The 228,080-nt window shown below is 71.0% G+C and carries 194 protein-coding genes, 3 tRNA genes and 1 riboswitch (1 of these 198 running past the window's edge); of the genes, 95 read left to right on the plus strand and 102 right to left on the minus strand.

The window, feature by feature from the left end; all coding sequences use genetic code 11:
* Nucleotides 1–344: 344 nt before the first annotated feature.
* A complete protein-coding gene (locus tag ACZ60T_RS29335; protein ID WP_469668653.1) occupies nt 345–1,352 on the minus strand; it encodes a stage II sporulation protein M in 1,008 nt (335 codons plus the stop codon).
* Between the two features lie 122 nt (nt 1,353–1,474).
* On the opposite strand from ACZ60T_RS29335, the gene ACZ60T_RS29340 reads away from it, so the two are divergent.
* Complete coding sequence (locus tag ACZ60T_RS29340; protein WP_469668654.1) at nt 1,475–2,470, plus strand: RDD family protein; 996 nt, start codon at nt 1,475–1,477, stop codon at nt 2,468–2,470.
* A 15-nt stretch (nt 2,471–2,485) separates the two neighbouring features.
* On the opposite strand, the gene ACZ60T_RS29345 is transcribed toward ACZ60T_RS29340, so the two are convergent.
* The 8 genes from ACZ60T_RS29345 to ACZ60T_RS29380 form a co-directional block, all read right to left on the minus strand.
* The gene (locus ACZ60T_RS29345; RefSeq protein ID WP_469668655.1) at nt 2,486–3,100 is read right to left on the minus strand and encodes a hypothetical protein; all 615 of its coding nucleotides are present in this window, start codon (nt 3,098–3,100) and stop codon (nt 2,486–2,488) included.
* A gap of 203 nt (nt 3,101–3,303) precedes the next feature.
* Complete coding sequence (ahcY, locus tag ACZ60T_RS29350; protein WP_469668656.1) at nt 3,304–4,761, minus strand: adenosylhomocysteinase; 1,458 nt, start codon at nt 4,759–4,761, stop codon at nt 3,304–3,306.
* Between the two features lie 349 nt (nt 4,762–5,110).
* Nucleotides 5,111–6,085 (minus strand): cation diffusion facilitator family transporter, encoded by a 975-nt coding sequence (locus ACZ60T_RS29355; protein ID WP_469668657.1) that lies wholly within the window; start codon nt 6,083–6,085, stop codon nt 5,111–5,113.
* A gap of 155 nt (nt 6,086–6,240) precedes the next feature.
* Nucleotides 6,241–7,392, minus strand: a complete 1,152-nt coding sequence (gene manA / locus ACZ60T_RS29360) for a mannose-6-phosphate isomerase, class I (RefSeq protein WP_469668658.1) — start codon at nt 7,390–7,392, stop codon at nt 6,241–6,243.
* An 82-nt stretch (nt 7,393–7,474) separates the two neighbouring features.
* Nucleotides 7,475–8,602, minus strand: coding sequence for an SIS domain-containing protein (locus ACZ60T_RS29365; protein WP_365624063.1), 1,128 nt, complete (start codon nt 8,600–8,602; stop codon nt 7,475–7,477).
* Between the two features lie 28 nt (nt 8,603–8,630).
* Complete coding sequence (locus ACZ60T_RS29370; protein ID WP_252427750.1) at nt 8,631–8,801, minus strand: Trm112 family protein; 171 nt, start codon at nt 8,799–8,801, stop codon at nt 8,631–8,633.
* Nucleotides 8,802–8,924: 123 nt separating this feature from the next.
* Nucleotides 8,925–10,289, minus strand: coding sequence for a phosphomannomutase/phosphoglucomutase (locus tag ACZ60T_RS29375; RefSeq protein WP_365624066.1), 1,365 nt, complete (start codon nt 10,287–10,289; stop codon nt 8,925–8,927).
* A gap of 243 nt (nt 10,290–10,532) precedes the next feature.
* Nucleotides 10,533–10,907, minus strand: coding sequence for a DUF3499 domain-containing protein (locus tag ACZ60T_RS29380; protein WP_252427753.1), 375 nt, complete (start codon nt 10,905–10,907; stop codon nt 10,533–10,535).
* Between the two features lie 377 nt (nt 10,908–11,284).
* On the opposite strand from ACZ60T_RS29380, the gene ACZ60T_RS29385 reads away from it, so the two are divergent.
* Nucleotides 11,285–11,734 carry a metallopeptidase family protein gene (locus tag ACZ60T_RS29385; protein WP_469668810.1) on the plus strand — a complete coding sequence of 150 codons (450 nt, stop codon included), beginning with the start codon at nt 11,285–11,287 and terminating at the stop codon, nt 11,732–11,734.
* Between the two features lie 59 nt (nt 11,735–11,793).
* Here ACZ60T_RS29385 and ACZ60T_RS29390 read toward each other — a convergent pair whose 3' ends face one another.
* The 3 genes from ACZ60T_RS29390 to ACZ60T_RS29400 all read right to left on the minus strand — a co-directional run bounded on the left by ACZ60T_RS29390 (nt 11,794) and on the right by ACZ60T_RS29400 (nt 17,481).
* Entirely contained in the window at nt 11,794–13,308 is a 1,515-nt protein-coding gene (locus ACZ60T_RS29390; RefSeq protein WP_469668660.1) for a DUF5719 family protein, read from the minus strand.
* A complete protein-coding gene (locus tag ACZ60T_RS29395) occupies nt 13,305–16,961 on the minus strand; it encodes a glycosyltransferase family 2 protein (protein ID WP_469668661.1) in 3,657 nt (1,218 codons plus the stop codon). The genes ACZ60T_RS29390 and ACZ60T_RS29395 overlap by 4 nt, the downstream gene beginning before the upstream one ends.
* 256 nt (nt 16,962–17,217) lie before the next feature.
* Complete coding sequence (locus ACZ60T_RS29400; protein WP_010986447.1) at nt 17,218–17,481, minus strand: WhiB family transcriptional regulator; 264 nt, start codon at nt 17,479–17,481, stop codon at nt 17,218–17,220.
* Nucleotides 17,482–18,174: 693 nt separating this feature from the next.
* On the opposite strand from ACZ60T_RS29400, the gene ACZ60T_RS29405 reads away from it, so the two are divergent.
* The 4 genes from ACZ60T_RS29405 to ACZ60T_RS29420 all read left to right on the plus strand — a co-directional run bounded on the left by ACZ60T_RS29405 (nt 18,175) and on the right by ACZ60T_RS29420 (nt 22,178).
* Complete coding sequence (locus tag ACZ60T_RS29405) at nt 18,175–18,705, plus strand: cysteine dioxygenase (RefSeq protein ID WP_469668662.1); 531 nt, start codon at nt 18,175–18,177, stop codon at nt 18,703–18,705.
* Between the two features lie 58 nt (nt 18,706–18,763).
* A complete protein-coding gene (gene cofD / locus ACZ60T_RS29410; RefSeq protein WP_365624074.1) occupies nt 18,764–19,723 on the plus strand; it encodes a 2-phospho-L-lactate transferase in 960 nt (319 codons plus the stop codon).
* A 65-nt stretch (nt 19,724–19,788) separates the two neighbouring features.
* Nucleotides 19,789–21,090: a coenzyme F420-0:L-glutamate ligase gene (locus ACZ60T_RS29415; protein ID WP_469668812.1), complete on the plus strand. Its 1,302-nt coding sequence runs from the start codon at nt 19,789–19,791 to the stop codon at nt 21,088–21,090.
* An 86-nt stretch (nt 21,091–21,176) separates the two neighbouring features.
* Nucleotides 21,177–22,178: a DNA-3-methyladenine glycosylase family protein gene (locus ACZ60T_RS29420; RefSeq protein WP_469668663.1), complete on the plus strand. Its 1,002-nt coding sequence runs from the start codon at nt 21,177–21,179 to the stop codon at nt 22,176–22,178.
* Nucleotides 22,179–22,304: 126 nt separating this feature from the next.
* Here the strand turns inward: ACZ60T_RS29420 and manB are convergent, their stop codons facing one another.
* Together manB and ACZ60T_RS29430 are read right to left on the minus strand one after the other, a co-directional pair.
* Nucleotides 22,305–23,387 carry a mannose-1-phosphate guanylyltransferase gene (gene manB, locus ACZ60T_RS29425; RefSeq protein ID WP_469668664.1) on the minus strand — a complete coding sequence of 361 codons (1,083 nt, stop codon included), beginning with the start codon at nt 23,385–23,387 and terminating at the stop codon, nt 22,305–22,307.
* A gap of 250 nt (nt 23,388–23,637) precedes the next feature.
* Nucleotides 23,638–24,936 carry a peptidoglycan recognition protein family protein gene (locus tag ACZ60T_RS29430; protein ID WP_469668665.1) on the minus strand — a complete coding sequence of 433 codons (1,299 nt, stop codon included), beginning with the start codon at nt 24,934–24,936 and terminating at the stop codon, nt 23,638–23,640.
* A gap of 207 nt (nt 24,937–25,143) precedes the next feature.
* Between ACZ60T_RS29430 and ACZ60T_RS29435 the strand changes: the two genes are divergently transcribed.
* From ACZ60T_RS29435 to ACZ60T_RS29450, 4 genes are all read left to right on the plus strand, one after another.
* Entirely contained in the window at nt 25,144–25,899 is a 756-nt protein-coding gene (locus tag ACZ60T_RS29435; RefSeq protein ID WP_469668666.1) for a TIGR03089 family protein, read from the plus strand.
* Nucleotides 25,900–25,984: 85 nt separating this feature from the next.
* Complete coding sequence (locus ACZ60T_RS29440; protein ID WP_469668667.1) at nt 25,985–27,292, plus strand: LCP family protein; 1,308 nt, start codon at nt 25,985–25,987, stop codon at nt 27,290–27,292.
* 238 nt (nt 27,293–27,530) lie between these two features.
* Nucleotides 27,531–29,276, plus strand: a complete 1,746-nt coding sequence (locus ACZ60T_RS29445; RefSeq protein ID WP_469668668.1) for an LCP family protein — start codon at nt 27,531–27,533, stop codon at nt 29,274–29,276.
* Between the two features lie 202 nt (nt 29,277–29,478).
* On the plus strand, nt 29,479–31,173 hold the full coding sequence (locus tag ACZ60T_RS29450; protein ID WP_469668669.1) for an LCP family protein: 1,695 nt from the start codon (nt 29,479–29,481) through the stop codon (nt 31,171–31,173).
* Nucleotides 31,174–31,283: 110 nt separating this feature from the next.
* Here ACZ60T_RS29450 and ACZ60T_RS29455 read toward each other — a convergent pair whose 3' ends face one another.
* Entirely contained in the window at nt 31,284–32,306 is a 1,023-nt protein-coding gene (locus ACZ60T_RS29455; RefSeq protein WP_365624090.1) for a glycosyltransferase family 2 protein, read from the minus strand.
* Between the two features lie 125 nt (nt 32,307–32,431).
* Here ACZ60T_RS29455 and ACZ60T_RS29460 point away from each other — a divergent pair, with 125 nt between their 5' ends.
* Nucleotides 32,432–33,892: an LCP family protein gene (locus ACZ60T_RS29460; protein ID WP_469668670.1), complete on the plus strand. Its 1,461-nt coding sequence runs from the start codon at nt 32,432–32,434 to the stop codon at nt 33,890–33,892.
* Nucleotides 33,893–34,107: 215 nt separating this feature from the next.
* On the plus strand, nt 34,108–35,568 hold the full coding sequence (locus ACZ60T_RS29465) for a M1 family metallopeptidase (protein WP_469668671.1): 1,461 nt from the start codon (nt 34,108–34,110) through the stop codon (nt 35,566–35,568).
* A gap of 98 nt (nt 35,569–35,666) precedes the next feature.
* Here ACZ60T_RS29465 and ACZ60T_RS29470 read toward each other — a convergent pair whose 3' ends face one another.
* Nucleotides 35,667–36,239 (minus strand): acyl-CoA thioesterase, encoded by a 573-nt coding sequence (locus ACZ60T_RS29470; protein WP_469668672.1) that lies wholly within the window; start codon nt 36,237–36,239, stop codon nt 35,667–35,669.
* 119 nt (nt 36,240–36,358) lie between these two features.
* Here ACZ60T_RS29470 and ACZ60T_RS29475 point away from each other — a divergent pair, with 119 nt between their 5' ends.
* Nucleotides 36,359–37,618, plus strand: a complete 1,260-nt coding sequence (locus ACZ60T_RS29475; RefSeq protein WP_469668673.1) for an LCP family protein — start codon at nt 36,359–36,361, stop codon at nt 37,616–37,618.
* Between the two features lie 79 nt (nt 37,619–37,697).
* On the opposite strand, the gene ACZ60T_RS29480 is transcribed toward ACZ60T_RS29475, so the two are convergent.
* On the minus strand, nt 37,698–38,057 hold the full coding sequence (locus ACZ60T_RS29480; RefSeq protein ID WP_365624099.1) for a VOC family protein: 360 nt from the start codon (nt 38,055–38,057) through the stop codon (nt 37,698–37,700).
* Between the two features lie 181 nt (nt 38,058–38,238).
* On the opposite strand from ACZ60T_RS29480, the gene ACZ60T_RS29485 reads away from it, so the two are divergent.
* Nucleotides 38,239–38,739: a CGNR zinc finger domain-containing protein gene (locus tag ACZ60T_RS29485; protein WP_469668675.1), complete on the plus strand. Its 501-nt coding sequence runs from the start codon at nt 38,239–38,241 to the stop codon at nt 38,737–38,739.
* An 88-nt stretch (nt 38,740–38,827) separates the two neighbouring features.
* On the opposite strand, the gene ACZ60T_RS29490 is transcribed toward ACZ60T_RS29485, so the two are convergent.
* Nucleotides 38,828–40,171: a UDP-glucose dehydrogenase family protein gene (locus ACZ60T_RS29490; protein ID WP_469668676.1), complete on the minus strand. Its 1,344-nt coding sequence runs from the start codon at nt 40,169–40,171 to the stop codon at nt 38,828–38,830.
* A 188-nt stretch (nt 40,172–40,359) separates the two neighbouring features.
* Here ACZ60T_RS29490 and ACZ60T_RS29495 point away from each other — a divergent pair, with 188 nt between their 5' ends.
* Nucleotides 40,360–41,517: an acyl-CoA dehydrogenase gene (locus ACZ60T_RS29495; RefSeq protein WP_289737923.1), complete on the plus strand. Its 1,158-nt coding sequence runs from the start codon at nt 40,360–40,362 to the stop codon at nt 41,515–41,517.
* Nucleotides 41,518–41,716: 199 nt separating this feature from the next.
* On the opposite strand, the gene ACZ60T_RS29500 is transcribed toward ACZ60T_RS29495, so the two are convergent.
* Nucleotides 41,717–42,892 (minus strand): tyrosine-type recombinase/integrase, encoded by a 1,176-nt coding sequence (locus tag ACZ60T_RS29500; protein WP_469668677.1) that lies wholly within the window; start codon nt 42,890–42,892, stop codon nt 41,717–41,719.
* A 145-nt stretch (nt 42,893–43,037) separates the two neighbouring features.
* Here ACZ60T_RS29500 and ACZ60T_RS29505 point away from each other — a divergent pair, with 145 nt between their 5' ends.
* The 7 genes from ACZ60T_RS29505 (at nt 43,038) to ACZ60T_RS29535 (ending at nt 49,389) form a co-directional block, all read left to right on the plus strand.
* Nucleotides 43,038–43,589: a hypothetical protein gene (locus ACZ60T_RS29505; protein WP_469668678.1), complete on the plus strand. Its 552-nt coding sequence runs from the start codon at nt 43,038–43,040 to the stop codon at nt 43,587–43,589.
* Between the two features lie 84 nt (nt 43,590–43,673).
* Nucleotides 43,674–43,829 carry a helix-turn-helix domain-containing protein gene (locus tag ACZ60T_RS29510; RefSeq protein ID WP_469668814.1) on the plus strand — a complete coding sequence of 52 codons (156 nt, stop codon included), beginning with the start codon at nt 43,674–43,676 and terminating at the stop codon, nt 43,827–43,829.
* A gap of 1,043 nt (nt 43,830–44,872) precedes the next feature.
* Entirely contained in the window at nt 44,873–45,187 is a 315-nt protein-coding gene (locus ACZ60T_RS29515) for a hypothetical protein (protein WP_469668680.1), read from the plus strand.
* Nucleotides 45,188–45,201: 14 nt separating this feature from the next.
* Nucleotides 45,202–46,110 (plus strand): phage major capsid protein, encoded by a 909-nt coding sequence (locus ACZ60T_RS29520; RefSeq protein ID WP_469668681.1) that lies wholly within the window; start codon nt 45,202–45,204, stop codon nt 46,108–46,110.
* A 68-nt stretch (nt 46,111–46,178) separates the two neighbouring features.
* Nucleotides 46,179–46,520, plus strand: coding sequence for a phage terminase small subunit (locus ACZ60T_RS29525; protein ID WP_469668682.1), 342 nt, complete (start codon nt 46,179–46,181; stop codon nt 46,518–46,520).
* 441 nt (nt 46,521–46,961) lie between these two features.
* Nucleotides 46,962–47,648 (plus strand): Lsr2 family DNA-binding protein, encoded by a 687-nt coding sequence (locus ACZ60T_RS29530; protein ID WP_469668683.1) that lies wholly within the window; start codon nt 46,962–46,964, stop codon nt 47,646–47,648.
* Between the two features lie 397 nt (nt 47,649–48,045).
* Nucleotides 48,046–49,389, plus strand: a complete 1,344-nt coding sequence (locus ACZ60T_RS29535; RefSeq protein WP_469668685.1) for a DUF3987 domain-containing protein — start codon at nt 48,046–48,048, stop codon at nt 49,387–49,389.
* Nucleotides 49,390–49,462: 73 nt separating this feature from the next.
* Here ACZ60T_RS29535 and ACZ60T_RS29540 read toward each other — a convergent pair whose 3' ends face one another.
* Both ACZ60T_RS29540 and ACZ60T_RS29545 read right to left on the minus strand, forming a co-directional pair.
* Nucleotides 49,463–49,966 (minus strand): GNAT family N-acetyltransferase, encoded by a 504-nt coding sequence (locus ACZ60T_RS29540; protein ID WP_469668686.1) that lies wholly within the window; start codon nt 49,964–49,966, stop codon nt 49,463–49,465.
* Nucleotides 49,957–51,216 (minus strand): XRE family transcriptional regulator, encoded by a 1,260-nt coding sequence (locus ACZ60T_RS29545; protein WP_469668687.1) that lies wholly within the window; start codon nt 51,214–51,216, stop codon nt 49,957–49,959. Before ACZ60T_RS29545 ends, ACZ60T_RS29540 begins: the two co-directional genes overlap by 10 nt.
* A gap of 689 nt (nt 51,217–51,905) precedes the next feature.
* Here ACZ60T_RS29545 and ACZ60T_RS29550 point away from each other — a divergent pair.
* Nucleotides 51,906–52,145, plus strand: a complete 240-nt coding sequence (locus ACZ60T_RS29550) for a DUF7848 domain-containing protein (RefSeq protein WP_469668688.1) — start codon at nt 51,906–51,908, stop codon at nt 52,143–52,145.
* A gap of 240 nt (nt 52,146–52,385) precedes the next feature.
* Complete coding sequence (locus ACZ60T_RS29555) at nt 52,386–52,595, plus strand: DUF397 domain-containing protein (RefSeq protein WP_469668690.1); 210 nt, start codon at nt 52,386–52,388, stop codon at nt 52,593–52,595.
* A 516-nt stretch (nt 52,596–53,111) separates the two neighbouring features.
* On the opposite strand, the gene ACZ60T_RS29560 is transcribed toward ACZ60T_RS29555, so the two are convergent.
* From ACZ60T_RS29560 to ACZ60T_RS29570, 3 genes are read right to left on the minus strand one after another with little or no spacing between them, the layout of a single operon-like run.
* Nucleotides 53,112–54,290 carry a dipeptidase gene (locus ACZ60T_RS29560; RefSeq protein WP_365625113.1) on the minus strand — a complete coding sequence of 393 codons (1,179 nt, stop codon included), beginning with the start codon at nt 54,288–54,290 and terminating at the stop codon, nt 53,112–53,114.
* 5 nt (nt 54,291–54,295) lie between these two features.
* Nucleotides 54,296–54,823: a 5-(carboxyamino)imidazole ribonucleotide mutase gene (gene purE / locus ACZ60T_RS29565; RefSeq protein ID WP_365624107.1), complete on the minus strand. Its 528-nt coding sequence runs from the start codon at nt 54,821–54,823 to the stop codon at nt 54,296–54,298.
* Nucleotides 54,820–55,977, minus strand: coding sequence for a 5-(carboxyamino)imidazole ribonucleotide synthase (locus tag ACZ60T_RS29570; protein ID WP_469668691.1), 1,158 nt, complete (start codon nt 55,975–55,977; stop codon nt 54,820–54,822). Before ACZ60T_RS29570 ends, purE begins: the two co-directional genes overlap by 4 nt.
* Before the next feature lie 273 nt (nt 55,978–56,250).
* On the opposite strand from ACZ60T_RS29570, the gene ACZ60T_RS29575 reads away from it, so the two are divergent.
* Nucleotides 56,251–56,829, plus strand: coding sequence for a GtrA family protein (locus ACZ60T_RS29575; protein WP_469668692.1), 579 nt, complete (start codon nt 56,251–56,253; stop codon nt 56,827–56,829).
* Between the two features lie 14 nt (nt 56,830–56,843).
* Here the strand turns inward: ACZ60T_RS29575 and ACZ60T_RS29580 are convergent, their stop codons facing one another.
* Both ACZ60T_RS29580 and ACZ60T_RS29585 read right to left on the minus strand, forming a co-directional pair.
* On the minus strand, nt 56,844–58,121 hold the full coding sequence (locus ACZ60T_RS29580; protein WP_469668693.1) for an ATP-binding protein: 1,278 nt from the start codon (nt 58,119–58,121) through the stop codon (nt 56,844–56,846).
* Between the two features lie 96 nt (nt 58,122–58,217).
* Nucleotides 58,218–58,895: a response regulator transcription factor gene (locus ACZ60T_RS29585; protein ID WP_071368616.1), complete on the minus strand. Its 678-nt coding sequence runs from the start codon at nt 58,893–58,895 to the stop codon at nt 58,218–58,220.
* A 551-nt stretch (nt 58,896–59,446) separates the two neighbouring features.
* On the opposite strand from ACZ60T_RS29585, the gene ACZ60T_RS29590 reads away from it, so the two are divergent.
* The gene (locus ACZ60T_RS29590) at nt 59,447–60,952 is read left to right on the plus strand and encodes a peptide MFS transporter (protein WP_365624116.1); all 1,506 of its coding nucleotides are present in this window, start codon (nt 59,447–59,449) and stop codon (nt 60,950–60,952) included.
* An 81-nt stretch (nt 60,953–61,033) separates the two neighbouring features.
* Here ACZ60T_RS29590 and ACZ60T_RS29595 read toward each other — a convergent pair whose 3' ends face one another.
* Both ACZ60T_RS29595 and ACZ60T_RS29600 read right to left on the minus strand, forming a co-directional pair.
* Nucleotides 61,034–61,588 (minus strand): ATP-binding protein, encoded by a 555-nt coding sequence (locus tag ACZ60T_RS29595; protein ID WP_365624118.1) that lies wholly within the window; start codon nt 61,586–61,588, stop codon nt 61,034–61,036.
* A gap of 255 nt (nt 61,589–61,843) precedes the next feature.
* On the minus strand, nt 61,844–62,212 hold the full coding sequence (locus ACZ60T_RS29600) for an STAS domain-containing protein (protein WP_365625116.1): 369 nt from the start codon (nt 62,210–62,212) through the stop codon (nt 61,844–61,846).
* Between the two features lie 239 nt (nt 62,213–62,451).
* Here ACZ60T_RS29600 and ACZ60T_RS29605 point away from each other — a divergent pair, with 239 nt between their 5' ends.
* On the plus strand, nt 62,452–63,369 hold the full coding sequence (locus tag ACZ60T_RS29605; protein ID WP_365624120.1) for an RNA polymerase sigma factor SigF: 918 nt from the start codon (nt 62,452–62,454) through the stop codon (nt 63,367–63,369).
* 76 nt (nt 63,370–63,445) lie between these two features.
* Here the strand turns inward: ACZ60T_RS29605 and hutI are convergent, their stop codons facing one another.
* Genes hutI through hutU form a run of 4 tightly spaced genes read right to left on the minus strand, consistent with a single transcriptional unit; the run spans nt 63,446 to nt 68,884 of the window.
* Nucleotides 63,446–64,618 (minus strand): imidazolonepropionase, encoded by a 1,173-nt coding sequence (gene hutI, locus ACZ60T_RS29610; RefSeq protein ID WP_469668694.1) that lies wholly within the window; start codon nt 64,616–64,618, stop codon nt 63,446–63,448.
* 32 nt (nt 64,619–64,650) lie between these two features.
* Entirely contained in the window at nt 64,651–66,009 is a 1,359-nt protein-coding gene (locus ACZ60T_RS29615; protein ID WP_469668695.1) for a formimidoylglutamate deiminase, read from the minus strand.
* Nucleotides 66,006–67,223 (minus strand): allantoate amidohydrolase, encoded by a 1,218-nt coding sequence (locus ACZ60T_RS29620; RefSeq protein ID WP_469668696.1) that lies wholly within the window; start codon nt 67,221–67,223, stop codon nt 66,006–66,008. Before ACZ60T_RS29620 ends, ACZ60T_RS29615 begins: the two co-directional genes overlap by 4 nt.
* A complete protein-coding gene (gene hutU / locus ACZ60T_RS29625; RefSeq protein WP_469668697.1) occupies nt 67,220–68,884 on the minus strand; it encodes a urocanate hydratase in 1,665 nt (554 codons plus the stop codon). The genes ACZ60T_RS29620 and hutU overlap by 4 nt, the downstream gene beginning before the upstream one ends.
* A gap of 186 nt (nt 68,885–69,070) precedes the next feature.
* On the opposite strand from hutU, the gene ACZ60T_RS29630 reads away from it, so the two are divergent.
* The 5 genes from ACZ60T_RS29630 (at nt 69,071) to ACZ60T_RS29650 (ending at nt 72,887) form a co-directional block, all read left to right on the plus strand.
* A complete protein-coding gene (locus tag ACZ60T_RS29630; protein ID WP_469668698.1) occupies nt 69,071–70,453 on the plus strand; it encodes a type III PLP-dependent enzyme domain-containing protein in 1,383 nt (460 codons plus the stop codon).
* A gap of 213 nt (nt 70,454–70,666) precedes the next feature.
* Complete coding sequence (locus ACZ60T_RS29635) at nt 70,667–71,065, plus strand: hypothetical protein (protein WP_071368625.1); 399 nt, start codon at nt 70,667–70,669, stop codon at nt 71,063–71,065.
* Entirely contained in the window at nt 71,062–71,940 is an 879-nt protein-coding gene (locus tag ACZ60T_RS29640) for a transcriptional regulator (protein WP_469668699.1), read from the plus strand. Before ACZ60T_RS29635 ends, ACZ60T_RS29640 begins: the two co-directional genes overlap by 4 nt.
* Before the next feature lie 40 nt (nt 71,941–71,980).
* The gene (locus ACZ60T_RS29645) at nt 71,981–72,496 is read left to right on the plus strand and encodes a roadblock/LC7 domain-containing protein (RefSeq protein ID WP_469668700.1); all 516 of its coding nucleotides are present in this window, start codon (nt 71,981–71,983) and stop codon (nt 72,494–72,496) included.
* 16 nt (nt 72,497–72,512) lie between these two features.
* Complete coding sequence (locus ACZ60T_RS29650; protein ID WP_365624138.1) at nt 72,513–72,887, plus strand: roadblock/LC7 domain-containing protein; 375 nt, start codon at nt 72,513–72,515, stop codon at nt 72,885–72,887.
* 85 nt (nt 72,888–72,972) lie between these two features.
* Here the strand turns inward: ACZ60T_RS29650 and ACZ60T_RS29655 are convergent, their stop codons facing one another.
* On the minus strand, nt 72,973–73,815 hold the full coding sequence (locus ACZ60T_RS29655; protein ID WP_365624140.1) for a MurR/RpiR family transcriptional regulator: 843 nt from the start codon (nt 73,813–73,815) through the stop codon (nt 72,973–72,975).
* A 184-nt stretch (nt 73,816–73,999) separates the two neighbouring features.
* Here ACZ60T_RS29655 and ACZ60T_RS29660 point away from each other — a divergent pair, with 184 nt between their 5' ends.
* Nucleotides 74,000–74,425, plus strand: a complete 426-nt coding sequence (locus tag ACZ60T_RS29660; RefSeq protein ID WP_469668816.1) for a hypothetical protein — start codon at nt 74,000–74,002, stop codon at nt 74,423–74,425.
* A gap of 310 nt (nt 74,426–74,735) precedes the next feature.
* On the opposite strand, the gene ACZ60T_RS29665 is transcribed toward ACZ60T_RS29660, so the two are convergent.
* Entirely contained in the window at nt 74,736–76,130 is a 1,395-nt protein-coding gene (locus ACZ60T_RS29665; RefSeq protein WP_365624142.1) for a cystathionine beta-synthase, read from the minus strand.
* 181 nt (nt 76,131–76,311) lie between these two features.
* Between ACZ60T_RS29665 and ACZ60T_RS29670 the strand changes: the two genes are divergently transcribed.
* The 3 genes from ACZ60T_RS29670 to ACZ60T_RS29680 all read left to right on the plus strand — a co-directional run bounded on the left by ACZ60T_RS29670 (nt 76,312) and on the right by ACZ60T_RS29680 (nt 79,836).
* Nucleotides 76,312–77,367, plus strand: coding sequence for an SGNH/GDSL hydrolase family protein (locus ACZ60T_RS29670; RefSeq protein ID WP_365624144.1), 1,056 nt, complete (start codon nt 76,312–76,314; stop codon nt 77,365–77,367).
* 155 nt (nt 77,368–77,522) lie between these two features.
* Nucleotides 77,523–78,743: an acetyl-CoA C-acetyltransferase gene (locus tag ACZ60T_RS29675; RefSeq protein WP_469668701.1), complete on the plus strand. Its 1,221-nt coding sequence runs from the start codon at nt 77,523–77,525 to the stop codon at nt 78,741–78,743.
* A gap of 280 nt (nt 78,744–79,023) precedes the next feature.
* A complete protein-coding gene (locus ACZ60T_RS29680; RefSeq protein ID WP_365625122.1) occupies nt 79,024–79,836 on the plus strand; it encodes a hypothetical protein in 813 nt (270 codons plus the stop codon).
* A 68-nt stretch (nt 79,837–79,904) separates the two neighbouring features.
* Here the strand turns inward: ACZ60T_RS29680 and ACZ60T_RS29685 are convergent, their stop codons facing one another.
* Entirely contained in the window at nt 79,905–80,216 is a 312-nt protein-coding gene (locus ACZ60T_RS29685; protein WP_469668703.1) for a hypothetical protein, read from the minus strand.
* A 112-nt stretch (nt 80,217–80,328) separates the two neighbouring features.
* Between ACZ60T_RS29685 and ACZ60T_RS29690 the strand changes: the two genes are divergently transcribed.
* On the plus strand, nt 80,329–80,556 hold the full coding sequence (locus ACZ60T_RS29690) for a DUF4287 domain-containing protein (RefSeq protein WP_365624149.1): 228 nt from the start codon (nt 80,329–80,331) through the stop codon (nt 80,554–80,556).
* Nucleotides 80,557–80,644: 88 nt separating this feature from the next.
* On the opposite strand, the gene ACZ60T_RS29695 is transcribed toward ACZ60T_RS29690, so the two are convergent.
* The gene (locus ACZ60T_RS29695; RefSeq protein ID WP_469668704.1) at nt 80,645–81,535 is read right to left on the minus strand and encodes a Bax inhibitor-1/YccA family protein; all 891 of its coding nucleotides are present in this window, start codon (nt 81,533–81,535) and stop codon (nt 80,645–80,647) included.
* A gap of 377 nt (nt 81,536–81,912) precedes the next feature.
* Between ACZ60T_RS29695 and ACZ60T_RS29700 the strand changes: the two genes are divergently transcribed.
* Nucleotides 81,913–84,381: a SpoIIE family protein phosphatase gene (locus tag ACZ60T_RS29700; RefSeq protein WP_365624153.1), complete on the plus strand. Its 2,469-nt coding sequence runs from the start codon at nt 81,913–81,915 to the stop codon at nt 84,379–84,381.
* 179 nt (nt 84,382–84,560) lie between these two features.
* On the opposite strand, the gene ACZ60T_RS29705 is transcribed toward ACZ60T_RS29700, so the two are convergent.
* Complete coding sequence (locus ACZ60T_RS29705; protein ID WP_469668707.1) at nt 84,561–84,908, minus strand: DUF6302 family protein; 348 nt, start codon at nt 84,906–84,908, stop codon at nt 84,561–84,563.
* Between the two features lie 308 nt (nt 84,909–85,216).
* Between ACZ60T_RS29705 and ACZ60T_RS29710 the strand changes: the two genes are divergently transcribed.
* Entirely contained in the window at nt 85,217–85,594 is a 378-nt protein-coding gene (locus ACZ60T_RS29710; RefSeq protein ID WP_469668708.1) for a hypothetical protein, read from the plus strand.
* Nucleotides 85,595–85,790: 196 nt separating this feature from the next.
* Here ACZ60T_RS29710 and ACZ60T_RS29715 read toward each other — a convergent pair whose 3' ends face one another.
* Nucleotides 85,791–87,230 carry a helix-turn-helix domain-containing protein gene (locus tag ACZ60T_RS29715; protein ID WP_469668818.1) on the minus strand — a complete coding sequence of 480 codons (1,440 nt, stop codon included), beginning with the start codon at nt 87,228–87,230 and terminating at the stop codon, nt 85,791–85,793.
* Nucleotides 87,231–87,354: 124 nt separating this feature from the next.
* On the opposite strand from ACZ60T_RS29715, the gene ACZ60T_RS29720 reads away from it, so the two are divergent.
* From ACZ60T_RS29720 to ACZ60T_RS29740, 5 genes are read left to right on the plus strand one after another with little or no spacing between them, the layout of a single operon-like run.
* Nucleotides 87,355–88,083, plus strand: coding sequence for an LbetaH domain-containing protein (locus tag ACZ60T_RS29720; RefSeq protein WP_469668710.1), 729 nt, complete (start codon nt 87,355–87,357; stop codon nt 88,081–88,083).
* Between the two features lie 5 nt (nt 88,084–88,088).
* Entirely contained in the window at nt 88,089–89,390 is a 1,302-nt protein-coding gene (locus ACZ60T_RS29725) for a UDP-N-acetylglucosamine 1-carboxyvinyltransferase (protein ID WP_469668711.1), read from the plus strand.
* Nucleotides 89,387–90,427 (plus strand): serine hydrolase domain-containing protein, encoded by a 1,041-nt coding sequence (locus ACZ60T_RS29730; protein WP_469668712.1) that lies wholly within the window; start codon nt 89,387–89,389, stop codon nt 90,425–90,427. Before ACZ60T_RS29725 ends, ACZ60T_RS29730 begins: the two co-directional genes overlap by 4 nt.
* A gap of 9 nt (nt 90,428–90,436) precedes the next feature.
* Entirely contained in the window at nt 90,437–91,498 is a 1,062-nt protein-coding gene (locus ACZ60T_RS29735; RefSeq protein ID WP_469668713.1) for a UDP-N-acetylmuramate dehydrogenase, read from the plus strand.
* A 53-nt stretch (nt 91,499–91,551) separates the two neighbouring features.
* The gene (locus ACZ60T_RS29740; RefSeq protein ID WP_469668714.1) at nt 91,552–91,740 is read left to right on the plus strand and encodes a hypothetical protein; all 189 of its coding nucleotides are present in this window, start codon (nt 91,552–91,554) and stop codon (nt 91,738–91,740) included.
* Nucleotides 91,741–92,184: 444 nt separating this feature from the next.
* On the opposite strand, the gene ACZ60T_RS29745 is transcribed toward ACZ60T_RS29740, so the two are convergent.
* Nucleotides 92,185–92,267: transfer RNA gene (locus ACZ60T_RS29745), tRNA-Leu, on the minus strand.
* Nucleotides 92,268–92,711: 444 nt separating this feature from the next.
* On the opposite strand from ACZ60T_RS29745, the gene ACZ60T_RS29750 reads away from it, so the two are divergent.
* Together ACZ60T_RS29750 and ACZ60T_RS29755 are read left to right on the plus strand one after the other, a co-directional pair.
* Complete coding sequence (locus tag ACZ60T_RS29750) at nt 92,712–93,482, plus strand: ABC transporter ATP-binding protein (RefSeq protein ID WP_365624169.1); 771 nt, start codon at nt 92,712–92,714, stop codon at nt 93,480–93,482.
* A 123-nt stretch (nt 93,483–93,605) separates the two neighbouring features.
* Nucleotides 93,606–96,131, plus strand: coding sequence for an ABC transporter permease (locus ACZ60T_RS29755; RefSeq protein ID WP_469668715.1), 2,526 nt, complete (start codon nt 93,606–93,608; stop codon nt 96,129–96,131).
* A gap of 66 nt (nt 96,132–96,197) precedes the next feature.
* Here ACZ60T_RS29755 and ACZ60T_RS29760 read toward each other — a convergent pair whose 3' ends face one another.
* The 14 genes from ACZ60T_RS29760 to ACZ60T_RS29825 form a co-directional block, all read right to left on the minus strand.
* A complete protein-coding gene (locus ACZ60T_RS29760) occupies nt 96,198–97,490 on the minus strand; it encodes a class I SAM-dependent methyltransferase (protein WP_469668716.1) in 1,293 nt (430 codons plus the stop codon).
* Between the two features lie 194 nt (nt 97,491–97,684).
* Nucleotides 97,685–99,067, minus strand: a complete 1,383-nt coding sequence (locus ACZ60T_RS29765) for an NAD(P)/FAD-dependent oxidoreductase (protein WP_469668717.1) — start codon at nt 99,065–99,067, stop codon at nt 97,685–97,687.
* 534 nt (nt 99,068–99,601) lie between these two features.
* Nucleotides 99,602–100,555 carry a Ppx/GppA phosphatase family protein gene (locus ACZ60T_RS29770; RefSeq protein ID WP_469668718.1) on the minus strand — a complete coding sequence of 318 codons (954 nt, stop codon included), beginning with the start codon at nt 100,553–100,555 and terminating at the stop codon, nt 99,602–99,604.
* Entirely contained in the window at nt 100,552–101,118 is a 567-nt protein-coding gene (locus ACZ60T_RS29775) for a DUF501 domain-containing protein (RefSeq protein WP_365624179.1), read from the minus strand. The genes ACZ60T_RS29770 and ACZ60T_RS29775 overlap by 4 nt, the downstream gene beginning before the upstream one ends.
* Nucleotides 101,119–101,191: 73 nt before the next feature.
* The gene (locus tag ACZ60T_RS29780) at nt 101,192–101,677 is read right to left on the minus strand and encodes an FtsB family cell division protein (protein WP_365624181.1); all 486 of its coding nucleotides are present in this window, start codon (nt 101,675–101,677) and stop codon (nt 101,192–101,194) included.
* 83 nt (nt 101,678–101,760) lie between these two features.
* On the minus strand, nt 101,761–103,041 hold the full coding sequence (gene eno, locus ACZ60T_RS29785; RefSeq protein WP_365624183.1) for a phosphopyruvate hydratase: 1,281 nt from the start codon (nt 103,039–103,041) through the stop codon (nt 101,761–101,763).
* Nucleotides 103,042–103,320: 279 nt separating this feature from the next.
* Nucleotides 103,321–104,061 carry a transglycosylase family protein gene (locus tag ACZ60T_RS29790; protein ID WP_469668719.1) on the minus strand — a complete coding sequence of 247 codons (741 nt, stop codon included), beginning with the start codon at nt 104,059–104,061 and terminating at the stop codon, nt 103,321–103,323.
* A gap of 5 nt (nt 104,062–104,066) precedes the next feature.
* Nucleotides 104,067–104,234: riboswitch (cyclic di-AMP (ydaO/yuaA leader) on the minus strand.
* A gap of 199 nt (nt 104,235–104,433) precedes the next feature.
* The gene (locus tag ACZ60T_RS29795; RefSeq protein ID WP_469668720.1) at nt 104,434–105,453 is read right to left on the minus strand and encodes a transglycosylase family protein; all 1,020 of its coding nucleotides are present in this window, start codon (nt 105,451–105,453) and stop codon (nt 104,434–104,436) included.
* A 190-nt stretch (nt 105,454–105,643) separates the two neighbouring features.
* Nucleotides 105,644–106,933: a cytochrome P450 family protein gene (locus tag ACZ60T_RS29800; RefSeq protein WP_469668721.1), complete on the minus strand. Its 1,290-nt coding sequence runs from the start codon at nt 106,931–106,933 to the stop codon at nt 105,644–105,646.
* A 48-nt stretch (nt 106,934–106,981) separates the two neighbouring features.
* Entirely contained in the window at nt 106,982–107,980 is a 999-nt protein-coding gene (locus tag ACZ60T_RS29805) for a nucleoside triphosphate pyrophosphohydrolase (RefSeq protein WP_469668722.1), read from the minus strand.
* A 217-nt stretch (nt 107,981–108,197) separates the two neighbouring features.
* Entirely contained in the window at nt 108,198–108,851 is a 654-nt protein-coding gene (locus ACZ60T_RS29810) for a SurA N-terminal domain-containing protein (protein WP_365624193.1), read from the minus strand.
* 170 nt (nt 108,852–109,021) lie between these two features.
* Nucleotides 109,022–110,545, minus strand: a complete 1,524-nt coding sequence (locus ACZ60T_RS29815; protein WP_469668723.1) for a protein kinase domain-containing protein — start codon at nt 110,543–110,545, stop codon at nt 109,022–109,024.
* A complete protein-coding gene (locus tag ACZ60T_RS29820; RefSeq protein ID WP_469668724.1) occupies nt 110,542–111,144 on the minus strand; it encodes a hypothetical protein in 603 nt (200 codons plus the stop codon). The genes ACZ60T_RS29815 and ACZ60T_RS29820 overlap by 4 nt, the downstream gene beginning before the upstream one ends.
* A gap of 129 nt (nt 111,145–111,273) precedes the next feature.
* On the minus strand, nt 111,274–113,313 hold the full coding sequence (locus ACZ60T_RS29825; protein WP_469668725.1) for an N-6 DNA methylase: 2,040 nt from the start codon (nt 113,311–113,313) through the stop codon (nt 111,274–111,276).
* Between the two features lie 188 nt (nt 113,314–113,501).
* Here ACZ60T_RS29825 and ACZ60T_RS29830 point away from each other — a divergent pair, with 188 nt between their 5' ends.
* Together ACZ60T_RS29830 and ACZ60T_RS29835 are read left to right on the plus strand one after the other, a co-directional pair.
* Nucleotides 113,502–114,194 carry a hypothetical protein gene (locus ACZ60T_RS29830; protein WP_469668726.1) on the plus strand — a complete coding sequence of 231 codons (693 nt, stop codon included), beginning with the start codon at nt 113,502–113,504 and terminating at the stop codon, nt 114,192–114,194.
* Between the two features lie 96 nt (nt 114,195–114,290).
* Nucleotides 114,291–115,040 (plus strand): hypothetical protein, encoded by a 750-nt coding sequence (locus ACZ60T_RS29835; protein WP_469668727.1) that lies wholly within the window; start codon nt 114,291–114,293, stop codon nt 115,038–115,040.
* 53 nt (nt 115,041–115,093) lie between these two features.
* Here the strand turns inward: ACZ60T_RS29835 and ACZ60T_RS29840 are convergent, their stop codons facing one another.
* From ACZ60T_RS29840 to ACZ60T_RS29870, 7 genes are all read right to left on the minus strand, one after another.
* Nucleotides 115,094–115,870 (minus strand): HNH endonuclease family protein, encoded by a 777-nt coding sequence (locus ACZ60T_RS29840; RefSeq protein ID WP_469668729.1) that lies wholly within the window; start codon nt 115,868–115,870, stop codon nt 115,094–115,096.
* A 181-nt stretch (nt 115,871–116,051) separates the two neighbouring features.
* Entirely contained in the window at nt 116,052–119,591 is a 3,540-nt protein-coding gene (mfd, locus tag ACZ60T_RS29845) for a transcription-repair coupling factor (RefSeq protein WP_469668731.1), read from the minus strand.
* 227 nt (nt 119,592–119,818) lie between these two features.
* Entirely contained in the window at nt 119,819–122,398 is a 2,580-nt protein-coding gene (locus ACZ60T_RS29850; RefSeq protein ID WP_469668732.1) for an ABC transporter permease, read from the minus strand.
* The gene (locus ACZ60T_RS29855) at nt 122,395–123,183 is read right to left on the minus strand and encodes an ABC transporter ATP-binding protein (protein WP_365624209.1); all 789 of its coding nucleotides are present in this window, start codon (nt 123,181–123,183) and stop codon (nt 122,395–122,397) included. Before ACZ60T_RS29855 ends, ACZ60T_RS29850 begins: the two co-directional genes overlap by 4 nt.
* Before the next feature lie 417 nt (nt 123,184–123,600).
* On the minus strand, nt 123,601–124,485 hold the full coding sequence (locus ACZ60T_RS29860) for a cellulose-binding protein (RefSeq protein ID WP_469668734.1): 885 nt from the start codon (nt 124,483–124,485) through the stop codon (nt 123,601–123,603).
* A gap of 233 nt (nt 124,486–124,718) precedes the next feature.
* Nucleotides 124,719–127,322: an SUKH-4 family immunity protein gene (locus ACZ60T_RS29865; RefSeq protein WP_469668736.1), complete on the minus strand. Its 2,604-nt coding sequence runs from the start codon at nt 127,320–127,322 to the stop codon at nt 124,719–124,721.
* An 8-nt stretch (nt 127,323–127,330) separates the two neighbouring features.
* Complete coding sequence (locus ACZ60T_RS29870) at nt 127,331–128,350, minus strand: SMI1/KNR4 family protein (protein ID WP_469668737.1); 1,020 nt, start codon at nt 128,348–128,350, stop codon at nt 127,331–127,333.
* A gap of 262 nt (nt 128,351–128,612) precedes the next feature.
* Between ACZ60T_RS29870 and ACZ60T_RS29875 the strand changes: the two genes are divergently transcribed.
* The gene (locus ACZ60T_RS29875) at nt 128,613–129,113 is read left to right on the plus strand and encodes a YwqJ-related putative deaminase (protein WP_365624217.1); all 501 of its coding nucleotides are present in this window, start codon (nt 128,613–128,615) and stop codon (nt 129,111–129,113) included.
* A 64-nt stretch (nt 129,114–129,177) separates the two neighbouring features.
* The gene (locus ACZ60T_RS29880; RefSeq protein ID WP_469668738.1) at nt 129,178–129,678 is read left to right on the plus strand and encodes an SUKH-3 domain-containing protein; all 501 of its coding nucleotides are present in this window, start codon (nt 129,178–129,180) and stop codon (nt 129,676–129,678) included.
* 15 nt (nt 129,679–129,693) lie between these two features.
* On the opposite strand, the gene ACZ60T_RS29885 is transcribed toward ACZ60T_RS29880, so the two are convergent.
* Nucleotides 129,694–131,010, minus strand: a complete 1,317-nt coding sequence (locus tag ACZ60T_RS29885; RefSeq protein ID WP_365624221.1) for a sensor histidine kinase — start codon at nt 131,008–131,010, stop codon at nt 129,694–129,696.
* Between the two features lie 220 nt (nt 131,011–131,230).
* On the opposite strand from ACZ60T_RS29885, the gene ACZ60T_RS29890 reads away from it, so the two are divergent.
* The 5 genes from ACZ60T_RS29890 to pth all read left to right on the plus strand — a co-directional run bounded on the left by ACZ60T_RS29890 (nt 131,231) and on the right by pth (nt 135,485).
* Nucleotides 131,231–131,304, plus strand: a tRNA-Gln gene (locus ACZ60T_RS29890).
* A gap of 122 nt (nt 131,305–131,426) precedes the next feature.
* Nucleotides 131,427–132,875, plus strand: coding sequence for a bifunctional UDP-N-acetylglucosamine diphosphorylase/glucosamine-1-phosphate N-acetyltransferase GlmU (glmU, locus tag ACZ60T_RS29895; RefSeq protein WP_469668820.1), 1,449 nt, complete (start codon nt 131,427–131,429; stop codon nt 132,873–132,875).
* A gap of 145 nt (nt 132,876–133,020) precedes the next feature.
* Nucleotides 133,021–133,995, plus strand: coding sequence for a ribose-phosphate diphosphokinase (locus tag ACZ60T_RS29900; RefSeq protein ID WP_252425223.1), 975 nt, complete (start codon nt 133,021–133,023; stop codon nt 133,993–133,995).
* 218 nt (nt 133,996–134,213) lie between these two features.
* Complete coding sequence (locus ACZ60T_RS29905; RefSeq protein ID WP_365624224.1) at nt 134,214–134,810, plus strand: 50S ribosomal protein L25/general stress protein Ctc; 597 nt, start codon at nt 134,214–134,216, stop codon at nt 134,808–134,810.
* Nucleotides 134,811–134,879: 69 nt separating this feature from the next.
* Nucleotides 134,880–135,485: an aminoacyl-tRNA hydrolase gene (pth, locus tag ACZ60T_RS29910; RefSeq protein ID WP_365624226.1), complete on the plus strand. Its 606-nt coding sequence runs from the start codon at nt 134,880–134,882 to the stop codon at nt 135,483–135,485.
* Between the two features lie 21 nt (nt 135,486–135,506).
* Here the strand turns inward: pth and ACZ60T_RS29915 are convergent, their stop codons facing one another.
* Nucleotides 135,507–139,988, minus strand: coding sequence for a caspase family protein (locus tag ACZ60T_RS29915; protein ID WP_469668740.1), 4,482 nt, complete (start codon nt 139,986–139,988; stop codon nt 135,507–135,509).
* Nucleotides 139,985–141,172, minus strand: coding sequence for a lipase family protein (locus tag ACZ60T_RS29920; RefSeq protein ID WP_469668741.1), 1,188 nt, complete (start codon nt 141,170–141,172; stop codon nt 139,985–139,987). The genes ACZ60T_RS29915 and ACZ60T_RS29920 overlap by 4 nt, the downstream gene beginning before the upstream one ends.
* A 133-nt stretch (nt 141,173–141,305) precedes the next feature.
* Here ACZ60T_RS29920 and ACZ60T_RS29925 point away from each other — a divergent pair, with 133 nt between their 5' ends.
* Nucleotides 141,306–141,797 (plus strand): hypothetical protein, encoded by a 492-nt coding sequence (locus ACZ60T_RS29925; RefSeq protein WP_469668742.1) that lies wholly within the window; start codon nt 141,306–141,308, stop codon nt 141,795–141,797.
* A 66-nt stretch (nt 141,798–141,863) separates the two neighbouring features.
* Here ACZ60T_RS29925 and ppc read toward each other — a convergent pair whose 3' ends face one another.
* Entirely contained in the window at nt 141,864–144,596 is a 2,733-nt protein-coding gene (ppc, locus tag ACZ60T_RS29930) for a phosphoenolpyruvate carboxylase (protein ID WP_469668743.1), read from the minus strand.
* A 312-nt stretch (nt 144,597–144,908) separates the two neighbouring features.
* Between ppc and ACZ60T_RS29935 the strand changes: the two genes are divergently transcribed.
* The 3 genes from ACZ60T_RS29935 (at nt 144,909) to ACZ60T_RS29945 (ending at nt 147,316) form a co-directional block, all read left to right on the plus strand.
* Entirely contained in the window at nt 144,909–145,919 is a 1,011-nt protein-coding gene (locus tag ACZ60T_RS29935) for an acyl-CoA desaturase (protein WP_469668744.1), read from the plus strand.
* Entirely contained in the window at nt 145,916–146,590 is a 675-nt protein-coding gene (locus ACZ60T_RS29940) for a TetR/AcrR family transcriptional regulator (RefSeq protein WP_252425230.1), read from the plus strand. Before ACZ60T_RS29935 ends, ACZ60T_RS29940 begins: the two co-directional genes overlap by 4 nt.
* 84 nt (nt 146,591–146,674) lie before the next feature.
* A complete protein-coding gene (locus ACZ60T_RS29945; protein WP_469668745.1) occupies nt 146,675–147,316 on the plus strand; it encodes a Uma2 family endonuclease in 642 nt (213 codons plus the stop codon).
* Nucleotides 147,317–147,362: 46 nt separating this feature from the next.
* Here ACZ60T_RS29945 and ACZ60T_RS29950 read toward each other — a convergent pair whose 3' ends face one another.
* A complete protein-coding gene (locus ACZ60T_RS29950) occupies nt 147,363–148,169 on the minus strand; it encodes a trans-aconitate 2-methyltransferase (RefSeq protein WP_365624242.1) in 807 nt (268 codons plus the stop codon).
* A 156-nt stretch (nt 148,170–148,325) separates the two neighbouring features.
* Here ACZ60T_RS29950 and ACZ60T_RS29955 point away from each other — a divergent pair, with 156 nt between their 5' ends.
* Nucleotides 148,326–148,823, plus strand: coding sequence for a MarR family winged helix-turn-helix transcriptional regulator (locus tag ACZ60T_RS29955; RefSeq protein WP_365624244.1), 498 nt, complete (start codon nt 148,326–148,328; stop codon nt 148,821–148,823).
* Nucleotides 148,824–148,858: 35 nt separating this feature from the next.
* Here the strand turns inward: ACZ60T_RS29955 and ACZ60T_RS29960 are convergent, their stop codons facing one another.
* A complete protein-coding gene (locus ACZ60T_RS29960; RefSeq protein ID WP_365624246.1) occupies nt 148,859–149,620 on the minus strand; it encodes a response regulator transcription factor in 762 nt (253 codons plus the stop codon).
* Between the two features lie 249 nt (nt 149,621–149,869).
* Here ACZ60T_RS29960 and ACZ60T_RS29965 point away from each other — a divergent pair, with 249 nt between their 5' ends.
* Genes ACZ60T_RS29965 through ACZ60T_RS29975 form a run of 3 tightly spaced genes read left to right on the plus strand, consistent with a single transcriptional unit; the run spans nt 149,870 to nt 150,968 of the window.
* Complete coding sequence (locus ACZ60T_RS29965) at nt 149,870–150,325, plus strand: GNAT family N-acetyltransferase (protein WP_365624248.1); 456 nt, start codon at nt 149,870–149,872, stop codon at nt 150,323–150,325.
* A 50-nt stretch (nt 150,326–150,375) separates the two neighbouring features.
* The gene (locus ACZ60T_RS29970; RefSeq protein WP_469668746.1) at nt 150,376–150,666 is read left to right on the plus strand and encodes a hypothetical protein; all 291 of its coding nucleotides are present in this window, start codon (nt 150,376–150,378) and stop codon (nt 150,664–150,666) included.
* Entirely contained in the window at nt 150,663–150,968 is a 306-nt protein-coding gene (locus ACZ60T_RS29975) for a hypothetical protein (RefSeq protein WP_469668747.1), read from the plus strand. The genes ACZ60T_RS29970 and ACZ60T_RS29975 overlap by 4 nt, the downstream gene beginning before the upstream one ends.
* Nucleotides 150,969–151,002: 34 nt before the next feature.
* On the opposite strand, the gene ACZ60T_RS29980 is transcribed toward ACZ60T_RS29975, so the two are convergent.
* From ACZ60T_RS29980 to galT, 3 genes are read right to left on the minus strand one after another with little or no spacing between them, the layout of a single operon-like run.
* A complete protein-coding gene (locus ACZ60T_RS29980) occupies nt 151,003–152,328 on the minus strand; it encodes a galactokinase (RefSeq protein ID WP_469668748.1) in 1,326 nt (441 codons plus the stop codon).
* Nucleotides 152,329–152,331: 3 nt separating this feature from the next.
* Nucleotides 152,332–153,300 (minus strand): UDP-glucose 4-epimerase GalE, encoded by a 969-nt coding sequence (galE, locus tag ACZ60T_RS29985; protein WP_365624256.1) that lies wholly within the window; start codon nt 153,298–153,300, stop codon nt 152,332–152,334.
* Entirely contained in the window at nt 153,297–154,358 is a 1,062-nt protein-coding gene (gene galT / locus ACZ60T_RS29990) for a galactose-1-phosphate uridylyltransferase (RefSeq protein ID WP_469668749.1), read from the minus strand. Before galT ends, galE begins: the two co-directional genes overlap by 4 nt.
* Nucleotides 154,359–154,551: 193 nt before the next feature.
* On the opposite strand from galT, the gene ACZ60T_RS29995 reads away from it, so the two are divergent.
* Together ACZ60T_RS29995 and ACZ60T_RS30000 are read left to right on the plus strand one after the other, a co-directional pair.
* Nucleotides 154,552–156,231 carry a sodium:solute symporter family protein gene (locus ACZ60T_RS29995; RefSeq protein ID WP_469668750.1) on the plus strand — a complete coding sequence of 560 codons (1,680 nt, stop codon included), beginning with the start codon at nt 154,552–154,554 and terminating at the stop codon, nt 156,229–156,231.
* A gap of 20 nt (nt 156,232–156,251) precedes the next feature.
* Nucleotides 156,252–156,578, plus strand: a complete 327-nt coding sequence (locus ACZ60T_RS30000) for a hypothetical protein (protein ID WP_469668752.1) — start codon at nt 156,252–156,254, stop codon at nt 156,576–156,578.
* A gap of 74 nt (nt 156,579–156,652) precedes the next feature.
* Here ACZ60T_RS30000 and ACZ60T_RS30005 read toward each other — a convergent pair whose 3' ends face one another.
* The 10 genes from ACZ60T_RS30005 to rsmI all read right to left on the minus strand — a co-directional run bounded on the left by ACZ60T_RS30005 (nt 156,653) and on the right by rsmI (nt 169,276).
* On the minus strand, nt 156,653–157,339 hold the full coding sequence (locus ACZ60T_RS30005; RefSeq protein WP_365624264.1) for a helix-turn-helix transcriptional regulator: 687 nt from the start codon (nt 157,337–157,339) through the stop codon (nt 156,653–156,655).
* Between the two features lie 245 nt (nt 157,340–157,584).
* Nucleotides 157,585–159,549 carry an outer membrane protein assembly factor BamB family protein gene (locus tag ACZ60T_RS30010; protein ID WP_469668753.1) on the minus strand — a complete coding sequence of 655 codons (1,965 nt, stop codon included), beginning with the start codon at nt 159,547–159,549 and terminating at the stop codon, nt 157,585–157,587.
* A 61-nt stretch (nt 159,550–159,610) separates the two neighbouring features.
* Complete coding sequence (locus ACZ60T_RS30015) at nt 159,611–161,323, minus strand: outer membrane protein assembly factor BamB family protein (RefSeq protein WP_469668754.1); 1,713 nt, start codon at nt 161,321–161,323, stop codon at nt 159,611–159,613.
* 253 nt (nt 161,324–161,576) lie between these two features.
* Nucleotides 161,577–163,388: an ABC-F family ATP-binding cassette domain-containing protein gene (locus ACZ60T_RS30020; protein ID WP_365624270.1), complete on the minus strand. Its 1,812-nt coding sequence runs from the start codon at nt 163,386–163,388 to the stop codon at nt 161,577–161,579.
* A 129-nt stretch (nt 163,389–163,517) separates the two neighbouring features.
* Nucleotides 163,518–164,411, minus strand: coding sequence for a 4-(cytidine 5'-diphospho)-2-C-methyl-D-erythritol kinase (locus ACZ60T_RS30025; RefSeq protein ID WP_469668756.1), 894 nt, complete (start codon nt 164,409–164,411; stop codon nt 163,518–163,520).
* Nucleotides 164,408–165,319 carry a 16S rRNA (adenine(1518)-N(6)/adenine(1519)-N(6))-dimethyltransferase RsmA gene (rsmA, locus tag ACZ60T_RS30030; RefSeq protein WP_365624274.1) on the minus strand — a complete coding sequence of 304 codons (912 nt, stop codon included), beginning with the start codon at nt 165,317–165,319 and terminating at the stop codon, nt 164,408–164,410. Before rsmA ends, ACZ60T_RS30025 begins: the two co-directional genes overlap by 4 nt.
* 73 nt (nt 165,320–165,392) lie before the next feature.
* The gene (locus ACZ60T_RS30035) at nt 165,393–166,712 is read right to left on the minus strand and encodes a ubiquitin-like domain-containing protein (protein ID WP_469668757.1); all 1,320 of its coding nucleotides are present in this window, start codon (nt 166,710–166,712) and stop codon (nt 165,393–165,395) included.
* 158 nt (nt 166,713–166,870) lie between these two features.
* Entirely contained in the window at nt 166,871–167,752 is an 882-nt protein-coding gene (locus tag ACZ60T_RS30040) for a TatD family hydrolase (RefSeq protein ID WP_365624278.1), read from the minus strand.
* A gap of 66 nt (nt 167,753–167,818) precedes the next feature.
* On the minus strand, nt 167,819–168,166 hold the full coding sequence (locus ACZ60T_RS30045) for an FmdB family zinc ribbon protein (protein WP_365624280.1): 348 nt from the start codon (nt 168,164–168,166) through the stop codon (nt 167,819–167,821).
* Between the two features lie 219 nt (nt 168,167–168,385).
* Entirely contained in the window at nt 168,386–169,276 is an 891-nt protein-coding gene (gene rsmI / locus ACZ60T_RS30050; RefSeq protein ID WP_469668758.1) for a 16S rRNA (cytidine(1402)-2'-O)-methyltransferase, read from the minus strand.
* 62 nt (nt 169,277–169,338) lie between these two features.
* On the opposite strand from rsmI, the gene ACZ60T_RS30055 reads away from it, so the two are divergent.
* The 7 genes from ACZ60T_RS30055 to ACZ60T_RS30085 all read left to right on the plus strand — a co-directional run bounded on the left by ACZ60T_RS30055 (nt 169,339) and on the right by ACZ60T_RS30085 (nt 177,463).
* Nucleotides 169,339–171,078 (plus strand): dolichyl-phosphate-mannose--protein mannosyltransferase, encoded by a 1,740-nt coding sequence (locus ACZ60T_RS30055; protein ID WP_469668760.1) that lies wholly within the window; start codon nt 169,339–169,341, stop codon nt 171,076–171,078.
* A 111-nt stretch (nt 171,079–171,189) separates the two neighbouring features.
* The gene (locus ACZ60T_RS30060; protein WP_469668762.1) at nt 171,190–172,818 is read left to right on the plus strand and encodes a penicillin-binding transpeptidase domain-containing protein; all 1,629 of its coding nucleotides are present in this window, start codon (nt 171,190–171,192) and stop codon (nt 172,816–172,818) included.
* Between the two features lie 90 nt (nt 172,819–172,908).
* Entirely contained in the window at nt 172,909–174,579 is a 1,671-nt protein-coding gene (locus tag ACZ60T_RS30065) for a penicillin-binding transpeptidase domain-containing protein (RefSeq protein ID WP_469668764.1), read from the plus strand.
* 181 nt (nt 174,580–174,760) lie between these two features.
* A complete protein-coding gene (locus ACZ60T_RS30070; RefSeq protein WP_469668765.1) occupies nt 174,761–175,267 on the plus strand; it encodes a YbaK/EbsC family protein in 507 nt (168 codons plus the stop codon).
* A complete protein-coding gene (locus tag ACZ60T_RS30075; protein WP_469668766.1) occupies nt 175,264–176,109 on the plus strand; it encodes an EamA family transporter in 846 nt (281 codons plus the stop codon). Before ACZ60T_RS30070 ends, ACZ60T_RS30075 begins: the two co-directional genes overlap by 4 nt.
* Before the next feature lie 90 nt (nt 176,110–176,199).
* Nucleotides 176,200–177,111, plus strand: coding sequence for an NAD(P)-dependent oxidoreductase (locus ACZ60T_RS30080; protein ID WP_469668767.1), 912 nt, complete (start codon nt 176,200–176,202; stop codon nt 177,109–177,111).
* 73 nt (nt 177,112–177,184) lie between these two features.
* A complete protein-coding gene (locus ACZ60T_RS30085) occupies nt 177,185–177,463 on the plus strand; it encodes a DUF1876 domain-containing protein (protein WP_365624295.1) in 279 nt (92 codons plus the stop codon).
* A 77-nt stretch (nt 177,464–177,540) separates the two neighbouring features.
* Here ACZ60T_RS30085 and ACZ60T_RS30090 read toward each other — a convergent pair whose 3' ends face one another.
* The 4 genes from ACZ60T_RS30090 to ACZ60T_RS30105 all read right to left on the minus strand — a co-directional run bounded on the left by ACZ60T_RS30090 (nt 177,541) and on the right by ACZ60T_RS30105 (nt 181,354).
* A complete protein-coding gene (locus tag ACZ60T_RS30090) occupies nt 177,541–178,698 on the minus strand; it encodes a serine hydrolase domain-containing protein (protein ID WP_469668768.1) in 1,158 nt (385 codons plus the stop codon).
* An 85-nt stretch (nt 178,699–178,783) separates the two neighbouring features.
* Nucleotides 178,784–179,569 carry an energy-coupling factor ABC transporter ATP-binding protein gene (locus ACZ60T_RS30095; RefSeq protein ID WP_365624299.1) on the minus strand — a complete coding sequence of 262 codons (786 nt, stop codon included), beginning with the start codon at nt 179,567–179,569 and terminating at the stop codon, nt 178,784–178,786.
* Entirely contained in the window at nt 179,557–180,318 is a 762-nt protein-coding gene (cbiQ, locus tag ACZ60T_RS30100) for a cobalt ECF transporter T component CbiQ (protein WP_365624301.1), read from the minus strand. The genes ACZ60T_RS30095 and cbiQ overlap by 13 nt, the downstream gene beginning before the upstream one ends.
* Nucleotide 180,319: 1 nt before the next feature.
* Nucleotides 180,320–181,354: an energy-coupling factor ABC transporter permease gene (locus ACZ60T_RS30105; protein WP_365624303.1), complete on the minus strand. Its 1,035-nt coding sequence runs from the start codon at nt 181,352–181,354 to the stop codon at nt 180,320–180,322.
* A 172-nt stretch (nt 181,355–181,526) separates the two neighbouring features.
* On the opposite strand from ACZ60T_RS30105, the gene ACZ60T_RS30110 reads away from it, so the two are divergent.
* The gene (locus tag ACZ60T_RS30110) at nt 181,527–181,868 is read left to right on the plus strand and encodes an SsgA family sporulation/cell division regulator (RefSeq protein WP_469668769.1); all 342 of its coding nucleotides are present in this window, start codon (nt 181,527–181,529) and stop codon (nt 181,866–181,868) included.
* Between the two features lie 85 nt (nt 181,869–181,953).
* Here the strand turns inward: ACZ60T_RS30110 and ACZ60T_RS30115 are convergent, their stop codons facing one another.
* Together ACZ60T_RS30115 and ACZ60T_RS30120 are read right to left on the minus strand one after the other, a co-directional pair.
* Complete coding sequence (locus ACZ60T_RS30115) at nt 181,954–184,173, minus strand: MMPL family transporter (protein WP_469668770.1); 2,220 nt, start codon at nt 184,171–184,173, stop codon at nt 181,954–181,956.
* 129 nt (nt 184,174–184,302) lie between these two features.
* The gene (locus ACZ60T_RS30120) at nt 184,303–184,935 is read right to left on the minus strand and encodes a TetR/AcrR family transcriptional regulator (RefSeq protein WP_469668771.1); all 633 of its coding nucleotides are present in this window, start codon (nt 184,933–184,935) and stop codon (nt 184,303–184,305) included.
* A 211-nt stretch (nt 184,936–185,146) separates the two neighbouring features.
* Between ACZ60T_RS30120 and ACZ60T_RS30125 the strand changes: the two genes are divergently transcribed.
* Nucleotides 185,147–188,476, plus strand: coding sequence for a S41 family peptidase (locus ACZ60T_RS30125; RefSeq protein ID WP_469668772.1), 3,330 nt, complete (start codon nt 185,147–185,149; stop codon nt 188,474–188,476).
* 66 nt (nt 188,477–188,542) lie between these two features.
* On the opposite strand, the gene ACZ60T_RS30130 is transcribed toward ACZ60T_RS30125, so the two are convergent.
* The 4 genes from ACZ60T_RS30130 to ACZ60T_RS30145 form a co-directional block, all read right to left on the minus strand.
* Entirely contained in the window at nt 188,543–188,755 is a 213-nt protein-coding gene (locus ACZ60T_RS30130) for a hypothetical protein (RefSeq protein ID WP_365624312.1), read from the minus strand.
* A gap of 103 nt (nt 188,756–188,858) precedes the next feature.
* Entirely contained in the window at nt 188,859–189,743 is an 885-nt protein-coding gene (locus ACZ60T_RS30135; RefSeq protein ID WP_365624314.1) for an SDR family oxidoreductase, read from the minus strand.
* Nucleotides 189,740–190,684 carry an alpha/beta fold hydrolase gene (locus ACZ60T_RS30140; protein WP_469668774.1) on the minus strand — a complete coding sequence of 315 codons (945 nt, stop codon included), beginning with the start codon at nt 190,682–190,684 and terminating at the stop codon, nt 189,740–189,742. Before ACZ60T_RS30140 ends, ACZ60T_RS30135 begins: the two co-directional genes overlap by 4 nt.
* Entirely contained in the window at nt 190,681–192,207 is a 1,527-nt protein-coding gene (locus ACZ60T_RS30145) for a flavin-containing monooxygenase (protein WP_469668775.1), read from the minus strand. Before ACZ60T_RS30145 ends, ACZ60T_RS30140 begins: the two co-directional genes overlap by 4 nt.
* A gap of 141 nt (nt 192,208–192,348) precedes the next feature.
* Between ACZ60T_RS30145 and ACZ60T_RS30150 the strand changes: the two genes are divergently transcribed.
* Nucleotides 192,349–193,005: a MerR family transcriptional regulator gene (locus ACZ60T_RS30150; RefSeq protein WP_469668776.1), complete on the plus strand. Its 657-nt coding sequence runs from the start codon at nt 192,349–192,351 to the stop codon at nt 193,003–193,005.
* A 27-nt stretch (nt 193,006–193,032) separates the two neighbouring features.
* Here the strand turns inward: ACZ60T_RS30150 and ACZ60T_RS30155 are convergent, their stop codons facing one another.
* Nucleotides 193,033–193,836, minus strand: a complete 804-nt coding sequence (locus ACZ60T_RS30155) for an exodeoxyribonuclease III (protein ID WP_469668777.1) — start codon at nt 193,834–193,836, stop codon at nt 193,033–193,035.
* A gap of 90 nt (nt 193,837–193,926) precedes the next feature.
* Here ACZ60T_RS30155 and ACZ60T_RS30160 point away from each other — a divergent pair, with 90 nt between their 5' ends.
* Both ACZ60T_RS30160 and ACZ60T_RS30165 read left to right on the plus strand, forming a co-directional pair.
* Complete coding sequence (locus tag ACZ60T_RS30160) at nt 193,927–194,409, plus strand: GNAT family N-acetyltransferase (RefSeq protein WP_469668778.1); 483 nt, start codon at nt 193,927–193,929, stop codon at nt 194,407–194,409.
* Nucleotides 194,410–194,538: 129 nt separating this feature from the next.
* Nucleotides 194,539–196,296, plus strand: coding sequence for a stealth family protein (locus ACZ60T_RS30165; protein ID WP_469668779.1), 1,758 nt, complete (start codon nt 194,539–194,541; stop codon nt 196,294–196,296).
* Nucleotides 196,297–196,460: 164 nt separating this feature from the next.
* Here the strand turns inward: ACZ60T_RS30165 and ACZ60T_RS30170 are convergent.
* From ACZ60T_RS30170 to galU, 7 genes are all read right to left on the minus strand, one after another.
* A tRNA-Ala gene (locus tag ACZ60T_RS30170) sits at nt 196,461–196,534 on the minus strand.
* Between the two features lie 99 nt (nt 196,535–196,633).
* Nucleotides 196,634–197,824: a divisome protein SepX/GlpR gene (sepX, locus tag ACZ60T_RS30175; RefSeq protein ID WP_469668780.1), complete on the minus strand. Its 1,191-nt coding sequence runs from the start codon at nt 197,822–197,824 to the stop codon at nt 196,634–196,636.
* A gap of 173 nt (nt 197,825–197,997) precedes the next feature.
* Nucleotides 197,998–198,648, minus strand: coding sequence for a GNAT family N-acetyltransferase (locus tag ACZ60T_RS30180; protein ID WP_252425319.1), 651 nt, complete (start codon nt 198,646–198,648; stop codon nt 197,998–198,000).
* Nucleotides 198,645–199,226, minus strand: coding sequence for a MogA/MoaB family molybdenum cofactor biosynthesis protein (locus ACZ60T_RS30185; RefSeq protein ID WP_365624337.1), 582 nt, complete (start codon nt 199,224–199,226; stop codon nt 198,645–198,647). Before ACZ60T_RS30185 ends, ACZ60T_RS30180 begins: the two co-directional genes overlap by 4 nt.
* Nucleotides 199,223–199,702 (minus strand): cyclic pyranopterin monophosphate synthase MoaC, encoded by a 480-nt coding sequence (moaC, locus tag ACZ60T_RS30190; protein ID WP_365624340.1) that lies wholly within the window; start codon nt 199,700–199,702, stop codon nt 199,223–199,225. Before moaC ends, ACZ60T_RS30185 begins: the two co-directional genes overlap by 4 nt.
* Nucleotides 199,703–199,812: 110 nt before the next feature.
* Nucleotides 199,813–201,177 (minus strand): molybdotransferase-like divisome protein Glp, encoded by a 1,365-nt coding sequence (gene glp / locus ACZ60T_RS30195; RefSeq protein ID WP_469668781.1) that lies wholly within the window; start codon nt 201,175–201,177, stop codon nt 199,813–199,815.
* 5 nt (nt 201,178–201,182) lie between these two features.
* Entirely contained in the window at nt 201,183–202,085 is a 903-nt protein-coding gene (gene galU / locus ACZ60T_RS30200) for a UTP--glucose-1-phosphate uridylyltransferase GalU (protein ID WP_365624346.1), read from the minus strand.
* A gap of 104 nt (nt 202,086–202,189) precedes the next feature.
* Here galU and ACZ60T_RS30205 point away from each other — a divergent pair, with 104 nt between their 5' ends.
* Nucleotides 202,190–202,795 (plus strand): 5-formyltetrahydrofolate cyclo-ligase, encoded by a 606-nt coding sequence (locus ACZ60T_RS30205; RefSeq protein ID WP_469668782.1) that lies wholly within the window; start codon nt 202,190–202,192, stop codon nt 202,793–202,795.
* Nucleotides 202,796–202,870: 75 nt separating this feature from the next.
* Here the strand turns inward: ACZ60T_RS30205 and ACZ60T_RS30210 are convergent, their stop codons facing one another.
* Nucleotides 202,871–205,684 carry a penicillin acylase family protein gene (locus ACZ60T_RS30210; RefSeq protein ID WP_469668783.1) on the minus strand — a complete coding sequence of 938 codons (2,814 nt, stop codon included), beginning with the start codon at nt 205,682–205,684 and terminating at the stop codon, nt 202,871–202,873.
* Between the two features lie 267 nt (nt 205,685–205,951).
* On the opposite strand from ACZ60T_RS30210, the gene ACZ60T_RS30215 reads away from it, so the two are divergent.
* The 5 genes from ACZ60T_RS30215 (at nt 205,952) to ACZ60T_RS30235 (ending at nt 211,098) form a co-directional block, all read left to right on the plus strand.
* The gene (locus ACZ60T_RS30215; RefSeq protein ID WP_365624352.1) at nt 205,952–207,499 is read left to right on the plus strand and encodes a potassium/proton antiporter; all 1,548 of its coding nucleotides are present in this window, start codon (nt 205,952–205,954) and stop codon (nt 207,497–207,499) included.
* Nucleotides 207,500–207,703: 204 nt separating this feature from the next.
* Nucleotides 207,704–208,975 (plus strand): MFS transporter, encoded by a 1,272-nt coding sequence (locus ACZ60T_RS30220; protein WP_469668784.1) that lies wholly within the window; start codon nt 207,704–207,706, stop codon nt 208,973–208,975.
* Nucleotides 208,976–209,043: 68 nt separating this feature from the next.
* The gene (locus ACZ60T_RS30225; protein WP_469668785.1) at nt 209,044–209,379 is read left to right on the plus strand and encodes an FmdB family zinc ribbon protein; all 336 of its coding nucleotides are present in this window, start codon (nt 209,044–209,046) and stop codon (nt 209,377–209,379) included.
* 88 nt (nt 209,380–209,467) lie between these two features.
* Nucleotides 209,468–210,301 (plus strand): S-methyl-5'-thioadenosine phosphorylase, encoded by an 834-nt coding sequence (locus tag ACZ60T_RS30230; protein ID WP_469668786.1) that lies wholly within the window; start codon nt 209,468–209,470, stop codon nt 210,299–210,301.
* A gap of 182 nt (nt 210,302–210,483) precedes the next feature.
* Nucleotides 210,484–211,098 (plus strand): hypothetical protein, encoded by a 615-nt coding sequence (locus ACZ60T_RS30235; protein ID WP_469668787.1) that lies wholly within the window; start codon nt 210,484–210,486, stop codon nt 211,096–211,098.
* A gap of 31 nt (nt 211,099–211,129) precedes the next feature.
* On the opposite strand, the gene ACZ60T_RS30240 is transcribed toward ACZ60T_RS30235, so the two are convergent.
* Nucleotides 211,130–211,303, minus strand: coding sequence for a hypothetical protein (locus ACZ60T_RS30240; RefSeq protein ID WP_365624367.1), 174 nt, complete (start codon nt 211,301–211,303; stop codon nt 211,130–211,132).
* Between ACZ60T_RS30240 and ACZ60T_RS30245 the strand changes: the two genes are divergently transcribed.
* From ACZ60T_RS30245 to ACZ60T_RS30260, 4 genes are all read left to right on the plus strand, one after another.
* Complete coding sequence (locus tag ACZ60T_RS30245) at nt 211,302–211,622, plus strand: hypothetical protein (RefSeq protein WP_469668789.1); 321 nt, start codon at nt 211,302–211,304, stop codon at nt 211,620–211,622. The two genes, ACZ60T_RS30240 and ACZ60T_RS30245, sit on opposite strands and share 2 nt — an antisense overlap.
* A gap of 147 nt (nt 211,623–211,769) precedes the next feature.
* On the plus strand, nt 211,770–212,798 hold the full coding sequence (locus ACZ60T_RS30250) for a P1 family peptidase (RefSeq protein ID WP_469668791.1): 1,029 nt from the start codon (nt 211,770–211,772) through the stop codon (nt 212,796–212,798).
* A 142-nt stretch (nt 212,799–212,940) separates the two neighbouring features.
* Nucleotides 212,941–214,155, plus strand: a complete 1,215-nt coding sequence (locus tag ACZ60T_RS30255; protein ID WP_365624375.1) for a L,D-transpeptidase — start codon at nt 212,941–212,943, stop codon at nt 214,153–214,155.
* A 157-nt stretch (nt 214,156–214,312) separates the two neighbouring features.
* Nucleotides 214,313–215,071: a DUF6227 family protein gene (locus ACZ60T_RS30260; RefSeq protein WP_365624378.1), complete on the plus strand. Its 759-nt coding sequence runs from the start codon at nt 214,313–214,315 to the stop codon at nt 215,069–215,071.
* A 142-nt stretch (nt 215,072–215,213) separates the two neighbouring features.
* On the opposite strand, the gene ACZ60T_RS30265 is transcribed toward ACZ60T_RS30260, so the two are convergent.
* Nucleotides 215,214–216,740, minus strand: coding sequence for an MFS transporter (locus ACZ60T_RS30265; protein WP_365624381.1), 1,527 nt, complete (start codon nt 216,738–216,740; stop codon nt 215,214–215,216).
* Nucleotides 216,741–216,802: 62 nt separating this feature from the next.
* Here ACZ60T_RS30265 and ACZ60T_RS30270 point away from each other — a divergent pair, with 62 nt between their 5' ends.
* Nucleotides 216,803–217,777, plus strand: coding sequence for a helix-turn-helix transcriptional regulator (locus ACZ60T_RS30270; protein WP_469668792.1), 975 nt, complete (start codon nt 216,803–216,805; stop codon nt 217,775–217,777).
* 387 nt (nt 217,778–218,164) lie between these two features.
* Here the strand turns inward: ACZ60T_RS30270 and ACZ60T_RS30275 are convergent, their stop codons facing one another.
* Together ACZ60T_RS30275 and ACZ60T_RS30280 are read right to left on the minus strand one after the other, a co-directional pair.
* Complete coding sequence (locus ACZ60T_RS30275; protein WP_252425310.1) at nt 218,165–219,163, minus strand: sigma-70 family RNA polymerase sigma factor; 999 nt, start codon at nt 219,161–219,163, stop codon at nt 218,165–218,167.
* A gap of 471 nt (nt 219,164–219,634) precedes the next feature.
* Nucleotides 219,635–220,402, minus strand: a complete 768-nt coding sequence (locus ACZ60T_RS30280; protein ID WP_469668822.1) for a dioxygenase family protein — start codon at nt 220,400–220,402, stop codon at nt 219,635–219,637.
* Nucleotides 220,403–220,527: 125 nt separating this feature from the next.
* Here ACZ60T_RS30280 and ACZ60T_RS30285 point away from each other — a divergent pair, with 125 nt between their 5' ends.
* The 7 genes from ACZ60T_RS30285 to ACZ60T_RS30315 form a co-directional block, all read left to right on the plus strand.
* Nucleotides 220,528–221,031: a MarR family winged helix-turn-helix transcriptional regulator gene (locus ACZ60T_RS30285; protein WP_469668794.1), complete on the plus strand. Its 504-nt coding sequence runs from the start codon at nt 220,528–220,530 to the stop codon at nt 221,029–221,031.
* A 277-nt stretch (nt 221,032–221,308) separates the two neighbouring features.
* Nucleotides 221,309–222,604, plus strand: coding sequence for a M6 family metalloprotease domain-containing protein (locus tag ACZ60T_RS30290; RefSeq protein WP_365624390.1), 1,296 nt, complete (start codon nt 221,309–221,311; stop codon nt 222,602–222,604).
* 185 nt (nt 222,605–222,789) lie between these two features.
* Nucleotides 222,790–223,155 carry a hypothetical protein gene (locus ACZ60T_RS30295; protein ID WP_469668796.1) on the plus strand — a complete coding sequence of 122 codons (366 nt, stop codon included), beginning with the start codon at nt 222,790–222,792 and terminating at the stop codon, nt 223,153–223,155.
* Between the two features lie 283 nt (nt 223,156–223,438).
* On the plus strand, nt 223,439–224,587 hold the full coding sequence (locus ACZ60T_RS30300; protein WP_469668798.1) for a radical SAM protein: 1,149 nt from the start codon (nt 223,439–223,441) through the stop codon (nt 224,585–224,587).
* A gap of 63 nt (nt 224,588–224,650) precedes the next feature.
* Nucleotides 224,651–226,207: a flavin-containing monooxygenase gene (locus ACZ60T_RS30305; protein ID WP_469668800.1), complete on the plus strand. Its 1,557-nt coding sequence runs from the start codon at nt 224,651–224,653 to the stop codon at nt 226,205–226,207.
* 8 nt (nt 226,208–226,215) lie between these two features.
* A complete protein-coding gene (locus ACZ60T_RS30310; protein WP_469668801.1) occupies nt 226,216–227,517 on the plus strand; it encodes a sugar efflux transporter in 1,302 nt (433 codons plus the stop codon).
* Nucleotides 227,514–228,080: the 5' portion of a glycosyltransferase gene (locus ACZ60T_RS30315; RefSeq protein ID WP_469668803.1), read on the plus strand. 390 nt of this gene lie beyond the right edge of the window; the window shows 567 of its 957 coding nt (coding positions 1–567); it begins with the start codon at nt 227,514–227,516; its stop codon lies off the right edge, out of view. Before ACZ60T_RS30310 ends, ACZ60T_RS30315 begins: the two co-directional genes overlap by 4 nt.

A 228,080-nucleotide genomic window follows, 5' to 3' on the forward strand; every position in this document is an offset into this window, starting at 1 on the left:
GCTTTCCCTTCGGTGTTTCCGACTCTATCAGATCTTTCCGATCCGATTTCCTCGGTGCTTTCCAGGTTCTCGCTCTCGCGTTTCCCTTTCCGGCGCGGTTCCGACTTTATCAGAGTTCTTGGGGCCGTTTGACCGGCGTCCATTTCTGAATCATCGGGGGGCTTCCTTGGAATCGATGTTCCGGAAGCGGTCAGATACTCACGGTTGCTGATCCGGGGGTCCACCCCCAGGCAACTGTTCGAATCTACCTCCCCACTCGAACCGTGTCAACGGCTCCCGTGGGGCGAAGAGGAGACTAGCAGGTCAACGCCCGGAAGCGCACATCTGACTGGGCCACTCGCGCGTCAGGCCGCCGTCGGGAGCGTGGCGCTGCGCTCGGCCGCCTCCACGTCGCCGGTGTCGCCGGCCCGTGCCGCGCGTCCGCCCAGGACATAGACGTAGACGAGGAAGGCCAGCTCGGCGAGGACGCCGATGCTGATCCGGGCCCAGGTCGGCAGGCCGGACGGGGTCACGAAGCCCTCGATGGCGCCCGAGACGAACAGGACCAGAGCGAGGCCGATCGCCATGCCCACCGCGGCCCGGCCCTCCTCGGCCAGGGCGGTGCGGCGGGGGCGAGGGCCCGGGTCGATCAGGGTCCAGCCGAGTCGTAGCCCTGTTCCGGCGGCCACGAAGACCGCCGTCAGTTCGAGCAGTCCGTGCGGGAGGACCAGGCCCAGGAACGTGTCGAGGCGGCCGGCCGAGGACATCAGGCCGATCCCCATCCCCAGATTGAGCATGTTGAGGAAGAGGACCAGGAGGACCGGCAGGCCGAGGAAGACGCCGAAGACCAGGCACAGCGCCGCGGCCTTGGCGTTGTTCGTCCACACCTGGGCGGCGAAGGCGGCAGCGGGGTGGCTGGAGTAGTAGGTCTCGTACTCGCCGCCGGGGCGGGTCAGGTCGCGCAGTTCCCCGGGCGCCGCGATCGAGGCCTGGACCTCCGGGTGCGTGCCGATCCACCAGCCGAGGAGCGCCGCCACCAGCGTGGAAAGCAGCGCGGTGGTTATCCACCAGCGGCGCGAGCGGTAGACCGCGGCCGGGAATCCGTACGTCAGGAACTGGGTGACGTCGCGCCACGACGCGCGGCGGGTGCCTGTCACGGCGCTGCGCGCGCGGGCCACCAGTTGGCTCAGGTGGGCCATGAGCTGGGGGTCCGGGGAGCTGGACCGGATCACCGAGAGGTGCGTGGCGGTGCGTTGGTAGAGGGTGACCAGCTCGTCCGCCTCGGCTCCGGTGATACGGCGTCGGCGGCGCAGCAGGGCTTCGAGGCGGTCCCACTCGGGGCGGTGGGTGGACACGAACACGTCGAGGTCCATGGGATGGGCGGCTCCTCGTCCTCTCACCCTGTGTGTCGGTCTGTCGTACTGCTGCGGCGCGCTGCGCCCACAGCTTGGCAGACTGACGGCCTGCGGGGTGGGCCAGGGGAAGGGCGGCGGACATGAGTGAGCTGGTGACGGGTGAGGCGGTGGCGCTGGAACTGCGCCCCGCGAAGCTGCCGAGCCGGGCGCTGGCCGTCATGCTCGATCTGCTGGTGACCCTCGCCGCCTACTTCATCGTGGCGGTGGCCCTGCTGGTGTCGGCGTCCGGGCTGGACGTCGCGGCTCAGACGGCGCTGTCGATCGCGGTGTCCGTCCTGGTGCTGGTGGGCGGGCCGATCGCGGTGGAGACGCTCAGCCACGGTCGTTCGCTGGGCAAGCTGGCCTGTGGGCTGCGGGTGGTGCGGGACGACGGCGGGCCCATCCGCTTCCGGCACGCGCTGGTCCGGGGCGCTGTCGGTCTGGTCGAGATCCTGATGACCTTCGGGGTGGTCGCGTGCACCGCCTCGCTGGTGTCGGCGCGGGGGCGGCGACTCGGTGACGTGTTCGCCGGAACGCTGGTCGTCCGGGAGCGGGTGCCCGCGGCGCGTACGGGCTTCGTGCCCCCGCCGCCGCCCTGGCTGTCCGGACGGTTCTCGGAACTGGACCTCTCCGCGGTTCCGGACGGGTTGTGGCTGGCGATCCGGCAGTACCTGACCCGGATGCGGCAACTGGACCCGCAGGTGGGCTGGGCCATGGCGGAGCGGCTCGCCGCCGATCTGGCGGCGTGTACGGGGGCGCCGGTGCCGTACGGCGTGCCACCGGCCGCGTATCTGGCGGCCGTGGTGCGGGAACGGCAGGTGCGGGAAGCGCGGAAGGTGTCCGGCGTGCGGAGGCAGGGCGAGGCCGTGCGGGACGGTGGTGTCGCGTACGGGGCTGCGCCGACGTTCCGGCCGAGCACGGTCGGATCGGCTGAGGCCGGTGCGTGGGCGGCTCCGGGTGCGGACGTCTCGGGCTCCGGCGTCCCGGGCCCGTCCGCGTCGCCGGTTCGGCCTCGGACGTACCCGCAGGCGCCCGTCGCGCCGCAGGCCGGGCCGTCCTCCGATGCGCCGATCACGGGGTTCGTGCCGCCTGCCTGATCCTCCAGGGCTGCCTCACGGGAACGTCGACGGCGGTGACTCGAGCTGCTCCAGCTCCACTCCGGGCGCGGCCAGGACCACGTCCCCGGCGATGTGGAGGGTGTACCGCTCCCCCGTGTCCAGGGCGGTGACCTGGTATTCGTCCACGATCAGGGGGGCGTTGTCAGTGGTGTGTGCTTCTCTTTGGATCAGGGCCCAGGACTGGTCCACGGTGCGGGGGGCGAGGACCGGTTCCGTGAAGGAGACGAGGCGTACGCGCGTCGGGGAGGACGAGGGGGTGAGGCGCAGCAGGCGGGCGGTGGCGACGAGGAACGCCGGGGAGGTGCCGGTGAAGGCGTGGGCGCGGACCGTGCCTTCGGTGGCCTGGGTGCCGGTGGGGTCGCTGCGGACCCAGGTGACGCCGTCGAGAGCGGCGCCCCTCACCTGCCAGCCCGCGGCGTGGAGTTCGAGGCGGAGGGGGCGGCCGAGTTCGTCGAGGGCGAGGTCGACGGAGCCCGCGTGATCGCCGGTGGGGGTGGTCAGTTGGGAGACATAGCGCCAGCCGGCGGGGCCGGGGGCGCACTGGAAGTGTTCGTCGGCGAGGAGGGTGTGGTCATGCGGATCGTGAAGCGAATAGCGGCCGCGGGGCATGGGGGTCCTGGGTCGTGACGGGCGGGCGGGTCCGGCCGGATCCGCCAAAGAGGCAGGCCCCCGCCACGGGGGTGCGGGGGCCTGCCTCGGGACCTGCTGCTGAGAGCGTCGGCCGCGGATACGGACGTAGCTCTCCGAGGGGTGGCCGGGGGCGCGGTGCCGACAAGGCTGTCGTGCTCGCGTGCCCCGGCGCCACGGGGTGATCAGTAGCGGTAGTGGTCCGACTTGTACGGGCCCTCGACGTCGACGCCGATGTACGCCGCCTGCTCGGGGCGGAGCGTGGTGAGCTTCACGCCGAGCGCGTCCAGGTGGAGGCGGGCGACCTTCTCGTCCAGGTGCTTGGGCAGCGTGTACACGCCGGTCGGGTACTCGGACTGCTTGGTGAACAACTCGATCTGGGCCAGCGTCTGGTCCGCGAAGGAGTTGGACATGACGAACGACGGGTGACCGGTGGCGTTGCCCAGGTTCAGCAGACGGCCCTCGGACAGCACGATGATCACCTTGCCGTCGGGGAAGGTCCAGGTGTGGACCTGCGGCTTGACCTCGTCCTTGACGACGCCGGGGATCTTCGCGAGGCCGGCCATGTCGATCTCGTTGTCGAAGTGGCCGATGTTGCCCACGATGGCCTGGTGCTTCATCTTGGCCATGTCGGCGGCCATGATGATGTCCTTGTTGCCGGTCGTGGTGACGAAGATGTCGGCCTTGTCGACGACCTCGTCGAGGGTCGTGACCTGGTAGCCGTCCATGGCCGCCTGCAGCGCGCAGATCGGGTCGATCTCCGTCACGATCACGCGGGCGCCCTGGCCGCGCAGCGACTCCGCGCAGCCCTTGCCCACGTCGCCGTAGCCGCAGACCACCGCGGTCTTGCCGCCGATGAGGACGTCGGTGGCGCGGTTGATGCCGTCGACCAGCGAGTGGCGGCAGCCGTACTTGTTGTCGAACTTCGACTTGGTGACGGCGTCGTTGACGTTGATCGCCGGGAACAGGAGGGTGCCCTCGCGCTGCATCTCGTACAGGCGGTGCACGCCGGTCGTGGTCTCCTCGGTCACGCCGCGGATCTCGGACGCGAGCTGGGTCCACTTCTGGGGGTTCTCGCCCAGGGTGCGGTGGAGAAGCTGGAGGATGACGCGGTGCTCGTCGGACTCGGCGGTCTCGACGGCGGGAACCTTGCCGTCCTTCTCGTACTGGACGCCGTTGTGGACGAGGAGGGTGGCGTCACCGCCGTCGTCCAGGATCATGTTCGGGCCGCCGGTGGGGGTGTTCGGCCAGGTCAGCGCCTGCTCCGTGCACCACCAGTACTCCTCGAGCGTCTCGCCCTTCCAGGCGAAGACGGGCACGCCCTGGGGGTCGTCGGGGGTGCCGTGCGGGCCGACGGCGATCGCGGCGGCGGCGTGGTCCTGGGTGGAGAAGATGTTGCAGGAGGCCCAGCGGACCTGCGCGCCCAGGGCCACCAGGGTCTCGATGAGTACCGCGGTCTGGACGGTCATGTGCAGGGAGCCGGTGACGCGGGCGCCGGCCAGGGGCTGCGCCTCCGCGTACTCCTTGCGGATCGCCATCAGGCCGGGCATCTCGTGCTCGGCGAGGGTGATCTCCTTGCGGCCGAACTCGGCCAGGGAGAGGTCGGCGACCTTGAAGTCCTGTCGGTTGTCGACAGTCGTCATGACGAGCTGCTCCTCGGGGGGTCGGATCGAGGTGGGTAGGGCTGGTCTGCGCGACGGCGGACACCCGGTGCCCGCAAGGGGACACCCGGGTAGGCGCACGGGCGCGCAGCGCAGTCCGTCGGAGGCCCTCTCTCCCTCGGACGGCCCGTGCAAGGGGCCGCCCGACCGCCATCAGCAGCGACGTCTGGCTCCGTCCAAGCTACACCGGGCGGCCGTGCGCCCCCCAGTCCGCGGCCCGGACGCCCGGTGCCTTGGGCCCTTTCCGGCCGGGTTCCGGGGCCGGTGGTCACCCGCGCTCGGCCTCGGGGCGGCGCGGGTGCCGGTGGGGCGGCGGACGGATGCGGCCTGGTCAGTGGGCGGCCGGTGCCGGTCCGCCGGGCGTCGCCTCACGGTCGGGGCCCTTGGCCGCCTCCGCCTCGCTGTAGATGTCCGGTTCCAGGTAGATCACGCGGGCTATCGGGACGGAGGCGCGGATACGGGCCTCGGCGGCGTCGATGGCCTGCGCGATCTCGGCGGCGGTGTCGTCGTGCCGGACGGCGATCTTGGCGGCGATCAGCAGCTCCTCGGGGCCGAGGTGCAGGGTGCGCATGTGGATGACGCGGGTCACCGCGTCGCCGTCGACCAGCGCGGCCTCGATCTTCTTGACCTCCTCGACGCCCGCGGACTCGCCGAGCAGCAGGGACTTGGTCTCGGCGGCGAGGACGAGGGCGATCAGGACGAGCAGCACGCCGATGCAGACGGTGCCGATGCCGTCCCAGATGCCGTCACCGGTGAGCAGCGCGAGGCCCACACCGCCGAGCGCGAGGACCAGACCGATGAGCGCGCCGAAGTCCTCCAGGAGCACGACCGGCAGCTCGGGTGCCTTGGCGTGGCGGATGTACTGCGCCCAGGAGAGCGTGCCGCGCAGTTCGTTGGACTCCTTGAGGGCGGTGCGGAACGAGAAGCCCTCGGCGAGCACCGCGAAGACGAGCACGCCCACCGGCCAGTACCAGTGCTCCACCGCGTGCGGGTGCTGGATCTTCTCGATGCCCTCGTAGATCGCGAACATGCCGCCGACCGAGAACAGGACGATCGAGACGAGGAAGGCGTAGATGTAGCGCTCGCGGCCGTAGCCGAAGGGGTGCTGCGGGGTCGCCTCGCGCTGGGCCCGCTTGCCGCCGATCAGCAGCAGGAACTGGTTGCCGGAGTCGGCCAGCGAGTGGACGCCCTCGGCGAGCATCGAGGAGGAGCCGCTGAAGGCGAACGCCACGAACTTCGATACCGCGATCGCGAGGTTGGCACCCAGTGCCGCCACGATTGCTTTGGTGCCGCCTGACGCGCTCATGTGGTCGCGTTGTCCCTTCGTTGCCGTCCCGCCCGGGAGTGCGGCGCGTACGCACGCCGTCCCGGGCTTTGCCTGCCCTTTGTCAGTGGGTCATTGTTGCAGCCGGGTCCGGCGGGGGTGCCCGGACCGGTGTGATGGCCGGTGGGGCCTCGGGGTCAGACGGCGACCGTGGCCCGGAAGAGGGTGCCCGCCCCGGACACCTCGGCCTTCTCCTCGGCCGGTACGAAGACGGACTCGCCGGGGGTGAGCTTGTGGTCCCCCGCGCGGACCGAACCGGCCGTGCACAGCAGGATCTGCGGGGTCGCGCAGGTGAGGTCGTGTGGGGCCGCGCCCTCCGCCAGGACGTAGCGGGACAGCCGGAACTCCTCGGCGGGGGTCTCGTAGACCTCCTCGCCCGCGGGCGATGCCTCCGGGCGCAGCACGCGGGGGGCGCCCGCGTCGAAGCGGACGACGCGCAGCAGTTCGGGGACGTCGACGTGCTTGGGGGTCAGACCGCAGCGCAGGACGTTGTCGGAGTTGGCCATGATCTCGACGCCGAGGCCGTTGAGATAGGCGTGGGGGATGCCCGCGCCGAGGAACAGGGCTTCGCCGGGGTGCAGTCGGACGTGGTTGAGCAGCAGGGCGGCGATCACTCCGGGGTCGCCGGGGTAGGCGCGGGCGATCTCGGCGTACGGGGTGTAGGCGCCGCCCAGGCGGGTGCAGGCGGTCGCGGTCTCGGTGACCGTGTCGGCCATGGCCTTGGGGTCGGCGCTCAGCACGGCGGTGAGGACCTCGCGCAGGGCGGCTTCCTCGGGCCGCGCGCGCAGCAGGTCGACGTAGGGCTCGAGGGCGTCGACGCCGAGGCCGGCGAGCAGGTCCGCGGCCTCGGCGGGCCTGCGGAAGCCGCACAGGCCGTCGAACTCGGTGAGGGCACAGATCAGTTCGGGCTTGTGGTGGGCGTCCTTGTAGTTGCGGTGGGGCGCGTCGAGGGGGACGCCGCGGGACTCCTCGTCCTCGTAGCCCTCCCGGGCCTGGTCGCGGTCGGGGTGCACCTGGAGGGAGAGCGGGGCCCCGGCCGCGAGGAGCTTGAGCAGGAACGGCAGCCGGGGGCCGAACCGGGCCACCGTACGGTTCCCCAGCTCGTGCTCCGGCGCCTCGGCGATCACCTCGTCGAGCGGGCCGCGCGCGGTGCGCGAGGGCGCTCCGGAGTGGGCGCCCATCCACATCTCCGCCTGGGGCTCACCGGTCGGCTCCACGCCGAGGAGCCGCGGGATGGCGGTGGTCGACCCCCAGGCATAGGGGCGGATCGTGTTGGCGAGGCGGTCCATCGGTCTCTCTTCTCGTCACGCGCTGCTCGAGCGGGCCCCCTGGTGACAGGAGGTGCGCCTGGCTCTCAGGCCCTCGAACAGATCATGCTCTCGAAGCGAGCGCCACGTAAACGGCGGCGAAATCCGTGATGGCGATCAGTTCCGCGAGGGTTTCCAGGTCGTCGCCCTCCTCCGGTTCGAGTTCGCTGATCGCCGTGTCGTGGCCGAGGGCGAGCTCGCGGGCGGCGGGGGCCGCGCTGAGGCCGGTGATCGGGCGGTCGCGCAGGAGGACCACGCGCGCGTGGAGGGCCTGTGCCTCCTCGACGCGGTCACGGAAGAAGTCGTCGGGGTCGGCGCCCGCGGCGAGGGCCCCGGAGAGCAGGACGCTGTGCGCGACCAGCGCCTCGGGCAGTTGCCCGGTGAGCGCGGGGCGGCCGGCCAACTCCGCGAGCGCGGCGGCGAAGCGGCGTCCGGCCGGCGCGGCGGAGACGCCCTCGGTCCAGATCACCGGAAGGGCCTCGGCCAGCTCGGCGGCGAGGTTCTTGGCGGGGTTCGCGTAGGTCGCGATGGCCGGGCCGCAGCGCTCGGCGACATGGTCGAGGCGGTCGGCGACCTTCGCCAGCGCGTCGGGCGGCGCGGAGAGCAGCCCGGTGCGGTCGAGAAGAGCGAGCAGCGGGGTGAGCAGGGCCCACAGGACGCCCGGCGCGGACGCGGCGAGGGGCTCTTCCTGCTCGGAGGGGGCGCTCGCCATCGGGACGAACAGGCCGTGGGAGCCGCCGACCGCGTCCGTGATCGGCGATCCGGCCGGGGCGACGGCGACGACGGTGCAGCCGCGCCGGTAGGCCTGCTCGACCAGGATCGACAAGCCGGGCTCGGTGCCGTCGGGGGTGGCGATCAGCAGGAGGTCGACGGGGCCGGCCCAGCCGGGCAGCTCCCAGCGCAGGGCGCCCGGCGCGGGCGCGACACCGGTCGGACGGATCCGGAGGACCGGACAGGCGGCGCCCGCGAGGGTGCCGAGCAGCTCGGCGACGCCCGCGGACGCCGTGCCGGGGCCCGCGATGAGGACGGCGCGGGGACGGCCGTCGGGCTTCAGGTCATTGACGCCCGCCTCCGCGGCATGCCGCACCGCCGTACGGACCCGGGCGCCCGCCTCGGCGGCGCCGCGCAGCAGTTGGCGGCGGTCGGCGCGCGCGAGGGCCTCGGGGTCGTCGAGCAGCGATTCGTCCAGCATGGGTGGCAGCCTCCGAACGCCGGGTCCGTTACGCGGGGCGGCGGGCCTCGTCGACCAGCAGGACCGGGATGCCGTCCCGTACGGGGTAGGCGAGGCCGCAGCTCTGGCCGGTGCAGACCAGCTCGTCGTTCTCCTCCTTGAGGGGGGAGTGGCACGCCGGGCAGGCGAGGATCTCCAGAAGGCCGGCTTCGAGCGGCATGAAAGGTCCTTTCGGGCTGGTCGCTTGGGCCAGGTCAGCGTACCGCTGTGGGGCGCCTGGCGCGGGGGTCGGGCGCGGTCCGGCTCTCCCTCCGTGGGGAGGGGAGCCGTTCCCGGTGACGGGTCAGCCCCGGATGATCTCCAGCGCCTCGTCCCTGACCTTCGCCATCGTGGCCTCGTCCCTGGCCTCCGCGTTCAGCCGGAGCAGCGGTTCGGTGTTGGAGGGGCGGACGTTGAACCACCAGTCGGCGGACGAGACGGTCAGGCCGTCCAGCTCGTCGATCTCGACTCCCGCCCGGCCCTCGAACGCCGCCTTGATCGCGGCGAGGCGGCCGCGCTGGTCGGCGACCGTGGAGTTGATCTCGCCGGAGCCCGTGTAGCGGTCGTACTCGGCCACCAGCCGCGACAGCGGGCCGTCCTGGCCGCCGAGGGCCGCGAGGACGTGGAGCGCGGCCAGCATGCCCGTGTCGGCGTTCCAGAAGTCCTTGAAGTAGTAGTGCGCGGAGTGCTCGCCGCCGAAGATCGCGCCCGTGCGCGCCATCTCGGCCTTGATGAAGGAGTGGCCCACGCGCGTACGGACCGGGGTGCCGCCGTGCTCCCGGACGACCTCGGGCACCGACCAGGACGTGATCAGGTTGTGGATGATCGCGCCCTCGCCGCCGTGCCGGGCCAGTTCGCGCGCGGCGACCAGGGCCGTGATCGCGGAGGGCGAGACCGGGTCGCCGTTCTCGTCGACCACGAAGCAGCGGTCGGCGTCGCCGTCGAAGGCGATGCCGAGGTCGGCGCCCTCCTTACGCACCCGCTCCTGGAGGTCGACGATGTTCTTCGGGTCGAGCGGGTTCGCCTCGTGGTTCGGGAACGTGCCGTCCAGTTCGAAGTACATCGGGACGAGGTCGACGGGCAGCCCGGCGAGGACGGTCGGCACGGTGTGCCCGCCCATGCCGTTGCCCGCGTCGACGACGACCTTCAGACGGCGCAGGCCGGTCAGGTCCACCAGGGAGCGCAGGTGTGCGGCGTAGTCCTGGAGCGTGTCGCGCCGGGTGATCGTCCCGGGGGCCTCGGCCGGTTCGGGCGCGCCGGACTCCAGCCAGCGCTCGGCCAGGGCGCGGATCTCGGCGAGCCCCGTGTCCTGGCCGACCGGGGCGGCGCCCGCGCGGCACATCTTGATGCCGTTGTACTGGGCCGGGTTGTGCGAGGCGGTGAACATCGCGCCCGGGAGGTCGAAGGCGCCCGACGCGTAGTAGAGCTGGTCGGTCGAGCACAGGCCGATCTCGGTGACGTCGACGCCGCGGGCCGCCGCGCCGCGGGCGAAGGCGCGCGACAGACCGGGGGACGAGGGCCGCATGTCGTGACCGATCACGATCGCCTGCGCGCCGGTCACCTCGGTGAAGGCCGCCCCGAAGAGTTCGGCGAGTGGCTCGTCCCACTGGTCCGGGACCACTCCGCGCACGTCGTACGCCTTCACGATCTGCGACAGATCAGCAGCCACGGACAACCCTCCTGAAGTCTCAACGATGGCCCCAAACTACCTTCTGGGAGCGGCGCCCGACGGCTGCTCCTCGGTGCGAGGGAAGCGGTTCTTACCGGAATCGGAATGTCGGGCCGGGTCGTGCGCTCGCCAAGGGTGCCTACGGGAGTGGTGAGTTGGCCGGAGGGTGCGCAACAGGGCGGCGTGTCCGGATCGTTGGGACCGGCTCGCTCCGGTGTCGGCTCAACCGCCGGGCGTCGGCGCTCAGTTGTCGGGTGAGCGCAGGACTCGCAGATGGCCGCGGCGGGCGACCTCCATCGGGTCCGCGGCGCGGGCGCTGCCGCCGCTCTCGGCGGCGCGCTGATGCGGACGGGCCGCCTCGCGCACGGCGTTGGCGAGTGCCTCCAGGTCGTCACCGCTGGGGCGGGCGGGGGCCGAACCGTCCAGCAGGCGGACGACTTCCCAGCCGCGCGGGGCGGTCAGCCGCTCGGAGTGCTCGGCGCACAGGTCGTAGCAGTGGGGTTCGGCGTAGGTGGCGAGCGGGCCGAGGACCGCGGTCGAGTCGGCGTAGACGTACGTCAGCGTCGCGACGGCGGGTCGGCCGCAGGCGGTGCGCGAACAGCGACGTACAGGGCTCACGACGTTGGACGGTACCGCACTCTTGAGCGGGCCGCGACGACTCTCCCCCTGGTCACTCCGCCGTGTCGTGCTGTGAGACGCCCCACATGCCCCTGTGGTTCCGCGTCGTTGACCTGCGCGGACACCCCTCGAAAGGGCCCTGAACAGAACTGGATCCGGTCACCACTCGGTGCAAATCGTGTCAATTCACCGGGGGTTGGCCCTCTCGGAGTGATATGGAATCGAGCCCAAGCATGGCTGGATCGGTCATCAGGTGACATGCCCCACGTTCCCGGCACCGGGCCGCGAAAGGCCGGGACACCGGGAGCGGTTCGGTGGGGAACGGCCCTGCGTGGAGCCGGGCGTGGGGGCCCGGCGAGGACTACGCTTCGTCAGTGATGGACACGCCCGTACCGCACCCCGCCGCCGCCCCCGGCCCCCGCCGCCGTGACCGTCACGGCCGGGGCATGCGCGGCCCTGTCGCCCCGCCCCAGGTACCGCTCGCCGCGAGCCGCGCCGAGGCGTTCGCGGATCTGGTGCAGGACTCCGTGGACCGCCTGGAGCGGCGCTGGCCACAGCTCGCCGAGATCGACTTCCTGGTCCTCGAGGTGCCGCGGCTCGGCGGCCCCGGCGAGCGCTGGGACGAGGACACGGTGCCTCTCGGCGGTGCGGTCCCGGCCCGCGAGGGACGGCGCGCGCGGGTGGTCGTCTACCGGCGCCCGGTCGAGCTGCGCACGAAGGGCCGCGACGAGCGTGCCGCGCTGATCCACGAGGTGGTCGTGGAGCAGGTGGCGGAGCTGCTGGGGCTCACTCCGGAGACGGTCGACCCGCGGTACGGCGAGGACTGAGGCCGCGGCCCCGCCCGGCGCGGCACGCCGGGCGGGTGACACAGGCGCTCGGCGCCGCCTCACTTCTTCAGCAGCACCGACAGGTCCTGCTCCGCGTGCGGCACCGCGACCGTGCCCCGGTCGTCCGGGAGGGTCTGCACCGTGAACGCCGGGACGCCCCCGTCGGTCGCCTCCAGCGTGCGGGCCGCGTAGACGGGTCCTCCGGAGACGGTCTCGACGGTGAGCGCGTAGGTGCCCTCGAGGCCGCTGGGCACCAGGTCGTCCACGTTCCGCGTCGTACCGGCCTTGATCGTGTACTGCTTGGTCGCCGCCGTGCCGCCCTTGCTGCCCGCGGACGCGGTGACCTTGACGGTGGCCGCGCTCTCCGGGGCGGTCAGCGCGAGCGTGGTGCCCTTGGCGGTGTTGCCGGTGACCGACGCGCGCGTGCCGACCGGCGCGGTGGCCGGGATGAACGCCGTCTCCTGGTGGTCGCCCTTGCCGCGCACCACCCGGAGCGCCGCGACCACCGGGGTCTGCGTGCCGCCGCTGGGCGTCAGGAGGAGGGAACCGGCCTCGCCACGTGTGACGTCGCCGAGGTCCATGGTGGCGGTCATCCGGGACTTCACATGCAGGCTCTCGTTCCCCGCCGGGGTGATCCGCCCGGAGGGCGAGGCGAGGCGCACCGTGAGGTCGGCGTCCGACTCGCCGGGCGCGAAGGCGACCAGACGGACGTCCGTGGCGTCCTTGGGGATACCGGGCAGCACCAGGGAGCCGGCGGGGTCGGTGGCGGCGGCCAGCCAGTCGCCCCCCGTCTTGTCGTCAAGTGCCTGTACGGCGGCGGCGATCCGGCCGCTGCGGACGCTCACATGGAGCGTGAGGTCGTCCTCGCGCGCCTCGGTGAGTGTGGAGAGCAGGACCGGCTCGCTGGAGTGCGCCTTGACCCTGATGCCCTCCCCCATCTCCGACTTGAGGCTCCCGTCCTTGCCGTACAGCTCGATGTCGACGACCGCGGCGGCGTCGTCGGGGTTGGTCAGATGCACATAGTCGGTACGGGAGCCGCCGATGGCGACGCCGGGGAACCAGAACTCGGTGTCCGCGGCGGTGCAGTTGAGGCCGAGCAGCCCCCGTCCGCTGCCCGCGGTGACCCGCGTGGTCTGCTGGACCGTCCAGCCGGGCGCGAACTCGCCGGTGGCGGTGCCGATCAGCGCGGGGGTGTCGGCGCCTGAGCTGTCCCCGGTGGCCGGTGTGCCGGGCTTCTTGGGGGTCACGGTCGGCGCGTTCGTCTGCTTCTTGTTCTTGTGCGTCTTGCCGCCCGTCGCCGCGTCGTCCGCCGACTGCTCGGTCGCCACGGTCAGTTCGGCCTTGCCGGACGCGCTGGCGCCCTGCGCCTCGGGGGTGAAGGATGTGTACGAGGTCTCCGCGAGGTCGGAGGAGCTCGGCTCGGGGCACAGCAGCCGGGTCCGCTCCACGGGCAGCCGGACGGCCGTCTTCGCGGTGCTGTCGCCGGACGCGTCCGGGGCGCTGAGCGCGGCGAATCCGGTGACGGCGGCGAGCGCGGCCGTGCCGGCGATCAGGGACAGGGTCGTGCGGTTCACTGCTGGCTCCCGTCGGGGCGCTCACGGTCGGTGCCGGGCGCCGGGTCGTACGGCGCGGCGTAGCCCTGGCTGTACGTCTGGTCGTAGGGCGCCGTGTTCCCGTACGCGTACGGGTCGTACTGGCCGCCCTGGTAGGGGTCGGCCTGGTACGGCTGCTGGTCGTACCCGCCCGCCGCGTACTGCTGCTGGTCGTCCGGGTACTGCTGCTGACCGCCGTAGGTGCCGTACTCGGTGTCCGTCGGGTAGCCCGTGGTGTCCCACTCGTCGTACGCGCGCTGCTGCGGGACGGCGGCGGCGGGGGCGGGGGCCTCTTCGGGGACCGGCGGCAGGCTGCCGGTGTCCTGGGCGGACTCGTCCGCGGCGGTCTCGGCCTGGGCGCGCAGACGGCGGGCACGGCGGCCCTCGCCGCTGGTCTCCTGCGCGGGTGCGGGCTGCTCCTCGGGGAGGTCGTCGTCGACGTCGCGGCGGCGGCCGGGCAGGGCGAGCACCACGAGGACGAGGGCGAGCGCGCCCTGCGTCCACAGCCAGACGGTGTGGCTGAACGACGCGTCGTAGGTGACGTCCAGCGTGCCGCCGGAGGCGGGGAGTCGGAAGCCCTGGGCCCAGCCGTCGACGGTGGTGCGGGTGAGCGGCTTGCCGTCCAGGGTGGCGGTCCAGCCCGCGTCGGCGGTGTCGGCGATCCGCAGGACGCGGCCCGCCGCGCCCGAGGGGATCTTGGTGTGGATCTCGACCGGGCCCGCCGCGACGGCCTCGGGCGCGGCGGAACCGGCGACGATCGCCGCGCGGGAGACCTCACGGTTCACGCGCCACAGCGCGTTGCCGTTCTGCTGGCTGAGCCGGGTGAGGCCGGGCGTGGTGTCCAGGACGCGGGCCACCTCGCGGGGCGTGCCCTTGCGGACGAGGACGTAGCGCACGGCGAAGCCGCCGAGTTGGTCGCTCTGGTCGGCGCCGGAGCCCGCCACGAGGTTGGCGACGACCTTGTCGAGCTGCTTGTTCTCGTCGCTCCGCGCGGCCAGTTCGCCGTCGCCGAGGCGCGCGCCGGAGCCGCGGACCAGGCTGTAGCCCACGCGCGCGGTGGTCTCGCCGTCCAGGACGAGGGTGCGGGCCTGGTCGCTGGTGCCGCTCTCCTCGGCGACGAACGCGGGGACCTGGACGGGGTCGCGGCGCTCCAGGGGACCGTCCGCGCCGCGGATCATCCAGCCCGCGGCGATGAGGAAGGGCCCGGCCGCGGAGGCGAACGCGATGAGCGCGGCGACCGGCTGGCGCCAGCCGAAGTTCTGCTCGGCCACCCGCGCGCGGGCGCCGTCCGCGCCCATCGTGGCGGCGGCGAGCAGCGCGAGGCCGTAGACGAGGGTCGCGGGGCCCGCCCAGACGGAACGGTTGGACAGGGCCGCGAGGGCGAAGCCCACCAGGGCGACCGTCCACGCCGTCCAGATGCCCGCCTGGCGCTGGGCGCGCAGGAGGGCGGCCAGCGCGGCGAGGACGATGCCGATGAGCATCAGTCCGTTGACGGTGCCGGGGCCTCCCGGGCTCGCGCCGAGCAGGTCGACGGCGGAGGCCGCGCTCGCGCCGTACGCGAGACCGGCCTCCTGGAAGAAGCCGAAGGGCAGCAGCGACAGCGACCAGGGGGCGAGGATCAGCAGGGGGGTGCCGACCTGGGCGAGGAAGCGCGGCCCGTAGGCGAGGAGGTCGTTGCGGCGGACCGCGAGCAGCGCGAGGCCGAGGACCAGGGCGATCGGCCACACGACGGGGGTGAACGCGGTGGCGATCGTCAGCAGGAGCGCGTACGCCCACGTCGCGCGCCAACTGCCGCGCGCGCCCGACGGCTGCGCGAGCCCGGCGGCGGCGATGCCCGCGCGTGCGATGAGCGGCAGCAGGATCGCGAGGACCGCCGTGCCGATGTGTCCGCCGGCGAGGGCGCCGGTGGCGGCGGGCAGGAAGGCGTAGGCGACCGACGCCCACGCGCGCAGCAGCCGTGAGGTGACCAGGGGGCGCGAGGCGAAGTACGCGGTGACACCGGCGAGCGGCACCGAGCAGACGAGCAGCACGGTGACCGCGAGCCCGGTGGAGCCGAACAGGAGGCTCGCGAACAGGGCGACGAGCGCGAGGTACGGCGGCGCGGAGTGGGCGCCGCCCGCACCCACCGGATGCCACGCGTCGAGATAGCGCGCCCACAGCTCGGAGGAGTGGACGGGCGCGGGCAGCAGCGCGCCGCCCGCGAGGGCGCCGCCGCCGAGCAGCGCGCGGCAGGCGACGAGCGAGACGAGCAGGAGGACGGCGAAGAGCACCGGTCCGGGCTTGCGGGCGATGCGCTTGAGCCGGGCGAACTGCTCGACCTCGAGGAAGTCGGCGTCGTCGCCGCCGGGTCCGGACTCGATGGCGCCGTGCCGCCCGGCCGCGGAGGCCTCGGCGTCCGAGTGGCCCGTGAGGTTGCTCGCGATCTGTTCGACGGTGGCCCGGACGGTCGCTCCGGGCGGCGGGAACAGCGGGCGCATCTCGCCCTTGTCGACCTGCGGCCGGCCGCGGTCGCGCCGCCCGGCGATGATCCGCTCGGGGCGCAGCAGCGTCCCCAGCAGACCGCGGATCTCGTCGACCGCCTGCCCCGGGACCTTGCCGACGAGGTAGGCGACGGTGCGCAGCAGGGTGCCGAGCACGAGGCGGAGCAGGATCCAGGGAAGCTGTGCCGTACGGGCGTTGACGAGGAGGGTGTAGACGGCACCCGCCTTGTCGACCTTGTGCGGGGAGGCGGCGGTGCGGCCCACGCAGTCGACGGTGCGGCGCTCGCGGGAGGACGCCTCGGCGTGCCGTACGACCGCGTCGGGGGCGACGAGGACGCGGTGCCCGGCGCTCTGGGCGCGCCAGCACAGGTCGACGTCGTCGCGCATCAGGGGCAGATGCCGGTCGAACCCGCCGAGCTGTTCGAAGACGTCACGCCGGATCAGCATGCCCGCGGTGGACACGGACAGCGCCTGGCGGACGTGGTCGTGCTGGCCCTGGTCCTGTTCGCGGCGGTCCAGACCGGTCCAGCGGCGGCCGGAGTTGGCGATGCTGACGCCGACCTCCAGCAGTTGCCTGCGGTCGTACCAGCCGCGGAGCTTGGGGCCGACGACCGCCACGTCGTCGCGTCCCAGCTCGAGTTCGCTCTCCACGACGCGCAGCAGGTGGGCCAGCGCGTCGGGTTCGGGGGCGCAGTCGTCGTGCAGCAGCCACAGCCAGTGCACCGGCTCGCCGTACGGCAGCTCGGGCATGTCGTAGGCCTCGTCCCGCCAGGTGCGGGTGACGGGGTCCCAGCCGCTGGGGCGCTTGAGGTAGGGCAGGTCGTCCGGGGTCAGCGGGGCCGCGATGCGGCTCGCCTCCTCGACGGCCTGGCCGAAACCGGTGCGCCGGGCGAGATGCAGGACCCGGTCGTCGCCGAGCGCTTCGGTGAGCAGCCGGGCGGAGTCGTCCGCGCTGCCGGTGTCGGCCGCCACGGCGTTCTGCACCGGGCGCTCCTGGTTGAGCACCCCGGCGAGCGCGTCGGGCAGCCAGCGGGCGCCGTCGTGGGAGACGAGCACGGCGGTGACCACATGACGCGGAAACTCTGGAGGGCGGGTCGGGTCGAACGGCGTCGTGGCGGCGTCGTGTTGGACCGCCGTATGACTGTGCACGGACATCGAGGTACGGGCCCCGGTTCGCTGGACTGCGGTGGACGCCTGTGCCCAAAGGGGGCAGCGGGGCGTCTCGGACGGAGGCCCACACTAACGGCTGGACAGGATCACGGCCCGCCGCCTGTGGACAACCCACCTGCGCCGGGCCGTTCGTTACGTAGGGGTGTACACCTTTTCATCGCTTCACCGAGCGGGCCGGTCACCACGTGGACGCGCGACCGCTTCACGGCGTTCCGAGCGTTGCTTTCCGGCCAACGGGGCGTCAGATGGCGGCCTTCTTCAGACGGCGGCGCTCACGCTCGGACAGACCGCCCCAGATGCCGAACCGCTCGTCGTTGGCGAGGGCGTACTCGAGGCACTCCGAGCGGACCTCACAGGCGAGACAGACCTTCTTGGCCTCACGGGTGGAGCCGCCCTTCTCGGGGAAGAAGGACTCGGGGTCGGTCTGGGCGCACAGCGCGCGCTCCTGCCAGCCGAGCTCCTCGTCCGCGTCGTCGACCAGCAGTTGCTGCACCAGCTCGGTCATGTGCGCCCCTCGTCTGTCTTTCACGTCCCCGTGATGTAGCCGTTACCGATTTCGGCTGAACGACACGAGTGAAATTACAAGTGTGCCGATCCGGGCCAGTCAAGCCGAGATCTGCTATTGGGCCCCTTATTCACCCTGCGGAACCAAGGCTATGCGGAAAGTGTTCAAATCGGCATAAACCCTGACACTCCATGGGGGCCGGGAGAGCCTGCGGCCCCTCACAGGGAAGGACGCCCGCACCTTCGGCCCCGTTCCGGCAGGCAACGCGAAGCGAATCGGATCACATTCGGATCACGAGATCGCAACGACGATCGGGCACCCGGTCCTGCGCCATGTGTCCCGGGAACCCCAGGGGCAAACCATCCATCCCCCAGATGAACCGGATGAGGTGAAACATCTCGCATATCCCGGACATCAAGTTGACAGCGAAGGAGTGAGCCGATGTCCTAAAGGGCATGCTCGCGAACTCGGCCATCACCTCGACCCGCTCCGCCGGGTCCACCGGTGCTGCCCGCGCGCGCTGTAGCTGTTCCGGCTGTTGAGCCTTCTCCCCCGCTCCGGCCGCTTCTGAGTCCACCCGACTCGGCTGCCTCGCCTTCCGCCCGCACCAGGGCGACCGCCACGCCCGTGATCCGGGCGGACGACCCGCGACATCCAGCCCCGCACTCTCCCGCCGAGGAACCACCGCACCCCATGAACAGCGACAGCGACCTCCAGATCGCCGGCGACATCCTCGAAGTACCGCACCTGCTCCAGCCGCCGCGCGAGCATCCGGCCACCGTGGCCGAGTTCGCCGGGCTCGCCCGCTCCCTCGCCGCCGACCGCTCCCAGTGGGAGCACCTGGTGCGCTATGACGCGGCCTCCCGCTGGTACCACCGGCTGCGCGCCTGCCCCGGATACGAGGTGTGGCTGCTGTCCTGGGTCCCCGGGCAGGGCAGCGGACCGCACGGCCACGGGCGCTCGTCCGGCGTACTGACCGTCCTGCACGGCGCACTCACGGAGCGCACGGAGCGCGGCACACGCGTGTGGCGCGCGGGGGCGCAGCGGGTGTTCGCACCGGGATACGTGCACGAAGTGGTGAACGACGCACTGGAGCCGGCCGTGAGCCTGCACATCTACTACCCGGGGCTGACCGAGATGCCGACGCTCCCCCTGCACACGGCCGGGCACACCCCCGTGGCCTGCGCGGCCGAGCGCACGACAGCAGGCTCCCGCACCGCCTGAGAGGCAGTTGTCCACAGCCTGCCCACCCGTTGTGGGCGCCGCCTGCAAGACTGCTCCCATGCGCATTGTGGTTCTGGCAGGCGGCATCGGCGGTGCCCGGTTTCTTCGCGGTCTCAAGCAGGCCGCGCCCGACGCGGACATCACCGTCATCGGCAACACCGGCGACGACATCCACCTCTTCGGGCTGAAGGTCTGCCCGGACCTCGACACGGTGATGTACACGCTCGGCGGCGGCATCAACGAGGAACAGGGCTGGGGCCGGGCGGACGAGACCTTCCACCTCAAGGAGGAGCTGGCGGCGTACGGCGTCGGACCGGAGTGGTTCGGCCTCGGCGACCGTGACTTCGCCACGCACATCGTGCGGACGCAGATGCTGGGCGCGGGCTATCCGCTCAGCGCGGTCACCGAGGCCCTGTGCGACCGCTGGAAGCCGGGCGTGCGGCTCATCCCCATGTCGGACGACCGCGTCGAGACCCATGTCGCCGTCGAGCTGGAGGGCGAGCGCAAGGCGATCCACTTCCAGGAGTACTGGGTACGGCTGCGGGCCTCGGTCCCGGCCGAGGCGATCGTGCCGGTGGGCGCCGAGCACGCGAAGCCGGCGCCGGGCGTCCTGGAGGCGATCGCCGAGGCGGACGTCGTGCTCTTCCCGCCGTCCAACCCGGTCGTGTCGGTCGGCACGATCCTCGCGGTGCCCGGCATCCGGGAGGCCATCGCGGAGGCCGGGGTGCCCGTCGTGGGCCTGTCCCCCATCGTCGGTGACGCGCCCGTGCGCGGGATGGCCGACAAGGTGCTCGCGGCGGTCGGCGTGGAGTCGACGGCCGCGGCGGTCGCCGAGCACTACGGCTCGGGGCTGCTGGACGGCTGGCTCGTGGATACGGTGGACGCGGCGGCCGTGGAGCGCGTCGAGGCCGCGGGCATCCGCTGCCGCGCGGTGCCGCTGATGATGACGGACCTGGACGCGACCGCGCGGATGGCCCGCGAGGCGCTGACCCTGGCGGAGGAGGTGCGCGGCGCGTGAGCGGCGGACTTCCCGGACAGCATCCCGAGCAGCGGCTCACCGACGACGGCGACGGCAACGGGCAGGTGCCCGCGCCCGGTTACCGGGTGTGGGCTCTCCCCGGGCTCCCCGAGATCCGCGAGGGCGACGATCTGGCCAAGGTCATCGCCGCCGCCGAACCGGGACTCGTCGACGGGGACGTGCTGCTCGTCACCTCCAAGATCGTGTCCAAGGCCGAGGGGCGTCTGGTGCGGGCGGACGACCGGGAGGCCGCCATCGACGCCGAGACGGTGCGCGTGGTGGCCCGGCGCGGTCCGCTCAGGATCGTGGAGAACCGGCAGGGCCTGGTGATGGCCGCCGCCGGTGTCGACGCCTCCAACACCCCAGCGGGGACCGTTCTGCTGCTTCCGGAGGACCCCGACGCGTCCGCGCGGGCGCTGCGGGCGGGGCTGCGGGACATCCTCGGCGTCGAGATCGGCGTGATCGTCACCGACACCTTCGGACGCCCCTGGCGCACCGGGCTCACCGATGTCGCCATCGGTGCCGCGGGCGTCCGCGTCCTCGACGACCTGCGCGGCGGCACGGACGCGCACGGCAATCCGCTGAGCGCGACCGTCGTGGCCACCGCCGACGAACTGGCCGCCGCCGGTGATCTGGTCAAGGGCAAAGCCGCCGGGCTGCCCGTGGCCGTCGTACGCGGGCTGCCGCAAACGGTGACCGGGGACGACGGCGAGGGCGCCGCGGCGATGGTGCGCGCGCCCCACGAGGACATGTTCCGGCTCGGCACCTCGGAGGCGGTACGGGAGGCGGTGACCCAGCGGCGCACGGTGCGCGCGTTCACGGGCGAGCCCGTCGACCCCGGTGCCGTACGGCGCGCGGTGGCCGCCGCCGTGACCGCGCCGGCACCGCATCACACGACGCCGTGGCGGTTCGTGCTCCTGGAGTCCGAGGAGTCACGGACGCGGCTGCTGGACGCGATGCGGGAGGCGTGGATCGCCGATCTGCGCCGGGACAGGAAGACCGAGGAGTCGATCGCCAAGCGCGTACGGCGCGGGGACGTGCTGCGCCATGCACCGTACCTCGTCGTGCCCTGCATGGTCATGGACGGGTCCCACACCTACGGCGACGCGCGGCGGGACGCGGCCGAGCGGGAGATGTTCGTGGTCGCCACCGGGGCGGGCGTGCAGAACCTGCTGGTCGCGCTCGCCGGGGAGCGGCTCGGTTCGGCGTGGGTGTCCTCGACGATGTTCTGCCGGGACGTCGTGCGCGAGGTGCTCGGGCTGCCGGAGAACTGGGAGCCGATGGGCGCGGTGGCGGTGGGGCACGCGGCGGAAGAGCCACGTCCGCGTCCCGCGCGGGCGGCGGACGCCTTCATCGAGGTGCGCTGACCTAGCGGGGCCCCAGGGGCCCTAGGCTCGTAAGCAGCCCCCGAATCCACCAGGACTCACCTGGGACCTCAGCTAGGACCTCATCCGTGGCCGGACGCTTCGCCCCCCGCACCACCCGCACGACCGTGCGGGGCGGAGCTGCCGCCGTGCCCGCGAGGGTGCCGCGCCCGGCCACGGCGCCGGGACTACGGCGGACCTGGGCCTCGCCCGGCCCCCTGGACCTCGGGCTGGTGCTCGGCCCGCTGCGGCGCGGTCCCGGGGATCCCACGTTCCGCGCGACCCCGGACGGGGCCGTGTGGCGGGCCAGCCGTACCCCGGCGGGACCGGGCACCCTGCGGGTCGCGCTGCGGGGCACGGACGCCGAGGCCGAGGCGTGGGGCCCCGGAGCGGAGTGGCTGCTGGATCAACTCCCGCGGATGCTGGGCGCATCGGACGACCCGGAGGCCTTCGAGCCACGGCATCGGCTGCTCGCGCTGACCCGGCACCGGCGGCCGGGGCTGCGGCTGGTGCGGACCGGACTGGTGCTGGAGTCCCTGATCCCGTGCGTCCTGGAGCAGAAGGTCACCGCGGACGAGGCCTACCGGGCCTGGCGGCTGCTCGTAGGGGCGTACGGGGAGCCCGCGCCGGGACCCGCGCCGGAGCGGATGCGGGTGATGCCGACGCCGCGCACCTGGGCGCTGATCCCGTCCTGGGAGTGGCACCGGGCAGGGGTCGACGACAAGCGCGCGTCGACGATCCTGCGGGCGGTACGGGTCGCCGCGCGACTGGAGCGGACGACGGAGCTGGAGCCCGCGCGGGCGCGGGCGCTCCTGGAGGCCGTGCCGGGCATCGGGCCGTGGACCTCCGCGGAGACCGTGCAGCGCAGCCACGGGGCGACGGACGCCGTGACCGTGGGGGATCTGCATCTGCCGGGGATCGTCGGCTACGCGCTGGCCGGGAACCGCGACGCGGACGACGCCGTGATGCTGTCGCTCCTTGAGCCGTACGCGGGGCAGCGGCACCGGGCGGCACGACTGATCCTGCTGAGCGGTCGCGTACCGCCGCGGCGCGCACCGCGGATGCAGCCGAGGGACATCGGACGGCTGTGAGCAAGCACAAGCCCCCGGAGACGCAAGCCCTTCGGAGACGCCCAAGTCCCCGAGGACACAAGCCCTCTCGGAGAAGCCCAGATCCCCGTAGACCCAAGTCCCCGTAGAACCAGGCCCCTTGACGGCCTACTGGTCCGAGGAGAAGCGCACCGCCCCCGCCGGGATCTTCGCGTCGCACCACACCCGGACCCCGTCGCGCAGTTCGTTGTCCGCGCCGACCACCGCGCCGTCGCCGATGACCGCGCCGCTGAGGACCGAGCGCTCACCGATCCGGGAGCGGGCTCCGATCAGGGAGTCCGTGATGACCGCGCCCGGCTCCACGACCGCGCCGCTCAGCAGGGTGCTGCCGAAGATCCGGGCGCCCTCCCCCACGAACGCGCCCTCGCCGACGACCGTGCCGCCGGTCAGCTTCGCGTCCGAGGCGACCGATGCCGTCGGCAGGATCAGGCGGTCGCCGCGGCGGCCGGGCACCGCGGGGGACGGGGCGCGGCCGAGGACCAGGTCCGCCGAGCCGCGGACGAAGGCCGCCGGGGTGCCGAGGTCCAGCCAGTACGTCGAGTCGACCATGCCCTGCAGATGGGCCCCGGCCGCCAGCAGGTCCGGGAAGGTCTCGCGTTCCACCGAGACCGGGCGGCCCGCCGGGATCGTGTCGATGACCGAGCGACGGAAGACGTACGCCCCGGCGTTGATCTGGTCGGTGACGATCTCCTCCGGGGTCTGCGGCTTCTCCAGGAACGCCGTCACCCGGCCCGTGGCGTCCGTGGGGACCAGCCCGTAGGCCCGGGGGTCCGTCACCTTGGTGAGATGGAGCGAGACGTCCGCGCCCGACGACTCATGGGTGCGGACCAGGGCGCGGATGTCCAGGCCCGTCAGGATGTCGCCGTTGAAGACGAGGACCGGGTCCTCGGGGCCCGAGTGGAGACGGCTCGCCACGTTGCGCAGGGCGCCGCCGGTGCCGAGGGGCTCCTCCTCGGTGACGTACTCCAGCCGCAGGCCGAGGGACGAGCCGTCGCCGAAGTGCGGTTCGAAGACCTCGGCCAGGTAGGACGTGGCGAGCACGATGTGCTCCACGCCCGCGGCCCTGGCCCGCGCCAACTGGTGGGTGAGGAAGGGGACCCCGGCCGCCGGGACCATCGGTTTCGGGGTGTGCACCGTGAGCGGGCGCAGCCGGGTACCCCTGCCGCCGACCAGGAGGATCGCTTCTGTCACCTGTCGTCTCTGCTTCCTGCCGGGACCGGCCGAACTGTCCATCGGCCGGCCAGTGTATGCAGACCGCGTCATGAGGACTGCTGAGGGCGTTGTGGGGCCCTGAGAAGGGCGTTCGTACCGGTCATGAGATGTGCCGGGTCATGCAATGTGCCGGGTCATGAGATGTGTGCGGGTCATGAGAGAGGACGTCGTACGCGCCCGTACGGTCACACCGCACGACGTCCGTACAGTCGTACGACCGACACCCCCCTCAGCGGCCCTGGTAGCGGGCCGCCGAGGAACGGATCGTGCCGAGCTTGTCGTACAGCAGCTTTCCCGGGCACTCCGTGCTGTACCCGTCGCGATGCCCCGAGACCACTTTCAACCGCGCGTTCTGCCCCGCCGGGAAGCGGTTGCCGCCCGCGGACTTGAGGTACGTCGTGCCGCGCGGATCCATGCCGTACAGGCCGAGCTTCCACGCGGCGAGCTTGGCGACGGCGTTCACCATGGCGGCCGGGGGCGCGCTGTTCTCGAAGCCACCGATGGCGGCGATCCCTGTGCTGTCGCTGTTGAACCCCATGGTGTGGGCGCCCAGGACGGCCTTGTCCACCCCGCCCGCGCGGCCTTCGTAGATGGTGCCGCACTTGTCGACGAGGAAGTTGTAGCCGATGTCCCGCCAGCCGCTGCTCACGACGTGGTAGCGGTAGATACCGCGGATGACCGAAGGCGCCTGGGAGCACTTGTAGCCGTTGCCCGTCGCCGTGTGGTGCACGAAGGCGACCTTCACCTTGCCGGTGTAGCCGAAGCCGGACTCCCGTAGGTTCTCGTCCGCGCCCCAGCCGCGCCGCGTGACGATCTTCGGGCGCGACGTGGTGTGGGGGCCCGCGCGTTGGCCGGGCGCCGCGTCCGCCGCTTCCGGTACGGCGGACGTGGCGGGGTTCGCTCGTGAGCCGGCTAAGCCCGAGCCTTCGGAGTCGCCTGCCTCGGCGGCGTCCCCCGCCTGCCGCGGGGTGTCCGCGGCCGGGTCCGCGCCGGGGTCGATCAGTTCGGCCTGCAGCCCGTCGGGGAGCGCGGGCGTACGGGTCTGGCCCTTGGCGGCCTTGTCCGCGCGCACCCGTACCTCGACGCCGTCCGAGTCGCCGACCCACAGCGGGGCCGTCGCTCCGCGCAGCCGGCTCGAACGGCCCTCCGCGCTCTGCGGGTCGGGGCCGTGGCCCTGGCCGTGCGCCTCCAGCTCCTGCCAGCCGGACCACCGGGAGGTGCCGCTCTCCCGCGTGCGGACCTGGGCGCGGCCGTGCAGTTCGGCGCTCGGGTCCTTCCAGACGATGCCGATCATCGAGAAGGGGTGCACGGCCTGGGGGGACAGCCCCCATTCGGGCAGCGTGCCGGGGGTGCGGGGGCGGTCGAGGGGGACGAGGCGGAGGGACTGGGTACTGCCGGCGGCCGACCGGTCGGCCGGGGTGGGCACCGCCACCGTGGCCGGTCGGGCCGCTGCGGCCGGGAGGGCGAGCGAGAGGGCCAGTACCGTCGTGCTCGCGACGCCGATCGAGGAAGCAAGGTATCTGCGCATGCCCCTCATCTTGGACATAGTCAGACATGTGTGTCCATTCAGGAATTGACGGTTCATCGGGTCCGCTACGCCGAACCGGTGGCCCTCCGCTCCTCACCGTTGCGCCGAACCGGTGGCCCACCGCTCCCCGCCACCGCGCCCGAACCGGTGGCGCCCGCTTCCCCGGCCGGTCCGCCCGGCGCAGGCGCCCCGCGTACGCTTGCGCGGGTGAACGCCACCGACCGCACCCCTGCCGACCTGCTGCGATCCGCGCTCGCCGCGGACCCCGCACGCCCCTTGGTGACCTTCTACGACGACGCCACGGGCGAACGCGTCGAACTCTCCGTCGCCACCTTCGCCAACTGGGTGGCCAAGACCGCCAACCTCCTTCAGGGTGATCTCGCCGCCGGGCCCGGCGACCGGGTCGCGCTGCTGCTGCCCGCGCACTGGCAGACGGCGGTATGGCTGCTCGCGTGCGCGTCCGTGGGCGTCGTCGCCGATGTCGGCGGTGACGCGGGCGCGGCCGACGTCGTCGTCAGCGGACCCGACGCGCTCGACGTGGCGCGCGCCTGTTCCGGGGAGCGCGTCGCCCTCGCGCTGCGCCCGCTCGGTGGCCGGTTCCCCAAGACCCCGGACGGGTTCATGGACTACGCGGTCGAGGTGCCGGGGCAGGGCGACCGCTTCCAGGCGTACGCGCCGGTCGACCCGGAGGAGCCCGCCCTGATCGTCGCCGGGGCCGCGTACACGGGCGCCGAGGTCGTGGAGCGGGCCCGCGCGGACGCCCCCGCGCTCGGTCTGACGGGCCCCGGCTCGCGTCTGCTGTCCGGGCTGTCGTACGACACCTGGGAGGGGCTGAGCGCCGGGCTGTACGCGCCGCTCGCGACCGGTGGGTCCGTGGTGCTCTGCCGTCATCTGGACCGGTCGGACGAGGCCGCGGTGGCCCAGCGGATCGAGAGCGAACGCGTGACCGCGACGGCTCGCTGAGCACCGCCGCCCGGTAGCCCCCTGACGGGCGCACTTCGCCTCCGTTCGGACCAGCACCGGCCGCCCGGACCCGCCGCCCCGGGCCATGGTCGTAGGAGCCCGACACGCTCGTACGCCGCAGGGGGTGGACCCGGCAGTGACCACCGAAGGCACCCCACGGCCGCCGGGCGCCGCGGCCACCGGTCACGGCCCGGCCCGTCGTCGTCGGCGGTGGCACTGGGGGCGCTGGGCCGCGCTGGGGCTCGTCCTGCTCCTGGCCGGGGGCGCCGGGGCCGGATGGGTCGCGTACCGGAAGCTGGACGCGAACATCACCGCGGACGACGGCGCCGCCGCCGAACTCGCCCGGCACGAGAGGGAACGGCCGCGGGCGCTCGTACCCGGCGCGCGGACCGTCCTGCTCATCGGGTCCGACTCGCGCGCGGGCGGCGGCGACCGGTACGGCAAGGACTCCGGGACCGAGCGGTCCGACACCACGATCCTGCTGCATCTGGCGGCCGACCGGCGCGGCGCCACCGCCGTCTCCCTGCCCCGCGACCTCATGGTCGACGTGCCGGACTGCCGGACGCGCGACGGCCGTCGCAGCCGTCCGGTGTTCGCGATGTTCAACAGCGCCTTCGCGACCGGGGGTTCGGCCTGCTCCGTGCGGACCGTCGAGAAGCTGACGGACCTCCGCGTCGACCACTTCGTGGTCGTCGACTTCAACGGCTTCAAGACGCTGGTCGACGCGCTCGACGGCGTCCCGGTGTGTCTGAAGGAGCCGCTCGACGACAAGGACGCCAAGGTCAAGCTGCCCGCGGGCAAGGTGACGCTCGACGGCGAACAGGCGCTGGGCTACGTCCGGGCCCGCAAGAGCCTCGGCGACGGCAGCGACACCGAACGGATGGAACGCCAACAGCGCTTCCTCGGCGCGCTCGTCAGCAAGATGCACAGCACCAACATCCTGCTGAACCCGCTCAAGCTGTATCCGGTCCTGGACGCGGCCACCTCGTCCCTCACCACGGACCCGGGGCTGGCGAACCTGCGCCGACTCTACGGACTGCTGAACGAACTGCGGAACCTGCCCACGCGGCGCGTGCGGTTCCTGACCGTGCCGCGCAGGCCGTACGCGTACAACGCCGATCGCGACGAGTTGGTGGAACCCGCGGCACGCGAACTCTTCGAACGGCTGCGCAGGGATCAGCCCGTGGAGGTCACGCGGGAAGCCCCGAGCGGTTCTCCGTCGAAAGCGGGCGCCTCTTCTTCGAAAGCGGGCGCGGCGTTCGGAGTTCGCAACAGTGAGCAGTCGTACGGCGACACAGAGTCCCTTGCCATGCGGCCCGGCGTGCGCGGATCGACGCCCCGGCCCCCGACCGCTTTCCCCGGGAAAACGGCCGCCCCGGACGCCTGTGGGTAAAGCGCGTACCAAGCCTGGGAACGTCTGAGCTAAGAACTCTTCGAGAATTAGGGGGGATTGCCCAGTTGTAGGGGAGTGGAGTTTGTCACCGCCGTCGCTTGACGCCGAACTGGGCGGATAGTGTGAGCGATCCGGTGCCACACCCTTGATGTCCGTTCTGGGGCGCGCACTGCATGAAAGAGACCCGGGCGCCTCGAGGGGAAGGCGCCGCGTGCCCCGACGGAGGACTCAGGCAACCGTGGACGCGCAAGGCCGTGGGCGGGCGGACAACATCGACCCCGCAGACCAGTGGGTACGCAACCCGGACACCGGTGAATACGAACTGCGACTGCCTCCTTCCGCACCGCAGTCGGGAGTGCCGAAGCCGCGCCGGGGGGCGCCCGGCGGGAACGCCGAGGAAGGCACCCGTACGCAGCCGGGACCGCGACGCAGGGCTCCGGAGCAGCCGGCCCCGGACACCGTTCCGGGACCGCGCCGCCGCCGTGGTGCGCCCGAACAGCCCGCGCCGGGGCGGCGTCGGGGGCGTACGAAGCAGAAGAAGGGCAAGGCCAAGAAGATACTGCTGTGGACCAGCGGCAGTCTGGCCTTCATCCTGGTCGCGATCGTCGGCGCCGGTTACTTCTACCTCAAGCACCTCGAGGGGAACGTCACGACGGAGGACGTCGGCGACGCCGCCAAGGACAGCTTCAGCAAGGACGAAGCGTTCAACATCCTGATCATCGGTACGGACAAACGCATCGGTAAGGGCAACGAGGGCTACGGCGACAAGGGCAGCGTCGGCCACGCCGACACCAACATCCTGCTGCACGTCGCCGAGGACCGTACGAACGCGACCGCGCTGAGCATCCCGCGCGACCTGATCGTCGACGTCCCGGACTGCCCGACGATCCAGGACGACGGCAGCACCAAGGTCGTCTCCGGCACCCCGAACGTCCGCTTCAACACGAGCCTCGGCCAGGACGGCCGCGACCCGGGCTGCACGATGCGCACGGTCAAGGAGATCACCGGTATCGCCCCCGACCACTTCATGATGGTCGACTTCAACGCCGTGAAGACGCTGACCACGGCGGTCGGCGGGGTCGAGGTCTGCGTGGGCAAGGACGTCGACGACAAGGACTCGCATCTGAAGCTGTCGAAGGGAACGCACAACGTCGAGGGTGAACAGGCTCTGGCCTTCGTCCGTACCCGGCACAGCTTCGGCAACCAGGGCGACCTGGACCGCATCAAGGCGCAGCAGCAGTTCCTCGGCTCGCTGGCCCGCAAGATGACCTCCAGCGACACGCTCACGAACCCCGTCAAGCTGATGGACCTGGCGGAGGCCGCCACCAAGGCGCTCACGGTCGACAAGGGCATCGGCAAGGGGACCACGCTCAAGGACGTGGCCCTGGAGCTGAAGAAGGTGCCGCCGAAGAACATCACCTTCGTGACGGTGCCGGTGCTCGACAACCCGGCGGACGGCCCCGTGCACAAGACCGTCATCGTCGACAAGGGCAAGGCCCCGGCGGTCTTCGCCGCGATCAACGGCGATGTCTCCTTCACCGAGGTGGCGAAGAAGAAGAAGGAGAAGAAGAGCGCCGAGGCCGCCCGGCTCAAGGGGTCCCGCTCGGCCGCTGCCGACATCCGTGTCGACATCTACAACGGCGGTGCCGTCGGCGGCAGCGCCCAGGAGACGCTGAGCTGGCTCCAGGTCAACGAGGGCGTCCTCAAGTCCAGCCAGCTCGGCAACGCGAAGGACAACGTCGACAAGACGACTCTGGAGTACGCCCCCGACCAGGCCGACCAGGCGCGCAAGCTGGCGGACATCATGGGGTTGCCCGCGTCGGCGCTGAAGCCGGGCCAGAGCGAGAAGAACGCCCAGGGGCTGCCCGCGATCATCCTGACGCTCGGCAAGGACTTCAAGGGCGCCGGGGTGCCGCTGACGGCGCCGACCAAGGCGCCGGAGGTCAACAAGGCCACCGCTGACAAGGTCGAGTGCGCCACGTGAGCTAGCGCCCCTCCTCGCGTCCGAGAGGACGCAAATTCAGAAGCGCCCGGTCCAAGTGCATCCTGCCGGGCGCTTCAAACGTCCAACAGGACACGGGAGTTGTCAGGCGAGGCGCCGGACGCGCCCTCCGAAGCGCCGGACGGACCCGTTCGTCAGGCACAGGACGAACCCGTTCGTCGGGCACAGGGTGGGAGGCAGGTAGATGACGCAGAGCGGTGTGCGCCGGACAGAGAGGCGACCAGCCGTCAGACGGCCGCAGGCCGACGACCCGGACGACAGCGGCGCGCACGAGGACGCCGAGGCGGCCGGGGGCGCGGGAGCGGGCCAGGGCGGGCGGCGGAGCGGCCCGGGTCGTCGGCGCGGGCGCCGCGTGCTGCGCTGGACCGCGATGACCCTGGCGGTGCTGACCCTCGGCACCGCCGGTGCCGGATATCTCTACTACCAGCACCTCAACAGCAACATCCGCAAGGGCGAACGCAACAGCGGGGACTCCAAGGCCCAGAAGGCGACGCCGAACGCGGACGGCCAGACGCCCGTGAACATCCTGCTGCTCGGCTCCGACAGCCGTAACTCCGACGCGAACGTACGGCTGGGCGGCAGCCGGGAGAACCGCGGCAGCCCGCCGCTGGCCGACGTCGAGATGCTCGTCCACATCTCCGCGGACCGCGAGAGCGCCGCGGTGGTGAGCATCCCCCGGGACACCCGGACCGACATACCCAAGTGCACCGACCCCGAGACGGGGAAGACGTACCCCTCGACCAACACCATCATCAACGAGTCACTGGCCCGGGGTGGCGCCGGCTGCACCCTCGCCACCTGGGAGAACCTCACCGGTGTCTATATCGACCACTGGATGACGATCGACTTCGCGGGCGTGGTGAAGATGGCGGACGCCATCGGCGGCGTCGACGTCTGCGTCAAGCAGAACGTCTGGGACCGTCCGCTGCCCCTCGTGTCCGGCGGCTCGGGCCTGAAGATGAAGGCGGGCACGCACAAGGTGAAGGGCGAGCAGGCCCTGCAGTGGCTGCGCACCCGGCACGCCTGGGGCAGCGACCTGATGCGGGCCAGGGCCCAGCACATGTACCTGAACTCGATGATCCGCACGCTCAAGGACCAGAACATCTTCACGGACAGCGGGCGGCTCATGGACCTCGCCGAGGCCGCCGTGAAGTCCCTGGAGGTCTCCCAGGAGATCGGCAGCGTCAAGAAGCTGTACGACCTGAGCATGCTGCTCAAGGAGGTGCCGACCGACCGCATCACCATGACGACGATGCCCAACATCCAGGATCCGCTGGACAAGAACCACGTGGTGCCGGACGGAGCCAACGCCGAGAAGATGTGGAAGATGCTCCGCGACGACGTCGCCTTCGACGACAAGGGCGGCAAGGGCACCAAGGGAGGCAAGGGCGACAGCAAGGACACCGCGTCGGCCACGGGCAAGGAGAAGAGCCGGGACAAGGAGTCCCAGGCCCCCTCGGTCTCGACCGGCCAGCTCGGCGTGTTGGTGCAGAACGGCACCCGGACGTCCACCCAGGCCGCGATCCGCAACCGGGCGAGCGAGATCAGCCAGGAGCTGGTGCGCAAGGGCTTCGGCAGGGCAGCCGCCGACACCACGGCAGCTCCGTCCGTGGAGCAGACGGTGGTGCGCTACCCGAGCGCGGATCTGGAGGGCGACGCCCAGAGTGTCGCCGACGCGCTGGGCATTCCCCTGAGTTCGGTGAAGAGGTCGACCGACGTGTCGAGCGTCACCGTCGTCGTGGGCTCCGACTGGCCCACGGGCGCGGCCTATCCGAAGCAGTCCGCGCCGAAGGCCGGAGATCTGCCCGACAACTCCGACGCCATCAACGGCTCGGACACCAGCCAGTGCATGGACGTGTACAAGCCCTACCAGTGGTAACCGGCCGCCGGACCGGCTGACGCGCTGTACGAAGAGGGCCTGCCACGCAGTGTGGCAGGCCCTCTTCAGGTACGCCGTGAAGCGCTATGTACGTCGTGAAGCGCTCGGCTCTAGCGGACCACCGCCGGCCGTCGCGACGCGATGACCTTCTTCGCCAGTGACTTCGGGCTGGTCAGGAAGCCCCAGCCCCAGGACATGTGCATGGTCGCGAGGGCGACCGGGATCTGCAGCCGGGCCTTCAGCGGCAGGCCCTTGCCCGCCGGGACGGAACCGAGGGCGATCGCCGCGAGATAGCCGCCGGGGACCACGAAGCCCCAGGGGGTCAGCACCGCGCCCACCACGACGCCCGCCGCGATCGCGCAGACCGCGGTCGGCGGGGCGAGATAGCGCAGGTTGATGGAGCCCTCGTGGAAGCGGGCGACGACATGCCGCCAACGGCCGTAGTCCTTGTACTGCTTGGCCAGGGCCTTGACCGAGGGCCGCGGCCGGTACGACACCATCAGCTCCGGCGAGAACCAGATGAGCCCGCCCGCCTCGCGGATGCGGAAGTTCAGCTCCCAGTCCTGGGCGCGGATGAACTCCTCGTTGTAGCCGCCCTGTTGCTCCAGCGCCTCGCGCCGGAAGACACCGAGGTAGACGGTCTCCGCCGCACCGGCCTCGCCGCCCGTGTGGAACGCGGCGTTGCCGACACCGATCTTCGAGGTCATCGCGGCGGCGACCGCGTGCTCCCAGTCGTTCTCGCCCTCGGCGTGCATGATGCCGCCGACGTTCTGCGCGCCGGTCTCCTCCAGCAGCCGTACGGCGGTCGCGATGTAGTTCGGCGAGAGCATGCCGTGGCCGTCGACGCGGACCACGATCGGGTGGCGGGAGGCCTTGATCGCGGCGTTGAGCGCGGCGGGCGTGCGGCCGGTCGGGTTCGGCACCGTGTGCACTCGCGGGTCCTCACGGACCAGCTCGGCGGCGATCTCGTCGGTACGGTCCGCGGAGGGGCCGAGGGCGATCACCACCTCCATCTCGCCGTCGTACTCCTGGGCGAGGATCGCGGTGACCGCTCCGCGCAGATGCCGCTCCTCGTCGAGGACGGGCATGATCACGGATACGGCAGGGAGCTGCGCATCGGACTTGGCGTTCATAGAGAACTCACGTTACCGCGAACGGGGGACACCGATGCGCGCCACCCGGGCGCCGCCGAGGGCCACCGATCGTATGGGCCTACGGTGCTCGCGGATCCACGCCCAGCCTCGCGGAGGTCTCCCCCGTGCCTACGCCGACCCGCCCGCCCGTGCGCACCGTGCCGCTCCGCCGCTCCCCCGCCCGCCGGACGCCCGTCCGGAAGAGGTCCCGCTGGGCCGCGCGGACGGTCACGTCGTTCTCCATGCTGGTCCTCGCCGCGGCCGGTATCGGGCACGCGGTGCTCACCGGCCTTGACCAGGACATCGCCCGGGTCGACCCCTTCAAGGACATGAAGAACCGTCCCGCCGCGGGCCACGGCATGAACGTACTGCTGGTCGGCACCGACGGCCGGGACGGGATCACGGAGGAGGAGCGGCGCGCGTACCGCCTCGGCGGCACGCCCTGCAACTGCACGGACACGATCATGATCGTGCACCTCTCGGCGGACCGGGACCGGGCCACCGTCGTGAGCCTGCCGCGCGACTCCTACACCCGGCTCCCGGAACACACCGACCGCACGACCGGGCAGCACCACGGCCCCCATCCGATCAGGCTGAACGCGGCGTACGCGGAGGGCGGCCCGAACCTGACCGTGCGCACGATCGAGGAGATGACCCACCTCAAGATCGACCACTATCTGGAGGTCGACTTCGTCAGCTTCATGAAGACCGTGGACGTCCTCGGCGGCGTACGGATCTGTACGCCGCAGTCAATGAAGGACGCCTACACCGGGCTCGACCTGCCCGCGGGCAGACATCTGCTCGGCGGTGGACAGGCGTTGCAGTACGTACGGTCCCGGCATATCGACGGGGCCTCGGACATGGGGCGGATGCGGCGGCAGCAGACGTTCGTGGCGGCGCTGCTGGACCGGGCGACCTCCTCGGGTGTGCTGCTGAACCCGATGAAGTTCCGGGACATGACGCAGGCCGTACTCGGGTCGGTCCGCGCCGACCTGGGCTTCGAGACGGACGACATGCTCGATCTGGGGCGGGCGATGCGGCACTTCACCCCGCGCTCGTCGGAGTTCGCGACCGTACCGATCCAGCAGGTGGACTACGAGGTCAAGGGCCTCGGCTCCACGGTGAAGTGGGACGAGGCGAAGGCGGGCGCGCTCTTCCGGGCGCTGCGCGACGACAAGCCGCTCGCCCCGCCCCGGCCGCGGGAACAGGGCCCGGCCGCGGTGCCCGTGGACGTCGACCCCCGGCAGATCCGGGTGCGGGTGGAGAACGGCACGGACGCGAAGGACGCGGGCGAGCGGTTGTCCGACGCGCTCGCGGCCACCGGGTTCCGGGTCGTGGGCCGGCCCGCCGACCTGCCGAACCACGCCGTCGGGCACACGGTGATCGTCTACGACCCCCGCTGGAACCGCTCGGCGACGGCCCTGGCGACGGCCCTGCCGGGCAGCGAACTCCGCCCGACGCCCGGCCAGGGCCCGGCACTGAAGGTGACCGTGGGCACGGACACCCCGACGGTACGCCCGGTCCACCCGGCCCAGCCGCAGGAGCAGCAACCGGTACTGACCGGGGACCAGGTGGCGTGCTCGTAGGGGGACGCCCGCAGCAGGCCGCTTACGGTCGTACTGCGGGCGCGTGACGCTTGGGGGCACGTGCCGTCCGGATCACCACGGGATGACACATCGCGCTCATGACGTCGCTGTGCCAGCCGCAAGGCGCGTACAGAACTTCTGCCCATCTTGAAGCAACCAATGGACGATGCCGGCTTTCTGACGTCTCGCGTCCTGCGATCGATGGGAGACACGAGATGAAACGGCATATGGCGAAGGGCAGTCGGCCTCGGTCGGCGGTCCCGGGCGGTCTGTCCGGCTGGGCGGCCACAGCACTTCTCCTGGCCGCGACGACGTCCTGCACCGGCTCCGCACCGGGAAACGGTGCCGTCGTCGGAAAGCCCGGCACGGCCGGAGTGGGGGATCGGCTGTTCCCAGCGCTCGGCAATGGCGGCTATGACGTGGTGCACTACGGGCTGACGCTGGATTACGTGCCCGAGACCAACCACCTGAGGGGTACGGCGGTCATCACAGCGCGCGCCACCCAGGACCTGAGCCGCTTCAACCTCGACCTATCAGGACTGCGGGTACGCACCACCACGGTGCAGGGAGCCAGGGCCCAAGCCGCTCGCTCGGGGGACGAGCTGCTCGTGACACCGGCGAAGACGGTGAGGAACCGCGAAGTCTTCAAGACAGTCGTCACCTACGACGGCATACCGCGCACGCTCAAGGACGACGGAGGCCTGGAGGGCTGGATAGAGACCGACGACGGCTCGACGGCCCTGGGCCAGCCGTCCGGCTCCATGACCTGGTTCCCGGGCAACCATCACCCGTCGGACAAGGCCACGTACGACATCACGGTCACCGTGCCCAAGGACGAGGACGGCGATCCCTACGACGTGATCAGCAACGGTGAACTGGTCACGGAGGAGGACAAGGGTGAAACGGTGACCCGGCACTGGCGCACCGAGGAGCCCATGGCCAGCTACCTCGCACACGTCTCCGTCGGCTACTTCGATATCCACAAGAGCCGGACAAGCGACGGCGTTCCCGTCTACGTCGCCATCGACCCCGACGAGGCCGAGGGCTCCGCCGATGTCGCGGACCTGGTGCCCGAGATCGTCGACTGGGCCGGCAGACGCTTCGGCCCCTACCCCTTCTCCTCGACCGGTGCCGTCGTCGACCACCTGCCCGGTCTCGACTACGCCCTGGAGACCCAGACCAAGGCGTTCTTCGGCCAGGCGCCCGAAGAGAAGCTGCTCGTGCACGAACTGGCACACCAGTGGTTCGGCAACTCCGTCACCCCGCGCAGGTGGAAGGACATATGGCTCAGCGAGGGTCTGGCCACCTACGCGGAGTGGCTCTGGGAGGAGGAGCGCGGCAACAGGAGCGCCACGGAGATATTCGGGGACTTCTACGACGGCACGGACGCCGAGAGCGAGGGCATCTGGGCGTTCCCGCCAGCGGATCCGCCCAGCGGAGGACGTGTCTTCGACCCGCCCGTCTACGGACGCGGTGCCATGGTCGTGCACAAGGTGCGCAGGGCCGTCGGCGACGAGACCTTCTTCGACATCCTTCGTACCTGGACCCGGCAGCACCGGCACGGCAATGCCGACACCCGGCAGTTCATCGCCCTGTGCGAGGACAAGTCCGGGAAGGACTTGACCGCGCTCTTCGACACCTGGCTCTTCGACAAGAAGAAGCCCTCCCGGATGTGAGGAGGGCGATCCGACGAGAGAAGGGCTCCCTTCTCTCGTCGGCATCCGGGAGTCGGCGGCCCCGGCCCCGTTGAAGACGAGGCCGAGACCGTCGTGCGTCAGTCGTCGAGGCCCTCGGCCGTGCTCTGCTCGCGGAGTTCCATGATGGCGCGCCGCCGGGCGAGGCGGTGCGTGCGGCGGATCTGCGCCTCCTGGTAGCGCCGCTTGTCCCGCTCGGTCTCCGGGACCACCTGCGGCACCGCCCGCGGCTTCCCGTCCGCGTCGACCGCGGCGAACACCAGGTACGCCGAGCCGACCTGCTGCGCGGGCGTCGACTCGTTCCAGCGCTCCGCCATCACGCGGACGCCGATCTCCATGGACGTCCGGCCCGTCCAGTTGCACTGGGCGTGCACGTGAACAAGATCACCCACGCGGACCGGGGAGAGGAACGCCATCTCGTCCATCGACGCCGTGACCGCGGGCCCGCCGGAATGACGACCCGCGACCGCCCCGGCCGCGTCGTCGACCAGCTTCATGATCACGCCACCGTGGACGGTCCCGAGCAGGTTCGTCTCGTTCGCGGTCATGATGTGGCTGAGCGTGGTCCGGGACGCGGAGGTGGGCTTCCCGGGGAGGTCATGCGCTATGCCGCCCGGAATATCTGGGTTTGGGACGGGGGGGTGGTCTGTCATGCCCTCCACCTTATGCCGGGGTCGGACCTGAGGCGTTTGTGCCGGCTTCGCAACAGCCCTGGACCGGTTTCCCCCGGCCCCTTGTAAGGTGCACCGTCGGACCCGGCACACTGTGGCGCATGAACGATTGGCCCGAGGGATCGTCCGACGACAGTCGCGGTAACCGATACGGACGCGGCAGCGGCAGCGCGCACCCCGAGGGTGCACGCGCGATGCGTCAGGTCCGGCGCACACCCGGCGGGCCGGGCGGCCCCCGTTCGGCGCCGCCGTACGGCGGGGTGCCGCAGCAGCAGCGGTATCCGAACGACGACCAGGGACGCGACTCCTACGACAGCGGCTACAACACCGGGCAGGTCTACGGCGGACCGCCGCCCGGCGGCTCCGGAGGGACGCGCCCGGCACCGAACTGGCGCCGCCGGATCAAGTGGACCGCGATCACGGTCGTCACCGTGTTCGTGGTGACGTCGGTGGCCACGTACTTCTGGGCCGACTCCAAGCTCCACCGGGACGTGGACCTCTCGAAGGTGATCGACCGGCCCGAGGGCGGCGAGGGCACCAACTACCTGATCGTCGGCTCCGACAGCCGTGACGGCATGTCGAGCGAGGACAAGAAGAAGCTGCACACCGGGTCCGCCGAGGGCAAGCGCACGGACACCATGATGATCCTGCACACCGGTGACAACGGCTCGACGCTGATATCCCTGCCGCGTGACTCGGACGTGGAGATACCGTCGTTCAAGGGCTCCTCGTCGGGCAAGCTCTACCAGGGCACCGGCCGCCATACGAAGCTGAACGCGGCGTACGCGACGGACGGCCCCGAACTCCTGGTCCGCACCGTCGAGTTCAACACCGGGCTGCGGATCGACCACTACGCGGAGATCGGCTTCGGCGGCTTCGCGAACATCGTTGACGCGGTCGGTGGCGTCGAGATGACCATCGACAAGGGCTTCAAGGACAAGTGGTCGGGCGCCGACTTCGAGGCGGGCAAGCAGACGCTGAACGGCGAGCAGGCCCTCGCCTTCGTCCGTACCCGGCACGCCTTCGCGGCGAGCGACCTGCAACGCACCAAGAACCAGCAGAAGTTCCTGTCGGCGCTGGCCCACGAGGTCGCCACCCCGTCGACCGTCCTCAACCCCTTCCGGCTCTACCCGACGATGGGCGCGGGCCTGGACTCGCTGATCGTCGACAAGGACATGAGCCTGTGGGACCTGGCCGACATGTTCTGGTCGATGAAGGGCGTCACCGGCGGTGACGGGACCTCGATGAACATGCCCATCTCGGGCTCGACCGGCGGCAATCTGGTGTGGGACAAGGCCAAGGTCAAGACGCTCGTGGACGAGTTGAAGAAGGACGAGAAGGTGACGGTGTCGGGGAACTGACCCCGGCGCCCGTACACCGCGCAGGGCCCCGCCGAGCGATCGCGTCCGGCGGGGCCCTGTCGCGTCGGTCCCTCGTGCCTCAGCAGGCGCAGAGGCAGAACGGATGGCCCGCCGGGTCCGCGTACACCCGCCAGGAGCGCGAGCGGTCCTCCGTGTCCAACGGGCGGGCGCCGAGCGCGAGGATGCCCCGCTCGGCCGCGTCCAGGTCGTCGACGGCCAGGTCCAGATGCAACTGCTGCGAGCCGTCGGAGGACGGCCAGGTCGGCGGTACGTGGCCGGGCGCGGCCTGGAACGCCAGCGTGCGGCGGCCGTCCACCGTCAGCTCGAGCCACTCACCCTCGCCCTCCACCGTGCCGCCGAGGATCTCGGCGTAGAACCCGGCGAGTGCGCGGGGATCGGGACAGTCCAGGGCGACGATGCCCAGTGCGGCGAGAGCCATGCCGTGTCTCCATCTGAGTCGAATCCGATACGGCGCCACCCGCGTTACCCATAGAACTGGGCAACTGGTAACGGTTACCCCATGCTGGCGCATGAGGGGTAACGTCGCAAGGGGGATTCCGGGAGGTCCGGGAAGTACGGGGAATTCCGAGAGGTAGCGTCACGCGCATGAGGTCGCAGAGATGAGTGACAGAGCCGCCGCGCCCGGTGGTCTCGCCCTGGTGGAGACCCTGGTCAACACCGTCGACCTGCTCTCGGGAGCGGACCGCCTGGACACCGCCGAGGGGCGCGCCGAGTTCGGCGTCACGGAAGAGGACCTGGCGGACGTACGGGCCCTGCGCGAGTCCCTGCGGGCCGCCTGCCTGGCCCACGCGGGCCATCCCCCGCATCACGAGGTGACGCCCCTCGGCGCCCTGCTGGCGCGGGCGCCGCTGTATGTGGCCGTCGACGAACGGGACGGCTCGGCGCGGCTCGCGCCCGTCGACGAGGGGCCCCTGCTCTCGCGTGTCGCCGCCGCCGTCGCCCAGGCGCTCACCGAGGGCACCTGGCAGCGTCTGAAGGCCTGTGAACTGCCTGAGTGCCACTGGGTGTACTACGACCGCAGCCCGGCCGGGAGGGGCCGCTGGTGCTCGATGTCGACGTGCGGGGCGCGGGCGAAGATGCGGCGCTACCGGGCCAAGTAGCCGTGGACGGCGGGGAGTCGGGCGCCGTTCAAGAGTGCGGGGGGCGCCGGTCCTCTCAGCCGGACCGGCGCCCTCTGCTCGCGTCCGCTTACGCGGTCGGGCGGCCCATCGCCCGGTACGTCCACCCCGCGCCGCGCCACAGCTCGGCGTCGAGCGCGTTGCGGCCGTCGAGGATCACGCGGGTGGCGGCCACCTCGCCCAGCTCCGCCGGGTCCAGCTCGCGGAACGCGCGCCACTCCGTGAGGTGCAGCACCACATCGGCGCCGCGCACGGCGTCCAGGGCCGTCGCGGCGTACCCGAGCGTCGGGAACACCTTGCGGGCGTTGTCCATGCCCTTGGGGTCGTAGACCGTGACCTGGCCGCCCTGGAGGTGGATCTGCCCGGCGACGTTCAGCGCGGGCGAGTCGCGTACGTCGTCCGAGTCGGGCTTGAACGTCGCGCCGAGGACCGCGACGCGCTTGCCGAGGAACGAGCCGCCGCCGAGCGCCTCGCGCGCCATCTCCACCATCTGGCCACGGCGGCGCATGTTGATGGAGTCGATCTCGCGCAGAAACGTCAGCGCCTGGTCGGCGCCCAGCTCGCCCGCGCGCGCCATGAAGGCGCGGATGTCCTTCGGCAGACAGCCGCCGCCGAAGCCGATCCCGGCGCGCAGGAACTTGCTGCCGATCCGGTCGTCGTGCCCTATCGCCTCCGCCAGCTTGGCCACGTCACCGCCGGCGGCCTCGCAGACCTCCGCCATCGCGTTGATGAAGGAGATCTTCGTGGCGAGGAAGGAGTTGGCGGAGGTCTTCACCAGCTCGGCGGTCGGGAAGTCGGTGATGACGAAGGGCGAGCCCTCGGCGAGCGGGGTGGCGTACACCTCGCGCAGCAGCTTCTCGGCGCGCTCGCTGCGCACCCCGACGACGACGCGGTCGGGGTGCAGCGTGTCCTGCACGGCGAAGCCCTCGCGCAGGAACTCGGGGTTCCAGGCCAGCTCGGCGTCGGCGCCCGCGGGCGCGTGCTCGGCGAGGTAGGCGGCGAGGCGGTCCGCGGAGCCCACGGGCACGGTCGACTTGCCGACGACGAGCGCCGAGGCCTTCAGATGCGGCGCGAGCGAGGCGATCGCGGCGTTGACGTACGACATGTCGCAGGCGTACTCGCCGTGCTTCTGCGGGGTGTTCACGCAGACGAAGTGGACATCGCCGAAGTCGGCCAGCTCGGCCCAGTCCAGGGTGAACCGCAGCCGCCCGGTGGCCCCTTCGAGGCCCGCGACATGCTTGCGCAGCAACTCCTCGAGGCCGGGCTCGTACATCGGGGCCTCGCCCCGCCGGAGCCGCTCGATCTTCTCCGGGACCACATCGAGCGCCAGCACCTCGAATCCCAGCTCGGCCATGGCCGCGGCGTGTGTGGCGCCGAGGTAACCAGTACCGATCACGGTGATCTTGAGGGCCATGCGTGCTCCAGAGAAGAGTCCGTCGTCAGTGCGGGCCCGAGCATAGTCGGGCCGCTGACGGGGCACGCTTCCCGCTGTCGCCAAGCTCACGTATCACTGACGTGGGCAGGCCCCTAAGATTTGGGTTACTTAACGGTAATTAGCGCCATCACTCAGTTCGTCAGAGCGTCCCTGGAGCGTGAGAGACCTTGGCCGGATCGGCTGACTTCGACCTGTACCGCCCGTCCGAGGAGCACGACATGCTCCGCGACGCCATCCGCTCGCTGGCCGAGGCGAAGATCGCGCCGCACGCCACCGCGGTGGACGAGGAGGCCCGCTTCCCGCAGGAGGCGCTGGACGCCCTCGTCGCGAACGACCTGCACGCGGTGCACGTGCCCGAGGAGTACGGCGGCGCGGGCGCCGACGCGCTCGCCACGGTCATCGTGATCGAGGAGGTGGCCCGCGCCTGCGTGTCCTCCTCCCTGATCCCGGCCGTGAACAAGCTGGGCTCCCTGCCGGTGATCCTCTCCGGCTCCGAGGAGCTGAAGAAGAAGTACCTGGGCCCGCTGGCCAAGGGCGACGCGATGTTCTCGTACTGCCTGTCCGAGCCGGACGCGGGTTCCGACGCGGCCGGTATGAAGACCAAGGCGGTCCGCGACGGCGACCACTGGATCCTCAACGGCGTCAAGCGCTGGATCACCAACGCGGGCGTCTCCGAGTACTACACGGTCATGGCGGTGACCGACCCCACCAAGCGCTCCAAGGGCATATCGGCCTTCGTCGTCGAGAAGTCGGACCCGGGCGTCTCCTTCGGCGCCCCGGAGAAGAAGCTCGGCATCAAGGGCTCGCCGACCCGTGAGGTCTACTTCGACAACGTGCGCATCCCGGCCGACCGCATGATCGGCGAGGAGGGCACGGGCTTCGCCACGGCGATGAAGACCCTGGACCACACCCGCATCACCATCGCGGCCCAGGCCCTCGGTGTCGCCCAGGGCGCCTTCGACTACGCCAAGGGCTACGTCAAGGAGCGCAAGCAGTTCGGCAAGCCGATCGCCGACTTCCAGGGCATCCAGTTCATGCTCGCCGACATGGCGATGAAGATCGAGGCCGCCCGCCAGCTCACGTACGCCGCGGCGGCCAAGTCGGAGCGCGGCGACGCCGACCTGACCTTCCAGGGCGCCGCCGCGAAGTGCTTCGCCTCGGACGTGGCGATGGAGGTCACCACGGACGCGGTCCAGCTCCTCGGCGGATACGGCTACACCCGTGACTACCCGGTGGAGCGCATGATGCGCGACGCGAAGATCACGCAGATTTATGAGGGTACGAATCAAGTCCAGCGGATCGTCATGGCCAGGAACCTCCCCTAGCTGGGTCTTTGCAGGTCAGCGGCAGTTTTGAGGGTCCAGAGGGACAGTCTTGGCTTTCTGCCCGTTGCGGCCCGATCAACCCCGTTCATGGGCGTCATGCTGGGGGAATCCTGGGCAGATCCCAGGCGGAGAACCTCCGTTGACCTGCAAAAACAGCACAGCCCCCGGCATTGTGCCGGGGGCTGTTGTCGTACGCGGATCAGGCGACCTCTGATGCCTCCGTCGGGTCGTCGGCGCCCGGCGTCAACATCGTTGCGATGGCGGCCCGGCCGCGCTGCTCGGCCCCTTCAAAGATGTAGTGGTAGTGCTCCCTCAGAACGTCCGTACTGCTGTGGCCCATCCAGTCGGCCACGTCGTTCTCAGGGACTCCCGCGTACAGCAGCCGCGACCCGTAGTAGTGCCGGAGTGAGTGCGCCTTGCAGTACTCGACCTGTCCCTTGCCCAGAGCCTCCATCCAGATCTTCGGGTAGAAGTACGACGCGTAGAGATAGCCAGTCCGCGTCACGTTGGGGAAGAGAAGCCGTTCGGGCCCCCATACGCCGTGGTTCTTGATGTGCCGCCGTAGCTCGAAGGCGACGTTCGGTGGGAGGGGGACAGAACGCCCTGGTTCACCTTCGTCACGAGCCTTGATGTGCCGACGCTGGATCGCGCTGTTCTTCCCTGACTCGGTGTCTCCGTCCTCCGCAATCTGGAAGTCGATGCGAAGCATCTCGGCCTTGAAGTCGATCTGATCGCGGGAGACCGCCATGGCCTCACCGAGCCTCAGGCCGCACCCGGCCATGAGCCACAGCATCGCGCGGTATCGCGGAGGAGCGGCATCCAGCATCGCCACAACTTCCCGCGTCGTGAGCCGCCTTGCGGTGCTCTTCTGCTCCCGGATCTCCTTGGCGCGGCTACCCGCGCCCTTGACCTTCTTGCACGGGTTCCGGCCGATGATCTCGTTGACGACAGCCCAGTCCATCATCCCGGAGAAGAACGAGAACCGCTGACGCCGTGTGCGGGCGGAGAGCTTCCGCTCCCGCTCCATCCACAAGAGCCACTGCTCAACGTCAGCGACCTTCAGAGACACGATGGAGCGGGCCTTGAAGAACGGCTCAATGGTCGTGTTGCGGATCGACCGGTACTGCTTCTTGGTGCTGTTCTCCAACTTCCTTTGATTCGTCCACTGCTCCCACACTGCCGTCACGGCCTGCTTGCCCAAGCGGTCGTCCAGGTAGGTCCCGGCGTCGAGTTCCTGCTCCTTGCGCTTGCGCTGGTCGTCAGCCCGCTTCTTGGTCTCGAACGTCTTCTGGCGTTGCTTGCCGTCCGGGTCGTACCAGAACGACGTCCACTTCTTCGGGTCGTCCTTCGACCGCGCGACCCATGCCCTTGCCACTGAAGCGGCCCCCTCCTGTTGCTGCCGACGTACGGGCCTGCCCCGCCGCCGCGCCGGTCACCCCCCGGCGCTTCAAGTTTGCCCACCATCCACCCCTGAATGTCAACACAGGGTGGAACCCCCTGGGTGTGCTAGCTTGAGGAATATGGAAGCGGATGACAGCGGGTTCGAGATCACCCAGCAGCAAGGCGCCTGGGTGGTTCGCATGTGGTGGCCCGTGGGGCCGATCAACGGCGGGCCGCAGCGGATCACCATCGAGGCCACCGAAGATGCCCCCGCCCGTGAGGTGGCACGGGGTATCTCGACCACTGTCCTCCGAAGGCTCGACACGGCCGCGGCGCTGGAACTGGCCAAACAGGCTCCCGAAGCTCAGCGGACGTTGGAGGAAGTGACAGGAAAGCTGAGTGAGATGGGAGAGGCGGCAGGGACCGTACTGGAGCACGAAGGTGTATCAGAGCGGTACTTGACCTTTCTTGTGGCCGCCTACACCGCCATGGCGGATTTCGGGGCACCTGCGCCTGTTCCATGGCTGTCCCGGCTCATCGGCCGCCGACCCGAGACGGTGAAGGATCACCTGAAGCGGGCCAGAAGAGACGGCTTCCTGACCACAGTTGCCGGTAAGGCGGGAGGAGAAATGACAGACAAGGCCAAAGCTGTACTTGAGGAAGTAGCTGAAGCAGGTAGCCACCCCGGCTGAACTCCTTAACGCCTCACACCTATTGAGCCCCCGAGGGACATCGGGGGCTTTCTTGTTTCTCGGAGGACTATGCAGCACAAGCTGATGACCGTTGACGATGTCGCCGACTACCTGCACAAGCCCCGTTCCTGGGTGTACGGGAACTGGAAGGCCGAGCAGATCCCGTTCCGTCGAGTTGGCCAAGCTCTTCGGTGCCGACCAGCCGACTTGGAAAAGTGGCTTGACCGCACGATTGATTGATTCGTTTGACGCACCTATCGAGCCCCCGAGGCAACTCGGGGGCTTTTATTTTAACCTCTAGGAGAGGCATGGCAGCGGTAGCGACGCCAGTAACGCTCGTTTGCGCGTGGTGCAAAGAGGAGTGGACTTATCACCGCCCGAAGGGGAAGCGTGGCCCCAACCCAGTGACCAACCCAGGTCACCCGCGCTGCGGGGCGAAGCGTCAGAATCAGAACCGCGCAATCCGTCGCCATCAAGAGCGACAGGGAATCCAATACGAGACGTGGAACATCCGCCCAGCCGATAGGGCGGAGAACCTGACAGTGGCGGAAGAAGCCACCCTCCGAGACTCCCTCGAACACCCTTGGTGGCGAAGCATTGGTAGCTCAGAGATGAAAGCGTCGGGCCAGGTTTACCTCTGGGATGAATGGCGAGCTGATGCCCTGGCCGAGGTGGACAGCATCGTCAGGTACTCGACCGATGAGGACCGAAAGACGGTTGAAAGCTGGTTCCAAGACAGCAGGGCGGCTAAGACGGGTGACTACCTCGGACACACAGCAAGGGAGAAGCTGGCCGTCATCGGCTCTGCGCGCCCGTGGAATGAGGTGCTGTGGCCGGGAGTGCCGTTGTGTACCAGGGGTCGGGTAGAGCATATGGAGTCTTTCGTTATGGGTGAGTGAGAGCAGCGGATAGGGCCAACATGGGGCCTGTCCGATTATTCATAGGAGTGAGAGGAGGTTTCCTCTTGAGTTGGCACTCACTGGGCGATGAGCTGCCGACGCGGACGAGAGTCCGGGCCTGTTCGAAGTCCTGAGCCGATGTGCTCGAATGCGGCTCTGCGGATACCTGCCTGTGAGACACAGCGGAACAACCGGAGAGTGGTTCTTTACCTCTGAATTTAATTGTTTGGGGGTAGGGGACCTGTCTTCTCATACGTTGTCCTGTTGTGAGTTATAGGGCCGCCTTGAACGGCCCTTCTCTTTGTTTACTTCCAGTTCCACTAGTTCTCATTCTTTCTAACTTAGGAGGTACGTCATGAGCGACAAGAACCGATTCCAGAGACCATGCTCACCGACTCTTTCGATTCCGTTCGAGCTGAGGTTGAGCGGGATTATGCGGGGAAGCTGGCCCAGGCCGAGCTTAAGGCTCACGCAGCCCAGGCCGGGATCAATCTCCCGGATGGATTCACCGATTACCTGGACGCTTCCAAGCTGCTTGGTGAAGACGGGAATCCGTCAGCCAAGGCCATGGACGAGGCCCTGGCGCCTTTCAAGCCCAACGAGCCGAAGTTCCCCCAAATTGTAGGCGCAGGACACAACCGCGGCGCCAGTTGGATTCCAGAGCGCCACCCAGTTTCTCTCGATGTTCGTAAGCGATAAATAGGAGTACATCTATGAGTCTTGCATATCAGCAGCCTGGCACTATCACCTTCATTCCGGAAATTTGGGACTCGGAGCTAATTGTTGCCTACGATCCGCTTCTTGTCTGGGCTTCCCCGCTCGTGAGCAACAACAAGTATGAGGGCACGATTCGACAGAAGGGCGACGTCGTCCACATCAACAGTCTTCTTCGGCCTACTGTGGGCGATTACACGATTGCTGACGGGATGACGGCGCAGCGGCCGGAAACCGTCGATCAGAAGCTGACTATTACCGAGGCGAAATATCTACAGGTGTTGGTAGAGGATGTGGAACGGGTTCAGCTTGCTGGGGGTCTTGACTCGCCGATCAATCAGCAGATGATCCGGGCCCTGGCTCGCGAGGCAGACACCTTCATGGGCAACATCATTGCCAGTGGGGCCACGGCCCTGCCGAACTTCGTGACGGAGGCTGGGAACATTGCTCAGAGCCTTTACGGCGCCATCCTTGACATGATGTTGGCCCTGGACTCCAGCGACATCCCAGCAGGCCGCTACGTGGTCGTCTCACCCAAGGTTAAGCGGTATCTCGTAGAGCACCCGGCGATCGCTAATGCTGCGGCTTACGGAGAGGGTGGCGTAACTGCTAACGGTGTCGTTGCTCGCCTTGCTGGATTCACAGTCTTGTCCACCACGGCCATGCCCAAGGGGGTGGACATCGTGGCAGGAAACGCGGAATTCAGTACGTATGCCAGCCAGTTCACGGGCTTTAGGTCTGGCCAGAGCCAGTCTCACCGTGCCGATTACATAGATACTCTTCATCTCTACGGCGGCAAGATCGTGCGATACCCGGAGATGGATACCAAGAAGTCCGACAGCACCTTTGATGAGTCCAAGCCGACCAAGGGAATCGTCAAGGCCGCTGTCACGTGGCCTACTGCCTAATCCTTGATTAGTTCGGGCTCCCGCCCGTAAGCGGGAGCCCGTTCTCCGTCATCAAATCCGGAGGACCCATGCCCAAAATGCGTAACCCGAACTCACCACACTCCCGACATAAGGGACTGGATGTACTGCCGAATGATCACGGCCTCCCTATTCCTGATCTTCCCTCAGTGCGGGAATGGTCGTATGCAGAACACGAGCAATGGCAGCAATGGTGGAACAGTCCTCAAGCTGCAAGGTGGGACGAGTCCTACGTCCCGACTGTGGCTGTGATGCTGACCTATTACGGCAAGATCCTTGGTGGCACAGCTACCCGTGACCATCTGACGGAATACAGGCAACTCGCTACCGCCCTCGGCCTGACCGCTGACGGAATGAAGCGGCTGGGGTGGGCATTTGAGGGGGACGAGTGAGTAGACGAGCGGCCAAGGCAGGTGCGGCAGGAGCCCACAACGGAATACACCGGGCTGGCTATGAGTGCCCCTGGTCTGAGCCGCAGTGCTCGGAATGCACGCAGGAGTTCGCCACCCATATTGGGTGGCAACTGACGGGACAAGTACAGCCCTGGGACGAAGAATTGAAGCATCAGCCGAAGAAGTGCTATGTGTGCCGTTCCGAGGCTTTGGGGATTTGATTGGCAAACGCGACCAGAGAAAGGCACCCCCGGTGGGTCCTTTCTTTTAGAAATAACATATTACCCCCATCATCTTGCCCATTTGAGTAATGCTTCATTAATTCGCTAGTTACCGTTCCGTGATAGGCGTGCGGAAGAATAGAAGTCAAGCGGGGAGTCCGTCATAGCAGCGCTTCGGATACTCGCCATAACTTCCGCTCTATCAAAGGAATGCAGCGTTATGCGTAAGACGGTGCTTGTCCCGGTTGAGTACACGTTTTGTGATGCCCATATTGCGCGTGACGGTTCTGAAGTGGAGGCCACTTCGGCGCTGACACTGGGAAAGGACACGTGGCACCTGTGCTCGGAGCATGACGTCTCGTTCAACCGCTACCTGTGCGACGCGTTGGGCGCTCCCTCCGAGAATGAGAACACGTCGACTGAGCCTCAGCCTGTGCCGGTCGCTGAGTCTGTCTCGGAGCCGGTCCCGTCCGTGATGCTGGCTGGAGAGATTCCCGGATACGACTGGGAAGACGCCAGAGAGGCTGTCAGGCGCATGGGCTATGAAGTGGTCGGCCGTGCCGACGACAGTACGGTCCTGCTGATCCTTGGTGAGGATGGCGACCGGAACGCCACCAAGCTGCGCGACGCTTCCGAGCGTGGCATCCCTGTGATGGACGTGAGGGAACCGGGACGTTTCAAGTCGGCCATTCAGGCAGGTGAGTTGGCCGGTGGTGACCCGCTTCCGGAGCCTGCCAAGGTCGACCGCGCCGAGATGAGCGAGCGAGAGCGTAACCGTGCCGTACGAGCGTGGGCACGAGAGAACGGCTACGCCCTACCTACCAAGGGCCGAATCCCGATGCACGTGCGCCACGCCTACGAACTGACGCACAGGGGAACCGCAGAGGGAAAAGCGGTCGCGGCCTGAGTGCCGCACCCACTGTGACGGCCGCTGACTGCGGCCGTCACCCCCGGCCCACCGACCTGAGCGCCTGGAAGAGTGCCACGGGATACGGGGCGGGGAGCAAGCCTTCCAAGGGCGAATGCACGCCCGGTTCCTGGGTCACCTGGACCACGCCCAAGGGCAAGTGCCGTACCGGCATCGTGAGCAATGACCCGCTGTCGGTGGCCGCTGTTCGCCGTCATGTCCCTATGGACAAGGTGTCCCGCTGTACCTCTGTGATCGTTCCGGCGGACGGGGGAAACACGCTTCCCCTGCTCCGGAGGTCAGCCAAGGAATCGAACTTTCAGACCAAGGACGGGGGCCGGTGGCGCCCCGTCGTCCCCCTCCGCAACCGAACCAACTCCCAAGAAATGAAGGCAGCATGAGCGCCCCCGTTCTGTACGGTCCCATCGGTCGCGCGGTCCGCAGGATCGCCCCGTTCCTGGAAGCGGATTCCTTGGGGGTGTATGTGGCCGCCCTCTCGATGTGGTCGGCCGCTATCGGCGGCTCCGTCAAGGTGTCTTCCCGTGGCAACGCCCGTCCGGTGCTTCTCTGGTCGGCACTGGTGGCCGGAACAGGCAGGGGCAAGGGAACCGCGCTCCGGGCCGCGCATCACGCCCTGGACAAGGCGCTGGGCCGTTTCGTAGCGACTCACACCACGTCCGGGATCACGTCCGGGGCGAGCATGGTCAACCATTTGTGGGATCAGCAGGAAGCGACTGCCGAGACCGAACACGGGCGAGACGTAAGGGCGTTCGTATGTGAGGAAGAGTGGTCGGAAGTGCTCCGCAGGGTGAAGCGTGATGCGTCGTTCACGACCAAACTGCGGACCGCATGGGACGGAGCAACACTGCGGAACACGACGAAAGATGAGGCGCAGGAAGTTCGCGACCCTGCCATGGTTCTGCACTGCCATGTCACCCCCTCTGACTGGGCGAAGTACGTAGGCGAGTCCGAAGCTGCGGGCGGCTCTTACAACCGCATCCTGCCCTTCCTGCTCGGGTCAGTGCCCATGCTGGACGACGACCGGGTGAGCCTGCCCGAGGTGGACGGGCAGGACCTGGCGGACGCTTACGGCTGGGCCACGGCCCGGCCGCGTGTGATCACGCTCGGGGAGGATGCCCGGCCGCTATGGCGGATCGTGCGCCGCTACGCCCGCATCCTGGGTGAGACCCTGCCTGAGGGCCAGGCCGTGTTCATCGAGCGAACGGCAGAACAGACACTCCGGGTTGCTGCCTGCCTGGCAGCGTCCGAGTGCTCGGAGACTGTCACCGAAGAGATGTTGTCCGCTGCCTTCACACTGGTTCGCCGCTCGGTCCAGGACGCTGTAAGGATCACCAAGGGGGCCACATCTCCGAAGGTGAAGCGGCAGCCGCTCAGCCTCGCCGACAAGGTCCGGGCCAGGATCGAGATGCACGGCGGCCGGGCTACGTCCTCTCAGGTGCTCCCGTATGTGGGGGCAACGGCTAGTGAGGTCCGAGCACTTCCCCAAGTTGTGGTGACTGTTGAACGTTCGGGCAAGACGGGCCGACCGGCCACCGTCTTCACAATCCGCGGTGACACTCCCATTCACCCAGAGCAGCCGAAGGGGGCTCCGAAGGTGCAGCCGGCCAGCGCAGAGCGTGAGGAGAACCGCGCGCCCGTTGTCCGCCTGGACGCCTACCGCCCGGAACGGAAGCGCCCGGAAGTGCTCGGAGACTCGAATCCATTCCTCGCACTGCTATAATCAATCAAAAAACTGCCCCGACCTGTGCGGTCGGGGCTTTCTCCATTTACGGCATCCCAGTGCCGGTATCCGTTTACAAATTCCTAACCATGACCGCGTACAGCGGGGAGTCGCCAGCGGGTTTTGCCTCGCCTATTTTGATGTAATTCCAACGCTCATACATAGCCTGGACTCTGGGGCGTTCAGTTTCTACCGTGAGTGAAACCATATCGGCCGTGGCTTCTTTGAGTAGCGCGTCGTGAATTTTCTGTGCACGCCCAGTACCACGCCATTTCGGAACGACCATAAGTTCCGACAGCGCGAAGACGGAGCCTCTAATATCCCAGGGGCGCGGGTGCCCTTTCCACCAGCCGCCCGGCTTGAACATAGAGCCGTACGCGTAGCCAACCGGGCCACCCTCCTCCCAGCCCGAAATACATAGCCAGTCTTCTCGTGAAGACCAACGGTCGACGTAGTAGGAGAAGCGCTCACGTGAGTGGAATTCGTCCGGGGTATCGGCATACGCCTCGTCATGGATGTCCAAAAGCAGAGAGCGTACGTCCCGTGCGTCTGCGTGCGTGTAGCGCTTCAGGTCCATTCGGCAGACTCCTCAATCCATTCGACAACTTCGGAAGCGTTCGAACCTGAGGCTACGAGCACCTTGCGTGTGGCAGCCAAAGTATTGGTCGTGCGCCCTGACCCGGACGCCGGAGGAAGCGTCACATACGCCTGTCGGCCGGTCGCGCTGGCTAGTTCCAAATCACCTTGCCTGGCCTGAGCGAGGGACAAGTGCGCGGTATATAAGGCCCGATTGCGGATCTTTTCCTCCGGAATAGACGTAAGAGTGCGGTGCAGGCAGTATTCAGCCCTCGCGTGCTCCCCGAGCGCTACCCATACGAACGCGGACAGGGCATCAAACTCACTGCTGTCGTAGAACTTGATCCACTCGGGGCGCTCTTGGTCGGAGGCCCGCGCAAAGGCGCGTTCGGCATCGTTGAGGGCTCGCAGAGCATCGGACCGCCGCGCTGGCAGGCGGGCTAGTCCGTTGGCGTTGCGTAGGTGCCCGAGAGAGGCGTACAGCGGATCTCGCCGTGCGATGGACGAGCGCTTCATCACCTCTGCACCGGCCACGGCTTCAGGGTGGTTCTCCCGCATGCTGGACGTCAGGAACATGTGGTTCCAGACATGAAACGTTGCCTCACTGTCCCGAGACAGGCCAGCGAAGGTCAGGGCCCTGTCGAGATGTACGCGTGCCCGATGCGGCGCCCTGGCGTCGAGCGAAGCAAATGCCGCAGAGCTGATGACCTCTGCGGCAAGCCGATGAAGCATGTCCTGTACACGAGCTGAGGCCGTGGACTGCGCCAGAGCGGATTGGATTCGAGAAGCCAATTCGACCGCGAGGTTCTCCACCCTCTTCGAGCCCCGTCCTGCGTCGTCATCCCGAAGAATTCCCACGTAGTCCTGATGGAAGCGCCGAACATCACTGATGCCGAGTCGCCCGAGGGTGCCGACATCCGAGATTCCCACGGCCAGGGCTGCCCCACCCACAGCGTTGAGGAGTGTGCGCCGACGCATGGGATCTTCCTTCGAGGGTGCAGTGCGCTTCTTGCGCGGCACGAACCCTAGATCTACGGCGCTGGCGGAGAGAACCCTCTCCAGAGAGATCCTGATGCGGTCCTGCGGCCATTTAGTCTCGCCGCGTAGCCATCGGCGCACATCTGAGTCGATGAGGTTGCCCGGCTTCCCGGTCAGAACGCCGATCTCAGCATTGACCAGACGTGCTAATTCTCCCTGCTTGAGCCGGAGTTCTTCCATCCGGGCTGCGAGCTTCCGGTTCGGCTGTGGCATGCCCTTACGGTAGCTCTGAGCGACGTCAAAGACACGAGCAAAGGTAAAAATCACCTGTGCCAGGCGAGGACGTTCCCCGCTCTTTCACCTGTTTCGGATGCCACAACGGCTGTTGACTGACCGTCGCAAGGACCCCCGCGACGCGCGAACGTCCGGGGGCGTGGCCACCAACCGACAGAGGGTTGACGACATGCCCAAAGCTACATCCCAACAGCCCGAGCGACACCAGCAGTCGGACACAGGTACCGACGCTCAGCAGGACGAGTACAAGACCTACGCGCCCAGGGGCGAGAAGTGCCGTAGGTGTCACCAGCCGTTCGGGAGCTTGGAAGTCGTTCAGCGGGTGAAGCCGCGCGGCGAGCCGTCCGGTCGCCCGTACGTGCATTACGGCAAGTGCCCGGAGTCGGAGGCCAGGGCGTGACGGCCCGAACGCTTCCCAAGGGGTGGAAGTGGTTCCAGTCGGCCGCTGACAGTACGTCTGAGAGCTACTGGTACGCGACGGCCCCGTACGACGTGGAAGCAGTCAGGGAGCTGTCCGGGTTCAACGACGGGGCGCCCTTGGCCGAACAGACCAGCCATCCCGCGTGGCACCTGGACCGAACAGTGTCCGCCCAGTCCTGGAACGCACTGCGTCTTGCGGTGAGCGAACAAATCAAGCTCCACCAGGAACTCACCCGCGGGAGGGATGCATGACTCGGGCAACGTACCGGTTCCGTGAGCACACGCTGATACCGGACGTGGCCGAGGGCGCGGATCCCACGTTCTATGCCATGGAGTGCAAACAGTGCGGGGATTTCAGTGAGGACAGTACGGATCAAGCTCCTGGCTCGGAGTGGGCTGCCGAACACCTCAAGGCCCACCCCGGCCATCTGACCTACTCGGGATTCATTACTCGTCCCTACCGGTTCGAGTCCGGAGCGTGGCTGTGACCTACCGACGCACGGCTATGCCCGAGGGGGACGACGACGTTCGAGCCCACGCGGAGCTCATTCCGCCCAGTGGCCACTCGTCGATGACTGACCAACTAACCAAGGAATAGGACCTGTCGCACCTGTTCGGTTCTCCCGAGTGACACCCCCTTGGACTCCCGCTCCCGGTTCACGCCGGGAGCGGGTCGCAAGACGGCGCGGGGACCGTATCCCCGCAACAGCACGACGAAGGGATAGGCAATGACAGCAGTCCCCGAGTTCGAGTTCCGCACGTCCACGGCGTGCACCTACAACAACAACGACCCCCGCTGTGTCGAGGTTGCGACGAACCTTCCCGGCAGGGTGGCGGTCCGCAACTCCGAGACCGGTGCAACGGTTGAGTTCACGCCCGTGGAGTGGACCGACTTCCTGACCGGTGCCAAGCTGGGCGAGTTCGACTTGTCGGCGTAGGGAGTCCTCATGGGGCAGTGTCCGCAGTGCGGCGGCAGTGCAGAACCCGATCCGGAGCACTCCGGGGTGCTGTGGTGTCTGTCGTGCTGGGGCGTCTGGACGCTGCCCCATGACCGGACGTGTCCCGGCCACCGGCCCACTCTGATCACTGCACTTCGCAGGCTGGACGAGGACCGGGATCTACGCCGCTGATCCGCCCCACACTCGCCCCCGTCGTGTGCCTCCCTCGTGGCGCATGGCGGGGGCTGATGGCATTGCGTGTCGACCTACTCCGGCGCTTCAGTGATCATGGGGGAATGCTGGGGAAGCCCCTTCCGGGAGGGGTGTTTGCACAGGTCAGAGCCGTACAGCCTGTAAAGCACGCAGATCTACGAGGGCACGAACCAGGTCCAGCGCGTCGTGATGGCGCGCAACCTGCCGTAACCCACGGCCTGTTGCCGCACGACACACAGGAGCGGGGCACCCCGTAAGGTGCCCCGCTCCTGTCATGTGCGTGCATCAGCCCATGTGCGTGCGTCAGCCGTCCAGGTCGTCCGGTGTCGCGTTCGACGGGCCCCGGCGGGTGCGCTCCTCGCGGGCCACGTCCTCGGCCGCGCCCAGGACGCGGACCGCGTTCTGCCAGGTCAGCTTGGCCAGGTCGGTGGTCGACCAGCCGCGGTCCAGCAGTTCCGCGATCAGGTTGGGGTAGCCGGAGACGTCGGCGAGGCCGTCGGGGGTGAAGGTCGTGCCGTCGTAGTCGCCGCCGATGCCGAGGTGGTCGACGCCCGCCACCTCGCGCATGTGGTCCAGGTGGTCGGCGACCGTCGAGGCCGTCGCGATCGGGCGCGGGTGGGTCTCCTCGAAGGCGTGGTGGACCTTCATCGCCTCCTCGGAGGAGTCGAGGTGGTAGAAGCCGTGGGCCCGCATGTTCTCGTCGGCCGCGGCCGTCCAGTCCACCGCCGCCTGGAGCACGAACTTCGGCACGAACGTCACCATGGCCACACCGCCGTTGGCGGGGAGGCGTTCGAGGACGTCGTCCGGGATGTTGCGCGGGTGGTCGCACACGGCCCGGGAGGAGGAGTGGGAGAAGATCACCGGCGCGGACGTGGTGTCCAGCGCGGCCCGCATCGTCGTCGCCGCCACATGCGAGAGGTCGACGAGCATGCCGAGGCGGTTCATCTCCCGGACCACCTCGCGGCCGAACTCGGACAGTCCGCCGACCTTCGGTTCGTCGGTCGCCGAGTCCGCCCACGACACGTTGTCGTTGTGGGTGAGGGTCATATAGCGCACACCCAGCTCGTACAGGCCCCGGAGCGTGCCGAGGGAGCCCGCGATCGAGTGGCCGCCCTCCGCGCCCATGAGGGACGCGATACGGCCCTCCGCGCGCGCCGCCTCCATGTCGGCGGCGGTCAGGGCGAGGCGCAGGTCGGCCGGGTAGCGGTCGATCAACTGCCGTACGCAGTCGATCTGTTCCAGCGTCGAGGGCACCGCGTCGGGCAGGTCGCTGCGGACGTACACCGACCAGAACTGCGCGCCGACGCCGCCTTCGCGCAGCCGGGGGATGTCCGTGTGCAGATGCGCGTGCTGCGGGCCTGCGATGTCGCGGGCGTCGAGGTCGTAGCGGACCTGCTCGCGCAGGGCCCAGGGCAGGTCGTTGTGGCCGTCGACGACGGGGAACTCGCGCAGCAGGGCGCGGGCCTGGTCCAGTGAGGTCATCGTGGTCACTTACCCGTTCCGAAGCCGAAGTTGCCGGCTCCCTCGACCTTGGTGCGCAGGCGCTTGCCCTTCTCGGTGGCCTGGTCGTTCAGGTCCCGCTGGAAGTCCCGCATCCTCTGCAGGAGTTCCTCGTCGTGCGCGGCGAGGATGCGGGCCGCCAGCAGGCCCGCGTTGCGGGCACCGCCCACCGAGACCGTCGCCACCGGGACACCGGCCGGCATCTGCACGATCGACAGCAGCGAGTCCATGCCGTCCAGGTGCTTGAGCGGGACCGGGACGCCGATGACCGGCAGCGGGGTGACGGAGGCGAGCATGCCGGGCAGATGGGCGGCGCCACCCGCGCCCGCGATGATGGCCTTCAGCCCGCGCTCGGCGGCGTTCTCGCCGTACGCGATCATCTCGTGCGGCATGCGGTGCGCGGAGACGACGTCGACCTCGTACGCGATCTCGAACTCGGCGAGGGCCTTGGCGGCGGCCTCCATGACGGGCCAGTCGGAGTCCGACCCCATGACGATGCCAACAACAGGGCTCATTCGGTGATGGTGCCTCTCAGGTAGCCGGCAGCGTGACGGGCGCGTTCCAGCACGTCGTCAAGGTCGTCGCCGTAGGTGTTGACGTGTCCGACCTTGCGACCGGGCTTCACGTCCTTGCCGTACATGTGGATCTTGAGCTGCGGATCGCGGGCCATGCAGTGCAGATACGCGGAGTACATGTCGGGGTAGTCGCCGCCGAGGACGTTGACCATGACCGTCCAGTCGGCGCGCGGGCGCGGGTCGCCGAGCGGGAGGTCGAGGACGGCGCGGACGTGGTTGGCGAACTGGGAGGTGATCGCGCCGTCCTGGGTCCAGTGGCCCGAGTTGTGCGGGCGCATCGCCAGTTCGTTGACGAGGATGCGTCCGTCGCGGGTCTGGAACAGCTCGACGGCGAGATGGCCGACGACGCCGAGTTCCTGGGCGATGCGCAGGGCCAACTCCTCGGCCTGGAGCGCCAGTTCGTCATCGAGGTCGGGGGCCGGTGCGATCACGGTGTCACAGACCCCGCCCACCTGCCGCGACTCCACGACGGGGTAGGCCACGGCCTGGCCGTGCGACGACCGTACGACGTTGGCCGCCAGCTCCCGTACGAAGTCGACCTTCTCCTCGGCGAGGACGGGGACACCGGCACGGAACGGCTCGGCGGCCTCCTCGACGGAGCGTACGACCCACACGCCCTTGCCGTCGTAGCCGCCGCGGACCGTCTTGAGGACGACCGGGAAGCCGTCCGCCGCGCCGTCGCCCGCGAGCTCCGCGGCGAAGGCGACGACGTCCTCCGGGTCGCTCACGATGCGGTGGCGCGGGCACGGCACACCGATCGCGTCGAGCCTGGCCCGCATCACGCCCTTGTCCTGGGCGTGCACGAGCGCGTCCGGGCCGGGGCGGACGGGGATGCCGTCCGCCTCCAGGGCCCGTAGATGCTCGGTGGGCACATGCTCGTGATCGAACGTGATCACGTCGCAGCCCTGGGCGAAGGCGCGCAGCGTCGCCAGGTCGCGGTAGTCGCCGATGACGACATCGCCTACGACCTGTGCCGCGGAGTCCTGTGGGGTGTCACTGAGAAGCTTGAACTTGATGCCGAGCGGGATGCCTGCCTCGTGGGTCATACGGGCGAGCTGGCCCCCACCGATCATGCCGACTACCGGGAACGTCACGCCCCCAGGGTATCCGTCACGCCGAACTGGCCGGATGTTGTCTCCTCGGGCACGATTCGATGCCACATGTGACCGGTTCCGTCCCCTTCTCACCCCCGTGACCGCATTCTTTCCGTCCTCATGCACACGGCCGCGGGCGGCGCCCACAGCCGCTGGTTAGCATGGCGGAGTTGACGTATTCCCTCGGCCCGGAAGCCGACGGCCGATACGACCGACGAAGCACGACCGACACGACCGAACGGCACGACCGATCCGACGGGGGCTGGCAACACGATGGGCAGTGGTTCCACGGGCCTGAACGGCGAGCCCCATGGCCGGGTGCGCGGGCGGCTCGACGTACTGATCCGCGAGATCGCCAAGTTCGGCGCGGTCGGCGGGGCGGGCCTGCTGGTCAACATGCTCGTGTTCAACCTGGTGCGGCACACCACCGGGCTCCAGGTGGTCCGGGCCAGCGTCGTCGCCACGGTCGTCGCGATCGTCTTCAACTACATCGGGTTCCGCTACTTCGCCTACCGGGACCGCGACAAGGGCGGCCGGACCCGCGAGATGACGCTGTTCCTGCTGTTCAGCGCGGCAGGCCTGGTGATCGAGAACGGCGTGCTGTACGTGGCGACGTACGGGTTCGGCTGGGACAGCCCGTTGCAGAGCAACGTCTTCAAGTTCGTCGGGATCGGCCTCGGAACGCTGTTCCGCTTCTGGTCGTACCGGACGTGGGTCTTCAGGGCCCTGCCGGTGCGCGAGACCGTGGAGGGCGCGGAGTCCCTGCTCGCGGCGCAGGCGCAGGTCCAGGTGCAGGCGCAGGCGCAGGCGCAGGTGAAGGTGCAGCAGGAAGTGCGGCGCGTCCACCGCTGAGCGCCTGCCGACGGCTACCTGACCGTCCGCTCCTGCTCCTCGCCCTCCAGCGGCGCCTTCAGCGGCGTACGGGACAGGAACAGGCCGAAGACCGGGGGCGCGGTCTGGAGCATCTCCAGACGGCCGCCGTCGGCCTCCGCGAGGTCGCGGGCGACCGCGAGGCCGATGCCGGTGGAGTTGCGGCCGCTGATGGCGCGCTCGAAGATGCGGGAACCGAGCTGGGGCGGCACGCCCGGACCCTCGTCGGTGACCTCCACGACCGCCTGGTTGCCGGTGACGCGGGTGCGCAGCGCGACCGTACCGCCGCCGTGCATGAGCGAGTTCTCGATCAGCGCCGCCAGGACCTGGGCGACCGCGCCGGGGGTGCCCACGGCCCGCAGATGCCGTTTGCCGGAGCTGACGATCGCCCGGCCCGCGCTGCGGTAGGCGGGGCGCCATTCGGCGATCTGCTGCTGGATGACCTCGTCGAGGTCGAAGGAGACGGCGGAGCCGGTACGGGGGTCGCGGGCGTTGGTGAGGAGCCGCTCCACCACGTCCGTGAGGCGCTCGACCTGCGTGAGCGCGATGGTCGCCTCCTCCTTCACCGTGTCCGGGTCGTCGGTGAGGGTGATCTCCTCCAGCCGCATGGAGAGCGCGGTCAGGGGCGTCCGCAGTTGGTGCGAGGCGTCCGCGGCCAGGCGCCGCTCGGCCGTCAGCATGCGCGCGATCCGCTCGGCGGAGGAGTCGAGGACATCGGCCACCCGGTCCAGCTCGGGGACGCCGTAGCGCTTGTGCCGCGGCCTCGGGTCGCCGGAGCCGAGCCGTTCCGCGGTCTCGGCGAGGTCGGTGAGCGGTGAGGTGAGGCGGTTGGCCTGGCGTACGGCGAGCAGCACCGCGGCGATGATCGCGAGCAGCGCGACCAGGGCGATGATCAGCAGGGTGCGGCCGACCTCGCGGGTGACGGCGGAGCGGGGCTGCTCGACCCGGACGGTCTCGCCCTCCTCGCCCTGGGCCGTGGCCCGGATCATATCGCCGACGGGCCTGGTGCCGACCTTGACGGTCGGCTTGCCGGGGATGTCGATCTCGGCGTACTTGTCGCCGGTGACCTGGTCCTTGAAGAGCGCGCTCTTGACGTCCTCGTTGGTGAGGAGACGGCTGTCCACGATGCTGGCGAGCCGCAGCGCCTCGGACTCGACGCGCTCCTGGGCGCTGCTGCTGATCGTACGGGTCTCGACGATCACGAGGGAGACGCCGAAGACGGCGATCACCACGAGGACGACGGCGAGGGTGGACTGGATGAGACGACGGCGCACGGGGGCCCTCCGGGCGATGGCATGACAGGGACCAGTGTGCCCCGAACGGGGAGGCGCCCTTCCGGGGCGCCCGTGCCGTGCTGCCGGTGCCCGGCGTCAGCTCTTCTCGAAGCGGAAGCCCACGCCGCGTACCGTCGCGATGTAGCGCGGGTTCGCCGCGTCGTCGCCGAGCTTCTTGCGGAGCCAGGAGATGTGCATGTCCAGGGTCTTGGTGGAGGACCACCAGGTCGTGTCCCAGACCTCGCGCATCAGCTGGTCGCGGGTGACGACCCGGCCCGCGTCCCGGACGAGGACCCGCAGCAGGTCGAACTCCTTGGCGGTGAGCTGGAGCTCCTCGTCGCCCATCCACGCGCGGTGCGACTCGACGTCGATGCGCACGCCGTGCGTGGCGGGCGGCTGCGCGGGCTCGGTGGCGCCGCGCCGCAGCAGCGCCCGGACCCGGGCGAGCAGCTCGGCGAGCCGGAAGGGCTTGGTGACGTAGTCGTCGGCGCCCGCATCGAGGCCCACGACGGTGTCCACCTCGTCGGCGCGCGCGGTCAGGATGAGGATCGGGACCGTATGGCCCTCGGCGCGCAGCCGGCGGGCCACCTCCAGGCCGTCCATGCCGGGCAGCCCCAGGTCCAGCACGACCAGGTCGACGCCGCCCTGCATACCGGCGTCGAGCGCGCTGGGTCCGTCCTCACGCACCTCGACCTCATATCCCTCGCGTCGAAGGGCACGGGCCAGTGGCTCAGAGATGGACGCGTCGTCCTCGGCGAGCAGTACACGGGTCATGGGGTGATGGTAGTCCGCCCGCGCGGGGCGCAAGGGGGTGATGGCGGGTGTGATCGGCGCACGCGGGTTCTTACTTGGGACTCTTCGGGCGCCCCCACCGCGGGGGGTATCGGACCCCGGCCTGGCAAGGTGGAGAGGCCGTGCCTGCGCCTGTGAGGTGTCATCCCGTCAGGGACCTTCGAATACATGTCCGTGGTTCCGGCATCACCTGTGATTCGTGTCTCAGGTTCTTCCATGTCCGCTACTGTCATGCCGTATGGTGACCAGAACGCCTGTAGCACCATTGGAGACCTTTGGCGAGCACATGACGCTGAAGGTCTCTTTTGCGTGCGGGCTGGTTCTCACCAGCCTCGACAAGGAATGACCTGTGGCCGGGCCCCGCACACAACGACGCGTGCGGAGCGTGGATCCCGGTGGTCGCCGTCCGTCGCTTCGTGATCCGGAGCGGAGACCCTGGGCGTGGGGTGGACGACCGATACCGCCGGTGCCGGCCTTCCCCCACCGGGCGCGCAACGCTCCAGCCGCGCGTCCCGACCAGCAAGGAACGACCCATGGCGTCCAGCCTGACGAAGGACTCGGTCCGACCGGGCACACCCGGTTCCGAGAAGACCTTCTTCGGCCACCCCCGCGGACTGGCCACTCTCTTCATGACCGAGATGTGGGAGCGGTTCTCCTACTACGGCATGAGGTCCCTGCTCCCGCTGTACCTGGTGGCGCCGGGCGGCCTGCACATGAACGCGGCGACGGCGTCCGCGATCTACGCGGTGTACCTGTCCCTCGTGTACCTGCTGGCGCTGCCGGGTGGCTGGTTCGCCGACCGCGTCCTCGGTCCGCGCAAGACGGTCGCGGTGGCGGGCGTCATCATCATGCTGGGTCACCTGACGCTGGCGCTGCCGTCCACGGGCGTCTTCTTCGCCGGTCTCGCCCTGGTCGCCATCGGCTCGGGTCTGCTGAAGGCCAACATCTCCACGATGGTCGGTCACCTCTACAAGGGTCCGGACGACCCGCGCCGTGACGGTGGCTTCACGATCTTCTACATCGGGATCAACCTGGGCGCCTTCGTCGCGCCGTTGATCATCGGCACCATCGGTGAGAGCGTCAACTGGCACCTGGGCTTCGCGCTCGCCGCGCTCGGCATGGCGATCGGCCTGGGCCAGTACCTGCTCGGCGGCCGTCACCTGGACGAGCGGAGCAGCGTCGTGCCGACGCCGATGTCGGCCGAGGAGAAGTCCGCCACGCTGCGCAAGGGCCTGATGTGGCTCGTCGTCGCCGCGGTCTTCTACGGCATCGTCGGCTTCACCGGCCACTTCACCCTGAACTGGGCGCTCATCCCGCTGACGGTCATCGGCCTGATCGTGCCGATCCTGGTCATCGCCCGGATCCTGCGCGACAAGGACCTCGACGGCGACGAGCGGTCGAAGGTGCGGGCGTACATCTGGTTCTTCGTCGCCGCCGCCGTCTTCTGGATGATCTACGACCAGGGTGGTTCGACCCTGGCGCTGTTCGCCGACTCGTCGGCCAAGAACACGATCTTCGGCTGGGAGTTCCCGGTCTCCTGGTACCAGTCGGTCAACCCGGTTCTGATCATGGCGCTGGCCCCGGTCTTCGCCTGGCTGTGGCTGGCGCTGAACCGGCGCGGCAAGGAGCCGAGCACGATCGTGAAGTTCACGTCGGGCCTGGTCCTGGTCGGCGCGTCGTTCTTCGTGTTCCTCGCTCCGCTGGCGATCGCCGACGGCGGTCACAAGGCCGCGGCGCTGTGGCTGGTCGGTATCTACTTCCTGCAGACCGTCGGTGAGCTGACGCTGTCTCCGGTGGGTCTGTCCGTGACGACGAAGATGGCGCCGAAGAAGTACGCCTCGCAGATGATGGGTGTCTGGTTCCTCGCGGTCACCGCGGGCGACTCGATCACCGCTCTGCTGTCGAACCCGGCCGTCGGCGGGGTCAACCTCGACAAGAGGGGCTTCGTCGCCCTGGAGGCCGTGCTCGCCGTGGTCGCCGGTGTCGCGGTGTGGATGTACCGCAACAAGGTCAAGAAGCTCATGGGCGACGTCCGCTGAGGCCTGGTCGGCCGGACCGAACCGACGGAGGGCCACCGCATCTTCTGATGCGGTGGCCCTCCGGGCGTTCTGCTGATGCGTTTACGCGGGCGCGCCGAGTTCCGCCCAGACCGTCTTGCCCGCGACCCCGGGGGTCCGGACGACTCCCCAGTCCAGGCACAGGCGTTGGACGATGAACATGCCGTGGCCGCCGGGGCGTCCGGCGCGGTGCGGGGTGCGCGGTGCGGGCAGGCCCGCGCCCTTGTCGGAGACCTCCAGGCGCAGCACCTTGCGGTCGCACGTGATCCACAGCTCGTCCGGGCCCTCGGCGTGCAGACAGGCGTTGGTGACGAGTTCGGAGACGACGAGCAGGACGTCCTCGGCGGCGGCCCTGCGGTCGGCGCCGACGGCGGGCAGCCAGCCCCACGCGTACAGCGCCTGACGGGTGAAGTCCCGGGCGAGCGGGACGACTCCGCTCCGGCCGTCGAAGCTCAGTCTGCGGGCCTGTCGGCCGGAGGGGGGCTCCCCCGCCGCCGTGGCCCCCGCTTGCGCGGGCATGCCGGAGCAGGCGCCCTCGTCGTCCCCCCGGGGCGTTCCGGAAGCGCCGCTGGGCTCAGGGCCGCGGTCGCCCGGCGAGTGGGGCCGGGTGGTGCTCATCAGCGCTTCACCTCACCGTGTCACCAGTTCACGATTCAAAACTCAGTACGGAGATCATCGACGTTTCCGTCGCTTGTTGCTCGTGCCGTTCGCTCGGGACCTGTTCATCGCGGCTTGCGCCCCCGGCTGCCGATCTGTTCAGCATGTCTCCTGCCCGAGCACACCGCCGGAACACCCATGGATTCGACCGGTGACTGTGACGCGCGTAACGCGTCGATCACTCGGGAACACCTGGGCAAGCCCCCCGGCCCCGCGCTACTCGGTCAGGGCCGCGTCCAGCGTCTCGTGGACGGTGAAGACGGCCTCCGCCCCGGTGATCTCGAACACCCGGGCCACCACCGGCAGCATGCCCGCCAGATGGACTCCGCCGCCCGCGGCCTCGGCCTTCAGCCGGGCACCGAGCAGGACGTTGAGTCCGGTGGAGTCACAGAACTCCAGTCGTGAACAGTTCACGACGAGCCGTGAGAACCCCTTGGCGAGGCAGTCTTCGAGCGGTTCGCGCAGCAGATCGGCGGTGTGGTGATCCAGCTCACCCGCCGGGGTCACAACAGCGCTCGTGCCCTCCTGCCGCACCTCGACCAGAAGCCGGCCCGACTGTGCGCTGCCGACCGTCCCGCGGTCCATGCCGTCTCTCTCCCGACCGTTGTCGCTGATGCTGGACGCCATCGAACACTACGCCTTCCTCACACCTCCCGGACACCCGAACAACCCCTCAAATTCGGACATTTCACCGCAGAGCTCACTTGCGACAGGCCTGCGAAACCGGGTAGGGCTAGTAGGGACACCTACTCAACACGGCCGGCTTCGGAGGCGCCGCACACCGCAGTGCACGTATTGGCATCGGCGGCCATACGCCGAGAACGATGGAGGACATCATGTCACCCCGGCTCGACGCATCGCAGCCCCAGAGGGCGACGTCGGCACCCCCACCGCAACGACCGGACCACGACCCCGTGGACGGCTCGACGGAAGGCGCACTCGCCGGACTCCCGGAGATCCCCCCGTACGACGAGGTGGGACCCGTGGACGCACGGGCCCTGTCCAAGACGCTCTTCGAACGGCTGGAGTCGCTCGAGGAGGGCACGCACGACTACGCGTACGTCCGCAACACACTCGTCGAACTGAACCTCGCCCTGGTGAAGTTCGCCGCCTCCCGCTTCCGCTCGCGCAGCGAACCGATGGAGGACATCATCCAGGTCGGCACGATCGGCCTGATCAAGGCGATCGACCGCTTCGAACTCAGCCGAGGCGTCGAGTTCCCCACCTTCGCGATGCCGACGATCATCGGCGAGATCAAGCGCTTCTTCCGCGACACGTCGTGGTCCGTACGCGTCCCGCGCAGGCTCCAGGAACTCCGCCTCGACCTGGCGAAGGCAGGCGACGAACTGGCGCAGCAGCTCGACCGGGCCCCCACCGTGGCCGAGTTGGCGCATCGCCTCGGCCTCTCCGACGACGAGGTCATCGAGGGCATGGCGGCGTCGAACGCCTACACGGCGAGTTCGCTCGACGCGCAGCCCGAGGAGGACGACTCCGAGGGCGCACTCGCGGACCGCATCGGCTACGAGGACCACGGACTCGAAGGCATCGAGTACGTCGAGTCGTTGAAGCCCCTGATCGCCGAACTCCCGCACCGCGACCGCAAGATCCTCTCCCTGCGGTTCGTGGCGAACATGACCCAGTCGGAGATCGGCGACGAACTGGGCATCTCACAGATGCATGTGTCCCGCCTGCTGTCCCGAACGCTGGTACGGCTGCGGAAGGGACTCACGGTCGAGGAGTGACGACTCCCCGACCGCGTACGGCCCCCGGCGTCATGCCGGGGGCTGTGACGTGTGCGCGCCGCTGGGGCGCGCGGGGTCAGACTTGGCGCACCCCTCGCCGCCACACCCTGCTGACCAGCGGGACGCCCGGCCGGTAGGCCAGGTGGACATGGCTCGGTGCGTCGAGGAGGGCCAGGTCCGCGTACGCGCCGGGGGTGAGGCGGCCGATGTCCGTGCGGCGCAGGGCCTCGGCTCCGCCCGCCGTGGCCGACCAGAGCGCCTCGTCCGGGGTCATCCGCATGTCCCGTACGGCGAGCGCGATGCAGAACGGCACCGAGGACGTGAAGGACGAGCCGGGGTTGCAGTCCGTCGACAGGGCCACCGTCACGCCCGCGTCCAGCAGGCGGCGGGCGTCGGGCCACTCGGCGCGGGTGGAGAACTCGGCGCCGGGCAGGAGCGTGGCGACCGTACGGCTGTGCGCGAGCGCGTCCACGTCCGCGTCCGTCAGGTGGGTGCAGTGGTCGGCGCTGGCCGCGTCGAGTTCGACGGCGAGCTGTACGCCGGGGCCGTACGACAGTTGGCCCGCGTGGATACGGGGCTGGAGGCCCTTCGCGCGGCCCGCGGTGAGGATCGCGCGCGCCTGGTCGCCGTCGAAGGCGCCCTTCTCGCAGAAGACGTCGATCCACCGGGCGTGCGGCGCGCAGGCGTCGAGCATCTCGCCGGTGACCAGCGCCACGTACGCGGCCGGGTCGTCGGCGTAGTCCGGGGAGACGATGTGCGCGCCGAGGTAGGTGACTTCGTCGGTGTGCGCGGCGGCGATGCGCAGGGCGCGGGCCTCGTCCTCGACCGTGAGGCCGTAGCCGGACTTCGTCTCGAGCGTGGTGGTGCCCTGGCGGAGAGCCTCGGCGAGGTAGCGGACGAGGCCCGCCTCCAACTCCGCGTCCGTCGCGGCCCGGGTCGCCGCCACGGTCGTACGGATGCCGCCCGCCGAGTAGCCGCGGCCCGACATCCGGGCGTTGAACTCCTCGGTGCGGTCGCCCGCGAAGACGAGGTGGGAGTGGGAGTCCACGAAGCCCGGGATGACCGCCCGGCCACCGGCGTCGACCCGATTGTCAGTGGCGGGTGCTTTGCTTGCTTCACCGGTCCACGCGACGCGGTCGCCGTCGATGACGACGGCCGCGTCCTGGATCAGCCCGAGCGGAGACGAGTCACCGAGGGAGGGATCGTTGGTGACCAGGCTGGCGATGTTGGTGATGACCGTGCTGCTCATGGGTTCCTCGTGGGTGGGACAGGGAGCGGGTGTCAGGTGCGCAGGGCTGCCACGGCGTCCGCAAGCGCCCGCGCCGCGTCCGGGACGAGGGCGTGCGCCCCGTCGCGGACGACCTGTCGGCCACCCACGACCGTATGCCGTACGTCCGCTGCCGTCGCGGCGAATACGGCCGTCTCGGCGCCGAGCCGCGCCGGTGGGCCCGCGGTTCTGACCGAGTCCAGCGCGATCGTCGTGAAGTCGGCGAGCGCTCCGGGCCTCAGGGTGCCCGCGTCCTGCCAGCCGAGCGCGGCGTGCCCGGTGGCCGTGGCGGCCCGCAGCAGGGCCGCGGCCGTCCAGTGGCCGCGGGTGCGGGTGCGCAGCCGCTCGTTCAGCTCCATCGCGCGGGCCTCTTCGAGGAGGTCGATGACGGCGTGGCTGTCGGAGCCGAGGCTGAGCGGGGAGCCCGCGGCCTGAAGGGCCCTGGCCGGGCCGATGCCGTCGGCGAGGTCCCGTTCGGTGGTCGGGCACATGCAGGTGCCGGTGGACGTGGTGCCGAGCAGCGCGATGTCCTCGTCCGTGAGGTGCGTGTTGTGGACCCCGGTGGTGCGTGGCCCGAGAACGCCGTGGTCGGCGAGCAGGCGGGTGGGGGTGCGGCCGTGGGCCTCCTGGCAGGCCTCGTTCTCCGCCGTCTGCTCGGAGAGGTGGACATGGAGCGGGGCCCGCCGCTCCTCGGCCCAGCGCGCCACGGTCGCCAACTGCCCCGCGGGCACGGCCCGTACGGAGTGGACGGCCGCTCCGATCCGTGCGTGATCCCGTTCCTTGAGAACTGAACAGCGTTCGGCCCAGGCCTCGGCCGTGCCGTCGGAGAAGCGGAGTTGGTGGGGGGTGGGGGGCTGTCCGAAGCCGGAGGAGAGGTAGGCGGTGTCGAGGAGGGTGATGCGGATACCGGCTTCGGCGGCGGCGGCGATGAGCGCCTCGCCCATGGCGTTGGGGTCGGCGTACGGGGTGCCGCCCGGCGCGTGGTGCACATAGTGGAACTCACCGACGGCGGTGACACCGGCCAGCGCCATCTCCGCGTACACGGCGCGGGCCAGTGCGTGGTACGTGTCCGGGGTCAGCCGCTCGGCGACCGCGTACATGACCTCGCGCCAGGTCCAGAAGGTGCCGGAGCCGACCTGGACGGTGCCGCGCAGGGCGCGGTGGAAGGCGTGCGAGTGGGCGTTGGCGAGGCCGGGGAGGGTGAGCCCGCGCAGGACCTCGGCGCCGGGGGGCGGGGCGGCGATCCCGGTGCGCACGGCGGTGATGCGGCCGTCGGCGCCCGCGGCGGAGCCGCTCGGTGCCACGGTCAGGGTGACGCCTGGCTCGACGGCGCCGTCGAGCCAGGCGTGTTCCAGCCAGTACGTCCGGGTCACCGGCCCACCAGCCCTTCCAGTACGTCGGCGAGGGCGCTCACCCCGGCCAGGCAGTCGTCCTCGGCGGCGTGTTCGGCCGGGGAGTGCGAGACGCCCGTGGGGTTGCGTACGAACAGCATGGCGGTCGGGATGCTCGCGGCGAGGATCCCGGCGTCGTGTCCCGCTCCGGTGCCGAGGACGGGCACGGTGAGATCGGTGTCCTTGCCGAGGATGCGGGCCAGTTCGTCGCGCAGCGCGTGGTCGAACTCCACGACGGGGGTGAACGACTCGCGGACGACGTCGAGTTCGACGCCCTGGCTGTCCGCGTGGGCGCGGGCCGCCTTCTCGATGCCGCCCACGACGGTGTCGAGGCGCTCCTGGTCGGCGGCGCGGGAGTCGAGCCAGCCGCGGACCCGGGAGGGGATGGCGTTGACGCCGCCCGGCTCGACGGCGATCTTGCCGAAGGTGGCGACGGCGCCCGCGCGTTCGGCCTCACGGCGGGCGGCCAGGACGGTCTCGGCGTAGGACAGCATGGGGTCGTGGCGGTCGCCGAGCCGGGTCGTCCCGGCGTGGTTGGCCTCGCCCCGGAAGTCGAACCGCCAGCGCCCGTGCGGCCAGATGGCACCGGCCACGCCCACGGGGTCGCCGCTCAGGTCGAGGGCCCGGCCCTGCTCGACATGCAGTTCGACGAACGCGCCGATCCGGCCGAGCCGTTCGGGGTCGGCTCCGATGGCGTCGGGGTCGTATCCGGCGGCCTCCATGGCCCGCGGCAGGGTGACGCCGTCGGCGTCGGTCAGCCGGTGCGCCTGCTCGCGGGTGAGCTGCCCGGAGGTGAGCCGGGACCCGACGCAGGCGAGCCCGAACCGGGCGCCCTCCTCGTCGCCGAAGTTGACGATGGCGAAGGGCTTGGCGAACTCGACGCCGCGCGCCCGCAGTTCGTCGAAGGCGGCGAAGGAGGAGACCACGCCGAGGGGCCCGTCGAAGGCGCCGCCGTCCGGGACGGAGTCCAGATGGGACCCGGTGACGACGGCGTCGCCCATGGCGGGGTCGCCGAGCCAGGCCCACTGGTTGCCATTGCGGTCGACCTCGTAGGCGAGCCCGCGGGTCTCGGCCTGTTCCTTGAACCAGGCCCGGCAGTCGACGTCGGCGTAGCTCCAGGCGAATCGGCGGTAGCCGCCGGAGTCACGGCTGCGGCCGATCGGCAGCAACTGCGCCCACATGCTGTGGAAGGTCACGCGTCGTCACCCTCGCGCATCGGGACGCGCACGTCCCGCTCCTCGGCCACCGACTCGGCGATGTCGTATCCGGCGTCGACGTGCCGGATGACGCCCATGCCCGGGTCGTTGGTGAGGACCCGGCGGATCTTCTCCCCGGCGAGCTTCGTGCCGTCGGCGACGGTCACCTGCCCGGCGTGCAGGGAGCGGCCCATGCCGACCCCGCCGCCGTGGTGGACGGACACCCACGAGGCGCCGGAGGCGACGTTCACCATCGCGTTCAGCAGCGGCCAGTCGGCGATGGCGTCCGAGCCGTCGAGCATGGCCTCCGTCTCGCGGTAGGGCGAGGCGACGGAGCCGCAGTCGAGGTGGTCGCGGCCGATGACGACCGGCGCGGACAGTTCACCGCTCGCCACCATGTCGTTGAACCGCTCACCGGCCCGGTCCCGTTCGCCGTAGCCGAGCCAGCAGATCCGGGCGGGCAGGCCCTGGAAGTGGACGCGCTCACCGGCGAGCTTGATCCAGCGCGCGAGGGACTCGTTCTCGGGGAAGAGGTCGAGGATCGCCCGGTCGGTCCTGGCGATGTCGGCCGGGTCGCCGGACAGCGCGGCCCACCGGAAGGGGCCCTTGCCCTCGCAGAACAGCGGCCGGATATAGGCGGGTACGAAGCCGGGGAAGGCGAACGCCCGGTCGTATCCGGCGAGTTGGGCCTCGCCGCGGATGGAGTTGCCATAGTCGAAGACCTCGGCGCCCGCGTCCTGGAAGCCGACCATCGCCTCCACGTGCCGGGCCATGGACTCCCGGGCGCGGGTGGTGAATCCGGCCGGGTCCTTGGCGGCGCTGTCGGCCATGTCCTCGAAGGCGACGCCGGTCGGCAGGTACGACAGCGGGTCGTGGGCCGAGGTCTGGTCGGTGACGATGTCGATGGGGGCGCTCATGGCGAGCAGTCGCGGGACGAGGTCGGCGGCGTTGCCGAGGACTCCGATGGACAGCGGGCGGCGGGCGGCGCGCGCCTCGACGGCCAACTGGAGGGCGTGCTCCAGGGAGTCGGCCTTCACATCGAGGTACCGATGCTCGATGCGGCGCTCGATGGCGCGCGGGTCGCAGTCGATGCAGAGCGCGACGCCGTCGTTCATGGTGACGGCGAGCGGCTGGGCGCCGCCCATTCCGCCGAGGCCCGCGGTCAGGGTGATCGTGCCGGCCAGCGAGCCGCCGAACTTCTTCGCGGCGACGGCGGCGAAGGTCTCGTAGGTGCCCTGGAGGATGCCCTGGGTGCCGATGTAGATCCAGGAACCGGCGGTCATCTGCCCGTACATGGTCAGGCCGAGGGCCTCCAGACGGCGGAACTCCTCCCAGGTGGCCCAGTCGCCGACCAGGTTGGAGTTGGCGATCAGGACCCGCGGCGCCCACTCGTGGGTCTGCATCACGCCGACGGGGCGGCCGGACTGGACGAGCATCGTCTCGTCCTGCTTGAGGGTGCGCAGGGTGCGGACCATCGCGTCGAAGGAGCGCCAGTCCCGCGCGGCCTTGCCGGTGCCGCCGTAGACGACGAGCTTGTCGGGGTGCTCGGCGACCTCCGGGTCGAGGTTGTTCTGGAGCATCCGCAGGGCGGCTTCCTGCTGCCATCCCAGGGTGCTCAGTTCCGTACCGCGCGGCGCTCGAACGGGCCGGGGTCCTGACATGGTCTGCCTCCCGATGGACGACCCCGCACACCCGACGGCGCGCAGGACAAGTGCAGTTGTTATTCACATCCTGGCCACCTGAATAGACCTAGTCAATACCTTCGGGTGCCGGCGGTGCGGCGACGGGGGATGTTTGGCTGGATGCATGACCGCAGAAGGCGACATGAGAGCGGGGGCGCGGTGACGATGAGGGACAACGGGACGGGCACGACGGCGGCCGAGACCGGGCACGCGGCGGACAGCGGACGGGCGGCGCGGCGGGACGAGGCCGTGCGCGGCGCGGTCGCCCAGGGCCTGGTGGGAGCGGAGGCACCCCTGGTCGGGCTGCTGGACATCACGGGGATACGGGAGTCGGCGGCGGAGCTGCGCGAGGCGTTCGACGCGGTGCTCCCCGCGGGCACGCCGGTGCTGCACGCCTTCGCGGTGAAGGCGTCACCGCTCGTACCGGTGCTGCGGCTGCTGAGCGAGGCCGGGCTCGGCGCGGAGGTGGCCAGCCCCGGCGAGCTGGCGCTGGCCCGCGCGGCCGGGGTGGCGCCGCAGCGGACCGTCCTCGACTCGCCCGCCAAGACGGCGGCGGAGCTGCGCGAGGCGCTGGCCCTGGGCATCGCCGTGAACGCGGACAGCCCGCAGGAGCTGGCGCGGCTGGACGCCCTGGTCTCCGCGACCCGTACGGACTCTCCCCTGGGGGTCCGGGTGAATCCGCAGATCGGGGCCGGGGCGATCGAGGCGCTGTCGACGGCGACGGCCACGTCCAAGTTCGGGGTGGCGCTGCGCGACGAGGGCGCGCGCGCCTGGGTGGTGCGGGCCTTCGCCGAGCGGCCCTGGCTGACGCGGCTGCACGCGCACTCCGGTTCGCAGGGCGTCCCGCTGACGCTGATGGCGCGGGGCATCGCGGAGACGTACGCGCTCGCCGAGGAGATCAACCGGCACGTGGGGCGGCGGCAGATCGACACGATCGACATCGGCGGCGGGCTGCACGTGAACTTCGCCTCCGAGGCCACGACACCCACCTACGCACAGTACGCGCGCCTGCTCACGGAGACGGTGCCGGGGCTGTTCGACGGGCGGTACGGGCTGGTCACCGAGTTCGGGCGGTCGCTGCTGGCCAAGCACGGGGCGCTGGTGGCGCGCGTGGAGTACGCCAAGAGCGCGGGCGGCCGGGCCGTGGCGGTCACGCACGCGGGCGTGCAGGTGGCGACCCGCACGGTGTACGCACCGGCGTCCTGGCCGCTGCGGATCGCGGCGTACGACGCGCAGGGGCGCCCGAAGGAGGGGCCCGAGGTGGTGCAGGACGTGGCGGGACCGGCGTGCTTCGCGGGCGACCTGCTGGCCGAGGGGTACCGGCTGCCGCTGCTGGAGCAGGGCGACCACGTGGCGGCGCTGGACACCGGGGCGTACTACTTCGCGCACCACTACGCGTACAACTCCCTGACGCGGCCGGGGGTGTACGGCTACACGCGGGACGCGAGCGGGGAGACGCGGTTCGCTCTCGTACGGGAGCCGCAGACGGTCCAGGAGATCGTGGCGGAGTCGGGCGGAGGGCACGCGGACGCGCTGACGGCCCTGTGACCTCACCCGCGAGCGTCCGCCCCGTATCCGTCGGCGTATCGGGCGGCGTATCCGGCGGGGCTCCCCAACTCCCTTGTGGCGGAGGCTAATCGACTCACTCTAGTTACCCGGCGCATGTTCCACTGGAAAATGCCAGAAGCCTCACTCCCTCGCACATACGTTGCGTAGCCTCTGCGTCACTCAGCCGTACCCGAGGTGGGGAGGGGAGCGACGGTGCCCGGAATCGACGAGTGCCTGCTGGAAGCCATGCGACTGCCCGGTGCCCGGGGCGCCGCGGTGGTCGACTGGACCAGCGGGCTCGCCCTGGGCACGGTCGGGGACTCGCCCGGCGGTGACCATGAGCGGACGGCGGCGGAGGCGGCGGAGCTGGCCCGACTGGCCGCCGAGCACCGCGCGTTCGCCCCGGAGGGCGATGCCGACTGGTCCGAGAACGCGTGCCCGGTCGAGGACCTGATCATCGCCAACCGGGACAGCTACCACCTGCTGCGGTTCGTCCCGACGACCTTCGACAGCAGCGTCTTCCTGCATCTGTGGCTGGCCCGCGAGGAGGGCAATCTGGCCCTCGCCCGGATACGGCTCGGCGAGATGGCCGGACGGCTGGTGCTGGGATGACGCCGGTCGGCGCGCCCCCGCCCCGCCTGCCCACCCGGGAACGGACCCGGATCCCGGGCGGCGGCCTGTCCCCCATGCTCAGCCGCCTCGCCGAGGAACACGCCACCGGGGTGCTGATGCGCGAGGGCGGCATGCTCTATCTGTCCGAGGGCCAGGTGGTGTACGCCGAGAGCCCCGCGACCCCGGGCCTCGACGCCCTGCTCATGGCCCGCGGCACGCTCGACGAGGACGGCTGGCGGGAGGCGTTCGCGCAGGCCGGGGAGCGGCGGCGGGTGGGGCGGTTCCTGATCGACAGCGGCCGTATCGGCGAGGGCGCGCTGGAACTGTGCCATCTGGGAGCCCTGTTCGACGCGGCGTACTTCGTCCTCGGCCCGAGCAGCGCCCCGGTCCGCTTCCACTACGGCGAGGCGCACTGGCTGGGCCCCGTGCGTCCGGTCCCGGTGGCCGCGCTGGAGCGCGAGACACTGCGCCGCCGCGAACTGCTCCACGCGATCTGGCCCGACCCGACGACGGACGACGCCCCGCTCGTGCGCGCCGCCCGCGGTTCGGGCCGGACGGTCACCCCCCGCCAGGGCGCGGTGCTCGACCGGATCGACGGAGTACGCACGGCGGCGGACATCTCGCGCTCCCTCGGCCGCCCCGCCTTCCACACGCTGGTGGACGTACGGCGCCTGGCCGCGGCGGGCGTCATCACGGCCGGGACGTACGGCGTCATGGCCATGCCGTACGGCGGGCAGCGGCAGCCGTCGGCCGGGATCCGCGCGGACCACGACCCGACGGTGCCCGCGCCCGGCGAGGCGCTGCCGCCTCCCTACGCCGACGACCCCCACATCACGTTGCTGAAGAGGCTCAGGGATGCGCTGGAGGCCCTTTGACCGGATCGAACGGCAACGCCTTGCCGAGAGGAGACCCCTGATGGACGCGGAGCCCGAGATCCTGGCCGAACTCCACCGCCTCCGAGCCCGTATCCCGCAGTTGACCGGCGCGCTCGCCGCCAGCGTCGACGGACTCGTCCTCGCCCACGACACCCCGGGCATCGAGGCGGAGGGCATCGCCGCGCTCACGGCCGCCGCTCTCGGTGTCGCCCTGCGGATGACCGACGCCACCGGCCGCGGCGACCTCCGTGAACTGCTCGTCCGCGGTACCGACGGCTATGTGGCCACCTACGCGGCGGGCCGCGGCGCCGTCCTGACGCTGCTGGCCCAGGACCGCGTCAACGTCGGCCGGCTGCATCTGGAGGGCCGCCGCGCGAGCACCCGCATCGGCGAACTGGTCGACGAAGCGGCCCGCAGCGAGCCCTCGCCGCAGTCCCGCGCCGCACGGACCCCCGCGAAGACGACCTCCGGGTCCTCCCCTTTGCCGACCCGCACCCCGCGCACCCCCGCGCGCCCCCGATCGGCCGCGAACGCGCGTACCACCACCGAAAGTTGAAAGGACGCACCCCGATATGTCCAACACCGAAACCGCGTTGAAAGAGGCGCTCTCCTCCATCGAGGGCGCGACCGGAGTCGCCCTGGTCGACTACACCAGCGGCATGGCCCTGGGCACGATGGGCGGCAGCAAGACCTTCGACCTGACGGTCGCGGCGGCCGGCAACACCGATGTCGTACGGGCCAAGTTGCGCACCATGGAGCACCTGGGACTCAAGGGGCAGATCGAGGACATCCTGATCACGCTGACCGACCAGTACCACCTGATCCGCCTGCTCACCGGCCGCGGCGGCAACGGCCTGTTCCTCTACCTGGTCCTGGACTCCAAGCGCGCCAACCTGGCGATGGCACGCCACCAGTTGAAGAACATCGAGCAGAGCCTGGAGGTCTGACCCGCCGCCCCGCGACGGCGGCGCGCTCCGACCGGGGCCGCGCCGCCGACCGGGCGGCGGGCACGGAGGCCGACGCCCGTCGGCGCTACTCCACGAACAGCCCTCTGGCCGCCGCCCGCGTGTCGAACTCCTCCAACCGGGCCTGCGCGTCCGGCAGGTCGTCGCACATCGCTTCCAGCAGGACCCGGCCGAGCAGCATCGGCGCGCAGACCGTGTCGAAGGCGAGGCCGGTGCCGACCGCGGCCGGCAGCAGCAGGTCCGAGGCCTTCGCCACGGGTGCGAACGCCGAGTCGGCGACCGTGACCACCGTCAGGCCCGCCTGCTGGGCGTACGCCAGCGCGTCCACGACCTCGCGCGGATGCCGGGGCAGCGCAAAGCACAGCAGGGCGCTCGCGCCCGCCCTGACCGCCGCGTCGATCCGGTCCTGGAGCATCGTGCCGCCCTCGTGGAGCAGCCGTACGTCCGGGTGGACCTTCGCGGCGAAGTAGGCGAAGCCGTACGCCTGGGAGGCCGCGGCGCGCAGACCGAGCACCGGCAGGGGGCGGGACGCGGCGAGGATCCGGCCCGCCCGCCGCACCGGCCGCGGATCGGCCAGTACCTGCGCCAGATGCCGGAGGTTCTCGATCTCGGCCTCGACGGCCTGCTGATAGGCGTTGCGGGCCCCCGGCTCCGCCGTCCGCTCGGCGGGCGCGACCTCGCGCAGATGTCTGCGCAGCGCCGGGTAGCCGTCGAAGCCGAGCGCGACCGCGAAGCGGGTCACGGAGGGCTGGCTGACCCCGGCGAGTTCGGCCAGTTCGACGCTGGACAGGAAGGGCACGTCGGCGGCCCGCCGCACCATGCTGTGCGCGATACGCCGCTGGGTCGGCGTCAACCGGTGCCCCTCGAAGAGCGCCTGCAGCCGTGCGGCAGGACTGTCGGTCACGCCCATGACGTGCTCCCCCTCTCGAACCGGACATCGCCTCGTGCTGCCCGACCACCGGGTAACTATTCAAACACCAGGAAGCCTGCATGGCGATATGCAATCCGGGCGTCCGGCGGCCCCCACCGCAAGAGGGGGGTTACCCCCAGTGCCGCGGCGCCACCCGCTCTCTACCGTGGTGAGCATGACGGGAATGGACGCGCGGGACGCCGACCTCAAGAAGGATCTGGACGCCGGCCTGCGAGCCCGCAAGGAGCTGGGCGAAGAGTACGAGTCCGCGCTGATCGAGTCCTTCCTGGAGAAGGTCGACCAGCGGATCGACAGCACGATCGACCGCCGGGTGCGGCGCCAACTCGCCGAACAGCAGATGGTGGTCGCGCGCGGCAGCCAGTCGCCGCGGGCCACGGACTCCTGGGCCGAACGCTTCGGCTTCGGCATCGTCTCGCTGGTCCTCGCCGTCCCGCTCTCGGCGATCGGTGGCGCCCTCGGTGGCCGGGCCGGTCTCCTGATCGCCTGGCTCGGCATCGTCGGCGTCAACGTGGCGCAGGCCGCGCGCACGAGTCCGGGCTTCTTCGGCCGCCGCAGCCGGGCCGCCGAGGACAGCGACTGGCGGGACTGAGCCCGCCCGCCGCCGACCTGACGACAGAACGCCGACCTGACGACAGAAGCAGCGGACGCGGCGGACGGCGGAAGCGAACGCGGGGACCGCCGCACCCCCGTTCCCGGGGGTCGGGACCGCGGCGGTCCCCGCGAGGGACGCGGGCCGGGTCAGGGCCGTACGTCCGTGGCGTCCATGGAGGCCCGGGAGCCGCTCCGGAAGTCCGTGGCGCCGTGTGGTCACCACCCTGCCGGACCCATGTGAAGCGGGTGCTACGCGCAGATGACGCGTGTGTTCCGCGCTCAGGAAGCCGGGTGTCGCGCCGCGTCGGCTACTGCTTGCCGCCGCCCTTGGCCAGGAACGCCAGCAGGTCCTGGCGGCTGATCACGCCGGTGGGCTTGCCCTCGACGAGCACGATCGCCGCGTCGGCAGCGCCGAGCACGGCCATCAGGTCCGCCACCGGCTCACCGGAGCCGACCTGCGGCAGCGGCTCCGACATGTGCTTCTCCAGCGGGTCCTCCAGCGAGGCGCGCTTGGTGAACAGGGCGTCCAGCAGCTCGCGTTCGACGACGGAGCCGACGACCTCGGCGGCCATCACGTCGGGGTGACCCGCGCCCGGCTTCACGATCGGCATCTGCGAGACGCCGTACTCGCGCAGCACCTCGATGGCCTGACCGACCGTTTCGTCGGGGTGCATGTGCACGAGGGAGGGGATGGAGCCGCCCTCCTTGTCGCTGAGCACGTCACCGACGCGGGCGCTCGGACCGGCGTCCTCCAGGAAGCCGTAGTCCGCCATCCACTCATCGTTGAAGATCTTGCTGAGGTAGCCGCGACCGCTGTCCGGCAGCAGGACGACGACGACATCGTCCGGGCCGAGCCGCTCGGCGACCCGCAGCGCCGCCACGACCGCCATCCCGCAGGAGCCGCCGACCAGCAGCCCCTCCTCCTTCGCCAGCCGCCGGGTCATCTGGAAGGAGTCCTTGTCGGACACGGCCACGATCTCGTCGGCGACCGTGCGGTCGTACGCGGTCGGCCAGAAGTCCTCACCGACACCCTCGACGAGGTACGGACGCCCGCTGCCGCCGGAGTAGACGGACCCCTCGGGGTCGGCGCCGACGACCTTGACGCGCCCCTCGCTCGCGTCCTTCAGATAGCGGCCGGTGCCGGAGATGGTCCCGCCGGTGCCCACGCCCGCGACGAAGTGCGTGATCTTCCCCTCCGTCTGCTCCCACAGCTCCGGACCGGTGGAGTGGTAGTGCGAGAGCGGGTTGTTGGGGTTGGAGTACTGGTCGGGCTTCCAGGCGTCCGGGGTCTCACGGACGAGGCGGTCGGAGACGTTGTAGTACGAGTCGGGGTGCTCCGGCGCGACGGCGGTCGGGCACACGACGACCTCGGCCCCGTAGGCACGCAGCACGTTGATCTTGTCCGTGGACACCTTGTCGGGGCACACGAAGATGCACTTGTACCCCTTCTGCTGGGCCACGATCGCCAGGCCCACGCCGGTGTTGCCGCTGGTCGGCTCGACGATCGTGCCCCCCGGCTTCAGCTCGCCGCTCTTCTCGGCCGCCTCGATCATGCGCAGGGCGATGCGGTCCTTCACGGAACCGCCGGGATTGAAGTACTCGACCTTGGCGAGCACGGTCGCCTGGATGCCGGCGGTCACGCTGTTGAGCTTCACCAGCGGGGTGTTGCCGACGAGGCTGATCATCGAGTCGTGGAAATGCACCGTTGTCTCCGGTCGCTGCAAAGGACGTGGTCGTTAGTGGTTCCGCCAGCGTAAGCGCTCGCCGGGCCCGGGTGGTCCGGAGCGGGCGGGCCGCCCCGGACGTTACGTCCTGTCGAGATTGGACGACGGGGCGTACGGGGCAAGCACTGGGTGTACGGCTACGAGGAGGTGGCGGCGACGCATGTCGAGCATGTCCAGAGCCAGAGTGGCACGGCGCATCGCGGCGGGCGCGGCGTACGGCGGTGGCGGGATCGGCCTGGTGGGAGCGGCTGCCATAGGGCTGGTGCTGGCGGAGGTGCAGATGGCCAAGCGCCATGTGGGCAACGGCCACGCTCCGCACCCGCCGAGCGCCGACGGCGTGTACGGCTGGGAGGGCCTCCGCTCGGACGCGGCCGGGAAGGACGACGCCCCGGTGCCCCTGCGGCTGACACTGCTCGGCGACTCCACGGCCTCCGGACAGGGCGTGCGCCGCTTCCGTCAGACGCCCGGGGCGCTGCTGGCCTCGGGGCTCGCGGCGGTCGCGGAGCGCCCGGTGGAGCTGCGCAACGTGGCGCTGGCCGGGGCCCAGTCCGACGACCTGGACCGCCAGGTGACCCTGGCGCTGCGGGACCATGACCGGCTGCCCGACATCTGCGTCATCATGATCGGCGCGAACGACGTCACCCACCGCATCCCGCCGACCCGCTCGGTGCGCCATCTGTCGGCGGCGGTCCGCCGGTTGCGTACGGCGGGCGCGGAGGTCGTCGTGGGCACCTGCCCCGACCTGGGCACGATCGAACCGGTGCAGCAGCCGCTGCGCTGGCTGGCCCGCCGGGCCTCACGGCAACTGGCCGCGGCCCAGACGATCGGCGCGGTCGAGCAGGGCGGCCGTACGGTGTCGCTGGGCGATCTGCTCGGCCCGGAGTTCGAGGCGAACCCGCGCGAGCTGTTCGGCCCCGACAACTACCACCCCTCCGCCGAGGGCTATGCCACGGCGGCGATGGCGGTCCTGCCGACGGTCTGCGCGGCTCTCGGCCTGTGGCCGGCCGAGGAGGAGCGCCCGGACGTCTCGCGCCGCGAGGGCTTCCTGCCGGTGGCCCGCGCCGCGGCCGAGGCCGCCTCGGAGGCGGGCACCGAGGTCGCCGCCGCCGTGCCGACGGGTCCGCGGGGCCCGTGGGCCCTGCTCAAGCGTCGCCGTCGGCGGCGGCTGCCGACTCCGGACGCCGCACCGGCTCCGGCTCCGGACGCCACGGTGTGACCCTGGACGGGGGCCGCGGTGGTCTTCGGAGGTCACTCGGAAGGGAAAGCAAGCGCTTAGGAATGCGGTCGGAGTCACACTGCCGGGCTGGTGACCCGCACCGTACGTGCGGGTAACTTCGCCCACAGCCCTGCCTTCCTCGCACTGGAGCCGTCATGCCCGAAGCCGTCATCGTCTCGACCGCCCGCTCCCCCATCGGCCGCGCCTTCAAGGGCTCCCTGAAGGACCTGCGCCCCGACGACCTCACCGCCACGATCATCCAGGCGGCCCTCGCCAAGGTCCCCGAGCTGGACCCGAAGGACATCGACGACCTGATGCTGGGCTGCGGCCTGCCCGGCGGCGAGCAGGGGCACAACCTCGGCCGGATCGTCGCCGTGCAGATGGGCATGGACCACCTCCCGGGGTGCACCATCACCCGCTACTGCTCCTCCTCGCTGCAGACCTCGCGGATGGCCCTGCACGCCATCAAGGCCGGTGAGGGCGACGTCTTCATCTCCGCCGGTGTCGAGATGGTCAGCCGCAGCGTCAAGGGCACCTCCGACGGCCTCCCGGACACCCACAACCCGCTCTTCGCCGACGCCGAGGCCCGCACCGCCGCGGTCGCCGCGTCCGAAGGCGCCGACTGGCACGACCCGCGCGAGGACGGCCTGGTCCCCGACGCGTACATCGCGATGGGCCAGACCGCCGAGAACCTCGCCCGGCTCAAGGGCATCACCCGCGAGGAGATGGACGCGTTCGGCGTCCGCTCGCAGAACCTCGCCGAGCAGGCCATCGCGAACGGGTTCTGGGAGCGCGAGATCACCCCGGTGACCCTCCCGGACGGCACGGTCGTCAGCACGGACGACGGCCCGCGCGCCGGGGTCACCCTGGAGGGCGTCTCCGGCCTCAAGCCCGTCTTCCGCCCCGACGGCCGCGTCACCGCCGGCAACTGCTGCCCCCTCAACGACGGCGCCGCCGCGCTGGTCATCATGAGCGACACCAAGGCCCGCGAGCTGGGGCTCACGCCGCTGGCGCGGATCGTCTCCACCGGTGTCTCCGCGCTCTCCCCCGAGATCATGGGCTACGGCCCCGTCGAGGCCAGCAACCAGGCCCTGAAGCGGGCCGGTCTCACCATCGGCGACATCGACCTCGTCGAGATCAACGAGGCCTTCGCCGCCCAGGTGATCCCCTCCTACCAGGACCTGGGCATCCCGCTGGAGAAGCTGAACGTGAACGGCGGCGCCATCGCCGTCGGCCACCCCTTCGGCATGACCGGCGCCCGCATCACCGGCACGCTGATCAACTCGCTCCAGTGGCACGACAAGCAGTTCGGCCTGGAGACCATGTGCGTCGGCGGCGGCCAGGGCATGGCCATGGTCATCGAGCGCCTGAGCTGACGGCACCCGCCCTTCCCCGTGAGCCCGCCCTTCCCGTGCGGCCCGGAGCCTCGCGTCCTTCGAGGCTCCGGGCCGTTCCGTGATCCAATCTCCCCCAGGATGTGATCTAACTCCCTCCACCGGGTATCGGCCCAGGTCAGAGCCCGTTGAGTGGGGTACCGCAGCGACCAGGACCTGTCCGTTTCGTGACCTTACGCACTGACAGGTGGCGAGTCCGCCCGCCAAGCTGAGGTAGGAAGTCGGGGTCGACTGTGAACCGGGAGTACGTTCAGTGAGCACCATGCCGATCGCTCTGCTGCTCACCACGGCCGCCACCGCGGGCGTGGGCGTGGCCGTCCTGTGCTCCGTGCGGGCACTGCGCCGCCAGGTCGCGGCCCTGCACAGCGAACTCACCGCGAGCCGCGCCGCGCAGACGCGCGGGCTGGTGCCCGCCGCCCGCTCCACCGCCGACACGGAGGAGATACGCACCGCCGTGTCCCAGGCGCTCGCCGAGGAACGGGAGCGCGAACTGGCCGAGGCACGCGCCTTCTGGGCCGCTCAGGAAGCCCGGGACCTCGCCGACCTCCCGCCCCTGCTCGGCCTGCCCGACACCGAACTCTTCCTGCCCCGCCAGTCGGACTTCGCGGGCCTGGAGCACGACAGCCTGGAGCCGGTGGCCGAGCCCGCCGCCGACGAGAGCGGGTTCGCCGGGAGCACCCCCGTGGACGCGGGCGGAGAGTCGCCCGAACTGGCCGCCGCCCGCCGCCGCCACCCCTCGCACCCGGACTTCGTCCCGGCGCCGTCGCCGATCATCAGCGACCACGAGCAGACGATCGCCTGCCTGGAGGACCTGGCCGCGGCCCGCACCGAACTCGCCGATGTCCGCCCGGGGCCGCTGGGCACCCTCGACATCTATGTCTTCGCGGACGGTACGACGCTGTGCATGACCCCCGGCCACCGCGAGACCGCGGAGCGCCTGATCGCGGCCCTGGACACCGGGCGCGCCCCGGTCCTCCTCGGCGGCTCGGGCGTCTCGGGCGCGTACGCGCTCACGTTCGCGTGCGGCGAGGAGAGCGTCTACGTCCTCGCGGACCGCGTGGTCGCGTCCCTGTAGCGACACCGTAGGAACCTCGTACGCGACTGCCGTAGGAACTGCCGCAGGCGACGGCCGCCCCGCGCCGCTCAGATCCCGGCGCGCTTCAACGCCTCGTCCACGAGGGTCACCGCCGTCTCGAGTTCCTCCGGGTCCCGCAGGACCAGCGCCAGGTCGTGCGCGGCGACCGTGATCTGGTCGGCGGCGGCGAACATGCCCGCGTCCGGCATCTCGCGGGGCTCGGCCGCGGGCTCCTCCAGAAGCTGGGCGCGCCGCGCCAGTTCCCTCGCCAGCCCGAGCGCCTCGGCCGCCGCACCCCGCTGCAACCTGCTCTGCGGAGCGGCCCGCAACCGGTCGGCGAAATGGTCAACGGCCCGGGTCAAAGGCGTCGTATCAAGCACCCCGCGAGACTACGCGCCCAGGTGGGACTGGTGCCAACGGACTGTTGCCAACGGACGAACGCTCAGGCACGGTGACGAGAAGGACCGGCCACGAGAGCGTCCGGAGGCGCCGATGTCCCACATCCTCTCCGAAGAGACCCATCGCAATCTGCTCGCCCGCATCCCCCAGTGCACCGGCCGTGAAATCTCCGACTGGCTGCGCACCGTCGACGAAGGCCCCGCTCTCTGCTTCGAGGAGAAGGTCCACTGGCTCCGGCACGAGCACGATCTCGCGTACGGCCACGCCAAGGCGATCATCCACGAGTACGGCCTGCGGCGGGCCGCGCGCAAGCTGCTCTGAGCACCGCCCTCGCGGACAGGCGAAGGGCCCGCGAACCGTGGGGTTCGCGGGCCCTTCGCCTGTGTTCCGTGGCGGTTCGTCCGGAGCGTCAGTCGCTGCTGCTGAAGATGGCGACCAGCCGCAGCATCTCGACGTAGATCCACACGAGGGTCATGGTCAGACCGAACGCGGCCAGCCAGGCCTCCTCGCGCGGCGCGCCGTAGGCGATGCCGTCCTCGATCTGCTTGAAGTCGAGGGTCAGGAAGAACGCGCCGATCAGGATCGCGATCACGCCGACGATCGCGCCCAGCGGGCCCATGCTGCGCAGCCCGCCGTCGGGGGCGACCCCGAAGACGACCAGCAGCAGGTTGACCGCCGTGGCCAGGACGAAGGCGATGGCGATGGCCATGCCGATCCGGGCGTACCGCGCGGTCACCCGGATCCAGCCCGCCTTGTAGACGAGCAGGGTGGCGCCGGAGACCGCCATGGTGCCGAGCACGGCCTGGAAGGGCGCGCCGGCCCACCGGGCGTTGTACATCTCGCTGATGACGCCCAGGAAGACGCCTTCGAAGGCGGCGTACCCGAGGATCAGCGCGGGCACGGGCTTGCGCTTGAAGGACTGGACCATCGCCAGGACGAACGCGACGAGGGCCGAGCCGATGGCGAGGCCGTAGCTGCTGGACGTGACCGGAAGGACCGCCCAGGCGAGGATCGCCGTGACGGCGACCGTGCCGAGCGTCATGGCCGAGCGCATGACGACGTCGTCCATCGTCATGCGGCCGGTGGTGGCCGGGGCCTGCGGCGGGGCGCCGTACGGCGCCTGCGGGGCGTAGGGGTTCTGGGCGTACGGGTTACCGGTCGCGTACGGGTTGCCCTGCGCGTACGGGTTGCCCTGCGTTCCGGCAGCGGCTCCCCCGGCCTGCGGCGCGGTGTTGAAGCCCGCGTAGCCGTTGTCGCGGCTGAACCCCCGTCGCGAGAAGACCGGGTTGCTGCTCCTCATTTCACTCCTCCATGGCCACCCTGCGCGGCCTTGGGCTCAAGAGTAATAGGTAGGCAAAGGATTGACTCTACTGCTTCGGGAGGATCTTTCCCTTGTCCTTGTCGGCAACACGGTACGCGTACGGGTGATTCCTGGCACAGAACCCCGCGCACCCTGACCAACTCGGTACCTGGCCGAGACCGGCCGCTGACCGAACCGGTGCCGCAATGTCACTCCGATGGCCGACCGCCGACGTCCCACCCGTCGGCGCCCTGGCGGGCCCGGCGTCCGCCATGGCGCTGAGGGCGGGTCAGGACGGGGGGCCGGGCGGCGGCCTCGCGGGGCCGTGCGCATCGGACGGGCAAGCAGGAACATTGACCGTGGAGAGGATGAGATGAATGTCTCCCGGGCGAAACGGCTCCGATGTGCCGCTGTCCGCAGGACCACGCGATCTCTTCGACGCGTCCAGTGACGCGACGGCTGTGGTCCGCGCGGACGGGCTCGTGCTGGGCTGGACCCGTCCCGCCGAGGCGCTCCTCGGCTATCGGGCCCGGGAGGTGGTCGGCGAGTCCGCCGCACGGCTGCTGGGCATGCGCGGAGACCCGGTCCGTGTCGCGAGCGTCGCGGAGCGTTGCCGCGCGGGGATGGGGTGGAGCGGCCTGGTCCTGCTGCGGCGCCGCAACGGCGAGCGCCTCGAGGCCGATCTGCGGGTGTCCGCGTCCTTTCAGCTCGGCGCGGACGAGTGCTTCCTGATCTCGGCGCGCGAGCGCAAGCAGCAGTGGACGGTGGGCCAGTCCGTGCTCGACGGCTTCCTCACCCGCTCACCGGTCGGCATGGCGGTGCTGGACGTCCAGCTCCGCTACGTCTGGCTGAACGACACCCTGGAACGCTTCGGCGGGGTGCCCCGGGAGCAGCGGCTGGGGCAGCGGATGACCGACATCCTGCCGGGCCTGGACACCTCCGCCCTCGAGGCCCTGATGCGCAAGGTGCTGCTGACCGGGATACCGGTTCTCGACCACGAGTACGTGGGGTGGAGCTGGGCCGATCCGTATCGCCAGCGCGCCTACTCCTGCTCACTCTTCCCGTTGGTGGACGCCGACCAGTCCGTCACCGGCGTCTGCTACATGGTCATGGACATCACCGAGCGATGGAAGGCACGTCAGCTTCTGATGCTGGTCAACGAGGCCGGGAGCAGCGTCGGCAGGACCCTGGACATGACGCGGACGGCCCAGGAACTCGCCGATTTCGCCGTCCCCCGCTTCGCGGACTTCGTCGTCGTCGATCTGCTGGAGTCCGTCCTCAGCGCCCGGGGGCAGGGGGTGTGGCTGCCCGATGCCGAACTGTCGATCGCCCGGCCGGTGATGCGCCGGACGGGCATGAGTTCGGTGCGGGAGGGCTGCCCGGAGGCGGTCGCGCGGATCGGGGACACGGTGGACTTCGACCCGGTGCCCCGCCAGGCGAACCTGCTCGTCCATGGCGAACCGATCTTCGTACCGGTCATCGATCCGGCCACCCCGCTGTGGGACGACGCGCAGTCCGACCGGAACGCGCGGGTCGACGAGTTCGGACTGCACTCCCTGATCTGCGTGCCGATGCGGGCGCGGAACACCGTCCTCGGCCTCGCCACGTTCATGCGGTCGCAGAACCCGGTGCCCTTCGACTCGGACGATGTCCTGCTGGCCCGGGAAGTGGTGGCGCGGGCGGCGCTCGGCATCGACAACGCCCGCCGCTTCAGCCGGGAGCACACGGCGGCGGTCACGCTGCAGCACAGCCTGCTGCCGCACGCCCTGACCGGCGGCACGGCGATGGAGGTGGCCTCGTTCTATCTGCCGGCCGACGCGGCCGGCGGGGTCGGCGGCGACTGGTTCGACGTGATCCCGCTGTCCGGCGCCCGGGTGGGTCTCGTCGTCGGCGACGTGGTCGGGCACGGCATCACCGCGGCGGCGACCATGGGCCGGCTGCGTACCGCGGTGCAGACCCTCGCCGACATGGATCTGCCGCCCGACGAACTCCTCGCCCATCTCGACGATCTCGTGCTCCGGCTGAGCGAGGAGGAGGACGACGGCGACGGTGACAGCACGGACCGGACCAGTACGACCGTGCTCGGGGCGACCTGTCTGTACGCCGTCTACGATCCGGTGGCGCGGCGCTGCGCGATGGCGCGGGCCGGGCATCCGCCCCCGGTCGTGGTCACCCCCGAGGGGGAGGTGTCCTATCCGGAGCTCCCCGCGGGACCGCCGCTCGGCCTCGGCGGGCTGGCGTTCGAGGCCGCCGAGATCGAGCTGGCCGAGAACAGCCTGCTCGGGCTCTACACCGACGGGCTCCTCCTGGGGGCCGACCGCGACATGGAGCTGGGCATGACGCGTCTGGGAGAGGCACTGTCCGAGCCCTCCGAGAGCCTCGAGACGCTGAGTTCGAGTGTGGTGCGGCGCCTGGTGCCGGTTCCTCAACCCGACGACGTGGCCCTGCTGTTGGCCCGTACCCACGCCCTGAGCCCCGATCAGGTCGCCGAGTGGGACGTGCCCCTCGATCCGGCCGCCGTCGGCGACGCCCGTGCCCGGGTCATCCGCACGCTGGAGGACTGGGGCCTCGCGGAGATGGCCGTCACGACGGAACTCATCGCCAGTGAGCTGGTCACCAACGCGATCCGCTACGCCTCGGGGCCGGTACGGCTACGGCTGCTCCGTAACGGCCGGCTGACCTGCGAGGTCGGCGACGCCAGCAGCACCTCACCACGGCTCCGGCACGCCCGGAGCACGGATGAGGGCGGCCGTGGCCTCTTCCTCGTGGCCCAGCTCTCCCATCGCTGGGGCACACGCCATACATCCGGCGGCAAGATCATCTGGACCGAGCAGGAGATCCCCTGAGGCGCCGTATGTCCTGCGCCTTCCTCAAATCCCAAACTCGGGCACCCCGAGTGAGCCCGCCTCAGCCCGGACCAGCCCTACTCAGCCCGAGTCAGCACGCGGTCCGTGCTCTCATGGGAGCACGGGTGAGAGCACAGGCCAGTTCTCGACAGGCTGTTCGGCCGCCAACCGAGCGCCTGTCACCAGAGCGCCATCTCGTCCTCCGCGAATCGCCTGATTGCCACAGTGGTGTAGCCGTAGAACTCGCCTCGTGCCGCATCATCGTCGGCCGGGGCGTCCTCACCCCACTGAATGACGTGGCACACGCTCCGGCACCTCGACCAGCACACCCGCACCCGAGGGAAGCCGGGGCGCCCTTCAAGCGCGTCGCGCAACCTGCGGACGGTCTCGCGGTCGTCGGCGCTGATGTACCCGCCGCGCCGCTGGCCGCCGACCGGCACCGCCAGGTGCCCGATGCCGCCTACGACGACCACGAGCGCCCTACCGAGGATCGTCGCGTCAAGCAGCCGCTCGCGGTACCACGACATCTCCCACTCGTCCTCTCGCCGTCCTTACGGAGATGTGAAGTCAGCGTTCGCGGCCACGTCGTGCCCGAGCACGACGCAGTGGTGCGGGAGCGCGGCCAGGCGCCGGACGACTTCCTGAACTGCGGAGACCGTCCTCGAGGCCCGCACAATCGGACTGCCCGTAGATATTGTCTGGCCGGACGGTGCCGCCCGGCAGGCCTAGATGTGCTGGTCCCGGTGAGGCGCGTCAGGTATGTCGGGCGCACCGTGCAATTGCACGGCTTCCGAAACCCGCCCCAACCCCCGCGGTCTGCCCCTACGTTGACCCCATGACCCACGATGGCGACATCCTCGCCCGGCACGCGCTCCCCGGCACTTTCCGCGCCCGCAAGATCACCTCGGCCGATCTCCCCGGCTGGCTCAAGGAGAAGATCGCGGCCACCGTGGAGGTCCGGCCCACGGACTTCTGCCTCCACCTGCACTCCGGCCCCCAAACCATCGTGCGGCTCGCTGAGAGCCCGCTGAAGGCGCTGTGTCTCCGCTGCCATGAGCGCAACCTCGCGAAACGGACCTGCGTGCGATGTGGAACGCCGATGATGGCCGACCTGTCTGAGTGGTACCTCAAGGACATCGGGCTCTCTCTCCCCAGCGGCGGCCCGCAGATGCGGGTCTCCGCTGCATGCTGCCCAGCCTGTGCGATGCCCTGAGCGACTGTGAAGGGGAGGCGTCAAGGGGCACTGCGGTACGGCGCCGACCGACGTCGTGCTCTACGACTTGGCCGTCGAACCCGGGGCGATTAGAACGGCACGGGGTGATTCGTACGCAACAACTGCCCTGGCCGTGCGAAGGACACGCACCACGAGGTTCCCGAGGGTCGGCACGCGGCGGCAGCATCACTCGGCGTCAGGCCAGGGCTCCGCATCGGGCCGCGAGCGCCCGCAGTTCGAGTGAGGATCGGCCTGACACCAAGAGCCCGCCCACCAGCGCACGCACCCTTGGCCGGGAGCGAGTCTCCTCCGGCGCCCAGCGCTCGGCTTCCAGGAGGGCGGCCAGGCATTCGTCCCTGTGACCCCACTGCCCGTGCGCCGTAGCCAGATCGGTGAAGTACAAGGCGCGGCGCTCGATCGTCGGCAGCATGGCGGGGTTCAGAGCGCGCGCCGCGGCGACAGCAGCTCCGAGGTCGCCGGCCTTGTGCTCGGCTGAGATCAGGTGGAGTTGGACGGTGGCGGGCGTGAACCCGCCTGCTGTGTCCTTCAGGTACGTGCTGTGCCCGAGGCCTTTGGCGATGGAGGCTGCCTCCTCGGTCAGTGTTCGCATCCCCTTCTTGTCGCCCTGGTGGGCGACGGTGTAGGCGGCGCACTGGATGAGAAGCCCGCGCTGTGCCTGACCGGCCGCCCCGAGGCCGCGAAGTGCGCTGTCGTCCGCCGCGGCCAGAGCGAGAGCGAGGGACTGGTCGTGCCACCCGGCTTGGCGGGCCAGCACGGCCTGCTGCCGGACGGCCTCGGCGATGGCCAGCGGGATACCGGCGGCGTGAGCGATCTGCCGAGCCCGGTCGGCCGCCATCCAGCCGAGTTGCGGCTCATGAAGTTTGATCAGGACGCGGGTGGCGAGCAGGTAGCCGTGTGCAAGAACCGGGTAGTGGCCCGTTCCGGAAGTCTGGTGAGCCGCGCGCAGAAGCTGCGGAAGCCGTTGGGCGAGGCGGCCGTACCTGGCGGTGGCAAGGTCGCTGCTGGCTCGGGCCAGTTCGGTGGGGAGTTGGTCCGGTGTCAAGTCGGAAGCTCCGAGGGCCAAGCCGAGCGTGGCGTCCCGCAGTCCTTCGACGAGGCGCTCCCCGACGGGACGGTCTTCCGCTGCGCCGGTACTGGAGAGGATCGGAGCGCCCACGGCCGCAGCCGCTGAGGCTGTCAGGCCTGTGAGCAGTGTCCGCCGGTCCACCGAGCCCTCCCCGCCGTCGCCTCCTGCCTCCACCCTAGGGGCGGGCAGACGCGGATAGGAGCCTTGCCTGGACGTCCGTCTGGGCGGCGCAGTGGGCACGAGCCCGAAGCCCTGGGCCGGGATGTCCAAGGCCCTGGCGAATCTGCGCAGTACCCCGACGTCGGTCAGCAGGGACTTGTTCCGCTCGTAGCGGGAGACCTGGGCAGCCGAGTACCCGGTGAGCGCTCCCAACTCAGCAAGCGTCATCCCCAGCATGAGGCGCGCCCGGCGGATGATCTGACCGGGTGTGAGCGCAGATACTGCCGTGACCTGTGGGTTTCCACGACCGTTCATGTCGCCGTCCCAGGGTGGGCAAGACCGATGCGCCCCAGAGTAGGGCCTGGACATGTCCTGTCGAGCCGTTTGCATGAGATGCAAACCGCTTGCGTGCCATTCAAATCAGGCTGCCGCCCATCCGGCCGACGCGGTGCCCTGGGATGCATGGCGGCCCCACCCGAGGCCGCCGCCCTTTCAGGCATCCGGGAGGTACCTGATGCGTGTCTCCGACCCCGTCACCCGGCCTGCGGCACCCGCCCCGGCCCCGGACATCCGCCTCACCCCGGGCTACTACATCACCGCGACCACCAGCAGCTTCATCGCCGGGCTGCTGGAGTCCTGCCGAACCGTGTTCGACATCAAAGCCGCGCTCACCCTGGCACTGAACGCGCCGCAAAGCCTGCTTCCGGCGCGGCGCGACTCCTTCGATGACGGCGCCGTCATCGAGGGCGACGTCATCGTCCAGGCCGGTGCCCGCATCGAGGCGGGCGCCCGAGTCGTCGGCCCCGTCCTGGTCTGCTCCGGCTCGGTCATCTCCAGTGGCGCCCTGGTTCGCGACCACACGGTCATCGGCCCGGACTGCCAGGTCGGCTTCGGAGCGGAGATCACGCGCAGTCTGCTGGCGGGCGGGTGCTTCATGAAGCACCCCAGCTTCGTCGGCGACTCCGTGCTCGGCCAGGGGGTCAACGTCGGCGCCTTCGTGTCCACCACCGGGCTGCGCGCCACCGGTCCCGTCACCGAGCCCGCCATGGACGAGATCACTGTCACCCTCGACGGGCAGCGCTTCGGCACCGGACAGACCAAGTTCGGCGCGGTCATCGGCGACCGGGTCGCCCTCCCCGCCGGGACCGTCCTGTCGCCGGGCACGCTCATCGGCCCCGGCACCGTCATCTACCCGCGCCAGCAGGTCGGCGGCATCCTGCCCGCCGGCTCCTGGGTGAGGTGACCGTCATGCCCCAGCCTCTCGCGGACAGCCTCGTCGTCCAGGTAACCGGCGGTCGGCCGCTCAGCGGCCAAATCCGGGTGCAGGGCAGCAAGAACATCGCACTGCACCTGTATGCGGCTGCCCTCCTCGCGGACGCTCCGCTGGTCCTGCACGGCGTCCCGTCGATCCTCGACACAGACGTGTGTGCCCGGATCCTCGCCCACACAGGAACTCATGTCACGGTCGTTGACGGGCACTTCACCGTCAGCCCGGCGGACGTTCCCCGGCCGGTGATCCATCTTCAGTTGGGGCGCCGAGTGCGCACCACGTGCGTCCTGGCCGCCGCGGTCCTGGCCAGGGCCGGGCAAGTCACCTTCCCTTCGCCGGGCGGGGATGCGTTCTGCGCGCGACTGATCGACCGCCACCTGGCAGCGATGGAAGCGGCAGGCGCGACCGTCACCGCCGATGGCGACCGGTTCACCGCCCGATGCGCACCCGGTGGGGTGCGTCCGTTCACTGTGGACGTGCGTACCCCTTACGGGCCGAGCCTCGGCGCCACGGTCACGGCGATGCTGCTCGCCTCTCGCGCCCCGGGAACCAGCCGCATCACCAGCCCCTCCATCGAACCGGAAGTCACCGAAACCGCCCGTTTCCTCATTGACCGAGGCGTCGGCGTGGAGTGGGGCAAAGACGGCCTCCGCGTCACCGGAGCCCACCACATCGGCGGCGGCTCGTTCACCGTGACCGGCGACCGCATCGAAGCCGCCACCATGATCATGGCCGCAGCGGTGACCGGAGGAAGCATCGCCCTCACCGGCATCACCACCGCCGACATCCCCCACGGCCTGGCCGCCGCCTTCGCCGACGCAGGCGTGCACCTGATCGACGGACCCGACACCACCGTGCACACGGTCCTGCACGGGCCGCTGCGCGCCGTGGAGACAGCGACCGGTCCGCATCCGGGGCTGCCGACGGACACCGCACCGCAACTGACCGCGATGCTCACGCAGGCCCAGGGAAGCTCCCTCATCGCCGAGCGGATCTACCCCCGGCGCGACACCCACGTGGCGGGCCTCGTTGTCTTCGGCGCCGAGATCTCCTCCCGAGGCTCGCTCATCTCCGTACACGGCAAGACCCGTCTGCGCGCGGCCGACGTCGCCGCAGAAGACATCCGCGCCGTCACAGCTCTGCTGCTGGCCGCCCTGGCGGCAGACGGCGCCTCTACGATCCGCGGCATGTACCACCTTCGGCGCGGCTACGGGCACCTGCTGTCCAATCTCGCCACGCTGGGGGCCGACATCACCACCCTCCCGGAGGCCCACCCATGACCGCCGACGTCACCCGTGACGACCTGGCCCGCCTGCAAGACTCCCTCACCAGCGCCGTGGCCGACGGCGCCGCTCCGGGAGGCATCCTCGTCTACGGCAGCACCACCGGGACGCCTGCCGTCCTCACCGCTGGCATCATCGCTGCCGAACTCGGCGAGACGGCCCCTGACGAGGACACGCTCTACGACATCGCGTCGCTGACGAAGGTCGTGGCCACGTGGCCTCTGGTCGGGCAGGCGATCGCGGCCGGGCTCCTCGAACTCGACCAGCCCGTACGGAACTTCCTTCCGCCCATGAGCGGTGAGACCCCGAGCGGCCAGGCCACCGTCCGCCAACTCCTGGCCCACACCTCCGGGTTGCGCGCCTCCACCCGGCTCGACCTGTACCGAGGCAGCACCGCCGAGCCCTTGCACGAACTCCTGTGCCGAGAACCCCTTGAGGACGTGCCAGGCAGTCACCGCTACATCAACCGGGGCTACATCCTGCTCGGCCTGGCTCTCGCCCACGTCCACGGCCGCCCCCTGGATGTCCTGGCCGACGAACTGTGGAACGGCCTCGGCATGCAGGAGTCGCAGTACGGGCCTGTCGGCCGCGGCCCGCAGGTGGCACCGACCGAACAGCGCATCCCCGGTGCGCCCCGTATCTGGGGCGCACCGCACGACGACAACGCCGCGCTGATGGGCGGTGTGGCCGGGCACGCCGGGGTCTTCGCCACCGCACGCGACCTCGCCGCCTACGCAACAGCGCTGCTCACCGCCTACCAGGACGGGGACGCCCTCGGCCTCGGGGCCTGGTTGCGGAACAGTCTCGCTCCGCAGGCGGTGATCGAGCCGGGCCTTGACCGCGGCCTGTCGTGGATCCTCGCCGCCGACGGCCACGTCATGTACCACCACGGCTTCACCGGGACCAGCCTGTACTTGGCCCCGAAGTCGGGCCGCTACCTGCTGATCCTCACGAACGCGGTCTACAACGGCCAGGCCCGCACGCGGATCGCCCCGCTACGGGCCCTCGCCCTCAAGACCCTCTCCGCCACCTAGGAGGACACCGTGGGCCAAGCCTTAGCAGACCACACCACGCTCCGCCTCGGCGGCGCAGCCGATCAATGGCTCACCCACACCGATCCGGCCACCTGGCACGACATCGTCCGAGCCGTACCAGAGCCGCCGCTCGTCCTGGGCGGGGGAAGCAACCTCCTTGCCGATGACGCCGGATACCCCGGTCCCGTCATCTGCATCGCCACCCGCGGCATCACCACCCACCGGTTCGGCGACGGCACCACGGAGATCACCGCACAGGCCGGGGAGCAACTGGCCGACGTCGTGGCCTACTCCGTCAGCGAGGGGCTGAGCGGTATCGAGTGCCTGGGCGGCATCCCTGGCACGATCGGTGCCGCCCCCGTACAGAACGCCGGCGCGTACGGGCAGCAGATCGCGGACCACCTTGTCGCCGTCACCGCATGGGACTGGCGCAGCGGACGCTCTGTGCGGCTCACTCCCGACGCCTGCGCGTTCCGGTACCGGACCTCCGTGTTCAAACAGCAGCCACGCCGATGGACACTCCTCAGCGTCACCCTGTGCCTGGAGCGCAGTGACCGGTCAGCGCCGGTGACGTACGGGCACCTCGCCCAGGCGCTCGATGTGGAGATCGACGCGCGGCCACCTCTCGCGGAAACCGCCGCCGGGGTCATCGCGGACCGCGCGGCACGCGGACTGCTCCTCCCTGACGGCGGGCCAGATGCCAGGCAGGTCGGCAGCGTCTTCATGAACCCGCCCGTCACCTGGGAGCAGGCCCGCAAGCTCCAGCAGGCCGGTGGTCGTGTCTTCCGCGACAGCGACGACGTGACGCGGGCCGGCGCGGGATGGCTGCTCGAACACTGCGGCTACAGGCCGGGGCAGCGGGTCGAGCAGGGCGTGTACTGCTCAACTCGGCGCACCCTGACCGTCACGGCGAGGAACGGAGCAACCTGCGCCTCGTACCGGCATGCGCTCTTCCAGATGGCTGAGCGGGTATGGGAGATGACCGGCATCCGGTTGGAGCCGGAGCCTGTACAGCCAACAGCCCCCAGCACCGGCCCGGCAGAGAGAGCGAACACGGCTCCTGCGCTCTGAACCGGGTGGACGGCTGCCTCTTGCGTGTCAGCCCTCGCCCGTACCGTGAGGCTATGCCCAACTCCCCCCCCCGACGTCCGGGTATTGCTTACTACCCCGCTCGGGACCGCCTCAACAACGCCAGCCGCGACCTGATGAAACAGCCCGCCAGCCGCGAACGCACCCACCAGTGGGCGCAGTTGCTGGAGCATGGGTGGACCGCCTGCCCCCAGGACGGCGACTGCTGGACCATCGCCGCCTGACCTCGCACAAGGGCGCGCCCCGCACCCGGTTTCCACGCCGGGGCGGGGCGCTTCATATACGTCCGAGTGGCACGTCAGCCTTGGACACCACCACCGCAGGTCCGGGGTCTGGGGCGCCGTTACGCTGGCGGCGCCTGCTCGCCCAAGTCCTGAACGTCCACCGTGAGCAGGTCCACCATGGTGGGCAGGCGGTAAGCAGCAGACCGCAGCAGATCCTCCTGGCTGCCCTCTTCGCGGCCTCCAGGCCTTCCTCCGTGAGCTCGAACCGCTCGATCTGCTGGGGCGCCGAGCGAGGGCCGCCGAGCCGCCACTTGACCTGGTAGCTCGTGATCTCCCCGTCGCACGGCACTGTACGCCCGCGTGCTCCCACCGTGCTCCCAATCCGAAATGGGAGAACAGCCTCCTGGTGGTGTCTGTGCTGGCCACGGCTGGTATGGCGGGAGGTGCCCGGAACCGGACTCGAACCGGCACGCCCGCGAGGGGCAGCGAGGTTTAAGCTCGCCGTGTCTGCATTCCACCATCCGGGCAGGCCATGGCCTCCGCATCCGGCGCCGAGCCTATCGGGGCGGATCCCTCGAACAGCGGGCGGGCGATGCGATGTTGTCTTATTTTATTGGCGCCTGAGGGTGCATCAGCACACGCGACGGGCCATCCACACGTGCCGATAGCGATTCTGGTCGCGACTGCGCGTGTACGGGGAATGACGGGATTTCACCGTCCGGAATGACGGCGACGCGGACAGCTCCGCACGACGTCACCCACCCCTCGTCCCACCAGGTACGGTCCTGGGCCGTGTCATCCCCAGGTATGACACGGCTGAGGGACGGTCCGACCCGAGGCTGTCCCCAGAACCGGAACAGCGGGTGACTTCATGACTCCGTTCGGCACGGATGATGGAAGACGTCCCCCTTTGACCGTCGTCCTTGACCTGACCGTCGTCCTTCGACCGTCGTCCCGACAGGAGCCGTCCCGTGACCAGCACTCCCCTCGCCGACCCCACCACCGCGGTGGCCGCCCGTGCCACGGACCTGTCGAAGGTCTACGGTCAGGGCGAGACTCAGGTGGTGGCCCTGGACCGCGTCACCGTCGACTTCGAGCAGGCCCGGTTCACGGCGATCATGGGGCCCTCGGGCTCCGGCAAGTCGACGCTCATGCACTGCGTCGCCGGGCTCGACTCCTTCTCCTCCGGCTCCGTCCGCGTCGGCGACGTCGAGCTGGGCGCGCTGAAGGACAAGCAACTGACCAAGCTGCGCCGGGACAAGATCGGCTTCATCTTCCAGGCGTTCAACCTGCTGCCGACGCTGACCGCGCTGGAGAACATCACGCTGCCGATGGACATCGCGGGCCGCAAGCCCGACAAGGAGTGGCTGAACACCGTGATCGAGATGATCGGCCTTTCGGGGCGGCTCGGTCACCGGCCCGCGCAGCTCTCGGGCGGTCAGCAGCAGCGCGTCGCGGTGGCGCGGGCGCTGGCGTCCAAGCCCGCGATCATCTTCGGTGACGAGCCCACCGGCAACCTGGACTCGCGCTCGGGCGCGGAGGTCCTGGGCTTCCTGCGCAACTCCGTACGGGAGTTGGGGCAGACGGTGGTGATGGTCACCCACGACCCGGTGGCGGCGGCCTACGCGGACCGGGTCATCTTCCTGGCGGACGGCCGGATCGTGGACGAGGTGCACGCGCCGACCGCCGAGGCGGTGCTGGACCGGATGAAGCAGTTCGACGCCAAGGGCCGCACGAGCTGACCCAGCGCCTGTACGGAGTTGCCCGCCCGCGCCGCGACGCCGTACAGACCCGAGGCGGCCCGCCCGCCGCGGCCCCACGCCCCTTCCCCCATCCGTCGCTCCACCCGGCCCCTGGACGAGAGAATGTTCCGAACTGCCCTGCGCACCGTGCTCGCGCACAAGGCCAGGCTGCTGATGACCGTGCTCGCCGTGATGCTCGGCGTGGCCTTCGTGTCGGGCACCCTGGTCTTCACCAACACCGTCTCGGAGGCCTTCCAGAAGAGCTCCGCCAAGGGCTACGACCAGGTCGACGTGGCCATCCAGCCGAAGACCCGCAAGAGCACCGGCGACACGCTCGGCAAGAAGCCCGAGCTGACGCAGCCGCTCCTCGACAAGGCCGCCAAGGTCCAGGGCGCCGACAGCGCCATCGGTGTGGTCGGCGGCTTCACCGCCATCGCCGACAAGGACGGCAAGCTCATCGGCGGTGGCTTCCGGACCCAGGGCGGCAACTACTGGGGCGCCAAGGACATCCGGTACCCGCTGGTCAGCGGGCACGCGCCCCAGGGCGCGGGGCAGGTCCTCATCGACTCCAAGACCGCCGAGCGCGCCGGGTACAAGGTCGGCGACACCGTACGGATCTCCATCGACGGGCCCGTCCTCAAGCCGGAGATCACCGGCATCTTCACCACCGACGACGGCAACGTCGCCGCGGGCGGCAGCCTCGCGCTGTTCGACACGGCCACCGCCCAGCGGCTGTTCGACAAGACCGGTGTCTACGACGAGATCGACGTGAAGGCCGCCCCCGGCACCAGCCAGGTCGCCCTGCGCCACGCGCTCGACGAGATCCTGCCGAAGGACATCGCCTCCACCATCACCGGCGAGCAGCTCGCCGACGACCAGGCGAAGCAGATCGCCGAGTCGACCAGCGGTCTGCGCACCGCCCTGCTGGTCTTCGCGGGCATCGCGCTGTTCGTCGGCACGTTCATCATCGCCAACACCTTCACCATGCTGGTCGCCCAGCGCACCAAGGAACTCGCCCTGCTGCGCGCGGTCGGCGCCTCCCGCCGTCAGGTCACCCGGTCCGTGCTCATCGAGGCGGCCGTGGTCGGCGCGGTCGCGGCCGTCGCCGGTCTGCTGGCCGGTATCGGCATCGGCGCCGGTATGCGGTCGCTGATGAGCTCCTTCGGCGGCGCGGCGCCGGACGGGCCGCTCGTCATCTCCCCGAGCACGGTCCTCATCGCCTTCGCCGTCGGCATCGTGATCACGATGCTGGCCGCCTATCTGCCGGCCCGCCGCGCCGCGAAGATCCCGCCGGTCGCCGCGATGAGCAGCGTCCACGCCAAGGCGACGACCAAGTCCCTCGTCGTACGGAACACCATCGGTTCCCTGTTCGCCGGGGTCGGTGTCGCCGTCGTCCTGTACGCCATCACGCTGAAGGGCTCGGACGGCCAGATGCCGATGGGTCTCGGCGCGGTCCTGCTGGTCATCGGTGTCTTCGTCCTCACCCCGCTGCTGTCCCGCCCGCTGATCGCCGCCGCCTCGCCCCTGCTGCGGGTGTTCGGGATCGCCGGGAAGCTCGCGCGGCAGAACTCGCTGCGCAACCCGCGCCGTACCGCGGCCACCGCCTCGGCCCTGATGATCGGTCTGACCCTCATCACCGGTCTGACCGTGATCACGAGCGGCCTCCAGCGCGGGATCGACCACATGGCGGCCTCCTCGATCAAGGCCGACTACGTGGTGGCGATGGCGAACAGCAACCCGCTCTCGCCCGACGTGGCCGAGAAGCTCCGCAAGACCGACGGTGTCACCAAGACCAGCCCGCTGCGCTTCGAGGCCTCCCGTATCAACGGCAAGACCGAGTACGTCATGGGCGTCGACGGCACCACGTTCGGCAGCCTGAGCGACCTCACGGCCGAGAGCGGCTCGCTCACGCTCCGCGGCCCGCATCTCGTCGTCGACGCGAAGACCGCCACGTCCCGTAAGTGGCACGCCGGTTCGCGGGTCACGGCCTCCTTCACGCCGGGCCACAAGCAGCAGTTGACGGTCGCCGGGATTTACCACAGCAGCGCGCTGAAGGGCATCATCCTGGACAACGCGACGCTCTCCGCGTACGAGAGCCACCCGGCCGACTACCAGGTCATGCTGAAGACGGACGGCGGCCCCAGCGCGGCGACCAAGGACGCGCTGGAGAAGGCGCTCGGCGACAACCCCGCCATCAAGGTCCAGGACAAGAAGGACATCTCCGACTACATCAGCCAGTCGCTCACGCTGGCGCTGAACATCCTCTACGGCCTGCTGGCCATGGCGGTGATCGTCGCGGTCCTCGGGGTCATCAACACCCTGGCGATGTCGGTCTTCGAGCGCTCGCAGGAGATCGGGATGCTGCGCGCGATCGGCCTGGACCGCGGGGGCATCAAGCGGATGGTCCGGCTGGAGTCGCTGGTGATCTCGCTCTTCGGCGGCGTGCTCGGCATCGGTCTGGGCGTGTTCTTCGGCTGGGCGGGCGGCCGGCTGATCGGCGCGCGCATGTCGACGTACGAACTGGTCCTGCCCTGGGGGCGGATGGCCGTCTTCCTGCTGCTCGCGGCGCTGGTCGGCGTGCTGGCCGCGCTGTGGCCGGCCCGGCGCGCGGCCCGACTGAACATGCTGACGGCGATCAACTCGCAGTAACCGCACACGCGTTGGGGCCCCGTCCGGTCGACTCCCGACCGGGCGGGGCCCCTTGGCGTCGGCGGGTCAGTTCCAGGTACGGGCCCGCAGGGGCATCCCGGAAGTGCCCGGTTCGGGGGTGCGGACCGCGACGACCTGGTTGACGCCGATGCGGTTGCGCTCGAAGGCGAGGGCCGAGGCGGCCATGTAGAGGCGCCAGACGCGGGCCCGGCCGGGGCTGGAGAGACCCTGCGCCCGCCCCCACTGCGCCTCCAGGTTGGCGACCCAGCGGCGCAGCGTGAGGGCGTAGTGCTCCCGCAGGGACTCGACGTCGCGCACCTCGAACCCGGCGCGCTCCAGTTGGGTCACCGTGGTGCCGACGGGCGCGAGTTCGCCGTCCGGGAAGACATAGGCGTCGATGAACGCGTCGACGGAGTACGTGGATTCGTCCCGCTGCGGCCTGCGCGCGATCTGGTGGTTGAGCAGCCGCCCGCCGGGCGTCAGCAGGGCGTGCAAGGTCCGGGCGTACTCCAAGTACCGTTCGGAGCCCACGTGTTCGGCCATGCCGATGGAGGAGATGGCGTCGTACGGCCCGTCGACCACATCGCGGTAGTCCTGCACCCGGATCTCGACGCGGTCGGTGAGCCCCTCGTCGGCGACCCGCTTACGGGCGTAGGCGGCCTGCTCCTCGGAGAGGGTGATGCCCACGACGCTGACGCCGTGCTCACGGGCCGCGTGGACGGCCAGGGAGCCCCAGCCGCAGCCGACGTCGAGCAGTCGCCGACCGGGCCGCAGATCCAGCTTGCGGCAGACGAGTTCGAGCTTGTCGCGCTGGGCGTCCTCCAACGTGCCCTCCGGGGAGTCCCAGTAGGCGCACGAGTACACCATGGACGGGCCCAGGACGATCTCGTAGAAGTCGTTCCCGACGTCGTAGTGATGGCTGACGGCGTGCTTGTCGCTGCGCCGGGTGTGCAGATGGCCGCGGGCTCTGCGGACCTCCTCGCGCGGGGGCGCGGGCGGCGGGAAGGGACCGGCCAGCGCGGCGAGGCCGCGGACCGCGGCGCGGACCTCCGGGTCGCGCAGCGCCTGGGCGAGGGTACGGGCGTCCTCACCGCGCTCCCAGATGAACCCGGCGAGCCGGTCGAGGGCCGTGTAGAGGTCTCCGTCGATACCCAGGTCCCCCGCGACCCAGGCGCGGGCGAGCCCCAACTCGCCCGGCTTCCACAGCAGTCGGCGCAGCGCCCGGCGGTTGCGTACGACCAGGACGGGAGCACCCGGCGGGCCGGCCTCCGAGCCGTCCCAGGCGCGAACACGCACCGGGAGCGGGGCTCCCAGCAACTGTTCGACGAGGCTGTTCAGCCGCTGCGCGGCGTCGACCATGGTGCACACCTCCGTGACAGGATCCCGGAATGTTCAACACCACGTAAACACCGGCGAGGCGGCGTTACAGTCCCCCGTCGGCGTCATGACTGGGCAAAATACGGGGGCGTCGGCGGAGGCGGGGCGGGGCAACGCCGAAGGGCCTCCCGCACCACGGATGACGGGAGGCCCTTCGGTCGGCAAGTGCCGTGAGGTCAGGAGGCCTTGGCCTTCTCCTCGGGCTTGCTCGCGGCCGGAGCCGGGGCCGGCTTCGCGGCCTCGTAGAACTCCTCGCGCGGGGACTCGATGGCGCCGAGCGAGACGACCTCGCGCTTGAGGAACATGCTCAGCGTCCAGTCCGCGAAGATGCGGATCTTGCGGTTCCAGGTCGGCATCGCCAGACCGTGGTAGCCACGGTGCATGTACCAGGCGAGACGGCCGCGCACCTTGATCTTCGACTTGCCGACGACGATCATCGCGACGCCCTTGTGGAGGCCGAGGCCCGCCACCGCGCCCTTGTTGGCGTGGCTGTACTCCTTCTGCGGGAAGCCCCGCATACCGGAGATCACGTTGTCGCCGAGGGCCTTGGCCTGACGCAGCGCGTGCTGCGCGTTCGGCGGGCACCAGGCGTTCTCGTTGCCCGCCCTGCGGCCGACCATGTCGGGCACCTGGGCGTTGTCGCCCGCGGCCCAGATGTAGTCCGTGCCCTTCACCTGGAGGGTGGGCTCGGTGTCCACGTGGCCGCGCGGGCCGAGCGGCAGACCGAAGCGGGACAGCGCCGGGTTCGGCTTGACGCCCGCCGTCCACACGATCGTGTTGGAGTCGACCTCGAGGCCGTTCTTGAGCACCACGTGGCCGTCGACACAGGAGTCCATGGAGGTGGACAGGTAGACCTCGACGCCGCGGCCCTCAAGGTGCGCCTTGCCGTACTGGCCGAGCTTGGGGCCGACTTCGGGGAGGATCTTGTCGGCGGCGTCGACCAGGACGAAGCGCATGTCCTCGCGGGACACGTTCTTGTAGTACTTGGCGGCGTCCCGGACCATGTCCTCGACCTCGCCGATGGTCTCCGCGCCCGCGAAGCCACCGCCGATGAAGACGAAGGTGAGCGCCTTGCGGCGGATCTCCTCGTCGGTCGTGGAGTCGGCCTTGTCGAGCTGCTCCAGGACGTGGTTGCGCAGGCCGATGGCCTCCTCGATGCCCTTCATACCGATGCCCTGCTCGGCGAGGCCGGGGATCGGGAAGGTACGGGAGACCGCGCCCATCGCGATGACCAGGTAGTCGAAGGGCAGCTCGTACGCCTCGCCGACCAGCGGGGCGATCGTGGCGACCTTGCGGTCCTGGTCGATGGTGGTGACCCGGCCGGTGAGGACCTCCGCCTTCGGGAGCACGCGTCGCAGCGGGACGACGACGTGCCGGGGGGAGATGCTGCCGGCGGCGGCTTCGGGCAGGAAGGGCTGGTAGGTCATGTACGAGCGCGGGTCGACGACCGTGACGGTCGCCTCGCCGTAGCGCATCTTCTTGAGAATGCGTCGGGCCGCGTACAGGCCTACGTACCCACCGCCTACTACGAGGATCCTGGGACGCTCCGTGGTGCTCATGGCATCGAGTATCCACCTGCCCCCAGGGGGTCGCTCGTGCGCCCCTTCACAAGCTTGCAAGGGGTGTCTGCTACACTGCGCGGCCCACGTGACGAAGGTCATGACGCCGGGTGGGAACCTCTGTACGAGCCTCTTCTCCCGCCAGGGCCGTGAGCTGCCCCTCCGGACCTTCGCTGTTTCGTGCCGGGCCCGGTTCCGTCACCGCCGGGCCCTCGGGGGACCGCTCACGCGAGCGCGGTCCACGGCACTTCGAGCCCTCTGTACGTCTCCATAGGCCCCAATCACCGCCCAGCGAGGGCGAATTCCTTGTGAAGAAGTTCACAAGTTTTCCGACAGCATGCCGTCAACAGGTTCCGACCAAGATCTTCCGGAACCCGTCCCTACGGTATCCGACCTGCTCACGGGCAGGTACCAGCGGGTAGCCGAAGCGTGACCGGGGCCCCGTCTGAGCCCCGGTCAGTTCGCGCACCACCCGCGGAGGGTGGCTCAGGGCCGCGGGCCCGCCACGGAGAACGCGATGCCGTCGAGGATCGCCTACGAAGGCGACTCGGCCGCATAGAACGCGATGCCGTCGAGGATGTCGTGCTCGCTCACCACGACCTCGGCCGCGCCGACGCGTTCCATGATGGTCAGCAGGACCAGGGCGCCCGCGCCGATGACGTCCACCCGGCCCGGGTGCATCGAGGGGATCGCCGCGCGCTCGGCGTGAGTGGACCTCAGCAGCCGGCCGGTGATCTCCCGGACGCGCTCGTAGGGGACACGGGAGTGGTGGATCGCCGTCGAGTCGTACTCCGGGAGGTCCTGGGCGATCGCGGAGATCGTGGTCACCGAACCCGCGAGCCCGACCAGCGTCCGCGCCTCGCGCAGCGGCACGTCCCGCTCCGCCAGATCCAGCGCGGCCTCGATGTCGGACCGTATGGCCGCGATCTGCTCCTCGGTGGGCGGGTCGGTGACGACTCCGTCGCGTACGAGATGACGCTCGGTCATCCGGACACAGCCGATGTCGACGGACCGCGCGCCGCGCACCCGGTCGTCGCCGACGACGAACTCCGTGGAGCCGCCGCCGATGTCCACGACCAGATAGGGCCGGGCCAGGTCGGTACGGCCCGCCAGTTCCCTGGTCGCGCCCGTGAAGGAGAACTCCGCCTCCTGGTCACCGGAGACGACCTCGGGCTCGACGCCGAGGATGTCCTTGACGCCCCGCACGAACTCGTCGCGGTTCTCGGCGTCCCGGGACGCGGAGGTGGCGACGAAGCGGACGCGCTCGGCGCCGTGCTCCTTGATGACGCCCGCGTACTCACGGCAGGCGGCGAACGTGCGCTCCAGCGCCTCGGGGGCGAGACGGCCGGTCCGGTCGACGCCCTGGCCGAGCCGGACGATGGTCATCCGCCGGTCCAGCTCGGTCAGTTCGCCCGTGGCCGGGTCGATGTCGGCGACCAGGAGCCGGATGGAGTTCGTACCGCAGTCGACGGCGGCGACGCGCGTCACGCGCCCGCCTCCCCCGCATCGGCGGAGCCGGAGTCGGTGGTGCCGCAGTCCGGCGTCGTCACGCACGAGCCCTTGCGCCACCACTCGGGCAGCATCGCGATCGCCTCGTCGCCGAGCGGGTTGACGCCCGGCCCGGCGGCCAGCGAGTGGGCCACGAGCACATGCAGGCACTTGACGCGGTCGGGCATGCCGCCGGCGCTCGGGAAGCCCGCCAGGACCTCGATGGCGTCCCGGCGGGCGATGTAGTCCTCGTGCGCGGCGCGGTAGGCGGCGGCCAGCTCGGGGTCGGTGGCGAGGCGCTGCGTCATCTCCTTCATGACGCCGTTCGCCTCCAGCGTGCCGATGGCCGAGGCGGCGCGCGGGCACGTCAGGTAGTACGTCGTCGGGAACGGCGTGCCGTCGGGGAGCCGTGGCGCCGTCTCCACGACGTCCGGCTGCCCGCACGGGCACCGGTGCGCGATCGCGCACAGCCCGCGCGGCGTGCGGCCGAGCTGCTGCTGGATGGCCGCGATGTCCGCGTCCGTGGGCTCGGTGCGAGGGGTGGGCGGCGGAGGGGTTTCCATGGCTGTCTTTCAGACTGTCTTTCGTGTCGGTTCGGCGGTTCGGCGGGCGGGTCGGTGCGACGGGCCCGCCGGTTCAGTGGCCGGATCCGCCGGGCTCGTCGGCCCGGTCGATTCCGTCCCAGAGGCTGGTGTACCAGGGGCGCGCGGCCATCGCCCGGCCCGACTGCGACGGCTTGGCCGTCTGCGGGTCGATCACGATGTAGCCGGTCTCCCCCGGCATCACATAGTGCAGCCGCTGCCGGATCTGCTGGCGCGCGTACGCGTCGTCCTGCCAGCGTGCCTTGAGGTCGCGCAGGTGCTCGACCCGCTCGTGGGCCCGCTGCCGCTCCCGCTGCTTGGCGGCGATCTCGGAGCGCTGGGAGAAGTACTGCCGGGTCGGGTAGGCGAGCGCCACGATCAGCGAGCACAGGACCAGCGCGAGGAGGGCGGCGCGGCCGGTGAGCCGGGAGCGGCGGGCCTGCCGTTTGGTCTGGGAGCGGTAGACCCGGGCGGCCGTCTGCTCGCCGAGCAGCCGCAGCCTGGTCGTGGTGGAGAACCGGTCGCGGTCCTTCACGGCCATCTCTCCCGCCTCCCCTTCATACGCGCGTACGTCCCCGCACACGGTACGGGACCGCGTACGGGGACGTACGACGACTGGCTAGCTCAGCCCTTGAAGCGCGGGAAGGCGCTGCGGCCGGCGTAGACCGCGGCGTCGTCGAGGATCTCCTCGATGCGCAGGAGCTGGTTGTACTTGGCGACGCGCTCGGAGCGGGCCGGGGCACCGGTCTTGATCTGGCCGCAGTTGGTGGCGACGGCCAGGTCGGCGATGGTGACGTCCTCGGTCTCGCCGGAGCGGTGGGACATCATGCACTTGAAGCCGTTGCGCTGGGCCAGCTCGACGGCGTCGAGGGTCTCGGTCAGCGAGCCGATCTGGTTGACCTTGACCAGCAGGGCGTTGGCGGCGCCCTCCTCGATACCGCGGGCCAGGCGCTCCGGGTTGGTGACGAACAGGTCGTCACCGACGAGCTGGACCTTGTCACCGAGCTTGGCGGTGATGGTCTTCCAGCCCTCCCAGTCGTCCTCGAACAGCGGGTCCTCGATGGAGACCAGCGGGTACGCCTCGACCAGCTCGGCGTAGTACTCGGTCATCTCGGTGGCCGAGCGCTGCTTGCCCTCGAAGACGTAGGAGCCGTCCTTGTAGAACTCGGACGCGGCGACGTCGAGCGCGAGGGCGATCTGCTCGCCGGGGGTGTAGCCGGCCTCCTTGATCGCCTCGAGGATGAGGTCGAGGGCCTCGCGGTTGGAGCCGAGGTTCGGGGCGAAGCCGCCCTCGTCGCCGAGGCCGGTGGACAGACCCTTGTTCTTCAGCACCTTCTTGAGGGTGTGGTAGACCTCGGCGCCCCAGCGCAGGGCCTCGGAGAAGGACTCCGCGCCGATCGGGGCGATCATGAACTCCTGGATGTCCACGTTGGAGTCGGCGTGCGACCCGCCGTTCAGGATGTTCATCATCGGCACCGGCAGCAGGTGCGCGTTCGGGCCGCCGAGGTAGCGGAAGAGCGGGAGGTCGCTGGCCTCGGAGGCGGCGTGGGCGACGGCGAGGGAGACGCCGAGGATGGCGTTGGCGCCGAGGGAGCCCTTGTTGTCGGTGGCGTCCAGGTCGAACATCGCCTGGTCGATCAGGCGCTGCTCGGTGGCGTCGTAGCCGACCAGCTCCGGGCCGATCTGCTCGATGACGGCGAGGACGGCCTTCTCGACACCCTTGCCCTGGTAGCGGCCCGGGTCACCGTCGCGGAGCTCGATGGCCTCGAAGGCGCCGGTGGAGGCGCCGGACGGAACGGCGGCACGACCGGTGCTGCCGTCGTCGAGGCCGACCTCGACCTCGACCGTGGGGTTGCCTCGGGAGTCCAGGATTTCCCGGGCTACGACGACGTCGATGGACGGCACGTGCATCTCCTTCTGGGATGTGACGCTTTGGAGTGCGGGGCACTTTGTGGCTAGAGCCTATCCGCCTGCCGGACCCGGCCGACTGACCGACCGTCCCGCGAACAGGTTGACGCTCCATATTGTTTCAGGTCGGAACAAATGGCGGGGCGGGAACGGCAGAAGAACCCCGCTCCGGCGCGTGCGGGGGAACACGCGCCGGAGCGGGGAGCGGGGGTCTCCGGACGGCCTACGTCGAGGTGGCCGCCGGGAGAAGGGAGTTGCGGCCCGGCTGTCCGGCCGTCACTTCAGGTGGAGCTGCTGGCCCGGGTAGATGAGGTCGGCGTCCTCGACGATGTCCTTGTTCAGCTCGAACAGCTTCTGCCAGCCGCCGCGGATGTGCCGCTCGGCGGCGATGGAGCTGAGGGTGTCGCCCCGGACGACCTTGTACTCGCCGTCACCCTTCTTGACCTTCTTGCCGGTCGGGGTGGTCACGGTCTTCCGCGCCGCCGGGCGCTCGGTGGAACGGGAGGCCTTCTGCGCCTCGGCCGAACGGGAGACGGTGCCGCTCTGCGCGCTCTTGGGCGCGGCGGGGGCCGTGCTCTTGGGCGCGACAGGGGCCGTGCTCTTCGGCGCGACAGGGGCGGCGGGGGCCGCGCCACCGTTGTTCGGGGTGCTGGACAGGCCCTTGCCGCAGACCGGCCAGGCGCCCTTGCCCTGGCCCGCGAGGACCTTCTCGGCGACGGCTATCTGCTGCGCCTTGCTCGCCAGGTCGGCGCGCGCGGCGTAGGCGGTGCCGCCGTACGCGGCCCAGGTGGACGTGGCGAACTGGAGGCCGCCGAAGTAGCCGTTGCCGGTGTTGATGGACCAGTTGCCGCCGGACTCGCACTGGGCGACGGCGTCCCACTCGGCCGTGGTGGCGGCGGAGGCGTTGCCGGCCGCCATCAGCGGGGCGGCGACGGCGGCGCCGGTGACACCGGCGAGCGTGATGGCGCGGACGGCCTTGGACGGACGACGGTGCTTGCCCTTGCCGGAAGACAGCATGGTTCGAATCCCCTCACCGACGCCTGCGAGGTGAGCTGTCGGGTTCGGGCCGGTTGAGCTGCCCGGCCGCACCCCCCGAAGGGCGTACGGCTTCACCCCTAGCCGTCCCGGTCAACTCCCGGGCGCGGCACTTACCTTGGGTCCCCCGCTCCTGCCTACGGCGCTTGACGCGACGACTGTTCCCGGGCGGCCGCCGGCAGGATTCGGCGTGGCGACCGTCGGGGCCCGCTGTGGCGAGCGGCCTTGACCGTAAGCAGCCGATCGCCGGAATTTCAAAGACGATCAGGGCTTATGAGACTCATATCTCACTCTCGCCAAAGCGGACATTTGACATCGAAGTAGGGCGTGAACTGGCGTCAGAAACCGGACAGTTCAGTGCTTCTTCGCTGTGCGGCCGTCTTCCAGCGCGAGGCTCTGACCGGGGAGGATGAGGTCGGGGTCGGAGCCGATCGCCTTCTTGTTCACGTCGTACAGCCCGCTCCATCCGCCGTGCAGCTCAAGCGAGTCGGCGATGGCGGACAGCGTGTCGCCGGGACGGACGGTGTACGAGCCGTCCGTGGCGCCGTGCGGGGCAGGGGAGTCGGGCGAGGCGTGCCGCCCGAACCCGTCGCCGCCACGCCCGTTCGCGCCGTGTTCGTCGGCACTGCCGCCGCGGTGGCGCCCGCCGCCGGAGGTGCGGTGCGCGTCCTTGCCCGAAGTGGCGGTCTCCCGCGCCGACTTGCCGGGCTCGGCCTGCTTCGTCGCCTTCTCGGACGGCTCGCCGGACTCCTGTGCGCCGCTCGTCTCGGTGCCCTGCTCGGACGGAACGGTGGTCGGGTCCGAGGACGGGGACGACTCGGGGGAGGACTCGGACGTGGAGGGCGAAGGGGAGGAAGTAGACGGCAACGGGGTCGACTTGGGTGATCCGGGCATGTCGGGCAGACCGGGATCGTTCGCCGCGCCGAAGTCGGAGCCGGAGGTGTGGGGGGAGGACGACGGGTCGTTCGCGACGCCCGTGTCGACCTGGGTCTCACCGGAGTGCTTGGTCAGACCGGCGAGGGGCGCGCAGGACTGCCAGGCGGAGGTCCCCCGGTGGGAGAGGATCCGCTCGGCGACGGCTATCTGCTGCGAGCGGCTGGCCTGGTCCGCGCGGGGCGCGTAGTCGAGGCCGCCGTACTTCTCCCAGGCGGACTGCGTCAACTGCAGGCCGCCGTAGCGGCCGTTGCCGGTGTCCGCGCTCCAGGAGCCGCCGCTCTCGCACTCCGCGACCTGGTCCCAGGTGGTGGCACCGGCCGCGCTCGCACCGGTGGCACCGAGAAGCGGAATCGCGATCGCCGATCCGGTCACACCTGCCGCGACGAGGATCGCGGGGGCCTGGCGGCGGCGACGGTGACGGCCGTTCCCGGGAAGCATACGGTTGCCTTTCGCGCGACAGCAGAGACCACGCGGCAGCCGTGGCGCACCGCCGCGTTACTGCGCGAACGTAGCCGCACTCGAACGCTTGTCACAAGTTCATGCAGCGCGGATCACGTAAATGTCACAGACTTGTCGAAGAGCCAACTCACGCTTCCCGCCCGGGTGTTCGCGGCATTGCGGAGGGTCGTCAGCGGCCCTGTGGCGGAACGGGTGTGAACTCCACGGGGAGCGTGCGCAGTCCGCGCATGATGAGCCCGCCGCGCCGGCGCAGCTCGGCGGGGTCCGCCGCGAGGCGCAGGTCGGGGAGGCGGGTGAGGAGCGTGGCGAGCGCGGCCTGTCCCTCCAGGCGGGCGAGCGGGGCGCCGAGGCAGTAGTGGACGCCGTGCCCGTACCCGAGGTGCTGGTTGTCGCGGCGCGAGAGGTCGAGGAGGTCGGGGTCGGCGAACCGCGCCGGGTCCCGGTCCGCGGCGGCGAGGACGACGAGCACCGGGTCGCCGGGCGCTATGTCCTGCCCGCCGAGGGTGAGCGGCCGGGTGGCGAACCGCCAGGTGGCCAGCTCGACCGGGCCGTCGTAGCGCAGGAGTTCCTCGATGCCGGTCTCCAGGAGGCCGTGTTCCCCGGCGAGGAGCGCCTGCTGGAGGCGGGTGCGCTGCTCGGGGTGGGTGAGGAGGGCGTACGTCCCGTTGCCGATGAGGTTGACGGTGGTCTCGAACCCGGCGAAGAGCAGGATGAAGGCCATCGCGGCGGCCTCGTTCTCGGTGAGGTGCTCGCCGTGGTCGGAGGCGCGGATGAGCCCGGAGATGAGGTCCTCGCCGGGGGCGGGGGTGTCGGACAGGGCGGCGCGCTTGCGGTGGATGAGGTCGGCGAGATAGCCGCGCATCTTCTTGACGGACCGCGCGACCCCGCCCCGCGGTCCCCCGCCGTGCCGGATCATCATCCCGGCCCACTCCCGGAAGTCGTCCTGGTCCTCGCGGGGAACGCCGAGCAGGTCGCAGATGGCGTAGATGGGCAGCGGGAAGGCGAACTCATGGATGAGGTCGGCCTCGCCCTTGCCCGCGAACCCGTCGATGAGGTGATCGGTGAGTTCCTGCACCCGCGGCGCGAACTCGGCGACGCGCCGCGGGGTGAACGCCTTGGAGACGAGGCGGCGCAGCCGGGTGTGGTCCGGCGGGTCGATGTTGAGCAGGTGGGTCATCAGCTCGGCCTTGCGCTCGCCGGGGATGCCGGTCTTGCCCTTGGCGTGCGCGGGCTCGTCGTGATGCGCCGGGTTCTTGCTGAGCCGCGGGTCGGCCAGCGCCTGGCGGGCGTCGGCGTAGCGGGTGACCAGCCAGGCCTCCACCCCGCTCGGGAGCGTCGTCCGGTGCACGGGCGCGTGCTCGCGCAGCCAGGCGTAGGCGGGGTACGGATCGGCGGCGAACTCCCAGGTGAAGAGTTCGGGGGCCGGGGTGGAGGGGAGGGGCTGGTGCTGCTCGGTCACTCCTCGACCGTATCCGGCGGGGCGGGATGCCTCGCGCCCGCCCGGACGTCAGCGCGCGCTCTCCACCGCCCGGATCGCGTCCCGGTACACCCGTGCCGCCGCGCGCAGGGCCGCCTCCGGGTCCACGCCCTCCGCCTCCGCGCGCGCGGCCGCTGCCAGCAGGTCGTAGCCGATGCCCTCGCCCTTCGGGAGCGGGACGTCGAGGCCCGCGGTGCGGACGCGGGAGGACAGCTTCGCCGCCAGGGCGAGGCCGGGCTGGCCGAGCGGGACACCTTCGGTCACCGAGGTGCGCTGCTTCTCGACCGCCTTCGTCCGCAGCCAGTGCGCCTTGACCTCTTCCGGAGTTGTCGCGGTCTCGTCCCCGAAGACATGCGGATGGCGGTGGATCAGCTTGGCGACGATGCCGCCCGCCACGTCGTCGATGGAGAAGGGGGCGTCGGCGTCCTCCTCGGCTATGCGGCCGTGGAAGACGACCTGGAGCAGGACGTCGCCCAGCTCCTCGCGCAGCTCGTCGCGGTCGCCCTCCTCGATCGCCTCGACCAGTTCGTACGCCTCTTCGATGCCGTACTTCGCCAGGCCCTTGTGGGTCTGCCGGGAGGACCAAGGACACTCGACGCGGATCCGGTCCATGACCTGGACGAGGTCGAGCAGCCGGGCGCCCGGGAGGTCGTAGGAGGCGGGCAGCAGCTCCAGCTCCGGCATGTTCACGCGGCCGGAGCCCGCGAGGCGGGCCAGTCCGTCGGTGAGACGCGGCTCGCCCTCGCCGGTCGCCACCACGACCACCGTGCGCCCGCCCGCGCAGGCGTCGACCAGCTCCTGGGCGCTCGGGGCGGCCTCCTCGACCGCCGTGCCCGCCTCGCGCAGATACGGCAACTGCGGATGCGCCCCGTCCGCGCACAGCACCCGGTCCGCCGTGCGCAGCGCCTGCCAGGCGGGCCAGGACAGAAGTCCGGGGGCGACCCGGTGGCTGGTGGTGAGCAGGACGATCCGGCCGGGGGCGGCGACCTCGTCCTGACCCTGGGCGCCTTCGAAGCTGGTTGCGTTCACCCCTCGAACGTAACGCACACCACCGGCCGCCCCTGTGGGCTTAGGGCCTGTTGCGAAAGTCGCGTCGTTCGCCCGGAGGGCGGGCCTGGCGGCGTCCGGTGCGGTGCATCGCAAGGCGGAGGGTCGCCCGCGTACTGGATGTACGCGGGCGATCCCGACAACGCGGCGAGGTGCCGTGCCGGGCGTCGCCAGGCAGGCGGGACTTTCGCAACAGGCCCTAGGCGGCCTGCGGCACCGCTGCCGGTGTCGTGACCTCCTTGAGCCAGGGGGTCTTCGCGTCGACGGGGCTGCTCTTGTTCACGTCCCAGGCGCCGTAGCGCGGGTTCAGGTCGACGCGCAGGTCCTTCGACGCCTGTCCCAGCGCCTTCCAGAAGGTGTCCTTGCCCTCGACCGTGCTCATGTCGGCGCCGAGCGCGGCGGCCAGCTTCTGCGCCTCGACCGTGGTGCGCAGGCTGTCGTCGACGCGCGCGGGGGCCACGCCGTACTGCTCCAGCCAGGCGGCGTGCAACGCCTTCGCGCTGCCCGCCTGCTGCTCCAGGCTGGTCCGCAGTTGCTGGACGTCCCGGCGGGTGACGCTCACGCCCGCGTCGTGGGCGGCGCGGTCCAGGACGCGGTCGAGGACCAGGCTGTGCAGGGTGTCACGGCTGAGGCTGCTGGTCCGGGACACGGCCTGCTGGTACTGGACGTCGTCCGTGGCGGCGGCCCGCTGGGCGGTACGGATCTCGTTCACCCGGCCCTCCAGTTGCGCGACCGTGATCCGGTCCTGACCGACGACGGCCGCGGCGCCGGGATGTGGCGTGCTGCCACAGGCGGTGAGGAGGGGGGCGGCGGCCAGAACGGCGCTGAGGGCGATCGCGGTGCGGCGGTGCAAGGTGGCCTCCCTAAAGAGCTTGTGCGGCGGTGCACAAAGTCTTGCGATGATCGATGGTAGGCAGTGGCCCAGCTCTGGCCAACCCATTCGACCAACGATTCAGCGGGAGTTCGGGCACCGCCGGACCGGGAGACAGCCGATTCCGCACCGCCCGGCCGTCGCCGGGTGTCTCAGACCCGCACCTGCCCCAGCCACTGCAGGGTCCGGCGGATGTCCGCGGCCAGCGGATGACCGGGCCCGCGCAGGCGCTCCACGTCGTGCAGGAGCCGCACCAGGGTGTCCTGCGCGCTCACCCGGTCGCCGAGGGCGAGCAGCAGATGGCCGATGCGGCGGCGGACGTCCAGCGCGAGTTCCGGGTCCCCGGCCACGTATCGGTTCTCGTAGTACGGCAGCAGGGCCCGGTACTCGGCGAGGGCCGCCACCGGCTCGCCGAGCTGTTCCAGGCACTGCGCGACGTCGTAGCGGAAGCGCAGGGACTGGGGGTCGGCCTGGCCCGACTCGGTGGCGCGTTCGTCGGCGAGGCGGCGCAGTTCGGGCAGCGCCCGGCGGTACTGCCCGTCGTCCATGAGCGTGGCCGCGTACTGCTTGCGCAGGGTGCGCACGACCGGTGAGTGCTCGCCGTGCTGGGCCGCGGCGACCGGGAGGATCGCGCCGAGGATGTCCACGGCCTGGGTGACCCGGCCCTCGCCGAGCAGCCGCTTGACCTCGTCGACGGCGCCCGCGACATCGGGCCGCTCGGGCGGCGGAGCCGACTGCGGCCGGGGCGTGGGGACTTGGGCCCGGTACGGCCACGGGGCATGCGGGAGGAGGAAGGGGCGCGTGGGGTCGAGGGGGGCGCCCGTGGGTGTGCCGCGCGCCGGTAGGAGCGGCAGCAGCTCCTCGTACGTCTCCTGGGCCGAGGCCGGGCGGTGCTGCGGGTCCTTGGCGAGCAGGCGCAGCACGAGCGCCTCCAGCGCCTCGGGCACCTCCGGGCGCGGACGGCGCACCGGGGTGGGCGGGTCGTAGAGATGGCTGTGCAGCACGCCGAGGGCGGTGGTCCCGGTGAACGGCACCTGTCCGGTGAGGAGTTCGTGCAGGAGCACACCGAGCGCGTACAGGTCGGTGTAGGGGCCGACCGCGCCGCCCATCGCCTGCTCGGGCGCCATGTAGGCGGGCGAGCCGATGGGCGAGCCGGTGTGGGTGAGGCGGGTGGTGTCCGTGTCCATCACCGAGGCCACACCGAGGTCCAGGACGGTGACCGTGCCGTCCGGCCGGACCATCACGTTCCGGGGCTTGAGGTCCCGGTGCACGATCGGTACGGCGTGCACGGCGGACAGCGCGGCGCAGAGCTGCGCGGCGACGGCCACCGCCCACGGCCAGGGGTAGGGGTCGTGCTCGGCGAGGTGGTCGGCGAGGTCGGCCCCGTCGACGTACTGCATCACGAGGTACAGCTCCTCGCCCGCGCTGCCCGCGTCGTGCACGGTGACCAGTCCGGGGTGGTCGACCTGCGCGGTCACCCGGCACTCCCGTACGAAGCGGCGGCGCAGTTCGTCGGCCTCCTGGCCCGCCACCTTGTCCGGGCGCAGCAGCTTGACGGCCACGCGCCGGTCCAGGCGCTGGTCGTATCCCGTCCAGACCTGGCCCATGCCCCCCTGGCCGATGAGCGTGGACAGTGCGTAGCGGTCGGCGATGAGGCGTCCGCTCGCCATGGTCACCGACCGTCCTCGTGCTTGCGGAGGTAGTCGCTCAGCTCGTCGAGTTCGGCCCGGACCTGGTCGATGCGCGCGGGTCCGGGCTGCTGCGGCTGCGGGGGCCGCGGGGGTTGCAGGGGCTGGGGGACCGGCGGGTACGGGGTCGGTGGGGACTGCGTGGCGGCGTACGGCTGCGGGGCCGGGGCCGGGTAGCCGTAGCCCTGCTGCGGTGGTCCGGGGTGCACGGGGGCCTGCGGCGCGGCGGCCGCGGTCTGCGGCGGCAGCGGCGCGAAGGGCGGGGCGGCGCGGTGGTGGCGCACGTCGAAGACCAGGAAGTAGGCGGTGCTGAACGCGGCGAGGAGCAGGAGCACGGCCATCGCGACGTCGCCCCGGTGGTCGTTGTCCGGGAGCATGCCGACGGTGGCGAACCCGGCGATGGTCACCGGCAGGCTGAGCCAGGCCAGCAGCCAGTCCCTCCGCCGTCCGCGCAGCATGGCCACCCGGAACAGCGGCAGACCGGCGAGCAGTCCGCACGTGAGGGGGCCGATGGCGGCGAACAGGACGCGCAGGAAGATGGCCGTGCCCGAAGTGCGGGCGGGCGGCTGCACACCGTGGCCGTACATGGCTGCTCCTGGGACCGTGGTGAGGACGGACGATGATCGGAGTCCGAGCGTATAGCCCTCCCCGGACGCGGCGTCATGGGTCGGGCACAACCCCCGCTGTTCCCGTGCCCGTCCCCGTCCTCGCACCCGTCAGTCCGGTGCGACCGTGCCGTCCGTCAGCCCGTCGTGCAGGCCCCGGACGAGCTGTTCCCCGAGGCGGCCGGCGAGGCGCAGCGTGTCCTCGAACGCGGCGAGCGCCCGGAAGTGTTCGCCGTAGCGGCGCTGCCGGTCCAGCGGGAGCCGGGGCAGTTGGAGGCGGCGCACGTCGAGCCGGGTCGCGGTGGAGGCATAGCTGCTGGCCTGGCGGGTGTTGGCGGTGCCGCGCAGGAAGCCGGCGAGGAACCAGGGGTCGAGCGCGGCCGGGTCGGGCCGCAGCAGCGTGAGGTTGCGCCCGAGGGCGGCTCCGGCGGTCGCCCGGTCGATCACCCGCGCGACGGCGCCGCCGCCGAGGACGGGCACGACGACGTCACCCTCCTCGACCAGGACCGGCTCCTCCCCGACCGCGGGCAGCGTGCCGGACGGCGCGGTGCCCGCGAGGACGTCGTGGTCGGTGAGCACGCGCGCCGAGGGGCCGTTCCCTCCACCGCGCAGCAACAGCGCGCCCCCACGGGCGAGTTCGCCGACGGTGGTGAGCGACCAGCGGACCTGTCCGCCGGGGCCGGACGGGGCGCCGTCGGGCGCGGGCAGCGGCACGGAGAGCGCGGCGGTGCGGCGCAGGGTCTCGCCGAGGCGGGCGCTCAGGGCCGTGAGTTCCTCGGCGCCGCCGCCCGCCGCGGGCGGCGGGAGATGGCGGGCGGGGGCCAGGTCGACGTCGTCGTCGAGGAGTTCGATGACGGGTACGGAGCGGCTCACGCCCGGCACCTCCGCCACGCTGCCGTCGCGCGCGAACGGGCGCCAGGCGTCGAGGACCGCGGTGCGCACGCTCTCCCAGTCCGGGCCGCCGCGCGCCTCGGCGGTGGCCGCGCCGCCGTCCGCGACCAGCAACTCCGGGTGCGCGGGCGCCCCTTCGGGACGGCGCAGCACCCACAGGTGCAGCGGGATGTTGTACGGGGGCGCCGCACCGGCCGGCAGGGCGATCACGGCGCGCAGGGCGCCGCGGCGCAGCAGATCGGCCCGGATACGGCGGCCCGAGCGGCGGGAGGCGGCGGCGGGCGGCATCAGCAGGACGGCGGTGCCGCCGTCCTTGAGGCGGGCCAACGCGTGCTGCACCCAGGCGAGTTCGGACTCCGTACGGGCCGGGAAGCCGTACTCCCAGCGGGGGTCGTAGGTGAGTTCGTCGTGGCCCCAGTTGCGTTCGTTGAACGGCGGGTGGCACAGCACCGCGTCGGCCCTGAGGGTGTCGAACGCGTCGGCCCGGAGGCTGTCCCCGGCGGCGGTGCGCACGGCGGCCTTCGTGTGCAGGGCGAGGCGCAGCGCGGTGAACGCGGCCAGCGCGGGGTCGCCGTCCTGGCCGTACAGCCGCTGTTCGGGCAGGGGGGCGACGGCGCGCAGCAGGGCGCCGGTGCCGCAGGCCGGGTCGAGGACGCTGCGGGCGGGGCCCGCGAGGTCGGCCATCAGCGCGGCGGGGCCGTCCGGAGTGAGCGTGTACTGGCGGGGGTTGGCGTCGAGATACCGGCCGAGCAGGAACTCGTACGCCCCGGGGACGCCCAGTTCGACGGCGAGTTCGGCGACGCCGCGCAGCAGCGGGGCCGAGGACCGGAGCCGTTCGGGGGCCGGGACGGGTACGGCGGAGCCGTGGAGCGTGCCGGAGGCCAGTACCTGTTCGAGGGCGGTGGGCAGGAGTTCGGCCAGGTGGGCGTCGGAGCCCGCGCTCGCCTCCTGCCAGGCGCCGGGCCGGTCATGGACGAGCACGAGGACGCATCCCGCGAGGACGAGCGCCGTCAGGGGCCCTTCCGGGTGGCCCGCCAGTTGCTGCCACACGCGCTCCCGCAGCGGCACCTCCGCGAGCTTGCCCTGGCGGCGCAGCCAGTCCTCCACCTCGCCGAGCGCGAAGGAGGGGCTGGTGTCGGTGCCGCCGACCGGCTTGGGGAAGTCGGGATGGCGGCGGCGCCAGTTGCTGACGGCGGCCCGGCCGACCCCCGCGAGCCGGGCGATACCGGCCGCGGTCACCTCTGTCCCGTTGTCCTCCACCCACCGGCTCCCCTCTGCTCTGTGTGGCGTCGAGCATACCGATGAGCGCAACACGTCCCCCTTCACGCCCGTGCACACCACCCAAGCCGTGAACCGTGTTGACTCGGTTCACACGCTCTGCTGTTATTGACCCATCGAACGAGCGATCCGCCGAACAACGGCGCATCGCCTGGGGGGAGGGCTTCGTCATGGGCAAGGGCAAGATCGCGCTGGGCGTGGTGGTCGGCGTCGTCGTCATCGGCGCGGTGTCCGCGAACGCGGGCAACGACGAGGACAAGGGCGGCAAGGACACGTCCGCGTCCTCGGGGCAGCACTCCGCGAGCGGGTCCGGCCAGGACTCCGGAGGCAAGGGCGGGTCCGGCGCGAAGGACAAGGGCAAGGCCCCCGCGTTCGGCGGCGACGGCAGCTACCAGGTCGGCAAGGACATCAAGCCCGGCACCTACCGGACGGCCGACAACTCCGACGGCTGCTACTGGGAGCGTGCCAAGGACGCCTCGGGCGAGTTCGAGGCGATCCTCGCCAACGACAACGTCACCGGCACGAGTTACGTGACCGTCAAGGCGAGCGACAAGCTGTTCAAGACGAACGGCTGCGAGGACTGGCAGACCGTCGAGGACAAGCCGTCCGGCACGCCCCGTACCCAGAAGATCGACGGCGACGCGGGGATGCTCCGGGTCGGCGTCGACATCGCCCCCGGCACCTACACCTCCGCGGGCAACAAGGACGCCGGATGCTACTGGGAGCGCGCCAAGAACGCCCTGCACTCCCTCGACTCCATCGCGGCGAACGACAACGCCGGCGGGACGGCCGTCGTCACGGTCGCCGCGAGCGACGCCTACTTCAAGACCACGGGCTGCGCGGACTGGACGAAGTCCTCCTGACCCACCGCGGATCCCCCGGCCGGGGCGGCCCGCCGCGCCGCCCCGCCCCGGCACGTCCCACCGCACCACATGTCACATCACCCTCAAGGAACTTCCATGCGCCGCACCGCACTTGCCGCCCTCTGCCTCGTCGCCGCAGCAACCGCCGGAGTCACCGGCTGCCTGCCCGGCGGGGACAAGGCCGACGGCAAGCCCGAGGAACCGTTCGCCGGACTCTCCGGAAGCGAGATCGCCGAACGCGCCATGAAGGCCACCACCGACGCCTCGTCGCTGCGCATGCGCGGGGACGTCTACGACGACGAGTCCGGCGGCACGATCCGGCTCGACATGGCCCTGGACAGGAAGGGCACCTGCGCCGGCACCGTGAGCATGGACAAGACGGGCAAGGCCGAACTGATCAAGACCGGCGACACCCTCTATCTGAAGCCCGACGAGGCGTTCATCCGCGCGGAGGGCAAGGGTGACCCCAAGGACGAGACCGACGCGGTGGTGTCCTTCATGGCCGGGAAGTGGACCAGGACGAAGGTCACGGGCAAGGACGCCGCGGACGTCTCCGCGTTCTGCGATCTGGACACGGTGCTGGCCGGGGCCGACGAGGGGAGCACGGACGCCGAGCGCGGCGCGACGACCGAGGTCGACGGCGTCCCGGCGCTCGTCCTGAGCGAGCGGGACGGCAAGGAGAAGTACACGGCGTATGTCGCCACCGAGGGCAAGCCCTACCTGCTGAAGATCACCAGCAACTCCAAGAAGGAACCGGTGACGGTCTCCTTCACGGACTACGGGAAGCCGGTACGGGCCGCCGCGCCCCAGGGCAAGGTCATCGACCTGGACGCACTGGGCGAGTGACGCGGGCGGGCGGCCCCACAAGGTCCGTTCGCGCGGGCTCAGTTCACGCAGGCTCAGTTCGCGTGGAACCGGTCCGGCGCGTTCGTCGGGTTGCCGCCGGAGGGGAGCCGCTGGCTCGGGCAGCTCGCGATGACGTTCTTCATCGCCGTCTTCTCCGCTGCCGTCACCCACAGCTCGTACTTCTTCTTCACGGCCACCTGGGCGGCGACGTACGAGCAGCGGTACGCCTTGTACGACGGGAGCCAGTTCGAGGCGTCGCCGTCGCCCTTGCTGCGGTTGGGCGTCGCGCCCACCGCGAGCAGGTTGAGCGGGTCGTTGGCGAGCGCTATGCGCTTGCTGGGGGCCCAGCCCTTGGCGCCGGTCTGCCAGGCGTTCGAGAGCGCGACGATGTGGTCGATGTCCACCTGGCTGCGACCGCGCGCGAACGTCACGTTCTCGCCGCCGTACGGGTCGGGCGCCAGCAGCCCCGAGACGACCTTGCAGTCCCCGTCGCTGAACTTCACGTTCTTCAGGTCCCGCTTGAGGATGTCGTCACGGGTGTCACAGCCGTTGGAGTCGGTGTCCGCCCAGGGGCTGCCGAACCGGTCCCGGCCGTAACCGTCCTTCGGCGCCCATGACTTGACGGTCAGTGAGTCGATCGCGGTGAGCACGGACCCGCCCGGCATCGCGGTCTCACCCGGCTGCCCCGGCGTCGCGGATATCTCCGACCTCGGCGGGGTCGGACTTCCCTCTGTCTTCTGCGATCCCGCGGACCCTGTCGTGTCCTTGCAGCCGCTCACGGCGACCAGGACCAGAGCTGCGGCCGCGACGGCACCCCTCAGACGCACCACGCGACGTCCTCCCCTTGCGTGTTCCAGTTCGTGCGGGCCGCCCTCGACGGGCGTGTTCTCCCTGGTCCCACCGTAACCGGAGCGGGGCTGTCCCCCTACCGGCGCCCAACCGGCCCGCGATGCACGCCGGTTGCGGGCGCCGGTGGTGAGACGGCTCGTTCAGGCCTCGCACACGCCAGGGCTAGGACCCCAGGACCGACGCCAGGAACTCCCCGGTCCAGCCCAGCAACTCCCGCCCCGTCAGCGGCTTTCCGCCCACCTTCGCGGTCCTCGGGCGGGGTACCAGGACCTGGTGCGTGGCCGGCTTGATGACGGTGCCCGGGTAGAGCCGCTTGAGCCGCAGCTCCTGGGACTCCCTCAACTCCACCGGCGCGAAGCGGATGTTGTTGCCCTGGAGGACGATCTCCCCGACACCGCAGGCACGGGCGAGCATCCGCAGCCCCGCCACCAGCAGGAGGTTCTCGACCGGCTCGGGCAACTTGCCGTAGCGGTCCACGAGTTCCTCGCGGACGGCCTTGACGTCCTCCTCCGTGGTCGCGGAGGCGATCGCCCGGTAGGCCTGGAGGCGCAGCCGCTCGCCCGGCGCGTAGTCGTGCGGGACATGCGCGTCGACCGGCAGCTCGATCTTGACCTCCAGCGGCGGCTCCTCCTCGACCCCGCCCTCCAGGGAGGCCCGGTAGTCCGCGACCGCCTCGCCGACCATCCGTACGTACAGGTCGAAGCCCACGCCCGCGATGTGCCCGGACTGTTCGCCGCCGAGCAGATTGCCCGCGCCGCGGATCTCCAGGTCCTTCATCGCCACGTACATGCCCGCGCCCATCTCCGTGTGCTGGGCGATGGTCGCCAGGCGCTCGTGGGCGGTCTCCGTCAGCGGCTTCTCCGGCGGGTACAGGAAGTAGGCGTAGCCGCGCTCGCGGCCCCGGCCGACCCGGCCGCGCAACTGGTGCAGTTGGGAGAGGCCGAAGTTGTCGCCGCGCTCCACGATCAGCGTGTTCGCGTTGGAGATGTCGATGCCCGACTCGACGATCGTCGTGGAGACCAGGACGTCGTACCTCTTCTCCCAGAAGTCGACGACCACCTGCTCCAGCGTCTGCTCCGACATCTGGCCGTGGGCCGTGGCGATCCGCGCCTCCGGGACGATCTCACGCAGGCGCGCCGCGGCGCGGTCGATCGACTCCACCCGGTTGTGGATGTAGAAGACCTGGCCCTCGCGCAGCAGTTCACGCCGGACGGCGGCGCCGATCTGCTTCTCCTCGTAGGGGCCGACGAAGGTCAGCACCGGGTGGCGCTCCTCGGGCGGGGTGGTGATCGTGGACATCTCGCGGATGCCCGTCACCGCCATCTCGAGCGTCCTCGGGATCGGGGTCGCGGACATCGTCAGCACGTCGACGTTGGCGCGCAGCTTCTTGAGCTGCTCCTTGTGCTCGACGCCGAAGCGCTGCTCCTCGTCGACGATGACGAGGCCGAGGTTCTTGAACTTCGTCTGGGACGAGAACAGCCGGTGGGTGCCGATGACGACGTCCACCGAGCCTTCCGTCAGGCCCTCCAGGACGGCCTTCGCCTCCGTGTCCGTCTGGAAGCGGGACAGCGCCCTTACGTTCACCGGGAACTGGGCGTAGCGCTCGGAGAACGTGCCGAAGTGCTGCTGGACCAGCAGGGTGGTGGGGACGAGCACCGCCACCTGCTTGCCGTCCTGCACGGCCTTGAAGGCGGCCCTGACCGCGATCTCCGTCTTGCCGTAGCCCACGTCGCCGCAGATCAGGCGGTCCATCGGGACCGACTTCTCCATGTCCTCCTTGACCTCGGCGATCGTGGTGAGCTGGTCGGGGGTCTCGGCGTAGGGGAAGGCGTCCTCCAGCTCGCGCTGCCAGGGCGTGTCCGTGCCGAAGGCGTGGCCGGGGGCCGCCATGCGCGCGCTGTACAGCTTGATCAGATCCGCGGCGATCTCCTTGACGGCCTTCTTCGCGCGCGCCTTCGTCTTCGTCCAGTCCGCGCCGCCCAGGCGGTGCAGGGTCGGGGCCTCGCCGCCGACGTACTTGGTGATCTGCTCCAACTGGTCGGTGGGGATGTAGAGGCGGTCGCCGGGCTGGCCGCGCTTGGCCGGGGCGTACTCCACCACCAGGTACTCGCGGGTGGCGCCCTGGACCGTGCGCTGCGCCATCTCGATGTAGCGGCCCACACCGTGCTGTTCGTGGACGATGTAGTCGCCGGACTCCAGGGTCAGCGGGTCGATGGTCTTGCGGCGGCGGACGGGCATCCGGGCGCCGTCGCGGCCGGCGGTCCGCTGACCGGAGAGGTCGGTCTCGGTGAGCACGGCGAGCCCGAGCGCCGGGTCGACGAAGCCGTGGTCGATCGAGCCGCACGCCACGTGCACGACCGCGGGGGACAGGGCGCCGAGGTCGGGGTCGAGGCGGGCCGCGATGCCCTCGCCGCCGAGCACCTCGACGGTGCGGGAGGCCGGGCCGTGGCCCTCGGTGACGAACACCGTGCACCAGCGGTCGGCGAGCCAGCCCTTGGTGTCGGCGAGCGCCTTCGCGGTGTCTCCGCGGTAGGTCTCCGGGGCGTGCATACCGAGCTTGAGCGTGTCCCCGTCGAGGGCGTCCAGCTCGTCGTCCGCCGCGAACGGCGACACGGACCACCACATCATGCCCAGTTCGCGGGCCCGCTCCCGGACGTCCGCGAGGGACCACAGGGAGGCCGCGCCGACGTCGATCGGCGCGTCCCCGCCGCCCGCCGTGGCCGCCCAGGAGGCATGGAGGAACTCCTGGCTGGTCGCCACCAGGTCCGCGGCCCGGGTCCGTACCCGCTCCGGGTCGCAGACGACGGCCATGGCGCCCGCGGGCAGCACGTCGAGCAGCAGCTCCATGTCGTCGACCAGGACGGGTGCGAGGGACTCCATGCCCTCGACGGCGATGCCCTCGGCGATCTTGCCGAGCAACTCGCCCAGTTCGGGGTGGCGCTCGGCGAGGGCGGCGGCCCGCTCCCGTACGTCGTCCGTCAGCAGCAGTTCCCGGCACGGGGGCGCCCACAGGCCGTGCTCGGCGACCTCCAGGGAGCGCTGGTCGGCGATCTTGAAGTAGCGGATCTCCTCGATGTCGTCGCCCCAGAACTCCACGCGCAGGGGGTGTTCCTCGGTGGGCGGGAAGACGTCGAGGATGCCGCCGCGTACGGCGAACTCGCCGCGCTTCTCGACCAGTTCGACCCGGGAGTACGCAGCGGCGGCCAGCGCCTGAACGACCTCGTTCAGATCGGCCTGCTCGCCGGTGCGCAGCGCGACGGGTTCCAGGTCGCCGAGGCCCTTGACCTGCGGCTGGAGTACGGAGCGCACGGGCGCGACGACGACGGAGACCCGGCCGGTGTCGGGGTCGTCGGGGCTGGGGTGGGCCAGGCGGCGCAGGACCGCGAGGCGGCGGCCGACGGTGTCGCTGCGGGGGCTGAGCCGCTCGTGCGGGAGCGTCTCCCAGGAGGGGTACTCCACGACGCTCTGCGCGGGCAGCAGCGAGCGCAGCGCGGCGGCGAGATCCTCGGCCTCGCGGCCGGTGGCCGTGACCGCGAGCACGGGGCGGGCGGCGTCACGGGCCAGCGCGGCGATGGCGAAGGGGCGCGCCGCGGGCGGGCCGACGAGGTCGACATGCATGCGGTTGCCGTCGCCGGCCGCGGCGACCGCTTCCGTGAGGGCGGCGTCCTTGACGACGGCGTCGAGCAGACCGTGCAGGCTCATGGAGGAGGGCTTTCCGTCCGAAGGTGGGCAACGCGGCAGGCCCGACACGCCTCGCGGGCCGGGGGTGATTCCAGACTACGTCGCCAAGGGTGAGGCCGGTGGGGCTGTGGACAGCAGGGGGGCGCCCCCGGCGCACGAAGCGGGGCCGGGAAGTCCACTGACTTCCCGGCCCCTGGCTTCTCATGACCTCCGCCCCAGGAGGTCGCGTCGCACGTTCGTACGACCTGTCAGTCCGTCGCGATCGCGTTCAGGACGTTCATCCGGCCCGCCCGGAACGCCGGGACCAGGGCGGCGAACAGGCCCACGAAGGCCGAGCCGATGAAGACGCCGGTGATCGTCGGCCAGGGGATCTCCAGGACCTTGAAGCCCTCCAGAGCGAGCAGCTTCTGGGCGGTCGCGCCCCAGCCGATGCCCAGACCCAGACCCAGCAGGGCGCCGAAGACGGCGATCACCACGGACTCCAGGCGGATCATGCGGCGCAACTGGCGGCGGGAGAGGCCGATGGCCCGCATCAGGCCGATCTCCCGGGTCCGCTCGACCACCGACAGGGCCAGCGTGTTCACCACACCGAGGATGGCCACGATGATCGCGAGGGCCAGCAGGCCGTAGATCATGTTCAGCATCTGGCCGATCTGGTCCTTCAGCTCCTTCTTGTAGTCGGTCTGGTCGCGCACGGGGTACTGCGGGTAGTCGTGCAGCGCGGCCTTGAGCGCCTTGTAGGCGGCGTCCTGCTGCCCCTCCTTGGCCATGGCGAAGAGCATCAGGTCCTGCGGCATCTTGTCGGCGGGGACGTACTTCGCCACCGTGGCGATGGAGGCGTACATCGCGCCCTTGTCCATGACGGCCTCGTCGCTGGTGATGGCGCGCACGGTCAGCTTCGCCGTCCGGCCGTCCTTGAAGTCCACCGTGACGGTGGAGCCGAGCTTGATGCCGTGGTCCTTGGCGAAGCCCTCGAAGACGGACATCGAGTCGGGCCGGTAGGCGTCGGCGACGTCGCCGACGGCCGTCTTGGTGCGCAGGTCCTGCGCGAAGGTCGGGTCGGCCGCGTTGATCGTCTCCTTCTTGACGACGGCGCCGTCCGGGGTGGTCAGGTCCGCGTCCAGCAGCCGGTACTCGGTGACCCGGGCCAGCTCCGGCACGGACTTCGCGGCCTGGACGGCCTGCGGCACGATGACGCCGGTGCTGCCGCTGTCGATGATGAAGTCCGTGCCGACGGATTTGTCCAGCTCGTCGGTGGCGGAGGCCACCATGGAGGAGCCGACCACCGACAGGCAGGCCACCAGGGCGAGACCGATCATCAGCGCGGCGCCGGTGGCACCGGTACGACGCGGGTTGCGCAGGGCGTTGCGCTCGGCCATCCGCCCGACCGGGCCGAAGATCCGCAGCATGACCGCGCCGAGGACGCGGACCAGCACGCTCGCGACCACCGGGCCGATGACGACGAAGCCGATCAGGGTCAGCAGGATGCCGAGGCCCAGCGAGGCCGAACCGCCCTTGGCCCCGTCCGCGGTGGCGGCCAGGTACAGGCTCGCGATACCGGCGCCGGTGAGGACCAGGCCGATCACGGCGCGGACGACACCGGCCTTGGTGTCGGCCGGCATGCCCGACTCGCGCAGGGCCGCCATCGGGGAGATCTTCCCGGCCCGCCGGGCGGGCAGGTAGGCGGCGAGGACGGTGACGACGACACCGAGGACCAGGCCGAGCGCCGGGGTGGTCCAGGCGACGGTCAGATCGTCGGTGGACAGGTTCATCCCCATCTGGCCCATGAGCTTCATCAGGCCGACCGCGACACCGATGCCCGCTCCCACACCGAGCACGGAACCGACCACGCCCAGCAGCACCGCCTCCACGAGCACGGACCGGTTGACCTGCTTGCGGGAGGAGCCGATGGCCCGCATGAGGCCGATCTCCCGGGTGCGCTGGGCGACCAGCATCGAGAAGGTGTTGACGATCAGGAAGATGCCGACGAGGAAGGCGATCCCGGCGAAGCCGAGCATCGCGTACTTCATCACGTTCAGGAAGCTCTCGAGGTCCTTCTGGTTGGCCTCGGCGACCTCCTTGGCCGTCTGCACCTTGTAGTCGTGACCGAGCACGGCGGTCACGTTCTTCTTGAGCTGCTCGTCGCTCACCCCCTGCGCGGCGGTGACGTTGACCTCCGTGTACACCCCGGTCCTGCCGACCAGGGTCTGCTGGGCGGTCTTCGTGTCCAGGTAGAAGAGCGCCGCGCCGGGGTTGGTGACGACGAAGTCGGCGATGCCGGAGACATGGGCGCGATGCGTGCCGACGACGGTGATCACGCCGATCTCGTCGCCCAGCTTCAGGTGGTGCTTGTCGGCGGTGTCCGCGTCGACCACGATCTGGTCGGGGCCCGTGGGCGCCGACCCGGAGGTGATCTTCATGGTGCGGGCGTCGTTGTGGTTCCAGCCGCCCACGATCGTCGGGGCCCCGCTGCTGGGCGAGAGCCTGTCCTTGTCGGCGTTCACGACGGTCGCGGAGGTCGAGAACACCGCCCCCTCCACCGACTTCACACCCTCGGCCTTGCGGACCTCGGTGACCACCGAGGCGGGCAGGACCGGCGGCTTGCCGGTGCGGGAGGTGGTCTCGCCGGTGTCGCTCGACTCCTTGGTGCCGACCGTCACGTCCGAGGCCGTCGCCTGGAAGAGCTTGTCGAACGTCGTGTTCATGGTGTCGGTGAACACGAGCGTGCCGCACACGAACGCCACCGACAGCAGGACCGCGACGGCGGACAGGGCCATTCGCCCCTTGTGCGCGAAGAAATTGCGCATCGAGGTCTTCAGCACGGTCATGACGTGCGCCCCCGGGCGTCGAAGTCCTTCATCCGGTCCAGGACCTGCTCGGCCGTCGGCTGGTACATCTCGTCGACGATCTTGCCGTCCGCGAGGTAGAGCACCCGGTCCGCGTAGGAGGCGGCCCCGGGGTCGTGCGTGACCATCACGATGGTCTGGCCCAGTTCGTCCACGGACCGGCGCAGGAAGCCGAGGACCTCGGCGCCCGCACGCGAGTCGAGGTTGCCGGTCGGCTCGTCACCGAAGATGATCTCGGGCCGGGCGGCCAGCGCCCGCGCCACGGCCACCCGCTGCTGCTGGCCGCCGGAGAGCTGGTTGGGCCGGTGCTTGAGCCGCCCGGCGAGCCCCACGGTCGTCACGACCCGGTCCAGCCAGGCCGCGTCCGGCTTCCGCCCGGCGATGTCCATGGGCAGCGTGATGTTCTCCAGGGCGTTCAGCGTCGGCAGCAGGTTGAACGCCTGGAAGATGAAGCCGATCCGGTCCCGGCGAAGCTGTGTGAGCTTCTTGTCCTTCAGCCCCGTGATCTCGGTCTCGTCCAGGTAGATCTGACCGCTCGTCACGGTGTCGAGCCCGGCGAGGCAGTGCATCAGCGTGGACTTGCCGGACCCCGAGGGGCCCATGATCGCGGTGAACTGGCCCCGGGCTATGTCCACGTCGACATGGTCGAGAGCGACGACGCGGGTCTCCCCCGCCCCGTACGCCTTCACGACCTGTCGCGCTCGTGCGGCAACGGCCGTACGCCCTCCAGTGCCCCCGTGCCTGGGAATGGTCACGGCCGATGTCATGTCATGTCTCCCATATCGATATGCAGGCGAACGTGCGGTGCCGCACTCTGTCCTGCGCAGTGGATACGCCCATCAGTCTGGCGGTGAAGAGGGTCCCGGCGCGCTGGTGCCCGGCCCCGTTCCGTACGGGGGAAATCCCCACCCCTTCTCGTACGGCTTCCCGTACGCCCCCCGTGCGTCGACCGCCCCCCGGCGATGTAAGACCAGGTTAAGGACGAGCCCGGCCCTTCCTCGTCCTCCGACGGGACGAACCCACCCCGGTCTCCGGTAGGGACATACCCCTAGGGGCCCTCCCCCCGCAGACGGAGGCCGTCTCAGGGTCGGCTCCGCCCTTCGTCGCAGTCAGCGTCCACCTTCACGTCGCGTGAGGGTCAAATCCCCCGCCCCGAACGGCTCGACGGACAGGACGCGCTACGGCTACTCCGCCGGGGCCCGGTCCGTGATCACGGAGAGGCTGTGGCGCACATGGGCCATCTCGGCCCGGACGACCTCCCGCCGCTCCCCGTGCGCCGCCACCACCCGCTCCGTCTCACAGGCGACGCGGTCCGCCCGTACCCGCGCCTCGGCGATCACCTCGCACGCGCGCGCCTCGGCGTCCCGCTCGATCCGCCGCGCCGCCTCCTCGGCCTCGGCGTACGCTCGCTTCGCCGCCGCCAGCGCGTCCTTCGCGCGGGCCGACCGCTCCGCCTCCGCCGCCTCCAGCGCCGCCGTCCGCTCGATCGCCGCGCGCTTCTCGCGGTCCTTGCGCTCGGCCTGTTCCGCCGTCTGCTCGGCCAGCAGCCCCTCGGTGCGCCGACGCACCTCACGCAGCGCGGCCAGCGCCTCCCCGCGCCCCTTCTTCACCTCGCGCCGCGCCATGACGCGTACGTCGTCGGCCTCCGCCCGCGCGGCCAGCATCCGGGTACGGACCCGCTCCTCGGCCTCGCCGCGCACCTCGTCGGCGTGCGCCCGCGCGGCCTCCCGCACGTGCCGCCCCGCCTCCTCCGCCTCGGCGGCCAGGGACTCGGCCTCCCGCCGCGCGTCCTCCCGTACGACCGCCGCCTCCTCCTGGGCCAGCGTGAAGAGGGTCCGCGCCTGCTCGCCGAGGCAGTCGTACGTCTGCTCGGGCAGCTGCGCCACCGTCTCGCGCAGCAGCTCCAGGTCGGCCTCCATCTCCCTGGCCAGCACCGTCAGTCGGGCGGCGCGCTCCCACGCGGCGTCGCGCTCCGCGGAGAGAGCCGCGGTGAAGGCGTCGATCCGGTCGGGGCGATAGCCGCGCCGCACTCGCGCGAAACCCTGCCCCGGCCTCGATGCGCTGCTCATCGTGGGACCCCTCTCCACCTGACCCGCACTCATCGATGATGTCGCGCACATCTTGATGGATCAGGCGGAAGTGCTCATAACACGACACTCCGCGCATCACCGACAGGATGCGGCCGGGCACAAACGGCACCGGGGGTGGCCCACGAGATGTCACATACGCGCAAGGGCCGGTCCCGCCGTACGAAGTCGTACGGCGGGACCGGCCCTTGACGTTCCGTCAACCGGTCAGCGGGTCACAGCAGTCCGTCCCACATCTGCTCCAGCACCACCGACCACCAGCTCTCCGGAGAACCGAGGGCCGCCGGGTCGATCGTGCACAACTGGGCCTGGAAGTCGACGGTCCAGCGGCCCGCCTGCTCCTGGTTGAGCCCGTACCGCAGCCGCCACATCCGGCCGAGCAGCGCCATGCAGCGCACGAACTCGGGCAGCCCCGAGTTCACGAACTGCGGCGGCACCGACGTCCCGCCCGGACCCGCCTCCACCGGCACCGCGACGATGGCCGCCGTGCCGTACTGCACGCAGATCGCCTTGCCGAAGTCGCTGCCCACGACGAGGTACGAACCCGCGTCCGGGGCGGGCTGCACGCCGCGCTCCTGCGCCAGCTCGGCCAGCGTCGGCACCGGGCGGCCCGGCTGGGCCTGCGCCCAGAAGAACGGGCCCATGTCCAGCGGCAGTCCGGCCACCACCAAGGTGTGCGCCACGATCGGCGGCACCCCCTGCCGGGAGACCGACACCTGGTCGAACCGGAAGACACCCGGCCCGAAGGCACCGGCCATCTCCTGCGCGATGCCCTCCGGCGGGATCGGCGGCGCGGGCTGCACCTGCGGCAGCGGGGCGCGCACCGGCCCCGGACGCGCCGGACCGTCCGCCACCTGATGCAACTCGCCCTGGTGCGCGAGGAGTTGCTGCATGCCCTGCTGACGCGAGGCGTGGTCGGTACCATACGGGGCGATGCTGGTGATCCGCGCCTGCGGCCAGTTCTCCCGGATCATCCGCGCGCAGTAGGCACCCGGCAGCTCGCACGACTCCAGCTCCGTGTGCAGCTCCAGCACCTGGTCCGGCGGAACGTTCATCGCGCGCAGCTCATGGAAGATCTGCCACTCGGGGTGCGGCGTGCCCGGCGCCGAACGCCGGATCAACTGCTGCTCCGAACCGTCCTGCGCGCGATAGCGCAGCACGGCCTGATAGCCGGGGCCGACCGTCGGCTGACCGGGCGGCGGGTAGCCGTACGAGGGCTGCTGCTGACCCGGTACGGGCGGCTGGCCCGGCAGGGGCTGCGGAGCGCCGACCGGCACCCCGGGGACACCCGGAGGCGGCGGGGGCGCGCCCGGACCACCGACCGGCGGACCGGCCAGCATGGTCGCGGCCTGATGAACGGCGTCGCGCGCGGCGGGCGCGGGACCGGGCTGGTTCGGACCCGGCTGACTCGGACCGGGCGGGTTCGGACCGGGCGGGTTCGGGCCCGGCTGACCGGGGCCCGGCTGGTTCGGGTCCGCGAACATCGTCGCCGCGTAGGGCGCACCGCCCGGAGGCGTGGCACCGGGCGGCTTCGGCGGGCCCGGAGGCGTGGGTACGCCCGGACCGGACTGGCCCGGGTCCGCGAACATCGTCGCCGCGTGGGGCGCCCCACCGGGCGGTGTGGCACCGGGCGGTGTCGGCGCGCCCGCGGGCGGCGTACCCGGTCCCGGCGCGCCCCCGGGGCCGTCCGGGCCGAGCTGCGAGACGAGTTGCGTGGGCACGTACCCGCCCGGCGGAGGCGTGGCACCCGGCGGAGGCGTTGCGCCCGGCACCCCCGGAGCACCCGGCGGGTGGGGCGCGCCACCGGCCTGCGCGCTCCGCGGCGGCGGCGCCTTGCTGGTCGCTGCGTCGGCGATGTCCTGGGCGGCCTGCGTCGGCCGCTCCCCCGGTACGGGCGGACCGGCCGGAGGCTGCGCCGCGTCGGGCACAGCGGGGGGCTGCGGTCCACCGGGCGGCGGCGTACCGGGACCGGTCGCGCCACCCGACGGCGGGGTTCCGAGCAGCTCCTTCTCGTCCAGCGCGGGAGCCACCGCCGTACGCGGCAACTGGCTGCCGCCGTCCAGCAGAGCCGTCTTCGCGTCCGGCGTGGACACGGGCGGCGGCGTGTCCCCGCCGGCGTCGCTCAGCGGCGGCGCGAACACCGTCGCCGGCAGCGGCACCGACCGGTCCTCGCCCGCCTCGGCGCTGATGTCGGTGCCCTCCCACGGAGTCGCCCCCGCGGCCACCTCCGGCGCCTCGCCACCGCCCCCGGCGGCGGGCCACGCCGTGCCCGACGCCGACCCCTCACCGGCCGGGGCCGGACCGGTCGCGGCAGCCGGTACGGGCGCGGCGGTCGGCGCGGGTGCCGCGGCGCCCGAGGTACCCGAGGTGCCGGACGACGCGCCGGACGACGTACCGCCCGACGTGTCGGACGACGAACCGCCCTCGCCCTGGCGGCGATCCGGGATGCCCATCTTGTCCGCCGCCTCCTGGAGCCACTCCGGCGGGCTCAACAGGAACGACGTCTGGTTCAGGTCCACCCGGGCCGCGGGCGCGGGAGCCGACGGCTCCGCCTCACCCTGCGCCCCGTACTCCTCCTCGTACCGGCGGATCACCTCGCCCACCGGCAGCCCCGGCCACAGCGTCGCCTCCCCGCTGTCCCGGGCGATGACCAGCCGCTGCGCGCCGCCGTCCGCCCGCGGCCCCTCGCTGCGGTCCTCGGCCCACACCACGAACCCGAGGCCGAACTCCCGTACCAGCACCTCACGATGCTGGTACGCCGGCACGTCGCCGTTGATCCACTCTTCCGCGCGCTCCTGCGCCTGCGCGAACGTCACCATCGCCGACCTCACTCCCCCACCGACGACACGGGCACCGCGTACGCGAAGCCGCCGTCCACCATCAGGCTCGCCACCGTCTCCAACTCCGGCGGATGACCCACCAGTCGGGACAGGAACGCGTCGAAGTCGTCACCGCACGGCAGCAACAGCCGCTGCACACGCTCGGCCGGCGGCCACGACGCGTCGACATCACGCGCGTCGTCGTACGCGCAGAACCAGACCGAACCGATCCGGTCGCCCTTCACCTTCACCGCCAGCAGACCGCCCTGGACGAAGCCGACGCCCAGATAGTCCTTGGTCAGATGGTCACGCAGGCACTTGTTCACATACACCAGGTCGTTGACCGCCGCCTCGTCGCGCACCGTGAAGAACGGCTGGTCGACCAGCAGCCCCAACTCCGCGTCGAGCGCCACACCCACCGGCGCGCACCCGCCCGCCGCCTTCAGGAACGACCGGTAGGCGCCCGGCAGCCGGTACCCGAGGTCCTCCTCGACCCCCTGCACCTGCTGCTCCGTCACCGCCACCGACGACTTCGGCAGGCCGAAGTGCGCGGGCCGCGTCTCCTGCAACGGCCGCGTCCCGCGCTTGTTCTGGTCGACGTTCGCCGTCGCGATCCCGCCGTGATGCCGCAGCAGCGCCTTCACCTCGACCGGGACCAGCTCCAACCGGCGCGCACCCGGCGCGTGATGCCAGGTCCAGCCGTGCGGGGTGGCCACCGCCGGGATCGTGTCCCACAGCTCGTGCCCCGACGCCGCGAGCGCCGCGTTCGCCGACACATAGTCCGTCAGCCGCAACTCGTCCACGCCGAAACCTTCCGGCGGATCCGCGATCTCCGCGGCGGCCCGTGCGTACGGCGAGAAGTCGGGGAACCCGTACTGGTCCACCCGTACCCCTCGCGGATGGCGCGCGGCCCGGACCGGATCGGGAAAGTGCACGACCTGCCCGGCGTAGGCCGCGTTCGGCGGCGCGGCTTGTCCCCCGGGCTGGCGGCCGGGAGGAGCCCCCAGCCCGAGCCGACCTGTCGTCATGGCAGTTGCCCCCTGCGGCGTTCTGTGTGGCCTGTACGGCGGTATGGATCGCGGATGTCGACAGCCTATGCGGTACGACGACACCGGTCACCGGGCCTCCGGTTCCACATCCCCGGCAACCCGTCGCCGCCGTGACCAGCCGTCACCCCACCGTGACGGAACACCGAACAACGGGCGTGTCCCCACGCCCCAGCTTCCGCAGCGCCCACGGCATTTGGCAGTCTGTGTCCCACCGGGGGGATGCACGGAGGGGAAAACGATCATGAATGCGACACAGACAGACACCCACGGAGACCCACGCATCGGCTGGAGCACCGCCGACGCCGCGCCCGTCCCCGCCCTCCGCCACCGCCGCGACGGCATACTCCCCACCATCGCCGCCGCGCTCTCCGTGCGCGGCACCACCCTCACCGGCACCGCCGCCCGCGGCGACCGGCCCCCCGCGCTGCATCCGCTCGTCCAGGACTTCCTCGACGCCCTCACCAGCACCAAGCGCGACCGCTGCACCGGCCGCTGCGCCGAGGCCATCCTCATCTCGCGCCACATCACCACCGCCGACAGCGCCCGCAGCAAACGTGCCTCCCGCAAACCGATGTCCAACAGCGAGGCACGCAAGGCGCTCAAGCAGGCCAAGCTCACCGCCCGGCACATCCGCGAGGACGGCGACCCCCTGCACGGCAGCTTCGCCGCACCCTGCCGTGCCTGTACCGCGCTCAGCCATCACTTCGGCGTCCGCATCGTCGACCCCACCGCGCAGGACTGAGCCCCACCCCGTACGACCGCACGACACCGTCCGCGCCGGTCCCGCACCCGACGAACGAAGGCCGATGCACACCGACCGCTTCCCTGCCCCGACCCCACGCTTCGCCGCCCCCGTGGACACCGCCCTGCGCGCCGCCGGCTGGCAGCCCGGCCGCCGCGACATACATCAGGCGGAACGCTGGGCCGACACCCTGCGCGATCACACGTCCCCCGCCGGACACCGGCACACCGTGTGCGCCGCGGCCGTCGAGGCCTGGGCCGAGTTCGGCGGTCTGCACATCACCGCCAAGGGACCCGGCCGCGGGCTCGCCCCCACCGCCGTACGCCTCGACCCGCTGCACGGCCTCCACATGGCCCGCACCCTGAACGACCTCGGCCGCGCCCTCGGCACCGAGGTCTGCCCTCTCGGTGCGGAATCCGACAGCCACGCGCTGCTCGCCATCGACACCGAGGGCCGTGTCTACGCGCTCGACCACACCGGCGACTGGTACCTGGGCCCCGACCTCGACCAGGCCCTCACCACCCTGCTCACGGGCACGGAACCCGTACGCCTCACGGCGGGGTGAGCGGCCAGGGGACCGTCAGCCGACCTCGGCCGGGATCACCGCCGAGACCCGGAAGCCGCCCGCGTCCGTCGGGCCCGACACGAAGACCCCGCCCAGCGCGCTGACCCGCTCCTTCATCCCCAGCAGGCCGTTGCCCCCGCTGGGCAGCCCGGCGGCCGGCGCCGCGCCCTGCTCCGGCGGCGGCTCGTTCTCCACCTGCATCGCGATCTCCGCGGAACGGTGGGCCAACCGCACATGCGTCTTCGCGCCGGCCGCGTGCTTGTGCACGTTGGTCAACGCCTCCTGCACCACGCGGTACGCCGTCTGCTCGACCGCGCGCGCGTACCCGCGCGCCTGCCCCTCCACCGACAGCCGTACGACCATCCCGGCCGCCGCCGACTGCTCGACCAGCTCCTCCAGTTCGGCGATGGACGGCCCCTCGGCGGGGTCACCGGCCGCCCGGGACGCCGCCGCGGCAGCCGCCGCCTTCACCGCGGCGAGCGGCACCGACCGGTCCGCCCGGCCCGCGAGCCCCTCCCCGCTGCGCAGCACCCCGAGCATCTCGCGCAGCTCGGTCAGGGCCTGCCGCCCCATGTCCCCGACGAGCGCCGCGTTCTTGACGGCCTTCTCCGGATCCTTGCGGGCGACGGCCTGCAACGCGGCGGCGTGCACCACCATCAGGCTCACCCGGTGGGCGACGACGTCGTGCATCTCCCGCGCGATGCGCGTCCGTTCCTCGTTGCGCGCCCACTCCGCGCGCTCCTCGGCCCGCTCGGCCAGCAGGATCAACTCCCGCTCCAGCGAGTCGGCCCGCTCCCGCAGGCTCTCCATCAGCCGCCGCCGGGCGCCGATGTACAGCCCGAGCAGCACCGGAGGAGCGGTCATCCCGAGCGCCGTGGTGACGGACAGGAACGGAATGAACCCGCCCGCGATCGACAGATCCCCGCTGCCCACGCCCTGTTGGGCCCGCACGTACGTGACGATGAACATGCCCACGATCGACATGCCCGCGAGCGCGCTGATGATCCGCCGGGGCAACTCCGAGGCGGCGAGCGTGTACAGCCCGACGATGCCCATCAGGAAGCCCATCTGGGCCGGGGTGATGGCGATGGAGACGAGCACCACCGCGATCGGCGAGCGCCGCCGCAGCACCAGCGTGGCCCCCGCGAACAGGCCGAACACCGTCCCGACGGGCACGGGCAGACCGGCGTCCCGCGAGAACTGGACCCCCTCGGCCGCGCACTCCAGGCCGGACACCGCGGCGAGCGAGATATCGAGCAGGGCACCGCGCCAACGGTCCCACCACCAGGGCCCGCCCCCGGCCTCCCTGCGGATTTCCCCCGTCGTGGTCATGCCCCCAGCCTACGGGCGCTCCCCGCGGGAATTCCGGCGAGTTCCGACGCCCACGTCACACCACACTCCGTGACCGAACCGGAGACGACCGCCGGGGGCCGCCGGTGATCGACGTCCCGAAAGGCGCTGACTCGTACCGTCGCATCGAAGGGTCCCCGTACGGCATAGTGGAGTCCGTACGCGAAGCCGATCAACGGGATCGGGCGGCGCGAACCATCCATCCCGGATCGTCTAAGGGCAGGACAAACGGTTTTGGTCCGTTGAATGAGGGTTCGAATCCTTCTCCGGGAGCCACGGTGCACATGTCCCAGGTCCGGGCCCTGACCCCCAGGTCAGGGCCCGCTCTCATGTCCCTTCGGTAACACCCCGGTATCCTGCGGATGTCCACCCCACCCATGAAGCCGAAGGGCATCCCCGTGAGCGCCAATCGCCCGGCAGCCGTCGTCGTTCTCGCAGCGGGTGAGGGCACCCGTATGAAGTCGGCCACACCCAAGGTCCTGCACGAGATCTGCGGTCGTTCCCTCGTCGGGCATGTGCTCGCCGCCGCCGGTGAGTTGGCGCCCGAGAACCTCGTCGTCGTCGTGGGTCACGCCCGGGAGAAGGTCACCGAACACCTCGCCCGCGTCGAGCCCGGCGTGCGCACCGCCGTCCAGGCCGAGCAGCGCGGGACCGGGCACGCCGTCCGGATGGGCCTTCAGGAGCTGGGCGAGACCGTCGAGGGCACCGTCGTCGTCGTGTGCGGCGACACCCCGCTGCTCACCGGCGAAACGCTTCGGCGCCTCGCCGCCACCCACGCCGCGGACGGCAACGCCGTCACCGTGCTCACCGCCGAGGTCCCCGACGCCACCGGCTACGGCCGGATCGTGCGCGACGAGGCCACCGGCGCCGTGACCGCGATCGTCGAGCACAAGGACGCCGACGAGGACCAGCGGGCCATCCGGGAGATCAACTCCGGGGTGTTCGCCTTCGACGGGGCCCTGCTCGCCGACGCGCTGAAGAAGGTCCGTACGGACAACAGCCAGGGCGAGGAGTACCTCACCGACGTCCTCGGCATCCTGCGCGGCGCCGGGCACCGGGTCGGCGCGTCCGTCGCCGGCGACCACCGGGAGATCGCCGGGATCAACAACCGCGTGCAGCTCGCCGAGGCGCGCCGCATCCTCAACGACCGGCTCCTGACGGACGCCATGCTCGCCGGGGTCACCATCGTCGATCCGGCCACCACGTGGGTCGATGTGACGGTCACCTTCGAGCGGGACGTGATCGTGCAGCCGGGGACGCAGTTGCTGGGCGCGACCCACCTCGAGGAGGGCGCCGAGGTCGGCCCGCACACCCGGCTGACGGACACCACGGTCGGCGCAGGGGCGCGGGTGGACAACACCGTCTCCGACGGCGCCGTGGTGGGTCCGCAGGCCACGGTCGGCCCGTTCGCGTATCTGCGTCCGGGGACCCGGCTCGGCGTGAAGTCGAAGATCGGGACGTACGTGGAGACGAAGAACGCGTCGATCGGTGAGGGCACGAAGGTGCCGCATCTGTCGTACGTGGGCGACGCGACGATCGGCTCGCACACGAACATCGGTGCCGCGAGCGTCTTCGTGAACTATGACGGACAGGACAAACATCACACCACGGTGGGATCTCACTGCCGTACCGGTTCGGACAACATGTTTGTGGCTCCCGTCACGATCGGGGACGGCGTGTACACCGCCGCCGGCTCCGTGATCACCAAGGATGTGCCGCCCGGTTCGCTGGCCGTGGCCCGTGGTCAGCAGCGGAATATCGAGGGCTGGGTGGCCCGTAAGCGTCCGGGGAGCGCCGCCGCCAAGGCGGCGGAGGCGGCTTCCCGGGAGCCGGACGGCGAAGGCTGACCGGAAACAGGTGCGTCTGACACGGCGTACCGTGATAAGTGCACACCCGCACCCCCATCAGCTCATACGGCCGCTCACACCCAGCCGAGTTCGGCTGTTGCGGCTTCTGGACACCTGGCTGAAACACCTCTGAGGAGACAGTGCTGTGACCGGGATCAAGACGACCGGCGAGAAGAAGATGATGTTCTTCTCCGGGCGCGCCCACCCCGAGCTTGCCGAGGAGGTCGCCCACCAGCTAGGTGTCGGGGTCGTCCCGACGAAGGCCTTCGACTTCGCCAACGGTGAGATCTACGTCCGCTACCAGGAGTCGGCGCGCGGTGCGGACTGCTTCCTGATCCAGAGCCACACGGCTCCGATCAACAAGTGGGTCATGGAGCAGCTCATCATGATCGACGCGCTGAAGCGCGCGTCGGCCCGCTCCATCACGGTGATCGTGCCGTTCTACGGTTACGCGCGCCAGGACAAGAAGCACCGCGGGCGTGAGCCGATCTCGGCGCGGCTGATCGCGGACCTGATGAAGACGGCCGGTGCGGACCGGATCCTCACGGTGGATCTGCACACGGACCAGATCCAGGGCTTCTTCGACGGCCCGGTGGACCACCTGTTCGCGCTGCCGCTGCTGGCGGACTACGTGGGCGCGAAGGTGGACCGGCAGAAGCTGACCATCGTGTCGCCGGACGCGGGCCGGGTGCGGGTCGCGGACCGCTGGTGCGACCGGCTGGGCGCGCCGCTGGCGATCGTGCACAAGCGTCGTGACAAGGACGTCGCCAACCAGGTCACCGTGCACGAGGTCGTCGGTGAGGTGAAGGGCCGGGTGTGTGTCCTGGTCGACGACATGGTGGACACGGGCGGCACGATCTGCGCGGCGGCCGACGCGCTGTTCGCGCACGGTGCGGAGGACGTCATCGTGACGGCGACGCACGGTGTGCTGTCGGGTCCGGCGGCGGACCGTCTGAAGAACTCGAAGGTGAGCGAGTTCGTGTTCACGAACACGCTGCCGACGCCGGGTGAGCTGGAGCTGGACAAGATCACGGTGCTGTCGATCGCGCCGACGATCGCGCGTGCGGTGCGAGAGGTGTTCGAGGACGGCTCGGTGACGAGCCTCTTCGACGAGCAGTGAGCGCGCGCCGGTAGCGCCGGCGGAGATCGTTTTGGGTACGGCCTCCCCCTCCGAGTAGACTGCTGCAGTTGCTCGGCGAGGGAGGCCGTACCTGTTGGGTACGGCGGTCCGTTATCGACGCGCTCTTCGTAGCAGGCCGTTCGTGGCCGGGTGACCCTCCCCCAAGCTCCAAGGAGCAGGGGGTACCCCCAATTCTCTGGTTTCTACGAGGAGTGACCATGTCCGAGGTGAAGATCTCCGCCGCGTCGCGCACCGAGTTCGGTAAGGGTGCCGCCCGTCGTATCCGTCGTGACAACAAGGTTCCGGGTGTGCTGTACGGCCACGGTTCGGACCCGCTGCACCTGACCCTTCCGGGCCACGAGCTGCTGATGGCGCTGCGTACGCCGAACGTTCTGATCTCGCTGGACATCGACGGCAAGACGAACGAGCTGGCCATCCCGAAGTCCGTGCAGCGCGACCCGCTGAAGGGCTTCCTGGAGCACGTCGACCTGCTGCTGGTCAAGCGCGGCGAGAAGGTCACCGTCGAGGTTCCGGTCCAGACCGAGGGCGAGCTGGCCGCGGGTGGCAACCTGCTGGAGCACGTGCTGGTGGCGCTGCCGGTCGAGGCCGAGGCCACGCACATCCCCCAGGCCCTGACCGTCTCCATCGAGGGTCTCGAGGCCGGCGCCTCGGTCCTCGCCAAGGACATCACGCTGCCGTCGGGCGTCTCCCTGGCGGTCGAGGAGGACGCGGTGGTCCTCCAGGTGCTGGCCGCGCAGGCGGAGGAGGCCCCCGAGGGTGCCGAGGCCGAGGGTGAAGAGGCCGCCGAGGCCTGATCCTCGCCGTCATCGTTTCGTCAGCCGCTGTTCCCTGGTGGGGCAGCGGCTGGCGCGTATCAAGGAGACATGAACGTGACTACGCCGGCAGACGACGCTCCCTGGTTGATCGTGGGCCTCGGCAATCCCGGTCCCGAGTACGCCATGAACCGGCACAACGTGGGGTTCATGGTGGCCGATCTGCTGGCCGCGCGGATCGGGGGGAAGTTCAAGCGCGCGAGCAAGGCGCAGGCCCAGGTGGTGGAGGGCAGGATCGGTCCGCCCGGTCCGGCGAACCGCCGGGTGATCCTGGCGAAGCCGATGTCGTACATGAACCTGTCGGGCGGCCCGGTGAACGCGTTGCGTGACTTCTACAAGGTGCCGGTGGCGCACATCGTGGCCGTGCACGACGAGTTGGACATCGACCCCGGCACGCTGCGGCTCAAGCTGGGCGGGGGCGACAACGGCCACAACGGGCTGAAGTCGATGACGAAGGCGATGAGTTCGGACTATCACCGGGTGCGGTTCGGGATCGGACGTCCGCCGGGTCGTATGCCGGTCGCCGACTTCGTGCTGCGGGACTTCTCGTCGACGGAGCGCAAGGAGCTGGACTACTTCGTGGACCGGGCCGCGGACGCGGTGGAGTGCCTGGTCATCGAGGGGCTGGAGCGGGCGCAGAGTACGTACAACTCGTAGCGCAGGAACCCCAGTTGAGGGTCACTGGGGCTGGAAGCAGAGTTCCAGTGCCTCGTCCTTGCCCGCGTCCGGGTGGGTGTGCATCCAGGTGGTGGCGTACCGCCGTACGGCGTCGTGGTGGGGTGTCGCGTCGGGATGGACGGCCAGGCGGGACAGCACCTTCCAGGCCGGTCGGCTGAGGCTGTGCAGGGCGAGCCAGTCGAGGGCGCGCCGGACGGCTTCGGGGGAGGGTGTTCCGGCCATCCGCGTGCCGTTGAGCATGGGCGATATGACGTAGACGGCGTCCTTGTCCCGGCCGTGTTCGTCCAGCCAGTCGGTGGCGCGGACGAGGGCCGCTTCCCGGACGGGGACGGGGAGTCGCTCGAGTTGCAGCAGGTGGCAGAGGACCCAGGTGGCCTTGCGGTGGCGGGGGTGGTGGTCGAGCCAGGCCAGGGTGGCCTCGGCGGCGGCCTCGGAGCCTGCGGCGTGGGTGGTGCGGCAGCGGCGCAGGACGGCGTTGAGGAGCCGGTACTCCCGGTAGTCGGTGAAGTCCGGGTCGAGCAGGGCGAGTGCGTGTCGCTGGATGCGTTCTTCGGTGCCGGGGGGCTGGGGGGACCAGCCGAGCAGGTGGATGACGGGGTGGTCGGCGGTCAGCGGCAGGCCGGGGTGGCGGTCGAGCCGGTCGAGGACGGCGGTGGCGGCGCGGCGCTGCTGCTCGCTGGTCATGTCGTCGCGGCTGGCCAGCAGGACGTTGACGAGTGCGGCGGTGGTGCCGGGCCGGGTGGGGTCGTCCGGGGCGTCGGGGTCCTCCTGGTGGGGGGCGGTGTGCTCCAGCCGGTCCAGGGCGTGGTCGATCGCGGTGGTGGTGTCGAGGTCGGCTTCGGCGAGGCTGCCGGTGGTCAGATAGTGCAGAAGGCTGGCGTTGACCGGGAAGTGGAGCAGCGGGACGAGGACGGCTCCGGCGTCGGTGGTGCTGCCGTGGAGTTCGAGCCAGTGGAGGGCCTGGGCTATGCCCTGGGCGGCGGCGTCGTGGTCCGCCGACTCCCGGGCCCGGTGGAGGTAGAGGCCGAGGACGACGTTGGCCTCCTGGAGGGAGCCGTGTTCGCGCAGCCAGGTCCCGGTGTGGTGCAGGGTCCGCCGGGCCAGCGGTGGGGGCAGGTGCTTGAGGTGGAGGAGCCCGGCGAGGTGGTCCCGGTCGCGGTCGCGGGTCGGGGGGTGGGCATCGAGGCGCTGGACGACGGCCTGTGCGGCGCGGTGGGCCTGTTCGTCGGTCAGGCGGGTGCCGGGGGCGAGCAGGTACTGGTGGACGTAGGTCTTCTCGGCGGTGGTGCCGTGCCGGTCCAGCCAGTTCAGTGAGGCGTCGATGATCCGCTCGGTGACGGTGGTGGTGTCGTCGTCGGGGGTGGGCAGGTCACGGCGTTTGATCAGGTGGCGCAGGACGTAGTCGGCGGTGAGGGTGGTGCCGTGCCGTTCGAGCCAGTTCAGGGCGTGGTCGATGTCCTCCTGGAGGAAGGGCAGGTTCTTCTTCCGCAGGAGCGCGAACAGCCGGTCCATGACGAAGGACGCCTCGGGGGTGGTGCCGTTCTGCGAGAGCCAGGCCCGTGCGTCCGAGAGGGCCTGGCGGATCATGCGGTCGTGGTGGTCGTGCCAGCGGAAGGAGCCGAGTACGGCGGTCAGGACGAAGCAGGCGGACTTCCCGCGGCGGCGGTCGGCGAGCCACTTCAGGGCGATCTTCCCGATGTGCTCGGCCAGTTGGGGCGCGACTTCGGGGCGGTTGAGGACGGCGGTGAGCACGAAGGAGGCGCAGTCCCGGCTGCCGTGGACGAGCAGCCAGTCGCGGGTGGCTCTCGACAGGCGCAGCCAGTCGTCCGCCGAGTCGAGGTCGCCGGTGCGCATCAGGGCGGTCAGGAGGCGTTCGGTGTCGAGGTCTTCGCGGAGCCGCTCGGCGAGGTCGACGGCGGCGGTGCTTGCGGCTCGGGCGACGGCGGGGCCGTGGGTGTCGTGGCCGAAGAGGTGCGGGAGCTTGTGCCGGGAGGTGCGGGCGGTGCCGTGGGCGTCGAGCCAGGCGAGGGTGGCGGTCTCCAGGTACTCCCGGTATTCGGTGGTCAGGCCGGGGACGCGGGCGAGGGTGTTGACGAGGAGGAGGCTCTCGGGGTCCGTGGCGGTGTGCTGGTCGAGGTAGGCGCGGGCGTGCGCGAGCAGGACCTCGGGGACGGGCTGGGCGCTGTTGCGGATGGCGTCGGTGAGGAAGAAGCGGACGTCGGCGGGGCCTGGGGCCCGCGCGGTCCAGGGGGCGGCCACGGTGTCCCAGGTGTCGATGACGGCCCGGCGCCAGGGCTCGGCGGAGACCATCGTGACGAGGGCGCGGCGGCCTTCGGCGGGTGAGCTGAGCAGCATGGCGAGGACATCGCCGGCGTGGGCGGCGAGCCAGGTGCCGCAGGCCTGGGCGAGGGCGGTGCGCAGCCGGTCGTTCTGGTCGGCGCTCCAGCGGCCGAGGTGTTCGACGGCGCGGCGGAAGGAGGGGGTGTCGCCGAGGAAGCTGTCGAGGAGGGTGCCGAGGGACGCGGTGTCGAGGCCGCCGACGCGGCTGAGGCAGCTCTGTGCGAGGAAGTCGTCGGTGACGAGGTCGTGGAAGGTGTCGAGGACGTCCGCGCCGTCGGGCAGCAGCCAGCCGAGGGTTTCGAGGTCGCCGATGATGCCCGCGCTGTCGTGCGTGCCGTGAGCGCCTGCGGTCAGGCAGCGGTCGACGGCGTGGGTGACGGCCTGGCGGGGCTGGGCGCAGGCGAGGGCGGCGACGGTGCTGGCGAGCAGGACGGTGCGGTGCGGTTCCGTGCCGTCGCCGTTGCCGACGACGGCGAGGTCGGCGCGGGTGCGGCGGCGGAGCCAGTCGGCGAGGGCGGGCAGGGAGGGGAGGGTGGGGCTCTGGCCGTCGAGGTGGTCGCGGTCCGCCCGGCCTTCGAGGGCGAGGCCGTACATCAGGGCGACGGCGGGGCGGGTGCCGCAGATGTCGGCGAGCTGGGCGGGGCCGAGGGCGGCGAGGGAGGCGGGGGCGACCTTCTCGAAGATCCGCTGGGCGACGGCTCGTTGGTGGGCTTCGTCCTGGGGGAGTTCGACCTCCTCGAAGAGGGTGCGGGAGCCGCGGTCCTGGACGGTGTGCAGGGCGCCGGGGCGTACGGAGGCGAGGCAGGCGATCCGGGCGTGCGCCTCGGTGCGGTCCCGGCCGTCGGCGCTGTCGTAGCGGTCGATGGCCTCGTACTGTTCGCCGTGCAGGAGGTCGGCGAGTTCGCGCAGGTCGACGCGCTGGTACTTGTCGAGGTAGTCGAGGACGACGAGGACGGGGACGTCCGGCTGCTGGGCGATCTCCTCGCGGAGTTCGTCGGTGAGGGTCTGGTGGGTGACCTCGTCGGCGGGGTCGAGGTGGAGGACCTTCCATCCGCTGCGGTGGGCGAGGGCGGCGATCTCCAGGCAGGTACGGGTCTTCCCGGCGCCCGCGACCCCGGTCAGCAGGGCGCCGCGCGGTGGCTTGCCGAGGGCGCCGCGGTCGGGGTCGGACAGCAGGGCGAGGACGTTCTCGGGCCGGGCCGGGTGCTCGGGGTCCGCGGGCGGCACATAGGGCAGGCCGTCGTCCTTGAGGTAGGTGCCGCGGGCGCCGAACCGGCGGAGCTTGTCGCCGTGGTCCAGGAGCCAGGCGGGCCGTCTGCGGCCGGGGACGGCGGCGTAGCGGTGCAGGTCGCCGGTCCAGGTGCGGGTGTCGATCCAGGGGACCTGCCGGTCGCCGTTCTCGGTCATCCGGCTGCGGACCTTGTCGATCAGGCCTGCGGGGTCGGGTGGCCAGGGCGGGGTGGCGGCGCGGAGTTCCTCGATGAACGCGCCGGTGAACGCGGCGCCTTCGCCGCTGAGGCCGTTGGAGGCGACATCGCCGTCCTGGGTGGCGTACACGCTCATCACGGAGGACCGCTCGAACTGTCCTTCGGAGAGGCGGTAGCCGGCGTAGCCGTCGATGCCCTCGACCTCGGCGAGGGGGACGCGGCAGGCGTCCACGAGGAGGATCTTGGCCGCGATGTGTTCGTAGCGGGGGCTGCACAGCAGGGCGCGCCGGAGGTTGTCGGCGTCGAGGGTCAGTTCGCGGCCCGGTGCGGCGTCGGCGTAGAAGAGGAGGTGGTGCTGGGCGCCGGGGGCGAGGACGCCGTGGCCGCTCCAGGCGAACCACAGCAAGTCGGCTTCGGTGTCCGGCAGTTCGTCGTCGAGGAGCTGCCGCAGGACGTCGTGGGTGGCGTCGAGCGGGTCGAGGCCGAGGGCGCGGGCGCGCTCCGCGACGGTCTGCGCGCGGTGGGGCGCGGGTGAGACACACAGGCGTATGTTCCGCGCGGGGACGCCCGCGTCGCGCAGCCAGGCCGCGTGGCGCAGGGCGTCGTCCGCGGGACCGTGCAGGGGGTCGAGAAGGTCGCCGTACGTCTCCACGCCGACCAGCAGCGCGTGCGTACGGGCCGGGTCGACGTCCCCGTGCCCGGGTGCTCTGCTCACACAGTCTCCTGGAGGAGGGCGGAGAGCGTCCGCTGGACCTCGGGGTTGGGGAAGTAGGCGCTGTGCGCGGCGGGGAAGGGCTGGCCGCTGTTCAGTTCCACATCGGTGACGCGCCCGGGGAAGAGGGGTGCGGCGGTGAAGCCGAGGAGGTCGCGGCGGTCGTAGATGTTGGTCCAGGCGGGGAAGTGCTCGGGCAGCGGCTTGCCGGGGGCGAGGCTGGGCAGGGCGCCGATCTCGTAGAGGTGGGCCGCCTGCGATCCGACGGTCACCAGGCGCTGGACGCCCGGGAGTCGCTCATGGACGAGGAGGTCGACGGCGGCGATGCCGCCGAGGCTGTGGGCGAGCAGGACGACGGGGCCGTGGCGGCGGCTGACCTCGGTGACGCGGTCCCTGATGAACGTGCGCAGTTCGTCGCCGCGGGCCACGTACTTGAGGACGTCGCCGAGCAGGGGGTGGACGTGGTCCGCCATCAGGGTGCCGCGGTTCTTGTCGGCGGCGCGCATCACGCCGAACCGCTGCGCGGCCCACCAGGAGGCGCGCAGTACGGTGCGGCCCACGCCCCTCGGCTGGCCGCCGAGATGGCCGGTGACGATCGCGACGGCCTGGTCGCGTTGCCCGGTCGTCCACAGGACGGGTGCGCCGCGGCGCAGGGCTTCGCCGAGGAACCGGGCGACGGCGGCGGTGGCGATCGCGCCGGGCAGTTCGCCGGGGCCGAGCCCGCGGGTCAGGGCCTCCTGGGCGGCGGCGCTGTCGAGGACGGCGGTCATGGCGGTACGGAACGCTTCCTCGGCGGGGCCGAGCAACTGCCGGAGTTCCTCCGGGGGGTCGGCGGCCAGGGCGCGGGCCCGGGACTCGACCTGGGGTCCGGAGCGGTCGCCGAGCCGGGTGCCCTTGCGGGGGCCGCCGCGGAGCAGGGCGAGGGGGTCCTCGTAGAGGGTGCCCCACAGGACGACGTCACGGTCGTCGTCGGAGAACGGCTCCTCGGAGGAGGGCGGCGCCGGTTCCTCGGTCGGCGTTCCCGTGCTGGGAAGCGCGGCCCGCCCGACGTCCTGCGGCACTCCGCACGCGTCCCCCCAGTAGCAGTCGTGGACCTGGGCCGGCAGGGAGGCGCGCAGCAGCGCGAGGGTGTCCCCGTAGGCGGGCTGTCTCACCCCGGTTCCGTGGACGAACAGAAGGTCGGCCATCACCACTCCCCCGGGGCCGCAGGCGCCCCATGCGTCAACGTGCGTTCATCTTAAGGAACTTGGCGGTGCGCCCAAGAGGTTCCCCGAGCCCTCGGATTGACTTCGCGCGACCGGATGGCGAAGGATCGCCGCCATGCCTTCTGCCCTCTCCTTCTCTCAGGGCACGGTCGCGGTCGTGCGGTTCGGGCGGCGTGCGGCGATGGGTACGGTCGCCGCGCTGATCCTGATCGCCGGTGTCTGGGCCTCCTGGGGCACCGCCCACCATGTGATGCTGACGAAGGGCCGCGAGCAGGGCACGATCACGGTCGCCCGGTGTTCGGACGGCACTTGCAGCGGCCCGTACCACCCGGTGTCCGCGGGCTCGACGGCCCGCGACCGGGTGCTGATCGACGACGCGGTGGGCGTACGCCGGGGCGCGGTCCTCACCGTGGTCGTCAAGCCGGGCTCCGACGAGGTGGTCCGCAGCGGCCCGTCAGGCGTGCTCTACGCCTGGCTTCCCCTCGCGGGCGCGCTCCTGCTGGCCTCGGTCGTGGTGGCGGGCGGCCTGCGCAGACCACGTGCGGGCTGGGCGATCGGAGCCGCGGGGTTCGCGTGGGTGACGGTGACGTTCTTGGCGGTGCGGTAGCCGGGTGAGCGAGCGGTGCCCCCGTACTCCTTCGAGTACGGGGGCACCGTCGCGCGGAGGCCTCGGTCAGCCGGTGTTGCGCAGGCCCGCGGCCACGCCGTTGACGGTCAGCAGCAGGGCTCGGGACAGCAGCGGGTCGGCTTCGGTGCCCGTGGCCGCCGCTTCGCGCTGGCGGCCCAGCAGGGCGACCTGGAGGTAGGAGATCGGGTCGAGGTAGGCGTCGCGGATGGCGAAGGTCTGCTTCAGGACGGGGTTGTGGTCGAGCAGTTCCTTCTCGCCGGTCACCCGCAGGATCTGACGGACGGTCAGGTCGTGTTCGGCCTCGATGGCGGTGAAGACGTGCCGGAGGTCGTCGGGGACGAGGGTGTCGACGTAGTGGCGGGCGATCCGCAGGTCCGTCTTGGCCAGGGTCATCTCGACGTTGGAGATGAAGTTGCGGAAGAAGTGCCACTGTTCGTGCATCTCGGCGAGGACGCTGTCGAGTCCGGCCTCGTGCAGCGCCTTGAGGCCGGAGCCGACGCCGTACCAGCCGGGCACGATCTGCCGGGACTGCGTCCAGCCGAAGACCCAGGGGATGGCGCGCAGGCCGTCGAGGCCCGCGCCGGAGTCGGGGCGCCGGGAGGGCCGGGAGCCGAGGTGGAGATCGGCGAGCTGGTCGACCGGGGTGGAGGCGAAGAAGTACGCGGGCAGGTCGGGGTCCTCGACCAGCTTGCGGTAGGCGTCGTGGGCGGCGTCGGAGACGAGGTCCATCGCGGCGTCCCAGCGGGCCAGCGCCTCGTCGGACTGGCGGGGGGCGGTGTGCAGCGCGGAGGCCTGGAGGGTGGCGGCGACGGTGAGTTCCAGGTTCTCCCGGGCCAGCGACGGGATGAGGTACTTGTCGGAGATGACCTCGCCCTGTTCGGTCACCTTGATCTCGCCCTCCAGGGTGCCCCAGGGCTGGGCGAGGATGGCGTCGTGGGTGGGGCCGCCGCCGCGGCCGACGGTGCCGCCGCGGCCGTGGAAGAGGCGCAGGCGTACGCCGTAGCGGTGGGCGACGTCGCGCAGGCGGCGCTGGGCGCGGTGGATCTCCCACTGCGAGGTGGTGATGCCGCCGAACTTGGAGGAGTCGCTGTAGCCGAGCATGACCTCCTGCACATCGCCGCGCAGCGCGACCAGACGGCGGTAGGAGGGGTCGGCGAGCATGTCCTCCAGGATCGTGTCGGCGGCCTTCAGCTCGTCGGTGGTCTCCAGGAGCGGCACGATGCCGATCTTCGCCCAGCCGGCGTGCAGGTCGACGAGACCGGCCTCGCGGGCGAGGACGGCGGCGGCGAACACGTCGTCCGCGCCCTGGCACATGGAGATGATGTACGACTCGATGACCTCGGGCCCGAAGGCCTCCATGGCCCGCTTGACCGTCTCGAACACGCCGAGGGTCCTGGCACCGGCCGTGTCCAGCGGGGCCGGGGTGGGGGCGAGCGGGCGCCGGGAGCGCAGCTCCTTGGCCAGCAGCTTGTGCCGGTACGCGCGCGGCATGTCGTCGTAGCGCCAGGACTCCTCGCCGAGCCGGTCGAAGAGCTGGCCGAGGGCGTGGTGGTGGGCGTCGGCGTGCTCGCGGACGTCCATGGTGGCGAGCTGGAGGCCGAAGGCGGCGAGCGTGCGGATGGTGCGGGCCAGGCGGCCGTCGGCGAACAGGCCGCCGCGGTGGGCGCGCAGCGAGGTCTGGATGATGCGCAGGTCGTGCAGCAGTTCGCGGGTGCCGAGGTAGTCCCGGCCCGGTTCGTGCTGGGTGCTTCTGGCCAGGCGCTCCTTGGTGTTGAGCAGCTTCTGGCGCACGCAGGTGGCCTTGAGCCGGTACGGCTCCTCGGCGTTGAGGCGCTTGTAGCGGGGGCTGATCTCGGGCAGCAGGTCGAGGTCGGCCTGGAGGGAGCGCAGGAGGTCCTCGGTGGCGCCGGTGTAGCGGATCGACGGGGAGAGCAGGCCGCGCAGTTCGTCGATCATCTCCAGCGCGTCGTTGATACCGTGCTCGTGCTGGAGGATCAGCACCTCCCAGGTGACCTCGGGGGTGACGTTGGGGTTGCCGTCGCGGTCGCCGCCGATCCAGGTGCCGAAGGTGAGCGGGCGGGTCTCGTCGGGCACCTTGACGCCGACGCGTTCCAGTTCCGCGGTGAGGTCCTCCAGGACGTCGCCGACGGCACCGGCGTGCAGTTCGTCCAGGTAGTAGACGGCGTTGCGGGCCTCGTCGGCGGGTTCGGGGCGGGTGACGCGCAGTTCGTCGGTCTGCCAGACGAGGTCGATGTTCTCCGCCAGGCGGATGTCGTGGCGGCGCCGGTCGCTCTGGAGGACGGGCATCTCCAGGAGTTCGGCGATGCGCCGGAGCTTGTTGAGGACGGAGCGGCGGGCGGCCTCGGTGGGGTGCGCCGTGAACACCGGGCGCACGTTGAGGTTCCGGACGCTCTCGTGCAGGTGTTCGGGGTCGGCGTCCTTGAGCCGGTCGGCCGTCCGGGCGATGAGACCGCCCTCGGCGGCGCGCTTGGCGCGCAGTTCGCGCCCGCGGTGCACCTGCTCGGTGACGTTCGCCAGATGGAAGTAGGTGGAGAAGGCACGGACCAGCTTGGCCGCGGTCTCCAGTTCGGTACCACGCAGCAGTTCGGCGGCGGCCTCCCCGTCCTCGCGGGTCAGCCGGCGGACCCGCTCGACCAGTTCCAGGAGTTCGGGTCCCTCCTGCCGGACGAGAGTCTCACCGAGCAGGTCACCCAATCGGCGGATGTCGGCGCGCAACGCACTGCTGGTCGTCGTGGTCTGGTCGTCGGCACTGCTCACAGGTACGGCTCCTTGCAGTGGGGAAGCTCTCCGGGAGGGGCCCGGACGGGTGCCGTGCACGGGGGGTGCCGCATACGGAACGGGCATCCGGGAAGTAAACAGAGCGGACCGCGCTGTCCGACCGCTTCCCAGGATAGGTCGCCGCCTGTTCGCGCAGGCTCACGGGCTCTTGCCGCCGGGCGGCGCGCTGCCATACTTACGACTCCGTAGGTTACGGACCCGTAGGGTCTCTCGTCCGATCGTTCGATCCCGGGAGTTCCCGGCCCGTGCCTGCGCCCCCGGCCACGACCCTCGACCCCACAGGGGACGCCCATGACCACGCGCTCCGATGTGTCCGAAGACGCCGACAAGGCGCCCAGGGGCACTTCCCTGCCCTCCGCCACGCTGGGCGGCGAGCAGAAGCGCTCGCTCGAGCAGATCACTCTCCTGCTGTTCATCACCGTCCCGTTCCTGGCGCTCGTCGCGGCGGTGCCGCTGGCGTGGGGCTGGGGGGTGAGCTGGCTCGATGTGGGCCTGCTGGTCTTCTTCTACTTCCTGGGCTGCCACGGCATCACGATCGGCTTCCACCGCCACTTCACGCACGGTTCCTTCAAGGCCAAGCGGCCCTTGAAGGTCGCGCTGGCGATCGCCGGGTCGATGGCCGTCGAAGGCCCCCTGGTGCGCTGGGTGGCCGACCACCGCAAGCACCACAAGTTCTCGGACGCGGAGGGCGATCCGCACTCCCCGTGGCGGTACGGCGAGACGGTTCCCGCGCTGCTGAAGGGCCTGTGGTGGGCCCATATCGGCTGGATGTTCGACGAGGAGCAGACACCGCAGGACAAGTACGCGCCGGACCTGATCAAGGACCGGGACCTGCGGATGATCTCCCGCCAGTTCGTCCTGTGGACCGTGGTCTCCCTGCTGCTGCCGCCGCTGATCGGCGGGCTGGTGACGATGTCCTGGTGGGGCGCGGTCACGGCGCTGTTCTGGGGGTCCCTCGTCCGGGTGGCGTTGCTGCACCACGTGACCTGGTCGATCAACTCGATCTGCCACGCGGTGGGCAAGCGGCCGTTCAAGTCGCGGGACCGCTCCGGGAACGTGTGGTGGCTGGCCGTGCTGTCGTGCGGCGAGTCGTGGCACAACCTGCACCACGCGGACCCGACGTCGGCGCGGCACGGCGTGGAGCGCGGCCAACTGGACTCCTCGGCGCGGTTCATCCGCGTCTTCGAGCGGTTCGGATGGGCGTACGACGTGCGCTGGCCGTCACGCTCGCGTATCGATTCCCGTCGCAGCGCGGACCCGAAGGGCTCCCGGCGCGGGAAGGTCGGCGCCGACGCGGCATGATGGACGGTGTGGCGACCGACTCGAGTACCCCCAGCAGCGAGAAGCCGCGGCGCACCCGCCGTACCCGGATGACCGGTGCGGAGCGCCGCCAGCAGTTGCTGGAGATCGGCCGGACACTGTTCGCCGCCAAGGGCTTCGAGGCCACGTCGGTGGAGGAGATCGCGGCGAAGGCCGGGGTGTCCAAGCCGGTGGTCTACGAGCACTTCGGCGGCAAGGAGGGGCTGTACGCCGTCGTGGTGGACCGCGAGATGCGGCGCCTGCTGGACATGGTGACCGGCTCGCTCACCGCCGGGCACCCGCGTGAGCTGTGCGAACAGGCGGCCTTCGCTCTCCTGGACTACATCGAGGAGTACACGGACGGCTTCCGCATCCTGGTCCGCGACTCCCCGATCCCGCAGTCGACGGGGTCCTTCGCGTCGCTGATCTCGGACATCGCCACCCAGGTGGAGGACATCCTGGGCCGCGAGTTCAAGAGCCGCGGCTTCGACCCGAAGCTCGCCCCGCTGTACGCCCAGGCGCTGGTCGGCATGGTCGCGCTGACGGGCCAGTGGTGGCTGGACGTACGCCGCCCGAAGAAGGCCGAGGTCGCCGCGCACCTGGTGAACCTCGCGTGGCACGGCCTGGACGGCCTGGAGCCGAAGCCGCGCCTGATAGGCCACCGCAAGAACTGAGGGCGCGCCCGCCCGGTCACCCGTTGTGATGACGCTCATGCGTTCCCGCGGCTACCGTGGGCATACAGGCCCAGAATCCCGTTCATGGGAGGGATCACCATGACAGCCGAGCCGATCGCCGAGCCGACCCCCGAGCCCGCCGACGAGCCCGGCACCCGTTGGCCTGTGCCGCCGCCCGGCGGATACACCGTGGACGACCTGTTCACCCTGCCGGACCTCCCGCCGCACACCGAGTTGATCGACGGGAGCCTGGTCTTCGTGAGTCCGCAGCGGCGTTTCCACAACAAGATGATGCAACTCCTGGTGAACGGCCTGCAGTCGACGGTTCCGGGGAGCTTCAGCGTCGAACGGGAGATGACCGTTGTCCTGGACCGCCGCAACGGCCCGGAACCGGACATCAGCATCGTCCGCGCGGAAGCCGTCACCGGCCTCGATCAGACGAGGTTCCAGGCCGAGGACGTGGTCCTCGTCATCGAGGTCGTCTCCCCCGACTCCGAAGCCCGCGATCACGACACCAAGCCGCGCAAGTACGCCGCGGCGGGTATCCCCTGCTTCTGGCTGGTCGAGATGGCTGAGGGCGACCAGCACCCGGTGGTCAGGACCTACGAGCTCGACCCGGTCGGCAAGACGTACGCGCTGACCGGTATCCACCACGACAAGCTCGACATCTCCGTGCCGTACGCCATCGACATCGACATCACGTTGGAGGCGCTCAAAGCGCTCTAGGACCGCCCAGGTGGAGCTGGACGTGGTCGACGGCGCTCAGCATCGCTCAGCGCCGCTTCGTCGCCACGGCGAAGATGCGGCGGAACGGGTACACCGTGCCGTGCGGGGTCGACGGGTACGCCTCGCGCAGGACCGCCCGGTACTCGGCGACGAACTCCTCCGCGTCGTCGCCCAGTTCGGTGAGGACCGGGCGCAGTCCGGTGCCCTTCACCCAGTCGAGGACCGGGTCCTCGCCCTGCAGCAGATGCAGATACGTCGTCTCCCAGACATCGGCCGTGCAGCCGAGCTCGACCAGGCGCGCCACATACGCCTCGGGGCTGAGGACCGCGTCGTCGTGGACCAGGGTGTGTCCGAGGCGGTCCTTCCAGCGGGCCGATTCCGCCAGGTCCCGCATCAGCAGATGGCTCGGGGAGTCGAAGTTCGCGGGGACCTGGAAGGCGAACGTGCCGCCGGGGGCGAGGCCCGCGATCCAGTCGGGGAAGCGGTCGGCGTGGCCGGGCGCCCAGTGCAGGGTGGCGTTGCTGAAGATCAGGTCGTGCGGCACGGACGGCGTCCAGGTACGGACGTCGGCGTCGGCGAAGTCGAGGCGGCCACCACCCGCGGTCCGGCCCTCGTGGTGGGTGTGGGCCGCGTCGAGCATCTCGGGAGAGTTGTCGTAACCGGTGATGTGCGCGGTGGGCCAGCGGTCGGCCAGCAGGGTGGTGACATTGCCGGGGCCGCAGCCGAGGTCGGCGATGCGGGGCCGGTCGCCGGGCAGCTCGGGGACGCGGGCGAGCAGGTCGAGGAAGGGGCGCGCGCGGTGGTCCGCGTGGCGCAGGTACTGACCGGGGTCCCAGGTCGGAGTGGCAGCCATGGGTGGGTCCTCCTCGTAATCACCGGATGTCGGGTCCGCGGCGCGGCCTCGGTGGGTCCAGCCTCACACCCCAAGTATCTCTACGTCAAGAGAGTTGATATCAAGAGACTGCACGTCAAGAGACTTCATGTCGACACAACCACTACACTGATCGCCATGGAGGACGAGGTCGATCGGCTGGTCGCAGCGTGGCGCCGGGAGCGCCCGGACCTCGACGTGGAACCACTCGAGGTGCTCAGCCGGGTCAGCAGGCTGGCCCGGCATCTGGATCGCGCGCGCCGACTGGCGTTCTCCGAGCACAGCCTGGAGCCCTGGGAGTTCGACGTCCTCACCGCGCTGCGGCGGGCCGGCAGCCCCTACCAGCTCTCCCCCGGCCAACTGCTGACACAGACGCTGGTCACCTCCGGCACGATGACGAACCGTATCGACCGCCTGGCGAAGAAGGGCCTGGTCGAACGGCTTCCGGACCCGAGCGACCGCCGGGGCGTCCTGGTGCGTCTCACCGAGGAAGGCCAGGACCGGGCGGACCAGGCGCTCTCCGGGCTGCTGACACAGGAACGCGCGATCCTCTCGGAGCTGAGCCCGGCCCAGCGTGGTGAACTGGCCGCGCTGCTACGGCAGTTGACGGCACCGTTCGACAACATCCCCAGCTAGCGCATCCGTCGGGGCGGGTCACGACGAAGCGCGCGTCACGACGAAGCGAGGGTCGCCTGTCCGGCTGCCAGGTCGGCCGGGCCGATCCCGGCGCGGCGGGCGAGGGCGACGGCGGCGAGCGTGGAGTGGACGCCCAGCTTGCCGAGCACGTTCTGCATATGCGTGCGGACGGTGTGCGGAGAGAGGAACAGCCGCTCGGCCACGGCCTTCCGGCCGAGCCCGGCGACCATGCAGCGCAGCACCTCCCGCTCCCGCGGCGTCAGGGACTCCACCAGCCGCTCGCTCTCGGTGCGGTGCTTACGGGCCGCGGTCAGTTCGCGCAGCACCCCGGTGAGCAGCGCGGGCGGAAGGTGGGTCTCCTCCCGCAGCACGCCCCGGATGACCGTGAGCAGCCGGGAGAGCGAGCAGTCCTTGGCGACCCAGCCCGAGGCGCCCGCCTGCAACGCGAGGGCCGCGCGGCGCGGATCGTCCTTCTCGGCGAGGACGACGGTACGCACGCCCGGCTGCCCGGTGCGCACCCCGGCGACGAGCGAGATGCCGTCGACCAGCCCGTCCTCGTTGCCCGCCTGGACGGGAACCGCCGGGCGCGGGCCGGGGACATGGCCCCCGAGGTCCGCGTCCACGAGCATCACGTCGAAGCCGCGGCCTTCCGACGCCGCCCGCTCCAGACAGCGCAGCGCGGCCGGGCCGCTCCCGGCCGCGGACACGTCCACATCGGGCTCGGCGGCCAGGGCGGCGGCGAGCGACTCGGCGAAGATGCGGTGGTCGTCGACGACCAGGACTCGGATACGCACCACTGAAACCCCCACTGCTCGGGGGACGGCCGGCGCGGGTACGGCGCCCGGTGCGCCCCCGGTTGGTCACCTGGGACGGGGCGACACAGCCGCACGGCCGCCGCCGCGCTGGAACTGGTACCCCCACCCCGGGCGTCGTACCCGACTGTCTCGCCCCCTGATCGGCACCGGCCCCCACCGGTGCTCCTCACAGCGTAGGGCCGCGAGCCGGGAGCGGAAGGAAATTTGCAGAACTGATGGACTGACCCGTTTATGGTGAGCCACATGTTTCGGATAGAGACAGAAGTCGACAAGGAACGGCGGGATCTGCTCCACTCCCGGCTGCTCGACACGAACACGGCGGCGTCACCGGAGCTGCGCGCGTTGCGCGGAACCCCTCGCGAACGCGAAGTTCCGCTCCATGTCTGGGCGTTGGACGCGGCGGGCGAACTGGCGGGCGGGGTGGTCTGTCACACCTGGGCGGAGTGGCTGCACGTCACGTATCTGTGGGTGGACGCACCCCATCGGGGAACGGGCCTCGGCACGCGCCTGCTCGCCGAGGCGGAGCGCGTCGCGCGCACGGAGCGCGACTGCCTGGCCGCACGCGTGGAGACCTGGGACTTCCAGGCCCCGGAGTTCTACAGGAAGCAGGGCTACGAGGCGGTGTCCGTGATCCCGGACTACCCGCCGGGGATCACGGAGTACATCCTGACGAAGCGCCTGCGGTGAGGTGATCCGGCGGTACCGTGAGACCTCACCGTGAAAGGAGCCAGGCCGCCATGACCGCACACCCGGCAGAGTCCGGCACCCCCGGCCTTCCCCCCATGCGCACCATCGGCGAGCTCCGTGCCGCACTCACCATGGGGTACGGCTTCCCCGGCGACGCCGACGATTTCGAGGCCGAGTTGGCCCGGGAGATCAACCACGCCGACCCCGCTGACCTCTCCGGTGTGGTCCGCCTGGTGGAGGAGTTCCGCGGCCGGATCATCACCCGCCGGGATCCCGAGTTCGACTCCGCTGTCGCCGCGGCCGTCGCGGAGATCCGCGCGGCCCGGGGGAACAACCGGTGACCGAGGAACAGCCGGCCATCGCCGAGATCACGCGTGAGGCGCGCAGCCGCTGTGCGGCCATCGGAGGAGGTTCCCTCGAAGCCGTCGAGGCGCTACGTGCCGAGCTGGAGAAGAACCCGACGCTGGGGCGGCGAGCCCGCAGCGCTGTCGGGGGCATGAAGCTCTACACGACCCGCCTCGAAGGGACGCACGCGCGACCGGCGCTCACCGTCACCTACGTCTACGACGCCCCGCCGCCCGAGCCCGGCCTGATCCGCATCGCGCTCGTCTCCCCCGTGCGCTTCGCGGGCGGCGACGTCTGACAGCGGCGCCGCCGCCGTTCGACGCCGCGCCGTCTCAGCTCAGCCGACGGGCCCCCGCCGAGGGGATCGCCGGGAACACCCGGGGTGTCGTGAAGCCCGCCGTGGTGAAGGCCTCCTCGATCGCCTTGGTGATCGTGTCCGTGGCGGAGGCCTCCGCCAGCACGACGGCCGAGCCGCCGAAGCCGCCGCCCGTCATGCGGGCGCCGAGCGCGCCGGACGCGTTCGCCGTGTCCACCACGAGGTCCAACTCGGGGCAGGAGATGCGCAGATCGTCCCGCAGGGAGGCATGCCCCTCGGTCAGCACCGGGCCGATCGCGCGGACCTCGCCCGCGTCCAGCAGCTCGATGACCCGCCGCACGCGATGGTCGTCGCGGACGACATGCCGTACGTAGCGGCGCACGCGCTCGTCGGACAGGCGGGCGAGCGCCGCGTCCAGGTCCTCGTACGGCACGTCCCGCAGATGGGAGACGCCGAGTTGCCGTGCGCCCTCCTCGCAGCCCGCGCGCCGCTCGGCGTACGCCCCGTCGCCCAGCGCGTGCTTCACGCGGGTGTCGACCACCAGGAGCGCGAGGCCCCGCGCGGCCAGGTCGAAGGGGACCTGGCGGATCGACAGGTCCCGGCAGTCGAGATGCAGCGCATGGCCGTCGACGCAGCACGCCGAGGCCGTCTGGTCCATGACGCCGCACGGCACGCCGACGAAGTCGTTCTCCGCGCGCTGGGCGAGCCGGGCCAGTTCGGGGCGGGTGAGACCGAGGTCGTACAGGTCGTTCAGGGCCAGCGCGGTGACCACTTCAAGGGCCGCCGACGACGACAGACCCGCGCCCGTCGGCACCGTCGAGGAGAGGTGGAGGTCCGCGCCGGTGATCGCGTGCCCGGCCTGGCACAACGCCCAGACGACACCCGCCGGGTACGCGGCCCAACTCGTGTCGGTCAGCGGGCCAGGGGCCTGCCTGGAGTTGCCCGCCTGCGTCGCACCGCCTGGCACGGCACCTCGCCGCGTTGTCGGGATCGCCCGCGTACGCCCAGTACGCGGACGACCCTCCGCCTTGCGAGGCACCGCACCAGACGCCGCGACGCCCGCCCTCCGGGCGAACGACGGGCAACTCCAGGCAGGCCCCAGCTCGTCCACGCGCAGTTCGACGACCGGGCCCTCGATGTCCGCCGAGTGCAGGCGCAGCACGCCGTCGCCGCGGCGCGAGACCGCCGCGACCGCGGTGTGCGGCAGGGCGAGCGGCATCACGAAGCCCTCGTTGAAGTCCGTGTACTCGCCGATGAGGTTGACCCGGCCCGGCGCCGCCCAGACGCCTTCGGGGGCCGTGCCGTACAGCCGCGTGAAGCCTTCGCGGACCCGCTCTGCCACCGTCTACCGCTCCTTCGCGAGATGCTGCGTGAACTCCCAGGCGTCCGCGACGATTTCGGCGAGGTCCGCCCGCGAGGGGCGCCAGCCGAGCCGCTCGTGGGCCGTGGCCGCGGAGGCGACCAGGACCGCCGGGTCACCGCCGCGGCGCGGGGCGACGACCTCCGGGATCGGATGCCCGGTGACCTTCCGCACGGTCTCGATGACCTCGCGCACGGAGAAGCCGTTGCCGTTGCCGAGGTTGCAGATCAGATGCTCGCCGGGCCGGGCGGCGGTCAGCGCCAGCAGGTGCGCCTCGGCCAGGTCCGCGACGTGGATGTAGTCGCGGACGCAGGTGCCGTCCGGCGTCGGGTAGTCGTCGCCGAAGACCGAGATCGCCTCGCGTCGGCCCTGCGCGACCTGGAGGACGAGCGGGATGAGATGGGACTCGGGGTCGTGCCGCTCGCCGCAACTGCCGTACGCGCCCGCCACGTTGAAGTAGCGCAGCGAGACCGCGGCCAGGCCGTGCGCCGTCGCCTCGCCGGTGATCATGTGGTCGACGGCGAGCTTGGAGGCGCCGTACGGGGAGGTCGGCGCGGTCGGGTCGGTCTCGGTGATCGGGGTGTGGACCGGCTCGCCGTAGGTCGCCGCGGTGGAGGAGAAGACGAGCCTGCGCACGCCCGCCTCGCGCATCGCGGCCAGCAGCGCCATCGTGCCGCCGACGTTGTTCTCCCAGTACTTCTCGGGCTTGACGACCGACTCGCCGACCTGCGAGAACGCGGCGAAGTGCAGCACGGCGTCGAACGAGGCGTCCAGCCACTTGGCGGCGTCGCGGATGTCGCCCTCGATGAAGGACGCGCCCTCGGGGACACCCGCGCGGAAGCCGGTGGAGAGGTTGTCGAGGACGACGACCTCGTGACCCGCCTCCAGCAGATGCCGCGCGACCACGCTGCCCACATAGCCCGCGCCGCCCGTGACCAGGTACTTCGCACTCATGAACTCGCTACCTCTCGCAGTCGCCGAGCCGCGGCTTCCGGCGGCACGTCGTTGATGAACACGTTCATGCCGGATTCGGAACCCGCGAGGAACTTCAGCTTGCCGGAAGTGCGGCGGATGGTGAAAAGCTCGAGGTGGAGCGCGAAGTCGTCGCGGGTGACGCCGTCGAACTCCGCGAGCTGCCCGAACGGGGCCTGGTGCCAGGCGGCGATGTACGGCGTGGGAGGTTCGCCCGCGCCGAAGATCCGGTCGAAGCGCCGCAGAAGCTCCAGGTAGACGGCGGGGAACTCGGCGCGGGCCGCGTCGTCGAGGGCGAGCAGGTCGGGGACGCGGCGGCGCGGGTAGAGGTGGACCTCGTACGGCCAGTGCGCCGCGTACGGCACGAACGCCACCCAGTGTTCACTCTCCAGGACGACCCGCTCGTCGGTGAGTTCGCGGCGCAGGACCGCGTCGAAGAGGTTCTCCCCGCCGGTCGTCTCCTTGTGGGCGGCGAGCGAGCGGAGCATCAGCGCGGTGCGCGGGGTGGTGAAGGGGTAGGCGTAGATCTGGCCGTGGGGGTGGCCGAGGGTCACGCCGATCTCCTGGCCGCGGTTCTCGAAGCAGAAGACCTGCTCGACGGCGGGGAGCGCGGACAGTTCCGCGGTGCGGTCGGTCCAGGCGGCCAGGACCAGCGCGGCCTGTTCCTCGGTCAGGTCGGCGAAGGACGCCTGGTGGTCGGAGGTGAAGCACACGACCTCGCAGCGACCGGCGTCGCCCGCCAGTGAGGGGAAGCGGTTCTCGAAGACCACCACGTCGTAGGCGGAGTCCGGGATCTCGCTCAGCCGCTCTCCCTGCGAGGGGCACAGGGGGCACTGGTCGGCCGGCGGGAGATACGTACGGCCCTGGCGGTGCGAGGCGATGGCGACCCGGTCGCCGAGCAGCGCGTCGTGGCGGATCTCGGAGGTCGTGAGGGTCCGCTCCAGCGGCCTGCGGTCGGCCGCGTCGCGTACGGCGTCGTCGCGCAGGTCGTAGTAGATGAGCTCACGACCGTCGGCCAGCTTGGTCGAGGTCTTCTTCACCACACCTCACCTTTCTCCTGCGGTCGGGCCCGCGAACCGCGTCACGCTTCAAACATAAGCCAACACACCCAAACACAACATATCTCGACCGTCAACATCACAATCGAACAAAGGTCACGACGGATCGTGTTTGAATATCGAACACGGGCGCGTAGATTCCGCTCCGACGGTTCACGCAACGAAGCGAGTACTCATGCAGACCCCCACCTCTCTGGCATCGGCGCTGCGGTTGCCGACGAACGGCCTCGATTACGCGATCCTCGGGATCTACTTCGCCGTCGTCCTCGGCATCGGCTTCGCCGCCCGCCGCTCCGTGAAGACCAGCCTGGACTTCTTCCTCTCCGGGCGCTCGCTCCCGGCGTGGATCACGGGCCTGGCGTTCATCTCGGCCAACCTGGCCGCCACCGAGATCCTCGGCATGGCCGCCAACAGCGCCCAGTACGGCGCCTACACCGTGCACTGGTACTGGATCGGCGCGATCCCGGCCATGGTCTTCCTCGGCCTCGTGATGATGCCGTTCTACTACGGCTCCAAGGTCCGCTCGGTCCCCGAGTTCCTGCTGCTGCGCTTCGACAAGTCAGCACACCTGCTGAGTTCGATCCTGTTCGCCTTCGCCGCGATCCTGGTCGCCGGCGTGAACCTCTACGCCCTCGCGCTCGTCGTCGAGGCGCTGCTGGGCTGGCCGCAGTGGGTGGCGATCATCGTCGCCGGGTTCTTCGTGCTCGCGTACATCACCTTCGGTGGTCTGTCGTCCGCGATCTACAACGAGGTGCTCCAGTTCTTCGTGATCCTGGCGGCCCTCATCCCGATCACGGTCCTCAGCCTGAAGAAGGTCGGCGGCTGGGACGGTCTGACCGACTCCCTCGCCAAGAGCCACGGGGACGACTTCGTCACCGCGTGGGGCGGCACCGGCATCGGCAGCGCCAATCCACTGGGCGCCAACTGGCTGACGATCGTCCTCGGCCTCGGCTTCGTGCTGTCCTTCGGCTACTGGACGACCAACTTCGCCGAGGTGCAGCGCGCCCTGTCCGCGAAGAACCTCTCCGCCGCCAAGCGGACCCCGCTGATCGCTGCCTTCCCGAAGATCTTCATCGTCTTCCTGGTGATGATCCCGGGCCTGGCCGCCGCCGTCCTGGTCCCGAAGATCGGCACGTCCGCCTCGGGCCTCCAGTACAACGACGCGATCCCGTATCTGATGCAGGAGCTGCTGCCCAACGGCGTGCTCGGCATCGCCGTGACCGGTCTGCTCGCCGCGTTCATGGCCGGTATGGCGGCCAACATCTCGTCCTTCAACACCGTGTTCACCACGGACATCTGGGCGAAGTACGTGGCCAAGGACCGCGAGGACTCGTACTACGTGCGCTTCGGCCGGCTCATCACCGCGGTCGGCGTGCTCGCGTCGATGGGCACCGCGTTCCTCGCGTCGTCGTTCTCGAACATCATGAGCTACCTCCAGACGCTCTTCTCGTTCTTCAACGTCCCGATGTTCGTGGTCTTCATCATCGGCATGTTCTGGAAGCGCGCGTCCATGAAGTCCGGCTTCTGGGGCCTGCTCGCCGGTACCACCGCGGCGATGGTGAACTACTTCGTGATCTACAAGCAGGGGATCATCGACATCCCCACCGACCAGGGCGCCAACTTCGTCTCGGCGATCGCCGGATTCGTCGCCGGTGCGGTGGTCATGGTCGCCGTCTCGCTGTTCACCGAGCCGAAGCCGACGGCGGAACTCCAGGGCCTGGTCTACGGCACGCGGTCGCCCGGCATGGCCGAACCGCCGTCCGCCGGTGACGACGCCTGGTACCGCAAGCCCGCCCTGCTCGGCTGGGGTGCGGTCGTCCTGGCCGCCGCCTGCTACATCCCGTTCTCGTTCTGACGCCGGAGGATCGATAGACCATGTCCGAGTACTCCGAGCACGAGGTCCAGCGCGAAGTCACCGAGCTGGAGACCAAGTCGGCGACCGCCGCCCGGCTCTTCGACATCCGCCGCGTCATCGGGGGCCTGTTCGTCCTCTACGGCGTCATCGTGACGATCGCGGGCCTCATGGCCTCCGACGCCGCGATCGACAAGGCGGTGGGCGTCAACATCAACCTGTGGACCGGCCTGGGCATGCTGCTGCTCGGCCTGTTCTTCCTCGTCTGGCTGAAGCTGCGCCCGACGACACCGCCGACCGCGGACGCCGACGCCGACGCCCCGGCGGACGGCGAGAAGCCGACGCCCTGACGGACCTGCCGCACAGGCCTTACGGGCCCGAGCCCCGTACCCCGCCGCACCGGGGGTACGGGGCTCAGCACTGCTCAGTACTGCTCGGCGTGGCGCGGTGGGCTCGCGCGGTCCAGCAGGCCCGTGCGGGCGGCCAGGGCCGCCGCCTCCAGCCTGGAGCCCACGCCCAGCTTCATCAGGACCCGCTGCACATGGGTACGGGCCGTCGACGGGGCGATGCCCATCCCGGCCGCGATCAGCCGGGTGTCCTCGCCGTCCGCGACCCGCACCAGGACCTCCACCTCGCGCGGGGTGAGCATCCGCAGCAGCCGCTGGCCCTCGTCGTCCGGCTGCGCCGCCGGGTTCAGCAGCTCGCTGAACGCGCCCTGCAGCAGTTGCGGCGCCACGGCCGTCTCCCCCGCCCGCGCCTTCATGATCGCCCGTTCGACGCCCTCGATGCGCTCGTCGTGGCGCACATAGCCCGAGGCGCCCGCCGCGAACGCCGCCGCGATCCCGCGGGGGTTCGGCACCGGCCCGAGGACCAGCACCGCCACCTGCGGGCGCTCCCGCTTGATGCGCACCACCGGGTCGAAGACCCCCGGCTCGGCGGGCGCCGCCGTACCCAGCAGGCACACCTCGGGCGCTCTGGTGATCACCACGTCCGCCGCGCCCGCGACGGGTGCCGCCGCGGCGAGCACCCGGTGCCCGCGTAGCTTCAACGCCGAGGCCAGCGCCTCGGCGAGCAGTCGGTGGTCGTCGACCACCATGAGCCGCACTCCCATCGAGCAACCCCCAGTCCCCCCATGGATGCCCTTATGGATGCCCACGGATCCGCACGGGCAGACGCTCCCGGCGCACCCCCGCCCTTCATGCCCCCGGAAGCTACACGCTCGTAGGACGTCGCGCTGCCCCTCCGCCGGAGAACCACCTCGGATTCCCGAAATTCCGCCCATCGTGCCTGATGAGAGGTACGCGAAAGGCCCCGCCCCCGAACGGGAGCGAGGCCTTTCACACCGCGCGCTACGCGCTACTTCGCGCCGAAGGCGAGCGCCGTGTACGACTTGTCGCGCGCCGACCACGGCTTGCTGACCAGGTCCTGGCCGAAGAACAGCCGCCCGTCGGTGTACAGCATCTCGGAGCTCTTCGGCACCATGGAGCTGATCGCGCTGTGCACCGCCTCGGAGGACGGGGTCTCCAGCAGCATCGTCTCCTTCAGCGACTTGCCGTCGATCGAGACGACCTGGGAGCCCTTGTCGTACGGACCGTCCTTGTACGCGATGAGGTTCCCGCCGTCCATACGGATCGGCCACATCTCGTAGTCGTCGCCCGCGTCGATCCGCTCACCGGTCGTCTTCCCGGTGGCCAGCGAGAACGAGATGATCTCGTTGGTCTGGCTGTAGTCGGCCTTGCCGTCGTGCTCCTTGGTCGGCACGTACAGCTTGTCGTTGCCGACCGCGATCGCGTGGCACTGGTGGACCTTGCTGACCTCGCAGTCGTGCTCGTACTTGCCGTCCTCCAGCACGATCTTGCTGCGCAGCTTGCCCTCGTCGTCCAGCGCGAAGACGTCGGTGACACCGGAGGTGGTGATGTCGCCCGCGTCGATGCCGAAGACGACGGGGTCGGTGGAGATCACCTTGGCGTTGTCGATGCCCTGGGGGAGCTTGTAGCTCCACTTGTCCTTGCCCGTCGTCGGGTCGAGGAGCTGGACCTCGTACGTCTCGTTGCCGTAGTCACCGCACTTGCGCACCGCGACGAGCTGGTCGCCGCCCGCGTAGCCGACGTCCGTGCACGCGCCGACCTTGGGCGCCCACAGGACCTTGCCGGTGGTGATGTCGAGGGCGGCGCCGCCGTACGAGAAGCCGCCGCCGAGGGCGAGCGTGTCGCCGCTGATCTCCAGCTCGCCGAAGGTGACCGGGGTGCCGTTGGACTCGACCGACTTGGTCCACAGCTTCTTGCCGGTGGCGACCTCGAAGGCCGTGATCTTGCTACAGGGCTGGTGCTCGCGGCTGCCCGGCCGCGGGCCCGCCTCGCTCACCACCGCGGCGATACCGGTGGACGTGATCTGGCCCGAGCCCGCGCAGGTCTGGCCGGGCAGCGGCAGCGTCCACTTGGTCGCGCCGGTGTCCGCGTCATAGCCGACGATCTTGCCGACGGCGGCCTTGGCGAAGACCGAGCCGCTGACCCAGGAGCCCTGGACGCTGTCGATCTGGTCCCGGTCCTTGATCTCGGGGCCGGGCACCTGGAAGAGGACCTTGGCGCTGGTGCTGGCCGGCACCTTCTCCTTGGCCTCGGTGCCGGTGCCGCCGGATCCGGCGTAGCCGATGGTCGCGCCGGCCTTGCCCGTCCCGCCGCCCTTCTCGCCCTTGCCGCCCTTGCCCTTCCCCTTGCTGTTGCTCGTCTGGGTCTCGTCCTTGTGGTCGTCGCCGCTGCCCTTCGCGTACAAGACCCCGCCGCCGACGATCAGCGCGATGGCCGTGACCGCCGCGACGATGATCCACGCCTGCGTGCTCGGGCCCTTGCGGCCACCGCCCTGGGGGCCCTGCGGCTGCATGGGCATGGTCGGCGGCTGCGGGAAGCCGTAACCCGGCTGCTGCTGCGGATAGCCGGGCGGCGTCTGCGGGTGTCCGTACGCCTGCTGCGGCGCGGTCGGCGGCTGCGGGTAGCCGTACCCCGGGCCCTGCGCGGGCGGGGGCGTCTGCGGGGGTGCCTGCGGCGGCGTCTGCGGCTGCGGGTAGCCGTAGCCCGGACCCTGCGCGGGCGGCGGGGGCGTCTGGGGGGCCGTCTGCGGCGGGGGCGGCGTCTGGGGCGCGCCGAAACCGCCCGGCGGCGGGCTCTGCGGGGCACCGAAGCCACCCGACGGGGGGCTCTGCGGCGCGCCGAAGCCGCCCGGGGGCGGGCTCTGCGGGGCGCCGAAGCCCTTCGGCGGCTGGTCCTGGGGGGCGCCGGAACCGCCCGACGGCGGCTGGTTCGGGGGTGGAGGCGGCTGACTCATGGCGTGGGTACCTCGAAGAACGGGAGAGTGGTGAATGGGGACAGCGGCGTCAGGAGCCGGCTCACTTGCCGTAGGCGAGCATCAGCTTCTCCTTGGACTCCTCGCCGCTGCCCGACAGATGCGTCGCGGAGATGTAGAAGCGCCCGTCCACGTAGTCGATCGCCTTGTCGTAGAAGCCCCGCTCGATCGCGGCGGCGCTCGACGGGTTGCGCAGCACCGTGGCCGGGCTGTGGTTGCTGCCGTTGGTCTCGATGGAGATGACCTGGCCGCCGGTGCCGGACGACGCCCCGACATAGGCGATGAGACGGGTGCCGTCCATCTTCAGCGGGAGCATCGCCGCGTCCCCGGGGGACTTCACCCGCCACCGCTCCTTGCCGCTCTCGAGGCTGACCGCGACGACCTCGTTGGGGCCCTTCTTCGCCTCGGTCGGCAGATAGACGGTGTTCACGTCCGCCACGACGCCCGTGCAGCCCTGGAGGTCGCTGTCGGAGAGGGCCCAGTCGCACTCGGGTGCGAAGGACTCCTTCACATCGAGCTGGGAGCGCACCGTCGGGCTGTTGTTCTTGAACGCGGAGATGTTCCACTTGTTCTCGTCCTCGTTGGTGAGGTGGAGGACGAGCGGGTTCAGGGAATAGGTGTGCGCGACCTTCCAGCCCTTGGGGATCTTCTTCGTCCACTTGGCCCGGCCGGTCGCGGGGTCGAGCTCCTGGAGCTCGTCGTGCTCCTTGGCGGTCGTCACCGCGCAGGAGGAGACGGATATCAGCCTGCTGCCGCCCGCGAACGACTTCGGGTAGCAGGAGGCGCCGTACGTGGACTTCTCCCACAGCTTCTTGCCGCTGTCGACGTCGAAGGCGATGCCGGACTGGGCGCGGGCGACCACCAGGGTCTTGCCGGTGAGGGTGAGGCCGAGGTTCAGTGTGTCGTCGAACAGGTCGCCGTCGTCGACCTTCATGCTCCAGCCCTTCTTCCCCGTGTCGAGGTCGATCTCCTGGAGCTGGTTGCACTTGGCCCGGTCGCTGATGCCGCTCATGTAGGCGACGACGACCTTGTCGTCGTCGGTCTTCTGCGCGGTGACGGCGCATATCTTCTGCGGGAGGGTGATCGGCTCCCAGGTCGGGGCGCCGCCGTCGACGTCGTAGGCGAAGACCTGCTTGTAGGCGGCCTTCACCGCCGTCTTGCCGGTGATCCACATACCGGGGGCGTCGGCGCCCGAACCGGGCGCGGCCGGTGCCTGCTTGAACCAGAGGACCTTGTCCTCGCCCGGCTTGCGGCCCTCGTTGAGGTCCCTGGTCTCCTTGCGGCCGTCGCCGCCGCCGTCACCCGGGTTGACGGGCACGGAGGACGTGGCGGTCGGCTGGGGGTCCTTGCTCTTCTCGGCGACGGGCGGCTTCTTGTCCTCGTCGTCGCCCGAACTGACGGCGTACACCGTCCCGCCTATGACGGCCAGCGCGGCTGCCGCGGCGGCCACGACCAGCACGGGCCTGCCCTTGAAGGGGTTCTTGGAGCCGCCGCCGGGGGGCGGGGTGGGCGCGCCGGGGAACTGGGGCGGCTGCGGCTGCTGTTGCTGCGGGTAGCCGTAGCCGGGCTGAGGGGCGGCCGTGGCGTAGGGGCCGGACTGCGGGGCGTACGGGCCTGGTTGGGGCGTGTGGTACGGGCCGGGCTGCTGACCGTAGGGGCCGGGCTGGGCGTACGGGCCGGACTGCGGCGGTTGCTGCGGTGGATTCTGTGGTGCTCCGAAGCCGCCCTGCGGTGGCTGGTTCGGCGGCTGGGTCATCAGCGCGTTCCCCCTCTGTGACTGATGTGTCGCCACGCCCGTGGTGCTCGGCTTCCGCCACACCGGCGGTACGTCAAGATTCTTCTCAGACGGCTCTTTCTATCACTGGGAACCCTTCGAACAGGGGGCCGGTCCTCCCCCTGTTCCCAAGGGAGGACCGGCCTGTGATGCCCTCGTTACGCGACTTCGCGCACCTTCACGCGACTTCACGAGCCGTTCACGCGGCCCGGAGCGGACGCGTCGCGCCGAACCCTCAGGCGGCGTCGGCGAGTTCGAGCCAGCGCAGTTCCAGTTCCTCGCGCTCGCCGACGAGTTCACGCAGCTCGGCGTCCATTTTGGCCACCTTCTCGAAGTCCGTGGCGTTCTCGGCGATCTGCTCGTGGAGCTTGGTCTCCCGCGCGGAGAGCTTGTCCAACTGGCGCTCGATCCGCTGGAGTTCCTTCTTGGCGGCGCGGGCGTCGGCGGCGGAGACACCGGGCTTGTCCGCCGCGGGCACGGCGGCGGCGGGGGTGGCCGCGGCGGCGGTCTCCTCCATCCGGTGACGCCGCTCCAGGTACTCGTCGATACCGCGGGGCAGCATCCGCAGGGTGCCGTCGCCGAGGAGGGCGAAGACCCGGTCCGTGGTGCGCTCGACGAAGAACCGGTCGTGGGAGATCACGATCATCGAGCCGGGCCAGCCGTCGAGGAGGTCCTCGAGCTGGGTGAGGGTCTCGATGTCGAGGTCGTTGGTGGGCTCGTCGAGGAAGAGGACGTTGGGCTCGTCCATGAGCAGGCGCAGCAGTTGCAGCCGACGGCGCTCACCGCCGGACAGGTCGCCCACCGGCGTCCATTGCTTCTCCTTGGTGAAGCCGAAGGTCTCGCAGAGCTGACCGGCGGTCATCTCGCGCCCCTTGCCGAGGTCGACGCGTTCGCGCACGTGCTGCACGGCCTCCAGGACCCGCCAGTCGGGGTCGAGTTCGGCGACCTCCTGCGAGAGATAGGCGAGCTTGACGGTCTTGCCGGTGACGATCCGGCCGCCGACGGGCTGCCGCTCCCCCTCGCTGCGCGCGGCCTCGGCCATGGCCCGCAGCAGGGAGGTCTTGCCCGCGCCGTTCACACCGACGAGGCCGATCCGGTCGCCGGGGCCCAGATGCCAGGTGACGTGCTCGAGGAGCACCTTGGGCCCGGCCTGGACGGTGACGTTCTCGAGGTCGAAGACGGTCCTGCCGAGCCGCGAGGAGGCGAACTTCATCAGCTCGCTGCTGTCCCGGGGCGGCGGCACGTCCTTGATGAGTTCGTTGGCGGCCTCGACGCGGAAGCGGGGCTTGGACGTACGCGCGGGGGCGCCGCGCCGCAGCCAGGCCAGTTCCTTGCGGACCAGGTTCTGCCGCTTGGCCTCTTCGGTGGCGGCGATGCGCTCGCGCTCGGCGCGGGCGAAGACGTAGTCGGAGTAGCCGCCCTCGTACTCGTGGACCACACCGCGCTGGACGTCCCACATCCGCGTGCAGACCTGGTCGAGGAACCACCGGTCGTGGGTGACGCACACGAGCGCGGAGCGCCGCTCGCGCAGGTGCTGCGCGAGCCAGGCGATGCCCTCGACGTCGAGGTGGTTGGTGGGCTCGTCGAGGACGATCAGGTCCGGGTCGGCGATGAGCAGCTTGGCGAGGGCGATACGGCGGCGCTCGCCACCCGAGAGGGGGCCGATGACGGTGTCGAGCCCCTTGGGGAAGCCGGGCATGTCGAGCCCGCCGAACAGCCCGGTGAGCACGTCCCGGATCTTGGCGTTGCCCGCCCACTCGTGGTCGGCCATGTCCCGGATGACCTCATGGCGGACGGTGGCGGCCGAGTCGAGGGAGTCGTGCTGGGTGAGGACGCCGAGGCGCAGCCCCCCGGAGTGGGTGACGCGGCCGGTGTCGGCCTCCTCCAGCTTGGCGAGCATACGGATCAGGGTGGTCTTGCCGTCGCCGTTGCGCCCGACGACCCCGATGCGGTCCCCTTCGGACACGCCGAGCGAGACACCGTCGAGCAGGGCACGCGTGCCGTACACCTTGCTCACGTTCTCGACATTGACCAGGTTGACGGCCATTTCACTCCTGCCCGGAAGGATCGATCAGCCTTCAAGCGTAGGCCCTCCGGGTAAGGGGACGGGGCGCGTGAGGTTCGTCACGGCATCGACATCGCCCTGACCGCCCTCGACCAGCTCCGAAGCCGCCGGTCAGAGCACCGTCGCGCCCGGTGCCGGGGACTGTGCCACCCGTGCCGAGCGGCAGGTACCGGATGCCAGCAGGGTCTGGGCGATCCGGTCCGCCGACTCGGCGTCCGGGGCCAGGAACGCCGTCGTCGGGCCCGAGCCCGAGACCAGGACCGCCAGGGCGCCCGCCGCGCGGCCCTCGGCCAGGGTCTGTGCCAGCTCCGGGAACAGGGAGAGCGCGGCCGGCTGGAGGTCGTTGGAGACCGTCGCCGCGAGCGCCGCGGCATCACCCTTGGCCAGGGCGTCGAGGACGTCCTGTGAGGCGACGGGCTCGGGGACCCGTACGCCGTCGGTGAGGCGGTCGAACTCCCGGAACACCGCGGGGGTGGACAGCCCCCGCCCGGCCGTCGCGAAGACCCAGTGGAAGGTCCCGCCGACCTCCAGCGCCATGAGCTTCTCGCCCCGCCCGGTGCCCAGCGCCGCCCCGCCCACCAGGCTGAACGGCACATCGCTGCCCAACTCGGCGCAGATGTCGAGGAGTTCCGCACGGGAGGCGCGCGTGCCCCACAGCGCGTCGCAGGCCAGCAGCGCGCCCGCGCCGTCGGCGCTGCCGCCCGCCATGCCCCCGGCGACCGGGATGTCCTTGGCGATGTGCACGTGCACGGCGGGGGTGCGGCCATGGCGTTCGGCGAGCGCGAGGGCCGCGCGGGCGGCCAGGTTCGTCCGGTCCAGCGGGACCTGGTCGGCGTACGGGCCCGAGCAGGTCACACGCAGCTCGTCGGCCTCGGTGACGGTGACCTCGTCGTACAGGCCCACGGCGAGGAAGACATTGGCGAGGTCGTGGAAGCCGTCGGGGCGGGCGGCGCCCACCGCGAGCTGGACGTTGACCTTGGCCGGGACGCGGACGGTGACGCTCACTGGTGGTCGGGCTCCTCTGTCGTGGCCGCGGCGGCCGTCTGCGACCGCGGCGCGGCTTCGGCGATACGCGCGAACTCTTCCACGGTCAGCGACTCACCGCGCGCCTTCGGCGAGACCCCGGCGGCGACGAGCGCCTCCTCGGCCGCGGCCGCCGAACCGGCCCAGCCCGCGAGCGCGGCCCGCAGGGTCTTGCGCCGCTGGGCGAAGGCGGCGTCGACGACGGCGAAGACCTCGCGCCTGGAGGCCGTGGTCGCGATCGGCTCGGTCCGCCGCACCAGCGACACCAGACCGCTGTCGACGTTCGGCGCGGGCCAGAAGACATTGCGGCCGATGGCTCCGGCCCGCTTGACGTGGGCGTACCAGTTCGCCTTGACGGACGGCACCCCGTAGACCTTGGACCCGGGGGTGGCCGCGAGCCGGTCGGCGACCTCCGCCTGCACCATGACGAGGGTGCGCTCGATGCTCGGGAAGGTGGCGAGCATATGGAGCAGCACGGGCACGGCGACGTTGTACGGCAGGTTCGCCACGAGCGCGGTGGGCGCGGGGCCCGGCAACTCCGTGACCTGCATGGCGTCGGAGTGCACCAGCGTGAACCGGTCGGCGCGCTCGGGCATCCGGGCCGCGATGGTCGTGGGCAGCGCCGCCGCGAGGACGTCGTCGATCTCGACGGCCGTGACCCGCTCGGCGACCTCGAGGAGCGCGAGCGTCAGGGACCCGAGCCCCGGGCCCACCTCCACCACGGTGTCGTCGGGCCGCACCTCGGCGGTGCGCACGATACGGCGCACGGTGTTGGCGTCGATGACGAAGTTCTGACCGCGCTGTTTGGTGGGGCGTACGCCGAGGGCTGCCGCCAGTTCACGGACGTCGGCGGGGCCCAGGAGGGCGTCGGGGGCGGGGCTGCTGCTCACGGACCAAGGGTACGGGGCGCGGGGAGGGCGGTCGGCCGCCCTCCCCGCTCCGATGACACGTACCCGCGCCTGCTCAGCCGTACAGCCGCCGTCCGCAGTACGGCCAGGGGGTGGGCCCGTGGCGTACGTACAGCTTCTTCGCCCGGTAGGTCTGCTCGTCGGTCGGGGCGTCCTGCGGGCGGCCCGTGCCGCCGATGCTGCGCCAGGTGCGGCGGTCGAACTGGTAGAGGCCGCCGTAGGTGCCGGAGCGGTCCACCGCGTCCGGCCGGCCGCCGGACTCACAGGCCGCGAGCTTGCGCCAGTTCAGGCCCTCGGCGCCGGACACCGCGCCCGGCCGCCGCTTGGTGCCGATGCGCACGAGCTGGGCCCGGGGCCTGCGCAGGATCTCGGTGTCGAGATGCCGCGGTCTCTCCCGGACGCCGTTGACGGAGCGCACGACGTACGTCACCCGGCGCGTCCCCGGCCGCCCCGCGCGCGCCACCACCTCCGTCCCCTTCAGCAGCGACGGGTCCTTCGTCCGCCGTACGTCGAACGGGATCGCTTCGTCGCGGACCTTCTTCGCGCGCGACACCCGCAGCACGGTCACCGTCTGCCCCTCGCGCGGGAAGCTCCCCGGCGCCACGGAGGTCGTGTCCTGTCCGCGCAGCCCGGCCCCGGCCTGGGTGGCGGCCTCGCCGACGGTCGCCGCGTTCGTACGGATCGTCCGCGCCCGCCCGTCCGCCAGGACCGTCACCGTGCGCTCGGTGCGCACGTCCAGGGCCAGCCCGTCGCGGCCGATCCGCCGCAGGCGCGAGGTCGAGACGTACGCGCCCTCACCGCGCACCCCCAGCTCCTGGAGCGCGCCGTCGACCGTGGTGGCCGTCGTCCACACCCGCCTCCGCTGCCCGTCGAGGGTGAGGTCCAGCGGGCGGCCGTAGCGCACGACGACCGCGTCCCCGCTCGTGAGCCGCGTGTGGCGGCCGGGTACGACGAGGTCGTGCCCGCCCACCGTCACGCCCTCCTCCAGCAGCAGCTCGCCCACGTCCTCGGCAAAGGTGTGCAGCGTGCGCGTGCTGTCGTCCACGGTCAGCTCGACGGCCTTGTCCTGGGCGACGAACGCGGTGGTACCTCCGGCGAGGAAGGCGACCACCAGGGCCTGCGGGAGCAGGCGGCGCACCGGGTCGGGGAGGGTGCCCCTGCGGGGCCGCGCGGCGTGCCGGGCCTGGCCGCGCCCCTCGGGGGGTGGGGCCGGTTCCGGCCCTCGGGGTTCCGCGGCACGCGCCACGCGCGCCCGCATCTCGTACGGGAGCCGGTACGGGGCCACGTACAGGTACGTGTGGCCGTACGACGCCCGGTCCTCGTAGGACGGAATCGGGCCGTACGCCCCGTACGGCGAGTGCTGCCGGTTGCTCATGCGACACGCTCCAGAGAGAGGGGTCCGAAAGGGAGACCAGAACGTAACGGCTGGTCGTCACTCTCCAAAGCAACGCGGTGAGTCGGTGTGGCGACACGGTCGGCGGCGCCGCGAACGAGACGCGGGACTCGTCCGATAGGGGCGATTATCAGCCAGTATCAGTAGTCGAAGGCGCGTGCCGTGTTCTCCGCGAGGGCCGTCGCCAGGGCGTCCTCCTCGATGCCCTTCACCGCGGCCATGGCGCGGACCGTGACCGGAACGAGGTACGGCGCGTTGGGCCGACCGCGGTAGGGCGCGGGGGTCAGGAACGGCGCGTCGGTCTCCACGAGGACCAGGTCGAGCGGGGCCACGGCGAGCGCGTCGCGCAGCGGCTGCGCGTTCTTGAAGGTCACGTTGCCGGCGAACGACATGAAGTACCCGGCGCGTGCGCACACCTCGGCCATCGCCGCGTCGCCCGAGTAGCAGTGGAAGACGGTCCGCTCCGGCGCGCCCTCCTCCTTGAGGATGCGCAGCACGTCGGCGTGGGCCTCGCGGTCGTGGATGACCAGGGTCTTGCCGTGCCGCTTGGCGATCTCGATATGGGCGCGGAAGGAGTGCTCCTGGGCGGCCTTGCCCTCGGGCCCGGTGCGGAAGAAGTCGAGGCCGGTCTCGCCGACGCCCTTGACGTGCGGCAGGGCGGCGAGGCGGTCGATCTCGGCGAGCGCCGTCTCCAGCGCCGCGTCACCGCCCGGCTCGCGCGCACCCTGGCGGGACCAGCCGTCAGGGTCGCCGTGGACGATGCGCGGGGCCTCGTTCGGATGCAGCGCCACCGCCGCGTGCACGGCCTCGTACGCGGCGGCCGTCTCGGCGGCCCAGCGCGAGCCCGCCACGTCGCAGCCGACCTGGACGACCGTCGTCACACCGACCGACGCGGCCTTGGCGAGGGTCTCCTCGACGGTGGCGGACTGCATGTCGAGGTGGGTGTGCGAGTCGGCGACGGGCACGCCGAGGGGGGCGGGGAGCGGCGGCGGCGCGTTCTTGTCGGACGCTTGGGAAGGCATGCTCCGATCCTACGAAAGGGCGCTTCCCGCCCGGTCCGCCGATTCCCCCCTGGCCGCCCTGCCGCCTCAGACCGCCTTGCGGTGGTGGAACGGGTTCAGCAGATCCGACAGGTGCCAGTGGTGCTCGTGGTGCTCGTGGTGCAGCCGGTTCTGGGCGGAGGACACCCGGCCGGAGCGCATGATGCGCACGACCTGGCTCTCGCAGTTCGGGCAGGCGGGGCGGGTCAGCGGCGACGGGACGATCTGTCCCCCGACCACGTACAGCACGAACTCGGTGCCGTCCGCGTCGAAGTGGTGCTCTATCTCGAAGGCCTGCTCCCAGCCGTGCCCGCAGCGCATGCAGGCGAAGGAATAGGCCTCGTTGACGACGGTGTCCGTCGCGCTGTGATCGGTCTGCCCTGCGATCTCGGCCATGCCGGCTCCTCGGTCCGCTGGACAGGAGCCCCGGCGGGGCGGGGTTCCCCGGGACGGATGCGTCCCTTCCTCCAGTGGACTCCTCTGCCGACGCGAATGCACGCATTCTGTGCACTGTTGGAGCCAATTTGGGCAGTCGTTGTCAGAACCCCCTCAGAACAGGTCCTGAGCTTTGCTTTCGTCGCCTGCCCTTTGCCTCTCCATACCTCTCCATGAGCCTCAGCGGGCCGCGTTCTTCGCCGCCACGACCGCGTCGAACACGTCGCGTTTGGGAACTCCGGCCTCCGCGGCGACCGCCGCGATCGCCTCCTTGCGGCGCTCCCCCGCCTCTTCCCGCACCCGCACCCGGCGCACCAGCTCGTCCGCGTCCAGCTCCTCCGCCTTCTCCGCGGCGCCCTCCACGACGACGGTGATCTCGCCGCGTACGCCCTCGGCGGCCCACAGCGTCAGCTCGCCCAGCGGGCCGCGCCTGACCTCCTCGTACGTCTTGGTCAGCTCGCGGCAGACGGCGGCCCGGCGGTCGGCGCCGAACGCCTCGGCCATGGCGGCGAGGGTGGCGTGGAGGCGGTGCGGGGCCTCGAAGTAGACGAGCGTGCGCCGCTCCTCGGCGACCTCGCGCAGCCGCGACAGCCGCTCGCCCGCCTTGCGCGGCAGGAACCCCTCGAAGCAGAACCGGTCGACGGGCAGCCCGGACAGGGCGACCGCGGTGAGCACGGCGGACGGGCCGGGCACGGCGGTGACCCGGACGTCCCGCTCCACGGCGGCGGCGACCAGCCGGTACCCGGGGTCGGACACGGAGGGCATCCCCGCGTCGGTCACGAGCAGCACGCGCGCCCCGTCCACCAGGGCCTCGACCAGCTCCGGCGTCCGCGCGGACTCGTTGCCCTCGAAGTACGACACCACCCGCCCCGCGGGCTGCACGCCCAGCGCCTGGGTGAGCCGGCGCAGCCTGCGGGTGTCCTCGGCGGCGATCACATCGGCGGTGGCCAGCTCCTGCGCGAGCCGCGGCGGCGCGTCCTCGATGTCCCCGATGGGGGTGCCGGCGAGCACCAGGATGCCGGGCTGGTCACCGGTCGGGGATACGGGCGTGGTGGCGGGCGTAACTGTCACGTTTCCATCCTCGCAGGCGCCGTCCGCGGGACTCACACAGACGTGTTCCCTACGATGGCGCGGTGACCAGTACCGCGTCCTCCACGGACACCCGGCAAGGCCAGGCCACCGAAGACCAGCAGCCGTCGTGGCAGCGGCGGCTGCGCGACTTCGGCTATACGGCGCGCCCGGCGAGTGACGTCCGGGACCGGCTGGTGCCGCCGTTCAGCGAGCCAGGTCCCCGGCTGTGGACGGCGATCGGACTGCGCCCGGTGGTCGCCGACCGGCTGGTGCGCTGGTCGGCGTGGGGCGGCCCGCTGCTCGTGACCCTGCTGGCCGGGCTGCTGCGGTTCTGGAACCTGGGCAGCCCCAAGGCGGTGATATTCGACGAGACGTACTACGCCAAGGACGCCTGGGCGATCGTCCACCACGGGTTCGAGGCGAACTGGGCGAAGGACGCCAACGACCTGATCATCCAGCACCACGGCCAGGTGACGATCCCCACGGACGCCGCGTACGTGGTGCATCCGCCGGTCGGCAAGTACGTCATCGGGCTCGGGGAGCTGATCTTCGGCTTCGATCCGTTCGGCTGGCGCTTCATGACGGCGCTGCTCGGCACGTTGTCGGTGCTGCTGCTGTGCCGGATCGGCCGTCGGCTGTTCCGCTCGACGTTCCTGGGCTGCCTGGCCGGCGCGCTGCTGGCGGTGGACGGGCTGCACTTCGTGATGAGCCGTACGTCGCTGCTGGACGGCGTGCTCCAGTTCTTCGTCCTGGCCGCCTTCGGCTGTCTGCTGCTCGACCGGGACCGCAGCCGCGCGAGGCTCGCGGCGGCGCTCCCCGAGGACGCGGACGGCCGGATCAGGCCCGACGCGTACACGGCGGATACGGCGCGCCTCGGATGGCGTCCCTGGCGCTGGGCGGCGGGCCTGATGCTGGGCCTCGCCATCGGCACCAAGTGGAACGGCCTCTACGTCCTCGCCGCCTTCTGTGTGATGACGGTCCTGTGGGACGTGGGCGCGCGCCGGGTCGCGGGCGCCCGCCTCCCGTATCTGACGGTCCTCAAGCGGGACCTGGGTCTCGCGTTCCTCGCGACGGTCCCGGTCGCGCTGGTGACCTACCTCGCCTCCTGGACCGGCTGGCTCCTCTCCCCCACCGACGGCACCGGCGGCTACTTCCGCGACTGGGCCGCCACCGACGGCAAGGGCGGCTTCTGGACCTTCCTGCCCGACTGGCTGCGCAGCCTGTGGCACTACGAGTACGAGGTCTTCGAGTTCCACGTGGGCCTGTCGTCGCCGCACACGTACCAGTCGAACCCGTGGAGCTGGCTCGTGACGAGCCGCCCGGTCTCGTACTTCTACGAGTCCCCCTCCCCCGGCCAGGACGGCTGCCCCGCGAACGCGGGCGGGAAGTGCGCCCGCGAGGTCCTGGCGCTCGGCACCCCGCTGCTGTGGTGGGCGGCCTGCCTCGCCCTCCTCTACGTCCTGTGGCGCTGGGCGTTCCGCCGCGACTGGCGGGCGGGCGCGATCGCGTGCGGCGTCGCGGCCGGCTATCTGCCCTGGTTCCTGTACCAGGAGCGGACGATCTTCTACTTCTACGCGGTCGTCTTCGTCCCGTTCCTGTGCCTGGCGGTCGCGATGCTGATCGGCGCCGTCCTCGGCCCACCGAACGCGGACGAACGCCGCCGGGTCGTGGGAGCGGCGGGCGCGGGCGTCCTGGTCCTGCTGATCGCCTGGAACTTCATCTACTTCTGGCCCCTGTACACGGGCCGGGCGATCCCGATCGACTCGTGGCGGGCCCGGATGTGGCTGGATACGTGGGTCTAGCCGGTCCACGCCCTTGGTCACGGCGGTCACTGTTCGGACAACAACTGATCACAAGCTCCACCGGATCCCCGCACTCCACCTACAGTGCGAGGCCTACCTGGAGGGGGCGACATGCGCGCGGGGGTCAGGATCGGGGTTGTCGGTGGAGTGTTCGCGGTGCTGGTGGGGGGTGCCGGGTACGGGGCGTACAACATCCTCAGTGCGCTGAACAGCGGTCCCGCGGCCAGCAGTGAGCCCACGGCGCACAGGACCGGGCCGCCGTCCGCGGACGAGGTCAAGGAGGTCGAGGAGAAGTTCTTCGCCGCCTGGACGAAGGGCGACGCGGCGACCGCGGCGTCCCTCACGAACAACTCCCAGGACGCGGAGCGGGTGTTGACCGCGTACGGCACCGACGCGCACATCAAGGACGTGCACATCACGCCGGGCGTGCGGAGCGGGGGCTCGGTGCCGTTCTCGGTGAAGGCGACGGTGTCGTACAAGGGCAAGTCCGAGCCGCTCGCGTACGACAGCACGCTGACCGTCGTCCGCGGGGTGACCACGGGGCGCGCGCTGGTCGACTGGCAGCCGTCCGTCGTCCACCCCGATCTGAACAAGGGCGACACGCTCGCCACCGGTGAGGCCAAGGCCCCGCCCATCGAGGCGGTGGACCGTGACGGCGCGGTGCTGACCGGTGCGAAGTACCCCTCCCTCGGCCCGATCCTCGACTCGCTGCGCGCGAAGTACGGTGACACGGCCGGTGGCAGTCCGGGCATCGAACTGTCCGTCGTGCACGCCGACGACACCCCCGGCAAGACGCTGGTGACCCTCGCCAAGGGCAAGCCCGGCAAGCTGCGGACGACGCTCAGCGCGGGCGCGCAGGCGGCGGCCGAGCGGGCCGTGGCGCAGTACGCGGAGTCGTCCGTGGTGGCCGTCAAGCCGAGCACGGGTGAGGTGCTCGCGGTCGCCAACCACCGCAAGGACGCGTTCAACGCGGCCTTCGAGGGACGGCTGGCCCCCGGCTCCACGATGAAGATCATCACGGCGGCGATGCTCATCGACAACGGCGTCAGCTCGATGAACGGCCCGGCACCCTGCCCGGACACGGCGGTGTGGCAGAGCCAGACCTTCCACAACCTCCCGGGCATGGCCCCCAATGAGAGCGCCTCCCTCGCCAACAGCTTCATGCGGTCGTGCAACACGGCGTTCGTGAAGCTGGTGGACGAGAAGCCGCTCACGGACGCGTCGTTGAAGGCCGAGGCCGAGGAGCGGTTCGGGCTCGGCCGGGACAACTGGAAGACGGGCATCGTCTCCTTCGACGGCAGCGTCCCCGCCTCCACCGGGCCGGACCGCGCGGCGAACGCCATCGGTCAGGGCCAGGTCCAGATGAGCCCGCTGAACATGGCGTCGGTGACGGCGACCGCGATCACCGGAACGTTCCGGCAGCCCTATCTGGTCCCGCCGCGGCTCGACCACCGTGAACTGGCCACCGCCCGGGGCCTGGCGCCGGGCACGGTCACGCAGTTGAGGGCGATGATGCGACTGACAGCGACCCAGGGAACGGGCGCGCCCGCGATGGCCGGGCTCGGCGGGGACATCGGCGCGAAGACCGGGTCCGCGGAGGTCGACGGGCAGATGAAGTCCAACAGTTGGTTCACCGGCTACCGGGGCGACATCGCGGCGGCGGCCATGACCCAGGAGGGCGGCCACGGCGGCGACGCGGCCGGGCCCATCGTCGCGGCCGTGCTGCGCGCCGGCGGCTGAAATCACCTGTGTCGCCCAGGCTTTAGGCTGGGCGCTCGCGTTGAGGAGCGTGGGGCACGGGGGGCCTGGGGACTTGGAGGTTCGAAAGCTGTGGGCAAGAGAAGGCGCGTCACCGAGCGTCGTAGGACGAACCGGCCGCTGGTGATCGGAGGGGTGATCGCCGCCATCGGTGTGGGGGGCGCGATCGTCGGCTACAGCGTGACGGGGGGCTCGGCGGCCGACGACCGTACGGCGGCCACGGCCGACCACAAGGACGTACCGACGGGCCCGCTGTCGAAGTCCGAGGTCCGCTCGGCGGCCACGGCGTTCCTGACGGCCTGGCAGCACGGCGACCTCGCGAAGGCGGCGGCCACCACGGACGACACGGCGGCGGCGGCCAAGGCCCTGACGGGGTACGGCAAGGACGCGCACATCAAGGGTGTCGCCCTGACGCGTGGCACGCCGTCCGGGGCGTCCGTCCCGTTCTCGGTCAAGGGCACGGTGTCGTACGGGGGCAAGAGCCAACCGCTGGCCTACGCGTCGAAGCTGACGGTGGTGCGCCGGGCCGAGGACGGGGTGCCGCTGGTGCGCTGGCAGTCCTCGGTGCTGCACCCCGATCTGGCCGACGGCGACCGGCTGGTGACGGGCGAGGCGGGCGCGCCCCCGATCAAGGCCCTGGACCGGGACGGCGGTGAACTCACCACGGCCGCGTACCCGTCGCTCGGCGCGGTCCTCGACGGCCTGCGCGAGAAGTACGGCAAGACGGGCGGCGGCACGGCGGGCGTGGAGCTGCGGATCGTCCGCAAGGCACCGGCCGAGGGCACGCAGAAGACGCCCGACAAGACGCTGGTCACGCTGAGCAAGGGCACGCCGGGCACGGTGAAGACGACGCTGAGCCCGAAGCTCCAGGCGAAGGCGGAGCAGCAGGTGGCCAAGACGGCCAAGGCGTCCGTGGTCATCATGCGTCCGTCGACGGGCGAGATCCTGGCGGTGGCGAACTCGGGCCATGGCTTCAACGTGGGCTTCCAGGGCTCTCTCGCCCCCGGCTCGACCATGAAGATCGTGACGTCGACGCTGCTGTTCGAGAAGCATCTGGCGTCGGCGGACAAGGTGCATCCGTGCCCCAAGTACTCGACGTACGGGGGCTGGAAGTTCCAGAACGTCGAGAAGTTCCAGATCAAGAAGGGCACGTTCAAGGCGAGCTTCGCGGCGTCCTGCAACACGGCGTTCATCAGCCAGGCGAAGAAGCTGGACAACGACGATCTCACCAAGGTCGCCCAGCAGATCTACGGCCTCGGCCTGAACAACTGGTCCATCGGCGTACCGAGCTTCGACGGCGCGGTGCCGGTGCAGAGCGCGGCCCCGATGGCGGCGTCCCTGATCGGGCAGGGCGGGGTCCGGATGAACCCGATGAACATGGCCTCGGTGGTCTCGACGGCGAAGACGGGCGTCTTCCACCAGCCGTACCTGGTCTCCCCGTCGGTGGACCACCGCACGCCGGCGAAGGCGAGCCGCACGATGTCGTCCTCGACCCACGCCCAGTTGAAGGAGGTCCTCCAGTACACGGCCGCGGCGGGCACGGCCGCCAAGGCGATGGCGGGCCTCGGCCCGGACTTCGGCGCGAAGACCGGCTCGGCGGAGGTCGACAACCAGGAGGACCCCAACGGCTGGTTCGCGGCCTGGAAGGGCGACCTGGCAGGCGCGGGCGTGGTCCAGGAGGGCGGCCACGGCGGCGACTCAGCGGGCCCGATCGTGGCAGCCCTGCTACGAGCCGGAAGCTGAGGCGGGGCGGGTAGGGGGCGGGGGCCGCAGATCTGGGGCAAGCGTGGCCCGGAGCCGACGGCCCGGCTCGCGGTGACGTGGGTCCGGGGGTGCGCGACCGGTATCTGGAATCGGTTCGCGTGGCTTGTGTGGGCCTCGCTAGCGTGGCGTTCTCGCAGTCTCCCCCCGTCAAGGAGTTCCGATGACGACGCCCCCCACCCAAGACTCCGCAGCTCACCCCCGCTTCGCCGAAGCCCTCGAGGAGTTGGGGCTCGGTGAACTGCGGGGGCGGATCCGTCGCTTCCCGGACGCGACGCGGACCGCCGCCGAGGCCGCCGCGGCGATCGGCTGTGAGCTGAGTCAGATCTGCAAGTCGCTGATCTTCGCCGCGGACGGTGTGCCGGTGCTTGTACTCATGGACGGGGCGTCCCGGGTGGATGTGGAGCGGGTCCGGGAGGTGCTCGGGGTCGATAAGGTGACCCGGGCGGCGGCCGAGGTCGTGCGGGAGACCACCGGGTACGCGATCGGCGGCGTGCCGCCCTTCGGGCACCGTACGAAGACGCGCGTGCTCGCCGACCGTTCGCTGCTCGGCCACGACACCGTGTGGGCCGCGGCGGGCACGCCGCACGCCGTGTTCCCGATGAACCCGAAGACCCTGATCGCCCACGCGGGCGGCACGCTGGTGGACGTCCGCGAGCAGTCCGCATGACCCCGGCGGTCACGGCCGCGGTCCTGCTCGCCGCCTTCACCCACGCCGGGTGGAACGCGATCGCCCACCGCATCACCGACAAGCTGGTCGGCTTCACGCTGATCGCGGGCGGCGGGATGCTCATCGGGCTGGTGGCGGCCCCGTTCGTCGCGTTCCCGGCGGCGCGGGCGTGGCCGTATCTCCTCGCCTCCGCCCTCATCCACATCGCGTACTACGTCCTGTTGATGCGCTCCTTCCGGCTCGGTGACTTCGGGCAGGCGTACCCGATCGCGCGCGGCACCGCGCCCCTGCTGGTCACCGTGCTGGCCGCGCTCTTCGCGCACGAGGTGCCGGACGGCTGGGCGGCGGCGGGCGTCGCCGTGTCGTGCGCGGGCCTGACCGGCGTGGCGCTGTGGGGGCTGCGCGGGCGCCGTCCCAACTGGGCGGCCATCGGCGCCGCGCTCGCGACGGGCGGGACGATAGCGGCGTACACGGTGGTGGACGGGCTCGGCGTCCGCGCCTCCGGGTCCTCGTTCGGGTACATCGCGTGGCTGATGGCGCTACAGGGAGTCGTGATCCCCGCGTACGCCGCCTACCGGTGGCGGGGCGAACTCGTCGGAATCCTGCGGCCGTTCGCCCTGCTCGGGCTGGTGGGCTCCGCGCTGTCGGTGCTCGCGTACGCCCTGGTCCTGTGGGCGCAGACCCGCGCGGAGCTGGCCCCCGTGGCCGCCCTGCGGGAGTCCTCGATCATCGTCGGCGCGGCCATCGGCGCGGTCTTCTTCAAGGAGCGGTTCGGTCTTCCGCGGATCGCGGCGGCCGGTCTGCTGGTCGTCGGCATCGGCCTGATGCTGCACACCGGTTAGCCGGTCGGTACACGGGCCGGTGGGTCTCGCGGACCTCGCCTCCGCGAGCGAGCATCCTGGGCGGGCGCGTCGCAGCGCGCCACGCCGACCATGGATCAAGAAGGTGACGAGATGACCGACCAGCTCACCGTGAGCGTCCTGGGCACCGGGATCATGGGGGCCGCGATGGCCCGCAGCCTCGCCCGTGCCGGACACACCGTCCGCGCCTGGAACCGCACCCGCGCCAAGGCCGAGCCCCTCGCCGCCAGCGGCGCGCGGATCGCGGACACCCCCGCCGAGGCCGTACAGGGCGCCGATGTCGTACTGACCATGCTCTACGACGGCCCGGCCACTCTGGAGGTCATGCGGGAGGCGGCCCCCGCCCTGCGGACCGGCGCCGCCTGGGTGCAGTCGACCACCGCCGGGATCGAGGGCGTCGGCGAACTCGCCGGGTTCGCCCGCGATCACGGTCTGGTCTTCTACGACGCCCCCGTGCTCGGCACCCGCCAGCCCGCGGAGGCCGGGCAGCTCACCGTCCTCGCCGCGGGCCCGTCGAGCGGCCGGGCGGTGGTGACGCCGGTCTTCGACGCCGTGGGCAGCCGGACCGTGTGGGCCGGTGAGGACGGCGCCGAGGCCGGTGCCACCCGGCTGAAGCTGGTGGCCAACAGTTGGGTGCTCGCGGTCACCGCCGCGACCGGCGAGGTGCTGGCCCTGGCGAAGGGCCTCGGTGTCGACCCGCAGAACTTCCTGGACATCATCGCCGGGGGCGGGCTCGACATGGGCTATCTGCGGGCCAAGGCCGACGCCATCCTCAACGACAAGCTCACCCCGCCCAGCTTCGCGGTGACCACCGCGGAGAAGGACGCCCGGCTGATCGCACGGGCCGGTGAGCAGCACGGCGTCCGGCTCGACGTGATCGCCGCGACCGCCGAGCGCTTCTCCCGCGCCGCGGCCCAGGGGCATGCCGCCGAGGACATGGCCGCCGCGTACTTCGCGAGCTTCGAGGAGAAGCCCGCCTCCTGAGCACGCCCCCGCGACCGTGCACGCGGCGGCCAGGAGGAGCACCCTGGAATCAGCGGATCCGGAGGTGAAGGTCATGGTTCTGCACACCGCGACGGGATGGCATGTCGAACTCGAATTCGAGGAGGACACGGACAAGACGCGAGCGGCGGCGCTCGTACGACTTCCCGACGGCGGCGAGGTCCGCTCGCGCGGATACGCCAGCCGCCACCACACCGACTCCAATCAGCCGCGCGTCGGCGAGGAGATCGCCGGGGCGCGCGCGCTCAACGAGTTGGCGATGCGGCTGCTCACGAAGGCACACGGTGAGATCGACGAGGCATCGGGAAGAACGTCGCGTCCGCTGACGCACTGAGGGTGGCCCCGACGGCGCCCCGCTGATGCCCGTACGCGAGGCGGCGTACGGGCATCACGCATGCACCGGTCGTACGGTCACGCCAGTGACGTCCGCACCGCCCGTACCAGCGCCTGTGCCCGCGGGTCCGCCGTCACGCTCGTACGGAAGCCGTTCGTGACGTAGCCGAACGCGATGCCCGACTCGGGGTCGGCGAAGCCCAGGGGGCCGCCGCGGCCGGGGTGGCCGAAGGACCCGGGGCCGAGGAGCGGGGACGCGCCGCTGTGGAGCATGTAGCCGAGGCCGAAGCGCATGGGGAGGATCAGGACGCGGTCGGGGCCCACCGAGGCTTCCGCGCGGGCCCGTTCCAGCGTCCGGGGCGTGAACAGCCGTACGCCGTCCACCTCTCCGGCCAGCGCCGCGTAGAAGCGCGCGAGGCCGTCGGCCGTCATGATGCCGTTCGCGGCGGGCAGGGCGGCGGCACGGTAGGCGGGGTCGTTCTCGTCGGGCAGCGGGGTGATCACGGCGTAGGCGCGGCGGGTCAGGCTCGTGGGGTCGGCGTACGCGTCGGCGACCGCCCGCTTGGGGCGCAGCCGCAGGGCGCTGTTCTCGGCCGGGGCCTTGAGGGGGCCGACCCGGCCCGCCCGCCAGGCCTCGGCCGCGGGCAGGCCGACCCACAGGTCCAGGCCCAGCGGCTCGGCTATCTCGGTGGCGATCCACGCGCCGATCGAGCGGCCCGTGACGCGGCGTACCAGCTCGCCGGTCAGCCAACTGTAGGTGTGCGCGTGGTAGCCGTGGTCCGTGCCGGGCTCCCAGGCGGGAGGCTGCGCGGCCACCGCGGCGGCGGCGAAGTCGGGGTCGATCGCCTCGGCGGGGGTGAGCGGACGGTCGAGGGCCGGTACGCCCGCGCGGTGCGCGAGCAGATGCCACACCAGCGCGCGTTCCTTGCCGTGCGCCTTGAACTCGGGCCAGTAGTGGCCGACCGGCGCGTCCAGGTCCAGTTCGCCGCGCTCGGCCAGCATCAGCAGGACGGCCGCGGCCACCCCCTTGGTCGCCGAGTGCACGATCTGCGCGGTGCCGCGCTCCCAGGGTGCCGTGCCGTCGATGTCCCGGGTCCCGCCCCACAGGTCCACGACCTTGCGCCCGTGGTGGTACACGGTGACCGCCGCCCCGCGCTCCCCCAGCGTCTCGGCGTTCCGCACGAACGCTTCCCTGACCGGCTCGAAGCCCTCGGCCACCAGGCCGTTCACGTCCACGCCCGTCCGCCCTTCACTTGTCGACAGTGAGTGCAACACGCGCCCGGCGCCGTCGATTCCGTAGGGGCCCGGTGGGTGTCGGGCGTCACCGGCCGCCCGTGCTCGTCGCGACGGTGCGGGGGTCGAAGCCGAAGGGCAGTTCCAGGCGGTGGGCGCGCATCAGCGTGTCGTCGGCGAGCAGGTCGGCGGTCTTGCCGTCGGCCGCGATCACGCCGTCGCTGAGGATCAGCGCGCGCGGGCACAGCTCCAGCGCATAGGGAAGGTCGTGCGTGACCATGAGGACGGTGACGTCCAACGACCGCAGGATGTCGGCGAGTTCGCGGCGCGAGGCGGGGTCGAGGTTGGACGACGGCTCGTCCAGGACGAGGATCTCGGGCTCCATGGCGAGGACGGTCGCGACGGCCACCCGGCGCCGCTGGCCGAAGGAGAGGTGATGCGGCGGGCGGTCCTTGAACTCCGTCATGCCGACGAGGCCGAGCGCCTTGTCGACGCGGGCCTCCAGCTCGGCGCCCTTGAGACCGGCCGCGGCGGGTCCGAAGGCCACGTCCTCGCGGACGGTCGGCATGAAGAGCTGGTCGTCCGGGTCCTGGAAGACGATGCCGACGCGACGGCGGATCTCGGCCATGTGCTGCTTGCCGACGGGGAGCCCGGCGACGGTCACCGTGCCGGTGCCGCCGCTCAGGATGCCGTTGAGATGCAGCACGAGCGTCGTCTTCCCGGCGCCGTTCGGGCCGAGCAGGGCGACCCGTTCGCCGCGCTCGATACGGAAGTCGACGCCGAAGAGGGCCTGGTGCCCGTCGGGGTAGGCGAAGGCCAGGTGGGTCACGTCGAGCGAGGGCGGCGCGGAGGTCACGGCGGTCACAGGGTCCATCCCAGCAGGCAGACGACGAGGGCGGCGAGGGGCAGGGTCAGGGCGTACGACCACTGGGCGCGGGAGGCGGTGACCTCGTCGATGACCGGCATCGCACCGGCATAGCCGCGGCTGACCATGGCCAGGTGGACGCGCTCGCCGCGCTCGTAGGAGCGGATGAAGAGCGCGCCCGCGGACTTCGCGAGCACGCCCCAGTGGCGGATGCCGCGGGCCTCGAAGCCGCGCGACTCCCGGGCGATCCGCATCCGCCGCATCTCGTCGGTGATGACGTCGCCGTAGCGGATCATGAACGAGGCGATCTGCACGAGGAGCGGCGGCAGCTTGAGCCGCTGCAACCCGAGGAGCAGCGCGCGCAGTTCGGTGGTCGAGGCGAGCAGGACGGAGGCGGCGACGCCGAGGGTGCCCTTGGCGAGGACGTTCCAGGCGCCCCACAGTCCGTTGACGCTCAGCGACAGGCCGAGGACGTCGACCCGTTCGCCCTCCGCGACGAACGGCATGAGGACCGCGAAGGCGACGAACGGGACCTCGATGAGCAGCCGTCGCAGCAGGAACCCCGCCGGGATCCGGGCCATGTACGCGACGACGCCGAGCAGGACGGCGTACAGCGCGAACGCCCACATCGCCTCGCGCGGCGTCGAGACCACCACGACGACGAAGGCGAACACGGCCGCGAGCTTGGTGTGCGGCGGCAGCCCGTGGACGGGCGAGTGCCCGTGCCGGTAGAGCTTGTGGGCATGCCCGGCTCCCATGTCAGCCGACCTGCGCGGGCTCGCCCGTACGGCGGCGGCGCACCACCCAGAACACCGTGCTGCCCGCGACGACGGTGACGCCGACGCCGATCGCGCCCGCGAGACCGCCGGAGAGACGGGCGTTGCGGACGTCCTTGACGCCGTAGTCGGCGAGCGGCGAGTCGGCGTTCGTGTGCTCCTCGGCCTTCTTGTCGATGCCCTGGTCGGCGGCGACCTTCTCCAGGCCGTCGGGGCTCGCGGAGGCGTAGAAGCTGACGAACCCGGCGAGGACGAGGGAGGTGACGAGACCGGTGACCCACAGCTTGCGGTGGGACCGGGCGGCGACGGGCGCGGGCTCGGCGGCGGGCGCGTCGACCAACTCGCCGTCGACGCGCAGCTTGAGGCGCTGCTGAAGGCCGCGCGCGCCGTAGACGAGGTCGGGCCGTACGGCGATGACGGCGCCCACCGTCAGGGCGGTGATGGCGGCTTCGCCGAGACCGATGAGGACGTGGACGCCGATCATCGCGGTGGCGACCTTGCCGATCGAGACGTCGGTGGTGCCGCCGATCGCGTAGATCAGCGTGAACGCGACGGCGGCGGCCGGGACGGAGAGCAGGGCGGCGACGAAGGAGGCGACGGTGACGGAACGGCGGGTGCGCGGGAGCACCTTGACCAGTCCGCGGAAGACGGCGTAGGCGACGACGGTCGTCACGATCGCCATGTCGGTGATGTTGACGCCGAGCGCGGTGAGGCCGCCGTCGGCGAAGAGGATGCCCTGCATGAGGAGGACGACGGAGACGCACAGGACCCCGGTGTAGGGCCCCACGAGGATGGCGGCGAGCGCCCCGCCGAGCAGATGTCCGCTGGTCCCGGCGGCGACGGGGAAGTTCAGCATCTGGACGGCGAAGATGAACGCGGCCACCAGGCCGGCGAGCGGCGCGGTGCGCTCGTCGAGTTCGCGCCGGGCACCCTTGAGGCTGACGGCCAGGGCACCCGCGGCGACTACTCCGGTCGCGGCGGATATGGGGGCGTTGATGAATCCGTCAGGCACATGCACCGTACGAGGATACCCGCTTATTGCGAACCGTTCGCAAGAGCGAGGAGCGCACCGACAACGGCGCTCGCGCGACAGGAGGCCGGGTTCATCCCGTTATGCGACATTGAAGAGGCGGCGGATTTCGACGACGCTGCTGCGACATGCCGCGTCGACTCGCGTGAGGAGCGGTCCCATGTCCGTTGTCGAACAGTACGCACGAGCCCACGTCGTCACGGACTCCCCGGACACTCCGGACGCGATCCCCGTCGTCCTGCGCTACGACCCGAGCGCCGATCCCCTCTCCGTCCGCATCGGCCTGCCCGGCCCCCAGGAGTGGGCGCTCTCCCGGGACCTCCTGGAGGAGGGCCTGCGCGCCCCGGCCAGCAGGGACGACATCAGCGTCTGGCCGTGCGGCAGGGTCCAGGCGGTGGTGGAGTTCCACTCGCCGGAGGGGGTGGAGGTGGTGCAGTTCGAGTCCCAGACCCTGCTGCGCTTCCTGCGCAGCACCTATCTGGCCACGACCACGGCTCACTGAACACGAGAGCGCCGATCGCGTGCGAAGGGCGCCTCACCCGCGTCGGTGAGGCGCCCTTCGTGCCGTTCGGCTCAGGCGGGACGTGTCACGCCCGCACCAACTCCCGGTCCGGGTCCGCGTCCGGGTCCGTAGTCGCGGACGCCAGGGCCTCGCCCTCCACGTCCACGTTCGGCAGGGCGCGGTCCAGCCACTTCGGCAGCCACCAGGCCTTCTCGCCCAGCAGGGCCAGGACCGCCGGGACGATCGCCATCCGAACTACGAACGCGTCGAAGAAGACGGCGATCGCGAGGCCGAAGCCGATCATCTTGACCATCGACTCGCTGGAGCCGATGAAGCCGGAGAACACCGCGATCATGATCACGGCCGCGGCCGTCACCACCCGCGCGCCGTGCCGGAAGCCGGTCACGACCGCCTGCCCGGGGTTCTCGCCATGGACATACGCCTCGCGCATCCGGGTCACGAGGAAGACCTCGTAGTCCATCGCCAGGCCGAAGACCACGCCCACCATGAAGATCGGCATCATCGACATGATCGGGCCCGTCTCCTCGACGCCCATCAGACCGGAGAGCCAGCCCCACTGGAACACCGCGACCACCGCGCCGAGCGCGGCGAGCACCGAGAGCAGGAAGCCGAGCGCCGCCTTCAGCGGGACCAGGATCGAGCGGAAGACCACGATCAGCAGCAGGAACGCGAGGCCCACGACGAGCGCCAGATACGGCAGCAGCGCGTCGTTCAGCTTCTGCGAGACGTCGATGTTCATCGCCGTCGACCCCGTGACCAGCAGCTTCGCGTCCGTGTCGGCCGTGATCCCGGCGCCCGCGGCACGGATGTCGTGCACCAGGTCCTCGGTGGTGGTCGAGGACGGCTTGGAGCCGGGGACGACCGTGACCACGGCCGTGTCACCGGTCCTGTTGTACGCCGCCGGGGTCACCGTCACGACGTTCTTCAGGCCCTTGATCTCATCCGTCACCGTGGTGACGGCGCCCTTCGGGTCGTCACTCGCCTTCGCGTCGACCACGACCATCAGCGGGCCGTTGACGCCGGGGCCGAAGTTGTCCGAGAGCAGGTCGTAGGCGCGGCGCTGCGTCGTGGACGTCGGCTGCGCGCCGTCGTCCGGCAGGCCCAGCGTCAGCGAGGCCACCGGGACGGCCGCCGCGCCGAGGCCGAGGACACCGAGCAGCAGGACGGCGATCGGGCGGCGCACGACGAAGCTCGCCCAGCGCGTGCCCATGTTCGGCTTGGCCGCCCGCTGCGCGGCCTTGGCCCGGCCACCGCCCAGCAACTTGCTCTTCTCACCGGCCGGCTTGACCTTGCGGCCCGCGTAGCCGAGCAGCGCCGGGATCATCGTCAGGGCGATCAGGACCGCGATGGCGACCGTGCCCGCCGCGGCGACACCCATCTTCGTGAGCATCGGGATGTTCACGACCGCGAGACCGACCAGCGCGATCACCACGGTCAGACCCGCGAAGACCACCGCGGAGCCCGCCGTGCCGACCGCCCGGCCCGCCGCCTCCTCGCGCTCACGGCCCTCGGCGAGTTCCGCGCGGTAGCGGGAGACGATGAACAGCGCGTAGTCGATGCCGACCGCGAGGCCGATCATCATCGCCAGGGTCGAGGTGGTCGAGCCCAGGTCCAGCGTCTTGGCCAGCGCGGTGATGGAGGAGACACCGATACCGACGCCGATCAGGGCGGTCAGCAGCGGCAGTCCGGCCGCCACCAGCGAGCCGAAGGTGATGACGAGGACGAGGGCCGCGATCGCGATACCGATGACCTCCGTCGCGCCCGTCTCGGGCACGGCCATCAGCGCGTCACCGCCGACCTCGACGGTCAGCCCGCCGTCCCGGGCGTCCTGCGCGGCGGACTTCAGGGCGTCGCGGGAGGAGTCCTTCAGCTCCATCCCGGAGACCTTGTACGTCACCTGCGCATAGGCGGTGGTGCCGTCCTTGCTGATGGCGTGCGCGGCGAACGGGTCGACGACGTTGACGACCTCGGAGCCGCCGCGCAGTTCCTTGACGGTCTTCTCGACGACCGCCTTGCTGTCCCCGGCGGTCACCTTCGCCCCGTCCGGCGCCTTGAAGACGACACGTGCGGTGGCCCCGTTGGGGGTCATCCCGGGGAAGCGTTCCTTCAGCAGATCGAAGGCCTGCTGGGCCTCGGTGCCGGGGATGGAGAACGAAGCGGAGCCCGCTGCGGGGGCGTTGGCGGCGCCGACGCCCGCGAGCGTCAGCAGCGCCACCCAGATCAGGGCGACGAAGTGCCGTCGCCTGAAGGCGAGTCGGCCCAGTCGATAGAGGAATGTGGCCACGAGGGCGTACTCCCGGTCAGGTCGTGTGGTGGCAGGGCAGGGGTGATCAGCCCGACGGACGACGTGAGCGGTGACGTCAGGTGCTGGGCTTGCGGGGGGACGTGTCGGTGGTGTGGGTCAGAGGGTGTGTCAGGTGGTGCGGACGCCGAGGGCGGGGAGGACCACGGCGTCGATGTACGAGGTGAGGAAGGCCTGGGTCGGCGGCTGGTCGTCGAGCAGCATGCGGGTGGCGAACCCGCCGACCATCATGTGCACGAAGAAGTCCAGCGCCGGGCAGTCCGCCCGGATCTCGCCGCGGTCGACGGCCCGTTGGAGAACGCTCCGGGCCTGCTCCGTCTCCGACCCCACGAGCTGTTCGCGGAAGGCCTGGCGCAGATCCGGGTTGTGGTGGACCGCCATCGCCATGCCCCGCATCAGCGCGGAGTTCTGTTCCATCGTGCAGTCGTCCTCGTGCGCGATCAGCGCGAGCAGATCGCCCCGGAGCGAGCCGGTGTCGACCTCGTCGAGGCGACCCCGCTTGCCGCGCCGGATGGCCATGACCACCAGCTCGGCCTTGCCGCCCCACTGGCGGTAGAGCGTCGCCTTGCTGGAGCGGGTACGGGCGGCCACGGCGTCCATCGTCAGGGCGTCGTAACCGACTTCCCGAAGCAGGTCGAGCACGGCCCCGTACAACTCGGCCTCGCGCTCGGGCGTGATGCGACTGCGGCGCCCGGTGAGCGCCGACTCGGCGGCCGGCGCCGTGCCCTTGGATGCCTCGGTCATGTCACTTCCGCCTCTCCCCGGCCGCGCCTGGGGCGACAAGACCCGGCACGGCTTCGCACGTCTGAGACGATACCCCTCTCACTAAGCGAAACGAAACCGTTTCGTACGTGTCCTGCGTCACGGGTCCGTGCCACAGGTCCCGCGTCACGGGTCCCGTGTCACACAGGGCGCGGCGGGCGCCGAGTTGCCGTGGCCCGTTCAGAGGAAAAGCATGGGATGGGTGAGCGACACGAGCGACGTGTACGAGAACGCCCCCGGCTATCTGCGGTGTCCGCATCTGCACGGCGACCGGCTCTGCTTCGTCGCCGAGGACGATCTGTGGGTGGCCCCGCTGGACGGACCGGGCCGCGCCTGGCGGCTCACCGTCGACCGTACGAAGATCGGGCACCCCCGCTTCTCGCCCGACGGCCGCCTCATCGCGTACACGAGCTGGCGCACCTTCGTACCCGAGATCCATCTGTCCCCGGTGGACGGCGGCCCCGGCCGACGGCTCACCTACTGGGGCAGCGCCGACACCCGGGTGTGCGGCTGGACGCCGCCCGAGCCGGACGGCACGGCATCCCTCCTGGCCGTCGCCTCGCACGGCGAGCCGTTCTCCTACTTCACCTGGGCCTACAAGGTCCCCACCGACGGCGACCCCGGCGGCAAGCTGCCCTGGGGCCCGGTCTCGGACATCGCGGTCGCCGATGTCGACGGCGAGCACCGCACGCTGCTGCTCACCGGCACCCCGCCGCACGAACCGGCCTCCTGGAAGCGCTACCGGGGCGGCGCCACGGGGCGGCTGTGGCTCCAGGGGCAGCAGTTGCTCCCCGATCTCGACGGCCATCTCGACTCGCCGATGTTCGTCGGCGGGCGGATCGCGTTCCTCTCCGACCACGAGGGCATCGGCAACCTGTACTCGTGCGCGTACGACGGCTCCGATCTGCGCCGCCACACCGACCACGACACCTTCTACGCCCGGCACGCCGCCAGCGACGGCAGCCGGGTGGTGTACCAGTGCGCGGGCGACCTGTGGATCGTCGAGGACCTCTCCGCCGACTCGGTGCCGCGCCGTCTCGACGTACGGCTGGGCGGGCCGCGCGCGGGGCGGCGCAAGTACGCGGTCCCGGCCTCGCAGCATCTGGACGGGATCTCGGTCGGCGAGACCGGGCGGGCCAGCGCGGTCGTCGTCCGCGGCAGCCTGTACTGGCTCACGCACCGCGACGGCCCCGCCCGTACGATCACCGACACCCCCGGCGTACGGGTCCGGCTGCCCGAGATGCTCGGCAGCGGGGGCGGGGTCGCCTACCTCACGGACGCGGAGGGCGAGGACGCGGTCGAGATCGCGTATCTGCCGCGGGCCACCGGGCACCCGGAGCCGCGCAGGCTGGCCTCCGGGCGACTGGGCCGGGTGCTGGAGATGGCCTCGGACCGGCAGGGCGAGCGGCTCGCGATCGCCTCGCACGACGGGCGACTGCTGCTGCTCACCGTGGCCGCGGACGCGACGGCCACCGGGGCCGAGGGATCGGGGACCGAGGGGTCGGACGGGGAGGTCACCGAGCTGATCCGGTCGGTGAACGGGCCGGTACGGGATCTGGCGTTCTCCCCGGACGGGGCCTGGCTGACCTGGTCGCATCCGGGGATCGGCCGGACGCTGCGGCAGATCAAGATGGCGCGGATCAAGGACCGGCTGATCGTCGACGTCACCAACGGGCGCTTCGAGGACGAGAACCCGGTGTTCACCCGGGACGGCCGCTATCTCGCGTTCCTGTCCTGGCGCGGCTTCGACCCCGTCTACGACGTGCACACCGGGGACCTGTCCTTCCCGCTGGGCTGCCGCCCCTATCTCGTCCCGCTGTCCTCGGCGACCCCGTCCCCCTTCGCGCTGAACCCGGACGGGCGGCCCGCCGCCGGGGGGCTCGATCCGCTGGAGGAGGAAGGGGGCGGGGACGGCACGGTCACCGTCGAACTGGAGGGGCTGGAGAGCCGGGTGACGCCGTTCCCGGTCGCCGCGTCCAAGTACTCGGCGCTGCGTCCGGTCGCCGGGGGCGGACTGGTGTGGCTGCGCTGGCCGATCTCGGGCGCGCTGGGCGAGACCTTCGCGAACCCGGACGACATCACCGGGCGCCCGACCCTCGAACACTTCACCATCACCAAGGCCAAGAAGACCGAACTGGTCGGCCATCTGGACTGGTTCGCGGTGAGCGGGGACGGCACCCGGCTGGTGGTCGTCGACGAGGGCGTCCTGCGGGCGGTCCCGGCCACCGAGATCGGCGACAGCGACACCACGGTATGGATGGACGTCCGCCGGATCATGCATGTGGTGAACCCGGCGGCGGAGTGGCGGCAGGCGTACGCGGAGGCGGGCCGGCTCATCCGGGCGTACTTCTGGGAGCCCGGCATGTGCGGCATCGACTGGGACGCGATCCTGGCGCAGTACCGCCCGCTGATCGAACGGGTCGCATCGCCCGACGACTTCGCCGATCTGCTGCGCGAAGTGCTCGGCGAACTGGGCACGTCGCATGCGTACGTGACACCGGCCCGGCGCAACGAGGGGCCGCCGCACTACCAGCGCTACCAGGGCCTGCTGGGCGCCAACCTGGTACGGCGCGACGGGCGTTGGACGATCAAGCGGATCCTGCCCGGCGAGTCGTCGGACTCCAAGGCCCGCTCACCGCTGGCGGGCACGGGCATCCGGGAGGGCGCCGTCCTCACGCATGTGGACGGTCGCCCGGTGGACCCGGTGGCGGGACCGTTCCCGCTGCTGGCGGGCGCGGGCGGGACGACCGTGGAGCTGACGTTCACCCCGGCCGACGGCGAGGGCCCGGCCCGGCGGGTGGCCGTGATCCCGCTGGTCGACGAACGCCCTCTGCGCTACCAGGACTGGGTCGCCAAGCGCCGCAGGGTCGTCCGGGAGACGAGCGGCGGACGCTGCGGGTATCTGCACATCCCGGACATGGGCGGCTCGGGCTGGGCGCAGTTCAACCGGGATCTGCGCAAGGAGGTCTCGCTCCCGGCGCTGATCGTGGACGTACGGGGCAACGCGGGCGGCCACATCAGCGAACTCGTCATCGAGAAGCTCACGCGCACCATCCTGGGCTGGGACCTGACGCGCAACGCCGAGCCGGTGTCGTACACCTCCAACGCCCCGCGCGGGCCGATCGTCGCGCTGGCCGACGAGGCGACCTCCTCGGACGGCGACATGATCATCGCCGCGATCAAGCTCCTTGAGCTGGGCCCGGTGGTGGGCCTGCGCACCTGGGGCGGGGTGGTCGGGATGACGGGCCGCCACCGCCTGGGCGACGGCACGGTGATCACGGTTCCGATGAACGCGGCATGGTTCGAGCCGTACGGCTGGGGCGTCGAGAACCACGGCGTGGAGCCGGATCTGGAGATCCAACGCACCCCGCTGGACTGGGCGGAGGGCCGCCACAAGCAACTGGACGACGCGGTCGTCCTGGCGCTGGACCTGCTGCGCACCCATCCGGCGGCGACTCCCCCGGACTACAGCGACGTTCCGGACCGCACCCGGCCGAAACTGCCGCCGCGGGCGACGGGTTGACCTGTCGGGACAGAGCAGTGGGGCGCCCTCGACGAGGGCGCCCCACCTCACATCCAGGGCAGCAACTCAGGCGTCATAGTCCTGGTTGAAGCGGTCTTCCGAGTCGTCCCGCATGCGCTGCGTGTCGTCCTGCGTCTGACGGCCGCGCTGGGGCTGCTGCTGGCCGCGCTGCTGCTGCGACTGCTGCCCGCGCTGGGACTGCTGCTGCTTCGACTGCTCGGCCTTCTGCTTGCCCTGCTGCTTCATCTGCTCGGACTTGTCCTGGTGCTGGTCCTTCATGCCCATGTGGGTTCACTCCCGAAGTGGGTGAGAGGTGGGGCGTCGACCGTGAGGGGGTCGGCCTCGACCAGACTGACACGCCCGGACAACCCACGCATTTCGATCAGTTACGCAGCGTGCGCGACTCCTGGGCGTCGGCCTGTCCACCGGCCCCGACCAGCCCGGTTCCGATCTCGCGCAGCCGCGGCGCGAACCTTCGCATCTCCCGCCGCCCCGCCGACGCGACGAGGCCCGGCAGATACCCTCGTACGCCCTGCATCCCGCGCAGCCACCACTGCGCGTACACATGGCTCGACCGCCGCTCGATCCCCGCCACGATCCGGTCCACCGCGGGCCCCAGCGGATAGGTCTTGTTGGCCGGCCACGGCAGCCGCTGTCTCAACTCCCGCATCACATCGTCCTGGTCGGCGCCCCGCACCATGTCCGTGTCGGTCCAGGACAGGTATCCGACACCGACCCGCACGCCCTCGTGCGCCACCTCGGCGCGCAGGCTGTGCGCGTACGCCTCCACGCCCGCCTTGGACGCGCAGTACGCCGTCATCATCGGCGCGGGGGTGATCGCGGCGAGCGAGGCGATCTGGAGCAGATAGCCGCGGCTCTCGACCAGCACCGGCAGGAAGGCGCGGGCCGTCACCGTCGAGCCGATCAGATTGACCTCGATCACGCGCCGCCACACCTCGGGGTCGGACCGCGTGAACGGCCCGCCGCCCGCCACCCCGGCGTTGGCGACCACGATGTCGACCTTCCCGAACCGTTCCTTCACCTCGCGGGCGACCCGTGTCATCGCCTCCGGGTCGGTGACGTCCGCGTACCAGTGGCCGCTGTCGCCGTACAGCCGCTCGGAGACCGCCTTGAGCGCGTCCTCCTCCAGACCGACGAGCGCGACCGTGGCGCCGCGCGCCGACAGCTTGCGGGCCAGCAGTTCGCCGACGCCCCGCGCGGCGCCCGTGACGACCGCGACCTGTCCCTTGAGGCTCACCGTGCTCATGCGCTCTCCTCCGCTTCGAGGGCCGTGTCCGTCCTGGTGTCCGTCGCGTACGCGGTGACGAGGTCCCGGATCTTCCCGGTGACCAGCTCCGGCGCCTCCACCGGGGTCATATGGCCGAGCCCGAACAGCTCGGTGCTGCCGGTGCACCGGGGCAGCGCGGCGGCCAGCGTGCGCGCGTGCACCGGGGGCGTCAGCCGGTCGGCCGTGCCGACGACGACCTCCGTCGGCACCGTCAACTCCCGTATGCAGTCGTCCAGATACAGCGTCTCCAGCACACGCGCCCAGGAGTGACGGACCTCGCGCGGACAGCCGTGCACCAGGCGTGCGCAGGCCTCGACCATCTCCGGAGCCGAACCGGCGCCCATCGTCGCGTACTTGAGGATCCGCTTGGCGACGGGCGTGACCGGCCCGAGCGGGAGCCGCGAGCCGAGCAGGCGCGCCGTGAACCAGGTCCGCGCCCGCCCGGCGCGCAGCGGCACCACCCGCGCCTCGGTGATCAGGCGCGCGGTTCCCGTGCTGCACAGCAGGGCAGCCGCCGTGTGCGCCCGGAAGCGGGGGCGCCGGGCCGCGGCCAGCATGGCCATCGCGCCCATGGAGTGCCCCGCGATCACGGCCCGTTCGCCCGGTGCGAGCGTGGCGGCGAGCACGGCTTCCAGGTCGTCGGCGAGCGCGTCGGTGGAGCACCGGGCACTGGCCGGGCTGCGCCCGTGCCCTCGCTGGTCGTAGGCGATCACCCGGTGGTCGACGGCGAGTTCGCGGATCTGCGCGGCCCAGAAGGCGGTCGAGCAGGTCCAGCCGTGCGTGAGGACGACGGCGGGCGCGTCCTTCGGCCCGTGCACCTCGGCATGCAGCGGGGACCCGTCGGCGGAGTGGACGGTCAGCTCCCGAGTGGGGACGGGGGGCGCGTACGGCCCGCTGCGGACATGCGTCGGCCCGCTCATGCGTGGGCCGCCTTCGCGGCCGGGGCCTGCCGGTCGTCCGCCGCTCCCGTCCGGGGCACCCTCAGCACCTCGTACTCGCCGAGGTTCACCCGCCGGGTCGCATTGCGGAACTCCGTCGTCGTACCGGGCCAGACGGTGGTGTTGCGACCGGCCGCGTCGAGATACCAGCTCGTACAGCCGCCCGTGTTCCACACCGTGCGCTTCATCCGCTCCTGCACCCGGTGGGTCCAGGCCTCGACGGCGCGCGGCCGGGGAACGAGCGCGGTCCCGTCGCCGAGCGTGTCCAACTGCCGCAAGTAGTCGGCCAGGTAGTTGAGCTGGGACTCGATCATCAGGATCATCGAGGAGTTCCCGAGGCCGGTGTTGGGCCCGATGATCGTCATCAGGTTGGGGAACCCGGCGGCGGTCGCGCCGCGCAGCGCCGCCATGCCCCCGCTCCAGGACTCCGCGAGCGTGCGCCCGTCGGCGCCGACGACCCGCTCGGCGATCGGCATGTCCGTGACGTGGAAGCCGGTACCGAAGACGATCGCGTCGACCTCGGCCTCGGTGCCGTCGGCGGCGACGACACTCGAACCGCGCACCTCGGCGAGCCCGCTCGCGACGACGTCCACATTGGGCCGCGCGAGGGCCGGGTAGTACGTGTTGGAGAGCAGGATCCGCTTGCAGCCGATGCGGTAGTCGGGGGTCAACTTGGCCCGCAGCGCCGGGTCCTTGACGGCGCGGGTCATGTTGTAGGCGGCCAGCTTCTCGACGAGGCCCAGCTCGTTCGGGCGCTTGGTGAACGCCTGGACCTGCAACTCCCGGATGCCCCACAGCAGTCCGCGGCGCAGTTGGGTGGTGAAGGGCAGCGCCCGGTGCAGCGCGCGTTCGGGGCCGCTGATGGCGCGGTCCACGCGGGGCATCACCCAGGCCGGGGTGCGCTGGAAGAGGACCAGCTTCTCGACGTCGGGCTGGATCGAGGGCACGATCTGGATCGCGGACGCGCCCGTGCCGACCATGGCGACGCGCTTGCCGCGCACGTCGAAGTCGTGGTCCCAGCGGGCGGAGTGGAAGACCTTGCCGGGGAACGAGTCGAGGCCGGGTATGTCCGGGATCTTCGGATCGGACAGCGGGCCGGTGGCGGAGACGACGACATCGGCGGACCAACTGCCGCCGCTGGTCTCGATGTCCCAGCGCATCTCGCGCGTGTTCCAGACCATCCGCTTCACCTCGCAGCCGAAGCGGAGGTGCGGCCGCAGCCGGTGGACCTGCGCCACATGCTCCAGATACGCGCGGATGTGCTCCTGCCCGGAGAAGGTGCGCGGCCAGTCGGGGTTGGGCGCGAACGAGAACGAGTAGAGATGGGAGGGCACATCGCAGGCGCAGCCCGGATAGGTGTTGTCGCGCCAGGTCCCCCCGACGCCGTCCGCCCGCTCCAGGACCACGAAGTCGGTGATCCCCTCCCGGCGCAGTCGCACGGCGGCGCCGAGCCCGCCGAACCCGGACCCGATCACCGCCACCCGTACATGCTCGTGCTCGGCCATCCCGCAGCCCTCCCGCTCCGCGAACCACGCCAGTGATTACTGGCGCAATGGGAGAGTAGGGCAGCTCCGTACCGATGGGTAGGGGGCGGGACAAGGAAGTTACCGACGGTACGGCCCGGCGCCACGGCATAGGGTGCGGGCGTGGCAGATGTCGGGGAGCGGCGCGAGTACCGCATGGAGGAGCTGGCCGAGGCGGCCGGCATCACGGTGCGCACCCTGCGCTTCTACCGCGAGCGCAAGCTGATCCGGCCACCGCGCCGCGAGGGCCGGATCGCCTGGTACGACGACGCGCATCTGGCCCGGCTGCGCACCATCTCCGCGCTCCTGGAACGCGGCCACACCCTCAGCGGCATCGCGGAGTTGGCCGAGGCCTTCGACCACGGGCGCGACGTCGGCGACCTGCTCGGCCTCGACGCCCCCACCGAGGAAACCCCCGTCCGGCTCACCCCCGAGGCCCTCGCCGACGTCTTCGGCACCGAGGCGACCCCGGAGAACCTGACCACGGCTCTCGACCTCGGCTACCTCGGCGTGGACGGCGACGACATCGTCCACATCAGCCGCCGCCTGCTGGAGGTCTCCGCGACCCTGGTACGCGAGGGCATCCCGCTCGCGGACGTCCTGACCGCCGCCCGCCGCGTCCGCGACCACACGGAGGCGCTCGCGGACGTCTTCACCGCCATGGTGGCCGCCCACTCCCGCTCCCCCGAGGACGCCGAACGCCTGCGCCCGCTGGCCAAGAGCGTGGTGGAGGCGGAGCTGTCCCTGGCGCTGGACCGGAGGTTGCGCAAGCAGGAGTGACGGTCCCCGGGCGAGGGCGACAGGGCCTCAGAGGTCGTACACGACCGTCATCGGGGCGTGATCGGACCACCGCTCGGCATGCGTGGCCGCGCGCTCCACGGACGCCTTGACGGCCTTGGCAGCGAGGCCGGGGGTGGCCCCGTGGTAGTCGATCCGCCAGCCCGTGTCGTTGTCGAAGGCCCGCCCGCGGTACGACCACCAGGTGTACGGCCCCTCGACGTCCGGATGCAGGGCGCGCACCACGTCCACGTATCCACCGTCCGCCGGATCGAAGACCCGGCTCAGCCACTCCCGCTCCTCGGGCAGGAAGCCGGAGCTCTTGGTGTTGCCGCGCCAGTTCTTCAGGTCGGCCCGCTGGTGGGCGATGTTCCAGTCGCCGCAGACGAGCACCTCGCGGCCGTCGGCGGCGGCCCGCTCGCGCAGCTCCTTGAGGTAGGCGAGGAACTCGCCCATGAAGCGGATCTTCTCGTCCTGCCGCTCGGTGCCGACCTCGCCGGAGGGGAGGTAGAGGGAGGCGACCGTCACACCCGGCAGGTCGACCTCGACATACCGCCCGCTCGTCTCGAACTCCGCCGACCCGAAGCCGACCCGGACCCGGTCCGGCTCACGACGGGAGTACAGGGAGACACCCGCGCGGCCCTTGGCGGCGGCGGGCGCGTGCACGACGTGCCAGCCCTCGGGCGTGCGTACCTGCTCGGGCAGTTGATGCGGCTCGGCGCGCACCTCTTGCAGACACAGCACATCCGCCCCGGTCACCGCGAGCCACTCCACGAAACCCTTCTTGGCGGCGGCCCGCAGTCCGTTCACATTGGCAGAGGTCACAGTCAGCATCCGGGCACCTTACCCGCACACTGGACGAGGCCCCGTAAGGGACCACATACTGCCCCTCCTGTTACTCAGAGCTGGATACACGGTTACGACATGCTCATCCGCCCTGTTCCCTTCGACCACCCGGACGCCGTCAAGCTCAACGACGAGGTCCAGGCCGAGTACGACGTGCGCTACGGCGACGGTGGCGACGCCACCCTCCTGGACCCCGCCGACTTCCGGCCACCGAACGGCCTGTACCTGATCGCGTACGACACGGACGGCACCCCCGTCGCCACCGGCGGCTGGCGCAGCCAGGACAAGAACGCCGAGGGGAACCTGGACGGCGACGCCGAACTGAAGCGCATGTTCGTCGTCGCGAGCATGCGCGGCCGGGGCCTGGCCCGGCGCATCCTCGCGGCCCTGGAAGAGGACGCCCACGCGGCGGGCCGGATCCGCATGGTCCTGGAGACCGGCACCAAGCAACCCGAGGCGGTCGCCCTGTACGCCTCCACCGGCTACGAGCCGTGCGAGAAGTTCGGCTACTACCGCTTCCACGACGAGAGCCTCTGCTACGCCAAGCACCTGCGGCCGTAGCGGATCCCGGCCCCACACCCACGCTGACCAGGCAAGGCGGGTTCCGGCACGGTGGATCACTGCCTCTACTCTTCTTCCGCGGCAGGTCCGCCGCACCCTGACCCACGAAGAAGACAGGCCCGACCTGGTATGGCATCACGTCTGAAGTCGATCGGTGAACGCTTCCTGCCCGCCGGCGTCCGGCAGGAGCGTGCCGAAGAACGGCTCGCCACCCAGCAGGAAGCCGCCGAGCGGTCGCGGCTGGAGAAGATCGCCGCTCGGCGGGCCGCGGTGCTCGCCGCCGACGGCGACCTGCGCGAGATCTCCGGGGCGGGGCAGGGCTATATCGGCCGACGCGTGCATGCCCTCGCCGAGACCGACGCCCGCGTCCGCAACCTGGCCCTGGTCGCCGATGCGTTGGACCACGCCGGCGTCGAGTACTTCCTGGTCCCCGGCCGTTCGCCGCTGCGCCACGTCGTCGGTGTCCGTCTCGCCGACCGCAAGACGTTCCTCACCGCCCTGCGCGAGCTCTACGGCGCCACGGCCCTGTACGCGCTCAAGCCCAGCCAGGCCCGCTGGCCCGCCGAGGCCACGCTGTACGCGGACGGCGCTCTGCCCACCGCCCTCAAGCGCCAGGACACCATCCGCTTCGGCGAGATCCTCCTCGGCCCGGACGACCAGGTGCTCGCCGACCTCACCCAGGGCTGCGACGTCGAGTTCTGGCAAGAGGGCCACAGCCTGCTCGCCAAGGCGACGGAGCCCCGCACCGCCGAGCGCCTGGCCGCCCTCCGCGTCCAGGCCCCGGAGAGCGTGCTGACCGACGCGCTCGTCGCCCCGCGGCCCAACGCGGTCGCCGACGTCCTGCCCGCCGAGGCCCGCATCCCGGTGACCTGCTCCATATCCGGCCGTACCCACCCCACCTGGGACGCCTTCCAGCAGCCGCGCGTCGACGCCGTCGACTTCCCCATCGACGTCGTCTACACCTGGGTCGACGGCGACGACCCGCGCCTCGCCGCCATCCGCGACGCCCACCGCCCGACAGCGGACGGCGCTCCGCGTATCCACGCCCGCGAGGCCGGTGCCTCCCGCTACACGAGCCGCGACGAACTCAAGTACTCCCTGCGCTCGCTGGAGATGTACGCCCCGTTCATCCGCACCGTCCACATCGTCACCGACGGCCAGACCCCCGCCTGGCTCGACACCACCGCGCCCGGCGTCAAGGTCGTCGACCACAAGGACATCTTCACCGACCCCACCGCGCTGCCGGTCTTCAACTCCCACGCCATCGGCACCCAGCTCCACCACATCGCCGGTCTCTCCGAGCACTACCTCTACCTCAACGACGACGTCTTCCTCGGCCGCCCCAGCACGGCCGACCGGTTCTTCCACGGCAACGGCATCGCCAAGGTCCCGTTCTCCCCGGCCCAGTTGGGCCTCGGCTCACCCCACCCCGACGAACCCGCCCCCAACTCGGCGGGGAAGAACGTACGCGCGCTCCTCCAGGACGCCCACGGACGCTTCACCGTCAACAAGTTCATGCACACCCCGCACCCGCAGATCCGCGCGGTGATGCGCGACATGGAGACCCGCTTCGCGGAAGACATGGACCGCACCAGCCGCTCCAGGTTCCGTGCCATCACGGACATCGCCGCCGCCGCGTCCCTGCACCACCACCACGCGTACCTCACCGGCCGCGCCGTCCCCGGCAAGTTCAAGCTCCGCTACGTCGACGTCGCTTCGCCCGAGGCGCCGGGGAAGATGGCCGCGCTGCTCGACGAGCGGGCCTTCGAGTTCTTCTGCCTCAACGACGTCAACACACCTGCCGACCGCCAGGAACAGGTCGCGCGGGACGTGCACGACTTCCTCGAGGCCTACTTCCCGTACCCGAGCCGCTGGGAACTCCGCTGACGATCGCCTCCGGGCCGGGAAGAGTGTCCATGCCACTGGCGCTTCCCGGCCCCCCGGGCCGTAGACAACAGCGCTGAAGAAGTCCCGGAACGCAGAGATCCCGTCCAGCTCGATGAGCTGAACGGGATCTCCTCAACTCCCCGGAATTCGGAGAGTCGTTGCGGTGGACCTGAGGGGATTTGAACCCCTGGCCCCCTCGATGCGAACGAGGTGCGCTACCGGACTGCGCCACAGGCCCTTGCAACGAGTGAAACTCTAGCATCCCCATCGGCCAGTCTGGAAATCCGTTCCACCCCAGGTCAGCAGGGCGGGGTGCGACGGGCCGCCGCGGCGGCGCCTACTCGTTGGCGGCCCGCGGCCGTTCCCCGTCCTCGTACTGGTCGAACAGCGGAGTGCGTCCCCGCTCCCGCGACCGCCGTGCGGACGCGGCCCGGCGGGCGTCGCTGCGGCCACCGTCGGGCTCCGGCCGCTCCGCCGCCCCGGGCTGCCCCGGCTCGGCGTCGGACGCCGACGGCACGGGCGCCTGCGGCTCGGCCGCGCTCGACCGGGCCGAGCTCCACGCGTCCGGCGCCCCGAGGTCCACGCTCGGCGTCGCCCGCGGCGCGACCGGCGCGGTCACATACGTCGGCAGCGGCACCGGGACCGGGTCCCAGGTCTCGCCGTGCCCCGGCCTGCGCTGCCGCTCGCGCTGCTGGTCCACCCACTCCGCGTGGTCGGTCTGCTCGACGAGCGCCCGGCGGTCGGCGGCGAGCGCGAGGAGCCCGGGGTCGGTCTCCGGCTCGGGTCCCTCCTCCGGTTCGTCGGAGTCAGCGGCGAGCGGGGGGCGACGACGGGGCTGCCGCTCCCTGAGCCGCTGCGCCGCGACCTCGGCCCGGCGCCGGTCCATCGTGAACCGGTACCGCTTGCGCTCCTGGGCCCGCAGATACGCGATGTAGACGCTCAGCAGCACGGCGGGCACGCCGGGTGCCCACAGGAAGGCGAGGCCTCCGACGGCGGCGACGACCGCGCCGAGCGTGAACGCGGTGAAGAGCACCACCGTGGTCCGCTGCCGCCGCGCGAGCACCTTCGAGCGCCGGGCGCGCGCCGCGGCCTGGGCCCCGGACGGCTTACGGGCCTGGGGCGCGGCCTTGGCCGCGAGCGGCCGGGCGACCGGTTCCGCCGCGGACGGGGGCTGCGCCGCGGGCCGGGGTGCCGCCTTGCCGGTCGGCTCCCGCCGGGCCGGGGCCTCCGGCTCGACCCTCGCCCGCGCCTGCGGGTCGGTCGGAGGCATGGCGAAGGCCCGGACGTCCACCGAGTCGGTGACGCCGTCCGGAAGGCTCTGCTCCCCCTCCTCGGTGGAGCGCGCCCGCAGGTCCTTGGCGTATCGGCGCTCCATGCCCGCCCGTCCGGACAGCAGCCGGATGGCGGTACTGAAGCGTTCCGTCGGACGAGACTCGTTCAACTCGTCCTGCCTACGGAGCCACATCGGCACCAAGTAGGCGGCCCAGGCCCCGACGATGACTGCATAGATGAGGCCGCTGCTGCTCACGCCTCACACGGTAGAGGGGTTTACGTAAGGCCATCCGCCAATTGGGCCGGTGTGTCGCACGATCTGGCTGATATTTCGAGCTTTTTTTGCGACCCATGCGATCACCAGCCCACCCGGACCGCTAATACCCGAGACCAGGACGATCAGTAACCGACCGATTTCGAACATACTTTTTATTTCCGCGAAGACCCCGGGTTCGCCGCCCCCGACTGCCGCGACCGTTCCCGGTGCCAGCGCGCCAGCAATCCGTCGGGCAGCTCTTCCGCGGTGAGCGCGAAGACGAGATGGTCCCGCCAGTCCCCGTCGATGTGGAGATATCGGGGCCGGAGCCCTTCCTCGCGGAATCCGAGTTTCTCCACCACCCGGCGGCTCGGCCCGTTCTCCGGGCGAATGCAGACTTCGACGCGGTGCAGCCCGACGCTGCGGAAGCAGTGGTCGACGGCGAGCGCCACGGCCGTCGGCATCACCCCGCGGCCGGCCACCGCCTCGTCCACCCAGTAGCCGATGTGGCCCGAGCACATCGAGCCCCAGGTGATCCCGGCCACCGTCAACTGCCCGGCGAGCTGCCCCTGGTACTCGATGACGAAGGGCAGCATCCGGCCCGCGTTGGCCTCGCCGCGCAGATGCCGGACCATCTGGCGGTAGGTCGGCCGGTGCGCGACCGGCCCCGCGGGCGTCGGCGGCGGGATGGTCGCCTCCCACGGCCGCAGCCAGTCGCGGTTGCGACGGTTGACCTCGCGCCAGGCCCGCTGGTCGCGCAGCCTTATCGGCCGGAGGACGACATCGCCGTCCGCCAGCTCGACGGGCCAGGATGGGCTGTTCAGCGCGCACCCCCAGTCGGTCCGGACGGGCCCTCGCCCGTCGTGGAGCCGTCCGCGTCGGCCCTGCGGTGGTCGCCGCCGCGGATCTGGTCGACGGCGTGCGCCAGCAGGGGCTCCAGAACGGCCAGTCCGTCCTTCACCCCGCCGGTGGATCCCGGCAGGTTGACGATCAGGGTTCCGTCGGCGACCCCGGCCAGGCCCCGGGACAGGGCCGCCGTGGGCACCTTCTCCCTTCCGAACGCCCTGATGGCCTCGGGAATGCCCGGCACCTCGTAGTCGATCACGGCGCGGGTGGCCTCGGGGGTGCGGTCGGTGGGCGAGACACCGGTACCGCCGGTCGTCACGATCACGTCGTATCCGGCGCGGATGCCTTCCCTCAGCGCGTGCTCCACCGGGTCGCCGTCCGGCACCACCCATGGCCCGTCGACCGCGAAGCCGAACCGGGCGAGCGCCTCCACGATCAGAGGTCCGCCCCTGTCCTCGTACACACCGAGCGCGGCACGGTTGGACGCGGTCACCACCAGGGCGGCGTACGACGCCACCAGGGCACCCCCGAGCGGCGGCGCGAGCGGGGCCGTCATGCGCGGCTCCACTCGCCCGACGCGCCGCCCGTCTTCTCCTCCACGCGCACGTCCGTGATCACCGCGCCCTTGTCGACCGCCTTCACCATGTCGATCACGGTCAGCGCCGCCACACTGACCGCGGTGAGCGCCTCCATCTCGACGCCCGTACGGTCGGTGGTCTTCACGGTGGCCGTGATCTCGACGGCGTCGTCCGCCACCGACAGGTCCACCTTCACACCCGAGACCGCCAGCGGATGGCACAGCGGGATCAGCTCGGGTGTGCGCTTGGCGCCCATGATCCCCGCGATACGAGCCGTGGCGAGCGCGTCGCCCTTGGGGACGCCCTCGCCGCGCAGCAGCTCCACCACCCGCGGCGAGACCAGGACGCGGCCACTGGCGCGCGCGGTGCGCGCGGTCACGTCCTTCCCGGAGACGTCGACCATGCGGGCTGCCCCCGCGTCGTCGAGGTGAGTCAGTCGGTCCTGCGTACTCATGTGCTGCGGCGCTCCCGGTCCTGGCCCGGCGCGGTAGGGCATGCGGGCCTGCTGTGCGCGACACGGTACCGCCAACGCGCCGCGGGCAGCCGGGTAAGGGGCCCGGCCGGTCAGCCGAGCAGGAGCACCTCGACCTCGGTGCCCGGCTCGAGGGAGGTGTCGTTCTCGGGGACGACGATCAGCGCGTCGGACCGGGCGAGGGCCGCGATCAGATGGGAGCCCGTGCCGCCGACCGGCGTGACCGTACCGTCGCTGTACGTCCCGCGCAGGAACTGGCGGCGGCCCGCGGGCGAGGTCAGCGCCTTGTCCGCCCGCAGGACGGCCTTGGCCCGGGGGCGGTGGACGTCCTCCAGGCCCATCAGGGTGCGGATCGCGGGACGTACGAACACCTCGAAGGAGACGTACGAGGACACGGGGTTGCCCGGCAGCGCGAGCAGCGGCGTGCGGTCGGGGCCGATCAGGCCGAAGCCCTGGGGCTTGCCCGGCTGCATGGCGAGCTTGCGGAACTCGACGCCGTGACCTGCCTCGGGCTCACCCTCGCCCTCGGCGTCCTCGCCGCTGTCGTTCTCGTCCTCACTGATGGCGGTGAGCGCTTCCTTCACCACGTCGTACGCGCCCACGCTCACGCCCCCGGTGGTGACCATGAGGTCGGCGCGGACGAGTTGGTCCTCGATGGCCGAGCGCAGCGTCTCGGTGTCGTCGGTGACCGCCCCGACCCGGTAGGCGATGGCTCCCGCGTCCCGCGCGGCGGCGGTGAGGGCGAAGCTGTTGGAGTCGTAGATCTGGCCGCTCGCCAACTCCTCGTCGGGCTGGACGAGTTCGCTGCCGGTGGACATGACGACCACGCGCGGGCGTGGACGCACGCGGACCGTGCCGCGGCCGATCGCGGCGAGCAGCGCGATCTGCGGCGGACCGAGGACCGTGCCCGCCGCGAGGGCGAGGTCGCCGGCCTTCGCGTCGCTGCCCTGCGCGCGCACATGCGCGCGTGCCTCGACCGGGCGGTGCACGCGCACCTGCCCGGTGGCGTCTTCGGGCGACAGGCTGCGGGCGCGCATCCCGGAGACGGGACCGCCGCCCAGCCCGCCGTCGGTCCACTCCACGGGGACGACGGCCTCGGCGCCGGGCGGCAGCGGGGCGCCGGTCATGATGCGCGCGGCCTGGCCGGGCCCCACCTCCAGCAGACCGGCCGCGCCCGCCGCGACGTCCCCGATCACCGTGAGGACGGCCGGGAACTCCTCGCTCGCGCCCTCGACGTCCGAGACCCGCACCGCGTACCCGTCCATCGAGCTGTTGTCGAACGGGGGCAGCGAGAGCGCCACCGTGACCTCGTCGACCAGGACGCAGCCCTGGGCGTCGAGCAGGTTCAACTCGATGGGTTCCAGCGGCTGGACGGTGGCGAGGATGTCCTTGAGATGGTCGTCCACCGACCAGAGGTGGTCCTGCTGCCCGCTGGTCCGGGTCGCGGCGGCGCTCACGATCGCTACATCTCCTCGGCTACGTAACGGCGAAGCCAGGCCTGGAAGTCCGGGCCCAGGTCTTCACGTTCGCACGCGAGCCGGACAATGGCACGCAGGTAGTCGCCCCGATCGCCGGTGTCATAGCGGCGGCCCGTGAAGACGACGCCGTGCACGGGGCCGCCGACCTTCTCGTCCTCGGCCAATTGCTGGAGGGCGTCGGTGAGTTGGATCTCGCCGCCGCGGCCCGGCTCGGTCTTGCTCAGCACGTCGAAGATGTTCGGGTCGAGGACATACCGGCCGATGATCGCGTAGTTCGACGGGGCGTCCGCGGGGGCGGGCTTCTCGACCAGGCCGGTCACCTTGACGACGTCGCTGTCCGCGGTGGTCTCGATCGCGGCGCAGCCGTAGAGGTGGATCTGCTCCGGGGCGACCTCCATGAGCGCGACGACGCTGCCGCCGTGCTGCTCCTGGACCTCGACCATGCGCGCCAGCAGGGGGTCGCGCGGGTCGATCAGGTCGTCGCCGAGGAGGACGGCGAAGGGCTCGTGACCGACGTGCGGGGCGGCGCAGAGCACGGCGTGGCCGAGGCCCTTGGGGTCGCCCTGGCGCACGTAGTGCATGGTGGCGAGATCGCTGGACTCCTGGACCTTCGCGAGCCGGTCGGCGTCGCCCTTCTTCTCGAGGGCCGACTCCAGCTCGTAGTTGCGGTCGAAGTGGTCCTCGAGCGGACGCTTGTTGCGGCCGGTGACCATCAGGACGTCATCGAGCCCGGCGGACACGGCCTCCTCGACCACGTACTGGATCGCGGGCTTGTCGACGACCGGCAGCATCTCTTTGGGAGTGGCCTTGGTGGCGGGAAGGAACCGGGTGCCGAGGCCTGCTGCGGGAATGACAGCCTTGGTGATCCTGGGGTGCGACTCAGTCATGCCCGTAACCATATCCGCTGGCTATATACGGAATCCGAGATTCCGGATAATTCGCTCTCATATGAGCGTATTTATGAAGGGTAGGGCGCTGACCTGTGGCTTCCATGGGACGCGAGACGGATCCTGACAAGCGAAGGTTGCGGCGAGAGCTCCTCGCGGTGAGGAGTGGGTTGACCGCGGATGACGTACGCGAGGCGGCGGTCGCGCTCGCCGGGCACGCGCGGGAACTGCCCGAACTCGCGCGTGCGCGCACGGTCGCGGCGTACGTCTCCGTGGGGAGCGAACCGGGCACCCTCGCGCTTCTGGACGCGCTGCGCGCGGGGGGCCGCCGGGTCCTGCTCCCCGTGCTCCTCCCGGACAACGACCTCGACTGGGCGGTGTACGCCGGGCCGGACTCCCTCGTCCCCGTCCGGCACGGCGGCCGGATGACCCTCCTGGAGCCTTCGGGCGAGCGGCTGGGCCCGGAGGCCGTCGAGCGGGCCGACGCCGTGCTGCTGCCGGGGCTGGCCGTCGATACGCGCGGGATGCGGCTGGGGCGCGGCGGCGGCTCGTACGACCGCGTACTGGCCCGTCTGGAGCGCGCGGGCGCCGACCCCGCGCTGGTGGTGCTGCTGTACGACACGGAGGTCGTCGAGCGGGTCCCCGAGGAGGCGCACGACCGCCCGGTGCACGCGGTGGTGACGCCCTCGGGTGTCCACCGCTTCCGCTGAGCCCCGAACTCCCGTGGCCCCTACGCGAACCGGCCCTCCACGCACGCGTGGAGGGCCGGTTCCGGGTCAGGACCGTCAGGGCTTGTTGAGCACCAGGGTGTCGGTCGTGTTCTTGCCGACCGCGCCCTCGGAGAAGCGCCACGGGAGCAGTTCGCCCTTGGCCCACTTGTCCGTCTGATCGGTGTAGTGGGCGCTGTAGGCGTGCCCCGAAGCCCCGGACAGGTTTATCCACTTCGACTTGTCGAGGTCGTCCAGGTTGACCACCATCCGCATCGACGGCACCCAGACCGCGCTGTAACCGCCCGCCGCGTTCCAGCCGGTGGCGTTCACCGTCGCCTCACCGCCGTCGATCTCCCACGGACCGCGGTTGAGCATGTACTGAAGAACGCGGGGACCACTGGTGCCCAGGGTCTGGTTCTTCAGGAACAGGCGGTGCAGCCGGCCCCAGCTCCAGGAGTCGATGTCCTTGCCCATCTTGGCGGTCAGCTCCCAGCGCGCGTCCCGCAGGGCGCGGGCGAACAGCTCGTCGCGCGTCTTGGCGGCGGGCTGGGTCCGCGTCTTGGGCGTGTGCCACCAGTCGTTGTCCTGGTCGTCGATGATGTTGCGCACCACCTCGAACCAGCGGTCGCCGCCGTCCGGCTGCGCCTGGTCCGCGTCGCGCTGACCGCACTCGCGCACCTTCTGGTCCGCGTCCGCGGGCCCGGTGGTGTTGACCGAATCCACCCACAGGCACTGCCCCTTGACCCGCAGCTCCTTGGGCAGCTTGTTGCCGAAGGCGAGCTTGAGGATGTTGCGCCAGACGGAGTTGAAGTACGCCGCCGCCGCCGAGTCGGAGTCCTGGGTGTAGTCCCAGCTCTCCAGCAGCTTCTGCGCCTCGCGGACGTACGGGTCGGAGACGTCGATCTTGAGCAGCTTGGGCACCAGGAGCCGGGCGATCTCGCTGCTGTTGTCGAGCTGCATCTGCCGCATGTCGTCGGTCGAGATCTTGCCGCCGCCCTTGATCTTCGACTCGATCAGGGAGGTGATCCGCTGGCTGCGCGTGCCGTAGCCCCAGTCCGTGGTGAGCGTGTAGGGGTACTTGTCCTGGTCGACCACGGCCTGGTTGGCGGTGACGATGTAGCCGCGCTTCGGGTCGAACTCGTAGGGCAGCGCGTCCTGCGGGATGTACTTGCCCCAGCGGTACTTGGAGTCCCAGCCCGGCGCGGGCAGCGAACCGGTGTCGTTCGCGGTGCGCGTCGGGATCTTGCCGGGGAGCTGGTAGCCGATGTGGCCCTCGGTGTCGGCGTAGATCAGGTTCTGCGAGGGGACGTCGAAGGACCGGGCGCCCTTGCGGAACTCCGTCCAGTTCGAGGCCTTGTCGATCTCGAAGACGGCGTCCATGGAGTTGCCGGGCTCCAGCGCGGTCCAGCGCAACGCTATGCCGTAGCCGTCGCCGCGGTCGGGCGCGGAGGCGGTGACGCCGGCCTTCTTGCCGACCTTGACGAGTTCGTCGTCACGGTCGGACAGCAGCGGGCCGTTGTTCGTCTCGCGTACGACGATCTTCTTGGATCCGCCACCGGCGACCTTGATCGTCTCGGTGCGGCTGGTGAACGGCTTCACCTTGCCGTCGTAGAGGTAGCCCTCGCCGGACAGCTTCTCCAGGTAGAGGTCGGTCACGTCGACGCCGGAGTTGGTCATGCCCCAGGCGATGTTCTGGTTGTGGCCGATGACCACGCCGGGCATGCCCGCGAAGGTGTAGCCCGCGACGTCGTACTGGCAGGCGCTCGAGACCTTCGTGCAGTGCAGGCCCATCTGGTACCAGACCGAGGGCAACGAGGCCGACAGGTGCGGGTCGTTGGCCAGCAGCGGCTTGCCGGTGATCGTGTGACTGCCCGCGACGACCCAGGAGTTGGAGCCGATGCCGTGGCCGTTCACACCGACCGCGGTCGGCATGTTGTCCAGGACCCGGTGCAGCCCCGCCAACTGACTCTGCAGGCCCGCGCTGTCCTGGGTCGTCGTGCCGCTCTGCGTCGTGCCGTTCGACGTTGTGGTGTCGGGCGTCGTGCCGTTCGGCGCCGTCGACTGCGAGGTCTGGGTGCCGGTCTGCGTGCCCGTCGCGGCGCCCGGCCCGTACGTCCCGGTGAGGGCGTCGTACCCGCCCTCCTGCACGATCGCCTTGTTGCGGCTGTACGGGTAGTCCGGGTACAGGTCGGCGATCTGCTTCGGGCCGAGGCGGCTGGCCATCAGGGAGCGGTCGATCTCGTCCTGCATGTTGCCGCGCAGGTCCCAGGCCATCGCCTTGAGCCAGGCGACCGAGTCGACGGGGGTCCAGGCCTCGGGCTTGTAGTCGTTGGTCAGCCCCAGGGCCGCGTACTCCAGCGAGATGTCCTTGCCGGCCCGGCCCTTCAGGTACGCGTTGACTCCCTTGGCGTACGCCTGGAGGTACTTCTTGGTGGAGGCCGACAGCTTGGTGTCGTACTCCTCGCGGGCCACCCGGTCCCAGCCCAGGGTGCGCAGGAACTCGTCCGTCTTCACCTGACTCTTGCCGAACATCTCGGACAGGCGCCCGGACGTCATGTGGCGGCGCACGTCCATCTCGTAGAACCGGTCCTGCGCCTGGACGTAGCCCTGCGCCATGAACAGGTCCTCGTCGGACGAGGCGTAGATCTGCGGGATCCCGTAGCCGTCGCGCTTGACGTCGACGCGGCCGGAGAGGCCGTCGAGGCTGATCGAACCGGTGGTCTGCGGGAAGGAGGCGCGCACGGTACTGACCGACCAGTACGTGCCGTAGCCGACGCCTCCCACGATGGCCAGAACCAGGACGATCACGAGCAGACGGGCTCTGCGCCCCTTCTTCCTGCCGGACTTGCCGGGCTTCTGGCCGGAAGAGGCGGTGGTGTTGGGGGGCATCGCTGTCCTTGCTGTCCTTACGCGAGCGGCAGGGCGGGCTGTGCTTACTACTGAGCGCTGAGCGCTGGAGCAACCATAGGCGCAGGAACCGCCGTGCCTTGACGCGGAGTCGGGATGCGGCAGAGGCGGAAGGGTGCCCGAAGCGGGGCTCCGCGTCAAGAAAGCGTCAAGAGTTAGGTAAAGTAATGAAGTAGTCGCGTTGAAGGCCGTGGCAGTACCAGGCCTCACGTGCTCGGATCGAGACGTCGTACCGAGACGCTCGGATCGGTGAGAAGGGAACGGCCGCTGACTGTCCACCACCTCAACCAGCTCCTGCTCGTGTGCGCGCTCGTCCTGCTCGTCGCGGTGGCGGCCGTACGGCTCTCGTCGCGCAGCGGGCTGCCCAGCCTGCTCATCTACCTGGGCATCGGCATCGCCATGGGCCAGGACGGGATCGGCCATCTCACCTTCAACAGCGCGGCCCTGACCGAGGTCATCGGGTACGCGGCCCTGGTCGTCATCCTGGCCGAGGGCGGTCTCGGGACGAAGTGGCGGGAGATCAGACCGGCGCTGCCCGCCGCCTCCTCCCTGGCGCTGGTGGGCGTCGCCGTGAGCGTCGGCGTCACCGCGGCCGGGGCGCACTATCTGACCGGGCTCGGGTGGCGGCAGTCGGTCATCATCGGAGCGGTGGTGTCCTCGACGGACGCGGCGGCCGTCTTCTCGGTCCTGCGGAAGGTCCCGCTGCCCACGCGCGTGCGCGGCATCCTGGAGGCCGAGTCCGGCTTCAACGACGCCCCGGTGGTCATCCTCGTCGTCGCCCTGTCCACCGTCGGCCCCGTGGAACACTGGTACGTCCTCGTGGGCGAGATCGCGCTGGAGCTGGCCATCGGCGCCGCCATCGGTCTCGCGGTCGGCTGGCTCGGCGCCTGGGGGCTCAGGCATGTGGCGCTGCCCGCCTCCGGCCTCTACCCCATCGCCGTCATGGCCATCTCGGTCACCGCCTACGCGACCGGCGCGCTGGCGCACGGCAGCGGCTTCCTCGCCGTCTACCTCGCCTCGATGGTCCTCGGCAACGCCAAGCTGCCGCACTGGCCCGCGACGCGCGGCTTCGCCGAGGGGCTCGGCTGGATCGCCCAGATCGGCATGTTCGTCCTGCTCGGACTGCTGGTCACCCCGCATGAGCTGGGCAACGACATCCTGCCCGCGCTGGTGATCGGACTGGTGCTGACCATGGTCGCGCGTCCGCTGAGCGTGATCCTGAGCCTCGCGCCGTTCCGGATGCCCTGGCAGGAGCAGACGCTGCTGTCCTGGGCCGGGCTGCGCGGCGCGGTGCCCGTCATCCTGGCGACGATCCCCATGGTCAACGGCGTCGACGACACCCACCGCATCTTCAACATCGTCTTCGTCCTGGTCGTCGTCTACACCCTGGTCCAGGGGCCGACGCTGCCCTGGCTGGCCGGCAGGCTGCGCCTGGGCGACGGCACCGAGGCCGCCGACCTCGGCATCGAGTCGGCGCCCCTCGAACGTCTGCGCGGGCATCTGCTGTCCTTCGGGATCCCCGAGGGCTCGCGGATGCACGGCGTCGAGATCAACGAGCTGCGGCTGCCCCCGGGGTCCGCGGTCACCCTCGTCGTCCGGGGCGGCAAGTCCTCCGTACCGCTGCCGACGACGCTGCTCCAGCACGGCGACGAACTCCTCGTGGTCACCACGGACCAGGTCCGCGACGCGGCCGAGAGACGGCTGCGCGCCGTCGACCAGGGCGGCAAGCTGGCCGGCTGGCTGGGCACGGCCGGGGGCGCGAGTGCGGCGACCGGGGGCGGAAGACCGGGCCGCTGACCGGGTCCGCCCGGCCCCCGCGTCTGTACAATCGAGGCGCTCCCTGATCGAACCAACTCTGCCTGACGCAGAGCTGGCGCGACCGTATGGCGGCCGGGGCGTCCCTCTCAGCGGGCGTCGGCATCTACCGCAGTCCGCGCAAGAGGACAGCTCTCGGCGCGCCCTCGCACGGGCGTGCTACCAGGCGGCAGAAAGGCACGGGCCGTGGCATCCACGGTCACCTCGAAGTCGTCCCGTCCGGGCTACGGGCAGCTACTGCGCACGCGCGGCGCCTGGACGTTCCTGCTCCCCGGTTTCGCGGCGCGTCAGCCGTTCGCGATGCTCACCATCTCCCTCGTGCTGCTGGTGCAGCACACGACCGGCTCGTACGGGGCCGCGGGCGCCGTCGCGGCCGTCACCGGCGTCTCCATGGCGCTGTTCGCCCCGTACGGCGGCCGGCTCGCCGACCGCTACGGCCAGCGCACCGTGCTGCTCCCCGGCGTCCTGGTGCACTCCCTGTCCGGTGTGTCCCTGACCGTGCTCGCGCTGGCCGACGCTCCCCTGTGGGCGCTGATCGCGGCGGCCGTCCCGACCGGTGCCTCGGTGCCGCAGGTCGGCCCGATGGTGCGCGCCCGCTGGGGCGTGAAGCTCCAGGGCACGCCCCTGATGACGACGGCGGCGGCCTTCGAGTCCGTCACCGACGAGCTGACCTTCGTGCTCGGCCCACTGCTGGCGACGGCCCTGTGCACAGGCGTGGCCCCGGCCGCGGGCCTGCTCACCGAGGCGGCGCTGACGCTGGTCGGCGGGCTGCTGTTCGCGGCGCAGAAGGGCACACAGCCGTCCGTCGCCGACGCGACGCACGCGCGCGTGCAGCACGCGTCCGCCCTGCGCGTCCGCGGGGTGCGCGTGCTGGTCGTCACCTTCCTCGGCATCGGCTGCGTCTTCGGCGGCATGCAGGTCTCGCTCGCCGCGTTCACCGAGTCGATCGGCAAGCCCGGCCTGACCGGCGTGCTGTACGGGGTCTTCGCCGTCGGCAACATGCTCTCCGGGGCCGTGTGCGGTGCCGTCGCCTGGAAGACCGCCCCGCAGCGGCGCCTGGTCATCGGCTACACGGCGCTCGCGCTGACCGCCTCCGGCCTGTGGCTCGCGCACTCCGCGCTCGTCCTGGCGGGCCTCGGCCTCCTGGTAGGCATGTCCATCGCGCCCACCCTGATCATCGGCTACACGCTGGTCGAGGACCTGGTCCCGGCCGAGGCCCGTACCGAGGCCTTCACCTGGCTGACCGGCGCGGTCGCGCTCGGCCAGGCAGCCGCGGTCACGGTGGCCGGGCAGCTCGAGGACCGCCTGTGGGACGGCGCCGGATTCCTGGTCCCGATGACCGGTACGGTGCTCGCGCTGGCGACCCTGGTGGCCCTGCGATCGTGGCTGGCGACCGGCCCGCGCGAGCGCACCGCCGCACGTGGTGTCGGTCACCGCGCGCCGGTAGCAGTGGACTGATCCCTCGGAATAAGCCACTATGGAACGTCGTTAGCACTCATTGAGTGAGAGTGCCAGGAGGAAGACAAGTGCCGACCTACCAGTACCAGTGCACCGAGTGCGGCGAGGGCCTCGAGGCGGTGCAGAAGTTCACCGACGACGCCCTCACCGAGTGCCCGAGCTGCAAGGGGCGCCTGAAGAAGGTGTTCTCTGCCGTCGGCATCGTCTTCAAGGGCTCCGGCTTCTACCGCAACGACAGCCGCGGCTCGTCGTCGAGCAGCAGCCCCGCGTCGTCGAAGTCGTCGAGCTCCTCTTCGTCGTCCTCCTCGTCCTCGGCCTCCTCCTCGAAGTCGAGCGACTCTTCCTCGTCCGGCTCCGGGTCGTCCGGGTCGTCGTCGAGCGGCTCCTCCAGCTCCGCCGCGTAAGGACCCTCCCGCGGCCCCTTCCGTAGACCCTGCCGTCGTCACGACGGCGGGGTCCTCGGTGTTTCCGGGGCCCGCTACTGTGCTCGCCATGGAGAACGCAGAGATCGGTGTCATCGGCGGCTCGGGCTTCTACTCGTTCCTGGACGACGTGACCGAGATACAGGTCGACACCCCCTACGGCGCGCCCAGCGACTCCCTCTTCCTCGGCGAGATCGCCGGCCGACGGGTCGCCTTCCTCCCCCGCCACGGCCGCGGCCACCATCTGCCGCCGCATCGCATCAACTACCGCGCCAACCTGTGGGCGCTGCGTTCGGTCGGGGTGCGCCAGGTGCTCGGGCCGTGCGCGGTGGGCGGGCTGCGCGCCGAGTACGGCCCCGGAACGCTGCTGGTGCCGGACCAGATGGTGGACCGTACGAAGACCCGCGCGCAGTCGTACTTCGACGGGCTGCCGCTGCCCGACGGCACCGTGCCGAACGTGGTGCATGTCTCCCTCGCCGACCCGTACTGCCCCGTCGGCCGCAAGACGGCCCTGGAGGCGGCGCGCGGGCGGGACTGGGAACCGGTGGACGGCGGCACCCTGGTCGTGGTCGAGGGCCCGCGGTTCTCCAGCCGCGCCGAGTCGTTGTGGCACCAGGCGCAGGGCTGGTCCGTGGTGGGCATGACCGGCCACCCCGAAGCCGCGCTCGCCCGTGAACTGGAGCTGTGTTACACGTCGTTGACGCTGGTCACGGATCTGGACGCGGGCGCCGAGACCGGCGAGGGCGTCTCGCACGACGAGGTGCTCGAAGTGTTCGCGGCGAACGTGGACCGGCTGCGGGGCGTGCTGTTCGACGCGGTCGCGGGACTCCCGGCGAACGAGACGCGGGACTGCCTGTGCACGAAGGCGCTGGGTGGGGTGGATCCGGGGTTCGCGCTGCCGTAGCGGGGCGGGTACGAAGGCGGGTGCGGGTACGAGGGCGGGTACGGGTGCGGAACGTCCCCTTCGGGTGAGCGAGTTGTCCACAACCGGCCGGTAGTCCACGGGCGTCAGCGGACTTCGGCTCGAGGCCTCATCGTGGATCACGTCCCGTTCTCGTGGATCTCGTGATGCAGGTGGTGGTCAGCATGGCTCAACTCCCCCTCTCCGTCGGCCGGTCCTGTGCGGACCGGTCCGCAGGTCCGGGCCCGTTGTCTGTCGGCGCTTCCGCGCGTCTGCCGGGCTGGGGCCTCGGGGTGCGTACGGACACGCCTCCGACCTGCGCGGTGCCGGGCTTCACCCCGGTGCGCGTACGCGGCGGGCGGCAGCGGCTGCGGTGTCTTGTACGGCGCCGGAGGCGGGCCGTGGCCATGGGCCTGGCGGTCGGCGCCGCAGCGCTCGTGGCGGCGGGGCCGCGCGCGGCCGAGGGCGCGCGGGGGCATCCGGGCGCCGAGGCCCGTGCGGCGACGGCGGCCGAGCCCGCGCGGAAGCGACGCCCGGTCGAGACGGTGACGGCGCCCGTGCGGATCGCGGACGGGGCGACGGTTCGGATACTGCGGCCGGGCGACCGCATCGACGTGATCGCGGCCGACGGCGGCTCCGGCGCCGCGCAGGTGGTCGCGGCCGGGGCCAGGGTGACGCGGGTGCCGGACGTCGCTGTCACGGAGAGCGGTGCGCTGCTCCTGCTGTCCGTGCCGCGCGCCGCCGCCGCGCGGCTGGCCGGTGCCGGAGCGACCTCACGGCTCGCGGTGACGCTGTGCTGAGCGCGCCGGGACGGCTCGTCGGCCGACAGGGTCAGATGTGGTGGGGCGGCTTCTCGTCGAGGAAGCGCTTCAGGTCGGCCGCGCTGTCGTCACCGCCGGGCCGCTCGCCCCATCCGCGGTCCGTGTCGTCCGAGGACTGCTGGTCCAGCGGGTCGTCGAAGATCAATACGTTCTTGGGTTCGCGCGGTTCGGGGGCGGTGCTCATGACCCCAGGGTACGACCCCGGCGGAAGCCCGAGCCGGGACGGTTCGGGCCCGCGTCGGACGGCACGGGTGCTCTGGTGGCTGGTGGCGTTGGTCGTCGTGGCGCTCCCCCTGGGGTACGGGCTGTTCTCCACGCACGCCTGTCTGTCCGGCTACCGGACCGCGGTCACCGACGGGCGCGGCCCCGACGTCTTCGCGTGGAAGGACCCGGCGGGTCGCACGGTGCGCGGCCCCATCGACGGCGTGCCCGAGGACGGCGTGTGGGACGACGAGGCCGACGCACCCCCGCCCGGTATAGGCGACGGCCGCCACTTCCGCTGACAGTGCGCCCGTGGCGTCCGCGGCGATGGCGTCGACGGCGGTGATCGGCGCGGGACTTGGGGCCGCGGTCGCCGTGAGGGAGCACAATGGCGGCAGGGACGGCCGTGTGTGTGGTCGTGGTGCCGAGGAGCAATGGATCGTGAACTCATGACAGTTGACGCTCTGACGGATGTCGCCGGTCTGCGGGTGGGGCATGCCACACGGATCGGGGAGGGGTGGCTCACGGGCACCACGGTGGTGCTCGCTCCGGAGGGCGGCGCTGTCGCGGCCGTGGACGTACGCGGCGGCGGCCCCGGCACCAAGGAGACCGACGCGCTCGATCCGCGCAACCTCGTGCAGAAGGTCGAGGCGGTCGTCCTGACGGGCGGCAGCGCCTACGGGCTCGACGCGGCGTCGGGCGTGATGGCCTGGCTGGAGGAGCGGGGGCGCGGGGTGCGGGTCGGCCCCGACCCGGCGCATGTGGTGCCGGTCGTGCCTGCCGCCTGCGTCTTCGACCTGGGCCGCGGTGGGGAGTTCAGGGCACGGCCGGACGCGGCCGTCGGCCGGGCCGCGGTCGAGGCCGCCGCCGAGACCGAGCCGGGGGCGCCCGTCGCCGAGGGCTGTGTGGGCGCGGGTGCGGGCGCGGTGGTCGGGGCGCTCAAGGGCGGGGTCGGGACGGCGAGTACGGTGCTCGACTCGGGCATCACGGTCGGCGCGCTGGTGGTGTGCAACGCGGCGGGTTCGGCGATGGACCCCGAAACGGGCGTGCTGTACGGGGAGTTGTTCCAGGGGCGGGTCGAACATCCGGCGCGCGAGGTGCACGAGGCCGCGCGTCGGCGGCTCGCCGAGGCCGACGCCGCGAACCGGCGGCCGACGCTGAACACGACCCTCGCGGTCGTGGCGACCGACGCCGATCTCACCAAGGCACAGGCGCAGAAGCTCGCGGGTACGGCGCACGACGGCATCGCGCGTGCCCTGCGCCCGGTGCATCTGCTCAACGACGGCGACACGGTGTTCGCGCTGGCGACCGGAGCGCGGCCCCTGGCCCCCGCGCATCCGCTGGCTCTCAACGACCTGCTCGCGGCGGGCGCGGACCTTCTGACGCGCGCGATCGTACGGGCCGTGCGCGCCGCCGTATCGGTGAACGGATCGGGCGGAACCTGGCCGTCCTACGAGGAGTTGTACGGAAGCCGGTGACCACCGGGCCGGGCGATTGTCGCGGTTCTGTCACGCAATGGCGCTCCCCGCAGCGTACGGGAACCCTTTGGTGCGACCTTCGCTCTATGTCCACGTACTCGAGCGGACCACGCACACCACGACCATGACTTGGGAGAAGCCCGTGACAACGCCGAACATGCGAGAGCGGCGCGTACTGGGGGCCAGTGCCGCCCTTGTGATCGGCGCCCTGACCCTCACTGCCTGCGGCGGCAGCGCCAACGCCGACAACCACAACGGCGGGAAGAGCTCGTCCGGAAGCTCCACCGCGAAGATCGTCATCTCCGCGAAGGACGGATCGACGGGTGCGTCGATCAACGCGACCGGGGTGAAGGTCAGTGACGGGAAGCTGACCGAGGTGAAGATGACGGTGGCCGGGTCGGGCACGGCCGTGGCGGGGGAGATCGCCGCGGACGGAACGTCCTGGAAGCCGAAGGAGCGGTTGGAGCGGGGGACGAAGTACGAGATCAGCGCCACCGCCAAGGACGGGGACAACCGCGTCTCCGCCGCCAACTCCATCTTCACCACGGTGACCACGGCCAACAGCTTCATCGGGACGTACACGCCCGACGACGGGACGACGGTCGGGGTCGGCATGCCGGTGTCGTTCACCTTCGACAAGGCGATCACCAACCGGAAGACGGTGCAGTCGCGCATCTCGGTGACGTCGAGCAGCGGGCAGCAGGTCGTGGGGCACTGGTTCGGGACGCAGCGCCTGGACTTCCGTCCCGAGGACTATTGGAAGGCCGGCTCCAAGGTCACGGTGAAGATCAACCTCGACAAGGTGCAGGGCGCGAGCGGCGTCTACGGCGTGCAGAAGAAGACGATGACGTTCACGGTCGGCCGCTCCCAGGTCTCCACGGTGGACGTGCAGACGCAGACGATGACAGTCGTACGGGACGGGCAGACCGTCAAGACGATCCCGGTGTCCACGGGCAGTGCGGAACACACCACGTACAACGGGCAGATGGTGATCTCGGAGAAGTTCCTGCGGACGCGGATGAACAGCCAGACGGTCGGCATGGGCGGCGAGTACGACATCGCCGATGTGCCGCACGCGATGCGGCTGACGCAGTCCGGCACCTTCATCCACGGCAACTACTGGTACAACCAGGGCAATCCGCCCTTCGGGCGCGAGGGCACCAGCCATGGCTGTGTGGGCATGACGGACGTACAGGGCGGGCAGGGCGCCACCACCGCCAAGTGGTTCTACGACAGCTCGCTGACGGGTGACGTCGTGGTCGTCAAGAACTCCCCCGACAAGACGGTCTCCCCGGACAACGGCCTCAACGGCTGGAACATGCCGTGGAGCGAGTGGACCGCGGGAAGTGCCGTCTGATCCGGGCACGGTGACAGCAGGGCGGGCCGCGCGGGAACTCGTCGCGCGGCCCGCCCGTTTTTCCCCCGTACGTTTTCTCGGTTCTCGGACATGATGTCCGACCGAGGGGCTACGGTATGCACCCACTAGGTGACATGTAGCAACGCCGGGAGGGACCTTGAGCGTTCCGTACGAGACGGCAGCGTACGAACCACCCGAGTCGCCCGAGTCTCCTGAGGAGCACCTCGCGCGACTCCTCGGCCGCACCCTGAACTCCTTCGAGCTGCCCGACGAGACGGTCGAGCGGCTCGACTGCGCACTGGCGCACGACAGTTCGCTGCAGTCCGCGCTCCACAGCGCCGGGCTGTACCGGGAGACGTACCGGCACACCTGGCTGCTCACCGACGGCTCGACGGTCACCCTGTGGGAGCTGGTCCACAACACGGCGCCGGGCGGGCGTCTGGAGCACGAGGTGTATGTGGACGAGGAGGAGTTGCGCGCCGCCACGGCCCGGCTTCCGCTGCCGCAGGACACCCCCGACATCGAACTGCCGGTCCTGGTGCATCTGTCGTCGATCCCCGAGCCCCGCCATGTGTATCTGCCGGACGACTCCGCGGACCATGCGCGCCGACTGCTGCGCCGGGCGGAGAACCCGGACCGGCCGGGCCCCGATCTCGCGACGTTACTGCTGCGCTCGGCCTTCGCCCACGAGATCACCCAGACCTTCGGGCGACCGTGGCGGGCGGGCCGGGCGGGGCTGTGCTTCTCGCTCTACGAGCACGCGTTCCTGCTGCGCGACGGCCGGGAGCTGTCCCTGTGGGAGGTCGAGCACACGGCGACGCCGGACGGCCGCCATATGTGCGAGGTCTACACGACGGAGGAGGCGGCACACCAGGCCATGGAACGCCGCGCCACCCCACGCGGCCAAGGCCGCTGACCCCCGGCCCCACCAGCACCGCCGGGCCCGTCCGGCCAGGGGGCACCGCAGCCACTGCGGCACGCAGCGGCGCCCGGCAGGGCGCGTCGTGTGCGCGGCCCGCCGGACGGCTGGTGGCAACTGCCCGGTGCTTCCGTGGCGTTCAGGAGACCAGTACCCGGTCCTCGGTCGTCTCCTTCTCGGTGGGCGCCGCCGTGTCCCCCGCGCCCTCGACGTGTTGGGCCGGGCGCTTCGGCAGGGCGAACATCAGCAGGAAGATCGTCACCAGGACCGCCGCGACCCAGCCCAGCGCGTGCTGGAAGGCGTGTGCGAAGGCCGGGCCCACCTGCTCGGGGCGCAGCCGGTCGCTGATCTCACCGAAGAAGACCACCGACACCAGCCCGAGGCCCAGCGCGTTGCCCATCTGCTGCACCGTGTTGATCAGACCCGACGCCGAACCGGAGTGCTCGCGCGGCACCTCGGACAGCACCGCGTCCGTCAGCGGGGCCACGATCAGGCCCATGCCGACCCCCATGACCACCAGCGGCAGCATCATCTGCCAGGTGGTGATGGCCAGTCCGTAGCGGTCGGCCGCCGCGATATAGAGAAGGACGCCCGCCGCCATCACCAGCGCGCCCGTCTGCAACACCTTGCGGCCGAAGCGCGGGACCAGCTTCTGCACGGACATCCCGGCCGCCGCCGAGACCGCGATCGAGAACGGCACGCCCGTCAGCCCGCTCCGCAGCGCGCTCCAGCCCAGCCCGATCTGCAGATACAGCGTCCAGACCAGGAAGAAGACGCCGAGGCCGACCCCGAACACCGTCTGCACCGCGATGCCCGCCGCGAAGCTCTTCACCCGGAACAGGGACAGCTCGATCAGCGGGGAGCCGTCGCGCGCCGCCTTGCGCTTCTCGTACGCGACCAGCGCCGCGAAGACGACCAGCGCGCCCGCCATCGACAGATACCCCCACAGCGGCCAGCCCAGCTCACGGCCCCGGGTGAGCGGGTAGAGCAGCATCAGCAGGCCGAGGGTGACCAGGGCGACCCCGGGCAGGTCGAGACGCAGCGCCCGCGGGGCCTTCGACTCCGTGATGAAGCGCCGCCCCAGGACCAACGCGGCGGCGCCGACCGGCAGGTTGATCAGGAAGATGGGCCGCCATTCCAGGCCGAACAGGTTCCACTGGGTGAGCAGCGCGCCGAGCAGCGGCCCCGAGACCGCCCCCAGCCCGACGATCGCGCCGAAGAGCCCGAAGACCTTGCCCCGCTCGTGCGCCGGGAAGCTGGCGTGCACGATCGCGAGCACCTGCGGCACCATCAGCGAGGCCATCGCGCCCTGGAGGATCCGCGAGGCGACGAGCATCTCCGGGTTCGCGGCGAAGCCGCACAGCGCCGAGGCGAGCGTGAACCCGGCCACGCCGAGCAGGAAGACGCGCTTGCGGCCGTGGATGTCGCCGAGGCGGCCTCCGGTGATGAGCCCGGCGGCGAAGGCGAGCGCGTACCCCGCGGTGATCCACTGGATCTGGCTGAACGTGGCGCCCGCGTCCCGCTGGATCGACGGGATCGCGATGTTGACGATGGTGACATCGACCAGGTCCATGAAGGCCGCGGTCATCACGATGGCGAGCGCGATCCAGCGACGCCGGTCGTCCGCGCCCTCGGCGGTACTGAGTGTGCTCTCGGGTGAGGTCATGCCGCGAAGCTATGGGGTCATTAGGTCAGATCGTGTCCTACTGATGCGGCACCCTGGAACGTATGACGACCGACACTCCGGCGCGCCTCCTCCAGCTCCTCTCGCTCCTCCAGACGCCGCGCGAGTGGCCCGGCGGGGAACTCTCCGAGCGGCTCGGTGTCTCCCGGCGCACCGTCCGCCGGGACATCGACCGGCTGCGCGAGCTGGGCTACCCGGTGCACGCCACCAAGGGGTCCGACGGCGGCTACCGGCTGGCCGCCGGGAAGGCCATGCCACCGCTGGTGCTGGACGACGAGGAGGCCGTGGCGATCGCGGTGGGGCTGCGCGCCGGCGCCGGGCACGCGGTGGAGGGCGTGGACGAGGCCTCCGTACGGGCCCTCGCCAAGCTGGAGCAGGTGCTGCCGAGCAGGCTGCGCCACCGCGTGGCCACGCTTCAGGCCGCCACCACCGCCGTGGCCTTCGGCGACGGGGCACGCGTCGCGCCCGAGACCCTCACCGTGATGGCCTCCGCGATCGCGGGCCAGGAGCGGCTGCGCTTCGCCTACCGCGCCAAGGACGGCACCCCGTCGCGCCGCCTCACGGAGCCGCACCGGCTGGTGTCGACCGGGCGCCGCTGGTACCTGGTGGCCTACGACCTCGATCGCGGCGACTGGCGTACGTTCCGGGTCGACCGAGTCGACGAGCCGTTCGCGACGGGCGCGCGGTTCACACCGCGGGAGCTGCCGACGGGGGACGTGGCGGAGTATCTGCGGCAGTCGGTCCAACGGGGGCAGGAGACATACGCGTTCGAGGTGACCTTCGCCGCGCCCGCCGACCTGGTCGCCGCGCGGCTGCCCCGCTGGTTCGGCACGCCCGAGCCGCTCGACGGGGAGAGCTGCCGACTGCGCGGCGCCGCGAGCGACTCCGTGGAGTGGCTCGCGGTGCGCCTCGCGCTGGCCGAGTGCGACTTCACCGTGCACCAGCCGTCCGAACTGGTCGCGGCGGTACGGGACTTGGGGAAACGGTTGAGCCGGGCCGCGAACTCCCGCGGCGCATAAGGGCGTTCCCGCTCGCGGAGAGGTACGGAGAGGTACCGGGCGCGGACAGCGGGTGACGTCACTGTGGCACAATCGGCGCTCCGGGCCGCCCCGGGGTTCAGGTCCGGGGCGGCCCGTCAAGCCTGCGCGGACGCCCCGCGCGGGGCGTGACCGGTACAAAGACCTGCGGCCCGGGGCATGAGTGGAGCCGGGCCCCGACGCCCGGGGGAACGGCGCCGAAGCCCGGCTCGGGGAGAGTCCCGCCGCCGGGGGGAGTGCGTCGGGACTCGGTCTGCGGGGGCGCGAGCCGTACCGGCCCGGCCCCTGTTGTCGAGGGGCTCGTTGGTCTTGTGCCCCGGTCCGCGAGGTTGAAGCGACGTAACAGCGCCACATCCGACGCGCGGGCGGTCACGCCGCCGCGTCGAACCCCGTGTCCCGGGCCAGCTTCTTCAGTTCCAGCAGCGCGTGCTTCTCGATCTGGCGGATCCGCTCGCGCGTCAGGCCGTGCTCCTTGCCGACCTCCGTCAGCGTGCGCTCCCGGCCGTCCTCGATGCCGTACCGCATCTTGATGATCGACGCCGTGCGCTGGTCGAGCCGGCCGATGAGGTCGTCCAACTCCTCGCTGCGCAGCAGCGTGAGCACCGACTGCTCGGGCGTCACCGCCGAGGTGTCCTCCAGCAGGTCGCCGAACTGCGTCTCGCCCTCGTCGTCCACCGACATGTTCAGCGAGACCGGGTCACGGGCCCAGTCGAGCACGTCGATGACCCGCTCCGGGGTCGCGCCCAGCTCGGCCGCGATCTCGCCCGGCTCCGGCTCGCGCCCGTGCTCGCGGTTGAACTCCCGCTGGACACGGCGGATCCGGCCCAGCTCCTCGACCAGATGGACGGGCAGCCGGATGGTGCGCGACTGGTCGGCGATGGAGCGCGTGATGGCCTGACGGATCCACCAGGTCGCGTAGGTGGAGAACTTGAAGCCCTTGCGGTAGTCGAACTTCTCGACCGCGCGCACCAGGCCTGCGTTTCCCTCCTGGATCAGGTCGAGCAGCGGAAGACCGCTGCGCGGGTAGCGGCGCGCCACAGCGACGACGAGCCGGAGGTTGGAACGGATGAAGACGTCCTTCGCCCGCTCCCCTTCGGCGACCAGAGCCTCCAGCTCCTCGCGCGTGGCGTCGGCCTTGGCCTTCTCCTCGCCGTCGAGGATCTGTCGCGCGAACACACCGGCCTCGATGATCTGGGACAGCTCGACCTCCCTCGCGGCGTCGAGCAGCGGCGTACGCGCGATCTCGTCCAGGTACATGCCGACCAGGTCGCGATCGGCGATCTCGCCGCCATGGGCGCGAACACTGTGTGCCGCGTCGATGGTCCCGCCTGCGGCGGCCTTGCGACGGGCGACGGCACGGGTTGCCATGCGTGCTCCCTTGCGGTTGGGGTCCCCCGCTCGAGCAAGCCCGAGAGCAGGGGAGGGCTGGCGATGGTCCTGCGACGCTTCAGCCACCCTTTCGGGTGCCCGGCATCTGATGGAAACAACGACTGGAATCCGGACAGAATTCCCAACCCGTCCCTCAAGTTTCGTGATCATGCAGTATCCTGCGCCGCCACACGGCGGTACGGGATGCTGACGATCCGTAGTGAGGTGCAGGTCAGACCGGGAGTCGACGGTGACCTCACCGCCCTCACGCACGTCCCCCACCCCGTCGTGGATGAGACGCCCGTCACGTCCGACACCAAGGTCTTCACACCGGAAGAGCAATGCTCCCCGTCCGCTCTCCCACCCTGAAGACGACCCCCACCCGCCGATGGTTGCCACAGCGGTGAACGCATGGGTGCGCGCGGCCTGACGCGCGCCCCGGCCGCCCCGGAGCGCCGCGCCCCCGAGCCGCTAACCGAACTGCACCGACCGCTTCGCCAGCCCCATCCAGAACCCGTCGATCACCGACCGCTGCGCACGCAGTTCGCCCGTCGCGTCCGCCGCGCCCATCGTCACGAAGAGCGGGGCGAAGTGCTCCGTGCGGGGGTGGGCGAGGGAGCCCGCCGGGGACGCGTGGGCGAAGTCGAGGAGGGCGTCGGCATCGCCGTCGTCCAGGGCGCGCCGCCCCCACTCGTCGAACTCCACCGACCAGCCCGGCGCTCCCCCGCCCCGGTGGCGCAGGGCGGCGAGATTGTGCGTGAAGAACCCCGACCCGACGATCAGGACGCCCTGGTCACGCAGCGGCGCCAGCTTGCGGCCGGTCTCCATCAGCTTCACCGGATCGAGGGTCGGCAGGGAGACCTGGAGAACGGGGATGTCGGCCTCGGGGAACATCTCGACCAGCGGGACATAGGCGCCGTGGTCGAGGCCGCGGTCCGGGACGTCCTGCACGGGGACTCCGGGGGCGCGCAGCAACTTCCGTACGCTGTCGGCGAGTTCCGGGGCGCCGGGAGCCGCGTAGGTCACCCGGTAGTAGTGCTCGGGGAAGCCCCAGAAGTCGTACACGAGGGGGACGGTGCGCACCGCGCCGAGGGCCAGCGGGGCCTCCTCCCAGTGGGCGGAGACCATGAGGACCGCCTTGGGCCGCGGCAGATCGGCGGCCCAGGCGGCGAGCTGACCGGGCCAGACCGGGTCGTCGGCCAGCGGGGGCGCGCCATGACTCAGATAGAGCGCGGGCATACGCACGGCGACTCCCTTCCAGTTGATCGGTTGCTCACGCATTGCTTGAAGTCTCAAGCTCTCTCCCCAGCAGCGTAACGCCGCACTCGTTCAATCTTCAAGAAGGGTTCTCGTAGAGTGGGGGCATGGAGAGGGCATCCGCCGCGGGCACCCACTGGCTCACCGACGAGGAGCAGCGCACCTGGCGTGCGTACATGCACGCCGTGACCCTTCTCGAGGACCATCTCGACCGGCAGTTGCAGCGGGACGCGGGGATGCCGCACGTGTACTACGGGCTGCTCGTCCAGCTCGCCGAGGCCCCGGACCGTCGACTGCGGATGACCGAGTTGGCCATGCGCGCGAAGATCACGCGCTCGCGGCTCTCCCACGCCGTCGCCAGCCTGGCGAAGAACGGCTGGGTACGGCGCGAGAGCTGTCCCTCCGACAAGCGCGGGCAGCTCGCGATCCTCACGGACGAGGGGTACGAGGCGCTGACGCGCACCGCGCCCGGCCATGTGACGGCGGTGCGCCAGGCGCTGTTCGACCGGCTCACCCCCGAGCAGCGGACGAGCCTCGGCGAGATCATGACGATCGTCGCGGAGGGCCTGCAACCGAAGGAGTCGGGGGCGGACCTGCCCTGGCTGCGCTGAGCCCGACCGGAACCACACGCCAAGCCCGCGCGGCTCCACCTCGGCCGCGCCAACCTCGGGCGGGATCCGCCTTGGCCGCACCGCCCGCCCCCCGGCGGGATCCCCCCGGCTACGACGCCCCGGCCAGAACGCCCCGGCTCCCCCGCTCTTCACCCCTTCCGCGCCCGACAACCCCTCGTTCGGGCCGCTCCAACGAGCGCCCCCGCGCCCCCCGCCAGAGGGTGATCGCAAGGGTGCAGCCGGACGCCGGTGGCTGCCGTGGAGCGAAGGGCACTGCATGCAGCCGTCCAGCCGCCGGATACGCCCGCGCCGTGCCGCCGCACTCGCCTCGGTCACCCTGCTGACGCTGGCGGTCAGCACCTCCGCCACCAACGGGCCCCTGCGCGCGGACGACCCCACGACGGCGGGCGCGATAGCCCCGGGCCGCTCCTCGGCCCTTCGCCCCTGCATGATCCACGGCCGCATAGGCGTCCAGATGTCGGAAGGCATCCCGACCACCCCCGGCTACGCCCGCTCCACCGGCACCGTCCGGGCCCTGATCCTCATGATCGACTTCTCCGACGCGCCCGGCCAGGGCAGCGCACTCGACCGGTACGCCGAGTTCTTCCCGCAGACCCGGAAGTGGTTCAGCACCAGTTCGTACGGCCGCCTCGACTACCGCCCCCAGGCCCCGATACGTCACTGGCTGCGGATGCCCAAGCCGTTCAAGGCCTACGGGATCGAACGCGGCGCCCCCTTCGACCCCGGCTACCGCGCGCTGATCCGGGACATCGTGACCGTCGCCGGCCCCCAGGTGGACTTCCGCCGCTACGACCTGCTGAACGTCCTGGCCACCCCGAACGCGGGCCCCTCCGCCCTGGACACGGTCCTGTCGGTGACCTTCGCGGCCAACGCCGAGGCCCCGGACGCCGACGGTGTGCCGATCGCGAACGCGTCCTTCATCTACGGCCGCCAGGACGACGGTTCCGGCTCCTACGCGCTGACCGGCTACCGGGTCCTGCCGCACGAGAACAGCCATATCTTCGGCCTGCCGGACCTCTATACCCAGGAGGGCGGGGCCGCGGCCGGGCACTGGGACATCATGAGCGAGGACTGGGGTGCCGACAACGACCTGCTCGCCTGGCACAAGTGGAAGCTCGGCTGGCTCGACGACTCCCAGGTGAGCTGCGCGAACAGACGCGGCACCACCGAGTACACGCTGACACCGCTGGGCCGCGCCGGGGGCCGCAAGCTGGTCTTCGTGCCGATCAACTCCCAGGCGGGGTACGCCCTTGAGCTGCGCACCCCCGAGGGCAACGACACCGTGGTGTGCCGACCCGGGGTCCTCGTCTACCGGGTGGACGCGGACGTCGACACCGGCAACGGGCCCATCACGGTCCACGACTCCCGCCCCGACAGCGGCGGTTGCACCCGCAGCCCCAACGTCCAGGCCGAACTCTCCGACGCGCCGTACACCCCCGGGCAGACCTTCCGGGACCCGAAGGCGGGCATCGCCGTCACCGTCGAGGGAACGAACGCCTCCGGTGGCTACCGGGTGCGTGTGACACGCGAGTTGGATCATCCGTCGGTATGACGTAGACTCATGATCACGAGGTCGCCGGAACGAACTCCCGGCCCCTGGTAATGCGTTGGTGGTCCAAGGAAAGACGCCCCGCTTCCTGCGGGGAGATGCAGGTGCAAGGCCTGCCCGGCGCTCCGATGGAACCCCGTCCCGTGATCCACGGGACGGGGTTCTCGCGTTGCCGTAGGTTCTCCCGCATGTTCGAGACGATCCAGTGGCACTGCTTCGCCCACGCCGCCGACCGCCGCACGGCGGAGAGACTGGTCGCCCGCCTCGCGGCGCGGGCGCCTCTCCCGGTCGAGATCGAGAGCTACGAGCGGTACTGGAAGTCTCCCGAACTCGCCGATCTGCGGCTGGTCTCCCCGCTGCGCGGCGCCGCCCCTGACCAGGCGCTGCTGACCACCCTCGAGTGCGCGTGGGCGTTCGCCACGCCGTGGAGCCTCGCGAACCCGGACGGCGGCACACGCCATGAGTTCACGGGGATCGCGTCCGCCGACACCGGCGCCCGCTTCACCGTCGCGGGCGTCGAGTGGATGGAGTTCCTGCTCACCGATCGGCCGTGACGGCGGACCACCGAACCCACGACCGGGCACCGGCACCCGAAGCCGATCCTCCACCGTCCAGCACCGCCGGACAGCCCCCAACTGCCTCTCAAATCCGGCCATTCGGCATATCCACACGACCGGTTCCCGATGGCTGGTTGACATCCTTCGATCGGCTCGGGCACCGTCACGGGAGCGCTCCCACGCCTCTCTCCCGCCCTCTCCATCTCTGTCCCTGCCGCCCCCGCTCTCTGTGCGCTGTACGTCCCTCGCTCGTCCGCCGAACCGGAAAGTGACCGTACGTATGCCTGACAGCAGCCCCGTTCAGCCCGGCCCGACACTCGGTACGCAGTTCGTGGAGCGCAATCTCGACCTGGTGGGCAAGCTCTACCAGCGTTCCCTTCATCCCGCCGTCCTCGATGTCGCCCATGGCAAGCGCCTCCCCGCGCCGCTCGTCGTGGACCTGGACCCCACGACCGTGTGCGACCTCGCCTGCCCGGAGTGCATCAGCTCCCAGGTGCTGCACCACGGCCAGATAGGCCAGGACCGGATCGTCCGCCTGGCCCATGAACTCGCCGAGTCCGCCGTCCGCGCAGTGATCCTGATCGGCGGTGGAGAGCCGTTGCTCCACCGTTCCGTCGGGCGGATCATCGAGGTGCTCCACGAGGCCGGGATCCAGGTGGGCCTGGTCACCAACGGCACCCAGATCCACCGCCACATCGACCGGCTCGCCGGGATGATGTCCTGGGTACGGGTCTCGGTGGACGCCGGGAGCGCGGACACCTACCAGGCCTTCCGCCCCAGCCGCGGCAAGCACAGCGCCTTCCCTCAAGTCATCGAGAACATGCGGCTGTTGGCGGCGCGCAAGCAGGGCCGGCTCGGCTACTCGTTCCTGCTGATGCAGCGCTTCGACAGCGCGGGGAAGGTGGCCGAGTCCAACTACGACGAGGTGTACCGGGCCGGGATGCTGGCCCGGGAGATCGGCTGCGACTACTTCGAGGTCAAGGCGATGCTGGACGAGGACCACTACACGGTCAACCAGCGCCTGGAGGACATCGAGACGGTCGAGGAACAGATCGCCCGGCTACGGGAATCGGAGGGCGACACCTTCCGCGTCCTGCACTCCTCCAACTGGCAGGCCGTACGCCACAGCGCCTCCCCCGAGCAGCCCAAGGAGTACCACACCTGCGCGGTCGCCGAGCTGCGGACCACCGTCACCCCCACCGGGGTCTTCGTCTGCCCGTACCACCGGGGCAACCCCAAGGGACGCATCGGTGACATCCAGCGGACGAGCTTCGCCGAGATGTGGTCGGCGGCCGACACCACGGTGATCGACCCCAGCGAGGACTGCCGCTTCGTCTGCGCCCGGCATGGCACCAATCAGGAGATCTCCCGCCTCGCGGACCATCCCGAAGTCGGGGGTCTGGTCGAGGACTTCGACCCGTTCATCTGACGCGAGCCGCTCGCCCGGCGCTCCCCGTACCCCTGATTCCCCTCACCAAGGCCAGGAGCCCCCATGCGTCTGATCGTGATCGGAGCCGGCCCCGCGGGGCTCACCTGCGTCAAGCAGGCCCTCGCCGACGGCCACGACGTGGTCTGCTACGAGAAGCACCAGGATCTCGGCGGCATCTGGAACCCCGCGTCCGGCGGCGCGTACGCCGGGGTCCGGATGCAGAGCTCGCGCATGAGCATGCCGTTCTCCGATCATCCGCCCGACTTCACCACCGACTTCCCCACCCGGACCGAGGTCCAGCGGTACCTGCGGTCGTACGCCGATACTTTCGGCCTGCTCCAATCAGTGCGATTCGGCCACGAGGTGGTCGGCGTCGTGAAGGACGGCGCGCGGTGGCGGGTGACGGTCCGCGCCCGCGGCACCGAGATCACCGAGCGCGCCGACGCCGTCCTGGTCGCCAACGGCGAACTGTGGCGGCCCAGGCTCCCGGACGGCGGTCTCCCGCCGTCCGGCACCGGGGTCCGGGTGCTCACCTCCCCCGAGTACCGCGGACCGGCCGAGTTCGCCGGGAAGCGGGTGCTGGTCGTCGGCGGCGGGGTGAGCGGCGCCGACATCGCCGCCGACCTCGCGCCGTACGCCGACCGGGTGGACTGGTCCGTGCGCCGCAAGGTGCTGTTCCTGCCGCGCAGCATCGGCGGCGCGTACAACGACGCCCTGTTCTCGTACGCGGGCCGGGTCGCCGTCGAGGACGTGCCGTACGCCGAGTACCTGGGCTGGCTGACCGAGTGGCTGCCGGAGTACATGCGCATGTACCGCGCCACCGGACTGCTGCCGGACCGGGGATTCCACGGGGCCGTGCACGTCAACGACGTGATCGTGCCCGCGGTGCACAGCGGCGGGGTGCACCCCGTGGCGGCCTTCACCCGGTTCGCCCCGGACGGGCGGGTGCTCCTCGCGGACGGTACGCACGACCGGTACGACGCCGTGGTGCTGTGCCTCGGCTACGAGCCGCCCGACTACGGGTTCATCGACGGCCTGCGCCGCGAGGACCTGTACGAACACCACTTCTGGCGGCACGATCCGACCCTGGCCGTGGTCAACACCCCGGTGGACACCGAGGCGTTCGGCACCGCCTGCCCGTACTTCGAGGCGATCGCCGGATGGGTGCTGAGCGTGCTCGGCGGCAAGTCGGCGCTGCCCGGCCCCGACGAGCGCGCCGCGTGGTGCGCCCGCCATATGTCCGCGCTCCACGACCGGCGCTATCTCGACTGCTGGCTGGAGACCGTCCGCCTCGGGCTGCTCAGCGGCACCCTGCCCGACCCGGCCGTGCACTTCCGGGCCTACTGGACCCTCGTGGCCGGCCAGGTCGACCCCGCGGGGCTGCGCCCCGGACAGGCCCGTCCGCTGCCCGCCGTGCACGACGGGCGGCTGGACCTGGCGGGCGTGCGGCACCGCGTCCTGGCCGCGCTGCCGCTGCCCGCCCGGGAGCGGCTGCTCGCCCGAAGCGAGATCGACGCGGCCGACCTGGCGGCAGCCGCGCGCGTCCCCGCCGACCGCGTGCTGGAGCCCTGGCTGCCGTACCGGCAGCGCGCCACCGAACCCGTCGGCCCGGCGCGGTGAAGGGCCATGTGAACGACCCGGCCGTGACGGGGAGGAAGGCCGGTCGACGGTGGCTCCTGCTCGGCGACTCCGCGGTGCGCAACCTGATCGCCGCCACCGCGGCGGTCGGGGTGGCCGGTGCGTTCGTGGTGCCCACCACCAGCATCTTCCTGAACGAGGCCGTCGCCGCCACCCCGTTGATGGTCGGCCTGTTCTTCGCCGCCCGGTCGATCGCGGAGATCGGTACGGACGTGGTGGTGGGCGCGGTGTCCGACCGGCTGGCCAACCGCCGCACCGTCCTGGTGCTCACCGCGCTGCTCAACGCGACCGGGGCCCTGTGCTACACGTTCCTGCGCGACTACTACCTGCTGCTGCTGTCGGGCATGGTCTGCTTCGGTCTCGGCGGCGCGTGCTTCGGCCAACTCTTCGCGTACACCCGTGAGTTGGCCGACGCGCGCGGCGTGGACGCCCCGTTCTTCAACGGCTTCCTGCGCTCGGTCACCTCGCTGGCCTGGGTGGTGGGCCCACCGCTCGCCTTCTGGACGATCGCCCGCTGGTCGTTCACCGCGCTGTACGCGGCGACGGCCGCGCTGTCCCTGCTGGCGGCGGCGCTGTGCCGGTGGGGGCTGCCCGACCCCGGCGGCCCGAGGACGACCGAACCGGACGGGACGCCGGTCGAGGGACCGGACGATGAGCCGTCTCCCGGGCTGCTGAACATGTTCGCGGGCGTCGGACGGCGCACCGCGCTGCTGCTCGGAGCCGTCGTCCTGCTGCTCGGCGCCAACATGATGTACCAGATCAGCCTTCCCCTCCACGTCACCCAAGAGCTGGGGATGAGCGCGAAGTTCGCCGGTCTGCTGCTCGGGGTGAGCGCCGCGCTGGAGATCCCGCTGATGGTGCTGGTCGGGGTCTGGGCGGACCGGCTCGGCAAGCAGCGGCTGATGTGCGCGGCCACGGTCTGCGCCACCCTGTTCTTCGCCCTCCTCCCCCTCACCCACAGCCGGTCGGCGCTGCTCGCCCTCCAACTCCTCAACGCCGCCTGGGCCGCGGTGGCCATGAACATCCCCGTCGTCATGCTTCAGGACAGCCTGCCCGGCCGCTTCGGCACCGCCTCGGCCCTGTACTCCAGCGCCTTCAAGGCCGGCATGTTCCTGGGCGGCCTGGCCGTCGGCACGGTGGCCACCTGGACCGGCTACACCCAGGTCTTCTGGGTGTGCGCCGGGCTGACCGCGCTGGCCGGGCTGCTCTCGCTGTTCCTGCGCGCCCTCCCCGTGCACCGCCCCGCCGATCTCACCGCCCGGACCGAACCTCCCGAAGGGAGCACCGTGTGACCATTCCGCCGGCCTGCACCGTCGTCGTACCCACCTACAACCGGTCAGCCCTGCTGCGGCACACCCTGGACTCGCTGTGCCGCCAGCGGCTCGCCGCCCATGACAGCTTCGAAGTGATCGTCTCGGACGACGGTTCCACCGACGACACCGCACAGCTCGTCGCCGAGTACCGCGACCGGCTCGACATCCGCCACCTCTTCCAGGAGGACGAGGGGTACCGCGTCGCGAAGGCCCGCAACGCCGGTATCGCCTACGCCCGTTCCAGGGTCTGCGTGTTCGTGGACTCCGGCGTGATCCTGCGGTCCGGCGCGCTCGCCGCGCACCTGGCCGCACACCGGCAGACGTCCACGCCCGCGGCGGTCATCGGGTACGTGCTCTGTTTCAACGAGGGCAACGAGGACGGCGACGAGATCACCAAGTCCCTCGACTTCGCCGACCCGGACGCCTCCTTCGCCGAGTTCAGCACGGGGCAGCGCTGGCCGGACATCCGCGAGGACTACTACGCGCGCTACGGCGAGGACCTCGACGCCCTGACGGCGCCCTGGCTGATGTGGTGGACCTGC

Source organism: Streptomyces sp. NPDC104371, assembly GCF_055583785.1.

Excerpts from the sequence above, each read along its gene's own strand:
- ACZ60T_RS29335 (WP_469668653.1), bottom strand. The coding sequence starts at position 1,352 with ATGGACCTCGACGTGTTCGTGTCCACCCACCGCCCCGAGTGGGACCGC.
- ACZ60T_RS29340 (WP_469668654.1), top strand. The coding sequence starts at position 1,475 with ATGAGTGAGCTGGTGACGGGTGAGGCGGTGGCGCTGGAACTGCGCCCC.
- ACZ60T_RS29345 (WP_469668655.1), bottom strand. The coding sequence starts at position 3,100 with ATGCCCCGCGGCCGCTATTCGCTTCACGATCCGCATGACCACACCCTC.
- ahcY (WP_469668656.1), bottom strand. The coding sequence starts at position 4,761 with ATGACGACTGTCGACAACCGACAGGACTTCAAGGTCGCCGACCTCTCC.
- ACZ60T_RS29355 (WP_469668657.1), bottom strand. The coding sequence starts at position 6,085 with ATGAGCGCGTCAGGCGGCACCAAAGCAATCGTGGCGGCACTGGGTGCC.
- manA (WP_469668658.1), bottom strand. The coding sequence starts at position 7,392 with ATGGACCGCCTCGCCAACACGATCCGCCCCTATGCCTGGGGGTCGACC.
- ACZ60T_RS29365 (WP_365624063.1), bottom strand. The coding sequence starts at position 8,602 with ATGCTGGACGAATCGCTGCTCGACGACCCCGAGGCCCTCGCGCGCGCC.
- ACZ60T_RS29370 (WP_252427750.1), bottom strand. The coding sequence starts at position 8,801 with ATGCCGCTCGAAGCCGGCCTTCTGGAGATCCTCGCCTGCCCGGCGTGC.
- ACZ60T_RS29385 (WP_469668810.1), top strand. The coding sequence starts at position 11,285 with ATGGACACGCCCGTACCGCACCCCGCCGCCGCCCCCGGCCCCCGCCGC.
- ACZ60T_RS29395 (WP_469668661.1), bottom strand. The coding sequence starts at position 16,961 with ATGTCCGTGCACAGTCATACGGCGGTCCAACACGACGCCGCCACGACG.
- ACZ60T_RS29400 (WP_010986447.1), bottom strand. The coding sequence starts at position 17,481 with ATGACCGAGCTGGTGCAGCAACTGCTGGTCGACGACGCGGACGAGGAG.
- ACZ60T_RS29405 (WP_469668662.1), top strand. The coding sequence starts at position 18,175 with ATGAACAGCGACAGCGACCTCCAGATCGCCGGCGACATCCTCGAAGTA.
- cofD (WP_365624074.1), top strand. The coding sequence starts at position 18,764 with ATGCGCATTGTGGTTCTGGCAGGCGGCATCGGCGGTGCCCGGTTTCTT.
- ACZ60T_RS29430 (WP_469668665.1), bottom strand. The coding sequence starts at position 24,936 with ATGCGCAGATACCTTGCTTCCTCGATCGGCGTCGCGAGCACGACGGTA.
- ACZ60T_RS29440 (WP_469668667.1), top strand. The coding sequence starts at position 25,985 with ATGGTCGTAGGAGCCCGACACGCTCGTACGCCGCAGGGGGTGGACCCG.
- ACZ60T_RS29450 (WP_469668669.1), top strand. The coding sequence starts at position 29,479 with ATGACGCAGAGCGGTGTGCGCCGGACAGAGAGGCGACCAGCCGTCAGA.
- ACZ60T_RS29455 (WP_365624090.1), bottom strand. The coding sequence starts at position 32,306 with ATGAACGCCAAGTCCGATGCGCAGCTCCCTGCCGTATCCGTGATCATG.
- ACZ60T_RS29465 (WP_469668671.1), top strand. The coding sequence starts at position 34,108 with ATGAAACGGCATATGGCGAAGGGCAGTCGGCCTCGGTCGGCGGTCCCG.
- ACZ60T_RS29470 (WP_469668672.1), bottom strand. The coding sequence starts at position 36,239 with ATGACAGACCACCCCCCCGTCCCAAACCCAGATATTCCGGGCGGCATA.
- ACZ60T_RS29475 (WP_469668673.1), top strand. The coding sequence starts at position 36,359 with ATGAACGATTGGCCCGAGGGATCGTCCGACGACAGTCGCGGTAACCGA.
- ACZ60T_RS29480 (WP_365624099.1), bottom strand. The coding sequence starts at position 38,057 with ATGGCTCTCGCCGCACTGGGCATCGTCGCCCTGGACTGTCCCGATCCC.
- ACZ60T_RS29485 (WP_469668675.1), top strand. The coding sequence starts at position 38,239 with ATGAGTGACAGAGCCGCCGCGCCCGGTGGTCTCGCCCTGGTGGAGACC.
- ACZ60T_RS29490 (WP_469668676.1), bottom strand. The coding sequence starts at position 40,171 with ATGGCCCTCAAGATCACCGTGATCGGTACTGGTTACCTCGGCGCCACA.
- ACZ60T_RS29505 (WP_469668678.1), top strand. The coding sequence starts at position 43,038 with ATGGAAGCGGATGACAGCGGGTTCGAGATCACCCAGCAGCAAGGCGCC.
- ACZ60T_RS29510 (WP_469668814.1), top strand. The coding sequence starts at position 43,674 with ATGACCGTTGACGATGTCGCCGACTACCTGCACAAGCCCCGTTCCTGG.
- ACZ60T_RS29515 (WP_469668680.1), top strand. The coding sequence starts at position 44,873 with ATGCTCACCGACTCTTTCGATTCCGTTCGAGCTGAGGTTGAGCGGGAT.
- ACZ60T_RS29520 (WP_469668681.1), top strand. The coding sequence starts at position 45,202 with ATGAGTCTTGCATATCAGCAGCCTGGCACTATCACCTTCATTCCGGAA.
- ACZ60T_RS29525 (WP_469668682.1), top strand. The coding sequence starts at position 46,179 with ATGCCCAAAATGCGTAACCCGAACTCACCACACTCCCGACATAAGGGA.
- ACZ60T_RS29530 (WP_469668683.1), top strand. The coding sequence starts at position 46,962 with ATGCGTAAGACGGTGCTTGTCCCGGTTGAGTACACGTTTTGTGATGCC.
- ACZ60T_RS29535 (WP_469668685.1), top strand. The coding sequence starts at position 48,046 with ATGAGCGCCCCCGTTCTGTACGGTCCCATCGGTCGCGCGGTCCGCAGG.
- ACZ60T_RS29540 (WP_469668686.1), bottom strand. The coding sequence starts at position 49,966 with ATGGACCTGAAGCGCTACACGCACGCAGACGCACGGGACGTACGCTCT.
- ACZ60T_RS29545 (WP_469668687.1), bottom strand. The coding sequence starts at position 51,216 with ATGCCACAGCCGAACCGGAAGCTCGCAGCCCGGATGGAAGAACTCCGG.
- ACZ60T_RS29550 (WP_469668688.1), top strand. The coding sequence starts at position 51,906 with ATGACTCGGGCAACGTACCGGTTCCGTGAGCACACGCTGATACCGGAC.
- ACZ60T_RS29555 (WP_469668690.1), top strand. The coding sequence starts at position 52,386 with ATGACAGCAGTCCCCGAGTTCGAGTTCCGCACGTCCACGGCGTGCACC.
- ACZ60T_RS29560 (WP_365625113.1), bottom strand. The coding sequence starts at position 54,290 with ATGACCTCACTGGACCAGGCCCGCGCCCTGCTGCGCGAGTTCCCCGTC.
- purE (WP_365624107.1), bottom strand. The coding sequence starts at position 54,823 with ATGAGCCCTGTTGTTGGCATCGTCATGGGGTCGGACTCCGACTGGCCC.
- ACZ60T_RS29575 (WP_469668692.1), top strand. The coding sequence starts at position 56,251 with ATGGGCAGTGGTTCCACGGGCCTGAACGGCGAGCCCCATGGCCGGGTG.
- ACZ60T_RS29585 (WP_071368616.1), bottom strand. The coding sequence starts at position 58,895 with ATGACCCGTGTACTGCTCGCCGAGGACGACGCGTCCATCTCTGAGCCA.
- ACZ60T_RS29590 (WP_365624116.1), top strand. The coding sequence starts at position 59,447 with ATGGCGTCCAGCCTGACGAAGGACTCGGTCCGACCGGGCACACCCGGT.
- ACZ60T_RS29595 (WP_365624118.1), bottom strand. The coding sequence starts at position 61,588 with ATGAGCACCACCCGGCCCCACTCGCCGGGCGACCGCGGCCCTGAGCCC.
- ACZ60T_RS29600 (WP_365625116.1), bottom strand. The coding sequence starts at position 62,212 with ATGGACCGCGGGACGGTCGGCAGCGCACAGTCGGGCCGGCTTCTGGTC.
- ACZ60T_RS29605 (WP_365624120.1), top strand. The coding sequence starts at position 62,452 with ATGGAGGACATCATGTCACCCCGGCTCGACGCATCGCAGCCCCAGAGG.
- hutI (WP_469668694.1), bottom strand. The coding sequence starts at position 64,618 with ATGAGCAGCACGGTCATCACCAACATCGCCAGCCTGGTCACCAACGAT.
- hutU (WP_469668697.1), bottom strand. The coding sequence starts at position 68,884 with ATGTCAGGACCCCGGCCCGTTCGAGCGCCGCGCGGTACGGAACTGAGC.
- ACZ60T_RS29630 (WP_469668698.1), top strand. The coding sequence starts at position 69,071 with ATGAGGGACAACGGGACGGGCACGACGGCGGCCGAGACCGGGCACGCG.
- ACZ60T_RS29640 (WP_469668699.1), top strand. The coding sequence starts at position 71,062 with ATGACGCCGGTCGGCGCGCCCCCGCCCCGCCTGCCCACCCGGGAACGG.
- ACZ60T_RS29645 (WP_469668700.1), top strand. The coding sequence starts at position 71,981 with ATGGACGCGGAGCCCGAGATCCTGGCCGAACTCCACCGCCTCCGAGCC.
- ACZ60T_RS29650 (WP_365624138.1), top strand. The coding sequence starts at position 72,513 with ATGTCCAACACCGAAACCGCGTTGAAAGAGGCGCTCTCCTCCATCGAG.
- ACZ60T_RS29655 (WP_365624140.1), bottom strand. The coding sequence starts at position 73,815 with ATGGGCGTGACCGACAGTCCTGCCGCACGGCTGCAGGCGCTCTTCGAG.
- ACZ60T_RS29660 (WP_469668816.1), top strand. The coding sequence starts at position 74,000 with ATGGACGCGCGGGACGCCGACCTCAAGAAGGATCTGGACGCCGGCCTG.
- ACZ60T_RS29670 (WP_365624144.1), top strand. The coding sequence starts at position 76,312 with ATGTCGAGCATGTCCAGAGCCAGAGTGGCACGGCGCATCGCGGCGGGC.
- ACZ60T_RS29675 (WP_469668701.1), top strand. The coding sequence starts at position 77,523 with ATGCCCGAAGCCGTCATCGTCTCGACCGCCCGCTCCCCCATCGGCCGC.
- ACZ60T_RS29680 (WP_365625122.1), top strand. The coding sequence starts at position 79,024 with ATGCCGATCGCTCTGCTGCTCACCACGGCCGCCACCGCGGGCGTGGGC.
- ACZ60T_RS29690 (WP_365624149.1), top strand. The coding sequence starts at position 80,329 with ATGTCCCACATCCTCTCCGAAGAGACCCATCGCAATCTGCTCGCCCGC.
- ACZ60T_RS29695 (WP_469668704.1), bottom strand. The coding sequence starts at position 81,535 with ATGAGGAGCAGCAACCCGGTCTTCTCGCGACGGGGGTTCAGCCGCGAC.
- ACZ60T_RS29700 (WP_365624153.1), top strand. The coding sequence starts at position 81,913 with ATGTCTCCCGGGCGAAACGGCTCCGATGTGCCGCTGTCCGCAGGACCA.
- ACZ60T_RS29705 (WP_469668707.1), bottom strand. The coding sequence starts at position 84,908 with ATGTCGTGGTACCGCGAGCGGCTGCTTGACGCGACGATCCTCGGTAGG.
- ACZ60T_RS29710 (WP_469668708.1), top strand. The coding sequence starts at position 85,217 with ATGACCCACGATGGCGACATCCTCGCCCGGCACGCGCTCCCCGGCACT.
- ACZ60T_RS29715 (WP_469668818.1), bottom strand. The coding sequence starts at position 87,230 with ATGCAAACGGCTCGACAGGACATGTCCAGGCCCTACTCTGGGGCGCAT.
- ACZ60T_RS29720 (WP_469668710.1), top strand. The coding sequence starts at position 87,355 with ATGCGTGTCTCCGACCCCGTCACCCGGCCTGCGGCACCCGCCCCGGCC.
- ACZ60T_RS29725 (WP_469668711.1), top strand. The coding sequence starts at position 88,089 with ATGCCCCAGCCTCTCGCGGACAGCCTCGTCGTCCAGGTAACCGGCGGT.
- ACZ60T_RS29730 (WP_469668712.1), top strand. The coding sequence starts at position 89,387 with ATGACCGCCGACGTCACCCGTGACGACCTGGCCCGCCTGCAAGACTCC.
- ACZ60T_RS29740 (WP_469668714.1), top strand. The coding sequence starts at position 91,552 with ATGCCCAACTCCCCCCCCCGACGTCCGGGTATTGCTTACTACCCCGCT.
- ACZ60T_RS29755 (WP_469668715.1), top strand. The coding sequence starts at position 93,606 with ATGTTCCGAACTGCCCTGCGCACCGTGCTCGCGCACAAGGCCAGGCTG.
- ACZ60T_RS29760 (WP_469668716.1), bottom strand. The coding sequence starts at position 97,490 with ATGGTCGACGCCGCGCAGCGGCTGAACAGCCTCGTCGAACAGTTGCTG.
- ACZ60T_RS29765 (WP_469668717.1), bottom strand. The coding sequence starts at position 99,067 with ATGAGCACCACGGAGCGTCCCAGGATCCTCGTAGTAGGCGGTGGGTAC.
- ACZ60T_RS29775 (WP_365624179.1), bottom strand. The coding sequence starts at position 101,118 with ATGGAAACCCCTCCGCCGCCCACCCCTCGCACCGAGCCCACGGACGCG.
- ACZ60T_RS29780 (WP_365624181.1), bottom strand. The coding sequence starts at position 101,677 with ATGGCCGTGAAGGACCGCGACCGGTTCTCCACCACGACCAGGCTGCGG.
- ACZ60T_RS29790 (WP_469668719.1), bottom strand. The coding sequence starts at position 104,061 with ATGCTGTCTTCCGGCAAGGGCAAGCACCGTCGTCCGTCCAAGGCCGTC.
- ACZ60T_RS29795 (WP_469668720.1), bottom strand. The coding sequence starts at position 105,453 with ATGCTTCCCGGGAACGGCCGTCACCGTCGCCGCCGCCAGGCCCCCGCG.
- ACZ60T_RS29820 (WP_469668724.1), bottom strand. The coding sequence starts at position 111,144 with ATGTACGGCCACGGTGTGCAGCCGCCCGCCCGCACTTCGGGCACGGCC.
- ACZ60T_RS29830 (WP_469668726.1), top strand. The coding sequence starts at position 113,502 with ATGGGCAAGGGCAAGATCGCGCTGGGCGTGGTGGTCGGCGTCGTCGTC.
- ACZ60T_RS29835 (WP_469668727.1), top strand. The coding sequence starts at position 114,291 with ATGCGCCGCACCGCACTTGCCGCCCTCTGCCTCGTCGCCGCAGCAACC.
- mfd (WP_469668731.1), bottom strand. The coding sequence starts at position 119,591 with ATGAGCCTGCACGGTCTGCTCGACGCCGTCGTCAAGGACGCCGCCCTC.
- ACZ60T_RS29850 (WP_469668732.1), bottom strand. The coding sequence starts at position 122,398 with ATGACCGTGCTGAAGACCTCGATGCGCAATTTCTTCGCGCACAAGGGG.
- ACZ60T_RS29855 (WP_365624209.1), bottom strand. The coding sequence starts at position 123,183 with ATGACATCGGCCGTGACCATTCCCAGGCACGGGGGCACTGGAGGGCGT.
- ACZ60T_RS29860 (WP_469668734.1), bottom strand. The coding sequence starts at position 124,485 with ATGAGCAGCGCATCGAGGCCGGGGCAGGGTTTCGCGCGAGTGCGGCGC.
- ACZ60T_RS29865 (WP_469668736.1), bottom strand. The coding sequence starts at position 127,322 with ATGGTGACGTTCGCGCAGGCGCAGGAGCGCGCGGAAGAGTGGATCAAC.
- ACZ60T_RS29870 (WP_469668737.1), bottom strand. The coding sequence starts at position 128,350 with ATGACGACAGGTCGGCTCGGGCTGGGGGCTCCTCCCGGCCGCCAGCCC.
- ACZ60T_RS29875 (WP_365624217.1), top strand. The coding sequence starts at position 128,613 with ATGAATGCGACACAGACAGACACCCACGGAGACCCACGCATCGGCTGG.
- ACZ60T_RS29880 (WP_469668738.1), top strand. The coding sequence starts at position 129,178 with ATGCACACCGACCGCTTCCCTGCCCCGACCCCACGCTTCGCCGCCCCC.
- ACZ60T_RS29885 (WP_365624221.1), bottom strand. The coding sequence starts at position 131,010 with ATGACCACGACGGGGGAAATCCGCAGGGAGGCCGGGGGCGGGCCCTGG.
- ACZ60T_RS29905 (WP_365624224.1), top strand. The coding sequence starts at position 134,214 with ATGTCCGAGGTGAAGATCTCCGCCGCGTCGCGCACCGAGTTCGGTAAG.
- pth (WP_365624226.1), top strand. The coding sequence starts at position 134,880 with ATGAACGTGACTACGCCGGCAGACGACGCTCCCTGGTTGATCGTGGGC.
- ACZ60T_RS29920 (WP_469668741.1), bottom strand. The coding sequence starts at position 141,172 with ATGGCCGACCTTCTGTTCGTCCACGGAACCGGGGTGAGACAGCCCGCC.
- ACZ60T_RS29925 (WP_469668742.1), top strand. The coding sequence starts at position 141,306 with ATGCCTTCTGCCCTCTCCTTCTCTCAGGGCACGGTCGCGGTCGTGCGG.
- ACZ60T_RS29935 (WP_469668744.1), top strand. The coding sequence starts at position 144,909 with ATGACCACGCGCTCCGATGTGTCCGAAGACGCCGACAAGGCGCCCAGG.
- ACZ60T_RS29940 (WP_252425230.1), top strand. The coding sequence starts at position 145,916 with ATGATGGACGGTGTGGCGACCGACTCGAGTACCCCCAGCAGCGAGAAG.
- ACZ60T_RS29945 (WP_469668745.1), top strand. The coding sequence starts at position 146,675 with ATGGGAGGGATCACCATGACAGCCGAGCCGATCGCCGAGCCGACCCCC.
- ACZ60T_RS29950 (WP_365624242.1), bottom strand. The coding sequence starts at position 148,169 with ATGGCTGCCACTCCGACCTGGGACCCCGGTCAGTACCTGCGCCACGCG.
- ACZ60T_RS29955 (WP_365624244.1), top strand. The coding sequence starts at position 148,326 with ATGGAGGACGAGGTCGATCGGCTGGTCGCAGCGTGGCGCCGGGAGCGC.
- ACZ60T_RS29965 (WP_365624248.1), top strand. The coding sequence starts at position 149,870 with ATGGTGAGCCACATGTTTCGGATAGAGACAGAAGTCGACAAGGAACGG.
- ACZ60T_RS29970 (WP_469668746.1), top strand. The coding sequence starts at position 150,376 with ATGACCGCACACCCGGCAGAGTCCGGCACCCCCGGCCTTCCCCCCATG.
- galE (WP_365624256.1), bottom strand. The coding sequence starts at position 153,300 with ATGAGTGCGAAGTACCTGGTCACGGGCGGCGCGGGCTATGTGGGCAGC.
- ACZ60T_RS29995 (WP_469668750.1), top strand. The coding sequence starts at position 154,552 with ATGCAGACCCCCACCTCTCTGGCATCGGCGCTGCGGTTGCCGACGAAC.
- ACZ60T_RS30000 (WP_469668752.1), top strand. The coding sequence starts at position 156,252 with ATGTCCGAGTACTCCGAGCACGAGGTCCAGCGCGAAGTCACCGAGCTG.
- ACZ60T_RS30005 (WP_365624264.1), bottom strand. The coding sequence starts at position 157,339 with ATGGGAGTGCGGCTCATGGTGGTCGACGACCACCGACTGCTCGCCGAG.
- ACZ60T_RS30010 (WP_469668753.1), bottom strand. The coding sequence starts at position 159,549 with ATGAGTCAGCCGCCTCCACCCCCGAACCAGCCGCCGTCGGGCGGTTCC.
- ACZ60T_RS30015 (WP_469668754.1), bottom strand. The coding sequence starts at position 161,323 with ATGACCCAGCCGCCGAACCAGCCACCGCAGGGCGGCTTCGGAGCACCA.
- ACZ60T_RS30020 (WP_365624270.1), bottom strand. The coding sequence starts at position 163,388 with ATGGCCGTCAACCTGGTCAATGTCGAGAACGTGAGCAAGGTGTACGGC.
- ACZ60T_RS30035 (WP_469668757.1), bottom strand. The coding sequence starts at position 166,712 with ATGAGCAACCGGCAGCACTCGCCGTACGGGGCGTACGGCCCGATTCCG.
- ACZ60T_RS30040 (WP_365624278.1), bottom strand. The coding sequence starts at position 167,752 with ATGCCTTCCCAAGCGTCCGACAAGAACGCGCCGCCGCCGCTCCCCGCC.
- ACZ60T_RS30045 (WP_365624280.1), bottom strand. The coding sequence starts at position 168,166 with ATGGCCGAGATCGCAGGGCAGACCGATCACAGCGCGACGGACACCGTC.
- ACZ60T_RS30060 (WP_469668762.1), top strand. The coding sequence starts at position 171,190 with ATGCGCGCGGGGGTCAGGATCGGGGTTGTCGGTGGAGTGTTCGCGGTG.
- ACZ60T_RS30070 (WP_469668765.1), top strand. The coding sequence starts at position 174,761 with ATGACGACGCCCCCCACCCAAGACTCCGCAGCTCACCCCCGCTTCGCC.
- ACZ60T_RS30075 (WP_469668766.1), top strand. The coding sequence starts at position 175,264 with ATGACCCCGGCGGTCACGGCCGCGGTCCTGCTCGCCGCCTTCACCCAC.
- ACZ60T_RS30080 (WP_469668767.1), top strand. The coding sequence starts at position 176,200 with ATGGATCAAGAAGGTGACGAGATGACCGACCAGCTCACCGTGAGCGTC.
- ACZ60T_RS30085 (WP_365624295.1), top strand. The coding sequence starts at position 177,185 with ATGGTTCTGCACACCGCGACGGGATGGCATGTCGAACTCGAATTCGAG.
- ACZ60T_RS30095 (WP_365624299.1), bottom strand. The coding sequence starts at position 179,569 with ATGGACCCTGTGACCGCCGTGACCTCCGCGCCGCCCTCGCTCGACGTG.
- cbiQ (WP_365624301.1), bottom strand. The coding sequence starts at position 180,318 with ATGGGAGCCGGGCATGCCCACAAGCTCTACCGGCACGGGCACTCGCCC.
- ACZ60T_RS30110 (WP_469668769.1), top strand. The coding sequence starts at position 181,527 with ATGTCCGTTGTCGAACAGTACGCACGAGCCCACGTCGTCACGGACTCC.
- ACZ60T_RS30120 (WP_469668771.1), bottom strand. The coding sequence starts at position 184,935 with ATGACCGAGGCATCCAAGGGCACGGCGCCGGCCGCCGAGTCGGCGCTC.
- ACZ60T_RS30125 (WP_469668772.1), top strand. The coding sequence starts at position 185,147 with ATGGGATGGGTGAGCGACACGAGCGACGTGTACGAGAACGCCCCCGGC.
- ACZ60T_RS30130 (WP_365624312.1), bottom strand. The coding sequence starts at position 188,755 with ATGAAGGACCAGCACCAGGACAAGTCCGAGCAGATGAAGCAGCAGGGC.
- ACZ60T_RS30135 (WP_365624314.1), bottom strand. The coding sequence starts at position 189,743 with ATGAGCACGGTGAGCCTCAAGGGACAGGTCGCGGTCGTCACGGGCGCC.
- ACZ60T_RS30140 (WP_469668774.1), bottom strand. The coding sequence starts at position 190,684 with ATGAGCGGGCCGACGCATGTCCGCAGCGGGCCGTACGCGCCCCCCGTC.
- ACZ60T_RS30145 (WP_469668775.1), bottom strand. The coding sequence starts at position 192,207 with ATGGCCGAGCACGAGCATGTACGGGTGGCGGTGATCGGGTCCGGGTTC.
- ACZ60T_RS30155 (WP_469668777.1), bottom strand. The coding sequence starts at position 193,836 with ATGCTGACTGTGACCTCTGCCAATGTGAACGGACTGCGGGCCGCCGCC.
- ACZ60T_RS30160 (WP_469668778.1), top strand. The coding sequence starts at position 193,927 with ATGCTCATCCGCCCTGTTCCCTTCGACCACCCGGACGCCGTCAAGCTC.
- ACZ60T_RS30165 (WP_469668779.1), top strand. The coding sequence starts at position 194,539 with ATGGCATCACGTCTGAAGTCGATCGGTGAACGCTTCCTGCCCGCCGGC.
- ACZ60T_RS30185 (WP_365624337.1), bottom strand. The coding sequence starts at position 199,226 with ATGACGGCCCCGCTCGCGCCGCCGCTCGGGGGTGCCCTGGTGGCGTCG.
- moaC (WP_365624340.1), bottom strand. The coding sequence starts at position 199,702 with ATGAGTACGCAGGACCGACTGACTCACCTCGACGACGCGGGGGCAGCC.
- galU (WP_365624346.1), bottom strand. The coding sequence starts at position 202,085 with ATGACTGAGTCGCACCCCAGGATCACCAAGGCTGTCATTCCCGCAGCA.
- ACZ60T_RS30205 (WP_469668782.1), top strand. The coding sequence starts at position 202,190 with ATGGGACGCGAGACGGATCCTGACAAGCGAAGGTTGCGGCGAGAGCTC.
- ACZ60T_RS30210 (WP_469668783.1), bottom strand. The coding sequence starts at position 205,684 with ATGCCCCCCAACACCACCGCCTCTTCCGGCCAGAAGCCCGGCAAGTCC.
- ACZ60T_RS30230 (WP_469668786.1), top strand. The coding sequence starts at position 209,468 with ATGGAGAACGCAGAGATCGGTGTCATCGGCGGCTCGGGCTTCTACTCG.
- ACZ60T_RS30235 (WP_469668787.1), top strand. The coding sequence starts at position 210,484 with ATGGCTCAACTCCCCCTCTCCGTCGGCCGGTCCTGTGCGGACCGGTCC.
- ACZ60T_RS30245 (WP_469668789.1), top strand. The coding sequence starts at position 211,302 with ATGACCCCAGGGTACGACCCCGGCGGAAGCCCGAGCCGGGACGGTTCG.
- ACZ60T_RS30240 (WP_365624367.1), bottom strand. The coding sequence starts at position 211,303 with ATGAGCACCGCCCCCGAACCGCGCGAACCCAAGAACGTATTGATCTTC.
- ACZ60T_RS30250 (WP_469668791.1), top strand. The coding sequence starts at position 211,770 with ATGACAGTTGACGCTCTGACGGATGTCGCCGGTCTGCGGGTGGGGCAT.
- ACZ60T_RS30265 (WP_365624381.1), bottom strand. The coding sequence starts at position 216,740 with ATGACCTCACCCGAGAGCACACTCAGTACCGCCGAGGGCGCGGACGAC.
- ACZ60T_RS30270 (WP_469668792.1), top strand. The coding sequence starts at position 216,803 with ATGACGACCGACACTCCGGCGCGCCTCCTCCAGCTCCTCTCGCTCCTC.
- ACZ60T_RS30275 (WP_252425310.1), bottom strand. The coding sequence starts at position 219,163 with ATGGCAACCCGTGCCGTCGCCCGTCGCAAGGCCGCCGCAGGCGGGACC.
- ACZ60T_RS30280 (WP_469668822.1), bottom strand. The coding sequence starts at position 220,402 with ATGCCCGCGCTCTATCTGAGTCATGGCGCGCCCCCGCTGGCCGACGAC.
- ACZ60T_RS30285 (WP_469668794.1), top strand. The coding sequence starts at position 220,528 with ATGGAGAGGGCATCCGCCGCGGGCACCCACTGGCTCACCGACGAGGAG.
- ACZ60T_RS30290 (WP_365624390.1), top strand. The coding sequence starts at position 221,309 with ATGCAGCCGTCCAGCCGCCGGATACGCCCGCGCCGTGCCGCCGCACTC.
- ACZ60T_RS30295 (WP_469668796.1), top strand. The coding sequence starts at position 222,790 with ATGTTCGAGACGATCCAGTGGCACTGCTTCGCCCACGCCGCCGACCGC.
- ACZ60T_RS30300 (WP_469668798.1), top strand. The coding sequence starts at position 223,439 with ATGCCTGACAGCAGCCCCGTTCAGCCCGGCCCGACACTCGGTACGCAG.
- ACZ60T_RS30305 (WP_469668800.1), top strand. The coding sequence starts at position 224,651 with ATGCGTCTGATCGTGATCGGAGCCGGCCCCGCGGGGCTCACCTGCGTC.